Raw genomic sequence first — 230,686 nt, 5'->3', positions numbered from 1 at the left:
GGGAATCCATTATAATCAAGGCAGCGATTTGCTTGACTACCTCATAGATCCTAAGACATTCGATTATAAAGACGGATTCGTCGCTATCCCTCAAGGCCCGGGGCTCGGTATTGAAGTAAATGAAGAGAAGGTTCGCGAAATGGCTCAAATTGGGCACGATTGGAAAAATCCCGTATGGCGTAATGCGGATGGTACGGTTGCTGAATGGTAGCTAGTAGAAGTAAGTTATGACGGTGACTATGACATGATCCAGAAAAGGGAAAGGGGCTGTCCTATAAGTCATTTTTGGTGACTTATGGGACAGCCCCTTTCCGATGGGATGCCAATACCTATAAAAGGGGTTCCACCCATTCACTTCTTCTGGCGATAAACCCGTTCGGGCCGGCCAACAACGCCGTAGGAGAGATCGGCGTATACTCCGCCAAGACTGACCAAATGCTCCAGGTAACGGCGGCCAGTGGAGCGGCTGACGCCGATCATTTTGGCTATTTGATCGGCTGTCAGGCCGTCAGGAGCACGGGAGATAGTTTGCGTAACTTTGACTAGCGTCAGCTTATCAATCCCTTTGGGCAGGAAGGAGACTTCCAGGCCGGTATCTTTCTTCGCCGTTCCCGAGAGCAGACGGTCCACATCGCTCTGGCTGATGCTCCCATTCTCGTTCATTCGATTCAGCTCGCGGTGAAATTCAAGGTAGCGAAGCAGTGTTTCTTGCAGCCGATCAAAGATCAACGGCTTCATAATGTAGTCAAATGCACCACTGCGGACGGCCTCGCGAATCGAATCCACTTCCTTGGCTGCGGTGATCATCACGACATCGGTGTCCCGGTAATGCTGTCTGATATATTGTAAAATATCAAGGCCGCTGGAACCGGGAAGGTAGATATCCAGCAGCACTAGATGAGGCTGTAGAATGTCCAATTGCTCCTTGGCCTGAGGTTCGTCGGTCGCAATGCCGACAACCTGGAATCCTTCTACCTTTTCAATGAACCGTCGATTAATTTCGGCGATTCTTAAATCGTCTTCTACAATTAGCACTTCAACGGTCGGTATTTGGCATTGAACGGTCACTGGCTGTCCCCCTTTTCCCAAGATCACTTTGCTTTGGAATGGCTACGGTAAATATAGTGCCGCCTATTGTATTTCTATGAAATGTAATATAACCGTTAAGTTTACCTACTGCATGGAGGACCAGAGCGAGTCCGATTCCGCGATGTTCCCCCGGTTTGGTGGAATAGCCCTTCTCAAATACGATACTCGTCATTTCCTCCGGAATTCCAATTCCATTATCCTCACATTCGATGATGAGATCCTCGCCCAAATCCGTCATAAATAGCTTGACATGCTTTTCAGGCTTGCCCTCGCAAGCGAGCACCGCTTCCATAGCGTTATCGATCAAATTACCGATGATAGTGACCAGCAGATTGCGATCGACCTGCTCAGGAATATCTCTGAATGAGCTCTCATGATCAATTTCGAAGTTCAGCTTCAGTTCTTGCGCATGATTGTACTTGCCTATCAGAAGACCGCCGATCATTGGATCGGGGATTTCACGCATAATGAATTGTACTAAATTTTGGTGGACATCTGATTCCCGCGAGATAAGCTCAACGGCCTCCTGGTAAGATTCAAGCTGAATCAAACCGGATATGACATACAGCTTATTGGAGAATTCATGCGTTTGCGCCCGCAGCGCATCAGCGAACCGTTTCACTTGAGACAATTCCTCCGCCAGACGATATAACTCCGACTTGCTGCGAAAGCTTGATACGGCACCTGTGACCTGGGAGTTCATATCGATGATAGGTACCCGATTGACGACAACTTCGAGGTCACCGATCATCATCTCCCGGTCCACTTCAGCCTTGCCCGTGCGGACGACCTCATGAAGGCGGGTGTTAGGGATGACCTCCTCAATATGTTTGCCGGCAATGCTTGCATTTTCTGGAAGTTGCAGCAGTTGCAAGGCATATCGGTTGGCGAGGGTCACGATACCCTTGTGGTTTACAGCAATGATACCTTCGTGAATGGATTCAAGAATGGCTTGCTTCTCGGTATAAAGGGCTCCGATTTCTTCCGGCTCCAGACCGTGAATGGATTTCCGGACGCTTCTTGCAATAAGAACGGATCCTGTGATGCCGACAGCAAGAACGATGAGCGTAATCAACTCTACTCTTTCTTGGTAAATGTCGTTAAAATGATCGATATCCTCCGTAAGAAAGCCAACCGAAACAATCCCGATAACGTAACCGCTTTCATCATATACGGGAGCTTTTCCTCGAAGAGAAGGACCTAGCGAACCAATGGCTTTGGAGATGATTGATTGTCCTTCGAGAACGGGACCGTTATCTCCACCTACCATTTCTTTCCCTATACGATCAGTAACCGGATGGGAGTAACGGATTCCCTCACGATTGCCTACAACAATGTATTCGGCATCGATTTTTTCACGGATCGTTTCGACAATGGGTTGGATGATTTCCGACGGGTTAGATTCATGGAAAGCTCGGCGTATCTCCGGCATAAGCGCTATTGTCTCGGCCACCTTGAGCGCTCGATTGCCGATTTGATCTTCAAAGACTGAGGTCGTTATATAGTAAAAAATGCCCCCTAGGCTGACAATGACTAGAGCAAGAAGCGAACAAATAATAAGAATAAGCTTGGTTTGCAGCCGCATGAATCCGGACACCCCGCCTTTGTAGAGTAGTATAGATGCCATGAGTTAAGGGTGATAGTACGCCTCTATTGTATCATAAAGCGTTCTCATTTTGATCGAAATGGTCCTCAAGCCGCTGTGAACAATATGAACAAAATGCTCACAAAAGAGTTAATATAAATTAATTCTGTTAAACTTCAATAATTTGATTTCCGGTGTTATTCTAAAAACGCTTCATGGAAAGCGCATACAAAGACTCGTGTGATAAAAAAATGGAGGGGTTTACGTGATGAAAACTGTTTGGACATCGTCTTTAAAAATAACATCTATCGGTCTGTTGGCTATTAGCTTGGCTGCCTGTGGCAATGCAGGTTCGAAACCTGCAGCTTCAGGCGGAGAGAAGGCGAAAGACACACCTCAGCAATCCGCTTCGAAATATCCGGAGAAGGCGCTAAGCTTGATTGCTCCATCTGGTGCAGGGGGAGGCTGGGATATGACGGCACGAACTATCGCAAAAGTGCTGTCCGAGACTAAAGCGCTGGATAAACCGATCACCGTCGAGAACAAGCCAGGTGGAGGAGGCACGGTCTTCATGGCCGAGTATGCAACCAAAGATGTGAAGGACAACTACAAGCTATTCGTAAGCTCCCCGCCGATTTTGATCAATAATTTGAAGAAAGAAGGCAATACACCGTTCGGCTTCAAAGATACTACTCCGCTGGCTCAATTGACTAAAGATTACGGAGCGATTGCCGTAGCGGCTAACTCCAAATATAACGATTTGAAATCCTTGCTGAACGATATGAAAGCAGATCCTACCAAGCTCACCGTTGCGGGTGGCTCGGCACCAGGCTCCATGGACCATTTGGTTTCTATTATGCCTGCATTCAAATATGGGATCGATCCGAAGAAAGTAAAATATGTGTCCTATGATGGCGGCGGTGAAGCACTTACGGCTCTTCTCGGCGGTAACGCAGATGTTCTGGGTACTGACGCATCTTCTCTCGATCAATATTTAAAAGCTGGCAAAATCAAAGTTCTTGGTGTATTAGCGCCGCAGCGTCTGGGTGGCAGCATGAAGGATGTACCGACGTTGAAAGAGCAGGGCATTGATGCTGAATTCCTCATTTGGCGCGGAATCTTCGGTCCTAAAGATATGAGTGCGGATGCCAAGAAGTTCTGGGATGAAGCGCTTAAGAAAATGGTAGAGTCCGATCAATGGAAAAAAGAAATGCAAGCTAACAACTGGGAAACCGACTATAAAAAAGCGGATGATTTCAAAGCTTATTTAACCGCTCAGGAGACGCAAGTCAAAGATGTTTTGACCGCATTGGGTATGCAAAAGTAAGGAGAGGGTTGGAATGAATAAAACGTTCGACCGTTATGCTGGAATAGTATTTCTCGCAATAGGCGCAGCGTTTGTTATAGGAAGCCGAAGCATATCGACAAGCGCTTACGGGAGCAATGTCGGCGCGAATATTTTCCCTATGGTATTGGGCGCTTTTTTGGCTCTAATGAGCCTTCGATTGATTTATGAGACATTTCGCAGGCAGCAGTCGGAGAAGAAGAAGCAGAATTTGGACTATAAGCGTTTTGGTATTATTTTTGCAGCCGCAGTTCTGTACGCGTACTTTTTGGAAGACGTCGGATTCGTCATCTCAACGTTCTTATTCCTGCTTATAGGCTTTCAGACGATGCAAAGGGGGAGAATTTGGGTCTCGCTGCTCATTTCCGCAGTATTTTCGTACGGTGTGTATTTTCTGTATGTTAACGTGCTGGATGGTTCTCTTCCCGGTTTCCCAACATGGTTAGGCCTATCATAAATGATGAGCTTAAGGAAGAAGTATAGATTCATGCATAAGCTTGCAGGAGGTAATGAAATTGAGCACGATTGATTATTTGCTTCATGGTCTCGGAACAGCAATGCAGTGGCATAATTTGGTGTTTGTCTTCTTTGGTGTATTAATAGGAACGGTTGTAGGAGTCCTTCCAGGTATTGGTCCGATGAGCGGTGTGGCATTGCTGATCCCGATAACGGCGACCATGACAAGTGGGTTGGGACCTGAAGAAGCCGCTACAAGCTCGATTATTTTGCTCGCCGGAGTGTACTACGGTGCTATGTACGGAGGCTCTACAACCTCTATATTGCTGAATACTCCAGGAGAATCTTCATCCGTTGTAACGACGCTTGACGGTTATCAAATGGCTAAACAGGGCAGAGCCGGTGCGGCTCTTGCGATCTCTGCCATCGGTTCTTTTGCAGCGGGTATCATTTCATTGATCGGTTTGATCTTTCTGGCACGTCCGTTATCCGCTGTAGCGATCAAATTCGGCCCCGCCGAATATTTCTCGCTGATGGTGCTTGGGCTTCTGGCGATAAGCGGCTTGGCGGGAAAGTCCATGGTCAAAGCCTTAATGATGACGGCATTCGGTCTGCTGCTGGCGACCATCGGAATTGATAGCGTTTCCGGTGTTGAGCGGTTTACATTCAATATTCCCGAATTGTATCAAGGCTTGGAGTTTCTGACCATTGCTGTAGGTACTTTCGCAGTAGGTGAAGTGTTCAAGACGATATTGGAGCGTGAAGGCAATGATGGTGAGCTTGCCAAGATTAACCGAATATTGCCAACGAAAAAAGATTTGAAGGACAGCGCAGCTCCAATCGCCCGCGGCTCGGTATTAGGATTCTTTATCGGATTGCTGCCAGGCGCCGGTGCCATCCTTGCTTCGTTCTTCGCCTACATTGTGGAGAAGAAAATTAGCAAAAACCCGGATAAATTCGGAAAAGGAGCTATAGAAGGTGTTGCTTCACCTGAGTCGGCTAACAATGCCGCATCCGGTGGAGCCATGATTCCGCTGCTTAGTTTGGGGATTCCATCCTCTGGTACAACTGCTATTTTGATGGGTGCCTTTATCATGTATAACGTGCAGCCGGGTCCGCTGCTGTTTCAGGATCATCCTCAGCTTGCCTGGGGGGTTATCGCAAGTATGTTCGTTGGTAATCTCATGCTGCTTGTGTTAAACATGCCACTAGTTAAAGTGTTCGCCAAGGTTATAGAGACGCCGACGAAATATTTAATTCCTTTGATTATTGTTTTCTCTGTGTTCGGTGTGTATGCGGTGCAGTATTCGACGTTTGACTTGATGCTCATCATGGGCTGCGGTCTTGTAGGTTATTTTCTGGCTAAGAACGACTACCCGTTAGCGCCGCTTGTCTTAGGGCTTATTTTGGGGCCAATGATGGAAAATAACATGCGCAGAGCGCTTACGATTTCCAACGGTGATTTCATGATTTTCCTGCAAAAGCCGGTATCTCTTGTCTTTCTGATCATCGGACTGCTGTGGATCACCATTCCTCTTATCCTCAAGATGAGAGGGAAAAATGTATTGGTCAACGAAGAAGGATAAGGTCAATGTAAGCGGCAGTGCGTGGCAGTAAAATGCCAGTACTGCTGCTTATCCTTTATAAAAGGTATTCTTTTTTTCAAGGAGAACCCATATGAATATGGAAATGACTCTGAGTATGCGGCACAGACCGTGCTGCTAAGCAGCATGACTGTAGAGGCTGTCGTCTAGATGTCCAAGATCATCTTCACATAGCCCTGTGCGACACTAAATATGAAAGGAACTACCTGCTATGGATGTACAATGGATGCTGTTAGGATTATTGCAAATCATCTTTATCAATATCGTCTTAAGCGGCGACAATGCAGTCGTTATCGCATTAGCTTGCCGCAATTTGCCGCAGGAGCAGCAGAAAAAGGCTATTTTCCTTGGTAGCTTGGGCGCCATAGTGTTAAGGATTATATTGACGTTCATCGCTGTATGGATGCTTCAGATTCCATATGTTCAGTTGGCGGGTGGAGTGCTGCTTCTATGGATCGCAATCAAATTGATGAAGCCTGAGGATAATGAAGAACAGCTGGAATCGAGCCATAAGCTCGGAGCAGCTATTAAAACGATTGTTATTGCCGATTTGGTCATGAGTCTGGACAACGTGCTTGCCGTAGCAGGGGCTGCATCGGGTAATTTCCTGTTAATCGGATTTGGACTAGCGTTCAGTATCCCGTTAATCATCTGGGGAAGCAAGCTGCTGATGAACTTGATGAATCGGTTTCGATTCATTGTTCTGCTGGGGGTAGGCCTGCTCGGGTATACCTCGGGAGAAATGATGCTCAACGACAAAATGGTGGGGCATGCCGTAGAGTCATTGAGTCCATCGCTTCATATTATGATTCCGATCCTACTTGCTATTCTTGTTATTGTTGCGGGTAAAATCATTGAAAAGCGTCATTTGCACAAGAAGCAGGAGCAGCCATTGCAAGCCGAGTGCTAAGCATTAATACAGGCAATGATAACACCCTAGCCAGATTGAACAAAGGCACACCCTTAAAAATGAAACAAGCTCGGTAGATCAGCTGCATGATGCGGCGATCTAACCGAGCTTACTATTATTAAGAATTACTTAACCCCGACGGCTTTTTGCGAATAATCGTATTCATTGGATTTGGCTATAATGGCATTTTTGGAATCTTTAACGATAATTTCAAGCTTTAATGGCCCTGAAGTCGATTTGTTTTTATCGGTGTGCAACTGAGCCGTTAGTTCCTTATCACTGGACCATTGGGTTGCAACCTGTTCTCCGTTAATATTGACGATGCTGTTAAAAGGAAGATTGGCACCGGATATTTTTAATACTTCTCCTTCCTTAGAAGGTTCCATTTGGACTCCGTCAATAACCATGGACCCTGTACCCAGCGTATAATTGCTGTCATGAATTTTATTCTTCAAACCATCGTAGCCGAACTGCTGTCCGAATATGATGTCGTATTGCAGTCTTTCATAAGTTTTCAAGCTTTCCTTGCTAATTTTCATATCTGCATAACGATTCTCAGGCGGAATGACCGGAATTCGCTGTGAAAGCTGGTACAAGTAATCCGTGTAGTAGCTGCCTGGTCTCTGAGCTAATTTCAAGGTGTAGGGACCCAGGAATGAAGGACTCATATTGATGTTGTCCTTCGGTGCATGCAAGTAATTGTTCCACACCAACACAGGGACACGGTACATTTTATCAAGGAAATCAGGATCGTTTTCTTTTAAGTAGCCGCTGTCTTTGTAAGCTTTATAATCGTCACCCAAGCTAGGCAAATGATCTCCGAAAAAGACGATAATCGTCGGTTCATCGATGCTTTCGTAGTGGGTCACCATGCGTTTCAACATATCATCCGCACCCAGAAGTCCTTGGGCGTAGGTTTCGAGCAAGCCTTTGGCCTCACCAGTGACGCCGGAAACTTCGATAGTGTTTTCCTTAAATTTTCCTGGATAGTAGTGATAATGGTTTTCCATTGTATTGGCAAAAATAAAATCTGGACCATCCGTACGGGCAGTGGATTCGAATATTTGTCTTGCTACCTCACGATCGGCGAGATAAGGGCCTTCATGGTCCTGTTTCATGAATTCCTGCGAAATAAATCGGGAGAATCCGAATTTCTCATATACCTTTTTACTGTTATAGAACCAGCTGTGGAACGGGTTGATAGCTGTTGTTTTATAGCCTTGCCGCGATAAAATGCCGGCTAACGAATCGATATCTTTATTAATGTATTGATTGTATGCAATCGATCCTTGAGGCAAGAAACGCATCGAATTTCCTGTCAGTACTTCAAATTCAACATTGGCTGTTCCGCCTCCGTATTGAGGGGAAAGCATGGTGCCGCTGCTGTATTTAGAAATCAATTCATGATAAAACGGTAGTGGATCGCGGCTGAACGAAATATCCTTGATCTGCGTCGCATCCCAGAATGATTCACTTAGAACGACGATAATATTGGGCTTAACGTCGCCGGGTTCTGCAACGGCAGACGTCACTTGTGAAGCTACATTGCGAATCGTGTCTGCATCATAACCATCCGGTTGACTCATAAACAGGAATTTCAAATTCATCATTGTCGATAAAAGAAATCCATTAGTACGAACATTTTCCGTTTGGTCCCAGGCCAGATTTTGTACTTTGGTCCATGTCTTCAAGGAGAGTGAACCATCGTTATAAATGGAGCCTAGCAATAGTAAGGACACAAACCCAAGCGCTAAACGATGCTTCCAGCGAATCAGAAACGGAAACCGTGGAAGCTTATAAAGCAATAACAAGCTGATCGCAATAAAAGCAATAATGCCTGATATAACGGTAAAATTAAGAAGACCGCCAACATACTGAACCATATCTTTCGTTTCACTCGTTAAGAGTAAATCCCATGGTAGAAAAGGAACGCCAAGAATACTTAGCTTGACTCCACTTATCAAACCCATGATGAGAAAAATCGTGGAAACGAGCCAGAACGAGAGTCGGACTCTGCCTGTGATGGCCGTTATTAGAAAAAGTACACCCAGAACAACCAGTGTGTTAAGAAAAAGCTCCGGCATCGCGTGGAACGTCCAGCTGAAGGTATCGCCCCAGCCGCCTCTGCTCATCAATTCCACTAAAAATACGATCCATATTGACCATACAACCATGGGTAAACGACGCGCGACTTTTATCCCCTGATTGCGAACTGCAAGCTGCAGTTCCCCCATGTATATCACCACATTATCTATATTAAAATTTTGTAAATACCACCCTAGTATAGCATACCTGAGGACTTTGAACATAAGGGAAAAATCGGGGCAGGACTGCGGTTTGGAAACGTTTTTATTATTGACTTTTCAACGTAAATATTTCAATGAAAAGAGGAAGACTAGCAGCAAAAAAGCTGCTTGAACCGGTAACGGTCAAGCAGCCCTTATCAATAGTCTGTTTTTGCTATTTACTCGCAGTATGATCGTACGATAGAAGCTCAGGTACAGTAACGAAGGAATATCCGTTTTCTTTTAAATATGCAATGATTAATGGAAGTGCCTCGACGGTATTATTCAGGTTACCGCCTCTTCCACCGAAAGAGTGCTGTAAAATAATTGCGCCTGGGCGAACTTCTTTTTTAACCGTGCTCAGAATTTCTGCAGCCGTTTTGCCCTTCCAGTCCTGAGTATCGACAGACCATCCAATGATCTTTTGATGTCCGGTTAAGCTAGCAGTTTCCAACACCTCTGTGGATACAGCTCCATAAGGCGCTCGAAAAACCTCAGGGGATTGGCCGGATATGCTTTTGATTAGCTCGTCTGTTTTGCTGATCTCACTCTGTATCTGATCGCAGGTCATCTTGGATAAGTTTTGATGGTCCCAAGAATGATTTCCCAAAACATGTCCTTCTTGAAGAATGCGGTTGATGACTTGAGGATGCTTTTGGGCATTTTCACCGATCAGGAAGAAGGTAGCTTGAATCTGATTTTTTTTCAGAATATCCAGTATTCGCGGCGTATACTTGTTGTCAGGACCGTCATCAAACGTTAATGCGACACGTTTATCGGCCATTTTCACCATATTAACTACGGTACTAGCGTGATGGACGACGTCCGTGTTGGTGGAGGTTTGGCTGATTGGTGAGGAGCTTAATGCTGTGTTAGGTCCAGGTACGGGTGCTGCTGCCGTCTCTTGTTTTACCGGTTTTTGACCGCATCCTGTCGTGAAAATGAAAATAAAAATAACTAGTATTGCCGCGTACTTGCTCATCCAGTCCACTCACCTTATTATGTCTATCTTTCTATGAATCTATTATAAGCGATGTGGATGATTTTGTCGTGAATTGTCGACCGAAAAATCGAGAAATTTTTCGGACCGTTCTCTTTTAAACCAGTTACTGATTGATTATGATAAAAGAGAATTAATAAAGGTAGAAAGCATAAGAATTTTACTAGAAACACAGTCATATTCCAGGAAAAGAGGATGATCTGCAGATGAACATTCACATTGGCATGATTGGAGCGGGCGGGATCGCCAAATCACGGCACTTACCCAATTTGAAAGAAATAGAAGGTGTTGAATTAACGGCAGTTGCTAACCGGAGGATGGAAACTGCGCAGAAGGCAGCAGAGCAGTTCGGCTTTCGCAAAGTGTACTCGACGTGGCAGGAGGTTGTCGATGATCCTGAAGTAAACGCCGTATTTATATGTACGCCGCCGATTTTGCACCGGGAAATCTCGGAATATTGTATAACCCGTGGAAAACATGTTTTCTCTCAAGCCCGGATGGCTCTCAATCTGGAGGATGCCTTGGAAATGTACAAGCTGGATGAAGCGTCAGACCTAACGACCATGCTTTGTCCGCCACCGAATTATATGAAAGTGGAGCCCTTCGTTATGCAGTTGTTAAAAGATGGAGAGCTGGGCGAAGTTCGGCATGTTCATTTGACACACCCATCCTCACAGTATGCCGATGCGCAGAAGCCGCTTTATTGGAGACAGAGAGCGGATTTGCAAGGAGTTAATGTGTTGGATGTTGGGATTATGGGGGAAGTGCTTAATAAGTGGTTCGGCCCATTGAAATCGCTTTGTGCGGATGGACGTATTTGGGTTGAGGAACGCCCACAGGATGGGGAAGGAAAAAGTCGAGTGGAGGTGCCGGATTCAGTTACTGTGCTGGGTCAATTTGCGGGAGGCTCGCTGCTAACAGCTATGTTCACAGGGGCCGTACAAGGAGGACATTCCCAGTTGAGCATTTATGGAAGCAAGGGGACATTGACCTGCTATCCTGAAGGAACTCAGGTTGTCTTGAATACAGGAGGAGAGGAACGAAGAATAGAGGTGCCTGAATCTTTACGCAAAGAATGGACTGTAGAGAGAGACTTTATTCAAGCCGTGCGCAATGGAACCAAAGGGGATCCTTCCTTCGCAGATGGGGCTCGTTACATGGCATTCACTCAGGCGATAATGGATTCTATTCGTTCAGGTCAGCGTGTTGAGGTTGTTCAAGTGAAATAAAGCAAGTGTACGCCCAATAGTATGAAAGCCCTGCATTTCCATTCGGTGGAGTGCAGGGCTTTTCTTCCTATATGCACGTTGTGTATCACCAAAAGAAACAGGTCCGATTTAGAAAATGCTGAATAGCGCACTGATGAAGCTTTTTTTCTTGTTTGCTTTCGGCGTTTCGCGCAGGCTGGCGAGGGTACGTTCGGAATGGCGGGATAAGGAGCGTTGGATGCTTTCTAAATCTTCCGCCAATGTCTGAACGGTTTTTCGGATTTCTTCAAGCTCGGTCCGGTGCTGTAATATTTGCATGCTTACGATGTCGTCCGCTTTTTGGGCAAGCTGAAGCTCCAGCTGGGTAATCCGCTGCAGAAGCTCATCCGTTTCATAGGATGGGGGAGAGGTTTCGAATGCTTTGGATGGCTTCAAGGAGTTGGTGTCAGAGGACATAATAGCCTGCATCGTTTTGCCTTGCTGCAGCTGCTCATGAATGTGCTTCAGTCGTTCGACATCTTCGGGAGAGTAAATGTAATGACCGAGCTCATCCTTTTGAAACCAACCTTGAAAAAAGGCGACCCAACGTTTGATCGTGGTAGGGCTTACCCCCAGTATCTGAGCGACTTCTTTTGTAGATACAAATTCCATCATCGCATCCTCCGATCTATTCCTTAATCTTTCATACACTAGCTATTCGCTTCTTTTTATGGAGTCCCTGCAAGGGTGACAAAGGTAGTGTCCATTCGATAAAGAAAGTAGTTTTTCTTGGCAATCGTCATGAATGCGACATTCTTTCCAGCGGTGCTGTCAATAAGGCGGGCATTTCGGGAAAAAGGTCAAACTAATAAAAGTAGGACGACAAGATTCATCATTATGGCTTGCGCATGTGGGAGGGAGAACGGTATGATATGAACGAGAGTTAGGATACGGAACAGCATTAATGCATTAACGGGGCGCAAGCGTTCCTGGTTATATTGGATAAGGAATGATGAAATCCATGGAACATTGGACTAAATTGGCTGCTTCGGGGCAGCTTCATTACGGAATAATAAGGTATTTGCTAAAATGGCTGATCATTGGAAGTGTGGTTGGAGGCTTGGGCGGTTCGGCATCGGCTTTCTTTCTATTAACATTGAATGAGGCAACACAAGCGCGGATGGCCGTGCCATGGCTATTGTACTTGCTGCCAATTGGTGGAGCACTCGTCAGTTGGATTTATTGGAAATATGGAAAGAGCAGCTCGAAGGGCAATAATTTAATATTGGAGCAGATTCATGCCGGGAATGAGACGATTCCGCTGCGAATGGCCCCGTTGGTACTTGGGGGCACAATTATAACCCATTTGTTCGGTGGCTCGGCGGGTCGTGAAGGGACGGCCGTGCAGATGGGCGGCAGCTTGGCTGAAATGTTCGGTAAATGGATTCGAATCTCTCCGAGCGATCGGAAAATATTACTTATGTGTGGGATCAGCGCCGGATTCGGCTCTGTATTCGGAACGCCTCTGGCCGGTGCGATATTCGGTCTTGAGGTCATTGCGGTCGGCATGATCTCCTATGAAGCGCTGCTTCCTTGTTTTGTAGCCAGCTTCGTCGGACATACAGTGACTACGGCATGGGGCGTGCACCACGCTCATTACGCTATGGGGCAGGTTCCGCCCGTTGCGGCAGTTATATTGTTGAAAGTATTTGCGGCTTCGATTGTATTTGGACTTGTCAGTCTGTTATTTAGCGAGATGACGCATAAACTGAAGCAATGGTTCACGCGGCTGCTCCCAAATCCTGTATTAAAAAGCTTTGTCGGCGGACTTCTTGTCATTGCGTTGGTCTATATCGTTGGCACACGGGATTATCTCGGATTAGGCTTACCTCTGTTAACTGATTCATTTCATGAATCGGTAGCACCGTTAGCCTTTCTGTGGAAGCTGATCTTTACCTCGGTTACATTAGGGGCCGGTTTCCAGGGAGGCGAAGTAACGCCTCTGTTTGTGATAGGAGCAACGCTCGGCAATGCGTTGGCGGGGCTGCTGCAACTGCAAGGCCCTTTTCTTGCAGGGCTCGGATTAATCGCCGTATTTTGCGGAGCTACGAATACACCGATTGCCTGCTTCATGCTAGGAATCGAGCTATTTGGTTCCGAGGCCGCGATCTATATGTTTTTGGCTTGCGTCATTAGCTATTTATTTTCCGGTCATACAGGCATCTATACTTCCCAAAGGCTGGGAGTGTCCAAAAGTCCTGATGTGAGCCTGACGGAGGATACCACTATAGGTACATGGAAACTTAAACGGTAAACTTTGAGCCTCTATAAAACAATTAAAAAACTACGCCCCGAGTCTTTGCATCCTTTAGGGATGAAGATCGAGGCGTAGTTTTTTTCACACATGGTTTCCCGACAATCTGGACGCTTATACTGTAACCAATTTTTTATCATCCTCCTTCAGTGGAGCTGAATCTTTGGAATCTGGTTCTGCCGCGGTTTCTTGAGTTATGGCGTCGGCGTGTGGTGCTGCGTTCTTCTCATCCTGTAGTAGTGCCGGTTTCTCTTGAAACGGTTCAGCAGCGGCAGAATGGCTGTCTGAGCGTGCATGTACAGCGTCCTCTGCGATCTGGAATTGATTAATTTCTCGAAACAGCTTGCTCGATAATTCAAGAATGTCGTCTGCCTGTGAAGCGATAAGCTGAATGGCGGAGTCCTGCTGTACAGAGGTAGAATTGACTTCTTCCACGCCTGCCGCCGTTTCTTGAGCGATGGCCGCGACGAACTGTACGGAATCGACCAGCTTGCCGTTCATTTCCTTAGAAGCTCCAATCTGCTCCTGAATATGATCGATATGCTCGGACAACGTATCCATCGAAGACCGAATGTGCTGGAATGCATCCATGCTTTCGTTCATTTTCCCATTCTGCTGGTCGAATGATTGTCTGGCAACATGCAAGAAAGATTCAAGCTCCTTCGTTTGCTCAAGCAGCGAACGGATAATGACGGAGATGGACTTGGACGATTCATTCGTCTGAGAGGACAGCAGTCTGACTTCTTCGGCGATGACGGAGAAGCCTCGTCCATGCACGCCGGCGCGAGCCGCTTCTATGGCAGCATTCAAGGCTAATACATTGGTTTGATGCGAGATATCGGTAATCGTATTCACGATTTGGTGAATTTGCACCGTGCTCCCTGATAAGCTCTCCATAGCGGAGAACACTTTGTTCAATACGTCTTCTGAAGTTTGGGAAGCATGCTTCAACGATTCCATTGAAGTGGAGCCTAGGTGTGTGTTAAAAGCGGCCTCGCGGCTTTTTTGTTGAATGGTCACTGAGTTCTGCGCTATTTTCTCCATTTCATGTTGGACTTCCGTTATTAAGTAGGTGCTTTGTTCCGTCTGACCTGCCTGCTGGTCAGCACCTGATGAGATTTCCTGAATAGCTCTTATGATATCTGCGTTGGCAATAGCCGTAGAGCTCGAAAAGCTGTGAAAGGAGCTGGAATGCTCGGACAACGATGATGCGATGGATTGCATATTCGAGAGCATACTGCGGACCTGATCGATCATATGATCGAAGCTGCGGCTTAAATCTCCAAGTTCATCCTTGGAGCTGTTGTTTATTTTGGCCCTTAAGTCCCCTCTCGCCATGGCTTGTACAGCCTGCTGCAATGTACGGATAGGCTTGACGAAGGAGCTAATTAGCAGGTAGGAGATCGCGATCCCGGAAATGACGACGAGAATCGAAGCTATCCACATTGCAATGACCGTGCGATCCAGCAAAGTACGGGTATCTGCTATCGCTTGAACTGCATCTTCAGAGTAGGCAATGTAAAATTGGTCTACATTTACGAAAATGTCAGCCATTAGTTTTTGTGATTCATTATATAAGTACTCCATATTTTTATCCAGATCAGCGGAAGGAAGCTTGTTATCTTGAACCAACTTTGCCGCGACATCGAACGTATTCGTATATTCAACGGTTAACGAAATCAGCTTGCTGCGCCATTTGGCTTGCTCCGGTGTAGTGGCTGTGTCACCGATCTTCTTGATCATTTCGTCAAAGATTTTTCTCTTCTCATTATATTTAGGTATGTAGTCCGCTTTCTTGGATATTTCAAGACCCGACGCAATAATGTTTAATTCCTGCACCATTTCTTTTAATTCCAGCGCCATCAGCTTCAATTCTACCTTATCGTTCTGTTGGCTTAAATGAACCTTCATTTGGTCCACCTGCTGCAAGTTGTATAATGCTGCGATCAAAAACAAGGCAAGCATGGTGGTCATTCCGATAACAAGCTTCATTTTTAATGATAAATCAGACATGGTCGGCAGCTTCTTTGTCTTTGTGCTCATGGTTACCCCTCCATAGTTCTTTCATATAAGAACCAGAACGTGAAGCGAAGTCCTAGATCCTTTTTCCTATAGTATAGAAGGGGATTATTAAAGCAGTGCCATATTTATGTAAAAAGTATTGAAATTCGACAAAAATAACTTTTACATTCCGTTTACGTTTTGCGGGTTTAAACTTTACATTGGCTTGTTAAGATGTCCTAGTAAACAAAAAACGAACGAAACAAAGGGAGGACATGAAGAGATGTTTAAACATTTCTCGAAAAGAGGTTTCAGCTTCGCATTGATCGCAATTCTTTTAATGGGGGTACTTGCTGCATGCGGTACGAAAACAGCAGCTCCTGATACGAAAGCACCAACAAACGGCGCAGCGCCTGCTGGTGACAAAAAGCCTGAACCAGCTGCTGATTTGACAGGAACTGTAACAGCATCCGGATCCAGCGCATTGCTTCCTTTGGTAAAACAAGCTTCCACTGAGTTTATGGAAAAAAATCCAAAAGTAACGGTTAACGTTACAGCTGGTGGTTCCGGTACTGGTTTGAAAAACGTAGCTGACGGCACTTCCGACATCGGTAACTCTGACGTTGCAGCTGGCGACGAGTATAAAGACAAAGGTTTGGTTGACCACGTAGTAGCGATCGCTCCATTTGCTTTGATTGTTAACAAAGAAGTGAACGTAGATAACTTGACGAAAGCTCAAGCTGCTGATATTTTCATGGGTAAAATCACGAACTGGAAAGAAGTTGGCGGTAAAGACGCTAAAATCGTAGTTGTTCACCGTCCAGATAGCTCCGGTTCCCGTACTTTGGTTAAACAAATCGTATTGGATAACAAAGAATTCACTAAAGATGGCGTAACTCAAGAGTCCAGCGGTGCTGTTGCAACTACAGTTGGTTCTACTGCTAACTCCATCGGTTATGTAGATACTCCTTACCTGAACGATACTATTAAAGCTCTGAAATTCGAAGGCGTAGCATTCTCCAAAGATACTATCAAAGATGGTAAATATCCTTTGTACGGTATTGAGCATATGTACACTAAAGGCGAAGCTAAAGGCGCTGTAAAAGCATTCATCGACTACATCTCCAGCCCTGATTTCCAAGGCAAAAAAGTAGAAGAACTGAAATTCTTGCCTGCTAACCTGTTGAAAAAATAATAAATATTTTGTAAAAAGATCCGGTTTCTATGGAACCGGGTCTTTTTTTATTTATAATTACAAGTTCATTTTTTAAATTTTCATCTCATTTCAAAGAATTTTTACATTGTCTTAACAATTCAACGGCATGGCTTTAACAATTGTCCTCTATGATGAAAAAGAACCATACGAAACGCACGAACGTTGGATGCTGATGCAGCCAGCCCGTGGTCGTTCATTTTTAATTAAGAAGTAGGGGGCAAAAGGTCGTGAATTCTTTCGCTGACAAGCTTAATGAGAGAGCAACATTAGAAAAGAAAGTAAGCCGCTGGACGAAAAAACAAAACCGCACAGATGAAGTGATGAAATGGATTTTTGTGGGCAGCGCGATATTGGTTTCCGCCATAATTTTCTCCATCATTGCATTTGTCGGAATACAGGGAGTCAAGACGTTCTCCGGTGTATCCCCTTGGGAATTTTTCTTCTCAACCGACTGGACACCGAGTCAAAATAAATTCGGGATATTTTCCTTCTTGTACAGCACCTTGCTGCTGACTGTGCTATCTGTAGTATTTTCCGTACCGCTAGCTTTATCCGGAGCGGTCTTCATGGCAAAAATTGCACCGAACTGGGTACGCGAAATTATGCGTCCGGCGACGGACCTTTTCGTAGGAATTCCATCTGTTGTATATGGTTTGATCGGACTAACCGTCATTGTTCCGATGCTTGCCAAAGTAACGGGAACGATTGGCTACGGGATTCTGCCTGCAGCTATTATCCTGGCGATTATGATTCTGCCAACGATCCTGTCTATCTCTGAAGATGCGATCCGCGCATTACCAAGCCGTTTAGAGGAAGCTTCGCTTGCACTAGGTGCCACTCGCTGGCAGACGATCTGGAGAGTGCTTATACCGGCAGCTCGTCCAGGTATTATTACCGGCATTATCTTAGGTATGGGTAGAGCAATCGGTGAGACGATGGCGGTGTTCATGGTTATCGGGAACTCGCCACAGATGCCAGGATCGTTGCTGGAATCTACTACCGTTCTGACAACTGCGATCGTTAAGGATATGGGGAACACGAACTATGGTACCACTTGGAATAATGCGCTTTATTTGATGGCACTAGTGCTGCTGCTGATCTCCTTGTCCATGATCATTATTATCCGGTTTGTTGCCAAGAGGAGTGAAGTGAAATGACGAGCAAGACAACAGACCGAATTGCTACAGTATTCTTCTGGTTTACTGGCGTTATGATTATGCTGCTGCTGGCTTGGTTCCTGATTCGAATCCTTGGCGACGGTTTGCCACAGCTATCTTGGAAGTTCATCACTGGCAAGCCTCAAGAGATTATGGCTGGCGGTGGTGTAGGGCCGATGCTATTTAACTCTTTCTATATTTTATTCTTGTCCTTGTTATTCTCCTTGCCTATCGGTATCGGAGCGGGAGTGTACTTATCTATTTATGCAAAGCAAAATAAATTCACCGACTTCATTAGAATTTCCGTTGAAGCCTTGTCCTCTGTACCGTCTATCGTATTCGGATTGTTCGGATTCCTGTTGTTTGTTAATTTGTTCGGTTTGAAATTCTCCATTATCGGCGGCGCGGCTACGTTATCGCTGCTGAATTTGCCGGTCCTGGTTCGTGTTACAGAGGAATCGCTTCGTTCGGTGCCGGAATCGTATTGGGAAGCGTCCCTTGCCCTTGGATCGACACGTTGGCAAGCCATTCGTAAAGTGCTGCTGCCTGCCGCTATGCCGAGCTTGATCACAGGGATTACTCTTGTTGCTGGACGTGCCTTGGGTGAATCCGCCATCTTGATTTACACTGCCGGATTATCGGTATCCCGATTCTTCCCGGATTGGAATCCGCTAGCTATGGGGGAAACGTTGGCAACACACCTCTGGTATGTTCAATCGGAAGCTATCGTTCCTGACGCTAAACAAATTGCAAAAGGAAGCGCAGCGCTGCTGCTTATCGTCGTGCTGGTATTCAACCTGCTGATCGGAATTCCTAGCCGCTTATTACAAAAAAGACTTTCCGGGGGGAAATAAGCATGATGGAGAAAAACAAAATCAAAGTAGAAAAGCTCAACTTGTTTTATGGAGAAAATCAGGCGCTTCACAGTATTGGTCTGGAAATTAAAAATAACTCGATCGTTGCTTTAATTGGTCCTTCCGGCTGCGGCAAATCCACCTTCCTACGGACGCTGAACCGGATGAATGACCTAATAGATAGCGTCAGAATTAATGGGAACATTTTTGTGGATGGCCATAACATCTATGGTCAAGAAATGGATGTAGTGTCTTTGCGCAAAAAGGTCGGCATGGTGTTTCAACGCCCGAATCCTTTTCCAATGAGCATTTACGATAATATTGCTTACGGTCCAAGAATTCATGGAACCAAGAAGAAAGCCGTATTGGACGAAATCGTAGAAAAAAGCTTGGTACAAGCCGCCTTGTGGGATGAAGTAAAGGATCGTCTGCACAAATCCGCTCTCGGTTTGTCCGGTGGTCAGCAGCAGCGGCTTTGCATCGCTCGACTGCTTGCAGTAGAGCCAGATGTATTGTTGATGGATGAGCCTACATCCGCATTGGACCCTATCTCTACCTTAAAGGTAGAAGAGCTGACGCAAACCTTGAAAGAAAAATATACGATTATCATCGTAACGCACAATATGCAGCAAGCAGCACGTATTTCCGATTTTACTTCTTTCTTCTTAAACGGCGAGTTAATTGAATCTGATCAAACAGATAAAATTTTCACAGCACCTACGGATCAAAGAACGGAAGATTACATCACCGGGCGTTTCGGATAATGCAAATGATGTGAGGGGGCTACTATGGACACGAGAACAAGTTTTCACCAAAATGTCGATGAGCTGCAGCAATCTTTACTGAAGATGGGCAGCTTAGTCGAAGAATCCATTTCCAACGCAGTCGATGCTTTAGCCAAGCTGGACGAAAAGCTGGCTAAAAAAATCGTAGTGGAGGACGACATCATCGATGGGATGATGCTCGAAATCGAAGAGCGCTGCCTGCGTCTTATTGCACTGCAGCAGCCTATGGCAAGTGATTTGCGTATTATCGGCACCGCTTTGAAAATTGCTACCGATTTGGAGCGTATCAGCGATCATGCTGTAGATATCGCCAAAATTGCTATTCGCTTATCCGGTGAAGAGCTGATCAAACCACTGGAAGATATCCCGCATATGGCTGTGCTGGTTCGCGATATGCTGCATGAAAGCTTGCTTTCCTATACGGAGCGCAACATTCACCGAGCGGCTGCGCTAGCAGAGAAGGATGACGAGGTCGACAAGCTGTACAGCAATCTGATGAATGAAATCATCGGTATGATGAACAGCGAATTTGCCCGCAACCGCCAGCTATCGCATCTGATGTTCGTAGCGCACTATTTGGAGCGGGTTGCCGACCATTGTACGAATATCGGCGAAGGCGTTATTTATATTGTGACGGGTAAACGTAAGGATTTAAATATATAGTGAGGAGACCGCCTTGGCGGTCTTTTTGTTTTGATGAGGAAGGGAAGGCTCGAAAGCTGCTCATACTTCAGTGGAGTATGCCCCTCCGGCCGCTGTTGAAATCCGTGAATCTGATTAGAGTTAAGTGGTATATTCACGGATTTCAAAGGCGGACGTAAACTCCTCCGAGGCATACCCCACCTTCGTACTTAGCAACATTTCTCGAGACACTGATAGCTCAACAAAACCCCGGACCGCCAATGTGGTCTGATGGTGGGGAGTAGAAGGGAAGAGAGGCCACCGTTTAAACGGCGGCCTTGATTTCTATGCGGTTTCCTTCGGGGTCAATGATGACCCCGATGGTGCCCCAACTTAATTCTCGAATGGTAACTTCGGTTCCACGCTCGCGAAGCTCGTTGACGGTCTCATGAAAATCAAAAACATCGATTCTTAGAACGGTGGGGTTCTGCGCTCTCGTTTTTTCAACCTTGGAGGCAACGCCATTATTTTCAATCATTAAATAGCTTTCACCAAAATCAAGGATGGCAAGATCTTCTTTTTGCTCTCGAAGGGTTAGTCCGATTTTATGCAGATAGAAATCTAGTGCTTCTTGATAATTTTCCGCAAAAAGGATGATTCCGGATTCTTTGATTTTCATATTTAATTCCTCCTCATTCAATATTACACATATTATACTATAATGTTTAAAAAGTACAAGAGAACATACATATTCCATATTGTGAATATGATTTCTCCTAGAAAGTAGGACCAACCGTAAAAAAACACAAGAAAATAACACAATAAAAGAGCGTATGTCCACTTAAAACAGCATAATCAAATCCAGCTTCTTCACAACTATAATGAATTGGTTGATAGCGTTTACAAATTATGTGTGAAGAAGGGGTGTTTGATTTGAGGGAAATGATAGGCCGCTTCAAGCTTGGAGTTATAGCTTTACTTATTTTTTCGTTATTATTGCCAAGTGGTTTACTAGTACAGCCAAATGGTGTACAAGCCGCGGTGTTGGAGAATTTGGCAAAAGGAAAGGAGACTTCGGCAAGCTCTACCTCTAATAAGGATACAAATCCTACCAAATATGCTGTTGATGGGGATGCCAATACAAGCTGGAACTCCAACAGCAAAGACTTAACTCCTTGGTTCCAAGTGGATTTTGGCAGTCAGACTATCTTTAATGAAGTTAAATTAAATTGGAAGCCTTATAATGTTACAGAGCTTAAAATTCAATATCTTAATAGCGAGTCAGTGTGGGAAGATGTATATGTGAAAAGATCAGGAATGGTAAACGCTGTAGTCACGGATACGATTGACTTCAAGCCGGTAACTTCTTCTTCTCTTCGTCTTCAGCTAAGCCTATCTTCAAAGAATTTTCAATTGTACGAATTGGAGGTATACAATAATCCTGCTGCGGTACCTCCTTCAGAGCATTTAAGCAGTATCACCTTGACTGACTCATCCAACCATGTCTATCAGCAAGATGAAATAGTTCCTTTGATAGCAGGAGGGACGAAATCGTTAGTTCTTAAAGGCAAGCTAGATAGTGGTAAGGATGCGGTGTTATCCAATACAACGAATTATTTCAAAAGCTCTGACCCGTCCATAGCAACGGTGGATAACAATGGGAAATTAAAGGCCCTAAAAGATGGAAAAACGACAATAACGGCAGAAGCTATTGTTGGTGGCGTTATGCAAGGAATCAGTTTAAAACTGGAAGTTTATGATCCAGCCTTACAGAGCAACATCGTTAGAAATAAAGCGATAAGTGCGAGTTCCGGGAATGCAACAGCTGCTGTTGATGGAACGAGCGCAGCCTGGTCCCCTTCCTCAGCCGATGTGAATGATGACCACAAATCATGGCTACAAGTAGATACAGGAGACATCTACTCCTTTAACCGCACGGTTATTACATTTACAAATCCAGAGAAGCTGACAGGCTATACTATTCTGGCTTCTGATGACGGAACTGTATGGGAGAATGTTTATATGAAAACAGGTGTTATTTCTGCAAATGAAGCACCTATATTCCCCAAAACGGCAGCACAGTTCGTGAAGCTTCAGTTAAACCACCAATCGGAAGGCAGCGCTGTAGCAGAATTTGAACTATATGGTTCCCTATTGGATATTTTAAAAAACATTAATTTTTTCGATTCAAATCAAACGTATCAACTAAACGACACTATCTACCTGAATAAAGGTGACTCTACAACTATTAAATTAAAAGGAACACTCACCAGAAATAATGAGCCTAACGACCTATCCAAAGCGACGGTCACCTTCCAGTCGAAGAATTCGAAAATTGTTTCGATTGATGATAAAGGTAAAATTACTGCAGTAAGCACGGGTACGGTTGATGAGGGAGTCATACTTGTTACAGCTTCGGCTTCACTGAATGAAAAAACGATTTATACCAGTATTTGGGTGGATGTTACTAATCCGAATAAGGATATGAAGCCTTTAATTGCTGATTTGCAGTTAGCCCACCCTACAATGACTATGGATATAGGTCAGCCGGCTTTATTAAATATCGGGGATGAGTATCCAACAATTAGCGTGGATCCTTATGTTAATTCAATGATTAGTGCGGATTTGATACGCATTGGCACTATGAATCCAATAAACCGTGTTTCTGCGTCTGCTTTTCAAACAGGGGTTAAGCAAAGCATTAGTTTCCCAGGCAGTGTGACACAATACGGTCAATACCAAATCCGTTTGACTATTGAAACTGCCACTGGAGGAACGGTATATGATACGTTCTACTTTACAGTTATAGATCCAAGCTCATTGCAAACGGATCAAAGCAGCATTGTTTACTTAGGTAGTGATGGTCAGTTGATTTATGTTCCAGATTATAAAGGTAATCGGGTTCTGGACTTTTCAAATGTGGGATACAAGGGTGGTGGAGTAAAACTTCCTGATGTTCCTGCCAAAGTGGTAGTATCGCCAATTGAAGGAGATGCGACCAAGTTAATTCAAGATGCAATCGACAAGGTTTCAGGTATGGAAGAAGTTGATGGTATTAGAGGAGCCGTTTTTATCAAGAAAGGCTTCTATGATATTCAGGGACAACTTTACATTAGAACAAGCGGAGTTGTGCTTAGGGGAGAAGGCCAGGATGAGAAAAATGGTACCGTATTGTTTGGATCAGGTGTTCGTGAACCGGATAAAGACCCAACAATTATTACAGTAGGTAATGGTGGTGGCATGAAGGCTAATGAATCTACGGCTACGACAATTAAAGATATGTTCGTACCGGCAGGATCACGTTCATTTCACGTAGAGGATGCAAGTGGCTTTGAGGTCGGAAATAAAGTCATTGTTCGACGTGTAGGGAACCAAAACTGGATTCATGAGACCGGCATGGATAAGATTTATGACCGCCCAGACAGACCGGATGCTGTTCCGGGTACAACAAGCCAAATGTCACCATTTGACATGAATTTTGATAGAGAGATCATAAAAATTGAAGGTAATGTGATTACTGTAGATGCTCCAATTGCAAATTCTATCGAGCTTCGTTGGGGTGGAGGGAAGATCCTGAAATACGACGATCCAGATCGTATTCAAAATGTCGGCGTGGAAAAAATTTTTTTTGATTCAGCTTTCGATCCTTCCGTTATCAGTACCGTAATGGATAATGACACAACGGATCCATATTTTGCTGACGATAATCACATTGAAAATGCAATCGTACTAGATGGTTTGAAAAACGGTTGGGTTCGTAATGTGACCGGTAAGCATTTGGCTATTTCTTTGGTTAAAATCAATGGGAATTCCAAGTTAATTACCGTTCAGGACAGCAAAGTAACAGATTTTGTAAGTACAATTACGGGAGGCACCCGATACGCTTACTACTTCATAGGACAGTTGAATCTGGTTCAACGCTCCTATTCGGAATCGGAGCGCCATGCATTTGTGTTTGATAGCCGGATACCAGGACCTAACGTTATTCATGGTAGCGAATCGCAAAAAAACTACAATTCCAGCGAACCGCACCATCGTTGGTCAACTGGCGGTTTGTTTGACCAAGTGAAGGGACACATTGTGATTCGCGACCGGGCTTGGTTGGGTAGCGGACATACATGGGCAGGTGCGAATTACGTTACTTGGAATACGGAAGGCATTCTAACTTCCCAGCAGCCTCCGACCGCGCAAAACTATGCGATCGGCCACGTAGGGACGAAAGGAGCTCCACTGGTTCCAAATGAGTACGACTCTCGCCCAAGAAAAGATGCATATTGGGATCATTTTGGCAGCCATGTTAACCCACCAAGTTTGTATTTACAGCAATTGAGGGACCGCTACGATAGTTCAGATGGAGAAGTTAATGGGGAGAAGGCAGTAGACAACATCAAGAATAATCCCTTTGGAATCAACGATCCTGTTACAATAAACGCCCCTACAGGACTAACTGTAACAGCTGGAGACAGTCAAACAAGCCTGACGTGGGACACGGTAGTCGGAGCAACCTACTATACGGTTAAACGCAGCACAACGCCAGGCGGCCCGTATGAAACGATAGCAACGAATATAACAGACACCAAATACACAGAAAAAGGCTTGACGAACGGAACGATTTACTACTATGTAGTGACCGCAAGTAATATTGCAGGCGAAAGTGCGAAGTCGAACGAGGTAAGCGCTAAGCCTAGCGGCAGCACGATAGTGGTGAAACCACCAGCTGCTCCAACAGCATTTAAAGCAGTTGCAGGAGATGCTCAAGCAAGCCTGACGTGGGACACGGTAGTAGGAGCAACCTATTACACTGTTAAACGCAGCACAACACCGGGCGGCCCTTATGAAGCGGTAGCAACGATCATAACAGACACCAAATACACAGAAAAAGGTTTGACGAACGGAACGACATACTACTATATAGTGACAGCGACTAATATTGCAGGCGAAAGTGCGAGCTCGAACGAGGTAAGCGCGAAGCCAAGCGGAGGCACGGTGGTGCAGCCTCCAGCTGCCCCAACAGCACTTAAAGCAGAAGTAAGATATATGCAAGTCGCACTATCATGGGATACGGTTACTGGAGCGACTTATTACACGCTGAAGCGCAGCCTGACTTCCGGTGGAGCTTACAGTACCGTAGCTTCTAATCTCACAACCAACAGCTACTTGGATAACAGTCTAACGACCGGACCAACTTACTATTACGTAGTAACGGCTTCTAATGCTACTGGAGAGAGCGCAAGCTCGAATGAAGCGTCTGCAAGACCATATACACCGAGCAGCAATAGAAGCAGCAGCGGAAGTAGCGGTGGAACTTCACCGGGTACACCGACCGTGCAACCTAACAAAGACGGATCTCAAGTCATAAGTGTTGATCCAGTCATTGAAAAAGGCACAGACGGCAGAACCATAGCCAAAATCACATTGGATGCAGCGGCAATGACTAAAGCAATCGATGCGCTGAATGGAACATCGTCATCGAGAATTACAATCGAAGCGAAGGGCAGCGACGCAGCAGCGGCTTCCTTCCAATTGCCTGCACAGCCATTGTCGGATGCATTAGCTAAAACACCATCTCTGACCGTATCTGTGAAATATGGTGATACAACATATGATTTGCCTATTAAAGCGATTGATTTTGAGGGTCTTGCCAAATCCCTTGGCGTATCGCTCAAGGACTTGAAAATCACCATCACAATGGAAAAAGTGAACGACGCTACTTTAGCGAAGCTGAAGGACAAAGCGAAAGAACAGGGCTTAACGCTTTTATCCGGCGGTGTGGATTATAAAGTGACAGCAGAGGCAAACGGCAAGTCTGTTGCAATCAATGACTTCGGTCTCATCTATGTATCGAGAACGATGAGTATAGGTAAAGCAGTTGATGTAAAGAAAACATCGGCAGTTCTGTTCAACCCAAGTACCGGAGAAATGAGCTTCGTGCCGGCTACCTTCTCGACATTGAACGGCTCCACACAAGCGACGATCAAACGTCCTGGCAACAGCGTGTACGCTATTGTTGAATCGACCCAAACCTTTGCTGACCTTAAAGGTCACTGGGCAAAAGATGATGTAGAGCTGCTAGCTTCCAAGCTTGTTATTAAAGGAATGACGGATACCGGATTTGCTCCTGACAATCGGATTACGCGTGCTGAATTTGCAGCTATTCTCGTTCGTTCCTTAGGTTTATCTGAGAGCACAGGCTCGAAATTCAACGATGTTAAGGCAAATGATTGGTATGCCGGTGTAGTTGGCGCGGCTTCCAAGGCAGGTCTCGTAGACGGATATGAAGACGGAACGTTCAAGCCAGAAGCTAACATTACCCGTGAGCAAATGGCGGTTATGGTGGCAAGAGCGATGACCGTGGCAGGGAAAAAAGTACCTGCTGATTCTAAAGGCCTGGCTTCCTACACGGATTCCAATGCCATCAGTGGATGGGCGAAAGATGCAGTAGCTCAAGCAGTTAACGCGGGTATTATTAATGGAATGACAGAGCATACTTTTGTTCCTGGTCAAAATGCCAGCCGCGCAGAAGCTGCTGTCATGATGAAGCGTCTACTCCAGTATGCTGAATTTATGAATTAGTATTAAACTGCCTCTCGCAGCAGCACGTGATAAACGTGGATGCTGCAAGAGGCTTTTTTCACAGAATTCCAAGATTTACATGGCATTTACAAAAGAGATATAGGACTTTTACACTGGGATAAAAATCCTATGCTAGAGTTGGAATATACATATAGCACAAGAAGGGATGAATCGAATATGGCCGACATCCATATGAATTCGATCGTACACGAGGATAAGACGTATTTACAGAACGAAATTCAGGAGATATTGCGTCATAAAATGATCCATTCCGTTTACCAGCCTATCATATCCTTAAAAAATGGCAGCATTCTAGGTTATGAAGCGTTGACGCGCGGCCCTCATAATCACCCTTTTCATTCGCCGCTGCCGCTCTTTACCTATGCCGACGAGGCAGGGCAGCTGTATCCGCTAGATAGGCTAGCAAGGGAAAAGGCGATTCAGGGAGCTTTCTTTGCCTCAGGCGAAGAGCTGCTGTTCATAAATATATCTGCGGCGATTCTTCATGACCCACAGTTTGTGCCAGGACGAACTTTGGAACTGCTGGAAGCCCAGGGGATGAATCCGGACCGCATCGTCTTTGAAATTACGGAGCGAAGCTCGATCGAAGACTTTTCGATGGCTAAGAGATTGCTCATGCATTACCGTAATCAAGGCTATCGCATTGCCATTGACGATGCTGGAGCGGGGTACTCCTCTTTGCAGGCGATTGCTGAGCTTCATCCCGATTTTATTAAGGTAGACCGTTCCTTGGTTCAGGGTGTGCAGTCCAATAAGACAAAGGAAGCGATACTCGAAGCCTTCGTTTCTTTTACCCAGAAGCTGAATATCGAAATCATTGCCGAAGGCATTGAGCATCTGGATGAACTGCTGTATTTGACCAGGATGGGAGTCCATTACGGGCAAGGCTATTTATTGGGAAGACCTTCTGTAGAGAAAGCTGTGGTGGGTCCGGATTTGATCGATCACATTGTTCAGCAGCGGAAAATCCATGACACGGCAGGGAGCACATGGTCTATCGGGGATTTGATTAATCCTATTCGTACCTTTGATTGCAAAGCGTTAATATCGGAGGTGGCGAACTATTTTAAAACGCATGTGGATGCGCCGGGAGCTGTCATTGTTTCCAAGGATGTCCCAGTCGGATTGATGATGAGGGAAAGATTATTTCAGCAGCTCGCAGGTCAGTACGGCTTCTCCTTATTTTGGAACCGGACTATCGATCAGGTGATGGATGCGCAGCCTTTGATTGTAGATCAGCATATGCCAGTGGAGACTGTGTCCCAACTCGCAACCTCCAGGGACATTCATAATTTGTACGATCTGGTCATCATTACTAACGAGGGCAAAATGGCGGGTGCATCCTCGATCCGTGCGATATTGGAATGCATCACGAACGCTCGAATGGAAAGTGCAAAGGTAGCAAGTCCTTTAACCGGGCTGCCTGGTAATATTCAAATACATCGAGAACTGAATAAACGGTTGATGGAGAAAAAAAGATTTTCAGTTATTTATGCGGATTTGGATTATTTTAAATGGTTCAATGATCGGTACGGGTTTCAAAAAGGAGACCAGCTTATCCAATATACGGCGGACGTTATTCAGCAGTCGATCGTTGTGTGCGGTAAGCCGTTTGATTTTGTCGGCCATATCGGAGGTGACGACTTTATCGCCATCACCTCGACAGTGGACCCGGAAAGGCTGTGCAGGGAAATTATACGCCGTTTCGATCAAGGAGTTCGGCTTTTTTATGAAGGGGATGATTGGTACTATGTGGAGGACCGCGGTGGCAATCGAATCGAGACGAGCGGTGTTACAATTTCATTGTCTTTAATCATATGCGAGCTTGCGGATGCGGTCACTCTGGAGCAAATATCACAAGCATCCGCTAAATTAAAAAAGCTGTCTAAAGGCTATCTTGGGAGCATTGTTCACTGTGAGAATATTGGGATTGAAAATCCGTAAGATCAAAAAAGCTCCAACAGCTGATCCATTTGTTGAATACAGTACACATTTCGTTTTCCGAGCTTTTGCTGGGAGATTTTTTTGGATGCGCTGGTGTTAGCTTGAACCCAGACAGCATCCAACCCCGCTTTTGTCGCTCCGCAAACATCATGCTTCCACGAGTTGCCCACCATGACCAGCTGCCGCGGTGACAGATCCATCGTACGGATCGCCGTTTTGAACAAAGGGATATTTGGTTTTTTGTCCGCGGTATGCTGCGCCGTAAATATTCGTTCTTCCGGAAAATAGTTGTTTAATTTGAACCGATTGAGTAAATGGGTCACTTCGCTGCGAGGACTGTTGCTAATAATAGCCAGTTTGAACCGGGGGGCAAGTGCCTCCAGTGTCTCTTCTACATTGGGTGCGAGTGATTTGGCAGCGAGCCTTGATTTGCGAACGAGCTGGAAAAAATCATTGGCAAATTGCTGATGAACCGGAACGCGAAGCTCCTTGAGCGCGCTTTGCAAGCATAGCTGCTGTAAATCGTCGAGCTGCAGGCGCGCGGTACGGGTTTTCTTGTGCTGCTGCCAGTAGCTCTGGTACTTGTTCCACAGCTCTTCAGCTTGCGGAAAGTCGCCTTGAATCGACCGGGAGTAATAATCGTTCCACACGGAACGGAAAGCCTGCTCGAAATGAATCCCTTGATGGATCAAGGTTTGATTAACGTCAAAACAGATGGCTTTCTTGCCCTGGGTCTGGGTTGAGGTGCTCATACAATTCTACCTCCGTTTTACGCGAAAAGCATCGCCTTATACTCTATGTTTATGCTCATGAGGCCGTCATCACCCCTAAGAATGAGAATGTAAGCCTAAGCTTTTTTTCTCTTGTTGTCCTATGCTATCATGGAGTAGTGATGTTATGGAAAATGGGGTGTAACGATGTCGAAATTAATATTGATTGACGGCAACAGTATTGCCAATCGCGCATTTTATGCATTACCTTTACTCAGCAATTCGAGCGGTCTGCACACGAATGCCGTATACGGGTTTACGACAATGCTGTTGAAGCTGCTGGAAGAGCAAAAACCGACTCACTTTCTTGTTGCTTTTGATGCGGGGAAGGTCACGTTTCGACATAAAGATTATGCTGACTATAAAGGCGGAAGGGCCAAAACGCCGCCAGAGCTGTCTGAACAATTCCCACTGCTTCGGGATTTAATTCGTGCCTTCGGAATGGCTCAGTTCGAGCTGGAAGGATATGAAGCGGACGATATTATCGGTACACTAACCCGTATTGCTGATGAAAAGGGCGATATTGAGGTTATGGTCGTTACCGGAGATAAGGATATGCTGCAGCTTGCATCAGAGCGCGTAACTATCGCCTTGACTCGAAAGGGCATTAGCGAGGTTGAGCTCTATGATACGAATGAAATTAAAGAAAAATACGGCTTAACGCCGAAGCAAATTATAGATTTGAAGGGCTTGATGGGGGACGCCTCCGATAATATTCCGGGTATTCCTGGCGTTGGGGAGAAAACCGCATTAAAGCTGCTGCATGAGTATGAAACGGTAGAAGGCGTATTAGCCAATACCGAGCAATTAAAAGGAAAAATGAAGGAAAAGGTCGAGCAGCATGCTGACGATGCCCGGATGAGTAAAGAGCTGGCCACGATCTTCCGTGAGGTACCGCTCACCACGAAGTGGGAGGAGCTGGCCTTCAGTGGTTATGAGGGACAAGCTCTAGCAGGCATGTTCCGCAAACTGGAATTTAAATCGCTGCTGGAGAAAATGGACTTCTCAAGCACGGATTCTGATGATAGCGCACAGGCGGCACAGGTTGACATCGAGGTGGTTTCCGTCAAGGATCGGGAAGGGCTTACTTCCCTGATAGCGGCGCTTCCGCAGGTGACCTCCTTGCATGTAGAGGCGGCAGGAGATAATCCGCATGTTGCTGATATGATAGGGATTGCTTTGTATTCAGAGCAGAAGTGCTACTATGTGCCTGTAGAGCTTTTGGATTCGCAAGATGAAGAGGCGCTATCTTTAAAAGGATGGCTGGAATCTCCCAACAAGTCGATAGCCATACATGACCAACATCGAGCAGAGATTTTATTGGCTTGGCGCGGCATACATCTTCAGGGTACGTCAATTGATGTCATGCTAGCGGCTTATTTGCTGGACCCAACGGAATCCGCGCTGACATTGAGTGGCTTGTCGTCTAAATACAGCTTACCTATTTTAAAGGCAGACGAGGAGATATTCGGTAAAGGGGCCAAATTCCATATTCCGGATATCGAGTTATTAAGCGACCATTTGTGCCGTAAGGCGATGACCATTCATAGCTTGGTCGAGCCGATGAAGCGTGATTTGGAACAAAGTGATATGAACCAGCTGTTCTATGATCTTGAGCAGCCGTTGGCCAGTGTGTTAGCGGATATGGAAGAGAAGGGCATCAAGGTAGATATCGAGGCTTTGAAGCAGTATGGTGCGGAGCTGGGTGCTCAACTTGAAACCATTATGAGATCGATCTATGACGCGGCAGGCACGGAGTTCAACATTAATTCACCGAAGCAACTCGGCGAGATCTTGTTCGAGAAGCTGCAGCTGCCGACGATTAAAAAGACAAAGACGGGCTACTCGACGGATGCGGAAGTGCTTGAGAAGCTGGAGCCGTACCATCCGGTTATCGGTCATATTCTGCATTACCGGACTTTAGCCAAGCTCCAATCTACCTATGTGGAAGGTTTGTTGAAAGAGGTTCGTCCCGATACGGGGAAAGTTCATACCTACTACAGACAAACGATTGCGGCAACAGGCCGGTTGAGCAGTCAGTATCCGAATTTGCAAAATATCCCGATCCGCCTTGAGGAAGGCCGCAAAATCCGTAAGGTGTTCGTACCATCCAAGCCTGGTTGGTCGATATTGACTGCGGACTATTCGCAGATTGAACTGCGGGTGCTTGCCCATATTTCGCAGGACGAAAAGCTGATCGAAGCTTTTATTAAGGATATGGATATTCACACCAAAACCGCCATGGATGTATTCGGGGTATCTGAAGACGCTGTAGACTCCAATATGCGCCGTCAAGCCAAAGCGGTCAATTTCGGTATTGTATATGGAATCAGTGACTATGGCTTATCCCAAAACCTGAACATCACCCGTAAAGATGCGGCTCAGTTTATCGAGCAGTATTTTGCCGTATTCCAAGGGGTTCGCCAATATATGGATGATATCGTGAAAAAAGCGCGTCAAGACGGCTACGTGACAACCTTGCTTCAGCGCCGCCGCTATTTACCGGAGATTACCGCTTCGAACTTCAATCTTCGTTCCTTTGCGGAACGGACTGCTATGAATACGCCAATTCAGGGTACTGCCGCCGATATTATTAAGCTGGCTATGGTACAGATGGATGAAAGACTGAAGCGGGATGGCCTCAAGAGCCATATGCTTCTACAGGTACATGACGAATTGGTGTTTGAAGTGCCTGAGGATGAAATCGAGACGATGAAAATGACGGTCGCAGAAGTGATGGAAAACGCCCTGAAGCTCGATGTTCCTCTAAAAGTGGAAGTAGATACAGGGTTGAACTGGTATGAAGCAAAGTAATATAATATAAGTTCTTTACGAAATAAAATAATCAGAGGAATGTGTGGGGACGAGCCTATTGTGATGCCGAAGCACATTCCTTATCCCTTTTAATAAACAGCTTCGAGGTGAGCAGCATGCCGGAATTGCCGGAGGTTGAAACGGTTAAGCGAACATTAAATCAATTGATTATAGGTAAAAAGATTGAGCAGGTTGCGGTCCATTTGCACCGCATTATTCAGCGTCCGGAGGAACCTGATGAATTTGCTCTTTTGCTTCAAGGGCAGACGTTTCATGGCGTAGAGCGGAGGGGGAAATTTCTTCTTTTGCTTACGGACGAGTTTACCCTTGTTTCTCATCTGCGCATGGAAGGCCGTTACGGTCTGTATGACAAGAACGACCCAATGGAATTGCATACACATGTTGTGTTTCATTTTACCGATGGCAGCGAACTCAGATATAAGGATGTACGTCAGTTTGGCACAATGCATTTGTTCCCAAGAGGAACGGAGCTTAATGAACAGCCGCTCAAAAAGCTGGGGTTGGAGCCGCTTGATGAGGCGTTTACGCTGGAAGCTTTCAAGAGTAAATTGGAAGGCCGATCCACCAAAATTAAGCCCCACTTGCTCAATCAGGAATATATCGTAGGTATAGGGAATATTTATGTGGATGAGTCCCTGTTTCTCGCAGGAATTCACCCTGAACGGGAAGCTGGATCCTTAACACGTAAGGAACTGGCTGCTTTACATGAGGCCATCATTAAAACGTTGAGCGAAGCCGTAGCTGTCGGAGGCTCCTCTATTAAGTCTTACGTTAATGGGCAGGGGGAGATCGGAATGTTCCAGCATCAGCTACAAATGTATGGTCGAAAAGGCGAGCCTTGCCACCATTGCGGCTATCCGATTGAAAAGACTGTTGTAGCAGGTCGCGGAACCCATTTTTGCCCTAAATGCCAGCCTTTGAAACGAAAGAGTACAAAGAAATCAGAAGCTTAGAACGCTTGTGTGATGTTGCCGGAACTATGCACCCCCCGCCCATAATCGCCATATAGTAGGGAGTAAAACGGTCGGGAGGGAAGTTTCATGTTGCCTTTTATCTCCTTATTGATTTTGGCGTTAGCTGTCAGTCTCGATGGATTTGGTGTTGGTGTCATGTATGGCTTACGTAAAATACGTATGCCATTACTATCCGTTGCCATTATTTCATGCTGTTCTGGTTGTATTATCTATCTTGCCATGCAAATCGGTGTATTCATCAGCCATTTTGTGGACCCGGTTTATGCCAAGGCGATCGGCGGTGTGATTCTGATTGGAATCGGTATTTGGGCCGTCTATCAAGTCATGATGGAGAAAAAGGAAGCAGACAATGGGGAACACACGGGGATTTCTGCCGAGCTTCCTGTAAAGATAACAGGGGCTGAAAGTATTCCGACAACCAGAGAAGTGCTAAATATTGAGTTGAAACGTTTCGGACTTGTTATTCAAATATTGCGCACACCTTCGATAGCGGATATGGACCGTTCCGGCAACATTTCACCCTACGAAGCGCTATTGCTTGGTATCGCCTTGTCGTTGGATGCTTTCGGAGCAGGAATTGGTGCCGCCTTGATCGGTTTTGCGCCGCTGCTCACTTCTGCTGTTATTGCATTGGCTAGTGGGACCTTCCTAGCGAGCGGCTTACGAATAGGTTATAAGTACTCGGATATGTCTTGGCTTCGCCGGCTCTCCGTGTTTCCCGGATGTGTTTTAATTATTATGGGTATTATGAAGTTGATATAGTAATGTATTTTTAATAAATGCTTACGAAGAAAGTTTATGCTACGCAGAAGCTCTAAGTAAATGCTTACGAAGATAGTTTTTGCTACGCAAAAACTCTAAGGAGAATCCCTATGAATATCGGTTTAACTGGAGGCATCGCTTGCGGCAAAAGCACCGTATCCGATATGTTGGTGCAGCGCGGCGCGATGCTAGTTGATGCCGACCGCATCGCCAGAGAGGTAGTGGAGCCTGGCAGTCCTGTGCTGATGCAGATTGTGGACCGATTTGGATCCGAAATTTTGAATCCTGACGGCTCTCTGTTTCGTAAAAAGCTGGGAGAAGTGGTCTTTGGCAATTCGGAAGCATTGAAGGACCTTGAGAACATCATGCACCCCTCGATACGAGCTCTTATTCGAGAAAGGATGCATGAGTACGAGCAGTTGCACCCGGACAAGCTTGTGGTCGTGGACATCCCTTTATTATATGAATCGGGGTTGCAATCGATGTTTGAAGCTGTTATGGTCGTGTACGCACCGAGAAGTCTTCAGCTTCATCGGCTGATGAATCGGGACAAGCTTACTGTGGAGCAAGCGGAAGCTCGGCTTAAGGCTCAGATGGATATTGAACAGAAGAAAGCCTTGGCTGACATTGTAATAGATAATCAAGGAACGCTTACGGATACGGAGAATCAGGTTGAGGCGTTCTTAAGGGGAAGGAGGCTGCTATGAGCATCAGCTTTTGGCGGAAAAAGCGAGTGTTTGCTCTTCTTTTAATGACCTTCGTAATCCTTATGTTCCTAAGCAGCGATGTAGTGGGTAAATGGTTATATCCTATACGCTATCAGGAGGAAATACGGCAGCATGCCGCAAATTACAAGGTTGACCCGCTATTGGTTGCAGCAATAATTCGAGTCGAATCCAATTATAAATCGAACATCTCATCAAAAAAAGGCGCATACGGTTTAATGCAGCTTATGCCTGACACATCGGAATGGATCGTCGATGCCGGACGGTTCTCTCCTTCATTTAAGGACGATTTGGATAATCCCACCGTCAGCATTGAATTAGGGACATGGTATTTGGGATGGCTTCATAAGGAATTCAACGGGAATACTATCGCTGCCGTAGCCGGATATAATGCGGGACAAGGTAAAGTGAACCGATGGATACAAAATAAAGAATGGGACGGTACATTGAAAAATTCAGATTCCATCCCATATGGCGAAACGAGACATTACATTCAGCGCGTTTTGTATTATTATAATAAATATCATAAGCTTTATGCGAAGGAATGGGGAGTTACTGCCCAAAAGTAAAGAAGCATTGGACAGGCCCCCTAAGGAGCACTCTGTCCAATACTTCTCTAGTTGTTCCTTAATTAGCGGTTACCGCCAGCAAGTGTTTGCTCAGCGATTTGCACCAGGCGACGTGTAATGTGTCCCCCGATAGCACCAGTGTCACGAGTAGCCATGTTACCGTAGTAACCGTCTTGAGGAATGGCGATACCCAATTCCTGTGCTACTTCATACTTCAGTTGGTCCAAAGCTGCGTTTGCTTGTGGTACCACCAAAGTGTTGCTGCTGCGAGATTGTCCTGCACCCATGTCTGTTCACCTCCTTGTAAGTTGGTAAACCTATTATGTGCTTTTCGCAAAAGTTCATTACAGGGATTCGTTGGTAATATGTGCTGTTCATTCGTAACAAAAAGGAGTGATCTTGTAATGAAATGCCCATACTGTGACTATAACGGCACGAAAGTATTGGACTCCCGATCCGCCAATGAAAACAAATCCATTCGTAGGCGAAGAGAATGTGAGAAATGCACCAAGCGTTTTACAACGTTCGAAATGGTTGAGGAGACACCGCTCATCGTTATCAAAAAGGATGGAAGTCGTGAAGAATTCAGTCGGGAGAAGATGCTCCGGGGCTTGATCCGGGCTTGTGAGAAACGTCCTGTATCCGTAGATCAGCTCGATATGATCGTATCCGAAGTTGAGAAACAGATCCGTAATACAGCGAGCACCGAAGTGGACAGCAGGGAAATCGGTGAAATCGTAATGGAACAGCTTTACCCGGTCGATGAGGTCGCTTATATCCGTTTTGCTTCTGTCTACCGTCAATTTAAAGACATTAATATGTTTATGAGAGAACTGACCGATATCTTGTCCAAGCATCAAGTTGGTGAAGAAAAAAAGTAATAAGCAGGTGCGGGGAATCCATTAATGATATCCTTTGAGCACCTGTTTTACTGTTTATTTAGTAACGTGTTTGGATGACCATCGATATGAATAAAAAAGTTTATTGTGACGCTTGACGATGGGCCAAGCACCGTGTATAATACCTAATTGTCGGGTGAAAATGTTGTTTGAAAATAACGTTTCACTAATACATAATAAGGGGCCTTAGCTCAGCTGGGAGAGCGCATCGCTGGCAGCGATGAGGTCAGGGGTTCGATCCCCCTAGGCTCCATAAAAAAAGTCCTCGGAACCAATCAGGGTTCCGGGGATTTTTTTATGCCTAGGCAGGGGCCGAACCCCGAGGTTCAGTCCGCGCGGAGGGAGCGAAGCGGACGAGCACGGCGTCTGAATCTACCGCTAAGGTAGTCATCGGTGAATAGGGATCGTGAGCAAGTAAAAAGAAGATTCATACATCCCACTAGACAGTGGACGATCCCCTGGAAGGGGGGCGTCCGTTCGGAAGGAAATAAAGGGAATAAGTTTTCGTAAGGTTATCGATTAAGAGATTTTTCATCTCTATCCAATAAAATGTCTCAACAACTTGATTAGCGTCCACACTGCCAAAATTCTTGAAAACGGATTGCCTATAGTACTTTCTGGCATGAAGACTTTTCTTGAGACTGGGGAGACGCTGGTTGGCAATTAGACCGAAAATACAGATGCAAGGGCAAATACCCATGAAGGATTTATAGCAAAGATTGTCGAATCATTTGTATTATGAACATCAAAAAAATACTCTCTATTACTCTAGTATTTATTATGATTTTAACCGGCATTCGGCTAACGTGGATATTTGTTGGCTTGCCTCCCGTTCGAGCAATCGCTATGCATGGTGTTCTTGATCTCCGTGAGGTTTCATGGAGTCGTCCGATATTGCTGGAGGGTGACTGGATGTTTTATCCGGATCGTATGCTCATGTCGGATGATGAGGAAGTGAAAACAAGTGGTGTTCCCGCCACTTTGCCGGGTTCGTGGAAAGGTCTCTTCTCTAATCCCAAGCAGGTGACTGGATACGGCAGCTACCGGCTTCTCATTTTACTGGACAATTCAATGGACGAGAAGCGGCTTACGATAGCGATGCCTCCCTCCATGTCAGCTTCTGAGTTGTATGTGAACGGAACCAAGCTCGGGGCAGCAGGCAAGCCAGGGAAAACAGCTGATCAAACCATAGCTTACGAGACGCCTTATAATGTCACTTTTACAACAAACAGCTCTGAAGTTGAGATTACAGTCCAGGTTGCCAATTTCATAAATAACGTGGATGGCGGATTGTTCCAAATGATTCAATTCGGAACTGAAGACGTGATCATGCAGCACAAGCAGTTCTCGGTAGCCATGCAGCTGCTTGTCTGCGTCGTTATGATGATTCAAGTATTGTATGCGGTCGTTTTGTTCTTTATGGGTGTCCGGCAACGGGCGCTATTTACGTTAGTTTTGTTAATGTTCTGCATCAGTCTGTCGGTTCTCGTCACGGATGACAAGCTGTTGGTCTCATGGCTGAATCTGCCGTATGGTATCAGCTTCAGGCTTTATACATTGAGTTATTTGTGGTCAACGGCTCTACTGCTCTTATTCATGAAGCAGCTGTATCCTACTTTGTCCAAGTGGCCCTGGCATCGATATTTCGGGATTACGGTGCTGGGCTTGACGGTGATGGTTGTGCTGATACCCACCATTCATGTTGCATCTGTTGATCTGTATACGATCCCTCTGCTGCTTGTCGGTACTGTCTATGTACCCGTACTCTCGTTTCGCGCCACGCTGCGTCTTGATCGTGACTCGATCTTTTTATGGCTCGCCTTTGTTGGCTTGAGCGCGAATTTGATTTGGGGTGTCCTGAATAATTTCAGTTACGCTCTTCATTCCGTACATTTCTATCCTATAGATTTTATTATTGTATATATCGCTTTTGCTTGTTACTGGTTCAGATTGTATTTTCGGAATATGCAGCAGACAGCAAGATTGGCAGCTGAATTGCAAAGAGCGGACAAACAAAAAAATGATTTTCTCGCCAACACCTCCCATGAGCTTCGTAATCCGCTACATGGAATGATCAACATAGCGCGCAGCGTGATAGAGCAGGAGAGCTTATCTCAAGATGTACATGAAAGGTTAAAACTTCTGGTGACGGTCGGCAATCGCATGTCCTTGCTGCTGAATGATCTCTTGGATCTGGAACGGCTTCAGGACAAAGGACTGCGGCTGTATCCGCAAGCCGTGCAGGTACAACCTTCTGTGGATGGCATTATCGATATGATTAAGTATATGATGGAAGGGAAATCTATCGAGCTGCGTAATGAAATTCCTGAATCGTTCCCTCCGGTACTTATGGACGAAAACAGGATGGTCCAAATTATATTCAATCTGCTCCACAACGCGGTAAAGTATACTGCGCAAGGACATATCGCTATACGGGGGTTCATTAGCGGGGAGACGGCAGTCCTGGAAGTGGAGGATACAGGGATCGGCATCCAACAGGAAATTCTGGATCGGATCTTCCTACCTTATGAACAGGCGGATTCCAGCATGACGTCAGAGGGAGGCGGTCTTGGGCTGGGATTGAGTATAAGCCGGCAGCTTGCTGAGCTACAAGGCGGGTCGCTAGAGGCAGAGTCTGAACCGGGAAAAGGCTCTCTGTTTAGGCTTACAATGCCTATAGCTCCAGCAGCAGTTTGGCAGGAAGCTTCATCATCTGCTACCAAGCCCAAGAAGATACTTTTGAAGCATACAACGGCGGAAGAAACGCATAAGACTTTGGAGCCTTCCACAACCACTGAAGCGAAAGCTAAAAAACCGTGGGTGCTCATTGTTGACGATGACCCGATTAATCTACATATTTTAAAGGAAATGCTGCCACGGCATCAATACCATGTAGCTACCGTCACTTCAGCGCTTGACGCGATGAACCTAATTGACGCTAGAGAGTGGGACTTGGTGGTGTCGGATATTATGATGCCCCGCGTGTCAGGCTATGAGTTGACCCGATCCATCCGGAGGCGATTCGCGATGTCCGAATTGCCGGTGCTGCTGCTAACCGCTCGCAGTCAGCCTGAAGATATGGCGGCTGGATTTCAGGCCGGTGCCAATGATTATGTGACCAAACCGGCAGATAGTCTAGAACTGCAGCACCGAGTGCAGGCGCTCACAGAATTGAAATTGAGGACTGCGGAACAAATGCGCTTTGAGGCAGCCTTTTTGCAGGCGCAAGTACAGCCGCATTTTTTGTTCAATACGCTCAATTCTATCGCTGCGTTGAGTGAAATCGATTCCGAACGGATGCGGAGATTACTTTCTGTCTTTGGAGAATATTTGAGAGGCAGCTTCGATTTTCGCAATTCCGAACGATTGGTGTCGCTCAAGCAAGAGTTAAAATTGGTCCATGCTTACTTATATATTGAGCAGGAACGATTCAACGAGCGGCTGCGCGTACTGTGGGATGTTCCTGAACGACTGCTGTCGACACAGGTTCCACCACTCACAATCCAGACATTGGTAGAGAACGGCGTGCACCACGGCATCATGAAGCGAAGTCGAGGAGGAACTGTGCGAATCGCGGTAGAGGAGCGCGGCGACTATGTCGAAATCCAGGTATCGGACGACGGGGTTGGGTTTGACGAGAAGATCCTGAATCAGGTGCTTCAGGATCATTCAGAAGCGTCTGTCGGTATTGGGTTACGGAATACAAACCGTCGTCTCCGTCAGATCTATGGCAGTGGACTTGATATCCATAGCGATACCGACCAGGGTACGAGAATTACGTTCCAAGCAAGAAAAGGTGAAGCGTAAAGGTGCTTTTAAGTTAGCAGATATAGATTAATGAAGGGTTATTCTTCAGACAGTCGAAACGGCTGCCCTGCAGAATAACCCTTTTTCATAGGATGATAGCAGGAAATTTTTGCAATTCTAAATATACGAAAAAAAAAGAATGCATGATTAGCGAAACCGCTAGCTATACATTCCTTTTTTATTTGGTAAAATAATACTTAAATTTCATTACCATTGACTCCTAGGTTCTAACAGATCGGTTTTTCTTGTTGCCGGGCGATTGAAGGTGCTAATCAGTGCGGAAGATTCTTCTTTAGACAGAGACAGCTCAGTGATGGAAAGGCTTTTATTTTCGCGTACATCGACATTTTTCAATGTATGTACCGCCTTTTGCAAATTAGGATTGATCTGGATGGTAAGCATAGTATCACCTCCTTAATGAGACTTTTATATTACATTTCCTATTATAGCAAATTATTGAAGTATGGAGGAAGACCATGTCGAAAATTAAATATGTACTTGGACTGTACCTGTTGATATTTGTCACGTTGCAAATTTGGTGCTCGTTCATTACGTTCCACTACCCCTATATCGGAATTTATCTTGAGCCGACCCCGCAGCAGCAGTGGATTATTAAGGAGCTATCTCCCGAAGGTGCTGGTATGAAGCTTGACGTGCAACTCGGAGATCTCGTACAGCAAGTGGATGGGAAGCCTCCCGAAGAATCATCATTCGTTTATAAATGGCGAACGATTGAGCAAGCCCAGAACTTCGTTATTGTTAGAGACGGGAGGGAGTATACAATCGATGTGAACAGCATTAGGGGCGATATCTCCTATGATATTGTACCGATTATCGAAGAGTCCGTATGCCTGATTATGGCAATTTTACTTTTTGTTAAAATGCGTGGTTCTTCCTCAGCTCGGCTGCTTTCAGCAGTTTTCCTGACTATGGCTATCATTTATATGAGTATGGGTGCTTCCGTGAGAGGAGATGCAGTCGGGAAGCTTATCATCGCCAGTCTGATGATGCTGCTGCCGATCGTGTTCTATCATTTTCTGGTTATTTTTTTCAACGAGAAAGGAAATATAAACTTACCCTCCAAGCCTTTAAAATATTTGTACTCGATTGTTGCTCTAAGCTTCGGTATAAGAAGTCTGTATTTTTATCCACCTATGGCGTATACGTTATTTCGCTATCATAATTCGGTTACCTTAAGCTTTTTCATGGTCGGATTTTTATTCAATATGGGCATTTTAACAATCCTTTATGTAAAAGTCCGGAAACAACGATCTTACATCACGAGCATTATCAAGAGCGTATGGCTGTCATGGATGATCTCATTTTTACCCGTTATTTGCTATTCCTTTCTTCCGAAAGTAATTATGGAGTACCAGTTTCTGGATGCAGTTTATACTAGTTGGATCATTTTATTTTTTCCAATTTCCTTTGCTTATTTGATTGCTTCGGATCAGTTGTATGATGTTGGCCTTGTGATTCGGCGAATTCTGTTCGCCGGCCTGCTGGCAGTCATTCCGGTGAGCTTGTTTACAGGGACTTTTATCTTATTTTTTCACCAAACGACAGACGAGAAGCAAATCTCGTTTATATTCGTCGGTTCGTTAATTCTGCTTACATCGGTGCTGTATGCAGCTGAATATTGGACCATGCGATTGGAGTCGTTTTTGTTCCCAAGGAAGTTCGTACTGCAATCGGCTTTGAAGAAAATTTCCAAAAACCTTGGAACGATTTCCAGCTTTCGTGAACTGAAGGATATTATTCTCGTCGATATTGTGGAGACCCTTCAGGTTATGGGGGCTGCTATTGTATTTCAATACAAGAGTGAGACCGAAATCATCTACGAAGGGGAGCTCGATGCTGCAGAAATTCAGAAGCTTGTCAATACGCCCTTATTGCCCGATCATCCGCTCTATACGTTCATTGAGATGAATAGCCATGAAGCGTACACGAGCTATTTGGTCATCACACGAAAAAAAACGAACATGCTGCTTGGCAAGGAAGAGATTCAATGGCTGCGCCTGATTACTTCCTATTTGGAAGTTAGCTTGGAGAATGTTCATTTGATCCGCAAGCTCACCGTGAGGCTGCAGCAGCTGGCTTCCCAACTGCCCCAGGAAAACACAGCGCAAGATATTCAATGGTTTCGCAAGGTGATGTTTGAATTACAGGAGGAGGAACGGATCCGAATCGCTATGGATCTTCATGATACAACGATGCAGGATCTTTTCTTTCTTAATAGAAGATTGGCTGCACTCGGAGAAAAATATGCCCTGCATAAAGAAGATCAGGAGCAGTTGAGCTCCATGATTCAATTTGTAGAAATGATTAATGCCGGTTTGCGCCAAAGCTGCTTTGAGTTGAATCCCCATTTGCTTAAAGAGGTTGGTTTGATTCAAACGTTGGAGATGTATTTAGAGAAAGAGGCTTACACGACTCCGTTTCAGCTTAAATTTATTGTAAAAGAAGCTTATGCTATTGAAAGCAAAGATTTGCTGACCAAACGACATATTTTCCGGATTGTGCAGGAACTGCTTAACAACGCGAAAAAGCACTCACAAGCTACCAAAGTCATGTTCCAAATCACAGAAGCCAATGAAAGATTTTGCTTGAGTTATGAAGACGATGGGGTGGGGTTTGACGACAAAGAAGTGCGGCAAAAGAGAGTCGGTTCTTCGGGAATGGGGATAGAACAAATAAGAAGCCGAATTGGTCATATGGGCGGACAATTGGAATTCATCACTCAAGCCAGGAGAGGAATGAAAGTCGTCATCTCGATACCGGTGGAGGAGGTTAAATCTGCATGATCTTCTTACGGCCCATCTGGAAGGGGAAACGCCTGGGCAGACTGTGTGCTGAAGGAGGAAGAAATGGTTGATAGTTATTTACGCAAGATTTATGAGAAGGTTATAAACAATCAGTAAGCTCAGGAGGGCGAGGCAATTGAATCAGGATATCAAGCATCATATGTATCGCATTGTTGACGACTACATTTATGTAGAGGATTTAAATGCACTGCTTAAATCATTTATCGCGGACAAGGAGCAAGAAAACGCCTCATGGTCGAAGATCACGGTTTGTACGCACTATATGTTAGGGGGCAACTCACCTCATCTTCATCGTATGGCCGCAGTGACGGAATTGATCATTTTAGCTTTAGATATTATGGATGATTTACAGGATCAAGATCATAGCAGCAAAACATGGATGCAGTGCCCGCAGGCTATTACGTTAAATGCCCTCTTGGCCATGCTTATGGGAGTTATTGGAGAATTGGGACAGCTGCAGGTCGCAGATAAATGGCTCGTCGAGGTGAGCAAAATCATTTCAAGATCGGTGAATGGACAACAAAAGGATGTGACCAATTCGGTATCTTCGGTAGATGACTACCTGCTTATGACACAAGAGAAATCCGGTTCCTTATTCCGGTTCGCGTGTTTTATGGGGTATTATTCTTTGGATTGCACGGCGGAAATGATGGAACAGTTAAACGATCTGGCGGATTGCATCGGACTTATTCATCAGATTCAAAATGATATGAGAGACGTGGTTCAATATGATGTGAAAAGCGACCTGTTGAATAAAAAGCGCACACTCCCTATCTTGTATTTACTCTCCATTGATGATCCTGCATTTAGCCAATTCAAGGACTATTACGATGGCAAAATGAATGCAGACTTCCTTTGGCAGGAGAAAGAAGCCACTGTTCGAATGATTCATGATTCCGGATGCTTGGAATATGCCCGAATTGTCCAATCCGTATGTCTCCAAAAAGCGGAGGGGATCTATGAGCAATTGCAAGCCATTTCTCCTTGGAAAGAAGAATTCAAAGAAATTACATATGCGTCGTTCTTGGATCGCATTAAATGAAAAATATCAGGGGCTCGCTTCCTAAAAATTTCCTTATCATCGCGCACCACAGGTAGGCGGGGGGATTAGAAAGACTCTTAAAAGCAGTCGGCTTTTGAGAGTCTTTTTACTGCAAAATTCCACAAGTTTCCATTAACTTGACACTCCAATCCCCTTTTTTCACAGAAAATGTTGTTTCATTGTTCTCATCGTAATTTAACAACATTTTTTCATTTTCTAACGATATTGAATTGATTTTTTTTATGTTAATGTAAATCTTAAAGATTCGGGGGTGATTCCACCGGTTGTTAAGTTAATTGGAAGTTTATTGGTCATTTTTGGAAATGAAAGCGATTTAAGAGGAGTGAGCACTATTGTATAAGACTATTAATAAGACTCTATCTATTCTGTTAGTATTTACTTTTATTATCGGTCTGTGTGTTGTACCGCCACGGGCTGCCCAGGCAGCATCAGGTAAAACAGACATTGCACCGAGTACATTGACTACTGGTACAAATGTTAAGGTAAGTTCGGAAAACAGTACTAAAAAAGCACCTTTTGCCGTTGCTCATAATGGCTCCGATTTCTGGCAATTTGGTGGAACTGCCGCAAATGTTTTTCCAGCTTCCGGTGAAACCGGTTCCCTTTGGCTAGCTGTTGATTTAGGAGGGGAAAAAACCTTTGATGAAGTAAGCTTTGACATACCAGCGGGTTTTTCTGCCGTGAAAAATCGTATGTCTGATTTTGAAGTATTATATAATTCGACTCAAAGTGTTTGGGACGGGCTTCCAGCAACTAAGAATTCAGGTCTTGTTGCTTATAATTGGAGCAGTAGCTGGTCATTAGCCAAGAAAGTGAACGTTCCAGGTAGCGATGCCAGTGACCCAAATTGGAATTCTTCAATGCCCAGTAATAATGATAAAACAAAATGGACATTTACAACTACCGGAACATTTGCACCTGTAACTGCACGTTATGTTATGATCCATTATACGATTAGTTCTACTACTGACACGGGTACACTTGGAATGTCCAATCTTAAAATTTTAAGCACCCCAACGACCCCGATGATTTCACCAATGTCGAGCTCATATGTGAAAGGGACTGGCAGCGCTTCTTCTACAACGATCACATTTAACGGCACTTCCCTGACAGGAATTGCAAAGGTGAATTCGGGTACAGATGTTGTGTCACTTATTCAAAATCAAGATTATAGCCTTAGCGCGATATCAGGAGATTCGCAAACGGTTACATTTACAAATGTGTTTCTTGATTCTTTGCCGGCTGGTAACACTTTACTGACGTTTTCTTTTTCCGGTGGATCTACTCAGCAATATACAATAAATGTAACAGCACCTATGTATGCTGATACCTTTTTGAATAACCGTGGCAGCGGCTATGCACTTGTTACACCAAGCTATCCAGGAATGAGTCTCACCATTGGGCGCCCAGCTGTAATAGATGGGAATGCAGCCTCCAGCAAGTTTCCAATTTTCAATGTATCGAAAGCGCTTGCAGGAACTTCCATTGCTGGGACGCTCATTGCGCCAAACGGTTCTACGGTACATAACTTCCCAGCAGCTAGTGTAGATGCAAGCGGGAACGCTGTAATCTCTATTCCAGATACGGTAGCACTGACTAAAGGAACCTATAGAGTTTCATTAACGTTAACAAACAATGGAAATACGTTATATGACAACTACTACTTTACAGCGATTGATGATTTTACGAGCTACAAATCGAATCCTAATATTCAAAATTCCAATAATGCAAACGTTGCCAATGTGAGCCCAGATTCTTGGGATAATAATGTGTATCCTGCAATACAGATGGACGCTTCCGGTAGAATAACTTATATTCCGGATTACAAAGGCAATCAAGTTATGGATTATTCAGCTGTCGGTTACAAAGGTGGCGGTGTAGCTATCCCGAATGTGCCGGTGCGTGTTAAGGTATCGCCACTTGCCAAAAATACCGAAGATGCATGGCAAACCATACAGGATGCTATTGACTATGTCTCGAGGTATCCAATTCAAGCGGACGGATTCCGAGGTGCTGTATATTTGGAGCCAGGGGTGTTCCGCATCAGCAAGCCACTTAATGTGACAACATCAGGTGTTGTTATACGTGGAGCAGGTGCGGGAACCGTCACTCCAGTTGTTGGAGATGGAACCACTACAAATCCTTATGACGAGCAAATAGCAAGTGAAGAAGCTGAGCCAGGAGTTACCAAGCTGATTTCGACTTGGAAGATAACGGATTCTTTTACTCCGCCGTCAGATCATGCTTCTACTTCAGGAAGTCCATATACGAAAAGTTCAAGCAGTACATTAATAAACTTTAATGGACAAGGCGTAACCACATCCGCGTCCACTACCATCACGGATCAATACGTGGGTGCCGGGCAATCTTCCGTACACGTTGCAAGTGTATCCGGTCTTTCGGTTGGTGATCTTGTAACCGTACAAAAGGCGATCAACACTAACTGGGTAAAAGCAATGTACATGGACAAGGTAGATGGTGCAAGCAACTGGTTGCCTAATGGCAACCTGGAGAGCGGATTTGCCGGCGTACCGTTCACGGCTGAACGCACTATCAAGAACATCGATGCGACTGCAAATATGATAACGTTTTCAGAGCCGATCTCCGATAATCTCGATATGCGTTGGGGCATCTCCAAAATAGTAAAAACAGCAGAGGGCGGTCGTATAAGTAATGTAGGTGTTGAAAATATTCAGGGCATCTCGCATTTTTATAATACAACCAAGCCTACCTTATCGAGATATGGTAAAAATTTCTTGTCCTATAATGACGAAAACCATGCGGAAGTGTTTGTTGCGATGGTTAACGTTCGTGATGGATGGATGCGCAATTTTACGACATACCACATCGACAGCGCATTTGTTACTGACGGAAATTCCAGAAATATAACTGTACAAGACGGTAGCGTTCTGGATCCTGTCAGCCTCATGGATGCAGGAGAGCGTCGTTATTCCATTTATTATAAAAATTCAGAATATATGTTTACACAGCGTGTGTACTCCAGATATATGCGTCATGCATTCATAGTTGATTCGTACACTTCCGGTCCTAATGTATTCTACGATAGCACAAGCGAGTACACATCCAATGCGTCTGAACCGCATTTCCGATGGTCGTCCGGAGGGCTATACGACAATGTTGCTGCACGTATATACTTGCAAAACAGATGGAACATGGGGACGTCCCACGGCTGGGCAGGGGTTAACTATATGCTGTATAACTTCACCGGTCCGTTTATAGCATCACAGCCTCAGCTCTCGCCAAACTATGTGATTGGGCATTTATTTGATAACGCCACCAATCGTTTGGGATCTGCTACCGACTCTTCGACTGGCCGGCAGAAACCAGACAAAGATACATCCGACAATATGGCCAGTGCAGGGCTTAATGGCGGCAAGGTACCGAATTTTGGGGCATACGAATACAGCATGTCACAAAAAGTGACGCCAGTGGCAAACCATATGCCGGACAGCCTTTATGTTCAGCAGCTGGTTAACAGCCATGGCTCACAAGCGGCTGCTATTATTGCAGAAAAAACGGTTCCTCCTATGGATGATCAAGCAAGCGCTCAAAGACCGAAGCTAAATAGTCTAACAGTCGATGGGCAAGCGGTTTCCGGATTTTCGCCGGATATTTACAGCTACACCGTTACGCTGCCTCTTGACTATGAGTACACCAAAAAAGCGGAGATAACCGCCCAATCTGATGCTGGAGTTACTGTTGATATTGATTATCCTAAAGATATAAACAGCGGTGCGGCTCAAATTACGCTGACGGATGCAAGCGGCGTAAAAAACTTTTATAGTGTTTCGTTTAAGGTTATTCAAAAGTCGCCTATCATAATTGCTAGCGATCAACAAGTGGATTCGAGCAATTCTAACTATGCAGTAAATGTATTGAATCCTGCTGATTATGCCGGTGCAACCTCGCTTCGTTGGGCAGCTAGCGGCTCGGCGTGGATTAGAATGTATTTGGGGGAAACTGCGAAAACGGTAAATGGAGTGCAGATTGGATTTGTACAACAGGCAACCAGCGCCCGCACCTATAAGTTGAGAATTGAATACTCGTTAGATGGGCAAAATTGGATGCATGTTCCTTCGGGAACCGTAGTTAGCGATACTACAGCGTCGCCAACATCATGGAACAACGGTTCGGATACGTACATCAACGCACTTACACTTAATGCAGCAAATGCATCACCAGCAGATAACACCTTACAGACGTTTACATTTGATTCACCTGTACAAGCACGGTTTATTAGAATTGCTGGGAATGGCAATATGACAGGAACATCAACCAATGCATGGAATACTTATTGGAAGCTGCGTCCTGTTTTCCCCTGAGGCAGATCCACAATATATGCCTCCGACCGGCGTTGCTATTTCTGGCCCAACAACCCTGAGCTCAACAGGTTCAGTACAGCTTCAGGCGCAAATTACACAGAACACTGCAACTGTCAAAGATGTTATTTGGACATCAAGCAACCCGGCTATTGCAACTGTAGATTCTACTGGTAAGGTAACGGCTGTTGCAGCAGGAAATGTTACAATTACTGCAACTTCTGTCGATGGCACGTTTGTTTCAGCTGGTGTGGTTCAGCAAGCTGCCGGTGCATATGAACTAACGATTTTGGACAATAACCCTATATCTAGCAACGCAGACTTAAGCTCGCTGACTTTGTCGAGTGGTACCATAAGCCCTGCATTTGCATCTAGCACAACAGAATACACTTCGAGTGTAGCTTCAGCTGTGTCAAGCCTTAGCGTAACGGCAAGTGTATACGATAAGAATGCTAAAATGACGGTAAACGGTAATCCAGTGGCGAGCGGTCAAGCCAGCGGAACTATTAATTTACAAGCAGGTAGCAATCCTATCACAATCGTAGTGACAGCACAGAACGGTACGACGAAGTCTTATAGTGTAACCGTGAATCGTGCACAAGCAGCAAGCAGCAACGCAGACTTAAGCTCGCTGACTTTGTCGAGTGGTACCATAAGCCCAGCATTTGCATCTGGCACAACAGAATACACTTCGAGTGTAGCTTCAGCTGTGTCAAGCCTTAACGTAACGGCAAGTGTATACGATAAGAATGCTAAAATGACGGTAAACGGTAATCCAGTGGCGAGCGGTCAAGCCAGCGGAACTATTGATTTACAAGCAGGCAGCAATCCTATCACAATCGTAGTGACAGCACAGAATGGTACGACGAAGTCTTATAGTGTAACCGTGAATCGTGCACAAGCAGCAAGCAGCAACGCAGACTTAAGCTCGCTGACTTTGTCGAGTGGTACGCTAAGTCCCGTATTTGCATCTGGCACAACAGAATACACTTCGAGTGTAGCTTCAGCTGTGTCAATCCTTAGCGTAACGGCAAGTGTATACGATAAGAATGCTAAAATGACGGTAAACGGTAATCCAGTGGCGAGCGGTCAAGCCAGCGGAACTATTAATTTACAAGCAGGCAGCAATCCTATCACGATCGTTGTGACAGCGCAGGACGGAACAACGAAGTCTTATAGTGTAACCATAAATCGTGCACAAGCAGCAAGCAGTAACGCGGACTTAAGCTCGCTGACCTTGTCGAATGCAATTCTAAGCCCTGCGTTTGCCTCCGGAACAACTGCTTATACATCAAGTGTAGCTAGTGGTGTATCGAGCATCACCGTAACGGCAAGCGTATACGATAAGAATGCCACAATGACAGTGAACGGAAATTCAGTGACAAGTGGTCAAGCCAGCGGACCTATTAACCTGCAAGTGGGCAGCAATCCTATCACGATCGTAGTGACAGCGCAGGACGGATTAACGAAGACCTACAGTGTAACAGTGAATCGTCTACAAGCGGCAAACACCAACGCAGACTTAAGCTCGTTGACCTTGTCGAACGCAATTCTAAGCCCTGCATTCGCATCCGGCACAACTGCTTACACGTCGAGCGTAGCTAGCGGTTTATCAAGCATCACGGTATCGGCAAGTGTATACGATAAGAATGCAACCATGACAGTGAACGGAAATTCAGTGACAAGCGGTCAAGCCAGCGGACCTATCAATCTGCAAATAGGTAACAATATCATTAACATCGTAGTAACAGCACAAGATGGCACCACCAAAACCTATAACGTAACAGTAACCCGCGTACCTAGCAGTAGCAGCAGCCGACCTAGCAGTGGTGGTAGTAGCGTTACAACTCCTAGCGACACGAAGATGACCGCAACAGATGGTAAGCTAACACTTCCTGCAGGCAAGTCGGGCGAAGTTAGTTTAGGCAGTGAAATCGTTATCTCGATTCCGTCCAATGCTAGCAGCAAAGAACTGAAGTTAACGATTGAGAAATTAGCAGACACACAAGCTCTTCTTAAGAATAAAGAGGCTCTGCTCAGCTCGATATTTGAGATTCTGAAGAACTTCCCGGAAAACTTCAGCAATCCGGTCACATTGACCTTCACCTTTAATCCAGCAAGCTTGAAGAATAATCAAACCGCTGGTGTCTTCTACTATGATGAAGTGAAAAAGGTATGGGTAGAAGTGAAAGGAAGCAAGATCAACGGAAATAAAATAACCGCAGAAGTAGACCACTTTACGAAATATGCGGTATTTGCGGTAGATTCAATGACAGATAAGCCAACAGTTAGCTTAAGTGATATCATCGGACATTGGGCAGAGGCTAACATCAAAAAAGCGGTTGGCAATGGAATCGTCAGTGGTTATCCAGATGGCACCTTTAAGCCGAATAATACGGTGACAAGAGCGGAATTTGCCGTTATGCTGATGAACACATTGAAACCGCAAGGCGAAGGTGCGGCACTGACTTTCACAGATACAGCGAAGATTGGAAGCTGGGCACAGAAAGCAGTCGCTCAAGCATATCAAGCAGGGATTGTGAAAGGATATGAGGATGGAAGCTTCCGTCCGGATGCACAAATTACACGTGCAGAGATGGCCGTGATGCTCGCCAACGCTCTGGGTCTGACTATCGAAGCCAATACTGTAACCGGTTTTGCTGATGATAAGGATGTTCCAGCATGGGCCAAAGGTGCAGTAGCAGCGATGAAGAAGCAGCAACTGGTCGAAGGTAAAGGCGACAATGAATTCGCTCCTACGGCCCCAACGACGAGAGCCGAGGCTGTAACGGTGCTGCTGAAAATGCTGGCACAAAAGAGCAAGTAATATAAAGATCATTGGATAGTGGACATTAGGGTTATTCTCCAAACAGTCGAACAGGCTGTATGGGGGATAACCTCTTTTTTTGTACCACATAAGAATGTTTTCATTCAATGTAGATAGCCTAAAGAGTAATTTCTTCTATTGGCTCTGGAAAAAGACGCAAAAGGGAAATATATTGAAACTGTCGAAACATAATAATTATACGTATCCAAAACGCTGCAAATGACAGCGTAGAACGGTGGTTATGATGTCTATACCCATATTGTCCACTAAACTATATATCCCGCCGCTTCGGTCTAAAGCTGTCCTTCGCCCCCGTCTCATAGAGCTACTAAACGAAGGAGTACAACGCAAGCTGACCCTCCTGTCTGCTTCCCCCGGCAGTGGTAAAACTACGCTTGTCAGCCAATGGCTCTCCTGTTGTTCACAACCAGCCGCTTGGCTGTCGCTGGAGGAGGGAGATAACGACCCTGTATGCTTTCTTACATATCTCATCGCAGCTTTACAGACGATTGAGCCGAATATTGGAGAAGGTATTTTGGGCTTACTACAAACGACTCAGCTGCCACCAATCGAATCGATAGTAACGACTTTGATCAATGAAATGACCGTCATACGAGACCATTTTATACTTGTCCTAGACGATTACCACGTTATTGCTGCCGGACCAATTGACCATGCCATCACCTTGCTGATCGAACGGATGCCGCCCCAAATGCATTTGATCATTGTTACTCGCAAGAATCCACGTCTACCTTTGGCGCGGTTACGAGTCAGGGATCAATTGACCGAAGTAAACACCGCGCACTTGCGCTTTACCTCCTCCGAAGCGGCCGAATTTCTAGGCGAGGTGATGGAGCTAAACCTTTCATCGGAAAACGTCGCCCTACTTGAATCCCGTACAGAAGGTTGGATTGCAGGACTGCAATTAGCGGCGCTTTCCATGCAGGGACATAAAGATCCCACAAGCTTCATCCAATCTTTCACTGGCAGCCACCGTTTCTTATTAGACTACCTGGTAGAAGAAGTGCTGCAGCAGCAATCGGCAAGTGTTCGATCATTCTTGCTGCACACATCCATCCTTGACCGATTATGCGGTCCTCTTTGCGATGCCATTCTTCGTTGTGAGGTTGAGGAGCACTCCGGTTCCTTTATTTCCGGGCAAGATACCTTGGAATACCTAGAGCATGCCAATTTATTCCTTATCCCATTGGATAACGAGCGACGGTGGTACCGTTATCACCACCTTTTTGCTGATTTGCTGAAAAAACAGCTGCACCAAAGCATCATCTCAAATTCAGGAAATGATGAAAGGGTAACAGCTGGATTACATGTGCGTGCAAGCATATGGTATGAAAACCATAACCTTGCGGTGGATTCTTTTCACCATGCTGTTGCAGCCAAGGATATCGAGCGCGCGGCTCGCCTGATGGAGGGAGATGGGATGCCCTTGATTTTTCGCGGAGCGGTTGCCCCTGTCATCCAATGGCTGGATTCCATACCAAACGAGGAAATGGATGCTAGACCTTCGCTGTGGGTGATGTATGCTTCTGTATTGCTGATGGTGGGCAGAATGACGGAGGTTGAACAGAAGCTGCAAGCTGCCGAAAAAGCTCTGCAAGGAATTGAACAGGACAATAAGTCCCGAGATCTTATCGGGCATGTTGCCTCCATACGCGCCACGTTAGCTGTCAGTAAGCATGAAGTGGAAACTATTATCACCGAGTCGCATCGTGCTCTGGATTATTTGCGCCCAGACAACCTGCCAGTCCGCACAGCCACTATCTGGACGCTAGGGTACGCCTACCAGCTCCAAGGGGAGCGTGCTGCCGCGGGCAAAGCTTATGCAGAAGCCTTATCGATCAGTCAGAAGATAGGCCATGTTATGATTACCATATTGGCTACACTAGGTATTGGAAACATAGAAGAGGCAGCAAATCAGCTTTATGAGGCTGCTGAGAGCTATCGGCGAGTTCTGGATATGGCCGGGAATCCTCCACTGCCGGTAGCTTGCGAAGCTCACCTAGGCTTAGCTCGTATATTATATGAATGGAACGACTTGGATGCCTCTTTGCAGCACATTCAGCAAGCTGTTCAACTGGCAAAGCAGTTCGAGCGTACAGACAGAGGTGTTGCGAGTGAGGTGTTTCTCGCCCGATTGATGCTTGTTCGGGGAGAGTTGAGCACCGCGGCCGCTATTTTAGCTAGAGCTAACCACCACGCTCAACAGCAGCAATTCGTGAAACAGTTACCCTATATTGCTGCTTTGCAAGTCCTTATTCTTCTTCACGAGGGCAGTTTGGCGCAAGCCACTCATCTGGCGCAGAAGGATGAGCTTCCCATTAGCCAAGCTCGGGTATATCTGGCACAAGGGGATACCTCAGCAGCACTAACGGTTTTGGAACCACTGCGTGAGCAGGCGGAGGCTAGGGGCCTGGAGGATGAGCGGCTTAAAGTGATGGTTATTCAAGCGGTTGCTTTGCATGCTCACGGCGAAAAGCTAAGAGCCTTACAACTCCTTGCAGTTGCTTTGATGATGGCGGAGCCAGGTGGCTTCATCCGAACTTTTGTCGACGAAGGTATTCTGATGTACAGACTGCTATGCGAAGCGGCTAATCATGAAATGATGCCGACCTATCTAGTTAAGCTGCTGTCTGAATTCAAATCGGTGGAGCTGAAAAGTGAAGTCAAGTCGGATCAGCGCCAAGCCCAGTTTACCAAGTCCCTTATCGAGCCGTTGAGTGGGCGTGAGCTGGAGGTGCTGCGCCTAATAGCAGAAGGACTCTCGAATCGAGAGATTAGCGAACGCCTTTTCATCGCGTTGTCTACGGTTAAAGGGCATACCCGGATTATTTTTGACAAATTGCAGGTTGGTCGCCGTACGGAAGCCGTAGCACGTGCGCGTGAGTGGAATCTGTTGTGATTATCCGATAAAACATGCAGCTAAATGTAAAACAATACTTTAGTATCTACAGGTCGATACCGTGCTCAAGCTATACTAATTGCAAAATGAGTTTGGAGGAATTTCATGAAGGCAATTGTATATGAAAAGTACGGATCACCGGATGTTTTAGAGCTTAAAGAGATTACTAAATGCACTCCAAAGGATAATGAAGTACTAATAAAAGTTCATGCGACAACAGTAACGTCAGGAGACTGCCGAGTTCGAGCCTGCAAAAGCCCTTTCTTGTTATGGATCCCCATGAGACTATTTTTAGGAATAAGAAAACCAAGAAAATCAATACTTGGTGTAGAGTTGGCAGGTGAAATAGAGGATATAGGTAAAGAGGTGAAGCGATTTAAGAAAGGTGACCAGGTTTTTGCTTTTACCGGTATGCGATTTGGTGCCTATACTGAATATATCTGTTTGGCTGAGGATGCGTGGGTGACTTTAAAGCCTTCCAATATGTCCTATGAGGAAGCGGCTGCGGTTCTTTTCGGGGGAACAACCGCATTGCATTTTCTTAGAAAAGGAAGCATTCAAAACGGGCAAAAGGTTCTTATTTATGGAGCTTCAGGAGCAACAGGGACTTCGGCAGTTCAGCTTGCGAAGTATTTTGGAGCTCAAGTTACGGGGGTATGCAGCTCTTCCAATATGGATTTGGTGAAATCTCTGGGAGCCAATAAGGCCATTGATTACACAAATGAGGATTTTACAAAGAGTGGAGAGCGTTATGATCTCATCTTCGATGCAGTTGGGAAAATCACGAAATCCAGTGCCCAAAAAGCACTGGCACCGAATGGGACTTATGTGTCTGTTATTGGACAGGGAATGGCTCAGGTACGTACGGATGATTTAATTTTTCTAAAAGAACTCATTGAGATAGGCCGACTAAAATCGGTCATTGATAAATACTACCCTCTGGAACAAATCCAAGAGGCTCATCGATATGTGGAGCAAGGGCATAAAAAAGGAAATGTGGTAATTAAAGTGACACAGAATAACCTAATTTAACAAATCCCATAGCTCTTTATCCCTCAAGAGTCTATTAATAAAGTCTTGGGATTATCCATAATGATTGGCCTTCCTAAAGCTGTGAGCTTAGGGAAGGCCTTTATTTTAGAAAATGGAGTGGGACCAGCGTGGTCGTCACAGCGGATTGACATTATCGATGAACCGAATTTATAATAGTCATAGCAACTATAGTCATATCTATTAAAGTGGGGGCTATGTATTGGAATTAGAAAAGTATATAGGTGTTATCGTACACCGGGCGGATTTAAAGCTGAATAATTACTACCAAAAGGTAGTGAATCCTTTTGACATTACGGTCGATCAATGGGAAATATTAGTTATTCTTTGGGAACAGGAAGGCATCACCCAAAAAGATCTTGCCGAAAGGCTGTACAAAGATCAGACGAACATTGCCCGGATGCTTTTCAAGCTTGAAAAGAAAGGCTTTATTCATCGTGTAACCCATGAGACGGATCGCAGAGCGCTGCGTGTTTATTTAACGGCCAAGGGGAGAGACATTAAAGAGGAAATTCTAACTCCATCGATAGAAGCATATAAAAAAACGATAAAAGGCTTATCTGAGGAAGAAGTCGAAACCTTTAGAAGAATACTAGCCGTCATGTATAACAACGTTAAGGACTTATAAATTTTTATGCTTTAAAGTCCTCTCGATCATATAGATGCTATAGCAACTATCGTCAAGAATATTTGTTTAGTTTATTTTTTAAAAACATATACTTGCTATGGCAATTAATGTTCTGGCAAGTAGGTGGGGGATGACAATGGGAAAAAGTCAAAGCAAGGCAGGAATTTGGGACGCCAACTATAGGGGGTTAACCATCGGGATTATTTTGGCTGTTACTACCGTAGCGTTCGAGGGATTGGCTATTACAACCATTGGCCCTGAAGTAGCAAGGCATCTTAATGGTATTCATCTATATGGATGGATATTCAGCACCTTTTTGTTGTCACAAATATTAGGAACGATGGTGATAGGACAGCAAATCGGCAAAATCGGTGTGTACCGTTCATTTTCCTTATCTATCGTTATTTTTGTTGCAGGTATTTTGATAGCAGCCACGTCCATCAACATGCCGATGTTAATTGGAGGGAGGGCGTTTCAAGGCTTTGGTGCCGGAGCTATCGTAACCTGCGTTTATTACAGCATTACTTTAAGCTATCCCGATTTGCTTAGAACAAAAATTTTGGCCGCGTTTTCCAGCGCTTATATTTTGCCCGCTTTGATTGGTCCTTATATCGCCGGATTGCTGGCTGAATATGTATCATGGAGATTCGTGTTCTGGCTTGTAGTCCCTTTGATTGCATTGGCTGTATTGCTTACACTGCCTTCGTTTCGTAAGCTTCAAGCAGGCAGTATTCCGGTAGAGAGAAGCAGCCGCAAAGAAGGATACGCGCTATTGCTGACGATAGGGACGGGTCTCTTGTTGAGTGGACTAGGATTTATCTCCGATTGGAAGGGCATTACCCTTTCTCTCCTAGGTTTAATCATGATGATTTGGCCTCTGAAAATGCTGCTTCCTAAAGGCACGTTCATGGTTAAAAAAGGGCTGCCGGCAACCATTATATCAAGAGGCTTGTATGTTGCTTGTTATGTTGCCACCGAGAGTTACGTAGTATTGGCTCTAACGGAAGTGAAAGGCTTGTCAGCGGATATTGCAGGGTTGATTGTCGCAGCAGGTGCATTAAGCTGGTCCACGGCAGCTTGGCTGCAATCCAGAATGGACGAAAGGGATCAGGGGCGCGGCAGAAAAAAACGTATTTCTTCAGGTATCGGTTTAATGATCTTGGGGGTATCCTTGGTCATAACGGCTGTCACACTTGAGAGGGGCGGCATTGTATTTGCTGTCATTTCACAAATATTTACCGGCTTTGGCATTGGCATGGCCAATCCGACTACAGGCGCTGTAGCACTGCAGCATGCCCGCCCCGGAGAGGAAGGAGAGATCTCTGCTTATCTTCAATTTGTAGATGCATTTTTCCCGGGAGTAAGCATCGGAATCGGTGGAGCCTTAATTGCTGTTAGTGAGCATTTTAACCAAAATAATTTCACAGGAATTATGTTGGCCTTATGGATACAGCTATTTTTAGTACTATTAAGCTTTATTGTTTCTTTTCGTATTGCTAAGAAAGAAGATTAAGAAACTTTAAGGTTTATGATGTTTGCAGTATAGAGCAAAGCAACAAGTTCATTTTGGAAGGATGGGAATAACGATAGTAATCGATCAACATTTTATCAAGGGTCAGTTTGTGCATTTAACCGGTACCGAAGTGCAAGAGTTGATCAATCCTGTAAGCTAACAAGTTATTGGTCGAGCCAAGGTATAACTTTCGAAATCAAATTTTGCTAGGGTGTGGGGTATGTTCTTGAGAGCCATTTTCTATTCAGCCATAGGGCTCTCGGCTTTGCCCGCATGCTGGTCCCACTAATGATGTCGAACAGCATCCGCCTCTGTACTGGCAAAGCATAGGTAGACGCCACCGCGGATCAATCCGCCCTCCCCCATTGAATCTACACTGATAAATATCGAATCAAACCTAATATAGCAAAGCAGAACAAAACCGTACCCGCACCAATACCTGTAATAGCGCTTATGGCTACATGCAGCCGTGGAGATATGAATAATGCGATGATGGAGACTGCAACTAGGAGTATCGCCAGAATGTATAAGCTGGGATCATCGAAAACACTTTTTAAACCGATAAAATGAATCCCGACAATAAAGGCAATCCAAGGAGACACATACTTACTGCGTTTTAATTTAATCAACACAAAAGCACCAGCACCTGCCAAAAAGAATTCAACATAAACCGAAATCAAATAGTTGTTGAATGAAGTTGTGTCTGACAAAGCGGAGGGTGCGTTCCAGTTCTTCACGCTTAAGTAAACACCGATCAAGCAGATTAGAAGCGCTGCACCCGAAGCTATACCAATGTATTTGCGCCAGCTTGCTTTGGGATTTTCCTGAGCCCAGCCAAACCAGCAAAAACTAAACATGCCGAATATGGATGCGTACATAGTGTAATCCCTTATATATTCCATTAATACCCTCCCGTCATTGTTATATGATTTCATCATCATTTTTTACTATAACATGGATAGAATGGTAGGAAAAATTTAACTCAACAAAAGCACTATGCTCTATTGAATGGCGAGGAAAAAAATGGAATAATTAACTTAAGCCATGAGGTGTAAAGGGGGTTCATTGTGTGTGGGTAAACAGGCGTTTAATATGCAGTCTAATCGTTATATGGATGACATTGGGTTCTGTTGCTGTACCCGTATCAGCTGAACTAAAGTTGGATCCTACTGTAAATGTGAACTTGGTGCCTAATGTGGAGATCAATCCTGTCATTAAAGATTTAATTACGTTTCAAAATTCGAATGATGTGTTGGTCAAATGGAAAGCTCCGACCTTGGCCGCTACTTTTAGTGGCGCTCCAGCCGTCGGTCCGGACAATACAATCTATTTGGGATTCACGTTTCGATGGATATTATCCGTTCAATATGCCATGTCTTCATTTAACTCAGATGGGGTAAAGCTGTGGACCTTCGGGTTCCCTGAAGAAATCTTAACTCCACCGACCGTTGGACCGGACGGGACGGTCTATGTAGGGACCCGATATAAAGACAGCGCTGGCCAATTGGTTGCTATCCGCCAGGATGGAGTGAAGAAATGGGCATTCGCAGCGGGAGATCCTATTGAATCTCCTCCTGTGTTTGGAATGGATGGTACTGTTTATGCACAATCCAAGGATGGCATCTTGCATGCTTTGAACCCCCAGGATGGTTCCGAAATCTGGTCACTGGATATGGAAGTTAAATCCCAGGCACACTTGGCAATGGGGCCGGATGGAACGATTTATGCGCTCAATGGCACGGATTCGCTTTATGCTATTAAGCCCAACGGAACGAATAAATGGAAATTTAAAACGGGTGGAGCTGTGAACACGACTCCAGCTCTCAGTCCAGAGGGTGTGATCTATATCGGATCAGCCGATCACAAGCTTTACGCCGTTCTTCCCAGCGGAGCGAAAAATTGGGAATTCGATCAAGGCAGCAGCGTATATACTCCATCCGTCGGTCCAGACGGCAGCATCTATTTCGGATCAGGGGACTCCAAACTGAATGCCTTGCTACCCAATGGCAGTTTGAAATGGCAGTTTGCCGCAGGCGGCTCCAGCAACCCTCCGGTTATTGGTCCTAACGGTTTGATCTATACGCAATCCACGAGTAATAAAGCTATTTATGCACTTGGTCCTAATGGCAACATTCAATGGCAATATAAAATAGAAACCGAAGAACCGCTGCCGTTGGCAGTAGGCACAGATGGCACTTTATATGATGTGTCAACCAAATTCCCAAAAGAGAAGGACGTTGACTTCAACGATTTGGAGCACACTCTCGTTATGTACATTTATGCGCTCAAGGTGCCAGTGAGAACGATAACCTTGAGTCAAACATCACTTTCTCTAGCGGAGGGGCAGAGTGTCAATCTAACTACCTCTATTTCGCCTAACTATGCATCGAATCCCAAAGTCACCTGGAAAAGCAGCAATCCGAATATTGCTTCGGTGGACTCCAATGGCATGGTGAGCGCACTCTTATCCGGCACCGTGACGATCACTGCAAGCTCAGGAGATGCTCCTTTGGCACAGTGCAAGGTAACCGTAACAGAGCGAACGGATACAATAATCGATGCTAGCAGCGTAGTTCTGAACAAAACCGCGCTTTTTCTTCATGTCGGAGACAATGAGGTGCTCTTGGCCAAGGTTATTCCAGAGAATGCCTCGAATCAGAATGTAACCTGGGCGAGCAGCAACCCTGGAGCAGCAACTGTGAGCATCAATGGCAAAGTGACGGCGGTCTCACCGGGTTATACGGACATTACGGTCACAACGCAGGACGGGAAGTTCGCAGCCAAGAGCAAGGTCGTGGTCACACCGGGGACGGCTGATGCTGCAGCAAGCTCACTCCCATTTATCGACGTAAAAGGACACTGGGCTATCTCTGAGATCCTGCGCGCCCATGAACGAAAAGTGGCCAGCGGATATCCGGACTTCACGTTCCGGCCGAATGCGAACATTACCCGATCCGAATTTACAGTTATGCTGATGAACGGTTTGAAGCCTCCTATTGAAGGTGGAGCTCTTGAGTTCAAGGATAAGGATGAGATTGAGGATTGGGCGGCAAATGCAGTTAAGCAAGCGGTGGGGATTGGCATCATTAGCGGGTACCCGGATGGCACCTTCAGACCGACCGCGAATATTACCCATGCGGAAATGATCTCCATGGTCGTTAAAAGCTTAGGTGTTACATTAGTCCCTGGAGTAGTTACTGATTATGCCGATGACGTGGATATTCCGGATTGGGCCAAACCGGCTGCAGCGATCTCAGGTAAAAACAATCTACTCGGCGGTACGATTGGCAACAATTTCGCGCCTACAGCGTTAGCTACCCGAGCTGAGGCGGTAACGGCAATTGTCAGAATGCTTGATTTAAGACCCTAAGATTTCGATTGGCCTGATTTCATACAAAAACCTCGTACCCTTGGTTAGGGCTTCGAGGTTTTTTTTGTATAGTCGTGACGTTTGTATGCGGGAACAGAAAAGCTATGAGGGGTTCAACATTAAGATCGTCGGAAGAGATGAAGGCTTGGGTGGATTGGTGCAACAGAGCTTGTTTGATTAAAGGTTATCCCGCTGGGAGTCGAAGAGACGACCGGAGGGACAACCTTTTTTTGAATTGATTTTTTACCAATAAAATACAAATTGTAATATGACAGAAATGATGACAAAGCTCACTATTAATCAGGGTTCTATTAACCTAAAATAGGAGATTGGGCAGCGTAGTTCAAACTGAATATGCTGTTTGGCACTATCTTTTATTGAAAAATATGCTATTTAGGAGACTTTTTCTGCAAAAAATAAATTTTTACAATCTAGGAGGAAGCTTTTATGAAAGGGATCAATAAATTAGTATGTAAGTCATCCATGGTGTTTCTCGTAGTAAGTCAGCTTGCTGTGACGTTCCCAAGCTTTGGCTCTTTAGGTAATTCCGTAGTTAGCGCGGCATTCCATGATGTGGATTCATCTTCTTGGGCATATAAATCTATTTCCAAGCTATCTGGTCTTGGTGTTATAGAGGGGGATGCGACGGGCAGCTTCAACCCAAACGGTTCGATAAGTCATCAAGAGGCGGTCATTATGATCGTTCGTTTTTTGGGTTTGGATGAATCAGCCTCCACAACATCAAACATGGCGCTCAAAGTGGACTCATGGGCGCAAAACGGAATACAGCTGGCGCTGGAGAAGGGCTTGATCATCTCCAATGAAGAACCTGTCTCTGAAGGCTCAGAGTGGGGGAAGCAAACGGCTAGCAGAGAATGGTTAACGAGATTGGTTGTACGAGCAATCGGCAAAGAGGTTGAAGCAAAAAGTCTTGCCAGTGCAACCCCCTCCTTTAACGATGCTGCTGATATATCAAGCTGGGCGAACGGCTACGTGAATGTTGCAGCAAAATATAATGTCATTAGTGGTTTTCCGGACAATACATTTAAGCCAAAACAAACCGTTACAAGAGCGCAGCTGGCGTCTTTGCTGAATAACGCGGAATCCTTGGTGGGCATTAATTCTAACCGGGTCGTACGAGGCAATGTTACAGAAGTGACTAAGAGCAGCATTACCATTCTGGACAGCACAGGATCCAAAGCATCGTTTCAATTGGGCTCAGATACTGTCACTTATGGTAAGAGCGGACTTGGAGCAGCCATTCGTGTAGGGGATGCAGCTACAGTAATACATAACGGAAGCAGCGTACTATTCTTGGAAATCACTGGCGAAAGTGCCGCACCTGTGCAAACTCCTGGAACAAAGGGAGAATCTGGGGAAAAAGGAGATAAAGGAGAGAAGGGCGACAAAGGAGATATTGGTCCCCAAGGTGAAAAAGGAGAGAAAGGAGATCCAGGAAGCAGAGGATCAAGCGGCTCTTCAGGTATGCAGGGTGAACCCGGAGCGACTGGCCCGATGGGACCACAAGGGGAAAAGGGCGATGCGGGAGCGGCAGGCCCAGCAGGTCCACAGGGTGAGAAAGGTGACACGGGAGCGGCAGGCCCAGCAGGTCCGGAGGGTGCACAAGGTGATCCTGGAGCGACCGGCCCAGCAGGTCTGCAGGGCGCGAAGGGTGATCCGGGAGCAACAGGCCCAGTAGGTCTGCAAGGAGCGCAAGGTGATCCAGGAGCAACGGGCCCAGCAGGTCCGCAGGGAGCGAAGGGTGATCCGGGAGCAGCAGGCCCAGCAGGTCCGCAAGGTGATCCAGGAGCGACTGGTCCAGCAGGTCCACAGGGAGCGAAGGGTGATCCGGGAGCAGCAGGCCCAGCAGGTCCGCAAGGAGCGCAAGGTGATCCAGGAGCAACGGGCCCAGCAGGTCCACAAGGAGCGCAAGGTGATCCAGGAGCAACGGGCCCAGCAGGTCCGCAAGGAGCAAAGGGTGATCCGGGAGCAGGCTTAAACGGTTTAGTAGCCTTTAACCCTTTGGCAGCTTCATCATATTCTCTCTATCAAGTGGTAACCTACAATGGTAGCACTTATATGGTTAATACCGCGAATCCGACAGGTACACCAGGAGTTTCATCTGCTTATACGTTACTAGCTGCAGCGGGAGCATCGGGAACATCAGGAGGGGGAGCTATTATTCCTTTTGCATCCGGATTGCCTATAACCATGACAACGATCGCGGGTGGGCTAGTTGGAACGACTGGCTTGGTAGGATTTGGTTCTTCCGCTTCTGGCGTAGCCCCTGTAGGAAGAGCTATTGATCTAACAGGTGCAGGTGGTACACTATTAAACTTTGGATTCTCGGTTCCACGCGATGGAACGATTACATCGATGTCCGCCTATTTTAGCAATACTGCGGCTTTAAGTTTAATCGGATCGACGGTAACGATTACAGCGCAATTATATGAATCCAAAACACCCAATAATATGTTTACTCCCGTTCCTGGAGCTTCGGTAACACTGGCTCCATCTATGACAGGTATTCTGTCAATAGGGAGTATATCTTCAGGAATCACTACCGGCTTGAGTATTCCTGTAAAAGCTCAAACCCGATATATTATGGTCTTTTCTTCAACAGCTGCAGGCTTAACTCTTGTAAATACCGTTGCAGGTTACGCTAGTGCTGGAGTTAACATTAATTAATGAACAGATATGAGGAAGTAAAAGATCAAGCAACGAGGAGGGTTGTAATATTTTTATGAAGAAAACAACTCGAGTTCTAGTTTTGTGTATGATGCTGCAGCTATTCATCCCGCTCTTATTCACTAATCAGGCAAAAAGTAGCCCTATGGATGGAGGTATAACGGATACAATACCACCGAGCGCACCTACCTTAAGATTAATCGACAAGACATCGGATCAATTGGAGCTGGCATGGACGACAGCGACCGATAATATCGGTGTGGTGGAGTGTCAAGTTTACAAGGATGATGCCGTCGTAACTACGGTAACCTACTCGACCTATAGGACTTCGGTTCGAGGATTAATCTCAGGAACAACCTACAGTTTTACCGTTAAAGCGAAGGACGCTGCGGGAAATGTATCGGAACCGAGCAACGCCGTTACGGTGAACGGTAAAGCTGCGACTTTGGAGAGTCGTTCGACGATTTCAATGGGGAAATTCAATGCTTTTCACACGTTGGCAGTCAAAAGTGATCATACGGTATGGGCATGGGGAGACGGGAAGTTTATGTTGGATAAGCCTGAAGGATCAACGCTCACCCCAGTTCAGATACCAGATTTGAGTGATATAAGCTCTGTCTCAACCGGTCAGGATCATTCCTTGGCTCTCAAGCAGGATGGAACGGTATGGGCATGGGGAAATAATGCATCTGGTCAGTTGGGGGATGGAACTACCAAATCGAGGCTCGTCCCAGAGCCAATACATGGTTTAAGCGACATTATAGCGATTGAAGCGGGACAGCAGCATTCGCTGGCTTTAAAAAAGGATGGAACCGTATGGGCCTGGGGTTTAAACGCGTACGGTCAGATAGGTGATGGATCAACCAAGAATCGAGTGACGCCTGTTCAAGTTACGGGAGCAAACTCCATTACGTCCATCGCAGCAGGAGCCTTTCATAGTATGGCTGTAAAAAGCGATGGCACCGTGTTAGTATGGGGATTCAATGCTTACGGTCAATTGGGCGATGGAACGGCAACGAATCGGACTACACCCGTTCTCCTAAAAGGTTTAGACAATGTTGCTGCTTTATCGGGTGGACTGTATCATAGCCTGGCTCTTAAACAGGACGGTACGGTGTGGACTTGGGGGTATAACGGAGAAGGCGAGCCTGGGGATGGAACAACGACCAATCGTCTCGTTCCTGTACAAGTTGAGGGATTAAGCTCCGTAACCCAGGTATCGGCAGGGGGACTGCATAGTATGATCCTGAAGAGTGACGGGTCGGTATGGGTGTGGGGGTACAACGGATACGGCCAGCTAGGGGATGGGACTAAAGAGGCACGTACTCTTCCTACTAAAGTGACAACCAACACGGCTATAAGTTCCATATCCACTGGGTATATGAGCAGCAGTGCACTATCCCAGCAAGGATTTATTCTCTCCTGGGGCTTGAACGATTATGGTCAATTGGGTAATGGAACACAAATGGATGCTACAAGTCCGCTGGAGACAAGCACTTTATCTTCCGAGGAAACAAATAATACGCATTAGTTGAAATAGCAGAACCCCCGCATTCTTTATGAAGCGGGGGTTCCTTTATGATTAAAATCTTATTCCAGAGCAGAATGCTTCAAACATTGCTTGGAACACATCATCTTTCGCATAAATCGGCCAGACAATGATAAAAAAACCAACCCCAATCATAAAAAATTACATCCTCGATCCTAAGCTTGTACCCTACAATGGAACAATCATCATGAAGAGAGGAGCGATCCTTGCAGAACGCATTGTAAGCGGTTTCGTTGCTTCGAAGCTATTTCATCATTGATTTATCGAGGAAAGGGGTCAAACTGTAATGAATAGTTTTACACGTTTCAGGAAAGCAACAGCGCTGTTATTGACCGTATTGATGGTTTCCAGTTCCGGTGTATGGAATGTTCCTTCCGTATCAGCAAGCAGTTCATCCGGTGTTGACGTTTTGGATCCGGATTTTATAGCAAGTCATGGCGGTAATTTTGTCCATATCGATGCAGATCCCAACAGATCGCCATTTGATGTTTTCGGTGCAGCATTCGGGACGGATAACCCTGTAGAGGGTGCTACCAAAACGGTCAGACAAATCCTGCCGGAAGCGGCCAGGCATGTAGAAAATGTGTACGACACCGCGTTAGGGCAGGAAGTATTTAAAGTCGAAGTTAACGGAAATGATTGTTACACCTGTTATTTGCATGGAACAACTTACGATCCGGCAACCGGCCAATTTACCGGCGGCAATGACGATAGACAAAGAATTGAAATCAGACCGGGCGAAGAAAGCAGGAATCTGGTAGCGGTGGAGAATGAAATAACGGCTTTTCACTGGAAGCTCAAGATTGATAAGGATATACAGAAGCCCGATGGCTTTTTTCATATTTTCCAGTACAAGGCGTACAATTCCTTCGGTCTAGTCGGCAATAAATTGCCGCTTCATGATGTGGCGAATTATCCGAACTTCTCCAGTGCCGAGGACGGTAATCCAATATTAACGTTCACCATCTCATCGTCGGCTACTCAGAATCTGGAGTTTCGTTATGCGGACATCGGTACGGATGCCGGGCAAGAAACGCTTGCTAGCGTGCCGCTTAACTCCGTTAAGGACAAGTGGGTCGATATTACCGTCAAAGTTCTCAACTCCGAGTATGGCTGGGTGACCATGACCATGAAGGATGTAGCGACCGGCAAAGTGATCATGGAATATAACGATCCGAATCGGGTTATGGATATGTGGAGACGTCCTGAAATCAAGTACAATAACCAGACCTTTGAGGGGCCTTACCCTGCAGTGTCCAACATGATTAACCGTCCGAAATGGGGAATTTACCGTAAAGCGGACAAATCAAATCCGAACGTCAAGGATGCCAAAATATATCTTGCAGATATGACGGTGTCCAAGTCTGCGGTAGGCGTTTCTGCCGTTAACCTTGCTTATAATAAAAAGGCATATAATGTGGGGGCTGCAACAGGGAATGCGTTCCAATTAGCGAATGCTAAGGCTGAGAGATTGACCGATGGCGTACAGATAGATCCGGTGAAGTATACGAACACGACTGCCGTACCTCTTAACAATACCTCGGCCCTTGGCGACTTAAGCTGGATGGGTACCGAAAGCTCTAAAAAAGGGAATGTAATTATCGATTTAGGCAAGAAAATGGACTTTAACCAAGTGAAGCTTTTTGCCAAAACTTTGAGGCTAAAATATGTTAATGTTTCCATAACGAATGATACGGCTGACCATGACGCAGCGGCTTTGGAATCCATTCCGTTTACACCAGTAAATCCATTGTATAGCGATGGCGGCAAAGATTGGACTTATTTTAACGCTGCTAATGGTGGTGGAGACGATACGGCGGATAAACAATACGTCATCGACCTTGGAAAATCGTATTCGTCCAGATATGTAAAGTTTTATTTTGAAAATGGTTCTGGTTCCAATACAGTTGGTACTACCAATGGCGTTCCCACTGTTCAAATGACAGGTCCTCCGCGTTTAACGGAGCTTGAGATTTATAACGCACCACAAACGCCAAAAAATGTGAAGATTGACTATTCCGGCGGTTCCGAAGCGACAATTTCATGGGATCCGGCACCTGCCGATTATTTCACTATTTATGATGGCGGAAAACCACTTGTAGATAATGTTACATCCAATGTTTATAACCTGAAGAGTTTAGACCCAGGTGCGACTTACAACTTTTCTGTGAGAACAGCTTACACGGATCCGTATTCTTTTAAACCAATGCTTTCCGCAGAAAGTGCAGTTAAAGAATTGAAAACCGATGGGAATCCGATTATTCCAAATCCTCCGTCATCCGTGAATGTGACAGTCGCTTCGGATAAATCCATAAGCGCTTCCTGGGAGCCGGTACCTGACGCCCAGAGTTATAGGGTAGCGTTGGTAACCGATGTTTTCGAGAGAACTGTAGCAGATGAGTATAAGGATACATCCTTTACGATTAAAGATCTGTCTCCTGGCACTTCGTATAAAGTAAAGGTTTACTCTATAAGAAGAGGAACTCTGTCTACGGCGGCAGCAGAAGGACAAGCTACTACTACAGGTAAAAAGAACGCTTCCGATAATCTTTTATTCAATAAGGAAGTTCAGTACACAAGAGTTTGGAATGACGATACCAACAGCTTCGGAGCCAATAAGGCTCTTGACAATGATTTATCGGATGGTTCCCGCTGGGTTGCTCTCAAAGGCTCCACATCGGCATGGATGATGGTTGATATTGGGGAAGTGGCTCCCGTAAATGTGCTTGAATATTACAGTTATCAGAATAAGCTGAAAAAAGTTTCTTTCTATTATGCAACTGATGGCGAAGCATTTACGAATCCAAATAGTAACAAGTGGATCAAATTACTTACCCACGATCGTGTAGCTCAAGGCAAGTATGGAGATCCAGCTATTACAAAAATTGCCGAGAGTATTATACTTGATGCGCCTATTAATGCAAGATTTATTAAATTTACGGTCGATGAAGTGGATGGCGATATTAACATTAATGAAGTTAAGGCGTTTGGACCTGGGCCAATGACCTTTACTAAGAATTCGGCCTTAACTACTACTAGTAAAACAGATACCAGCGTTGATCTTAGTTGGGTCGGTTCCAATACGACTATGCCGGTTTCAAGCTATGAAGTTTATAATGGAAATAGTAAGCTAGCAACTGTAGCTGATAACGTTTATAACTATAAAGCTATCGGTCTCACGCCAAATACGGAGTATACATTCAAAGTTAAGGCTACAAGTAAGTCCGTTTCTAATGCAGTGTACTCAACATTAAATGGACTGACGCTTAAAGTCACTACATTGCCGGGCTCAGGTACAGATCCGGGCACGACAGATCCAGGCACGACAGATCCGGGCACGACAGATCCGGGCACGACAGATCCGGGCACAACAGATCCAGGCGTAATCGCCGCTCCAAGTGGACTGACAGCTGTTCCAAGAAATACTCAAGTCTATTTGTCTTGGAACACGGTCACCGGTGTGACTTATTATAACGTGAAGCGCAGTACGACGTCCGGTGGAGCCTATACTATGGCGGCATCGAATGTGACGACTAACGTGTACACAGATACCGGCTTGTTAAACGGAACGAAGTATTATTACGTTGTAACTGCCGTCAGTACTAAGGGAGAAAGTATTAATTCAAGTGAGGTATCGGCTATTCCGTATGCTTCCAGCAGCAGCAGACCAAGCAGCGGCGGTGGCGGAAATTCTTCAGCGGGCACTCCAATCGTGCAACCGTCAAAAGATGGTGCTCAATCTATGATTATTGAGCCGGTCATTGAGAAGGCGGCTGACGGTAGAACGGTTGCAAAGGTAGCTCTCGATGCAGCGACGCTAACCAAAGCAATCGAAGCTCTGACATCTAATGGTTCCGCAGGAGCCAAATTGACCGTCGAAGCGAAAAATGGAGACGCAGCAACAGCAAAATTCCAGCTTCCGGCGCAGCTATTGGCAGAAGCATTGTCCAAATTGCCTGCTTTGACCATATCTGTGAAGTATGGCGACATTACGTATGATCTGCCAATCAAAGCGGTTGATTTTGCTGGACTGGCCAAGTCACTGGGTGTTGATATGAAAGATTTGAGTATTACAATTACGATGGAAAAGGTTAATGACACGATTCTGGGAGCCATCAAGGATAGAGCCAAACAAGCTAGCTTGACACTCCTGTCGGGAGCCGTTGATTTCCAGGTTACCGTAGAGGGTAAAGGAAAGTCGGCTGCAGTGAATGATTTCGGACTTCATTATGTAACCAGAACAATGAATCTTGGCAAAACGGTGGATGCGAAGAAAGCGACGGCTGTACTATATAATCCATCGACTGGAGAGTTTAGTTTTGTACCTGCTGTCTTTACAGCTGCTGGCAGTTCCACTCAAGTGACGATTCAACGTCCAGGCAATAGCATTTATGCAGTAGTGGAGTCGGCCAAAACCTTTGGCGATATGAGCAATCATTGGGCTAAAGCTGATGTAGAGCTTCTTGCTTCCAAGCTTGTTGTTAAAGGAATGACCGATACGAGCTTCACACCGGATAATCGGATCACCCGTGCGGAGTTTGCAGCCATTCTAGTTCGCGGGCTTGGTCTTTCGGAGAACAATGCAGCCAAGTTCAACGATTTGAAGGCGAACGATTGGTATGCAGGTGTAGTTGGTGCGGCTGCAAAAGCAGGCCTAGTGGACGGTTTTGAGGATGGTACATTTAAACCGGACGCGAACGTGACCCGTGAGCAAATGGCGGTCATGGTAGCCAGAGCAATGAAGTTGGCTAATAAGCAATCGGCTGCCGACATCAAAGCTTTGGACAAATTCGCGGATCAAACATCCATCAGCGGATGGGCGAAGGATGCGACGGCACAGGCTCTGAACGCAGGCATTATTAACGGGATGACAGAGCGTACCTTCGTTCCGGCGGACAATGCAACAAGAGCCGAAGCTGCAGTTATGGTCAAACGCCTTCTGCAATATGCTCAGCTTATGAATTAACCAATGTAGCTCCAACACCTTTGCTTCCGTGCGGTAACGCATAGGGAGTAGAGGTGTTTTTATTTTTAACTTGACTTATATTCAAAGAAGAGATACCATGATTTAACATGTAAGTGATCACTTGCATATATAAAATAAGGAGGAGAGGTACATTAGTAAAGAGATGAGCAGCAGTGACAAATTGCTAACGGCAGTGATTGAGCTTGTTGCGGAAAAAGGCTACAATGGCGTCTCCACCAAAGAAATTGCAACCACAGCCGGCGTGAATGAAGTGACGCTGTTTCGACTTTTTGGCAGTAAGCAAAATCTTCTGGAGACAGCCTTTCACCGTTATCATTACAGTGAAGAAATGACGAAGCTGTTTCAAGAGAAGCTCGTGTGGGATTTGCATGCTGATCTGCTCCTGATTAGCCGCACCTATCATGAGGCGATGAACCGGAACCGCAAAATCATACAGATCGCCCTCAAAGAAGGGAGCGTTTTTTCGGAGTTTAGGGAGAAGGCAAACAAGCATCCTCAAAAACTAAAAGAACTGCTGGCGGCTTATTTACAGACCATGTTTGACAAAGGGAAATTGATTGAAGCGAATTGGGAATTGCAGGCTTTATCCTTTATGTGGATGAACTATGGTGCATTCATTAGCAATCTTCATTCGGATGGATCGAACTTTCCGTCTGCTCCCTTGAATGCATTCATAGAGGAAAGCGTACGTACTTTTGCTAGGGCATTAACTCCCTAGTATTATTTTTAGCCTATATGTAAGCAAGTGCTTGCATTCATTAACGATCACTGAGAGGAGAAATGAAAAATGGATTTGGACCTAAAGCGTCAAAAGGGAGAACAATTAATTCGAGTTCTAATGTTTACGGTTATGCTGTCATCGATGAGTGCTTTAATGTTTAATATTGTTTTGCCTGAAATGAGTTTGGAGTTTAATCTTTCGATTGCTCAAGTAAGCTGGATTTCATCCGCATATACTTTGATTTATGCCGTGGGGACCGTAACTTACGGGAAATTGGCCGACAAATATAAACTGAAGAATCTTATAACATTCGGGCTTGTGCTATTCGGAATCGGTTCTTTGATCGGTCTGACTTCTCAGAGTTTTGGGATGGCATTGGTAGGAAGATGCATTCAGTCCGCTGGTGCTGCGGCTATTCCCGCAACGGCCACGCTAATCCCTATAAGATATTTTACTCCGGAGCGACGAGGGCTGGCTTTGGGCATGACGGCTACAGGGTTAGCACTAGGAAGTGCCATAGGTCCGATCGTCTCCTCTATCATTGTAAGTTTTGCACATTGGAGATGGTTGTTTGCCGTTCCGCTGCTAATCTTGCTCACTCTTCCTTTGTACCGAAAGCACTTGGGAGATGAGCGGGGAACAGCAGGGAAATTCGATTGGATAGGCGGCTTCTCACTAGCGTTCACCGTGGCGTTACTGCTGATCAGTGTGACTATGGGAGGATGGTGGTTTGCTTTAGGCAGCTTGCTCGGTGCCCTATTGTTTATTGTACGAATTCGAACAGCAGCGGAACCGTTTGTTCAGCCAGCCTTGTTTCGCCATAAGCCGTATGCACTGGGAGTTGTGATGGCTTTTGTCATTAATGGAATCGGAATGTCCTTGTATTTTCTTAGTCCGCTGCTGCTGTCGCAAGTCCACCAGCTGTCACCTCATTGGATTGGCATGGCGATGGTTCCGGCTGCTATTGCATCGGCAATTTTGGGGCGCAAAGGGGGCAAGCTCGCAGATTCGCGAGGAAACGTATTTCTTTTCAATATGGCATCCGGCTTACTTATCGCTTGCTTTGCCTTGCTCGCCACCTTTTCTGGTGTCTCCCCATTAGGGGTATCGGTCATTTTAATTCTTGGAAACGTAGGACAGTCGTATATGATGATTACGATGTCCAATACCATGTCGAGAACACTGACTCCTAAGCAAATGGGGATTGGAATGGGAATGTTCTCAATGCTGAACTTTATTTCTCAAGCCATAGCGACAGGCGTATACAGCAGGATATTAGCGATACGCACTTCAGACTCATGGAATCCCTTTAATCTCAATTCAGAAGGCTCCATGTTCAGTAATATTTATCTGGTTCTCGCTGCTCTGCATGTCTTTATTCTGGTGGCTTACTATTTTCAATCGAGTGCGAGAAAATCCGGTGTTGAGATAAAAAGTCAAGCGTAATGGCGGGATTGCGCTCCTTATAAGGGTTCGCTAAGTCTTTTATAGACTTTGTGAGCCTCTTTTTTAATTTCTAACGCCTGTGAAGGAGTGCAAGAGATTTATGGGAAACTCAATATCAATGCCTAAAAATCTTAGACACTTAGTTGATTCGATAAAAATGTCAAATGGATTAACTTCTGTATTTATTGAAGTATTGGTAATTAGCGGCTCAATTCTTGCCGAAGCTGATCGAGAAAAAGAAATAGTAATATGGTTTGCTCAACAAGATCAATCAGTTGTAGGTAGTGGGACAGTCGGTTTTGATATTGACGATATACCGTGGACAATAGAAAATTTCGAAAGTGAGAAAGAGTTCATGATCAGAGCTATATCTAATGCAATAGCAGGGTTAGGTTGGGAACGATTAAGTTATGAACCACGTAAAGATTGGATTATTGAATGCTTAGAACAATTTAAGTTAATGATTAATGTTTTTGATGAAACTAATATTAATATAAATATATAAATAGTTACATAGAATGGTCTGAGATTGAAGAGGGTGATGATAATCCAACAATACCTTTCGGTTATCCAAAATGTCAGAAGCATAGCATTTACTTGTCATGTCATGGATGTATTCTTTGTAATAATGAAAGCTATTAAAAGATGCCTTTAAAGTAATTCAATGAGGATTTCGAGGAAGTTGGCTCAGGCAGACAACCTCTGCGAACCTAACCGCGTTGTGGCCGGTATGAAGCTGCCTTAAGGCTCTCGACTTAGTGAAATACAGCTCCCGAAGTGAAATTCCTATCTAACGCTTGTAAAACCGAAATTTAATAATATGGTATAATTTTAGTATTAATTTAAAGACGTTTGGAGGGATCAAACGCATGAAATGGCAAGAAGTGAGAAATATCTATCCTAATCAATTTGTGAAGTTCGAAATTATGGAATCAGAACTTCAGGAAGATCAAGAAATAGTCGAAGAGGTTGCAGTGATAGGCCCTATAAGGGATGAAGAAGCTACAAACGAATTGTTGAAAAGTAAGAATAACACAATTATTTATCATACATCTAAAGCTCAGGTTATCATTAAGATTCGTAACCGTAATGGACTAAGGAGAACTCATTAATGAAGTTTGAGTACCGTGACGGGTTATTATTTACATCAATTCAAATTAGCTATAAGGGAATGATGAAAACCATTGATAATATTGTAATTGATACTGGAGCAAGTCATACCTTACTATCGCAAGATGAAGTAGATGATATTGGGATTAGGGTGACAGCTGAAGATGAGATTGTAACGAGTTTTGGAATAGGAGGTAAAGAACACGCATTTATAAAGAAAATTGAATTGATTCAAGTAGGGGATTTTATTATGAAAGATGTTGCGATTGATTTTACTTCATTCCCTTATGAAGATATTAACGGATTACTTGGACTTGATATATTAATGAGTGCTAAATTCAATATTGACCTTAACAACCTAGAACTACGTCTGCAATAATATATTAATATTGCAGATTTTTTTTGTGTAAATTGGAGCAGAAAAAACTTTACATAACACAGCACAGCATTCCCACAGGGGGCGAAACAGTCCTCCGTCCGCGCCCTAGGCATTTCGGGGAAGTAGTATCAGGCAGACAACCTCGAGGCTAAGTTGCGGAGCCACCCGGTCGCTGCGCCACCTTAAGCCTCTCGGTTTCGTGAATATAAGAACGATATCCGCAAGAACCAAAATAAATTTTATATACTTAAAATTCTTAAGAATTGAGGATTCGCTCAATGAAGAAAAAATTATTGAGGTATTTTCCTTTTTTATACAAGTTGAGAGTACAGCAGCTTATATTGAAGAGACATCTTAGGAATCTAAATCCCAAAATAAAATATGCACAAAGTAGAAAGCCTGATGAGTTTGATTTTGTTTGTAAGAAGCACAAATCCGTTTTAAGAAGAGTCCTAGCTAATTCGGATCCAATATTACAAGAAAATAAAATAAAAAATCTAAAAATTGCTCTTGAACATATTGATGGGGTAGTTATAAATCCAGGAGAGACATTTTCTTTTTGGAAACTAATAGGTAAAACAACAAAAGGCAAGGGTTATATTGAAGGGTTAATGCTATCAAATGGAGAAGTTCGAACTGGTACGGGAGGTGGACTATGCCAATTAGCCAATATGCTATTTTGGCTGGCTCTTCATACACCACTTGAGATCAAGGAACGTCATCATCATAGTTTTGATATATTTCCTGATGATAGAAGAGTTATTCCTTTTGGAACAGGAACAAGTGTTTTTTATAATTATGTAGATTTGCAATTTTATAACCCAACAAACTTTAGTTTTCAATTTAATATATTTTTATCTGATGAATTTTTGGAAGGAACGATAATTTGTAACGAAGAATTGGAATTCAATTACAAAGTGGAAGAAAGAAATCATCAGTTTTATCAAAATGAGAATAGGTGGTACAGGGGAAATGAAATATGGAGGATGGAAATAAGCAAGTATGATAACAAACTTGTTAATGAGGAATTAGTAATGAAGAATAATTCGGAAGTTAAATACATGAAATCAAACGAATTAACTGAATCTGTGTAAGAAATTTAATCATGTTGGTTCCGTTGGGCCATTATCTAACACCGTATTCACGCTGCAGGGCATACGTTCCTTGGTCTGCCGAAGGCGTTACGGAGAAGTGGAATTAGGCAGACAACCCTGAAATGTCTATGTCCGTCGGACCCGGGGGGTACCCCTTAAGCCAATGAGGGTTCTTGAATCGCTACAACCAGGCAACTTCAATTAATACCGACATCGTAATCAGCTGATGCTTTGCTGCAGAAGGTTTAAGTTGATACCAAGAACTAGGAGACGTCGATTGAAACGACAAATTACAAAATTATGGAAGATCAGTATAACACTCCTTGTCCTTCTATTAGTGGCCGGAATGATATTCCCCACTTGGACACCTTCAATTAAAGGTGAACAAAGTATCAGCCTATTGGAGCAAGTCCAAATCAATGGCACCGGGCATGAAGTGATGATTAGGGGAAAGGATCGGCGTAATCCGATTATTATATTCGTGCATGGCGGTCCGGGCTGTTCGGAGATTCCATATGTGAGGCAGTACCAGCAATTGCTTGAGGAACATTTCACGATTATTCATTATGATCAACGGGGTAGCGGTAAATCGTATCATTTTTTTGAAGACTACTCGAATGTAACGACAGACCTGCTCGTGGCAGACTTGTTGGCTTTGACCGATTATGCTGCCAAGAAATTTGGACAAAAGAAAGTACTGCTGATCGGTCATTCGTTTGGAACCTACATTGGAATGAAGGCTGCGGCTCAAGCGCCTGAGCGGTTTACAGCTTATATTGGAATCGGACAGGTTTCCGATCAAGTACGGAGCGAGCTGGATGGTTGGGAATACACCATGGAGCAGGCCAAGTTGGCCGGCAGCGTAAATGATGTGAAACGGTTAGAGCAGCTGCATGCCTCGATAGCCAGAGGGGAGCAGTTAACTCCCCGTGACTTGGTTCGTAAATATGGTGGCGCCGCAAGGCTGATTGACGATAATATGGATTACTATAAAGGATTCCTACTGCACCCCGAGTATAATTTGCTGGATGTCGTTCGCTTTCTGAGAGGTGTTTCTGTTTCACAAAAACCACTGTTGGCAGAGGAAGCAGAGAACCCTATTGATCAAATCGTCAAAAGACTGGAAATTCCCTGCTATTTTGTTATGGGCAAATACGATTATATGACCTCAGCCAAAGTGGCACAACAATATTTGAACACGCTGGACGCTCCAAAGAAAGATTTTGTGCTTTTCGAAAAATCCGCTCATTATCCTCAATTTGAAGAGAAAGAGCAGTTCGCCGAATGGTTGAATCAAGCATGGAGCGAGCTTGCAATGTAACAATCGACTTTGTGTTGTTAAGAAGATGATTTAAGAGATCGACTCCAAAGGGTCACGATGAGTCCAATCAGCGTTACTACAGCGGCGACCCATGGTAGAGCTTGAAGCCCCAATGGGCTGTCGAGTACCATTCCGCCAAGCCAGGCACCCACTGCACCTCCCAAATTAAAAGCTCCAATGTTAAGTGTAGAAGCAAGGTTGGGAGCTGACTTTGCTTTTTCCAATACGCGCATCTGAAAGCCTGGGACTGTAGCAAACGCAGCGATACCCCAGACGAAAATCGTTATGGCTGCAGCTAACTTGTTATGAACGGTAAAGGTGAAGAGGCCATATATCATCAGGAGAATAACAAGGATTCCAACTAAGGAAGGCAGCAGCTTCCAGTCGGAGAGCTTGCCTCCAACAATATTGCCAATGGTTAAGCCTGCTCCGAATAGCAGAAGCAAGAGGGTTACCGAGTCTTGATGGAAGCCTGTGATATCGGTTAACATGGGTGAAATATAGGTGAAGATGACAAATACACCGCCAAAGCCGAAAACGGTCATTAACAAGGTAAGCAGTACTTGCGGCTGGCGGAGTACACTGATTTCCTTGCGGAAGCTGGGGATTTCATGGTTAGGCAGCTTGGGGACATAGACAGCTAATGCAATTAGTGAAATAGCTCCCAAAGAGGCTACGACCCAAAAGGCAGAGCGCCACCCATAATCATGACCGATGAAAGTGCCTAAGGGAACACCCAAAATATTAGCCAGTGTTACACCTATGAACATCATGGCTATTGCGCTGGCCTGTCTGTCCGGACTCACCAATCTAGCGGCGACGACGGATCCGACTCCGAACAGGGTGCCGTGCGTGAAGGATGAAAGAATGCGAGCGATAAGCAGCGTACTATAATTGGATGCATTCGCGCTAAGCACATTGGCAACAACGAATAATGACATTAGCAGGATGAGCAATATTTTTCTTGGCATGCGCACGGTAAGCACAGTGAGAAGCGGCCCGCCGATAGCAACGCCAAGCGCATATACGGACACCAGCATGCCGGCTTTACTGATGGAAACCCCGAGATCTGCCGCTACATCGGGAAGAATGCCCATTATGACGAATTCCGTTGTGCCAATGGCAAACGCACTGACCATAAGAATATATATGGCAATGGGAAACCTGGCCTTGGATTGCTCCTGATTGAATGTAATAGACTGGGCTTTCATGGTGCTTTCCCCTCTCTTCTCTCTTTGATTTTCTTGATGTAGTCGATTATGCTGGAGAGATAGAATCTTGAGAAGTACGCACTTTATTTCGCTTTAGTATCATTAAAGTAAGTTTTGTGAAGGGAGTAAGAGATTTGAGACCTACAGATTCTGATTATGCCGCTAATGTAACCTTGGGAATCATTGAAGGGAAATGGAAGCTGCTTCTTATATGCCATTTGCGAAATGGGAAGAAGCGGTTCAGTGAATTTACTCAATTGATTCCAGGCTTAACACAAAAAGTATTGACTTATCAGCTGCGGGAATTGGAATCTCATGGCTTGGTCAAACGTGAGATTTACCCGGAAATCCCCCCGAAAGTGGAATATTCCCTTACTGCTTATGGGGAAAGCTTGATTCCTCTATTGGATTTAATGAATCAATGGGGAGAAGAGCATAAGGTTCGTTTCGAACAAATTTGTTAAGGCAAAAGATATCTTCATAAAAAAATCCATAACCAGTTTGGTTACGGATTTTTTTCTTTACCTGTTTTTTCATGTGTCCTCTGAGCCTCAAATCCATCCAACAGAACATTAACTCCAAATGTAAATTCATTATCCCAATCGACAGCTGTGGTGTATGCCGCAAATCGGCCCAGATAGGGATAGAACTCTGGGGAGAGAGCTTGAAACTTCTCTGTGTAATTTTTCCCCATTTGATCTACATCCACATGCTCTATCTTCGCACGAGCGGCTAACCGGTTCTCTTCATCTATGAAACCGTAAATGTAACTTTTAAGCATAGAGGCAAGCCAAGGAATTTGTGATTCCTTGAACCCCGACTCGGCTAAGATTCGGAACAAAAATTCGATGTGCGATAGCCGGTTCGGACTAGCCGCGATCGTTGCACTCATGATTTGCACGGAGTCTTGATACAGATGCAGGACTCGGCGAAAATGAAGTGACCATTGCCGAAGCTGCTCCCGCCAATCCAATTGTTCGTCAGGAAATTCGACTTCTGAACTTATCTGTTCTGCCAATAAGTGAAGCAACTGCTCTTTATCCTTCACGTGATAGTAGAGTGATGCGGCTTTCACGCCAAGCGAATCCGCAATTTTGCGCATGCTGATCTGTTCCAAGCCTTCCTCTTGCAGCATACTCAAGACCGTACGGACGATCCGGGCACGGTCTAAAGGTGTATGAATATGTTCCATGTTTCCTGTTTGAATTTCCGTTTGAGACGGATAGGTTCTTCTTCGTGCCATTATTGCCCTCCAATGAATTATTGACAATTATACCATATAGTATTAATCTAACGGTGTTAAAATATAATCTAACGATGTTAGAATGACTCTTGAGGGAGATGATAGAATATGGAAAAAGCTTTAATACACGCGATAGTTCGAAATGTCGAAAATACATTTTCAAATTCGTGGAGAAAGGTCTATGAGGACAAGAAGGAGCAGTTGACGCAAATGTTCGAGGAGTATGGAGACCGTGCCTATGGCGTCTGTATTCAAGAGTTCATGATTCCGGTCTTGGAGCAGTTGAGAGCGGATGGATACAGCGCTAAAGCAGGGTTCAATCGCAAAGATTCCGTGGAAAACTGGGGGCCACCTGAAGAGAGGGAACGATGTGTCTGGTATGTCCTATATGACGATAACGGTACTTCAGTCGGTACGATGGTGCTGCAGGTATATCATTCGCATAGAACGTTCCATTTCCCGCGGGCACCGCGGCTATTTCCACTGGAGGTTACTGAAAGAGAACCCATTATTGAGACACTTTCCAAAGCGACTACTAGAGTAAGATGGGATCTTAAGGTGGAACGGCTGACTCCACCTTTTGAGCTGCAGGCCGGCGGGGAGATGTGGGAATATGCAACGGATGTGGCACTCGGGGATTGCTTGCAAGGTGGTGAAATGGAACACAGCGGATGGACATTGGATGAAGCCTTATCCCACTGGGGGCGCTACGGCTGGGAGCTAGTTTCCGTAATGCCTGCGGACGGACGAATCGTCGCCTTTTTCAAACGCAGGCGGCAATGATTGAAGATGCAGCATAGTGTTCACTGAGGTATCTCTTAGAGGATTGATTTCATTTATAAGAAAAATTGAAATCATTCCACAAAAACTTTTATAGACAAAAATCGACTAATCGCATTGACCCTGTAGATAGACTGCTGTAGCATAAGAGCAGAAGGAAAAACAGAGTAACCAACTTGGAATAATATTAATATGAAACGATGCGAGGTGGATGTTGTTGCAACTCAAAGTAACGAACAGTCCTTTTACGGAAGAGCAGGCCGAGCTGATCAATCGACTTTTGCCAACCTTGACTGAGGCACAGATCCAATGGTTGGGAGGATATTTAGCCTTTTATCGTCCTGGAAGCCAAGCTGCTCAAGTTGAAGCTCCAGTGCGTGCCAACGATACGATTGGGTCCACCCCACAGGTGCTGACCTTGGTTCCTGAGATTCAGACGCCCTGTGAGGCGACTATTCTTTACGGTTCTCAAACTGGTAACGCCCAGCGCTTGGCGGGCAGATTATCGGATAAGCTGAAGGAGCAGGGCTTTGCAGTGACTCTCTCAGCTATGAATCAATACAAAACGAACAATTTGAAAAAAGCCAGCTATTTGTTCGTACTTGCCAGTACTCATGGAGAAGGCGATCCGCCGGATAATGCCTTGACCTTCTATGAGTTTTTGTTCAGTAAAAGAGCGCCAAAGCTGGAGGGCGTTAAGTACTCCGTTCTTGCCCTTGGTGACACGTCCTATGAGTTTTTCTGCAAAACGGGACAAGATTTTGACAATCGGTTAGAGGAGCTCGGAGCTCAGCGTATAGCTGCTCGTATCGATTGCGATGTGGATTTCGAGGAGTCAGCAGCCTCTTGGATAGCGAGTGTTACCGACGCGGTAAGTGCATCTGCTCAAGCAGCGCCTGCTTCCTCCGGTTCAGTTGCAGTCCTCACAGCTTCCGCTTCGAGCGAAGATCAGTCGGAATATTCCCGTTCTAATCCGTTTCATGCTGAGGTACTTGATAATCTTAATTTGAACGGACGCGGTTCGGATCGTGAGACTCGCCATTTGGAGCTTTCGCTTGATGGTTCCGGGCTTACCTATGAACCAGGCGATTGTGTTGGCGTCTATCCGCAGAACGATCCATCCCTTGTGAATGCTATCGTGGACGCGATGAAGTGGAATCCGGAAGCGCTCGTTGCTGTAGGGAAAGCGGGCGAGACATCCTCTTTGAGGGATGCGCTGCTTCATCACTACGAGATTACCGTCCTGACTAAGCCGCTCATGGAGAAAGCAGTGGCATTTTCAGGTAACAGTAAACTGGCGGAGCTGGTAAAGCCAGATCATAAGCAGGATCTGAAGGAATACATGAGCGGAAGAGATTTGCTGGACCTGTTGAGTGATTTTGCTCCATGGACTTTAACTCCGGGAGATATCCCAGCATTGGCCCGCAAGCTGCCGCCTCGTCTTTACTCAATTGCAAGCAGCTACAACGCGCACCCGGATGAAGTTCATTTAACGATCAGAAAAGTACAGTATGAGGCTCATGGCAGGGAGCGCGGCGGTGTTTGCTCCGTACATGCTTCAGAACGTCTTCAACCGGGCGATACGCTTCCGATTTTTATACAGAAAAATCCGAACTTTAAACCACCTGTTAATCCGGATACTCCGGTTATTATGGTCGGACCTGGTACCGGCGTCGCGCCGTTCCGAGCTTTCCTGGAGGAGCGAGAAGAGCTTGGTGTAAACGGCAGATCGTGGCTGTTCTATGGAGACCGGCATTTTGTAACTGACTTCCTGTATCAGACTGATTGGCAGCGGATGTTGAAAGCTGGAGCATTGACGAATCTGGACGTGGCATTCTCCCGTGATACCGAGGACAAAGTATACGTTCAGCACAGAATGCTGGAGAATGCTTCCGAGCTGTATCAATGGCTGCAGGAAGGCGCTCATGTCTATGTATGCGGTGATGAGAAGCATATGGCCCATGATGTGCATAAGGCGCTGCTTACTATTATCGAGCAGCAAGGAGCCAAGAGTCCTGAAGAGGCTGCGGCTTATGTAGCCGAGCTGCAGGAGCAAGGCCGTTATCAACGCGATGTGTATTAAGTCGTTTAATGTTATAGATGATCGAATAGAAAGAATGGATGCACTGGGTGCATAGTAAAGGAGCTGACAGCAATGGCAGAAAAACTTAAAGTGGAGCCGATCGGCGGACCTCCAAGCGATGTGGAATTGCTGAAGGAAGAAAGTAATTACTTGCGCGGATCGTTAGTCAAGTCCCTCTCCAACCGGATTACAGGCGGATTGCCTGAACTGGATAACCGACTGCTCAAATTCCATGGCAGCTATATGCAGGATGACCGTGATTTGCGCAATGAGCGTGAGAAACAGAAGCTTGAGCCATCCTTTCAGTTCATGCTTCGCGTCGTGACACCTGGTGGTGTATCTACCCCGGAACAATGGCTCGTCATGGACGAATTGGCTGAGAAATACGGAAGCGGAAGCATCCGTGTTACAACCCGTCAAGCGTTTCAGCTGCACGGGGTACTTAAATGGAATTTGAAGCAAACGATCCGAGATATTAACGACGCGCTGCTGACAACATTGGCTGCATGTGGTGATGTTAGCCGTAACGTCATGTGTAACCCGAACCCTTATCAATCCGAGGTGCACAGTGAGGTTTACCGTTGGTCCCAGCAGTTAACGACTCACCTGGCTCCTCGTACACCAGCGTATCATGAGATTTGGCTGGATGGAGAGAAGGTCGTCGACAGTCTTGAACAAAACGGTGAGCAAACGGAAGTTGAGCCGATCTATGGTCCTGTTTATTTGCCGCGGAAGTTCAAAATCGGTATAGCCGTTCCTCCTTCTAATGATGTGGATGTGTATTCACAGGATCTCGGCTTTATTGCTATTGTAGAAAACGGCAAACTCATTGGCTTTAACGTAAGTGTCGGCGGCGGCATGGGCATGACGCATGGCGATACCCAAACATATCCTCAGCTGGCAAGAGTCATCGGCTTCTGTACGCCGGATCGTATCCTTGATGTTGCGGAGAAGACGGTAACGATTCAGCGCGATTACGGCAATCGATCTGTTCGTAAGTATGCGCGCTTCAAGTACACGATCGATCGTCACGGTCTGGAATGGTTTGTGGATGAATTGCACGATCGTTTGGGCTGGAAGCTGGAGCCTGCGCGCGAGTTCCAATTCGAGCATACGGGCGACCGTTATGGTTGGGTAAAGGGCAAAGATGGCAAATGGAACTTAACGCTGTATGTTCAGAGCGGACGAATTGTAGATTCCGAGAACTACAAGCTCAAAACGGCTTTGCGTGAAATTGCCAAAATTCATACGGGAGACTTCCGTCTTACCGCTAACCAGAACTTGATGATAGCGAACATCGCAAGCCAGAAGAAAGCGAAGATCGTCGCGCTGCTTAAAGAGTACGGCATCATTGAAGGTGAGGAGCTGTCTGCCCTTCGCCGAAGCGCACTTTCTTGTGTTGCTCTGCCGACTTGCGGACTGGCGATGGCAGAGGCAGAACGCTATTTGCCAACGTTGGTTGAGAGGCTGGAGCCTATCCTGGAGGAAGTTGGCCTACGCGATGAAGAAATCAACATTCGAATGACAGGCTGCCCGAATGGCTGTGCGCGCCCTGCTCTGGGTGAGATTGCATTCATCGGGAAATCCCCGGGCAAGTACAATATGTACATGGGCGCAGGCTTCTCCGGAGACCGTTTAAGCAAGCTGTATCGTGAGAACATCGGAGAAGAGGAAATTATCGACGTGCTGAAGCCGATGATTCAGCATTTCGCATCCGATCGCAATCAGGGTGAGCATTTTGGAGACTTCGTCATTCGTACCGGTTATGTGAAAGCCGTAACATCCGGTCTGGATTTCCACAGCTAAACCGCTATTATTCTTATACAAGAACAAGCGCTGATTTTTTCAGCGCTTGTTTGCTTGTTGAGAAACCTGTTTCTTCGAGAATTTTACTATATAGGTAGGTGGGGGATGCCTCGGAGGAGTGATAGCATCCGCCTTTGTTCTTGGGAAATCCCCGCTAAAAAGCGAAAAAAAATTAAAAATTTCCCAAGAACAACAGCGGCCGGAGGGGCATACCCCATCGGAGTATTATTAGCAATATTTCAAGTTTTATGGGTTTCTCATCAATCCGAAGCGCTGACTTAAATCAGCGTTTCTTTGCTTCCAGACCAATCCGGTTGACAAGAGGCTTGCTCCTCTTTAAGATTGTTTTATGATGATCGAACAAATACAAGCTGATGATGAGAAGCGGGCACGGATTTTCAAAGCCCTGGCGGAGAAGAAGCGCATTGAAATTGTCCGTTATCTTCATGCGGAGCCGACGCGGAACAGCTGCGGAGAAATCGGTAAAGCGATGGGAATGGACAAATCGAATGTCACTTATCATTTGAAAATTATGAATGAGGCGGAATTGATCCGTGTCGTCCGTGACGGACAAAATAAAAAAATTTCTTTAATCGAGGATATGTTTCAGACGTATTTACCCGGTTTCTTGGGGAGCCTATAGGTGCCAAGAAGCTTTCTTTTTAGTGATATAGTTTGAAAGTTTTAAAACTATATAATTCGTGTCTCGATTCGCTCATTGGATGGTCCGATGATTATTATTTCCAAGGAAGAGAGTGATTTATGATGATGAATCAAATGATTTTACTTAAAAACCGTCCGCACGGTTGGCCAGATAAGGACACATTTGAAGTGAAAGATGCACCTGTTGGTAAGCCGGAAGAAGGGCAGGTCGTCGTGCGTTCGATTTACTTGTCGGTTGACCCATATATGCGGGGAAGAATGAACGATACCAAGTCCTATGTGCCACCCTATAAACTCGGAGAAGCTATAAGCGGAGGTGTTGTGGGGGAAGTCGTCGAATCCCGTTCGGAGCTGTTCCGCGTTGGGGATAAGGTGCTCGGCATGCTTGGATGGCAGCTATACAACGTTGTGGATGCGAAGACGCTGCGCAAAATTGATGGTGAGTCAGCACCATTATCCGCTTATCTGAGCGTAATCGGTTTGACAGGCTTAACAGCCTACTTTGGCCTCATGGATATCGGACGTCCAAAAGCCGGGGAAACGGTTGTTGTATCCGGGGCGGCTGGGGCAGTCGGAATGATCGTAGGCCAGATCGCCAAAATTCATGGCGCGAGAGTCGTCGGGATTGCAGGTTCAGATGATAAGACACAGTTCCTGACGAAGGAGCTGGGCTTTGATGCCGCTGTGAATTACAAAACGGCTGACCTAAAGCTAGCACTTGAGCAGGCCTGCCCGCAGGGGGTCGACGTTTATTTCGATAATGTCGGTGGAGACATATCGGATGCCGTTATGAGCTTGCTGAACGATCATGCGAGAATTCCACTTTGCGGAGCTATCTCGTCCTATAACATGGAGGAAGGCAGTGATGTTGGCCCACGGATCTTGACCAAGCTGATTAAGACTCGGTCCATGATAAAAGGCTTTGTGCTTGGAGATTACGCTGACCGTTTGCAAGAAGGTATGGAGCACCTGAAGCAATGGCTGTCTGAAGGCAAGTTAAAATATGAGGAAACGGTTATGGAAGGGTTCGACCGAGTTCCTGAAGCTTTCGTAGAGCTATTTAAAGGCAAAAATATAGGAAAAATGCTGGTCAAGGTAAGTCCAACGGAATAATTCGCTTTCTGCTTCAATTCATAGCAATGCCCGAATTCTTTGGTGAACAAAGGTTCGGGCATTTTTATATTGGAGCTAAATGAGAAGTGCTTCATCATGATTTTCTATACGGATTTTGGCGAATCATTTGAATGAAATGAGCTGCGGCAACCGACAGAGGCTCATTTTTACGAGTACAGACAGCAATGGTATTTTGCAGGTGGATTCCTTCCACATAGACCCGACACAGCTCGCCGCGCTCTACATATTTTTGCACTACGAGGGAAGATACGAAGTTAGCGCCGTACCCCGCAATGACCGCAGTAATAGCTTCATGCAACCCATTGAACTGTAAATGGATCCTTGGAGCCGAAGTGCTGTAGGTCCGGCATAGGGCCAACAACCGTTCTCGTGTCGAGCTTCCCTCTTCCCGCATGACAAAAGGCTCCTTCATCATATCGGTTAAAGAAACGTGCTGGTTCGCGTACCGGTGGCTGGGCGCAACGACAAACCATAGCTCATCATGAAACAGCTCCTCTGTCTGAACTGTATCCGGATACTCTTCCGGCAAGCCTCCATAAATCGCTAAATCAGCCTCTACATTCAAAAGCTGCTTTAAGGCATCACTTGAATTGGTTGTCGTTATGGTCATTTCCACTTGTTCATATTGCTGCTTAAATTTCGCGATCCAGGTAGGCAGCAGAACATGAGCAGGAAGGTACGTCGCGGCGATTCGAATATGTCCGTTAGTGCCGTTATGGTAATCGTGGGCGAATTGTTCAATCTGCTGTTCCACTGCAAAAAGTCTTTTTGCGAGCTGCTCCATTTTTTCGCCGGCATCGGTTAAGGTGATCCCTCTGCCTTGAGGCTTGAAAAGAGAGAAGGACAATTCCTTCTCGAATTTTTTTATTTGGGCTGTAATGGCGGGTTGGCTGATGTTGAGTATTTCGGAGGCGCGTGTCACACTTCGTGTAGAGGCAATTACATGAAATAATCGCAATGCGTGCAGATTCATGGAGAAGGGCTCCTTCTATTTATATATTAAATATATAGTTACATATAAAACATATATTTTTAATATGATTATAATTCATCTACAATAAAAACAGAAGGGCAGATTGAAAATAAGGAGCCGTGATCCGTATGAACCCATCGAACACCTGGAACCAAGTTGACCAGTATATGCAGGAGCAATTGATCCCTAATGATCCAGTTTTGGAAGAAGCATTAGCCAACAATCAAAAGGCAGGGCTACCTGCATACGACGTATCGCCCTCCCAAGGGAAATTGTTGAATCTGTTCATTCAGATGCGAGGCGCACAGCGAATTTTGGAAATCGGTACATTGGGCGGATACAGTACCATTTGGATGGCGAGAGCATTACCGTCAGACGGACATTTAGTCACTATCGAAGTAGATCCGCATCATGCGGAAGTCGCTAGAACCAATCTAGCGCTTGCTCAGATTGACCATAAGGTAGAGCTGAGGGTAGGAGACGCTTTGGAACAATTATCCCGAATGGATGAAGAACATACAGCGCCATTTGATCTCATATTTATTGATGCCGATAAGCCGAACAATCCACATTATTTAAAATGGGCGCTTCGCTTCTCACGTCCTGGAACGATCATTATTGGAGATAATGTCGTGCGTGATGGAGAAGTTATTAATGAAAATAGCGCTGATCCCCGTGTAATCGGAGTAAGAAAGTTTTTTGAACTGCTGTCAGAGGAGCCGCGAATTACGGCCACAGCCATTCAGACTGTAAGCAGTAAAGGGTATGACGGATTCGTTATTGGGATTGTTAGTTAAGTGTTGACTCTCCTCTTAGGGGAGGCTTTAGACTGAATTCAGAAGGAGGTGAAACCAATGCTTTACACCGTCAAAGAGGTATCGACCTTGTCCAAAGTCACGATCAAAACGCTGCATCATTACCACAGGATCGGTCTCCTTTTGCCTAGTGAAATTAGTGAAGCGGGCTACAGGTTGTATGGGATGGGAGAGCTCGAGCGGCTTCAGCACATTTTGTTTTATAGGGAGCTGGAATTTCCTCTGGAGAGCATCAAAGAACTTCTGGAGGGGGAGACGGAGAGGGCAGCGATTTTGGCCCAACAGGAAGAACTTCTTCTGGCCCGAAGGCAGCGGCTTGAAACCATTCTTCTAACGTTAAGGAACACTATAGCAAGCAATATGAAGGGAGAAAAGATGAACAGTCAAGATTTATTCAAAGGCTTTGAAAGTGAGGATGCTTGGAAAGAGGCGATGAGCGAGCAAAATCAACACCTGAAGCAAACCTACAATGTGGATCTTCTTGAGGATGCTCCAGTGGACGTTCAAAAGATGAATGAGCAGGCGGCAGAAGCCGCAGCATTCATGAATGAGGTGGCTCAAGCCTTGAGAGATGGCTTGAAGCATAGCGATGAGAAAATGAAGCAGCTGCTGCAGGATCACCTGGCGTTTATGAACGAGCATGGTCATCAGATATCCTACGCAGACTTTGCCGCACAAACCCGGTTCTTTCTCCAGGACGATTTCCATCTTCGCATGCTGGAGGGACAGCAAATAGGATTGGCGTATTATCTCGCAGCAGCGGCAGAGTCGCTGGCAGCAGACGATAAGCAATAAGACATTCTGAACACCCCAATTCTTCAATTGGGGTGTTTTTTGCATATAACTTATGCAGCGAGCTTCTGTTCAGCTCTCCCTGCATACAGCGTCATTCCAAGTCCCACTGCATATATAGCAGCACCGAATCCATAAGCGGCACTGTAGTTTCCTGCGAGGTCGACTATCCAGCCGGAGAGTCCCGGACCTAGCATTTGGCCGATGGCGTAGAAGACAGAAATAAATCCGATGGCAGTAGCAACGACACGCGGCGTTACCTGCTGCGCTGCTTTAAGCTGTATCAGCGTTATCAGTCCGCCGATGCTGGAGCCCCAGAGCATAGATGAGATTATGAATCCCGGCACGCTCGGCGATACAATAGGAACTAGATCTCCTGCAACCGCGCATCCCCAAGCAAGCACGAACATGCGTGGCACCCCGAATCTGTCAGATAAGGTGCCCCAAACAGGGCCTCCGACAATGCTGAATATGCCTGCTACCGAGTAGACGAGTCCTGCTGTCCGGTCGGATAATCCTTGGACCAGCATGAAGCCGGTCTGGTACAAATTCGGAATAAGATAGGCGAGCCCGATCAAAAAGTAGAGCCAGGCGACCTTCATGAGCCCTTTGTTTTTAAGCCAAGCCGGTTTGTCCTTGTCGCTGCTGCCACTGGTGCGTGATTGAGGATTTCTTAAGATGATAAGTGCGGTTAGAATCACTACAAGTGATAGTACTCCGAAGCACAGCCAGACCGCACGCCATTTCCAGTCGGCAAACTGACCGATCAGGAAGGGAACCAGGATGCCGCTTAGCAGCATGCCGATTCCTGCACCGCTGAGCAGGATGCCGAGTACGGTTCCTTTTCGCTCGGGGAAGCTGCCCAGCATTATGGACATAAGAGGCGTGAAAACCAGCGCGCTCCCAGCACCGGAGAGAAACATAAAGGGCGCTAACGACACAAAGGAGGAGGCCCATGTGAGGCCGAACATACTTACGATAACCGAACTTCCGCCGATAAGCAGGACGGATTTTCCGCCCCAACGTACAGCCAGCAAGCCCGACAAGCCGACAGTAACCAAATACCCCAGGAACATAATTGTACCGAGCATTCCTCCCTGAGACACAGACAAACCAAGATCCTTCTCCATATAAGGCAGGATGAGGCCGTACGCCATTCGGGCAAATCCGGTTGTCGTGACAATAAGCAACATGCCGATGAGAACAAAAGGCAAGAAGCGGGGTGAAGAGGTATTTTGAAGAGGTTGGTTCATAGGTCCAGCTCCGTTCTATTTGAAAGTAATATGCACTGAAGTCATAGTACTCTGGACATCCTTTCTACCTCTACCCCTAGACGGAGTTCGACTGCTGTTTGCGGGAATAAATGGATTCATCCATCATTTCATTGTCTATTCATGATAGGATACCGGAACGTTGACGCAATAAGGCTCCGGGATTGACTCCGTACTGCTTACGGAACGCTTCTGCAAAATGACTTGGATTGGAGTAGCCGATGGCGAAGGCTGCTTCACTCACATTGAGTCGTCCCTCTTGAAGGAGCAGCCACGCCCGTTCCAGCCGCTTCTCACGCAAATAGCCAAAGACGGTATTGCCGTACATTTCCTTGAATCCGACCTTTAGCTTAAAATCATTCAATCCGACAAGCCTTGAGAGCTGGAGAAGTGAAGGGGGCTCTTCCATTCGCTCAGTGATGATAGTGCGGGCCATCTCGATTCGAGCTTGCTCATCCTTGGTGAGCATCGGTGAGCTTTCCTTCACATCCAGCAGGAAGGAACGAAAGGCAAGCAGCAGCAGTTCCAGCATGCGGCATTCCAGCTCAATCCGGTGAACCTCTCCTGTCTGTAATCCGTCGATGAGCCGCTGCAATATAATGGCAGCCCCGGGATCGACTTTTTCCTGGAATATTCGATACGTCTTGGACCCGAGCAGTTTGTTGAAGTCTATCGTCCTGCCTCCAGCTGTATCGGTCAAGAAATGGTGAAATGCGGCCACGGACATTCCTATACCTAGCATTTTAACAGGCAGCCCGGCATCGAACTCCAGTTGGGCCGATTCCGCATTAATGAGCTGCAAGCTCCATTGACCTGGCATGATCTGCTGCCTTGGATTGGACAAGCTTGTTGTTCTTGAACCTTGTAGACAATAACCTAGCTCCACCATCGGCTTGAGCGACTTCAGTTCTACTGTTTTTCCCTCTGTTAGATGGAAATCGGATAGAACGAGCTCCATATCCGGTCTCGGCTGAAGCCGTTGGAGCATGCCTGCTCCTGCCGAGGGCTGCAGTTGTATCCTCTGAGAAGAGGCTTCATGCTGCGTGTGCGGCTCCAACTGGGTGAAGAAATGGTTGAAATTATAATGAATAGCAGCGGCATGCATGCAATCTCACCTCCGACATATGCATAGTCATATTAAATGATAATCATTCTCATTATACATAGCTGCTGTACTTCTATCATTAATTATTTGGGGTGGAAAAAATGATTAAGAGCTGAATACTTGCATGTTTCGCTCATTATCTGTTAGAATACTGAATAAACGTTCAGTATTATTTGTCGTGATGGACCAAATGATTATCCATGAAATTGGAGTGGAAGAGTATGAACAAGAAACAGTTGCAGAGCGAATTAACCAAAAAACGAATAGCAGATGCCGCGAGGGTATTGTTTATACAAAAGGGTTATAAGGCGACCTCCATTGAAGATATCGTTGAGGTGACTGGGAGCAGTAAAGGGAATATTTATTATCATTTTAAAAGCAAGGAAGGCTTGTTCCTGTATTTGGTAGAGGAATGGGACCATGATTGGGAGCAGCAATGGCTTGAAAAAGAGTCCAAATATCATACCACAATAGATAAATTATACGGAATTGCAGAGCAGATGGTGCTTGATGATTTGAATCATCCTCTGACCAAAGCGGCAGATGAATTTTTCAATAATGAAGAGAAGACCAGTGACGTAGAGGAACGGCTTGCGGAGATGGTCGTAAGACACTTGAAATTCTACGAGAAATTCATTCGTGAAGGTATGGAGAAAGGGGAATTCAAGCAAGATAATGTTGAAAGTCTTGCTGTTATCTTGGAGGGATTGTTTTTCGGACTGAGTCAGATGTCACGCAAATTGAGTATGAAAGAAGCGCTCGAACTGTATCAGTTAGCAGTAAAAGTATTCCTGTCAGGCATCGCCACACGACCAAGCTGATTCATGCTCGATAGCTATTTCAAGTCATCTTGATGCTTTACAGAAGCCTAACCGCATAAAAGGTATTTTAGGAGAAGTCCTCTTTTTTGGAATAATACAAAACGAACGTTCAGTATAATTATATAAGCATAAATATTTGGAGGCACATTATTATGGCATTACTTTTTAGAAATAGGGGCGCAGTTCTTCTCTTGATGGTCAACATTTTTCTGGTTTTTACAGGCATCGGACTTGTTATCCCAATTATGCCCACTTATATGGCGGAGCTTCATATTAACGGCAGCGTTGTCGGTTTGTTAGTTGCTGCTTTTTCATTAACTCAGCTATTATTTTCACCCATAGCGGGTCGTTTATCCGACTCACTCGGAAGAAAAAAGATTATTGTTGCCGGAATGATTATTTTCGCCCTCTCGGAGTGGATGTTCGGGGTCGTGAGTTCACCGCTGTTTCTCTTTGTTTCCAGAATGTTGGGAGGAATTGGGGCGGCTCTCATCATGCCGGCCATTATGGCGTACACCGCCGATGTCACTACGATGAAAGAAAGAGCTAGGGGAATGGGATTTATCAATGCCGCCATTACGACAGGGTTTATTATCGGCCCGGGTATCGGAGGCTTTCTTGCGGCGTATGGCACGCGAGTACCTTTCTACGCAGCGGCCGTAGCGGGAGTCATTGCCGCTGTTATTACGATTATTTTACTTCCTGAATCATTAGCGGCGGAGAAGAGGACAGCTTCAAGCTCCGAACCAGAGATCAAACAAAGTCTATTGTCGCAGCTGAAAAATTCATTCCGCGAGCCTTACTTTTTGAGCTTGATTATCGTCTTTGTGATGTCCTTCGGACTGGCTAATTATGAGACCATATTTGGATTGTTTGTCGATCATAAATTCGGATTTACTCCAAAAGATATAGCATTTATCATTACATTCGGCTCCATTGCAGGAGCTGTAGTGCAGCTCACTATTTTTGGCTGGATTCTTAACCGCTTTGGAGAGAAACGAGTCATCTCTGTCTGTTTGGTCATAGCTGGGGTATTTGTTTTATTGACGCTCTTCGTAAGCCGTTATTGGATGATCCTTCTGGTGACATTTATAGTGTTCTTGGCGACGGATATTTTGCGGCCGGCTGTCAGCACACAGATGTCCAAGATGGCTCAAGATCAGCAAGGATATGTAGCGGGTCTGAATTCAGCATACACCAGCTTGGGAAATATTGTAGGTCCTGTCGTGGCCGGATTTCTGTTTGATATAAACATTCAATACCCGTACGTATCGGCGGCCCTTGTATTGCTGGTGTGTTTTGTCCTATCCTTGGTAGCTAGAGGTAAAAAACGGGCTTTTGCCTAAGGGCGAACTTCACGATAAAAAATACGGGTGCTTCGTTCCTTCGTGTCACCCCTCAACTACCTGGAAAGATTCTTGCAGAAACAGTTTCTACTTGGTATGAGCGCCCTACGATAACGTAGCGGCGCTTTTTTGTGCTGTTTGAGAATTATGCTCAGCAGATTTCTGTGTATAGCAAGGGGCTTCCCAAAAAAGAATAGGAATGGCATCAGCGCTTCACGTTACTTTTGGGCGCCTTGTTAGCTCCTCCTTCAAACATTGCAGAAATAAGCTGCCCGTGGATGAATGATATTCTTTCTTATGATTTTGCAAAATCCCGACCTGGATTAAAGGGTCCTTCATGCTCACCTGTAGGGGTACGACATCAGGCGGCAGCCGAAGGGAGGAGAGGACGGCTCCGACTGACGGGATTTGTTGTACAAAGGAAGGGATGGCGGATAGTTGGCTCACGGAGTACAGGAACGGCGTACCGGAATAACCGGCGAATTCTTTTAATAAACGCATATGATACAAGCAAGTTTTGCCCCCGACAATGAGTGGGTACTCATACAGCTGTTCCATGGATATGGCAGACTTGCCCGCAAAGACGTGGTGCTTGGAAACAATGAATTGAATTTTCTCGTTATATAAGGGTTCGAAATGAAGCGAAGGCATGTCATGCGGCTCCCCGGTAATGGCGAAATCCAAAGTGCTTTGCAATAATGCATGGGCAAGCGTGTCCGTATTTCCAACCACAAAATGACATTCGATATTAGGCTTCAAGCTGCGAAAATACTCAAGAACAGCCGGAAGCAGCTCAGCCGTCATCGTTTCTAATACGCCGATGTTCAGCGTTCCGATTTCTTCTTTTTGCAGTGATTTGGCTTGCTCCAATACATAATTCCAATGCTGAATCAGCTTATCGACTTCTTCCGCGTACACTTTGCCCGAAGGCGTTAACTCTGCGTCCCATCCTCGTTTGAACAGCTTGATCCCAAGCTCTTTCTCTAGTCTCTGCACCTGATTGGTCACAGTAGACTGCGCGTAATTTAATTTGGCGGCTGCTTTGGAAAAGGTACCTTCTTGAATGATGGTACGAAAAGTCGTTAGCTCTTTTAAATCCATGCCGGTCATCTCCATCTAATAAAATGAATAATTTTATGATTTAATTCAATTATACAGATGAAGATTGGAGGTGTACAATTTAGTTAAGTCATTGAGGAGGGATGCAGGATGCCGTTCATACGAGTCAATTATTTGGAGAATCAATACGAGGAGAAGGAATTGCCTATCATTAGCAAGAGCATTATGAGGGCTTTGATAGAGCATTTCAATGTCCCGGAACAAGATTATTTCCAAGTATTTCACGCACACAAGCAAAGTGAATTTTACTACAGCCCCCATTATTTGAACGTGGATAGAACGGAGAAGCTGCTTTACATTCAAATTACGTTGGCATCAGGAAGAAGCAGGGATCAGAAAAAAGCGTTCTACCAAAGGTTAGCCGAGCTGTTGTCCACGGAGTGCCGGATTAGAGAAGAAGATGTATTTGCTGTGCTGGTGGAAACCGAGCTGGAGGACTGGACCTTTGGGAAAGGCATTGCGCAAATGATTTTGTAAGCACAATAACAATATGCCTAATGAGGTGAGTGAAACATGAAGCATAGGAGGATCACGTCGAATGCGAGAGAAACTATGGGAGAATGGGCTCCGGCGTTTGTTCAATATTCGGAAGAGGTGCTGTTCGGCGATGTATGGAGGAGGGAGGAGCTATCGCTTCGAGATCGAAGTCTTGTCACGGTAGCTGCATTGGTTGCCGGTGAGCATACGAATCAACTGCCCTATCATCTGAACCTTGCCAAAGAAAACGGACTGACGGAGGATGAACTCATAGAGGCTGTAACGCATCTGGCCTTCTATGTCGGGTGGCCGAAAGCAGCGTCAGCTATTCAAGTGGCTAAACAGGTATTTGAAAAGGAATGTTAAAATAGGAACATAGTATTTATCCGATACGTTTGGTTTTCTTGCGTAACAGTCGAAAGAAGACCATCCCTAACCTGCCGAGGCAGACTAAGGGTGGTCTTTGATTTGAAGCGGCTCAGCTGCTTCTTAAATATTGTTGTTATAGTTATATCCCCATCCATTGCCGATGTAAGGCTGCTGCTGAGGGAAATCATATCTTTGTTGGTACTGCGGCATGCTGGAATTCGGCTGGTTAGGGAAGGCTTGGTTCGGGTTAGCCTGATTCGGATAAACCGGTTTCGAGGCGTTTGGCTTGGCTGCCTTCTGACTTGTACCTTGGACTTCATATTTATTGCAATCCTTGGGTGGACCGATGAAGACCGTTTGGGTAATGGGTGCTAGCGTATCCTTAACCTTTGCTTCATCTAAGCAATAGGCGCGAGCCCATATATTCGCAGGCGTTAAGCGCAGCAGATCGGAGCCACCTATAAATTCCGGAATCGGAGCATCGAATATGGCTAATAAATGAGTATTGTCGACCGAAGCGACTTCATAATGCCACCATCCTTGAGGCACATTAGCCACTTGGCCCGGCTGAATGGGGAAATTAAGCAGTTCCTTCGTAAACGGATTAATCAAGGAAACAACAGCGGCTCCGGTTATGCAGTAGACTAATTCGGAAGCATTTTGATGAAGATGAGGCTCAACGATGTTCCCGGTGCTAAGAAAAATATCCAGCAGAGATACATTCCCTAATGTATTCAGCTGATTAATGGAGAGGGCGTTAATATAGTTGTTGGCATCTTTTTTGAAAAACAGATTGTTGCTCAAATCGTAAGTAAAAGTTACCGACGGAGAAGTGTAATCCATGTATGAAACGGCCACTTAATTCCCTACTTTCAATTGATTTTAGGCATTTGCCCCTATGGGGTACTGTATGCAGTACTTTACCTAAACGTTCGCCTATAGGAGGCGGAAATCCAGATCCGTTTATTGACAAAGCGATTCGAATGCCCTATAATAACCATTAATTTCAATAATCAAATGTTACGATTAGAAATAGTAGAATTGAAATGACCTTTCAGAGAGCCGTTGGTAGGTGCGAAGCGGCAGTGTCCTTCATTTCGAACTCGTCTATGAACAGCTGCCTGAACATTGTAGGGTATGCCGGAGTTCCACCGTTACAGGGATAGATGGTGATGGCCATCGAAGGAGCTCATTTCTTATGAAATGAATTAGAGTGGTACCGCGGGTTCAACCTCGTCTCTATACGTAGAGACGGGGTTTTTTTGTTGGTTAAATTCCGGGTTTAACCAACCTCGCTTCATATATATATATATTTACATTTTGAATTTCACTTAGGAGGAAATGAAGATGAACCGTAAAATTATTGTATTGGACACTACACTGCGCGACGGAGAGCAAGTTCCTGGTGCCAAATTAAATATGCATCAAAAGATCGAGATCGCTCAGCAATTAAAGCGGCTTAATGTAGATATTATTGAAGCGGGCTTCCCGGCTTCTTCCCAGGGAGATTTTCAAGCGGTAGAGGAAATTGCCCGTACGGTAGGGGACAGCGTATCAATCACCGCGCTTGCCCGGGCCGTACGAAGCGATATCGACGCTGTATATGAGAGCATTAAAGCGGCGCAAAATCCGCTCATCCATATCGTTCTAGGGACCTCGAATATCCATGTGGAGAAGAAGTTTAACCGTTCCAAGGAAGCGGTTATGGAAATGGGCGTGGAAGCAGTCAAATATGCCAAGACACTGCTGCCTTACGTCCAGTACTCGACGGAGGACGCATCGAGATCGGATTTTGAATATTTGTGGAAAACGATCGAATCCGTTGTTAAAGCGGGAGCAACGATGATCAACGTTCCGGATACCGTAGGCTTTGCCGTTCCTGATGAGTTCGGCGATCTGATCCGCAGAATCAACGACCGTTTGAAAAACTTGAACGATAAAGTTATTCTCAGCGTTCATTGTCATAACGATTTGGGGCTGGCAACGGCCAACACACTCAGTGCGATCAAGAACGGAGCGGACAAAATCGAGTGTACCATTAACGGCTTGGGAGAACGTGCAGGCAACGCCTCGCTGGAAGAAGTCGTGATGGGCTTAAAAGTAAGGCAGAGTTCTTTCCATGCTTATACCGATATTCAGACCAAAGAGCTTCTGAGAACATCCAGATTGGTGACTCATTTGACAGGATTGGATGTACAGGTGAACAAAGCGATCACCGGCGAGAACGCCTTTGCGCATTCTTCTGGTATCCATCAGGATGGTCTGTTGAAGGATAAGCAGGTTTATGAAATTATGTCCCCAGAGGATGTAGGTGCTGAAAGCATGGAGCTGATTCTTACGGCCCGTTCCGGTCGTCATGCTTTCAAGAATGCAGTAGAAAAGATGGGCTTCGACACAAGCGATACGGAGGATTTTGAGCAGCTGTTCCAAAAATTCCTTACCTTGGCTGATGCCAAAAAAGAAGTGTATGACCATGATGTGTTTTACTTGGTTACAAATCACCGTACGGTTAGCGAAACCGAAAAGCAGCTGTATGAGCTCGAATCGTTCCAGGTTGTCACGAATGATCTGTACCCTACAGCAACGGTCAAATTGAAAAAAGGCTCCGAAATTCTGAAAGGCAGTGAAGTAGGCGATGGCCCGATTGATGCCTTATACAGCGTTATTAAAGCTTTGGTAGGAATGGACGTTCAGTTAAAGGATTATAAAATTAACAGCCTGTCGAGAGGGAAGGAAGCTATTGGCCGCGTCAATATCCGTATCCAATACGAAGGTAAAACGTATTCCGGGCGCGCAATGGATACCGATATTATAAAAGCCAGCGCCAATGCGTTTCTGAATGCCGTTAACGGTGCCTTGCTGGATGATATGGCGAGAGAGTAAATCCCTCTTGCCTGTATGCGGGACCCGGGCTTTCCGAGGTCCCCATCATGAGGAACTATGGTGCGAAGAAACAATGAACGGAGGGAATAAGGAGATGGATGCGTTAAAGGAAAGCGCTCAGCGGGTGCAAAACCTACTATCGGAGTGGGGTTATAAGAATCAAGTCGTGGAATTGCCTGACAGTGCTCGAACCGCTCAGGAAGCCGCGGACGCCATAGGATGCGAGGTTGCGCAAATAGCGAAGTCGATCATTTTTCGTCTTAAGAGCTCCGATGAGCCGCTTCTGGTTGTTGCCAGCGGAGTGAATCGAGTTAATGAAAAGCACATTGCTAACCTTCTAAATGACAAGCTTGGCAAAGCGGACGCAGATTTTGTTCGTGAACGTACAGGTTTTGTCATTGGCGGAGTTGCCCCGATCGGGCACGCAGACAACTTAATGACTTTTATAGATGAGGACCTTTTTCAATACAAGACATTATGGGCCGCGGCAGGACATCCTAAGGCGGTCTTTGAGTTGACACCCGATGAATTGGTTACAATGACCGGTGGGCAAGTGATTCAAGTTAAATAAAATCCATTAGGGAGAGGGTTACACGTTGACGCTGCAGCAGTTGAAATATGTGATTGAGGTTGCCAACCGGGGCTCCATGAATGAAGCGGCCAAGCGCCTGTTTATATCCCAGCCGAGCCTGTCCAACGCCATAAAGGATCTGGAGGAAGAGCTCTGCATAACCATTTTTGAGAGAACTAACAAGGGAATCTCCCTTTCCAAGGAAGGGGCCGAGTTTCTAGGATATGCCCGGCAAGTTATTGAGCAGGCGGAGCTGCTGGAGGGCCGATATTTGAATGCGAAGCCGTCGCCGCAGCATTTTTCAGTTTCAACCCAGCATTATGCTTTTGCGGTCAACGCGTTTGTTAACCTCGTTCGGGAATACGGTCATGATGAATACGAATTGGCGCTTCGTGAAACCAAGACGCATGAAATTATCCAGGATGTCAAAAGCCAACGCAGCGAAATAGGCATTCTCTATCTCAACGAATTCAATTCCAATGTGATAAACCGTCTGCTGAAGGACGCAAATTTGCAATTTACAGCCTTATTTATGGCGAAACCGCATATTTTTATAAGCGTCAATAATCCTCTCGCCAAGCAGTCCGTAGTCACGATAGATCAGCTGCAGGACTATCCTTACCTGTCCTTCGAGCAGGGAGAATACAACTCGTTTCATTTCTCTGAGGAGATTTTAAGTACACTGTCCCATCCCAAAAGCATTCGCGTCAATGATAGAGCAACATTGTTTAATTTATTGATAGGCTTGAACGGCTATACGATATCTACTGGGGTGCTGAGTGCGGATTTAAACGGGAACGAGATCATTCCTGTCCCCCTGGATTGTGACGAAACGATTCATGTCGGGTGGATATGCCATAAGAATGCTGCGCTTTCAAAGCTCGCTCTGGCTTATATAGAAGCACTTCATCAGGCCATTAAGGGCTCATAGCATCAGATATAGCTTGAAGCTATATCTGGCTGCTTTTATTACAGAAATCGCGGACGAGATTTGGAAATAAAAACAGCGAAGGCGTGGAGCTCTCCGCTGGGATAAGGTTGAGGAACTAGGTTTTTCGGGGAATTTGCTATATAAGCAAGTGGGGTGTGCCTCGGAAGAGCGATAGCGTCCGCCTTTGAAATCCGTGGATATACCGCTAATTTCAATTCAGAATCACGAGTTTCAACAGCGGCTGGAGGGGCATACCCCACTGGAGTATACTAGCAACATTACAAGTTGTTCTGGTTTCTCAACATAAAAAGCGGAGGCATGAAGCCCTCCGCTTTTTATTTAATTTTCGTCCGCGAACAAGGATACCTTCTCGAACCCGGCATCCGAAATCCGGATCAAGCCCGTATCAGAGATATGCAGCGTCGGGATAACCACTAACGCAAGCAGCGATAAAGTCATGAACGCATAGTTCATTGTGCAGCCAGCCTTCACCAGCGCATGGTTGATATCAATAGATTGCTTGACGACAGTCTCATAGGGCTCCGTCGACATTAACCCCGCCAGTCGAAGCGGCAGCTCAACGATATCGTTCTGGTTCGTTGCAACCGCGATACCGCCCTGCATGCCAATAACGGAATTGGCGGCTTTGGCCATTAACACATCGTCATTGCCGATAATCAGCACATTATGGCTGTCGTGAGCTACGGTCATAGCAATGGCTGCCGGCTGATCGAAGCCAACGTTGCCTACGATGCCGATGGCGGAACCGCCGGTTTTGCCATGGCGCTCGAACAAGGCCATCTTACACAGTGTGCTCTCTGGATTGATTTGCAGTTTGCTGTCCTTAACCGGGACATCGACGAATATTTCTTCTGTCTCCACATGGTTTTCCCGAACGACTGCCACTCGTGTCTTGATGGAGCCCGACGAAACCGGAGTTTTGATTATGAAGTCAGAAGGAGTCAGCTCCTTCGCAATCTTAACGGAATTCACCGCGTATGCGGGGTAGTCGAACGGGGTCAGTTTAACCGTCATGGCACCGTTCTCAGCGACTACTTCGCCTCGGGCGATCGTCATTACGACATTAACGTCAGCCAAATTCCCGTCGAGCAGGATGATATCAGCAATCGTGCCCGGCGTAACCGAGCCGACATCTCTTGCAACACCGAATCGCTCTGCCGTATTCAAAGTCGCCATTTGGAAAGCCGTAACCGGCTTAACTCCTTGTTGAATGGCATGTCTTACAATGAAATTCATATGTCCTTCTTCTTTTAAGGAGCTGCAAATGCGGTCGTCGGACACAAGGAGCATCCGGCGCGAATCAATTCCAAGCTCCGTATGCGCCTTAATGGTCGCCGCGACATCATGCCACGCCGATCCGCGGCGCATCTTGGCATACATGCCAAGTCTAACACGCTCTATAACGTCTTCTTTCGTGACGCTCTCATGGCATCCGGATACACCAGCAGCCGCATAGGCCGCAAGCCGAGAATCGTTGGAAGGCCAGGTGTAGTGGCCGTCGACGACTTTGCCGGCACGCAGCGTCGCTTGGATTTCACCAATCATCTTCGGATCGCCATATACGACACCCGGGAAGTTCATGACCTCTCCAAGAGCAATCATATCCGGCCCCCAGCTTAGCGCCTCCGCCACTTCCTCCGGTCCGAACACGGCTCCGGACGTTTCAAAGTCCGGGGTAGTCGAAGGTACGCACGAGGCTACTTGCATATAAGCCGCCATGGGCGTTTGTCTTGCTTCATCCAGCATAATACGGAGGCCAGGCAGGCCCAGGACGTTCGATATTTCGTGCGCATCGAAGAAGCCGCCGGTTGTTCCTAATGGAAGTACCCCATTGGCAAACTCCGTTACGGATAACAAGCTGCTCTCAATATGGCAGTGCCCGTCCAACAAGCCAGGGGCAATATATTTGCCTTCCGCCTCTATAACCTTCGTTGTCTCTCCGATCATTCCCTCGACGTATGGACCTACATAGGCAATACGGGTGCCGATCACGGCTACACACATGTTGGACAATATTTCGCCCGATACGACGTTAACCAGACTACCGTTACGGATGAACAGAGTCGCCTTTTTTTCTCCTCTGGAGAAAGCAACCAGGTCAGGGATGCAATCTGCCAGCTGAGGTCTTGCAAATTTAACTGCTGCTTCGGTCATTACAATTCTCCACCTCACCAATAACATTTACGTTATATTTTACACGTCTCATCAAAAATAAACTAGTTTCACCTTCGACTTACCTGATAAAATGCTCAAACCTTTAGGAAAAGGACAAGAATGAGGGAGTGACCTTTTGTTTTGAGAGAATATCGATAAGTACAGGGGATGACTGTTGATTTTAAGGAAAGAGCACCCTGCCTTCAGGAAGCAGGGATGGTAAAATAATGAGGAGCAAAATCAACGCCAGGGAGAACACCTCCGGGATAGATCCCAATTCATTCATAAGGAAGTGACGACTCAAGACTGGCGAGAGGTGTTCACCCTGACCCAAGGGAGGACATATCCATGATATTGAAGCTTCAGGCAGAATTACGCACTAAATCAAACGGATCCGCGATACGTAAATTACGGCAAGAGAATAAAGTTCCTGCAGTTGTGTACGGCAAGATGACAGAGCCCGTCTCCATTGCATTAGAAGAAAAGTCATTGCAGATGGCGCTTCGTAATCCTAATGCGCTTATAGAGCTTGAGGCTCCTGTCTTCAAAAAGCTAGTCGTCATTCATGCGGTGGATAGGGACCCGATTCATCACGGTATTCTGGCCGTTGACCTTCATCAAATTAATTTGAATGAACGTATTAAGGTTCATGTCCGCATTGAACCGATTCCTGACCCTGATGGAAAGATGATTCCTTATCAGATGTTCCTGCATGAAATCCATATCGACTGCCTTCCGGATCAAATTCCGGAATCCATCGCCCTAGATTTGACACCAGTGCGTGAAGGGAAAGCGATTTTCGTCAAGGATCTTCATATCCCCGAAGGCGTCCATGTCCTTACACGTTCTGACGAAGTCATTGCAGCTCCATTCCATACTATGTATGAACCGGAAATTGCGACCGAACCTCTGGTTGAAGCGGCGGAATAACGGAAGGGACAAGTCACTTCCTTTTTTGAATAGAATAAGCAATAGCTCCAAGCCAGCTTGGCGGAATGCTTCTTTGTTCCTCTAGGTTGGCTTCTTCATGCTTAATGACCATAGGATGTTGAGGAGTCCGGGATTGCTAAGCTGGCTTCCGAAGTGCGGCGTTACATAGAAAAAAACCGCAGTCCCATAGGGGTGCGGGTTTTATTTTAAACTAGTACAAACAGCTACGAGTTATGATGACCAAGAGAATGAAAAGAACCAAAATAACACCAATGCTAGTGAATGCTCCACCTAAACCGCAACTTGCTCCACCTGCGAGTCCACCCATTTTGTCAAGTCTCCCTTCAATTGTTTCGAATTGAGCCTTTGTTAAGAGCCCCGAAATTAAGTTATGCTATGAGCTCACTCATGGTATAGACGTTTGACCCTACATGATAAATATCTCTGCAGTTATTTTGTCAGCCGGCTCTACGGCGTATAGATGTCGTTCATTTTACAAATCCTTATAAGGAAACTTATAGGAGGTGAATTCGATGTCGCAACAAAACCAACAGCAAAATGCTCAGCAGGACTCCCAGCAGCAATTCGGCCAAGGAGATTCTCAAGAGCAGCTTCAGCAAGCGGTTCAGCATGCCGCTGAGCAAGCGGATCAAATTGCCGAACAAACGAAGCAAATAACGCAAGAGGTTCAAATTCAACAAATTCAACAACAAATACAACAATCGTCCGAGCAGCTTCAGCAAGCCGAGCAGGCTCTGCAGCAGCAATCGCAGGGCTCCGATAATCAAGGGCAGGGTCAACAAGAAGATCAGCAGCAATAAAAAATCAGCTTTATGAATATTTAGTTTGTTTAAGGGCATGATAATATCGACGGTGAAAAGAGAGGTGTGGTTCCGTTGAGCGATCAACGAGATATACCAGGGAAGTTGTTGGAATCTAGATAGAAGCGAGGGGATGTGCCGCAGAGACGTTATTGTAGTACCCCATACTGCATTATGTTTAAGTGGTAAGACCTAAGGTTCAAAAAGAGGTTCAAGACAGTAGTACCAAAAAATCAATTCACCGTTGAAAAGGGCCCGCGAGGGTCCTTTTTCTATTCTTAGACTGCAGTGAAATGGGATTTCAGTGTTTTATATAATGTAAGCGCTATAATTCCCCTTCAATATTCCATATACATATGGGATTTATCCATGGTTTCGCTTGATAGATGGGGAGTAAAATAGTATTTATGTACTGCACTTCATTGCTCAAGGAGGATTGAAAATATGAGAAGTCATTGAAGGACAAGCTCGGCACGGCCGAAGTTAAGGTTACCACGCAGAGGATTGGAAGTTTCGTTTACACATTGACCCGCTGGCTCTAACGCCACAATACTAACTCGTTTGTTTTGTTGCCTTAACAGGTGCTCAGGTTTGACCTCGCTAACGAACATTGTTTTATTCACCCTGCTTGCTTTTGAAAAGCTCAATTGATGAAATCACTTCTCCTTCCAGCATACCTGAAGTCTCTGTAAAGAGATTCAATGAGTTTGAGCATCTTAAGCCCTTATATTTTCTCCTTTGATCATTTGGCGGAGCCGCTGCTTTGTCCATAAACCCATGCATTGTATCTTACTATTTCAATTGAATAGGTTAAGGAGTTTATGCAATCTTTTTACCGACTCATAAAGGAGGCTTTTAAAGATGCTTAGGCAGCACGCTCTCAACAGAGTATTAACCTTAATACTTATATTTGCTCTTGTATTTTCTCTTTTTAACTTATCCTTTATTCCTACATCGACAGTTCATGCAGCGCCAGGGGACAGCACGGGCTTATTGGATGTACAAGTGAACAAGCCTGTCAATGCTGTCGTTAATCTTAACAATGCCACTATTGATATCTCTTTACCTTACGGCGCCTTGTACCAAGCGCTGAATCTAACAATAGATCCTGGAGCAAGTGCCGCACTTTACAGAAGTGACGAAAAAACGGCTATCCCTTTTAATTTCAACAAAAACGACGCCAAACTGGACCAGTTTTCAACAGGCGGACCAACGAATTATTATTTGGTTCTTACAGATAAAAATAATAGCGATAACAAAAAAAATATACCATCACGGTAACCGTAGATAGCAGTATTCCAAACATAGCCGGTTCTATGGGGCCTAACGACAAGTATTTGCCTCTCAACATTCATGGGGGAGAAAATGCTTGGGATGTTATGGGCGCATCAAAAATCGGGAATGGCACTACTACCGGTTCTGTTGAAGGCCCGGGGGCTGCCTCATCTTACAGTGGGAAAGCATGGAATGAATCCTTCTATGATCGTACCGGCGATTACCCTGCGGCTTCCACCGTTCCAGAATCATGGCTGGGAGATAACATGTATTTGCAGACCATTGGTAAAAATGATGTGAATGCGCTTACGAAGTATGGCATTGAAAATATTCCGGGTACCGAGAAGCTGAACTCTGATATTTTGCGTTATCACGAGTTTTTACCTTTTGTTACTCCAGACGGCGTGAGCCGGGACGACGGGGATCGCGGGGCAGTGGGAAGCGACCGTCAAAGACTGGAGATTAAGAGCAACACGGCGGCATCCAATATCGACGCCAATAGTGTGGGCGGAGATATTATGACTCACCACTGGAGACTTATGCTTCCTTCGGAAACGTTAAAGTTCCAGCAGGACGTCACGAATTATAAAGCGGGGGATTTTATTAATCCACATCGGTTTTGGCATATTTTTCAATTGAAAGCGATTAATGGGGATGAAGCCGGTCAGCCGATAACAACCCTTACGCTTGTTTCCAGCGGTGGCAAAGGACAGCTTGAATTCAGAAATAATCCGGACGGTACTCAGGCAGACAGAATCAAGCCGTTGTTCACGATTCCATTCGATAAGGTTGCTGACCGCTGGCTTGATTTTGAGGTCACCATTTTATCAGCCGATAAAGGCTATGTGTATGGCAAGCTGGTTGACCTGGAGTCCAATGAGGTGCTGTATGAAGGCGGTATGACCGCAGAAACATTGCGGCGTCCGGAGGAGAAGAATCCGACTACCGGCAGAGTCGAAAGAGGCGATCAGCCTATGGTAGCCGGTCAGCAAAACCGTTCCAAATGGGGCCTGTACCGCGGATTGTATAATGGTGCCGGGGATGCAGCCTACGCGGATGAATTCCAAGCTGCTACTATGTATTTGGCCGACGTACACTTGATCAAAAGAGACAGCAGCAGCTATATTTTCCCCAATGGATGGGATCCAAAGGCACAGCCTAAGGATATTGTAGCGTGGGCAAGACCGTCAGCCATTACAACCACCAAAGGGACAGCATTTCCTAATTTGGGACTGCCTTCGCAGCTCGATGTTACCTTGAGCACTGGAAAGATTGAGAAGGTGAATGTTACATGGAAATCTGATGGGTACGACCCTAATGGCACGGGGACCAGTAAGATTTATGGAACTTTTAACGGTACTGGCGTTACGAATACCAAGAACATTCAGCCGTATGTTGAAGTGAATCTTACAAGCGGTTATAAAAACTGGGCGGTAACACCCGCTGCGGAATTAAAGGTTGTCTCTCAGAGCAGCGGTACCAAGAACAACTTTATTGATGACAAATCAGACACCTCCTGGCAAGCACATAGTTCTTTGGGAGCTTCAGCCGCAAATGATTTTCAATACTGGGCTGCTATCAAACTGGAAAAGAAAATAGATGTCAGCAAAGTCCAAATTGAATGGAGCAGCAATAGTAACTTATTAAAAAATTACCAAGTTTACTATACCAATGATGCTGCCGCCTATACAGAGCTTGTTGAGGGTGGTACCCTTTCAGCAAGTTCTAGCGCAACGAAAAAAACCGCTTGAAACTGCACATGGAGGCTCATGGATTCCAATCTCTGAACTTGGGCAATCGACACCTCCTTCTCCTAGCAATAACAGAAAAATCGATACGCCTTTGAACGCACCGGTTTCAGCTCAATATTTAATGCTTGTATCCGATGTGACTTTAAAAGAAGGAGCCGGCGGAATAAAAAGTAATGTATTCAGAGCTTTCGGAGAACCTTCGGACACTTCGGTTGTTATTCCCACTAGTTCTGTCAACCTGCTGGACAAGACGCGTTTTACTCCGCAAGCAGGGGTGAATCTCAAGGTAAGCTCGGAATCTTCGGATCATCCGGGAACGGACGCTTTGAAATCGGGCGGCAGCGGCTATTGGCGTAATTCCAGCTCTAAAGTGTATAAGAGTGACTATTCGCCATCTTCCCTTGCTTTGACGCTTGATTTAGGCAAGCCTAAGACGATTGATAAGCTGTATCTTGAAATGCCTAACAACATCTCAAATATCCAAAGTAATGCGACGAGATTTGAGGTGTACTACTCCAATGATCCTAAAGCTTGGGCAAGTACACCAACGGCTTCCGATGCCGCGAACAATTACGACTGGAAGGCAAATGGGTGGACATTGGCCGGCGGTACGGAAACGGAAGGCTTATGGTCTTATGTAACATACAATGGACAACAATGGGGCTATGATACCAAGACATTCCTATATCCGTTTACAGCCCAGTACGTGATGGTAAATACGATCTTGGCTGGCTCTCGCAGCAAGTCTACAGACAGCGATTCGATGATGGGTTTATCTGCCTTGGCCATTTACGGCAAAGACCCAGTAGCTAATGCCACGGCTATAGTGCCTGCCAAGGGTACTTACAGCACGTGGGATCAAGCTGCGCTAGTCTCAACAACGATAAGTCTTGCAAGCGGCCAATCGTTGGCGAGTATCACTAGAGGTGGTACTGCGCTTGTTAAAGATACGGACTATACGATATCAGGGAATACGGTCACATTTGCAGCTCCATACCTTGCCAAGCTGCCTCTCGGCACCAATGAATTTACTTTTCGTTTCAATAGCGGCTCACCCTCCATCTTTGCATTGGATGTAACGGCCCGCGGTTACGGTGAGAATGACAAGACCATTAAGATGAATGCAATTGAAGGCGTATCTCCTTATAATGTCTTGGGAGGCGCAATGGGGACCGATGAACCGGTAGAAGGTGTGACCAAGAGAATCAGAGATGCTTACCATGCATTTTACGGCGACCAGCCTCGGGCGACTGCGGCCGACGATCATATTATGAGCGTGTGGGACGAGACGCTGAAAAAAAATGTGTTCAGAATTTTTGAATATGGTAGAGGCGTAAATAATGAATTTGCGGATAAGGTCCGCGACGGCGAGTACGGTCATAAAGGTGTTTTTGATCCGAGTGTAGGCTATGTTGTTTACGGTGCAGCGATCAACGACAGGCAAAGGGTTGAAATTCGCCCAAGTGAAGATTCAACAAGCGATTTTACAGCGTATAAGGGTGACATTGTTTCCTACAATTGGCTCTGGAATATTCCGGATGGAAATCAGTGGAATCAGTCAGGCTTCAGGCATATCTTCCAGTTGAAGGCTACGAATGCACAAGCGACTGATACATTACCGGGCGGCAACACCAGCGATGAGAACGGCGCTTATATCCTTGCTATGTCGATTACCGGAACGAGCAGCAGGGATTTAATAGTGAATCATAACCGATACGACGGCGATAAACCCCTCCTGAGAATTCCGTTAAAAGATATTGGCAGCCACTGGATTAAGGTGGAGCTTAACGCACTGATTTCGGACAGCGGATGGCTCACTATTAAGATTACAGATACGGTGACCGGCAAAGTGTATACGTTTGACAGCCCGGACGTGTACCAAGTGTTTTCAAATCAAGGCGGATCCGATGGCGTGAAGGACTTGTGGAGAAGACCTCAGAGAGGCAGCAATTTTGAGACCGAGTATCCAGCTACGTTTGACCAGTATTTGCGTCCGAAGTGGGGGATTTACCGCAGCTCTAATGGCGGCAACAACTCAGCTTTTGACGTTCAGCTTCAAGTAGCCGATATTACCATAAGCAAGGTGGCATCCGGTATTTCTTCTGTCAACCTTGCGTTGAATAAAAAAGCATACAATGTGGGTCCGGTAACCGGCAACTCGATTCAAAAGCAATCTGCTGCAGCCGACGAGTATGGTAGTGCCAACAAACTGACCAATGGCGTACTGCAAGACCCGACCAAATGGAATGTAACCAATGTGACCAGTCTGGATCAAATCGGAAACTATTCATGGTTAGGTACCGACGGAAGTCGAAAAGGAAGTTTCGTTATAGACCTTGGCCAAGCCATGGATTTTAGCCAAATTAGACTGTTTGCCAAATCGACCCGATTAAAAGGTGCGACCGTGTATGTCTCGGATGATACCGCTGACCACACAAAGGCTGCCGAATTTGACGCCATGGCATTCAAACAAGTAGATAAAAAGACCGCTGAAGGCTACACGTACATTACAGGCAATAATGGCGGTACGGATACGGATGATAGCTCGTACCCAGTCGATCTAGGTAAGACCTATCATTCTAGATATATCAAAGTTACGGTGGAGAACGCATCAGGTGGCAATGCGGGCACAGACCTTACAGGGCCTCCACGCCTGACACAGGTTCAAGTGTTTAATGCTCCTACTCCTCCACAGAATCTAATGCTGAATACAAGTGGCTCAGCTAAAGATCTGAAGTGGGATTCTAATCCTTTGAGCGAAGGCTTTACAGTCTATGATGGTGCAACGGTACTAGCTGAGCTGCCAAAAGACGCAACAAGCTATACTTTACCGGGCAGTACAACGGATGTATCCAAAATCGCTGTAAGAACAAAGGGAATGGACACGTATTCCCGCAAATTTATGATCTCGGCACCCGCTTTCCCGACAAATTCGCAAGTGCTTCCAGTCATTCTAGGTATTAATCCGGAAAATATTACGACCAAAGCCGGAACTGCACCGGTAATGCCAACAGTGGTTACCGCGGTGTACAGCGACAACACGACCCGCCAGTTGGGCGTAACATGGGATAGCATCGATGCATCGAAGTATGCAGTGGCAGGCAGCTTTACCGTACAAGGAACGGTAACCAGTACGACCTATAAGGCGTTGGCGAATGTTACCGTTACGGCAGTGGAAGTCCCAGTGCCTGTCATCGTAAGCATCACGCCAGTAAGCGTGACGACCAAAACAGGAACGGCACCAATAATGCCATCTGTGGTTACAGCGGTGTACAACGACAACACGACCCGCCAGTTGGGCGTAACATGGGATAATATCGATGCATCGAAGTATGCAGCGGCAGGCAGCTTCACAGTCCAAGGAAGCGTTGCAGGTACTTCCATTAAAGCGTCCGCAGCGGTTACGGTTACGGCAGTGGAAGTCCCAGTGCCTGTTATTGTAAGCATCACGCCAGTAAGCGTGACGACCAAAGCAGGAACCGCACCAGTAATGCCATCTGTGGTCACAGCGGTGTACAACGACAACACGACCTTCCAGTTGGGCGTAACATGGGATAATATCGATGCATCGAAGTATGCAGCTGCGGGCAGCTTCACAGTCCAAGGAAGCGTTGCAGGTACTTCCATCAAAGCGTCCGCAACGGTTACGGTTACGACAGTGAATATCCCTGTACCTACCTGGCCAACTAACTCAAGTCTCACTGTTACCAATGTGACGCCAAGAACGGCTACTTTGAAATGGAACGCAGCGGAAGCGAGCAGAGGCATAGCTGGCTATAAGGTTTATAGCGTAACAGGGTCCACTTATACTGAAATTGCGTCGCTAGGCAATGTTCTAACCTTTGATTTGACAGGCTTGACGCCAATCACCAACTATACGTATGTAATCCAAGCGGTGGACTCGGATGGGACTAGGAGCGTCTACAGTCCGGCGGTTACTTTTACCACAGTTTCTCCTAGTTCAGGATCACGTCCTAGCAGCGGTACGTCATCGCCGGGATCTGGTTCCGGCAGTACTACGACACCAACGGATACTACTGGCGGTATGGGGACTATCGATTTGAGCAAAGACGCAAAAGTGACCAAAGAAACAATGGCAGATGGAAAGTCGGTAACGAAAGTGGCCGTAGATGCCGATAAGCTGGAAAAAGCTTTAACGAATTCACTCGTTACGATTGATGTGAAGGACAGCGAATCCACAGTTAAAGTCGAGCTGCCGGGTAATGCAATTTTGAATGCTATCGGCAAGCAAGGCAAAGCAGTTATTCGGATTCAAGCGAACGGAGTTACTTATGAACTGCCCGTAAGTGTGCTCAAAAATATTCCAAAGGATTCAACCGTAACTATCACGATTTCTAAAGTATCCGGTAAAGCCGGAGACGATATCAATGCAGCGGTGAAAACCTTGAACGCGAAGCAATTGATTCCGAATCCAATCGAGTTTATGGTCACCGTTAATGGTAAAGAATTATCTGATTTTGGCGGTGTATATGTCAATCGTACCTTTAGACTAGGAACGACGGTAGATTCGAGCAAGATAACGGCAGTCTGGTTTGATTCGAACAACCGGATGCATTTCGTTCCAGCTGTTAGCACGATGAATAACGAATCTGCGGAGATTACGATTCGTTCGCCACACAACAGCATCTACACGGTCATTCAATCCGATAAATCGTTTACTGATTTGCAAGGGCATTGGGCAAAAGCAGATGTAGAGCTGCTGGCAAATAAACGCATTGTAAATGGTACAACCGATCAGCTGTTTACACCGGATTCCAACATTACACGCGCCGAGTTTGCAGCCTTGCTGGTTCGCTCACTTGGATTGCTCGAAGTAAAGGCAGATGGATTCCGTGATGTGCAATCAAGTGACTGGTTCGCCACAGACGTAGGCACGGCCTACAAAGCAGGATTGATTACAGGCTATGAAGACGGTACCTTTAAGCCAAACGATAACATCACTCGCGAACAAATGGTTACGATGATCGTTAGAGCGCTGAAAGTCGGCGGCAAAGAAGTGAAGCTCGATAAAGCCGCTCTAGATTCATTCGCTGACCGCGCAAGCATCGGAGACTGGTCGAAGGATGCTGTTGCTCAAGCTCTAAGTGCAGGTATTGTTCAAGGAATGTCCAATAAGGAGTTTGCGCCGCAGGACAAAGCTACTCGCGCACAAGCGGCAACAACGTTGAAACGTATGCTGCAGTATCTCCAATTTATTAATTAATGGTTTATGAAGAGGCTACTCCGCGGTGTATTACCGCGGGATGGCTTCTTTAGTTTTATTTTACAGCCCTTTTGGCTACACTTGGCTTCTATCTACATACAATGTGATTGGAGTAGCAAGGACGCTAGGGGGATTCGATCATGCCTTCAGTTGTCGGTAATATTAAAATCAATAGTGTCGGACCCAGCTCCAACGTCCAGATCGGAGACGCTGTGAATATTATGCTTTCAAGCAGCGCGAAGATTAATGCGGGTGCCAACTCCTTTGCGATAGGAGATAGCCTTGGAACGGTGACGAACAACCAGGCCAGCTTCACAAATACAGACGATGCAGCCTTGATCGATGGCACCAGCGCAAGTATTGTCTAAAAAAATAACCCATCACAGTGGATGGGTTATTAATCGGGCGCTATTGAAAGCGGCTGCCGGAGGCGGAGGAGAGCTGCTGCTCGGCGATTTGTACCAAGCGGCGCACCATATGACCACCAATTGCACCGGTATCACGGGTAGCCATGTAGCCGTAATAGCCGTCCTGAGGAATTTGAATGCCCAATTCTTGTGCTACCTCATACTTTAATTGCTCAAGGGCGCTTGCCGATTGTTGAACGATAATCTGATTGCTGCTTCTGGATTGTCCACGTGCCATTAATAATCATTCCTTCCATGTTAGGGTAATTTTAGATTCCCCCATCTTTTCCCCTAATTATTCATAACTCTGCTCATGTTAAAATGATTATGGGTGATGAGTATGTTTATCTCGCCGATGCTAGCAGACTCTAGGGAAACTCCTTTTTCAGATCAGGCTTATGTATTCGAGCCGAAGGTCGACGGGCATCGATTAATATTATCAAAGAACGGGAAAGAGACCCGTCTCTTCACGCGTGACGGACTTGAATGTACGAAGCAGTATCCCGAGCTGCATGGCGTTCCTATAGAGGGGGATGTTGTGTTGGACGGGGAGCTGTGCTGCCTTGACCCGTATAGCGGAGCTGCCGATGCCGGCCTGGTGATGGAACGGCTGCAGCTTAAGGATAAAAATCGGATTCAGTCCTTCTCTACCCAACGACCGGTTCATTATGTTGTTTGGGATATTTTATTTCATAAAGGTCGCGATGTGCGTCATATGCCGTTAGTGAAACGTCGGGCCCTGCTCGAATCGTTATTGCAGGAAAATGACCTGTTTCAACTTATACCGCAAACGGAAGCGCGCGGCGAAGAGCTGTTTCAATCGATCAAGGATTCATCGATGCAGGGGATGATAGCCAAGCATAAAGGCAGCCATTATGTATCTAGATTCTCTCACGATTGGATTCAGATTATGAATTACCAATACGTCGACGTGCTCATCTCCGGATACCGGAAGGAGACGTTCGGCTTACTTGCCTGCGTCGATGAGGACGGCACGAAGCGCGCCGTCGGCATGATAGAATCTCCTATGACCGAGCAGCAGAAAAAAACATTCCATGCTATGGCAAGCAAGCATGCAATCCGCGAGGATGACCAGTTCGTTCATCTTGTTCCCGAGATTAAGGCTCGTGTACAATACAGAGGCTGGACGCGTCACCGCATGCTGCGCAGCCCCGAACTTATCGATTTTATTGTGAAAAGCCCGAAGTGAGCCAATGCTCACTCGGGCTTTTTGGTTTTATTGGAGTTAGCGGCCTCTTGAAGTGTAGCAACCAGACTTTTGGCATACCGGCCGATTCTGACACTAATCTCTGAGCGGATAAAGTCTTTGGTCATGATGAAGCGATCTTCACGTCCGCGGCAGTTATAACGATAATATAGCGAGCTGTCATCCTTAATATCTTCAAATACGCGAATATGCCGCTCAACCAAAGCTTTCCTGTTTTTAAGCACATCCTCCCGGATACTTCGGGCTAATATTTTTGCGGCTGCCGAATATAACAGCTTCAATGTTTGGGTAGACATCTCCACTTCAATACTTTTCTTTTCGACAATTTGGAGTGCGACGGGCAGGAGAACGGAATCCCGCATCATCTCCATTTCCTTGTTCGACGGCGGCTCAGAAGGGGGTGGAGACGGAGCATCTTTTCGCACGAGGGATTGCTCTTTATGCTGTGGGAGCATCATACGGCTTGATTCCCACAATCCGTTGCCTTCAAGTTTCTTGCTCATTTATAGTGGCCTCCAATTTTTTGTGCCCTCTCAAATGCTTGCCCCGAGGTAGTCATCGAGGATGCTCTTACGATGGCTGCGCTGCCGTAACGCTCCTTGATCTGATCGGTGACCTTATCCAAGGCACGGGATTTCACCTGATCCTTGAAAAAAGTCAATTGATACACATCATCGTCAGTTAAGCTGCTGAGCATGACGCCTACGCGGCGTACAGGCATTTTATCCCAGTAGCGGTAAAACAATGTCTTGACGGCCTCATAGACCGCGTTGGTGTTATTGGTCGGATCGGGCATTTTCATTTGCCGTGAGAAGCCGGTCGGAGCCTCATAGGGGCTGCACATGCAGCTGACGGACACGACCCCGCCCATATACCCTTTACGCCTGCAATCGCGGCAAACCTCCTCTGTAAGCTCCAGCAGGATCGTCTCTACCTCGCTATTCTCCGTATAGTCTCTAGGCAATGTCATCATGTGGCCTACCGATTTAGGCGGTGTGTTGAAAGTGCTTGGGGTGACGGGGGAGTCATCTAAGCCGTTCGCCGTTCTCCACATGACCTCCGCGTGAATATCGCTTTGCTTGCCGAAGCGTGCACGGAATTTCTCCTTCAAGCGGGGGAGCGGAGTTCTCGCGATATCGCCGATCGTAAACATCCCGAGCCGTGCAAAATGCTTGGTCATCCTAGACCCGACGCCGAACATTTTCTGTACCGGCTCTTGCCAAAGCGTGCCTTCGATATCCTCTTTGCGCAGGGTGAACAAGCCGCTCTCATTTTTCTTCGCCCATATATCCGTTGCGATTTTGGCAAGGATTTTATTCGAGCTGATGCCGATTCTAACTTTAACTCCCGTTTGCTGGAACACCTTCTGCTGTATGGATCGAGCTATCGTTAGCGGATCTCCCCAGATGCCAAGGCTTCCGGATACATCCAAAAATTGCTCGTCGATCGAAAAAATTTCGACAAGGTCGCTGTATTCCTTATAAATGTCGGTGATCATGAGCGAGACATCGATATAATGCTGCATGCGCGGACGCATGACCACGAGCTCAGGACACTTGTTCAAGGCCTCGCCGAGACGCTCGGCCGTAGTCACTCCATAACCCTTGGCAATGGGGCAGGCGGCCAGTATAATGCCTGAGCGCCGCTCCGGATCACCGGCTACAGCTACGGGCTTATCCCTGCAGCCGGGATGGTCCGCTTTCTCTACGCTAGCATAAAAGCTCTGGCAATCCGCCAAAAAAATCGTTCTCTCACCCTTCGATATCATTTTAACCGCCTCCGCAAATTCATTAGCGTAGTCATGAGCTCTGCCTTTACCAAGCTTCTCAACATTTTAAAATGATGGATGTAACCGCGGACTTTATATTCCACATCGATGCCAAGCGTGTTCATGTCCGTGTGCAGTACTTTGATGCTCCGTTCTCTCATCTTGCTTTTAATGGCTTGCAGCTCAGGATAGATGGAGCTCTCCACTTCCTTGAGGTAGAAAATAACATGATGGTACACAATTTTGTCCTTGTACAGGTTCAGCTCTTCAATATCTCTTGCCAGCATATCGAGCAAAATGGGCAGCAGCGTGTATTCCTTGATGATTTGAATATCTTCTTCGGTTTCTACTCTTGAATTCATACTCATAACGACACCACCGTAATGCGAACGTGTATTCGTGTTTATTCTTTATTATATACCGAACATATGTTCTTTATGCAAGATGAATTTTATGGAAATAGCATTCATTTTGTTGTTCATAAAAAAACTCCAAAGGGACTATCAACAGGAAAGGAAAATTTTGCTACACTAAATAGAGAGTACAAGCATGGTGATCGAATTACGGAAACCGTGAATCGATCTTGAAAAGGGGAATGTCCGTGTCGGTGTGGAGGCAAGAACGAAAACCGGAGCTATTCATCGGCTCCTCCAGGGAAGCGATTGATTATGCGCGAGCCGTTAACGAAAGCTTAAGCCGTGTGGCCCAAGTTACCCCATGGTATACGGCTTTCGGGGCTAACTCCTACACGATGGAGGCTTTGGAGCAGCAGCTCGATATAAGCGACTTTGGGGTGTTTGTATTCGCTGCGGACGATGTGGCCCTTTATCGGGGTCAATACGTATTCATCACCCGGGACAATACGTTGTTCGAAATGGGGCTGTTTTGGGGCAGGCTTCGGCGCAGCCGCGTGTTCGCTTTAATTCCGCAGTCCGTTCAAGAGCGGGAGGACCTTATCCAAGATAAGACGATCAAGGATTTTCATATTTTGTCCGATTTACAAGGTTTAACCCTTTTAACTTATCATCAGGCGGTGCGTGACAATTATGTTGCGGCCGTCGATGTCGCTTGCGGGTATGTGGCCAAAGCGGTTCGAGCCGAGCAGGCTTTTGCCGATCCGTATCAGCTGCTTGCAGAGAAGGAAGCGGAGATTCAGAGGAAGCAAAGCATCCTTCACTTCTTTTGGGAATATAATCGGAATGTAACGGTTGCCGATCCTGAGGAGAAGTATCATTCCTTCAGCGAAGCTGTACGCAATTCGTTGCTGACTCCCGAGGGTTTTCGGGTCACCGGTGCGGCGATTTGGAAGAAGGAAGGCAGTGATGGCGTCCGTCAGGTAGGAGGAAATGTAGGCAAAGGTAAGTTTTACCGTTTCCAAACCTATGCGGAGAAGAAGGACGATAAAAAAATATATGTGCTGGAAGCTTTTCTGAACAGTACATGGGAATTTTTGCGGCGGAAAGAGGTTGCTGAGGTGTATGTCCTATGTTATCCTTTAGATAAGGAGCATGTGCTATCTGTGCATATATCCGGATCTAAAGTGTTATCCAAGGAAGATCTCACGGAGATCGTTCATCATAACGAGGAGCTGCTCGCTACCATCAGTCATTTAGTTGGAGGGGATTCAGATGAACAGAAGCGCAGGGTTTAAGAGGGCGTCGATTTACGGATCCGCAGCGGGACGGTGGGCTAGTCAAAGCTCTGCCGATCTAGGTACGCCTCATGAGGAACGCGATGCTAAAGCAGGCATTTTCGTCGGTCCTTCGGTTGAAGGCGGCGACAAAGAATATATTCATGTCATCAGTGGGAAAGTGTTGAACCGCAAGCCGTCGTTCATATAAAAGACAGCTTCCTTTAGGGCAGCGTTGGCAAGGCCGTACGTTAAATAACGTGCGGTCTTTTTTTACATATAATGTATAAGTTCGGAGCTCCCCGCAAAGTACCTGAATCCAGTTCGAAGCTAGAGGCTCCACTTTGCGGGGTTATTTTGCGTGCATGCCCATCCACCTTCATTTCATAAAAAAATGGTTTTTTTACATTAAAAAAGCGAACGCTATGATAAAAAAGAGGATGGGGTAGGGTAAATGAACAACCGGGTACATAAGAAGAAAACATGGCTGGTTTTTTTGAAAGCTTTCATCTTTATTACGATCGGTGCGATTATGATGGCCGTGGCGCTTGAAATTTTCCTGGTGCCTAATGATGTTATCGACGGGGGGATCACGGGGATTTCCATCGTTTTATCGAAAATAACGACGTTTCCGTTAGGGCTGTTCATCTTCTTTATCAATCTGCCTTTTCTGATAGTCGGCTATAAGCAGATCGGCAAGACCTTTGCTTTCTCTACCCTGTACGCGATTGCTTTAATGTCTATAGTCACGGCTTTATTGCATCACGTGGAGCCGTTTACGAATGAGAAAATATTGGCTGTTCTATTCGGGGGGCTTATCCTCGGATTAGGGGTTGGCTTGGTGCTGCGGTTCGGGGGATCGCTGGACGGTACTGAGATTGTAGCTATTCTGTTGTCGGAGAAATTCAGGCTGCCCGTCGGGCAAATCATCATGTTCATCAACGTGTTCATTTTTATTCTGGCTGGCTTCGTATTTGGCTGGGATTCGGCGATGTACTCGATCTTTACTTACTACATTGCCTCAAAGGTGATGGATATTGTCGTTCAAGGTCTGGACGAATCCAAATCGGTTACGATCATTTCGAGCGACTATGAAGAAATTTCTCATGCGATAATGAAGCGGCTCGGACGGAACACGACTTATATTTATGCCAAGGGAGGCTACTCCAAGGAGGATACCCAAATGATTTATTGCGTCGTTACGCGGCTCGAGCTGACCAAGCTAAAAACCCTTGTCCAGGAAATAGATGAAAAAGCGTTTATTTCGATTCAGCAGGTTTCCGACGTTCTGGGCGGTAATTTTGATAAGAGCAGCATCCATTAACAGGACAATCGGAAGTAGATGATATTTTTTCATATAATATTAAGAAATTATTAAGATTTGTGCATTATACTGATCCAATCATCTTGATTTGGATGGGGGATCAGTCTTGAACTACGCGATTTTTCAATTTATTAATCAATTTGCAGGGCAGTACGGCTGGCTGGACGGCATGATGGTATTTTTTGCGCGCGATTTGGTTTATGTCATGCTGGCGATTTTGGTTGTACTATGGCTTAGCGGCCGCAGTGTGAACCAAAAAGGGGTCTTTTACGGCTGCTTATCCGCTGCATTAGCGATTCTGGTTGCGGGGTGGATTATTTCGCCTATCGTCGGACATCCGAGACCTTTTGTCGAGCATCAGGTCCATCAATTGGTTCCGCATGCGGCAGACCCATCGTTTCCTAGCGATCACACCACCTTCACGTTCGCGATTGCCTTTACGGTATGGCTGCTGCTGAAGCGCCGGATGGGTGCAGTTATGTTGGTGTTGGCCTGCCTGACCGGAATTGGGCGGGTGTACGTTGGGGTTCATTACCCTGCGGACATAGCAGGTGGAATCATCCTCGCGTTATTAGCCAGCATGGCGGTCGTTAAATACAGAGGATATGCCGAGCCGCTGGCCAAAATTTGCATAGGAATCTACAATAAAATCGCTTCGCGAATCTCGTTTTTGCCTGTTGGGGATAGAGCCAAAGTCCAGTCCCAAGATGCGAATTAGTCATACAACAAAGAAGCCTGTAGTCCTTTTATAAAAAGGATTGCAGGCTTTTTCTTCTTGACATGGGAAGGGGTATGGGGTGGAAAAACGGATGGAGTCTCATACCCTATACACTCCCCACGGTCAAACGTATGGGGTCACAGGAAGATGTTATATATGGCAATTTTTTTCAAATAAAGGATTGCGTTCGACATAAAATGAGATATAATAAAAAAAGTGATTATCATAACAGAACGCCGTCCTTATTTGCGGAACGAAAGGTCGTATTATGGCAGAGAACGTTAAGAAGACCGCTATTCTAGAAACCGGGGATCGCATCTTAAGAATGCTTGAATGCTTCACCGTAGATAAACCCGAGTGGGGAGTTACTGAGCTTGGTGAACACTTAGGCCTATACAAGAGTGTCGTTCATCGCATGCTGGTGACTCTGGAGCACCGCGGGTTTGTTAGCAAAAATCCGGTTACCCAAAAATATGTGCTGGGAATCAGGTTATTTGAGCTGGGTACTATAGTAGCTAATCAAATGAACCTGCGCACGGTAGCCAAGCCGATTATGGAGAAGCTGTGCGAAAGCACGGGAGAAACCGTTATGCTCATGATTGCCGACGGGCTGGAAGGCATATGTATAGAGAAAGTCGAAAGCTCGCAAAGTGTACGGTACACCTCTCCACTAGGCAAAAGAGTTTCTTTGCATGCGGGAGCTACTACAAAGATATTACTAGCAAACTTGTCTCCCGACAAGATAAACCAGATTATATCCCAAGGCTTGGAAAAGTTCACGGAATATACAATCGTCGATCCGTCTGAATTGTTGGATCATTTGCAAACGATAAGAGAACAAGGCTACTGCATTTCTTCAAACGATTTCTCGCTAGGCGGGATGGGGATTGCCGTTCCTATACGTGATCATACGGGCGAGGTTATTGCAGGCTTGTCTATATCTGGACTGGAATTTAGAATGGTTAAAATTACGGACGACCTACTACTTCAATGCCTTAATGCAGCAGACCTTATTTCCAAAAGACTCGGAGGCATATAAATTTTTTTTGGAATCATTGAAGAACGGTGTCCTTGAAATAAGAACGTTAATGATGACAAAGGAGGAAAAAGGGTGCGCAAAGTTATTTTGGATGTGGATACGGGCGTTGACGATGCATTGGCTATCGCCTACGCTACAGCCTCGCCGGAAGTGGAATTGCTTGGCGTAACAACGACCTATGGCATGGCTCCTGCAGAATGCTCAGCCCGCAATACGCTTCTTGTGCTTGAACAGCTCAAATGCGATGTACCGGTATTCCGGGGTGCTGAACAGCCGCTGATTCGAACGCGCCAATATAGCGGAACGTTTCACGGAACGGATGGACTGGGCAATGTTGTACGAAGCGAGCCTAAGCGGGCAGCTTCCGGCATGCATGCCGTTGATTTCATCATCGAGCAGGTGCGCAAGCACGGACGTGATTTGACGCTCGTTACGACAGCGCCGTTAACGAATCTTGCGCTTGCTATCCAAAAGGCGCCCGATATCGTCGGTCGAATCGGCCGCGTCGTTACGATGGGTGGAGCGGTAGCGACGCCGGGGAATGTAACGAAATTTGCAGAAGCGAACATCATTATTGATCCCCATGCCGCACAGAAGGTATTCTCCTCTGAGCTGCCGATTACGCTTGTGGGACTCGATGTGACGAGAAAAACCGTGCTGCGTCAGGAAGAGGTAGAGCGTTGGAGGGAGAAGAACACTCCTTGCAGCACATTTTTCGCTGATTTCACGAAATATTATATACAAGCTTACAAAGTAAACCATCCTTACTTAAAGGGCTGTGCGCTGCATGATCCGCTTGCTGTTGGTATCGCTGTCCACCCTGAACTGGTGAATATGGTTCCGATGTATATCGAGGTCGATCTTGAAGAGGATGCGCTTGGCCGAACGACCGAAGATTTGCGTCGTAAATCTCCCGGCGGGCCTAACACGAATGTCTGCATGGAAGTGGATGCCGAACGCTTCGTATCCCGCTTTCTCAGCCGAATCGATCAAGCTTTTAGTAGATAATAGGAGGATTGGACTCTAATGAGCAAGCCCAGTAAGACCGCCGCACGATCGGGATTGTTAAAGCGATTTGACCGGCTGTCCGATTCGGCTGCAGCGGGCATCTATTTGACACCTACCTATATTTTGTTGGCTATGACCATCTTGTTTCCTATGGTTTACGCGCTATTTCTATCTTTTACCAAAATGGATTTTGTGTCCGGGCGCGCCCATTTTACTTTCGTGGGACTAGATAATTACGCGAGACTGCTGAGTGACCTGAGAATTCCTAACGTGCTTTTGCAAACCTTTTTATTTACGGCTGCCAAAGTGGTCGGAACGCTTCTCATTGCTTTTGGAATCGCGCTTACGATTTTCCATGGCATATGGGGAGGCGAGTTTTTTAAGAAAATTTTTCTGATTCCATGGGCGTTATCCAATGTCGTTAACGGTCTTATGTGGAAGTGGATGTATAACGGCAACAACGGGATTATTAATGAGCTTATGCTGAAGCTGGGTCTCATTAATGAATATAAATCATGGTTGGCTGAAGGGTCGACGGCGCTAGGCGCGGTCATTGTAGCGGACATTTGGAAAAGCGTCCCATTCGCAGCCCTCATTTTGCTTGCCGGTCTGCAGACGATTTCCAAAGAGCTTTACGATGCCGGGCAAGTGGACGGCGCAGGAACGATCCAGCGCTTCTTCCATATTACACTGCCATCGCTGCGACCCGTTCTAATGGTACTGTTCGTCATGGAAACGATGTGGGCGCTTCGGGCGTTCGACATCATTTGGGTGCTGACTCAAGGAGGCCCACTGGATGCCACAATGGTCATCAACGTCTATGCTTACGAGCAAGCTTTCCGTAATTTTGACATGGGCTACGGCTCCGCACTGGCATTCTTTATTACGCTTTGTACACTGCTTTTCACTGCAGTTTACTTAAAAACAATAGGTAAAAATGATTAGGACAAACAGGGGGAACGAAACATGGAGAAGAAGCATTTGAAATGGTTAAAAATGGGGGTTGTCGGCGCAGTATCTGCGTCACTGCTGGCTGGATGCGGTGCACCGGCCGATCAAGACAAAGTTGTCGGAAAGGATCAGGACAACAAGGAAATTACTGTACTTTATTTGGACGAGCCGTTCTGGAAGCAGCAGAATGAGGAATTCACCAAAGCGACGGGAATTAAAGTAAATTATGAAACGGTTCCGTTCATGCAGCTTCACGATAAAGTGTTCGTTTCGTTTACGGCAGGCGGCAGTGAATATGACGTAGTGCATGTACGCGACGACTGGGCAACTGAGTTTGCCTCCAAAGGCTTTCTTGAGCCGCTGGATTCCTATGTTACGGACGATATGAAAAAACGTCTGAATCCGCAAACGATGGAAGCTATGTCTTACAAAGGCAAGCAGTATGCGATTCCTCGTTATGTATGGTTGTGGCAGTTCTACTACAACAAGACATTGATCCCTGAAGCACCGAAAACTTGGGATGAGTTGATTACTGCTGCTCAAAAAATAAAAGCAGATAAGGTTTCTCCTTATGCGGAATCATTGGGCGGAACGATTTCTTACTCCAGTTTCATTGTTCACTTGCGTTCCAATGGAGGCGAATTCTGGGATTACCAAAATGACCGTCCTACGTTCAATAGTCCAGAAGGATTAGCCGCTCTGCAGATGATGACGGATATGAATCTTAAATATAACATCATGAGCCCGCAATCCAAGGAGTTCAGCAGCTCCGGCGCTATGGCGGAAGTACTGACTCAAGGCACTATCGCTATGAACATGAATACGCCGCAAACTTTGCCGATGTCTAACGACAAGGAGAAATCCAAGGTCGTAGGTCAAATGGGCGTGGCCCTGATTCCAGGTTCCAAGCTGAAAACCGCTTCGTACGGCGAAACGGGCGGTCTGGCAATTCCAGCTTCCTCGAAGAAAAAAGAGTGGGCTATGGAGTATATCAAATTCGTAACAAACGCTGAGCAGCAAAAGAAAATGTCTCTGGCTAACGGTAAAATCCCTAGTGACGATGCTATGGTGAAGGATGCCGAGCTGCAAGCTAAATATCCGCAATATGCCCTGCTTCCTGAGCAAATGCAGTATCCGTTCGGACTGTTCCGCCACGAACAAGCTACCAAAATTACGGATGAGCTGTCCCGTAACATCTTGGCAGCGGTAATGGGAAAAGTAACGCCAGAGCAGGCGCTTAAAGATGCAGAGCAAAAAATATTGGCCATGATCGGAAAAAAATAAAGTTCCTTGAGATTTCTTAAGGGTGTGGCCGTTAGTCGCAGACGGGAATTTCTAAGGCGAAAGTCTTGGGATTCCCGAATTCTGCAGCCAAACGGTCAACAATTCTCTAACGAGGGGATGTATTTGAGTGTGAAGTACGCTAAAAAAGCGGTTCAGGTCATGATCTCGATTATATTAATGATCTTTATCCTGTTTCCTGTCCTATGGCTGCTGCTGTCGAGCGTCAAGCTGCCGCTTGATTTGTTCAGTAATCCTCCGAAAATATGGCCAAGCGAATGGACCATCAAATACTATATTCAGCTGCTGAAGGAAAAATCGTTTACATCCGCCATGCTGAACAGCTTTATCGTTTCGGGCTTTACGACGGCGATATCGTTGTCCATTGGGTCGCTTGGCGCTTACGCGTTCGCGCGGTTCCAGTTTCCGCGTAAAAATGCTTTTTTTCTGACAGTGCTTGCGTCGCAGATGCTTCCGCACATGGCGCTGTTAATTCCTCTGTTTATGATTATGAGAATCACAGGATTGTTGTATACGCATGTGGGCTTAATTTTGACTTATATTAGTTTTTCCCTTCCTTATGTGGTTTGGATGTTCCGAGCTTTTATTATCTCGATTCCTTATGAGATAGAAGAGGCGGCCAAGCTGGATGGTTGTACTCGACTGCAGATTATACGAAAAATCGTGCTGCCGCTTTCCATGGGTGGTCTGGTAACGACGGGAATTTTCGTCTTTATGGGCGCATGGAACGAATTTTTGTTTGCCAGCGCAATGACGAATATGAATATTAAGACGCTATCCGTGCGGATGGCGGAGTTTATAGGGGAAGATCGGGTCGCTTACGAAATCATGTTCCCTGCCGGTATAGTCGGTAGTCTGCCGGTACTGCTTCTGGTGCTGTTCTTCCAGAAGTTTATCGTTAGAGGGTTGACTGACGGCGGCGTAAAATGATGCAGAACAGGCATAGAAAAAAGGTGATGACATGAAGTGCGATTTGTTGATTAAAGATTGCAGCGTTATGACGCCCGATTTTAAAATCGCCGATAACCGTGCCATAGCAGTAGACGGCACGCGCATTGTCGAGATCGGGCCAAGCGCTGAGATGATAGCTAAGTATCAACCGATAGAAACATTATCAGGCAAAGGTAAGCTGTGTATGCCCGGACTCGTGGACGCCCACACGCATACCTGCCAGCAATTGTTAAAGGGCCGGACGATGGACGAGCTTCCGATGATTTGGTCGCGAATTCTCGTGCCGTTCGAGGGTAATATGAATGAAGAGGATGTCCGAGTCAGTGCGGAAATGAGCTGTCTTGAGATGATCAAATCCGGAACGACCGCCTTCGCGGATGCCGGTGGCGTACACATGCACAAGGTTGCGGAAGCTGCTGTACAATCGGGCATGAGAGCGGCAATTACCCGGTCTAGCATCGATATCGGCGATTTTTTGCCGGATACAATGAAGCAGCCGCTTGAAACTATAATGGATAATAATGAATGGCTGTACCGCACCTACAACGGAGCTGGGGACGGAAGAGTCCATATCTGGTTCGGCATTCGCCAGGTGATGTCGTGCTCGCCTGAGCTGATTCAAGCAGCGGCCGAGAAGGCGCGCCAGTACAATACAGGCTTGCACATGCATTTAGCCGAGCATCGGGATGAAGTGCGTTACTGCCTGGAACGATATAAGAAACGTCCAGTCGAGTATCTCGATTCTCTCGGCGCCTTGGGCCCTAATTTATTGACGGCTCACAACGTGGTGTATTCCGAGCATGAATTGGAAATCTTAAAAGACCGTGGCGTGAAGATCGTTCATTGCCCGCGTGCTAACTTTAATTCCCACGGCTTCCCGAAAACGCCGCGCATGATCGAAATGGGTATGTCAATCGGTATGGGAAGCGACGGAGCCTCCGGCTCCAATTTGAGCTTATTCGATGAAATGCGGGTTTTCCGCTCCGGGCTTCACGCCTATTGGGGGCTCCCGGTGTTCGATCCGCTTGTTATTCCGGTCGAGGAGCTCCTCAAAATGGTTACGATAGGTGGAGCCAGTGCGCTCCAGCTTGCGCATGAGATAGGAACCATTGAGACGGGCAAGAAAGCCGACCTCATTCTGATTGATCTGGATCAGCCGCATATTACTCCGACTCGCATTCTGATTAATACCATCGTGGAGTCGGTCACGAGCCGTGACGTAGAGGATGTTATTATCGACGGCAAGGTCGTCATGAAAAACCGTGAGGTATTGACGTTAGACGAAGAACGCATTATGTACGAGAGCAAAGTGACTATGGACGCCATGGCTAGAAAAGCAGGGATTTAAGGCTTCAGACCAAGACAGCGTTTAAGATTAAAATAGAATTGTGTCAAAATAAAACCGGTCCCTCACTCGCGGGACCGGTTTTTGTACTTATATGCAGTTATAAGATTAGATCCAAGAGCGACTTACAATAACCAACAGGATAAAGAGAACCAAGATGACACCAACGCTTGTAAATCCTCCAAAACATGATCCGCCCATTGTAATTCTCCTCTCATGTTCATTTTAGGAAGGGTTATACTCAATCCCAAAATAATTATATGTTCAAAGGACTTTAAATGATTGGATCGTTGCCCCTATCGGATAAATGGGGCGTCAATATATATGGTGTGTCAGTAAGCCAGCTGAGTCAGTTCTCCAGTGACAGCATCGCAAATCCAATCGCAGTCAAGCAACGTGTATACAAGAAGAGCATTTCTTCGCTCATCAGGTGAGTGTCTATCCTTAAAGCGATAGGTCAGAGTCAATTGAACGTGGGGATAAAGCTGCTCCCACGCGGTTTCGGCTACTATCTGAGGTTCACAGCACCCGAGATTCTTGGTTCGCTCCTTCTCTTTATCACCACGGCGTGCCTGAAACAGCTTTAGCGCATCCATGACATGAGTAACGTTCCAGGTGTCTCGGTCGATGAATAGTCCAATCTTGCCGCCCATAATAGGGATACCATGCAGAAAACGTTGAATTTCTACTTTAATTTGATTTCCTTGCATACTCTCTACGATTTGGCCATTTGCCCTGTGTATAAATGCGAACTGCCAAGGCTCCTCCGACACCGATTCCTTAAGGTAGGACACCGCGATATCCTGAGCTTTAGTAATCTCTTCTTCCGTGATAACGGGATAGAACGGATGGGGCTCTGTCAAATCGACATCGGTTACTTGATCATCGAGCTTTAAGACCTCATACTGAGCTTCGGAAAATACGGGCTTACGTACGATATGGATCGTTTGGTTGCGCTGGGGCAGAGACGTATCCAAATCGATAATTTCAATAAAGTCACTCTTATCCGTACAGATCAACTGTCCTGAAACAGCATCATAAACATCTTCCCGGCATATATAGAAGGGATGGTCTGATGGAAGGAACAGATTCAAATAACAGAGCGATAGCTGACTTTGGTCGAGCTGCTCCTTGAACTTCTCCTTCGGAATCACCTCATGGCTATCCGCAAAATCGCAAGCATCCCAAACACACCATAAATGAGTCAGATCGAAGGCTTGGTTCAGAGTAATGTGCAGAGCTTGGTGGCTGCTTACGGGAATCCCGTCGTGCTTCCTTCCGTAAACAAAATCATAGCGGTTTTCGCCGATGATCATTTTTTTGCGTAAATCCAGCTCTTTCGAATCTATTGGCAAGCCAAGCTTCTGGATCCATTGAACGATATAGGGGAAGAGACTCTCGTATTTATCGTTCTCCAGCTCTTCCTGCGGTTCCTTGTCTTTGTCTCTATCGTCATGGCGGTAAAAAGCAATCGGCTGGCCGGTAACGGCATCCAGCTCGGCACGGATCGTATTTGGATTGACCAGCATATTCTCATCCAGTACCGGCTCACCTTGCTTGTTCCACTCTAATTCAACCTTGTAATAAGGGGATTGTTCGGGTGAAGAATTGCGGTATATACCGCTTGAGATCAATTCGTGCGAATCGGGAATATGAATCCACTCACGAACCTTTGCTATAGCCTGCTGAATAGTAAGTAGTTTCATTTTAAGCAGCTCTCCTTTCTCTTATTATGTTACATACGACTTTTTTATTGCATGGTTGCCCGAATATAGAAAAAAGCCGCAAACTCCTCGGAATTTGCAGCCTGGATATTCAACTATAGTCATTTAGGGCTTGAATGCTTTCGATTGCCCGCGGGCAATGCTGAGTGTTTGCCAATGATGGCTGCTCAGGTGCTTAGCAAGGAATACGATTTGACCTACGTGATACCCATAGTGGGAAACTTGACGTTGGATTGCCTTCACTACGGTGTGAGCCTCGCCGCGAATGTTGATATTTCGAAGCATATCGTCCGGCTTTAATTGAGCCAACGTATCGAACAATACAGCCCAGCCTTCCTCCCAAAGCGCCAAGAGTGCTGCTCTGTCCAGTCCTTTGGCCTCGAATTCCCCATCCCGATTTCGGGTTGGCTTTTCTCCGTCGGATGTCAAGAAGTCGGTCCAGCGAGAAAGCATATTACCGTGCATATGAAGAATCATGATTTCAAGTGAATTCGATTCTTTGTCCAGAACATGATGAAATTGGGAGTCGTCGATTTGCTCCATAGCTCTGTCTGCCAATTTCTTCATGCTTTGAAATGCTTGAATGCTTTCCTGCAAAAATACTTCGCTTACAGACGCCGATTGCTCAGGCTGCACCATACTCCTCATCTCCTAATCCATTAAAGTACATTCTAACGATAAAGGAAACCTCGCAGATTGTACACTAGAATGTTTTTATAAGGAGCATAATGGAATTTTATTCAATCCTCATTCATTGTATAGTAATTCAGCATGACACTTGTTATGCCGAGCACAATATAAATGACATATTCACCCAAGCCCGATAAATACGCGAAAGGGAAAATGACAAACCAAACGCCAGCCAGCATCGAACACCAGTTCAGCCAAGAGTTCCAGCCGGATTTTTTGAATATAAAAGCAAGAAGCGAGGCGATGAATTGAATGGAACCAAAGACGACACTAGTTATTACGGCACTTTCATGAGCAAAATGAATCCAATTTGGGCCAAACACAAACAAGAGACCAATCAACGCAGCCAACAAATTTTTAACCGCCATGATTACACCTCCCGAGAAATGGGGATAGCTATGAACACCTCAATACTGAAATAGGGGTTTATACTATGTATATGCAAACGGTTACAAAATGTTCGGTGCTTGGCAAAAAAAAGGGTTATCCAAAAGCAAAGCCCCCGATGCATGAAGCATCGAGGGCCGTGGCATAATAATCTTATGAATTAGTTCGCAATAAACTCTTGTACCCATTCGCCATTGTAGTAAGCAACACCGATTTTAGTGTAGTTAGGGCTCATGATGTTTTGACGGTGACCTTCGCTATTCATCCAGGCATTCATAACCTCTTGAGGGTTACGTTGGCCTTTTGCAATGTTTTCACCTGCATAGGAGTAGCTGATTCCGTATTGCTTCATCATGTCAAATGGAGAACCGTACGTAGGAGAAGTATGGTCAAAGTAATTTTTGTTGTACATATCTTTAGCTTTGTCCATAGCCATGTTAGCCAGTTTGCTGTCGGAAGTTAATGCAGGAAGACCTGATTTGGCACGCTCTTGGTTTACCAAAGTAACGACTTGATCTGCATAAGCAGATTGGGAGTCAGTTGCAGTTTCTTGGGAACCGCTGTTGTTTTCACTTCCACTGCCATTATTAGTAGTACCGCTGCCCGTATCACCGGAGTTTCCTTTATCGCCACCGTTATCTGTAGTACCGCTGCCGTTATCGGAGCCGTTATCTACAGTGCCGGAGCCGGATCCAGTGTTTCCGGTATTGCCGCCAGTACCTTGGCCGCAGTTAAGGTTTAAGTTCGGGAAGTTTTTCCAGATAACTCCTGCAAGTGCTTTTCCATCCTGACCCTTCAACAAGGAACTCAAATCGATGTTTCCGAAATTCCCTTGACCCTGACCTTGGCCTTTTAACAAGGAATTCAGATCGATTCCATATTTTTGTGTGATTGTCGACAAATCATTAGCAGACACATTATTCGCCGGTGCGGCGGAAACGGCGCTAACGCCGATGATTGGACTAAGGGCCAGTACACCTGTCAATACAACTTTCTTAAAACGGTTCAACAAAAAAATCCTCTCCTTTTCGCGGCCTGCGAGGTTAGCTGACGGATTCGGGTCAAAGAGCAATCACCCTACCACAATTGTGGCTTCACCCCATTGAATGGGTCCCCCGTGCTTTTATAAAAAAGCTTCGGCCTTTAGTTTTTTTTGTGCTCTTCTACCCAGATCATTATCGGATCCCGCTGGGCTCTCTTGAGCCACTTCATTGTAGCACGTGCCTATACAGATTTCACGGCACAAAGTCTTCCAACATTGGATGAGCATGCTTAATAGCTCTTATTCATATAGAAAAAGAGCTGTCAGATTGTGAAGCCATGAAGCTTCATATGTGTATGTGGAACTCCGGTGGGGTAGCCCATGTCATCAACTTAGGCAAAGCGATCAATCTATCACTCAACAGCTCCAAGCTTCCATTGTGGATAGTCCATAGCGATTCGACTTGCGCAAGCATATTGGCGTGCCAAGCACCCGAGATGTACTGAACGCCGCGCAGTTCGTAGATACCGTCACGATCTATATCTTCGGGAGTTAGGCTTACGAAGTCGTCCACCGCTCCTTGTTCCTTATGGTTCAACAGCTTGCCGTTGGCATCGTACAGCTCAAGTCGGACGTAATCTTCTTTAGAAGAACTCGCGTCGATGATGTTGGTTTTACCGGTGATAGCATTTGTGACGGTTATCTTATAGTTATCCGCGAATCGGATGTCCAGGGGAAGTCCTGCGTTAAGGACCTTTTCGTCTAACTTATCTACTAATGACGCCCCTTTGTACGAGAGTAACTGGTATGTAGAGGTGCCGCCGCTTCCCATAGTTGCCGTAGTAACCAGAATATCGTTGACCGATTCGGAGTCGAACCGACCGATAAATAAGTAGGATTCATATCCCTCATTAAAAGTACCTACGGAGCGGAGGGCATAATCTCCGGTTGCTCCGTTCTTTACTGCGACTTGAATAGAGGAGGCGTATATATGGTCTGGTGTCTCCTTTTGCCCAACAAGCACGATATCATCACGGATCCCGTCCCCGTCTACATCGGCGTATTTGGCATCAAGCACAAATGTATTCTCTTCTATAGAGAGATTGTCGGGTGCAAATACACTATCCTTTTCAAAATGAGGGGATAGTGTCTGAACGTTAGCTCCGTTCTGTAGCTCTTCTGAAGGTGTATCGTTTGGTGCCTGCTCGGAGAGGGCAGCAACCGGTAGTTCTGTATTCAAGGGCTGGGCGGGAGTAGCTCCGACTCCTGACAGTAAAACTCCGCTAATCCAAACTGCTGCAACAATAGCCGCTAAATTGCTCATCCTTCTCGCTCTCCCATATCCAAACTGATCATCCGCTCATATCGAGTTACTAATTAGACGGGTTCAATCAAATAAAAGTTGCAAGCCTATTTTGCATGCAAATGGATTGAACAAAGCTAGGGTCCATGATAAAATTTGGTTGAAGATACGGTAAATGAGGGTATCCATTCATGAATAAAACGGAAGCGGAGTTCAGCAATTTAGTGAAAGCGTTTCGAAAACGCCATATGGGCAAAGGACCGCGTGAAATCCGCACGACCTTCTGCAAGCATTGGGCGATCTGCGAGATGGACGGCAATCTTTCACCCGTTGAGAAATTTATCGCCTCCGGAACCGACGGCAAGCAGGCTTTGCGCACCGCGCGCACGGAGATGGTGAAGGATATGTACAAGAATCATCCTCCAGTTGAAATGGAGCAGCTGCTCGGAGCTAAGTTTCTCGATCTGTTCGTTGATATTGATTTGGAAAAAGATTTCGGAATGTCCATTTTCGTATTCGATCAGGACATTCAAAGCAAATTTGCTGTGAAATAATTTCATCATGTGCCGTTGGCACTTAGCAGCGCACCTGCTTAAGACTAACCGCCGCAGTAGACACTTCCTTTTTTTATGCAACGTAAAAAGAGGGGCTGTTTGCTGCGGTTTTTCTATTGCTGAGCAATGGGTCGCAAATAACAAAGTATAGGTGGGAATGCATATATGGGAAAAACGAAGCACAACGGTCCGATTCGATTGCCGAAGCGGCCTGATCCGAAGCTGTGGGTCAGCAAGGCCCCGTTCGGGCTAGGGCAGGTAAAGCCGCACCATATTAAGGAAACCTTGAAGATCGCATGGGAAAACCGCGACCAGTTGCCTTATGCTTACCGCATTTTAACTCAAGGGGTGTGCGATGGCTGCGCATTAGGGGTGTCCGGTTTGTACGACCGGACCCTCGAAGGTCCTCATCTGTGCACGACAAGGCTGAACGTGCTGCGGCTGAATACGATGCCTCCGATTCGCCCTGAGGTGCTGCACCAGGATATCAGCGAGCTGGAGAGGCTGGATAGCACGGCTCTGCGCAAGCTCGGCCGCATTCCTTATCCGTTAATTCGCCGTAAAGGAGAAGCCCGGTTTTCGCGGTTGTCCTGGGATGAGGCTCTGGATACGATCGCGAGTAAAATTAAAACGATAGATCCTAAACAGCTGGCATTTTATTTGACAGCGCGCGGGATTACGAACGAATGCTATTACGCCGCAGCCAAGATAGCCCGTCTGCTTGGAACGAACAATATCGACAATGCTTCAAGGATATGCCATTCTCCGTCCAAGACGGCTCTGAAGCGTTCCGTAGGCATCGGGGCTTCAAGCTGTAATTACAAGGATTGGATCGGCACAGATGTGCTGGTGTTTTGGGGCAGTGTGGCGGCGAACAACCAGCCGGTTTCGACCAAATATATGTATGCCGCCAAGCGAAAAGGAACGAAAATTATCGTCATCAACCCTTATTACGAGCCTTCCATGGAGCAATATTGGATACCATCCATTCCAGAATCGGCGCTGTTTGGCACCAAGCTGACCGATGATTTTTATCAGGTGAATATCGGCGGGGATATTGCCTTCATGAACGGTGTTATGAAGCACTGGTTCGAGATGGAGGAGGCGCAGCCGGGAAACGCCGTCGATCATGCTTTTGTGAGTGAGCATACGAAGGGATACGAGGAGCTGAGAACGCATGTCATGAAGCAGGATTGGGCGCTGCTGGAGAAGTCTTCGGGGCTTACACAAGAACGAATGCTCCAATTTGCCCGACTGCTATCTGGTGCTCGCTCAGCGGTGTTTGTTTGGAGCATGGGGCTGACCCAGCATCGGTTTGGAACGGACAACATTTCGCAGGTTGCCAATCTAGCCCTGCTCCGAGGCTTCCTAGGCCGCGAGCATTGCGGTTTGATGCCGATTCGCGGGCATAGTGGAGTACAAGGCTCGGGTGAGATGGGCGCGGACCCATTCAGCTTGCCGGGCGGAGAGTACAAGGCGGGGGATATCGAACGAATCGAGCGTCTGTGGGGCTTCGAGCTGCCGAAATGGCAGGGGGATATCGTCGGCGTATCATTGGAGAACGCGCTCCTGCCGGATGACCATGAGCGCAGGCTGAAGGTGTTCTATACCTCCGGCGGCAATTTCCTGGAGACAATGCCGGATCCTGATTTCGTAAGGCAATGTCTGGAGCAAATCGATATCCGTGTCCATCAGGATATTGTGCTGAACACGTCCACGTTAACCGAAGCCAGCGAAGCGGTTATTGTCCTGCCGGCAATGACCCGATACGAGCAGCCGGGAGGAGGTACATCCACTTCAACGGAGCGAATGGTGTATTTCTCGCCTGAGATTGATGGCCCGAGAATCGGAGAAGCTCGCGCAGAATGGGTGATCTATGCCGAGCTCGCCGCCAAGGTGGACCCGGAGCATAGGCAGCGAGTAGGCTTTAGCAGCGCACAGCAAATCCGCGAAGAAATAGCGAAGGCGGTACCCTATTACGACGGGGTCCAGCACTTGGTGAAACGCGGAGATGTGTTTCAGTGGGGCGGAGCCTGGCTGTGTGAGGACGGCGTCTGCCCGACACCGGATGGCCGCGGCCAGCTGATCCCGATTGAGCTGCCGGAGCTGCGCAAGCCTGAGGGGCATTTCATGGTAACGACGCGTCGAGGGAAGCAATTCAATTCGATGATTTACAGCGAGAAGGATCCATTCAATGATGCGGATCGTTACGATGTTCTTATGCATGGCGAGGATGCAACCTGTCTTGGTCTTAAGGCCGGAGACGCAATCGTTGTCTACAACCGTTACGGGCTGCTGCACGGACGATGCAAGCCGGTTGCGATCCGGCGCGGCAATATTGAGGTGCATTGGCCGGAGGGCAACAGCCTGATCCCTAAAGGGGTATACGAGCCGCATGCGGGCATACCGGAATATAACATTGCGGCTGTAGTTGAGAAGGCGGAGACCTACCATGCCTTCAAGGATACAAGGTATGTGGAGAGAAGGATTGCGGAGCTTGAGACGGAAATGGAGTGACGGAGCATGGACAAATCGGTGACAGCGGCATGGACAATCGTGAAGTACGAAGGAGGGCGGCTTCAGGAACGGGAGGACGAGGTGGCTTCTGAGTTTCCGTTAACAATCAGGGTGGACGGCGAGGAATTCGCGACCATCGTCTGCTCTCCGTCCGACTTGGAGAATATGGTCGTCGGATTCCTTGCTTCCGAAGGGATGATCCGCTCCATGGAGGAAATTCGCAAGCTGTCCCTGGACCCGGACCGCGGCTACGCCGATGTGGAGCTGACCGCGGCGCAAAATACGGGCAAAGATTGGTACAATAAACGATTTATCGGCTCCTGCTGCGGCAAAAGCCGCCAGTTCTATTTCCATAACGATGCAAGAACCGCCAAAACCATTACATCCCGAATGACCATCACAGCGGAGCAATGCTTGGAATTAATGCGTGAACTTCAGCAGTGCTCGTCCGATTTCCGCAATACCGGTGGTGTTCATAACGCAGCGCTTGCCAGCACAGAGGAGCTGCAGATCGTCCGCTCGGATATCGGGCGGCATAATGCCTTGGATAAAATTTACGGTCACTGCTTGCAGCACCGAATTCCCTTAAAGGGCAAAGTGTTGGTGTTCAGCGGACGCGTCTCGTCCGAGGTGCTGCTCAAGACAGCCAAAATCGGAGTAGGCATCGTATTATCCAAATCCGCCCCGACGCAGCTTGCTCTTCAGTTGGCTCATGATTTGGGGATTACAGTGGTTGGATTCATCCGCGGCGATTCTTTCAATGTATACACGCATCACGAACGGCTTAGTTAGATAAGCGCTAATCGTTGACCTTGCCGAGAATCCGCTCGATGGAGACAGGGCCGATATCCCTGCTGTCGCTGCTGTTGGAACGATTATCTCCCAGAACGAAAACAGCATGTTCGGGAACAGTCATTTCTTTCATGTTTCTATAATTATAAGGAACTTTCTTTTTGGCAGCGTCCTGCAAAGCGGATTGAAGATAAGGCTCATAAAGAGGTTGACCATCAATGTATACGTTATCGCCTTCGATCCGCACCCTTTCTCCAGGCAGAGCGATCACCCGCTTAATATAGATTTTGTCTTTAGCCGCTTGAAAAACAATGACATCACCACGATGAAAGGAATGGTCCTTGTAGTAAACAGGGTCGACCGTAATTCTTTGATCCTGATAATAGTTAGGCTCCATGGAAGGGCCGGTAGTAACGTAAGGCTTGTGATGTTCTCCGTAAATAGTAGAAAAAGATAACAGTAACGCAAGGATTAGCTCCAACTCATTTCCTCTCCTCTTCATTTTCAGGATGGATATCATTTCTACACCATGGGACCGATTTCCTTGAAATACTAGGAGATATGTGGGAATAATGCGATTTATCAGGATGTTTTTAACTCTATTTTGTTTAAATCCTGAGATAAAGATTATTGTCGTTAGAGATATCCGTTGCTATGATAGACCGGAATGTAACGAGGCACTACCGTTACTGATTACTTTTCTTAGGAGGATACTTCATTGAATAAGTCTGCAAGTTCAGCCGTTGGCAGTGAGGTTAAAGCGCCGTTTGACATGCCTGAAATTGCGCTTCCGAATATACCTGAACGAAGCGTAACCATTACCGATTTTGGAGCCTGCGGCGATGGAATTACAATGAATACAGAAGCGATTGCTCGGGCGATTGAAGCTTGTGCCGAAGCAGGTGGGGGAACGGTTGTTATCCCTTCTGGAGTATGGCTAACAGGTCCGATTATGCTGAAAAGCCGCATTCGTTTACATACGGAGCACGGTGCTGTCATTCGTTTCAGCGCCAACTATTCTGATTATCCATTGATTGAATCGAACTTTGAAGGGCTATCGTCGGTTCGCTGCGTGTCTCCTATATATGGGGAGCAGCTGGAGGATATTGCGATTACCGGGAATGGGGTTTTTGACGGGTCGGGAGATGCTTGGCGTCCAGTCAAACGATTCAAGATGACGGAGCTTCAATGGAAGAAATTAATTGGCTCTGGTGGAGCAGTGGATGAGGAAGGCGAGATTTGGTGGCCAACGGAAGCTGCGATGAACGGTGCTGCAGTGGTCGAGGCGCTGCGTAAACAGAGTTCGGCGGCTATTGAGGATTACGAGCCGGTGAGATCTTACCTGCGTCCGGTGCTGCTCAGCTTACGCAATTGCAGTCGGATCATGCTCGACGGACCGACGTTTCAGAATTCGCCCAGCTGGTGTCTGCATCCTTGGGTAAGTGAACATATCACGATTCGCAACATTACAGTACGCAATCCATGGTATTCGCAAAATGGCGACGGGCTTGATCTGGAATCGTGTCGTTATGCGGTAGTTAGCGATTCGGTATTTGATGTTGGCGACGATGCAATTTGCATCAAATCGGGCAAGAACGAAGAAGGTCGCAAGCTCGGCAAGCCCTGCGAATATGTCGTGGTGCGTGACTGCACCGTATATCATGGTCATGGCGGATTCGTTATCGGCAGCGAGATGTCGGGCGGCGTACGCAATTTGCTCGTCTCGAACTGCACGTTCATCGGCACGGACGTCGGCCTAAGGTTCAAGAGCACCCGTGGCCGTGGAGGGATCGTGGAGCAAATATATATTCGCAATATTCGGATGAAAGACATCGCTCGCGAAGCCATCACCTTCAACATGTACTATGAAGTGAAGGGAGATCCGGATGCACTGGCAGAGATCAATGAAGGTACGCCGCAATTCCGCGACATTTTCATTGAGGATACGGTTTGTGCAGGTGCCGAGACTGGCATTCAGCTGAAAGGGTTACCAGAGATGCCGATTCGCTCTATCCACTTGAATCGGGTTTCCATCGAAGCAAAGCAGGCAATCGAGTGTACAAATGCGGAAAACATCTCGTTGCGTGGAATTACCGTCTTACCGGAGAACGGGCCTGTTGTGCGTATCCATAACAGTCAAAATATTTTGCTAGAGGAAGTCAACGCAAAGACAGAGAGCGATATCTTCCTGCATGTAACGGGCGCAAGCTCTGAGCAGATCCGCTGCCTGAATATGTCACCGGCACCCGTTAAGGAGTCAATCCTGTATGGAGCGGAAGTGAAAGCGGGAGCTGTACAAGGGGTATAATAATGCCCAAGCAAGAACCTAGCGGTGATTATTCCGTTAGGTTTTTTTACGTATAGGGAGGAAAAGCGAAAGCGCAGGAAGAAGTATCGATACATGACATACCGAACAAGGGAGAGATGAATGAGATGATGAGTAGCGATAAAGGAAATGTGTATTTCGGTACGATATTGCTTGAACGAAATCGGTGGGCTGCGGGCAAGGAGCCTTCCTATCTTGTTAGTGAGTGGATTCCTCGATTGAAGCAGGACGGCTTCGACGGGATAGAATTGTGGGAGAACCACGCAGCTCTATGCGACGCAGCTGAGCTGGAGAGGCTATCAGACGCCCAGCTGCCTGTATCGGTGTACAATTCATACGTCACGTTCGAGGATGGAGCAGAGGAAAGTCGGAAACAAGCAGCAGAGCTTATTAGGGTGCTGGGTGCTAAAGCGGTCAAGTTTAATTTTGGACGAGAGCAAAGCTTATTGGACACCTATACCCGCAATTGGAATGAATGGGTGAAGCTGCTACCTGGTGATTGTCGCCTTCTTTGCGAGTGCCATCCCAATACGGTAATGGAAGAGCCGCAAGCGGCAGCGGCTGCTATGAAAGCTATGGATCGCTGTGAAGCGATCGTGCATCCGTTCCACAGCTTGGGCCCGCTCGAGGAGTGGTTCGAGCATCTGGGCTCAGCTGTCACGCACGCACATGTTCAATATCGTTACGGCGGCCAAACATTTCGGCGATTGAGCAGTAATCAAGAAGAAATCGTCGAAAAGTTGAATCTTATGAAGCAGGCAGGCTTCAACGGCTCTTTCACGTTGGAATTTGTTGAAGGTACGGGGCAGGGAGAAGAGCATGAGAAGCTGTATGAGGCAGCTTTGGACGATCGGAACACACTCAAAAACTGGATAACCACTAACACGTTGTAACTCCTCTTAATTGCATCGGGCCTTCGATATGGAAGGAGGTCCGGCTCCTCTTTCTTCCCAAAGCCAAGCTTTGTTCTTTCAATTGAAAAAGTTCCCGGATTTAATGTCGAAATTTGCTTGTAACGGTAGGATTAAACACCGGGTAGGGTTATAATGAAAATGCCATAGAATCCATACCATACATCCAATTATTAACTGCTATTGAGGGAGGGACTATGAGGGCGTCGCTGCAGGTACGAATCAGCGTACTGTTTCTCCTTATTACGAGTATTTCTTTGACTTTGGTAGGCTGGAGCAATTACAGCGCTGCCAAAATGACCATTTTGCAATCGCTCAAGGACAATTCCAGGGCCAAGGTGCAAACACAAGCACAAGATCTTTCTACGTGGATATCGAACCGATTGACAGAAGTGAAAGTGATCAGCCATACCGATCTGATTCGTTTTGGTGAGGATAAGGAGCGCTTAGCCTATTTACTGAGAGAACGAGATAGGTCTCAAGGGATTTTCACCTCATTCGGTATCAGCGACACATCGGGCAATTTGGAGATGATCGACGGACGGACGCTGCAAATTGCAGACGAGGCTACGTTTAACGATGTATTGAGAGGAATTGACGTCGTATCTAATCCATTGATCCGCAGCTTGGATGGCAAGTTGATTATTAAGATGCAGGTTCCAATTTTCGACAGCGAATACAGAATTAAAGAAGTACTGAATGCGGACCTACTGACGGACAAGGTGTTTAACGGACTGACAAATTATATGGTAGGGCCTTCGGACGTTACCATTTTATTCGAAAGAGATGGGACGATCATTTATCACACGGATCATTCCAAAATTTTGAACTCCAACGTGTTGAATTCGGATTCACCGTTTCAGCCCATTGTCCCAGAGCTGGTCAGTCACAGTCACGGTTTTATCGAGGTTGAGGTAAGAGGGGACCCGGCTCTCATTTTCTATTCGGAGGTACCCGGTACCAAATGGTATATGGCTGTCTGTGTATTGATGAAATCGTTCGAAAAGCCGCTTCAATCGCTTTTTTTGCGCACGGTCCTCACGGTTATTTTGACGGAGCTCCTCCTTGGAGTCATCATGTTTTATCTATTGAACAAAGTGGTTACGCGTATTCGCCAAATATTGAACGTAACGGAAAATGTAGCCGGGGGCAATTTGAAAGTAAGCCCTATCTTGTTCCGTTCCAAGGATGAGATCGGTGCGTTGGCGCAGTCCGTGAACGGAATGGTAGATAATTTGCGCAATCTGTTTGAACGGTTAAATGCGATTATTAATCAGAATGATTACGCTATAATCGTCATTAACACGGACTATAAAATCACTTATTTTAATCGTACAGCCGAAATGATACTTGGTTACAATGCGGATGAGGTTATTTTTAAAGAGAGTATGTTTCTTTTGCATGACAAACAAGAGATAGTCGAACGTGCGAAGCGGTTGACCCAGGAGCTAGGGATATATATTCATCCGGACATATCCGTTTTTTTGACCAAGTCGTTGTGCCATGAGCCTAAAGATTATGAGTGGACCTATATTCATAAAAACGGCACTCGGTTTCCTGTTAACTTAAATGTCAGCCCAATGCGTGATCAGCATGGCTGCGTGACCGGTTACGTCGGAATCGCGCATGATATTCGCTTGTACAAGCAGACAGAGGAAACTCGTAACCGCTTGTTAAGCATCTTGGACGCGGCCAAAGACTTAATCGCTTCCATCGATACACGAGGAAATATATTTTACATGAATCCTGCGGGGATGGAACTGCTTAGAATTACACAGCTGGATAACCGCACGAAAGAAGCCAAGCAGTACCTAGACAACGGTACCTTCCGATTCTATATCAAGGGGCTGTATCGGGTTCGTGATAAAGGCTATTGGGAGACGAACTCCAATGTAGTCACTACGGATGGCCAGAAGGTGCCGATGTCCCTAATTGTAGTGGCACATAGAGATAAATCCAATAAAGTGGTTTATTACTCCGTTATTGCAAGAGACATATCGGAGCATAATCGGATTTGGGCAGAAATGCTGCTGGCCAAACATGAAGCGGATGATGCCAACGAAGCCAAAAGTCTTTTTTTGGCTAGGATGAGCCATGAAATTCGCACGCCGTTAAACGGTATCATTGGTTTCGCCCAGCTTATGCTGAGAACGGAAATGAGCGCTGCTCAAAAGGAATACGGCAATAAAATTGTTGCCTCATCCAACACCTTGCTGCGTATTGTAAATGACATTTTGGACTATTCCAAAGTGGAGGCCGGCAAGCTGGAACTGGAGAAGGTGCGCTTTAACCTTCATGAAATGATGCGCAATCTATCCGACATGATGAGTGTCCTGCTTGGAAAAGAGCCTATCGATATTATCATTGACACCCCGGAGGAGCTTCCCGATGCCCTGATGGGAGACCCGCTCCGACTGGAGCAGGTTCTGCTTAATTTGTGCAGCAATGCCATCAAATTTACGAAGCAAGGAATCATTAGTATTACAACGACCATCATGGGAACCGACAGCAAAGGAATGTTGTTGCACTTTTCTGTTGCAGACTCAGGGATAGGCATTCATGAGGAGCATTTGACGAAGCTGTTCGAGCCGTTCTCGCAAGCCGATGGATCGACTAGCAGGAAATACGGTGGAACCGGCCTCGGACTGGTCATTTCCAAAAATCTCGTCGAAATGATGGGAGGCTCCATAACGGTCAGAAGTAAAGAAGGTATAGGGAGCTGCTTCACATTTACGCTGCACTTTGAAGTGGCGGATCATGCCAAGCTAGAGAAGCTGGAGCTGCCGGTTAACCGCAAGGAATATCGGGTTCTTGTCGTCGAGGACAACCTGTTTATTCGAAGCAAGCTTAGCGAGATGCTGAATTCCCTGTCGCTTGAGGCTATTTGTGCCGCTACGTGGGAAGAAGGCTCCGCTATGCTGAAAGCTCAGGACAAGAGCAACCCTATTCATGCGGTGCTGCTTGATATGGAAGCTGAGGATATGTATGGTCCAGAAACCTGGCTGCAATTGAAAGATACGGCGGAAACGTTCGGCGTGCTAACGATCGCAATGACAACGGTTTATGGAAGAGAAGAGATATTTGGAATGCAGGAGTGCGAACGGCCGGATAGAATTCTTGTGAAGCCTCTAAACAGGCTGGGGCTGTCGCAAGCCATTCGATCCGTATTTGAAAATTCGATCCCTGTAAATGCTACGGAGCCTGAGCCAGCCCCACGGCCAAGACTATCTTATATGGAACTCCGGGGGAGAATTTTATTGGCAGAAGACCATGTGATCAACCAACAGGTAGCCGTTGAACTGATACAAAATGAAGGCTTCGCGGTGACTGTAGCCCGTAATGGCAGGGAAGTGCTGCATTACGCCGAGCAATCGAATTGGGATCTTGTGTTTATGGACATCCATATGCCGGAAATGGACGGATATGAAGCTACTCGCCGTATCAGGGCAGACAGCCGTTACGATGCACTTCCGATTATTGCATTGACCGCCAATGCGATGCAAAAGGAAAGGGAGCTTTGCTTGAAATTAGGAATGAATGACATTCTGACAAAGCCGATCAGAGCCCATGAATTGACTCTACTGTTAGACAAGTGGACGGGAGAGCAGAAAGAGTTAATCAAGCCAAAGGGAGCGGAAGCGGGCAGCTCAAGCTTGAAAAGCACTCATAGTGAACAGCTGATGCAGCTTCCGGAGCTCCCCGGCATCGATTTGGAGCTTGTACTGCATCGATTGAACGGAAGGATGCCGATTTTGGTACATATGTTGAATCAATTTCAAATGGAGTATCGCCATTATACGCAGACGCTCCATGCGCAGCTTGAAAATGGGCAAATCGAAAACGTTCGCCGAAGCATTCACTCACTAAAGGGAGTTGCGGGGAATTTAGCAGCTGACCACCTATTCGAGCTTGTCTCCAGCATCGATATGAAGCTCGCGGAGGGGTCGGGGGAAGAATGGATTCAAGAGCTTGCGGCGTTAGACCAGGAGCTTGCTGTTATACTGGCTGCTCTGGAGGGTTGGAATGGAGAAGAACAGGAAAGCAAATTGTAAGGAAAGTTTGAGTAAAATGTTTACTTTTGTAAAGTTAGGCTAAATAACTTCATATATCTTGCTGAAGGTGGGTTTATGCACAAAGTATTTATAGTAGAAGATGATATTATTATCGGGGATATGCTTTCCATGTATTTATCCGAGGAAGGCTACACGGTTCACCGTACCGAGAGCGGGAAAGAGGCATTGAACCTACTGGAGGAATTTGAGCCTGATATTGTTTTATTAGACATGGTTCTTCCTGACATTAGCGGCATTCAATTGTGCGGGGAGGTTCGCAAAAGATCGATGGTTCCCATCCTCGTAGTCTCTATGAAAACAGAGGTAATGGATCGGGTCAACGCGCTGCATGCCGGAGCGGACGATTATTTGTGCAAGCCGTTCAGTATGCGTGAACTGTCGGCTAAGGTAGCCGCAATGATTCGAAGAACGTACTACAATCATCAAATTAAAAGCGCTGAAACGGATGGAGTATTAGCCAGCCAAATATTTTTGAATTACGAGAAAAGGTCGCTTTATGTCAATGGGACTCATGTCGATACGACATTTTCCGAGTTTGAAATCATGAAGCTGTTCATAGCTAATCCAGGCAAAGTATACAGTAGGGAAGAACTGATTAATGCGGTTCGAGGATTTGATTCCTTTGTGAATGACCGCGCTATTGACGTCCATATCGGGAACTTGCGTAAAAAAATTGAGAAGGATTCGAAACAACCTTTGTATATCAAAACCGTCTGGGGTGTCGGATATAAATTTTTGAATATGTAAAATCCATGATGCGCTAACATTCATCCATAAACTTTTTTTACAATTTTCGCTCATAATAGGGATAATGGTGGATGATATTGCCATAATATGTGACTCTTTGTCATTTATTGTCGAACAGCAGGATGAGTCATAAAAAATGGAGGTCTAGTAATTCATGTTGGAAATGGTATCAGCAAAATATGAAGTGAAGTATTTGGAGTACGTCAGGCAGTCCATGCTTTCATTTGCAGAAAGAAATCATTTAACGCGCCGGGAAAGTGAAATAGCGATCTTGTTGGTTATTTACGGCTATTCCAATCAGGAACTGGCTGATCATTGCACCATTTCGGTTAAAACAGTCAAAAATCACTTGGACAATATAATGAAAAAATTAGGCATTCATTCGACGAGAAAGCTGTATTCGCTGCTGCTGCAAGCCTTTTGTCACGAGAGCGGTATGACAATGGCGGAGTCAGCCAGGCGATACGGCAGAATGAGCGGGTAATCATCAGTTTATGCTGCAATACGGGATAAGAGGGGATGCGATGATGTCAAACGGATATGAAGCGTTAGAGGGTATAGCTATTAATGCATCTGTGTTATTAACGTGTATCTTTTTGTTTCATTGGCTGTACCCCCTTATTTCGAGATTTTCTTCCAGTTGGGTACGCGTGACCTTGGGTATTTGGTTCGGCGTCACGGGCCTCGCAGTAATGCTTGATCCCTTTTATTTTGCTGACGGCATTATCATAGATTTTCGGACGGTCTTTGTGGCTATTGCGGGCGCGTTCGGGGGCGGAATCTCAGGTACTATAGCCATGCTGATCGTAGGCGGCTACAGGGCCTATCTGGGTGGCATGGGGGCTCCCAGCGGAATAGCAAGCATTGTAACGGCAATGCTGCTTGGCGTGCTGATGAATCGGTATGAAGCTAGGTTCAGAAAGCTAACGCTAGCTTACGGCGTGTTCGGTGTGATGGTCGCTATTGAAAGTGTTTTGTGGTTCCTTATGCTGCCAAAAGAGCTGGATCGATCGATGATACGGCAAATCGCATGTTACATGTGTGTTTCGTATCCGTTAGTCGTGATCATTATTCGCTATTTCATAACCTATGAAATTAGAAAGCGGGAAACAGAAGGAAAGCTGCTTGAGAGCGAAGAGCAATATCGTACTTTGGTGGAGCATTCCAACGATTTAATATTTCGCTGTGACTTACGGGGGAATTTGTTGTCGGCTAACAAGAAATTCCTGGATGATATCGGGATCGAAGCGAAGGAGCTGAGAGATCGTTGGATATATGACGTTCTCGGGTTCAGGAACGATTTGTCCAGATGGCAGGAGCTGCTTACGGAAACGGTCTATGCCAAAGTCCCCGTTACCTTTGAAAAGGAAGTAGTTCACAAGGACGGAAGTAAGCATCTGTATGTTACGACACTATCACCGGTAATGGGCATGGATCAGCAGGTGAAGTCGATTACCGGAACTTGTTATGACATTACGAGAATTCGGAATTCAGAACGACATATTATGCGATTATCTTTATATGATTCGTTAACGGAGCTGCCGAACCGCCGGTTGTTAATGGAGAAGCTGAATCAGGCTATTGCCATGTCGGACGAAAAGGGGACAAGGGTCGCTGTCGTTGTGGCCGATCTCGATAATTTTAAGCTGGTCAACGATACGAGAGGCTATGCGTTCGGTGACGAACTGTTGAACAGAGTTGCGCAGCAGCTGCAGCGTTTACTGTCTCCCAAGGACACGTTGGCTCGAATCAGCGAAGATGAGTTCGTTTTTTTATTGGAGGGCTTTGATCAGCTGCATCATTTGCTTACACGCATCCAGACGATACAGGATGAATTTCAATATCCTCAGTTCATTCGCAATGAGCAAATCTATACCAAGATGAGTCTTGGCATCGCGATGTATCCGGGTGATGGAGCAAATGCGGAAGAGCTGATCAAAAATGCCGATACCGCTATGTATAATGTGAAGTCAATGGGAAAAAATCATTACCGATTTTATAATACGGAGATGAGAGAAGCGTTGTTGAAACGCAGCAGGCTGGAAGAAGCGCTTCGTAAGGCACTTATACATAATGAATTGATCCTTCAGTTTCAACCGCAAAAGGATCTTCGCACGGACCAGATCCGTGGCTTCGAAGCATTGATTCGGTGGGTGCATCCTCAGATGGGAACGGTGTCGCCAATGGAATTTATTCCAGTAGCTGAGCAAAGCGGTGCAATCATTCCTATCGGCGAATGGGTCATTCGTACGGCTTGTGAACGGAATAGAGTCATTCAGAAAAATCATTTTCCACATTCGATCATTTCGGTCAATATTTCCACGCTGCAGCTTCAGAGGCCGGATTTCGCCCAGATGGTAGTCGATATTTTGCTTGAAACACAGCTGGCTCCGGAATATTTGGAGCTTGAGATTACGGAGAGCATCATGATGGAATCATTCCATTCCGCTATCGCTAATCTGGAAATATTGCGAAATTACGGAGTGAATATCGCCTTGGATGATTTTGGTACAGGATACTCTTCCTTAAGCTATTTGAAGCAGCTGCCTATCGGAACCTTGAAGATCGATAAATCGTTCGTGAAAGATATCACCCAAGAGACCGTTGGAAACTCTCTGGTGGAATCTATTATTATTTTAGTCCATCGAATGGGGATTCAGGTTGTGGCTGAAGGGGTTGAAACGGAGGAACAGCTCGAGTGTTTGCGCCAATGGGGCTGTGAATATGTTCAAGGCTATTTGATCAGCAAGCCGTTATTTGAGCTTGAAATCCGCCATTTGGCGGCAAAGGAGCAGGAATCGGCTTAACGGACAAAGAGCAGGAGAGATAGGGGAAGTAGATCATGCCGTTAGGATGCGTGATCGTTTTTCTCCTGTTAAAGACAATAAACGTTGAAAATGATTGCGGTATAACAAGAAATGTTCGGAAATTAACGTTCATTTCCTTTACAATAAGAACCAGAGATCCTTCTTTGACCTTAGCAGCTAATAATCATGTTGGACAAACTGAGGAGGAATGGATATGACGGTTTTTGGTTGGTGCACAGGGATTGAACATGTGGATGAGTTGAAGGAACACGGGTATGATTATATTGAATGTCCGCTGGCACCTCTTATGATGGAAGAGCCAGAAGTATTTAAGAAAGCGCTATCAAAATATGCAAATCGTTCTATTCCGGTTAGAGCTTGGAACATTTTTTTTCCGGGGGGACTGAAGCTGGTAGGTCCTGAAGCGGACGAACCTAAAATTCGCAGCTATGTTGCCCGGGCAGTGGATACAATGAACCGGGCCGGATCCTCGATTGCCGTCTTAGGCAGCGGCCGTTCCCGTTATGTGCCGGAAGGGTGGGAGCGGGAAAGAGCGGAGGAGCAGCTGTTGAGAGTGCTCTCCCTGATCGCGGATGAATGCGAGGGAACGGGTTTAACGTTGGTTATTGAGCCGTTAAATACGAAGGAATCCAATATTATAAATAGCGTTGCCGAAGGAGTTGCTTTGGCTCGTTCCATTAATCGTGCTCCGATTCGTGTACTAGCGGATTTTTACCATATGGATGAAGAACGCGAAGCGCTTGAGACGATTGCAGAGCACAAGGATTGGCTCGCCCATATCCATGTGGCTGATACAGGCCGACTGTCACCGGGAACCGGACAATATCCTTATGATGCGTTCGTGCAGCAGCTGAGATTGGCTGGTTATCAAGGGGGAGTCTCCGTAGAATGTACGGTAAACGACAGGGTTAAGGAGCTGCCTTCTGCGTTGAGTTTTCTGAGGAAAACGTGGGGAGCCTAGAGGCTTTCAAATAGATGGATCAAAAATCAAGCCCTCGGCGCCGCCGGGGGCTTGATTGCGCATTCATGAACCTGTAGGGAAGCTTACCTGCGATTTTTAGGATTGAGCTCCAGATCCTTCAGCCGAAATTTGTTATCCCATACGAATTCCATATCATATTCGGTCGTATCGTTGCTGATGAACCGGTACATACAGGCGCAAAAGCCGCCGATAATACCAAACAAAACGACAATCCAGGAAAAAAGCTCGATCCATAGCGCAGGTGCCATGCACTCATCCCCTTCTTCATGTCTTACAACCTATTTTATGAAGAAGAGGAGAGGAAGATGCTTAGTAGAGGGACGAGCCTTATGGTTTCTTATTCTTGGACTGCTTTGCCGCCTCGTACTCCTCGGCGTACTCTTCCAACGAAGTAATATGCCCATGTGGATGAGGGGTCTGCTTGCGGATTTTCGCTGCATTTTCGCGGCGTGCCTTCGATTTGCTCATCGATTGTTGACCTCCTTTCGCTGATATAGGGGAATACGGCCCCACCCTAGAATGGGAAGCTTGCTCTTTATTTATGCATTCTCGTAGTTTAAATTCTGTCAGCAAGGGGCGGTATTCCCTATTAAGTGGAATGGATGTCCATTTCTAATAAAATTACTGTTGTCAATTTATTACAACTGCATTATAGTGAAAGTAACATCAAGTATTTGATAACGTAGTACTATAATGTAAAACGATTATGATTTACAACGTGCGAAGGAGTTTACCTCATGCCGATTATTCAGTCATTAGACAGAGCGTTGCGCATCCTAGACCTTTTTGATGAGCAGGAGAGTGAGTTGAAAATTACCGAAATCAGCCGCAAAATGGAGCTGCACAAGAGTACGGTTCATTCCCTATTGAAAACGCTTCAGGAGCACCGCTACATGGAGCAGAATCCGGAAACCGGGAAATATAGGCTTGGAATGAAGCTATTGGAGCGCGGTAATCTGCTGCTTCAGCATCTCGATATTCGAACACTTGCTCGAACCGAGCTATTGATGTTGGCTTCCGCAACGGGTCAAACCGCTCATCTGGTCATACAAGAAGGCAGGGAAGGCGTATACATAGACAAGGTTGAGGGGCCGAGAGCGGTTATTCGCTATTCGCGTATCGGCAGACGAATCCCTTTGCACTGCAGCTCCGTGGGGAAAGTGCTGGCAGCGTTCCTGCCGCAGGCAGAACGAGATCATCTGCTTCAAGGTTATGATTTTACGGTACATACCCCAAGAACAATAACGGATAAAATGATGTTCATCAAAGAGCTGGAGCAGGTAAAAGTGGACGGATATGCGATCGATAACCAGGAGAATGAACCGGGAGTGCGCTGTGTGGCGGTACCGATCCGCAACCATACAGGACAGGTGATAGCTGCTGTAAGTATATCGACGCTTGTATCCAACGTGGACGACAATGAGTTGGAAGCCTTCATTTCGGTATTGAAAAGCACCGGTGAGAGCATTTCCAACCAACTGGGCTTCGGGATGGTCAAGGTTTAAAATAGAGTGCTTCCAAGGCACCTCTTTTTTAACGATATATTTGAGAACCCTGTTTTATATTATAAAACAAATGGAGGCGATCATCTTGAGAATCATTCGTTACTTGGAAAATGGGAAAGCCATTATGGCGGCCGTAACAGAGGAAGGACTCGTATACCCGTTAGAGTTCATGGATCTGTTCGAGCTGGTGCAAACAGCGGACAAGGAAGGAATAACGGCTGCGGGTTGGTTGGAACGAGAGCTGCCCAAGAGGACTTCGCTTAATAACAAAATGGAAGCGCTGCAACTTCTTGTGCCTATTGTTGCTCCTGAGGTTTGGGCAGCAGGAGTTACCTATGAGAGAAGCCGTCAAGCTCGGAACTATGAAGCAACCGGCGGTAAGTTGGATGCATCTACTTTTTACGACAAAGTGTATGATGCGGAACGACCGGAGCTGTTCTTTAAATCGACGGCGGCACGAACTGTAGGCCCCGGGGGAGTCTTATGCTTGCGCAGCGATTCGACTTGGCAAATTCCCGAGCCGGAGCTCGGGCTCGTGATCGACAAGTCAGGACGGATTATCGGATATACGATAGGCAACGACATGAGCTGCCGCGATATTGAGGGGGAGAACCCGCTCTATTTGCCACAAGCGAAAATGTGGCGAAGATCCTGCTCGATAGGACCTGCGATTCGGCTTGTAGATACGGTAGCCGACCCCTATGCCTTAGATATTATCTGCCGTATCTATCGCTCAGGGCACAAGATTGTGGAGGGGACGGCCAGCACTGGACAGCTTAAGCGGAAGCTGGAGGAGCTGGTGTCGTTCCTGATCCGGGATAATGATCTTTTCGACGGCACGGTGCTGCTGACCGGCACCTGCATTGTGCCTCCTAATGAGTTTACTTTGCAGGACGGAGATCGTATCGAGATTGGGATTAGCGGTATCGGCGTGTTGATCAATGAGGTAAGGAATCAGGAAAGGGTGAGTTGTGATGAACACAATCAGCAATCGCACGTTTCTTAATTATATCGGAGGGCAATGGATTGCCTCAGTCTCCAATGAAACAGAAGGAAGCATCAATCCGGCTAGTCGCCACGAAACGGTGGGATTCGTGCAAAAATCAGTCCAGGCCGATCTTGATCAAGCTGCTGCAGCAGCCAAACAGGCAAGCCGTGCATGGGGACGACTATCCGGCGCAGCAAGAGGGGAATGGCTGTACAAGGCGGCCAATGCATTGGAACGGCGGCTGGAGGAAGTTGCCGAGATGATGACTCGGGAGATGGGCAAGACGTACCCGGAGGCTAAGGGGGAGACAGCCCGCGGAGTAGCTATTCTCCGTTATTATGCGGGTGAAGGCATGCGCAGGGTAGGCGATGTCATCCCATCAACAGATAGCGAGGGACTGATGTTTACGACACGCGATCCGCTTGGCGTAGTAGGTGTTATTACGCCGTGGAACTTTCCTGTAGCGATTCCCGTATGGAAGATCGCCCCGGCCCTTATCTACGGTAATACCGTCGTGTTCAAGCCTGCTCAGGAGACGGCTGTAACAGCGGCGCTCGTCATGGAGTGCTTTCATGAAGCGGGCTTACCTGCGGGGGTCGTGAACATGGTTACAGGAAGAGGAACGGTGATCGGGCAGGGCATCATCGATCATCCGGACATTCAAGCCATTACCTTCACAGGTTCAGATAAAGTCGGCAAGCAGGTCGGCTTAGGCGCACTGAAACGTGGAGCCAAATACCAGCTGGAGATGGGCGGGAAAAATCCGGTCATCGTCGCAGCCGATGCCGATTTGGATTTGGCGGTGGAAGCGACGATCAGCGGCGGACTTCGATCCACCGGACAGAAATGCACAGCAACAAGCCGGGTCATTATTCATGCCGAGGTGTATGAAGTTTTTAAACGGAAGCTGTTGGATAAAGTCAATACCATTCAACTCGGGAGTGGATTGGACGGAAGTACTTGGATGGGACCCTGTGCGAGCCAATCGCAGTTGGATACGGTATTAGGCTACATTGAGCAAGGGAAGCAGGAAGGAGCAGTACTGCTCTGCGGAGGTAAGAAGCCTGCAGCAGCTCAACTACAGGACGGTTTCTATGTAGAACCTACCGTTTTTGACGGGGTATCCCGTGAAATGACGATTGCACAGGAAGAAATATTCGGCCCAGTCCTCGCCTTAATGAAAGTGGATTCCTTGGAGGAAGCAATTGAACTGGCCAACGATGTGAAATTCGGTCTAAGCGCTTCGATTTTCACTCGCGATATCGGCAGCATGCTGTCGTTTATCCGGGAGATGGATGCAGGTTTAGTACGCGTGAATGCCGAATCCGCGGGGGTAGAGCTGCAGGCGCCGTTCGGCGGCATGAAGCAGTCCAGCTCGCATTCAAGAGAGCAGGGACAGGCGGCTATTGAGTTTTTTACTTCGATCAAAACGGTATTTGTGAAAGGATAGCTTTAGAAACGGCCCAGGCGCAATGCGATAGCAACCTTTTATTGGAAATTAGCGTTATATTAGAGACCTACTTTTCAGCTAGAGGGGTGCTGCTGTGATACGGCTGCTGCGTATTATCGAATGGTCGCTGCTCGTTGTTCTGATTGTGCAAGTTATTGGTGTATTAGTGGCTCCGCTTGCCAATCTGAACAGCTTTAGCGATGATATCAAGAAAGCGAAGAAGCAAGGGTTCTTTTACGAGGGAAGCTCGGAAATTCAAACTTACTTTGGCAAAAAAATAAAAGTAAATGGCGTGGTGTACGACGACGGTAAAGAAGAATTGCTCGTCTATATCACGGGCACAGGGAAGACGCCAAACAAGCTGCCGAATCACGTACAGGTTCAAACGGATACCGGACTATTATTGAATCAACGCGGCTCAAGCAGCTCAAACAACTCGTTCCGATCGGAAGGAGACTACTTATTCAGTGATGTACCAAAGGGTATCCAGATTGTGCGAATTTTTAATGAGGCTTTTGGTGAATCCTTCAGCTTTACGATCCCGCTAACAGGGGGTGAGCGTTGAGATGAGGAGCCCATTCACGCAGCGGTATAAAGGGCATATAGTCCGTTGGTTGGTTATTGTGGCCGCAGCGATCTTCTTGTTTCGAATAAATTATTCTTCTAATCCTTGGACTCCGGAGGAAGTCGTATCGGAAGCGCTGCTCAGTATGGAATTTCCGCCTGCGCGGATTCATACTATGGTAGACAGTGGGGACGGGAGTTACGCTGCTCTGCTATATGATAAAGAGCACGGTTTATTTCACCAAATGTTCATGTCTCGCTCGTTAGGACTTTTTTGGGAAAACAGAGGTGGAGGGTTTGGCAGTGTGCTGAAACCCGATATACTGCTCAGCTTCAAAATGGGGATGTCCACGTTGAATGAACGACGGCATTATTATTTCATGGGGCAAGTCCATGATCCGAATGTAACTCGGCTGCGTATCGTATGGCCGGATGGATTGGAGCAGATAACGGAACCGCGAGATGATTTGTATATGCTAACGCGTTCCTACTCTATAAAGGATCCAGCAAGCGCGAATGCTTGGGATAGTAAGCTTTATGCATATGACAGCAGTGGGAAGCAGTTATATGAGCTGACCTCGCAAAACACTGAAATACAGAAGGAACAGACTCCGACCTCATCATAATTAACGGCCTCTTTTATGCTCCGGAACGTAAAATGGAACCGTCGCTGCTCTGCAGTGTGCGGTTCCATTTCTGTTTGTGCTTTCGTTGAAGCCTTTCTTGCTTCTCTGATAGGGTTGGTGTTTTTCGTTCAACGGGTATAACGCCGTTCCAATGCAGTCTTTGCAGCTCTGGATTCAATCCGCCTTCGCGTACGATCCGGCATCGTTCCTTCTTTGCTTTGCTCTGTGCCATAAAGGCACCTCCTTTTTATGAATGTCCTTCCTTAATTATTATATCCGAAAACCATGTGTCAGCGATAGTATGACAGTTTTGAAACAAAATGCAGAATCGGTTGTTTTCCCCACGTTGATTTGTTAACCTAATAAAGATTCAGGTTTCATTTATTCGGATTCGGGAGTGAGCATGTTGTCTTACGATAATATATATTGGCTTATTTTGAGCGCCGCCTTCGTTTTTCCCCTTGTTATCGGCATTCTGATCATGGTGAAGACGAAGAAGATGCTCGTTTCGTTTCTTGTCTCTCTTGTAGTGAATCTGGCGATAACCGTACCCGCTTGCATTTGGTGGGCGTCGTTGTTTGAAGGGTTCTCTCGTATGTTTGGTTTATTTGGTTTCGGCGTTACCTTTGGGAATACGGAGGTTTTGCTGCTCTTCGCCCTATTTATTATGAGAAAAAAGACAATCAATCCGGAAACCGTTCAGTAATCAAATTGTAACAGGTTATTCATCTGTCTTTAATGTTGGGCGGTTATAATAGAACTCGACCCCCTTTTTAATATAAAACACTTGATGGTCCGCAATCCAAGCGATTGTGGACCTTTTTCTGTCTAAAAAATAAAGCCCTCAATCTCTCAAAAAGAAGAGATCAAGGACTTCGTGATTTTAATTTGAATTAGAACGATGCTGCTGCGTTAGCTGCATTTTTCACGCCTTCGCTAAGAATAGCTTCGGCTTTGTCTGGGAATTGGTTGTGACCTTCTACAACGACAGTAGTCACGTCTTGGATGCCCATGAAGTTCATCATGGTTTTTGCATAGTTCAAGGACATTTCCAGAGCGGCCATAGGACCTTCGGAATAAACACCGCCGCGTGCGTTCAGCAAAGCGACTTTTTTGTTAGGCTGCAAGCCTTGAGGACCGTTTGCTGTATAAGCAAAAGTTTTGCCAGCTTGAAGAATGTAGAAGAAGTAAGTCAACAATTGAGCTGGGATAGTGAAGTTCCACAATGGGAAAGCAAATACCACTTTGTCTGCAGCCAAGAATTGCTCCAGATATTTGTTAACGTTAGTTGCTTTTTGCTCTTCAACTGCAGTCAATTCGAAGCCTTTGCCTTGTTTGAACAAGCCAGTCAAAGTGTCAACGTCGTAGTAAGGAAGCTCTTCAGCGAACAAGTCCAGCTCAACGATGGAATCTTGCGGATGAGTTTCTTTATAAGTGGCGAGAAAAGAATCGTACAGTTTAACCGTAGCGGATTGCTCGGCAGGACGACCGTTAGCTTTAACAAAAAGTACAGTAGACATGAATAATTCCTCCTTAAAGATAATAAGCAAAGTGTTATAAGTAAGTATGATATGAATTAATAAACATCTTACGTTATGTAAGTATGATAAATTATATACTTACTTTTGTCAAGTGACTTGTAATTATTGTTTGAAATAAAATTGGACAAAAAAAGAGAGCTGGAACATGATGCTCCGCTCTCTAGTATTAAATCTTAGCTTTGATCGGTGATTTTTTGGGCTGAAGGAACTGCTGCAGCTTTTTCTCCCGTGCTTCCCAACGGAAATTCGCGATCATGAAGCCAACTACGCCTAACACAATAATTCGGATATATATCCAGGATTCTGTTACCGTCTGCTGAGTTAACCATTCTAAAGCCGTAAATAGCACAGCCAAAGACATTCCCCAAGCCAGAATGCCGAAATACATCACATATTTGCCTTTTCCCATGGCTCTTGTCTTACGCCATTTAGTGGCTTGTAATTCATTCATTTAAGCTGATCCCCCCGGATTGTGCTACTTGGTAGCCCGATAACAAAATGACAAACTTTATTGATTTTCGCGATGGATGAATGAAAGTCCTTCTCGTACGCAAATTGTTCACATCTTATATGTAGGGTATACCAATAAATGGATCGATATTCTTCCATAAGGATCGAAAGTCTGCCGAATCAAAAAAATATGGTACAATGGATGGGAAAAATAGACAAAGAAAGGGACCGGTGGAATGAGCAAGCTGTTATTATTTGTAGCTTTGACCTGGTTGACGGGAAGTCCAATTATTGCACTCATTGTGCTGCTTATTGTTTTTTACGCATTGGAGCGCCGTTTTATCGGGCTGACCCCTAGCATTTTTAAACCGATTCAAAGGGCTAGACGATTATCGAGACTTCGCCAAGAGTTAAGATTAAATCCGCATCAAACTTCTGCGAAGCTGGATGTGGCGCGTCTTTTAATGGAGCGCAATCAATACCGGGAAGCTGCGGAGCTGCTGGAGCAGATCAGCACGGTCATGGAAGATTCCGCCGATGTAAGAGCGGAGCTTGGCGTATGCAAGCTTAAACTGGGTCATCTGGAGGCTGGAGAGCAGCTGCTGTTGGAGGCTGTTGAACTGAATCCTAGGGTTAAATACGGTGAACCTTATTTGAGACTGGCCGAAGCTTGGGCGGATAGAGATCCGGGGAAAGCCATTCGTTATTTGCAAACGTTCGGTTCCGTCAATTCATCTTCATGCGAAGCATACTATCGCTTGGGTCAGCTGTATACCCGTTTGGGGCAAAAAGAAGAAGCCCGCAGAGCCTACCGTGAAACGGTTGAGCTGTACCGCGGACTTCCGAAATATAGACGGCGGTTCGAACGCCGATGGGCCATGCTGGCAAGATTGAAAGGATAACATGATATTCATTAGTGCAGGTATTTTTATAGACTACTCCACTGTGGCAAAAATGCGGTCCGGTGCAAAGGCGGACAAATCCATATCCGGCTTTTGCCCAAGTACCAGCTGACGAACCAGCTTGCCGGTGCCTGGCGCAAGTAAGATTCCGTTTCGATAATGTCCGGTGGAGTAAATCAAGCCTGGAAGCTTGGATGATGTACCAAGATAAGGAAGACCGTCGCGGGTTCCTGGACGCAAGCCAGCCCACGTGCTAATGAGCTCAGCCTGCTCTAAAGCCGGAAGCAGCGTGGTTGCTTTGGTGTGGAGTGCACTTACCGCCGACACATGGCATCGTTTATCGAAGCCGGCTTCCTCCTGAGTTGCGCCAATAAGCATCGATCCGTCCTGCTTCGGTACAATATAACAGCCCTTGGTAAATATCGTTTTCTTGATAATGGGGGCTGATGTCTTGACGGAAATGCATTGTCCTTTGGACGGAAACATCGGAAGTTGGAATCCGAGCGGCTCGGTTAGGGCATGGCTCCACGCTCCCGCGCACAAAATAACCTGATCGGCGTACAGTTCTCCTTCGGAGGTTCTCACGCCGACAACACGGCCGCCGCGCTCAATAAGGTTAAACACCGGAGTCCACTCTCGAATATCGCAGTCTTGCTTATATAGGGCAGCTTGAAGTGCCTTTGCCAAGTGTACTGGATGTACCTGATGATCCTTAGGGAAATACATGCCTCCACGGACATTCGTAGCAATGGAGGGCTCCCACTCTCGCATGGCGGCAGCTTCCATCCATACCGCGTCTTGAATCCACTCAAGCCTGCTTCTAAGCTCATGCTCGTCTTCCTCGTTCCAAGCAATACGGAGTATACCTTGATCTATGTACTGCGGAGAAACTCCGCTTAAATGTTCAAGTTCCTTTGCCCATTCGGGGTACACCTGCTGGCTAAGACGGCACAGCTCATAGAAAGCACCTGGCTGATGTATTTCTACCTGTGCACCCAGCATGCCTGCTGCTGCAGTGGAGGCCTCTTGAAGCAGGGCACCCTTCTCAATAAGTGTGCAATGGACTCCTGCGCGGATCAGATCCAATGCGATTGTACTGCCGATAATGCCTCCCCCGACAATAATAGCTGAGGTCGTGCTGTTCAATGAAATCCACTCCTAGGTATATGATGGGTACGATCGATCGCTTCTCGAAAGCGACGGATTTGCGATGCCGGCTCCGTATGAAGCAGAACCGATGACAGCACTGCAATGCCGGCGCACCCTGTAGATAGCACTTCTTCGACGTTGTCTGGCTCGATACCCCCAATGGCAATGACAGGGAGGTTACATGCGTTTACAACCTCTGTTAATGCCTTCACGCCGCGTGGAGGGAGGCCGGGCTTCGAATTCGATTCAAAAATATGTCCGAATAGAACATAATCGGCACCTTCCCTGGCGGCTGTCAGTGCTTCTTTTACTGAATGCACGGAACAGCCGATGCGCGCAGCGGCAGGCAGAATACGACGGCTATCGCTGACGCTTAAGCTGTTATAAGCAAGCTGAACACCAGGAGCCTGTACCGCCAGAGCTGCATCAAGGCGGTCGTTTATGTACACGGCGCTTTCTCTAAACAAGGGTTGGAGAGAGGCGAACCATTCCGTTATTTCCTTGGCTCCAAGCGCTTTTTCCCGAATGTGCAGCACATCGATGGCTTGTGTCGGGCAATGCCGCAGTATGTTGGCGACTTCGCTTAATGGCTGCTTGCCTGTTGTCATGACATGCAGTGCATGCTTTCTCATTGTAAAGCTCCTCAAATTTTCTTCTTTTCATCATAACGCAGCCCTTCTATACCGTCAAAGCGTTTGCGCCAGTTGTCATAAAAATATCAATAACTAGAAACTTGACGCTGGGAAAGCGGATAGATACACTTATTGAAGAAATAAAGGCTGGAAAGCGGATGAGGAGGAGCCATAATGGAGAAAGTCTACAAGGCGCTAACAATTGCAGGCTCGGATAGCGGCGGGGGTGCAGGGATTCAGGCAGACTTAAAAACGTTCCAGATGCTGGATGTGTACGGGATGTCCGCCATTACCGCAGTAACAGCGCAAAATACGTTAGGTGTGCATGGCATTTATGATATTCCACTTGAGGGAATTGAGAAGCAACTGGAAGCTGTAATCGGGGATATCGGCGTCGATGCGGCAAAGACAGGCATGCTGTCGCAGCCTGAAGTGATCGAGCTGGTAGCGGCTCAAATAAAGAAACACGGAATAAGCCAATTGGTTGTGGATCCCGTTATGATTGCCAAGGGAGGAGCAAGTCTGCTGGCCCAAAGCGCTCAGCATGCGCTGCGAACTCTGCTGCTTCCTGTAGCGGCGATCGTAACGCCGAACATTCCTGAAGCCGAGGTTATTACAGGGCTTCAGATTACGACATTAGATGGGATGAAAGAAGCAGCGGTGCGTCTGGTACAGCAATTCGGAGCCGGAGCAGCGGTAGTAAAAGGCGGTCATAGTACTGGCGAGCCTATCGATGTGCTTTATGATGGAGAGCGGTTCCATCTGTTTACGGCTGAACGGTATGAGACGCGGCATACGCATGGTACAGGCTGTACGTTTTCCGCTGTCATTACCGCAGAGCTGGCCAAGGGCAACACCCTATTGGAAGCGGTGCAGACGGCTAAACAGTTTATAACGCTGGCTATTCGCGATGAGCTGGGCATTGGAGCTGGTCACGGACCAACGAATCACTGGGCTTACAGCAGAAATAGGCAAACCGATGCGGACAAGCAGAAGAAGGAGCAATAATATAAGATGAGTTATGAATATTTGATGCAGGCAGTTCTGCTTATTGTATTACTAATCCTCTCCTTTCCGGCGATCATGCTGTGGTCCAAATGGAGAAATAAGAAACGGAGATAAACAGCTATGTACTACGTAAATCATGATCAAATCAACGTCCGTCTTCAATTTTTGCCGACAATTACACAAGCGTGCGCAGAGCTTACCAAGCAATGGGCGCTAACGCAACCGTCTGAACAGCTGCTTCTTCATTTGGCTCAAGAGCGGATCCTTCATCTGGCTATAGAAACCGTGACCGACGTAGGCAGCTTGCTGATCGATGCCTTTATGATGAGAGATGCAAGCAGCTACGAGGACATTGTCGAGATACTTGCGGGAGAGCGAGTTTTTGATGATGAAACGGCTTCCGTTTTAAAGCGCTTGGTTCAACTGCGCAGACCGTTGGCCCAAGATTTCGCCACTTATCCAAGAGAATCGCTGCATCCGCTTATTGGAGAGCTCCCTGCAGTGCTGACAGCCTTTGCCGAATCGGTTCCTGCTTTTATTAGCCGGGAAATGGTCTAACCTGGGAATACCCTTGAATCACCATTTTTAGGCTTTTTGATACATTTTAGTATACTAATTTACTTATGCTCGTATTTCGTATACAATTGAGGGTAATAACAGCTTTTATAGGTATCAAGAAGCAGATCCAGAAGCCCATACTTGCGAGGAAAGGCGGTGAGACCGGATGAACCAAGAACATGAGGTATCGACGCGCAAAGTCATTCTTACCATGCTTAAAACGAGCGGAGCTTTAACCGTAAGTGAAATGGCTAAACAGCTCGGCATTACGGAGATGGCAGTGCGGAGACACTTGAACACGATGGAGCGGGACGGTCTGATCGAGGCTAAGCTGGTTCGGCAGGCAATGGGCCGGCCAACCAATCTGTACTCCTTGACGGAGAATGCCGATGATCTCTTTCCGAAGAAGTACCATCATTTAACGCTTGATCTGTTAAGCGAGCTGGTGGAAGAAGCTGGAGAAGGCAAAGTGGACTTGCTGTTCGAGAAGCGCAAGGATCGTCTGATCAGTCGTTATGAAGGACAGGTCAATGGAAAGCCGTTGCCGGAACGCGTCAAGACACTTGCCGAGATTCAAAACTCTAACGGGTACATGGTAGACTGGTCCGAAAGTGAGGATGGTCAGTTCGTCATTAACGAACATAATTGCCCTATATCCCAAGTAGCCAACCAATACAATCATGCTTGCCAATGTGAATTGAAGATGTTCGAAACCCTGCTGGATGCGGATGTCCAGCGTGTAGAATGTCTGGTCAAAGGCGGCAATAAGTGCTCGTATGTTATACAGAAAAAAAACTAAACCATCTTTTCGCTGATTAAAGCGCAGAGATGGTTTTTTTCTTTAATCCGAGGTTATCGTTGAGTTTCTTGCTGTTCCTGTTCAGCCTCTGGGGTCCATGGCTTGGGGCTAACTCCTTGCCATTTGCCATTCACATAAGCGATGCAGAATGTAATGATGCCGAGGATAAACAGCACGATGACCTTATAGATGGTTTCACTTCCGGCCAGATCGAACACTAAAGTTTTGGCAGCAACGCATAAGAGGACCAGAGAACCAAACACGCGGAAAACAGATTGCCTGCTGTAAGCTCCCCATACAAAAAGCAGCAAAGCATAAATGCCCCATGAAATCGATAGCGTGAGCTGCAGATCCAGTATGTGGTCCAGCTTATATTCTGCCACCATGTTCTCTACCTGAACCGTCAGCAGTCCGCCTACGATAAGGTGGCTAGTGATAGAATAAACGACGGACAGCAAACGATTATCTTCTTGACGCATTGCCCTGAATGAACCGCGTACAGAGAAATAAAAGCCCATGGCCGCGAGGAGCTCCCATGCTAATGCAGCCCAGTTGAAGAAAGGGATGTAGACTCCGAACCACTCACCCCATGGAGTATCCCACGTCACGACAAACCAGTAAAAGACAATGACAAACCAAACCCCTATCGAAGCAGCCTTGAGCCAATCGAGCTTTTTCCAGATTCCGGCGATGTAGATCAGACTGGCAATGATAAGCCAGAAATAGACATTGATAAGCGGCTTCACGGTCAACTCTTTCCCAAACTGAGTAGAAGCAATCAATAGAAGAAGCCCGCCACCAAACAATTTGGTGAGTACAGCAACATTAAAGGATGAGGTCAAGCGGGATACGAGGAAGGCCATAATTATATAACCAAGCCCCATAATAAGCAATGGATACGCATAAGGGACAATGCCGTTCAAAATAACCATGGACCATAGTCCGAATAGGATGGCGTTCAGCACGCCGAGATACAGATTCAATCCGTCGAATCGGAGATTGTTTTTCCAGGACGAGATCAGGAAGGCAAGCACATAGAAAATATAAGCCGCTAGGGCATAACGGAAAGGTAAGCTCCAGAATGAGGAAACGTCAGGGTCGAATTGAATATAGTAGATCGCATAGAGGGCCCAGGTTCCTATGAAGGATACAAGTCGAAGCTCAGTCCAGCTTTGCCGAATGCTAAGGACGAAGATAACCCCATTAAGTACGAGCAAATAGAGGAACAACGTAAAGACTTGATCGGTCTCCGGCCTTAAGATCATAGGGGAAGCCAACGCTCCCAGCAAGCCAACATTCATTAGAAGCCGAAGCTGAGCTTTATAGGCAAGCACACCGAGCCCAATCGTTAAAGTCAGCATGCAAATAAAGACAGTCATCGAATCCCAGAGGGCAAAGTAAATGCCTGAAAAGCTGAAGGTCGTGTATAACAGGGCGGCGCCCATACCAGCTACAATTTCACCGGTAACAGGGAATTTCTGCACCGACTTGAGACCAGCTAGAACGCAGCCGATGCCAATAGCAAGGCCAAGTCCGATTTTGACGGGGTCCGTAATCCAGCCTTGACTCCATGTATACTTGAACAAATAAAGAAACGAGCTTACAATAAACAGCGCTCCTAACAGGTGAATCCAAGATTTTCGCAGCAGATCATTCATCGCTTGTCATCTCGCTTCCATCATTTTTCAGAAAGACTATGAGATGATTGTAAGCGGAACGGTTGGCTCCCATAAGTACTAACTTTTTCTAGTACCTGTCATTCAGAAGCTAGGTTATAGTTGGACGCTGCTGTTAACGATGGCCCCTTTGGCTTGTTCAAAATGGTCTTTATATTCTACGTAGTCGATCTCGCAGCCCGGACCGATACGCACGGAACTGCCGCGGACAACTCTGGCCTTAGTATGTTCGAGATAGATCGAATCTCCTTCGATCGAATCCGCATTCAGTATATTCTCCGTACCCGGAACCAAAGCATGGAACAGCTTGTGAAGACGGTACGCAAGACCGGACCGGGTTACTTTTATTATCTCTCCCCCAATCTCTCTTGCCGAGCAGGGGCCGAACAGCTGAATTTGTACTGTACCTGCGTTCAACAGACCTCCGACGGTAAACCCGCCTTTTGCAGAGAACGATTCGGCTTCGCAATCTTGTTGAATGGTGATTTCTCCGCCGATCTGCAAGTCATCACCGGTCAAGCTGCCCCCAATTTGGGAGCTGCCATGCAGTTTAAGTCGTTTAACGGACAGATCGCCTCCAATATCCGAGGTGCCATAAATACGGACTTGATCCGAGTCTACATTGCCTACAACGACAGAAGTACCAAAAATTTTGAAAGACTGGGATTTCACATTGCCGTCTACGCGGCTTGTTCCATATACTTTGAAGTCCGTACAATCCAGGTTGCCGACAACCTGTCCTTCTCCTGTAATTTTAACCTCCTGGTAAACGCCTCCCGACGCGCTGCCGGAACCGGCAAGCACCAGCTTTTGTCTTATTACATTAGCCATAATGGATCACCCTCCGTCAATTTATTCTCATTTTAAGTTCTTCAATACATGCGGATACGTTCAATTTGGTAACGACCCGGACACCGGATTCAAAAAATACTTCTCCTGAGTTGGAAACTAGTAGGAATGTCGAAATGCCCATTTTGCGTATGAAAATGATCTCACCGCCACTGCCCTGCAGCTTAGGATAATGTTCGTTTAGTACTTGCAGCAAAATGGCCCCTTCGTCAAGACTCATCTCACCGGTTTGGAGCATTTTCTCCAAAATAAATAAATAAAGAATACGATCAAAGGTAAAAATATCCGTATCCCCGAGACGTTCGGTAAAGAAATTGAGCGCCATCTTCGAAACAATGTTACGATCGATAATTTCCTGCTTCCACAGCGATATTTCAGTAGGGTGAGGAGATAGCAGGTCCGCCAGCTCATCTAATGATAAATCGTCCTTCATATGTTTGATTTTATCAATTCGGGCTAGTATTTTATGTTTCGGAAAAAAGGTTTCCTGCCCGGTAAAGGTTGATTTTCGAATAAACCAATCCTCAGGAATCAAATTTTTGCGTTTCCATCGATATAATTGGCCATAGGACAGGCCGGTCAGCTCCAGCAAATCTTTCTTGGATATGATATCTTGCTCCATGTGGCAGCACCTCCTTGCAAAATCTAGTTTAGCATAACAATGTTACGTTGTAAATGATGGGGTGACCCAACTGTTATTTTTAGAGGGATTGGCTGGCGTTATGCAAAAAAAAGCTTTTCCACCCGATACCGATCGGACGAAAAAGCTCTGCTTTTGTTGAACAAAGGTTCTAACCTTGGCTTCGGATGCTAGCTGTGAGGCGCGATGCTTTATCCCGAACCCATTCATAGTTGCCGTTAGCGATCTCCTTCAGATTAACGAGTGAGCCGCCAATCCCAACAGCATAACAGCCGATTTGCAAAAATTGTGCTATATTGTCTTCCGTAACTCCACCGACCGCTACCATAGGGATATGACTGAGAGGGCCTTGCAGCTCCTTCAAGTAGCCGATTCCGAGGCTCGCGCCAGGGAAAATTTTGACGGCAGTCGCACCGGCTTTCCAAGCCTTCACAATTTCCGTTGGCGTCATTGCTCCTGGAAAAATGGGCGCACCTTGCTCAACGGAATAGCGGATTACATCTTCATCCATGTTAGGAGTAACCAGATAGGAGGCGCCTGCCTGGCATGCTTTCTTCGCATCCTCCACATCCAACACGGTGCCTGCACCTATGTACATCTGATCGCCGAACTGCTGCTGAAGCTTGGTAATCATGCTCTCAGCACCGGGAGTATTTAGAGTGATTTCCATCACTTTGACACCGCCGTCGAGCAATGCTTGTGCTACACCGGCAATATGCTGTTCCTCTACACCCCGGACAATGGCAATGATCCTCGTCTCTTCTATAAGGCGTATGCCTTCTTCCCTTACCATAACCCATCCACCTCATCTATAAGATATGAATCTATTATGCCATGCTTTGGCTTGATTGTTAACTTGAAACGCTTGATAGAGTAGATGAATGCTCAAACTTGAAAAAGCGAATAATGGATAAATGAAAGACAATGACTGACCAAATTGTGAAAAGGCTGCAGAGAACCCTCTGCATGAACCCAAGGGGGATTGTTTATGGACAATGAAAAGAATCATCCGAGTATATTTGAGCCGTTTGCGCTTGTTCTTAACATTGTAACGGCTGTGCTCGGTGCCATCATCGGTATGCAGATCGTGACAACGCTCGGAGTAACGCCCAGTACGTCCATTATTGGCGCGCTTGTTGCGATGCTTATTGCAAGAATACCGGTAGCAATGCTCAGAAAATATAAATCGGTGCATCGGCAAAATTTAGTGCAAACGTCTATATCTTCTGCCACCTTTGGAGCAGCTAACAGCTTGCTCATACCGATCGGGATTCCATTCGCGATGGGAGCTACGAATTTGGTCATTCCGATGCTGATCGGTGCGGCGCTTGCGATGTTTGTGGATGCAGCGATACTGTACAAGCTGTTTGACTCCAAGCTTTTTCCAGCCTCCAGTACATGGGCTCCCGGTGTTGCGACTGCTGAATCCATTAAAGCCGGAGATACGGGAGGAAAGAGAGCAGGTTTGCTCGGGGTGGGTGCCGTCGTAGGGCTTATCGGTTCGTATCTCAATATTTCCATGTCTGCCTTCGGAGTAGCCTTTATAGGAAATATCTGGGCGTTATCGATGTTTGGTATCGGGTTGATGATCAGACAATATTCCGTCCCTTGGTTTGATATTGATGTTAACAAGCTATATATCGCTCATGGCGTTATGATCGGGGCAGGCATTGTTGCCTTGATTCAGGCAGGCATGCTTATTTTCAGAAATCCCTCCAAGAGTTCTAAAGGTAAGCACAATAATCACGCAGCAGATGAAATTGACGAAAGCAAACTAACGAGATCGGTTCCCGAAGCAAGAAAAGCGCTTAGTATCGGGTTCGTTGCCTATCTTGTCATAGCGTTGCTTATCGCTATAATTGGCGGAATCATCTCGGAGATGTCCTTAGGCATGCTGATAGGGTTTATCGTATTCGCTGCCTTTGCCGCCTTTGTCCACGAGCTGATCGTAGGTATAGCCGCGATGCATTCCGGTTGGTTCCCGGCCTTCGCTGTTGCTTTTATTACGCTTTTGTTCGGGATGATGATCGGATTTCCTCCGATTGCTCTGGCCCTTCTCGCAGGCTTCAGTGCCGCTACAGGCCCGGCTTTTGCCGATATGGGATATGACTTGAAAACGGGCTACATTCTCCGCGGCAATGGAGCAAATAGGGAGTACGAGCTGGAGGGTAGAAAGCAGCAGTATATTACGGGAATGATTGCGTTCGGAGTCGCTTTGCTAACCGTGCTGGTCACCTATAACAGTTATTTCTCGCAAAATCTCGTTCCGCCTATCGATAAAGTATACGTTTCAACGATTCAAGCGGGTACCTCCTCTGAGGTAGCCAAACAGCTGTTAATATGGGCGATTCCGGGAGCCATTGTGCAATTGCTTGGCGGACCTACCCGGCAGATTGGGGTTTTGTTTGCTACAGGTCTTCTTATCGCTACGCCGAACGCTTGCTGGGCGGTCCTTGTAGGTATTGCCATTCGCATTATCGTCCTGAAAGCAAAAGGCAAAGAAGCGGAAACGCCAATGAGTATCTTGGCAGCTGGCTTTATTGCCGGAGATGCGCTCTACAGCTTCTTTAATTCTGTATTCAAAATGAAAAAGTGAGGGACCTTTCATGTCGATCATTAAGCTGGATGAAAAAATGGTGGAATACGCGGTATATGGCGGTGCCGTCCTAGGCGGCGGGGGAGGAGGGTGGATCGATGACGGGCTGCAGATTGGGCGTTTGGCTCTCGAAATCGGGGAGCCCAAACTGTACAGCATCGACGAGTTCCATGATGATGATTTGTTCGTCACTGTCTCGATGGTAGGTGCCCCTGCTGCTAAAGACCAGTTCGTCAAACCGATTCATTACAGCAAAGCTTTGGACATTCTAACCCAAAAAATTGGAAGAACCGTTCATGCCCTTCACACGAACGAGAATGGCGCAGGCACAACCGTCAATGGTTGGTTCCAATCCGCGATTACAGGCATACCGCTTGTCGATTTCGCTTGTAATGGCAGGGCGCATCCGACAGGCTCCATGGGCTCTATGAATTTATCTGAGGTAGAAGGCTATGTGTCTCATCAAGCGGGTGTCGGCGGCAAGGAGGACAACTATGTTGAAATAAGCATTTCCGGTTCTCTGGAAAAAGCAGCAACACTAATTCGCAAGGCGTCAATTGAAGCCGGCGGATTAGTTGCGGTCGCGCGTAATCCTGTGACACGTGCCTATGCCTTGTCCAACGGAGCGCCAGGGGCGATTACCCAAGCCATTGGGGTAGGGGAAGCGCTGCTAGCTCACAAAGGCGAGGCGGCTATCGACTCGGTTGTGTCCAAGCTAGGAGGCAAAGTCGTTGTAACGGGAACCGTAACTGAATTCCAGCTGGAAACGGCGGGAGGATTTGATGTCGGCACCGTTCGGATTGACAACTCCCATGAAATGACCTTTTGGAACGAATATATGACGCTGGAGAAGTATGGGGAAAGGCTGGCAACCTTCCCGGATCTCATTATGACTCTGGATGCCAAAACAGCGAAGCCTATCGTGACGGCAGCCATTCAAAAAGGGCAGCAGCTCGCAGTCATTGCCGTACCGAAAAACAAACTGCTGCTTAGCAGCACAATGAGAAACGAAAAGCTGATGAAGCCTGTCGAAGACATCATAAACAAATCGATCCTACCTTATTTGGGATAAAACAAACTAACAAGAATCAGACGGAGGGCTACGACGATGACGTTGAAACAGACGCTTATGACATTGGATGTAATGGACGACGGAACCGTAAACGGAGAGCGGGTTAAGCAGTTATTTAAAGAGTATGCCGGTGTTTCTGTCCAGGTAACTGTTGTTAAAGGGGACAAAGGGAGCACAGATTTTATTAAAATCGCTATTCCAGGCACGGAAGGAAAAAGCAAGGGAGGCAGCGCTCCAACCTTCGGGATTATTGGTCGTCTTGGGGGAATCGGAGCGCGTCCAACTCGGATAGGTCTTGTTTCTGATGCAGATGGTGCTGTAGCGGCGGTCGCATCTGCTCTGAAGCTGGCAGAGATGCAGACAAGAGGCGACTCATTAAAAGGCGATGTCATCGTCACGACCCATATCTGTCCAGATGCTCCGACCAGACCTCATGAACCGGTTGATTTTATGGATTCACCAGTCGATATATTAACGATGAACCAGCATGAGATCGTTCCTGAAATGGAGGCCATTCTATCCATTGATACGACCAAAGGGAACCGGGTCATCAATCATAAAGGCATCGCTATCTCTCCAACCGTGAAGGAAGGCTATATTTTACGGATCAGCGATGATTTGCTTCGTATCATGGAGATGACGACAGGGCAGCTTCCGGTTACCTTCCCGATTACAACGCAGGACATTACTCCGTACGGAAACGACCTGTATCATATCAATTCGATTGTCCAGCCTGCCGTTGCAACGGATTCTCCCGTAGTGGGAGTCGCTATTACTGCTCAATCCGCTGTTCCCGGCTGTGGCACAGGGGCAAGTCATGAGGTTGACATTGCATCGGCGGTCCGCTTTGCTGTTGAAGTCGCCAAAGAAGTGACTAACGGAACTTGTGAATTTTACAGCAAGACGGAATTCGAGCGAATTGTTAAATTGTATGGATCTATGAAAATTTTGCAGACATCAGGTAAGGCATAGTAATTAGCAATAAGAGTGATTACTCTCTATTGAGTCAGTTAAGAAGCCTACTTATTGAGAAGATTTGCTGGCGGTAGGTGGGGTATCCCCTGGAGGAGCGAACGCGACCGCCTTTGTTATCGGGAAATCACCGCTGTAAAGACAATAAATTAAAAATTTCCCGATAACAACAGCGGCCGGAGGGGATACCCTACCGGAGTACCACACACTTCAGATGTTTAAAGGTTTCTCAATAATCTCAAAAGAGATTACTCCCTCTTTTCAATTGAAGGGGGCAACAGTGATGGGTAAATTAGGCATGATCACCATTGGTCAAGCTCCACGTAACGATGTGGCACCGATCATAGAGAAGTACTTAGAACACCGAGCGGAGCTTGTCCAGGTAGGCGTGCTGGATGGAATGAGCAAAGAGGATATTGAACAAAACTTGCACCCGGAAGCTGGAGATTACGTGTTGACTTCAAGATTAACTAATGGGGATTCGGTGGTGATGTCTCGCGAGAAAATCCAGCCCCTATTGCAAAATAAAATTTTTGAGCTCGAACAAGCGGGGATTAAGCAGATTCTACTGTTATGTACAGGGGTATTCCCTGGGCTTAAAGGGAAGTCTTCCTACCTGATTGAACCGGATCATATTATACCGCCTACTCTGAAAGCAATGGTTGGCCAGAGGCGGTTAGGGGTTATTGTTCCTTTGGAGGAGCAGAAGGACCATTTAATGCCGAAGTATACACCTCTCGGATTGAATCCATTTTTCGCGGTTGCCTCGCCCTATCATAATAATCTGAATAATTTTCATCGTGCGGCTTCTGAGCTGAAGGACAAAGTGAATATTATTGTGCTGGATTGTATGGGTTATACAGAGGAAGCCCGAGAGCTTGTTGCCCAAGCTTCACAATTACCAGTTGTATTGTCCAATGCAATTATGGCAAAATTAGTATCGGAAATGATTTGACGATAAAGGAAGTCATGATGATGAACTCGAAGCTTACAGAAATTAGCAAGAATGTGCTGCAAAATTGTTTGGGACTTAAAGAAAACGAAACTTTCCTGGTTGTTGCAGACGAAGTGAAGAAGGAACTCGCCGAATCGCTATTTGAAGCAGGGAAGCTGCTTGGGGCGGAATCAATGATTGTTGTGATGAAGGAAAGATCAAAATCAGGAGAAGAGCCTCCTGCCCCTATAGCTACGGCAATGGCCAATTCCAATGTGGTCGTATGCATTACGAAGCACTCCTTAACGCATACACAAGCTCGTAAGCAGGCAGCTGCAGCAGGAGCAAGACTCGCAACTATGCCGGGTATCACCGAGGATATGTTCTTGGAGGGTGCTATCTCTGCAGACTATGTGAAGGTGAAAGAGCTGACGGAGAAAGTCACGGAAATATTGACAGAGGGTCAAAAAGTACGGATCGAGAAGGACGGCTGCACATTGGCCTTTTCCATAGCGGGAAGAAACGGAGTTCCAAGCACCGGCATGTATTTGAATCCGGGCGAATCCGGTAACCTCCCTTCTGGAGAAGCTTATATTGCTCCGATGGAAGGCCTAGCTGAAGGTCAGATTATCATTGACGGCTCGATTGCAGGAATTGGCAAGCTTCAGTCTCCGCTAAAAGTAATCCTTGAAAAAGGCCGAATTGTAGATGCGGAAGGCCCTGACGCTACGAGGCTGCTCCAGATTCTTGGTGATGGCGATGGAAGACAGCTTGGTGAATTCGGCATTGGAACCAATGACAAAGCTAGAATAACAGGCGTTGTCCTCGAGGATGAGAAGGTGTATGGAACGATTCATGTTGCTTTTGGCAGCAATAACACGTTTGGCGGCGTGGTTGCAGCGGGCGTGCATATTGATGGAGTCGTTACGAAACCGACCGTTTATATCGATGACCAGCTTATTATGGAAAACGGACAATTTGTCGTATAGATGGGAGCTGGCGGATGAACTAATCATTCGTCAGCTTTTTACTTATTTGCTATTCCTACCTCTTTATTTCAAGTTGTATCAAATCGGTAAGTCTTTTAAGGTTCCAATCTATTTTTTCAGGCAATACTGTGATAATGTTGAGATAAAATAAAGTTTCTTAATGGGAGAAAGGAAGCTGATTCTGTGAGCGAAGAACCAGTATCGAACGTTAAATTGACCTCTTTGTCTAGCAAAGGGGGATGCGGTTGTAAAATCGGTCCGGCTGATCTCCAGCAAGTTATAAAAACGCTTCCACAGTCCATGCCTAATCCTAACTTACTTGTAGGTCTCGATACGAGCGATGACGCAGGAGTGTATAAACTGACAGATGATTTAGCACTGGTTCAAACGGTAGATTTTTTTACTCCCATCGTAGATGATCCTTATTCATTCGGGCAAATTGCTGCTGCTAATGCGTTGAGCGATGTGTATGCAATGGGCGGAAAGCCGCTGACAGTACTTAATATTGTAGCTTTTCCTATCAAAAAGCTGGATAAGCAGGTACTGGCCGATATTTTGCGAGGTGCAGCAGATAAAGTGAAGGAAGCGGGAGCTACATTAGTAGGCGGCCATTCCATTGACGATAATGAACCTAAGTTTGGGCTGGCGGTTACGGGCCTTATACATCCGGATAAAGTAAAACCGAACGCCGGTGCGAGACCGGGAGATAAATTAATCTTGACCAAACCCATCGGCGTTGGTATCATGACCACTTCCATCAAGAAGGATGCTCTGAGTGAAGAAGAAGTTAAACGGGTTACACAAGTAATGAGTACATTGAATAAGACAGCGGCTGAAGTTATGGAGTCGTACACGGTTCATGGCTGTACGGACGTAACGGGCTTCGGTCTGCTCGGTCATACGGCAGAGCTTGCCAAGGGCAGCTCTGTGGGAGTACGCATCGGCTTCAAGCAGGTCCCCGTCCTGCCGCGTGTTCGTGAGCTTGCTGAGGCCGGGTTTGTTCCAGGCGGCACGAAAAACAATTATGCCCACCTTGAAGGTACCGTTACCTTTGCCTCTTCCATTGATCAAATCGATCAATGGATCCTATGCGACGCGGTGACCTCAGGCGGTCTGCTTATCTCCGTAGCGGCCGAAGAAGCCGATGATCTGCTTGGCAGTTTGCTTCAGGCCAGTGTCGAAGCAGCCATGATCGGCGAAGTAGTAGCTGACCATCCGGGGCAGATCCGTGTCGTTGAGACGCTGTAGTTTCATTATTACTTCTTGAGAAAGACATATATAATTTTGGCAGATCCTAGAATCGGCCTTGTATAAGGAGAGAAGCTAGTGTTTCAAGACATCACTGTGGAAGAGCTGCTGGAGCAAAGACAGGAGCTTACGCTGATCGATGTTCGCTCACCAGGGGAGTATCGAGAGTTCACGATTCCAGGGAGCTTGAACATTCCTCTGCTAGATGACGCGGAGCGAGCGGAGATCGGCACGACCTATAAGCAGGTCAGCTTTCAGGCAGCCAAGGACCGGGGGTTGCAGATTATATCTGCGAAGCTGCCGGATTTTATCAAGCAATTTGAGAACATCGATTCGCGTAAAGCTGTCTACTGCTGGCGCGGGGGAATGAGAAGCAGAACGACAGCCACCGTTCTTGCGCTTATGGGGATCCGTGTGTACCGTTTGACCGGAGGCATTAGGTCCTATCGGCAGTGGGTTGTTAGTACATTGGAGACCTTCAAGCTGAAGCCGCGATTGATTGTTCTTAACGGACATACAGGAACTGGGAAAACACAGCTGCTTCGGAAGCTTGCGGAGCAAGGCGTGCCTATCCTCGACATCGAACGGCTTGCAGGCCACCGAGGTTCCGTATTCGGGCAAATCGGGCTTAAGCCTAACAATCAGAAAACCTTCGAAGCGCTGCTGCTTCAAGAATTGCTTCAATATAACGATCAGCCTTATATTGTCATGGAGGCAGAGAGCAAGCGAGTAGGCAAAGCCGTTATGCCTAATTTTCTAGTGGATGCCAAAGATCAAGGGATTCAGCTTCATGTGGAAATGCCACTAGAAGCCAGAATAAGGCATATTATGGATGAATATAATCTGCGGATCATAAGGAGGAATGCTTGGCCGCATTTGAGAAAATACGACGCCGTATTCACACGCCGATAGCAGCCGAGATTGAGCGGCAGCTACTGATGAATCATTATGCCGAGGCCGCAGCTTTGCTGCTCGAGCACTACTATGATCCGCGGTATGAGCATTCCGGTGAAAGGCATGGACATGAGTATATCCACCTGCAGATAGATGATCCGAACGACGGAGTAAATAAGGTTACCTCATTTCTTCAACAATTGAAGCTGCAGCAAACCTAGGACCCTAATAAGGTCCTTTTTTTGTTGCTTAAGATTGTTAATCTTCTAAGGAAATTAGCAGGGGTTTAAATTTTTTTTCATTTTTCGGTGTCAAAACAGGTGGCTGCTACTTATAATGTACTATTCCATAGGCATTCGTCTAGGAAAGTTGCCGATTGGAGGGAGGTGGCGAAACGTGATATGGCAAATCAGCGTAAGCTTGGCATCTGTTGCGTTCATTGTATTGGTTGGCTATCTCATTGTTATGCTTAGACAATCCCGCAAAGCAATGCTGCAAGCACAGGAGACATTGAGCGGCATCCAGTCACAATTGATGCTGACAACGGAAGAATCCATCCGTACGATTCGTTTATCCAGGCAAGTGCTGGAGGACGTGCAGGGTAGATTGAAAGCAACCGATGGGTTTGTAGCTGCTATGGAGCAGACGGGGGAAGCGGCCAGTACGCTATCCCATTCGGTGAAGCTCGTCTCCCGTTCGCTGTCGGATACGGTTCTGGAGGCTCGGGAATCGCTACATAGCCGACAGGACACGGTTAAGGACCTGATTGAGCTGACGACGACCGGAATCCAGCTATGGCAACGCTGGCAAGCACAGAAGGCCTCTCCCAAGAGCACGCCGGACGAATGATAATGATGAAGGAGATGAACAACATGGCAGCAGATAAAAAAGGAAAAGATTTATTGATCGGAGCCGTGGTAGGTACCGTATTAGGAGCGGTGACTGCGCTGTTGCTTGCGCCCAAATCAGGACGGGAGCTTAGAGCCGATCTAGCGGAAGGCGTTCATAATGTATCGGAGAAAACACAGCAGGTTGCAGGTACCGTATTGGATAAATCCAAGCAGCTTGCCAGCACGATATCGGAAAAAACGCAAACGCTCGGCAGCACCACAACCGAATGGGCAGGCAAAGTGAAGGAGAAAGCACTGTCTTGGAAAAATGGTAAGACCGATGATGCGGCCGAAGTGCCTGTAGCGGCTACTATTATCGTTAGTGAAGATAGGGAATCCGAGGGTGAAGAGAAGTAAGATCTTCCTCATCAAAAAAACCATCCGGCAAGGTACGAAGACCTAGCTCGGATGGTTTTGTCATACATAGACACGTGAATAAGGTGATTACCATTTGGATGGATCGATCTTGCTAGGATCCAACCCTTGCCATATATTGCGGATATCGGCGGTTTCCGGATGCTCGAAAACGAGCCAAGCCGTTGGCAAATACCGCTCGCCATACTCGCTGGCTGGTTTATTAATGATTTGATTGTCATGAACTAATACCGTTGAAGAGCCGCCGTCTAGGTTGGCAGCCGTGATGGCTCCATGCTCAAGAAAAATATTTTGAATATCAAATAACGTAGCACCAATACTGTAACCTGGCTGTCTTCCGTCGATAATGGCGAACATAATCGTACCGTCTTCCTTCTGGGCCATACAAGTACGAGGTGCGATTCCCCAGCCGTCGGCCTGATTCTTGATTTGTCCAACACCGTTAACGATGAATCGCGGAGCAAACGTTACCGCTTCCTGCACACCCATTTGCAGCAGCTCGGATGGCTTATATTTCCCTGCGATCATACGTCCTTCCTTATCAATGGCTACTATGTGATTCGGTGTATTCATACCGCCATCGTTATAAAATATTTTTCCTCCGGACATGACTAGACCGGTAGGCTGGAATCCATTACCCATCCACTCAGGGTCTACGAATCCTCCGGCATTGACACCTGCCACAGCTCCCAAACGCTGCACCATGGAGGATACTTTCTCGCCTTTACCTACTTTACCCGGGACAGCGATTCTCAGTTTCTTGGGATCATTAACTATAAGTAGTTTTCCTTTAAAATTTTTGCCTTCGATGGGCTCGATCTGAATAAGCGGTTTCTTTTCCTCGGCTTTAGGCTCCGCCGTGACCGGCTTGCTGACCTGAACCAGATGTTGGTCCTTAACTTCCGTATAGGTGTCGAATTGCGCCCAGTAGCGGTTTACACGTTTTTCTAACTCATCATTACCAATAAGGTAGGCTGCCCAATGCCGGTGTTGAGTTGAAATTAACGTATCTGCCATCAAATAGCGAAGGTTCGTGCCCGATTCGGTCAGGAAGAACCAGAGGCTAAAGATCATTCCGAAAGCCATTAAAACCGAAATCGTGTAAAAGAATAATGTAACAAGAGCGGAAGCACGTTTCTTCTTCTTTTTTTTAGAGGAAGGAAGCTTCTTGACGGCCACCGTCGTACGCGTCTTTGGACTACTCGATAAATTGGCTGACATCTCTTCTTTCCCTTCAAAATATTGGGTTTCTACAGTTATAAACGTAAAAAAGAGGAAAAAGTTTCAGTTTAGAACCGCACTTTTTCCCCTATTTCGGCAAATAAAGCTGTTTATTCTCTTTTAGCATACATTCAAATTCGTCCGCAGAAGTTGGCTTACTGAAGATATAGCCCTGGATTTCATCACATCCTTGAGATTGAAGAAATTCGAGCTGCTCCTCCGTTTCTACACCTTCCGCAAGCGATTTGATTTTCAATTGATGCGACATGGCTATAAGTGCGGTCACGATGGCTGCATTATCTTCATCCGAGGTGACGTCGCGAATGAAGGATTGGTCGATTTTTAACGTATGAACGCGGAATCTTTTCAAATAACTGAGAGACGAGTAGCCGGTTCCAAAATCGTCAATAGAAATTCGGACACCCAGTTCTTTCAGATGATGCATCGTTTCGATGACCTGCGGTATATTGTTCATTGCGACATTCTCAGTAATTTCCAAGCATAAATGCTCGGGAGCGAGTCCAGTTTCATTCAAAACCTGCTGAATCAGTGGAATGAATTGCGGTTGATGGAACTGAATGGCCGAAATATTCACAGAGACACACAACGGTGGATAACCGGAGTCTGCCCATCGTTTGGTTTGAATACAGGATTCCTTAAGAATCCAATTGCCGATAGGGATAATGAGTCCGGTTTCCTCGGCAAGAGGAATAAATTCAGCGGGAGAGATCATTCCCCATTCCGGGTGCTGCCAGCGAACAAGAGCTTCCATACCGTAAATATGACCGTTATGCAGATCAACCAGTGGTTGGTAGAAAATACAGAGTTCCTTCCTCTCCAGCGCTTTGCGCAGATGAATCTCCATATTCAGCTTGTGCAAGGAGCGTTTGTTCATGTCCGGATGGTAGTAATGATATGAATTCCCACCTTTCTCTTTGGAGCGGTACATGGCGTTATCGGCGTTTTTTAACAACGTCTCGGCATCGAGTCCGTCATCCGGGTAAAGGCTAATTCCGATGCTAGCAGTGACGAATAATTCATGCTCTTCAATCAAGAAAGGTTCTTTGACAAGATTTAAAATCCCCTTAGCCAGCTGTACGGGCTCATCGATATGGGTTGTTTGAGAGAGCAGAATCATGAACTCGTCCCCACCAAAACGGGCAACAACATTATGCTCTTTGACATATATATGAAGCTTGCGAGCCAAGGCTTGCAAGAGCTGATCTCCTATGTGATGGCCTAACGTATCGTTTATCACTTTAAAGCGATCCAGATCGAAAAAAATAACCGCTATACGATTCCCATTCCTCTCAGATTCCTGAAGACACGCTTTAAGACGATCGTCAAAATAAAGTCGGTTAGGCAGTTGCGTCAACGAATCGTGGTAGGCCATATGAACGATTTTTTCCTCAGCACGTTTACGCTCATTCATAGCCCGAATAGTTGCATAGGAACGAAGCAGTTGATCGTCGTGAGTCTCCTTAACAATACGTGCAAACAATTCATCGTGTTGAATGGGATTGTGATCGGCGGAAGAGGGGGCAGCAGTCGTTATCAACTGCATTACGTTTTCGATATGTTCTTTGTGAATACGCGCAGCAGAGGCTGTTTTGGAATGCTTGCGGTCTTGTTCGCCAAGGTAGACGATGCCTTTTTTCGTGTCATAATCTCCTACATGGTACATGTTGACGATATTCGCACTATCTAAGAGCCGAAACCCGTCCTCGAACAGCCATTCTTCCAAATTGTCGAAAGAAAAATCAAGATAATACTGCTGATCCTTCGTGTGAACGATAATTTCACGATCCCGAATCTTATCGATTTTGACAACACTGCTCGAATCTAAGATTATGATTTCTGACCCTCTCTTGCCGTCTCGTGTCACAGGAATTTTCTGCATGAAATTCAGCTCCATAAGAGAAGGATTGATAGGCTGTCATTGTGTGACAGCCCCAGATTTTATTTTTTTAGTAGTTCTTGTGGTGTTTCTGGGCGGTGAGCGACATAGGAATTAGTAGTCACAAATATAGTTGCCAATGTCATTAATACAGAATTAGCAAGGATTGCAAGTACTCTCTTCATAATTTCACCTCCCTTCCAAAAAAAATTTTAACCTATAAGCTGGTTTAGTAGTTAATAGTGCTTGGATTAAGAACGCAGATGTTATCACTGTTGATTGACCAATGAGATTGCTACAAACAAGAGCTACTGCTATCATTTTTAAAAAAGGGTAGTATTTGGGATCTATTCTACTAACATTATTTATTCCATTTGGAGCAGTTCTCAATAAAATCAAACAAGTTAAAAAATCAATGAGCATATAATAATAGGAATATTCATAAGTCATAAGGGAAGCAATAACTATGATTGATGTGGAGAGAATGCAACAAGATAAAGAGGATGACATATGCAATCCCCCAGAAAAAAACCTCAATATAATAAAAGAACATATAGCTATTAAACATTCATATAAATGCCCAATAAATAAACAAAAGACTAGAGAAATAAAAAAAGAAATTGAAGAATTTATTACTAAACTTAGTGAGTAGGTAAGGGCAGTTTCGGAACCGGCTTCTGGGTAGTTTCTTCTAATTGATCTTGCAAGATATTGAGCAGAATGATCAATTATATTCACTTTTTTTTGACATCCTTTCGCGTCTTTTTATCCAAAGTTTTTTATTATGCTGGTAAGCAAGATAAACGCCAATTAAAAAAAGAATGCCAACGATAATGGGAATAATAATATGCACAACAGATTGTTTGATAGCAATTTGTTCAATTTCTATAGCAACTAAGCCGATAATTAGCAAGCCTGATAAGTAAAAATTATAACCTTTTAGTGCATCGTTAGAAGTTGTATGAAAACCTAATTTGTATTTCTGTAAGGGGTAAATTAGTATTAATAATACTAAAGTTACTGTCATTTCAAATGATGCAAATTGAATGACAGAGTTAATTAGATCTTTTTCAGCAAAAATATTGAAATAAGAACCTATTGAAACGACGAGACCTTCAATTGTTACCACTGCTAATGTGCCTATTATGCATATTAAAAATGAAAAAATTAACGGTAATCTGAAGAATAATGTTATCAATACTATCTGAATAAGAAGTACAGGCAGAACTCCAAACTGAACTTGTTCGAGATATTCTCTTATGTAAATAGATATACTAGACATTATTACTGCAATAAAAAATACCTTATGTAGTGAATACCTAAAATAAATCCTAAATAATGAAAAACATAGTAACATACTTGCAGAAAACTCAATTGAAGAGAATAAGATTTTTAACAAAAAATGCATAATTATACCTCTTTATTATTATATATGGGTATCCTGTCATAGTAACTTAGTACTGCTTTGTATTATGTGTTAAAAATTTTTCGTATTATTTGATAGTTTAATATACTATTGTAAACTTAACAAGTAGAAAATTGTCGAATGAAGCGCTTTCTAGCTACGAGTATGTATCTTGAATAGTATTAAAACCGAACTATGTCATCTTATATTTAGCAATATAAATGTATCTTTTATACCATGAAATTCAATCCTCCAACTCTTTTTCGTAGGACATATGTATTAAGTATAAAAGGACGAGAAATGACAAAGATAGGATAAGTAATACGATATTGTCATAAAATATGAGTGAAACGCCGTTAACATATAGCAATAATGATCCAAGGACTAACGCTACGTAAAACTTTATGGGAAATTTTGCGGATTTTGAGATTAGATTTCTTGATGTGATGAAGGTAAATCCAATCCGAAGTTTATTGAGTATAAAAGATAAAGCTAAATTTACTGAACATAAAAAATAGATTTGAATGACATAATCATTTCGAGTAATCTCAATAAACTTACCGTGGTCAAAATTAGCTATTGCCAAATTTAGTGAAAGCTCCAACATAACGTTGGTGACATATGCTATAGAAACTAGAAGCAGTGAATGCCACAACTTAAAACGATAAATTAAGTACACACAGAAAAAATAACCGATAGGCTGGAGTATCGATAAGAGGTAGATAATTTTGAATGTCAGCAGTACGATTGTGATTTGAGATAATAGTAGTGTGCAAATAATGACGTGTGTTAAATATCTAGTGATCTTTAAACGAAATATAGATAGTCCTAATATTTGTAGTGTAAACCACCAGTAACATGCTTGAAGAAAAGTTGCCCAAATTTGATCCATCTTGAAATTCCTCCACTGTTGTACATTATCTATACAGGTAGCTCATTTCTATAAATCTAGTTCATGATGACAAGTTAGCATAGATGGAAAACAAATCATCATGTTTACTCCGTCATCTCTTTCTCATGGGAAAGATGTAATATAAATATCAATGCAAAAAACGTTATCGTTATAGCTAGCATAATAATTTCTGAGAAGTATGCAATAGTTAAACTAGTAAGCATAATTGGTATCCAACCGAGAATAACCATTAGTAAGAGCTTTTTTGGGAACGCTTTTTGTCGAATTATTTGATTGCTAGTGGCAAAAGTAAAACCTATTCTATAAGAGTACAAAAGAACTGCAATGAAATAATTGATAGAAGTAAGTACTAAACCTTGTAAGAAGTAATCATTTCTAGAAATATGGATAAACTCTATGTAATTGAACTGAGCCAAAAGTAGGTTGAAGCTTGATTCTAGTACTACATTGAGACCGAAAGCTAGAGTAGCCATGAGTAATGACTGGATAATTTTTAATCGATAAAACAGCCAAAAGCAAAGCAAAAGAACAACGGGATTTAAAATTGTCATTAAGAAAACAATCTTGTAGGTCTGCATAAAATAGGAAGTTTGGGTTAGAACAATAGTACTGATAATCAGATGTCGCAAGTATAGTTGAGGCTTAACTCGAAAAAGAAGAAGGCCCATTAGTTGAATAGAGGGCCAAAATATTAAATATAATATAATCATTTTAAGCTGTTCCAACTAGAAACCTCCTTACTAATCTCAGAGATACTCTACAATTCTACTCTGCTATTTATTCCGATATCTCTTTCTTATAAGATAAATGAAAAATAACGGCAAGAAGAAAAAAGGTGATGCCATAGCCTAACATGGCAATCCTATCCCATAAAAATAATAAAGCACTTGTCGAGGCAATTGAAACGATGCCCATAATTAGGGCTGGATAAATTGTCTTGGACAATGGCTTATTCAATCTATCATTCATAGAAATAAATGAAAAACCTATCCTATATTTATAAAGAAAAAACACAATGATATAACATACAAGAGAAGTAACAATCATTTGAGTGTAAACCTGTTCTTTTAATATTAAAATGAAATGTTCTGAGTTAAATCCAGCGAGCAATAAATTGAACAAACTTCAATTAACGCAGCTAGCAAATAAGTGATTGTAACCATCAAAATAGAATGGGTCCATCTAACTCTAATGATAAGACAAATGCACAGGAATAAACATGTCGGTTGAATAAGAGCCATTAAATGCTCGATATGGAAGGCATGGATTGTGTATGAAACCTGAGATAGACATAATGAAGTCACTATAATTTGTGGAATATACGCTTTGAGCTTAAATCGAAATAAAGCCAAACAAAGGATTACTAGGGAAGACCAGCCTAACGAAAAGCCGATAACTTCTGCAAATTGAATCATGATGTAATATCCCTTTCTTAATCAGCTATTTCCTTCTGGTAAGAGAGTCTTAATACTACGAACCATACAAAGATAACAGCCAGCTGAAAATAGAAAGCATATTGCTGAATATAAAATATAGTAATGCTAGAAATCAAAAGAAAGATGAATCCGAAGAGGCAGGCGTACATAAATGGTTTATTTTGCTGCTTAAAAATGAATCTCCCTTTATCGTGTTGAGATAAAAAGTGAAACCAATACGGTACTTCGAGAGTATGTAACATCAGAAAACATCAATTACTAGAATAAGTATGTCAATGGCAAATGCACCGTCTTTAATGACGACAAGCAGATTAAACGGACGCGAAAAAGAAGCCTATAGCACAAAATTGCACATATAGGCTGAACAGTGGCGATTAAGTAGATTTTGTCATAACTTCTTAAAAAGACCGATATATAATCTAATAGAAGAGAAGAAAGAATAATTTGTAGTAAATAAGGCTTCAATGGGAATCGAAATAGTACGAATCCAAGAGAGAGCAGAGAAGCCCAACCAAAGAAATAAAAAACAGCTAATTGTATGGTCTGCATTGTGTCCCGTCATTTCTCTATATAATATTCTATTTCATAACAATGGCTTATCCCTTAATAAACGAAGGGTTAATCCCGCTAGTTTTGCCGAAGGTAAACTCCAGGCTAGTCTGATTGTTATTCGCAATCTTGCGAAGAATCAGATCGTGGTATTTGCGTTGACGCAGAGCGGACATCGATACGAAGAGGCCTTCACCCAGGGCATCGAAGTAGAGCTTACCGTTTTTATCGTCATATTTGCGAATATGTTGAAAGTTGGCGTATACGTCGGCATCGACTTTTTTGAATTCTTGTTCGTCCAGCTTTTCGAGAAATTCGCTGAAATCTCTTAAGGAATCAATGCTATGCTTTACTTTGGTTTCTTGATTACAATAAATAATTTCCTTGGTTCCTACCTCGATATAATAGACGGTAGCCAAATCTATATTTATATTAGAGCTTGCAGTTGCACCAAAATCCTGAGCCTTCAAGTGCCCTGCTTTAATCATCAAATCGGTATAGGGGTAGTTGTAAGCATCAGAAAGTTTTTTGAGTGTGTCTGGCGATGGGGTAATCTTCTCGTTGGTGGACCGGTTTTTTTCAAGCTCCAGATCTCGAATGTATGCGTGCGAAAGGCCGCTCTTTTTGGCTGCTTCTCTTAATGACATGGAACCGCGCAAGGCTTCTAAAAATTTACCAAATTCAGGGATAGGTTGTCCCATTTTGTAAATCACCTCTTTCTTAGTTTATTGTAAAGGACAAACTTGCGAAAAGAAATAGCTCTTACAAAAAAATATAGCCGATACTAGGCATGATTCTAAAAAATATTTAATAAAATAAAGTAAATCTTGACGGACTGTAGTATAAATACTACATTTAGCATAAAGGGCTGCATTATCATCAAGAAGGGGGATCATGGAGATGAGAGATAAGGTCATGAACCGTTGGAGCACTTATGAGCCCTTTTATGTGGCATTTAACGGTTACAAGATTGCAGATATCGTCATTACGAGCCATGCCATATCCCGCTGGTCTGAACGTGTTGAGAGCGATCAAGGGGGAATCGAGCATATTTGCTCCTATCTGTGGGACGCTTTGAAATTCGAACGTATCAAGCCTTATTACGAGAATGAAAAAGACGTCTATTTAATTGACGAAGATTTGGTTATGGTTGCCGAGTTTATGATGATGAAGGATGAAGTAGACATTGCAGGTAATCCTTTACATAAAATGATTGTCGTAACCTTTCTTGGCAAAGTTTCTGAAGATATTCAATTAAGGGATTTGAAGGCTTATTATTCATGGCTGCGGCATTCGCGGCGCATGACATTGGTCAAACATGGCCGGAAACGCAAATAATTGACCAGACGTTAATAATGAAAAAGTATGCGAAAACAACTGCATGCTTTTTTTGTGTTTCTATTCATGACAAGCATGAACAACTTTACGGTTTGCTTGCATAAATTAGGCTTGTATTCGGGGAAATTAGGGGGAGATAGGAAGGAGGATGAAGTTTATGGCGCGTGATTTACCTCTGGGTAATGGCAATGTGCTGGTGAATTTTGATACAAACTATAATTTACGTGATATGTATTACCCATATGTTGGGCAGGAGAATCAGTCGGCGGACCATTTATCTCATTTTGGCGTGTGGACTGCGGAAGGTTTTTTCTGGATTGACAATCCTGAGCTCAAAAGAAAGTCATCGTACCTGAATGACTCCATGATTACCAATGTAGAAGGGAATCATGAGCGGTTGGGATTAAATCTGCTGATCCGAGACGGTGTGGATGTGCAGGAAAATGCGTTTGTACGCAAGGTCGTGGTGGAAAATACAAAACAGCAGGAGAGAACCGTGAAGCTGTATTTTCATCTGGACCTGCACCTGTACGGAAACGGTGTCGGCGATACGGTTTATTTCGATCCGGACCTTCAATCGCTTATTTTTTATAAGGGGCATCGTTACATGTCGCTTTCTTGCAGCGGGGCCGGTGGCAAGGGTAGCGGCTGCAGCAGCTATGCGATAGGGCAGAAGGAAATGAACGGGATGGAAGGAACATGGAGAGATGCGGAGGATGGTCAGCTTGGCCGCAATCCAATTGCTCAAGGGTCTGTTGATGGCACTATAGAGTACGAATTGAAGATACCTGCAGGCGGCAAGACGGATATATGGTTCTGGATTTGCTTTGGCAAAAGCTTGGAGGAAATAACAGGAATGGAGCAGAGAATCCGCCAGGCTACACCCCATACGCTCCTTCAAAGAACTTATAACTATTGGGAGCAGTGGCTTGCCAAAGACCGTCATGATCTGAGCTTGATAGATAAGGACATGGCATCTTTTTATAAAAAAAGTTTGCTTGTAGTGCGAACGAATATGGATAACCGGGGCGCTATAGTAGCTGCGAACGATTCGGATATTTTGAAATTCGCCAAGGACACGTATTCGTATATGTGGCCAAGGGACGGTGCGTTGATTGCACATGCTTTGGACAGATCAGGTTACGTATCGTTGACTAGCAGGTTTTATGATTTTTGCAAGCGGGCTATTACCAAAGAGGGCTTCCTGCTTCATAAGTACAATCCGGACGGATCGGTAGGCTCCAGTTGGCACCCATGGATCAATCCGGCAGGGGAGAAGCAATTCCCGATTCAAGAGGATGAGACTGCCTTGGTGCTGTACACACTGTGGCATCATCATGAATTAGCCAAAACGTTAGAACATGCAAGGGATGACTATGATAAATTCGTCGTGCCTGCAGCCGGATTCCTAGCAAGTTACAAGGATGCATCAGGACTGCCTCTTCCTTCTTATGATTTGTGGGAGGAACGATACGGCGTTCATGCTTTTACGGTTGCCAGCGTGTATGCTGGACTTCTTGCGGCAAGCAAGTTTGCGGAATACTTTCAGGATAAAGCAAGAATGGTCTATTACCGGGAAGCTGCGGTTAAAGTGAAATCCGCCGTAGAGCAATTCATGTATTCCGAACAGGAGAAGCGGTTTATCCGTTCGTTGTACTGGAATCGAGAGAAAAATACTTATGAGCCCGACATGACATTGGATGCGAGTTTGTATGCTCTGTTTGATTTCGAGATGTTTGCTCCGAATGATCCTAGGATTACAGCTACGATGAAGGCGATTCGCGAAAAGCTGTGGATTCAGTCGGAGGTAGGAGGAATTGGTCGCTACAGCGACGATTACTACCATCAAGTAACCCATGACATCGGTAAGGTTCCCGGTAATCCATGGTTTATTTGTACTCTCTGGTACGCTGAATGGGTCATTGCTGTGGCCAACAACGAGGGTGAGCTTAAAGAAGCGGAAGATTTGATTCGCTGGACAATGAACCATGCGCTGCCGACAGGTATATTGGCAGAGCAAGTTCATCCCTTTACAGGGGAACCGATGTCCGTGTCGCCGCTGACTTGGTCCCATGCGTCGTTCGTAAAAGTCGTTCAGGAATACATGTCCAAGTTGAAGCTGCTGAGAAATAAAAGCACGGGTAAAGAAGACGTAAGTGACGCGAAGCTGCTGCAAACCTCTGGAGCATCGCAATGAAAACGGTACGTTTGAACGGGATTCAGACTAAGACAGAAGAGGACGGATATGAGGGTAAAGCGAGTGTTGGGCAGCGGGATCAAGGGCAAGGTAATGAAGCTGTCCATCAAAAAGCGTCTAACAAGGCTGGGGATAGTGTTCGGCTAGAACTGATCGAAGTGGACAAGCCGCAGCGGAGACAACCGGACGATGTACTGGTCCGTGTGCTGTGTATCGGGCTTGACGGCACTGACCGTGAATTGATGACAGAGAAGTACGGAGTTCCACCGGAAGGGGAAAACGGTTTGACGATCGGCCATGAGTCGCTTGGCGTCGCAGTCGAGGCTGATGAGGCTTACGGCTTTGCGCAAGGCGATTTGGTTTGTGCTCTTGTGCGCAGACCCTGCAGCGATCCGATGTGCGTGAACTGCCGTAATGGCCATGCGGATTTCTGTGAAACCGGCCATTACGTTGAGCGGGGGATTAAGGGCAGACACGGCTATTTGTCTGAGTATTATGTCGAGGAGGCTAGGTATCTCGTGAAGGTACCGCCAGCTTGCTTGGCTTATGGAGTGCTGACGGAGCCGCAAAGTATAGTCGAGAAGGTGTGGGATCAAGTACAGCGTATCCAGCAGCGTCTGATTTGGCAGCCCCGGACGGTGCTGGTGTTGGGTTCAGGGCCGCTTGGCCTGCTGGCGGCCTTCACCTCACGGTGTCTCGGACTTGACACCGTGGTATGGTCCATGTCGCCGGCGGATAGCACGGCGGCGGAGCTGGTTCGCGCCTGCGGTGCCGAGTACCGGCAGGCTGGCAACCCCGGCGGCGCAAGCGGGCAAGGCTCGGAAGCCGCTGAGACACTCAACGGCTTCCTGGAGCAGAGCGGCAAGCGCGCCGATATGATTTTCGAATGCACAGGCTACAGCCCGCTTGCATTCGAAGCTATGACTGCGCTCAGCCCGAATGGAGTGCTCGCTTTGTTAGGCGTCACGCCAGGCAGCCGAACCCTGAAAATTTCCTCCGATATGATCAATCAGGAGCTCGTTCTGGAGAATAAATGCGTCTTGGGCTCCGTCAACGCCTCGCGGAAAGACTTTGAAACCGGGCTGTACCGGCTTCAACAAATGGAAGAGAAATTCCCCGGATTGCTGAATAAAGTAATCAGTGATCGATTAACTTTAGAGCAGGTACCTGAACTGGATTTTAACCACATTGGGATTAAAGCGGTGGTCGATCTGGTTCCTCAGACTCAATGGAGTGAGTTGCTTTCGGGAAACTCCAGTCAAGTAGAATACAGCTTCTCCGTCTAATAAACAGAGCGGTCCATCGCTTAAAGCCGATGGATCGCTCTGTTGTTCATTTATCTTATTGACTGCAATCGTAAGGATTCATCGTATGGTCCTGACGGTATTCCGAGGGGGAACGGCCGAACCATTTCTTGAACTGCTTGGAGAAATACAGCGGGTCACTGAACCCGACGGAGGAGGCGACCTGCTCGACAGTGAGCGCTTCCTGAAGCAATATTTTTGCTCGCTCCATCCTGATTTTTAACAAAAAGTTCATAGGGGCTTGTCCAGTGTGCTGCTTGAACATTTTGGACAAATGAGTTCGATGATAACCTAGGCTTTGAGCCATGGATTCGATAGAAATCGGTTGATGATACTGCAAAGTAAGCCAGCGAATGGCCTGCTCAACCTGCTGCTGAATTCCGGAGGCTTCTTCCTTCTGGATATTGCCTTGAACAAGCTCTTGGGCATATTCGGCCAGCAATAGTCGCATGTAGCCTTCAGACTGCATATCGCAGTGCGACATCCGTTTGCGCAGAGTCAGCTCCATTTGGTGATACAATGCCTGCATTTTGCGATGCTGCTGTGTTAAGGCAACCGGATGATGCTGGGATATGCCAAAGCCACTTAAATATTCATCCACACGGGTTCCTTTAAACCCGATCCAGCGGTAGCACCAAGGGTCCTCTTCGTTTGAGCCGTAGCTGACCAGCTCACCAGGAAAGATGAAGAAGCTGCTGCCTTTTTCTAAGTGATAATCCGTTCCCATGCAGCGGAAGGTACCGCGTCCTGATACGACATAGTGAACTAAATAGTAGTCAAGCACCTGGGGGCCGACCTTATGCGTGGGTCTGGTTTGAGATTGTCCACTAAAGAGGACTGTCAGTTCTCCTTTGCCGGGACGGGGATTAAAGGCGACAGAATGATAGGATTCCTTCATATGGAACACCTCAGTCAATTTTGATATGATGATAGTATAATGGAAAAGAATAGATGACACTAGTAGTCTGGGGAGAGAGTCGTTCAAGATGAATGGGAACCGATTTATAAAAGAAAATGCACTACATCTGTCATGGGTGGTAGCGCTTGCTGCAACACTAGGAAGTTTATATTTTTCTGAAATTTTACACTTCCTGCCCTGCAAATTATGCTGGTATCAACGTATTCTTATGTACCCTCTCGTGATTATACTAGCCATTGCGGCAGTGCGCAAGGATACAAAGCAGTACCTTTATGTTCTTCCTCTTAGTGTGTGGGGCATGGGGATTTCACTCTATCATTACTTGATGCAAAAGACTTCCTGGTTCAAAGAGGCGGCTACAGGATGCGGCCCTGTCCCGTGCGATGTCGATTATATCAACTGGCTCGGGTTTATTACGATTCCATTTCTTGCGTTAATAGCCTTCACGCTTATAACGATTTTGCATTTGATGATGCTCGTCGTTGAGCGTAAAAGCAGTTTTTCATACTGAACTACATTTATCCATGTAAAAGTGGTTTGTCTCCATATGCATTCTTGATTCCAACAAGTATAGTCTAAGTAAGAGTTAGCGAGACAAAATTGGAATCAAGGAGGCATAAATCATGTCAAAAATTACTTTCTTAGGTGCAGGTAGCACCGTATTTGCCAAAAATGTGCTTGGGGATTGTATGATGACCCCGTCACTGCAGGGCTTTGAACTGGCGCTGTTCGATATCGATCTGGAGCGGTTGAAAGACTCCGAGAATATGCTGAACAACCTGAAGCTTTCGACAGGAAGCACCTGCGTTGTGAAAGCGTATACGGATCGCAAGGAAGCGCTCCGCGGCGCCAAATATGTCGTTAACGCCATTCAAGTTGGGGGCTATGATCCTTGCACAATCACAGATTTTGAAATTCCGAAAAAATACGGCTTACGTCAAACCATTGCCGATACGATCGGGATCGGGGGCATTTTCCGCAACCTGCGTACGATTCCTGTTATGTTAGATTTTGCGAAAGACATTCAAGAAGTGTGTCCTGACGCCTGGTTCTTGAACTATACGAATCCTATGGCGGTTCTGACTAACGCAATGAATACGTACGGCGGTGTAAAAACCGTAGGCTTGTGCCACAGCGTTCAAGGCTGCGTGTCGCACCTGTTCAAAAACCTGGAGATGGATTCGACAGGCGTCAACTGGAAGATCGCAGGAATTAATCATATGGCATGGCTGCTGGAAGTAACGAAGGACGGCGTCGATCTGTATCCGGAAATTAAGCGCCGTGCCCGCGAGAAGCAAAAAGAAACACATAAGGATATGGTACGCTACGAGTTGATGTTCCGCTTTGGCTACTATGTGACGGAATCATCCGAGCATAATGCCGAGTACCATCCATATTTTATTAAACGCAACTATCCTGAATTGATCGAGCGCTTCAACATTCCTTTGGATGAGTACCCTCGCCGCTGCGTTCGTCAAATCGATAAATGGAAAACGATGCGGGAAGAGCTTGTAAACAACAAAAATTTGGAGCACAAACGCTCTAAAGAGTACGCTTCCTATATGTTTGACGCGATGGAAACCAATACACCTTTCAAAATCGGCGGTAACGTCATGAACACCGGCCTGATTACTAATTTGCCTAAAGAAGCCTGCGTCGAAGTTTCCTGCTTGGTTGATGCCGACGGAGTAACACCGACTTATGTCGGGGATCTGCCACCGCAGCTGGCGGCGTTGAACCGTACCAACATCAATACGCAGCTGCTGACGCTTGAAGCGGCTATTACGGGTAAGAAAGAACATATTTACCATGCTGCAATGCTGGATCCGCATACCGCGGCTGAGCTATCTATCGATGATATTGTGGCTATGTGCGACGATTTAATCGAAGCTCATGGTAACTGGCTTCCAAAATTTGTGTAAATAATTGTAATAAGAAGGCTCCCTTTAGCCAAATGGCTAGAGGGAGTTTTGCGTTGAAATAAGTAATGGTTTGATTGAGACCTTTTTCTGTGTCAAGAAGTCTTATGCGACGGACTGATTATGCTTCAGGAGCATTTTGCCGAGCTTCATCCGGGAGAATCGGTTGCTTTTAACGTTCCGTTTGTCGTATCGGTCATGCCAGGAGTAACTGCCGAAATGGAGAGGTAGTGCTTATAGCTGTGGTACCCTCGATCCAAATTGTGAAAACTCTCGATCGGGCAGAGGAGACTCCTTCAACCCCTATCGTGGATACCGTCGATAGCATATCCACTGAATCGTCAGGTAGAGGAATTCCTAGCTGGATAACGCAGGTCAAATCCACGTCAGGTCCATGTCTCCTATCGATTCCGATAAATCTGGGGTTTTTCTGTGACCCGCAACCAAGATCAACCTTCATTAGCAGCACCTTCCCCGCAATGAACAATCCGTTACGTTACATTATGTGGCTCGTCAAGGAGTGCTAAGCGCCTGACATACCATAGGGGCCCTTTTTTATTGGTTAAACGGATATCATTGCTTTATCATTGTCATAAGTAGGCGCTTTTGGTAAAATATACACGAACAAAAATTCGTGTTTTATTCAAAGGGGACTTCGAAGATGATGACCAGATCAAGAACGGGTGCCATTGCAGTCATTGTTTGCCTTACATTGATGACATTGGCATGCTCAGAACATCCTTCGACCAAGGAGAGCAAGCAGCAATCATCTGGCGAAGCGGATACAGGGAAACAGCCTTCCTCCGTCCAACCGACTGCGGCTCCAAGTAAATCGGAAGGGAATCTTGCAACAGTCGATGCAGCAGCGGGAACGAAAGAACCTGTCAGCCCGTCATCTGAACCGTTAGCCATTGTTACGCCCGAGCCGAGCAAAGTCCCTGAACAGAAGGCGACAACTGCGACATCAGCAACGTATCAGCCGTCTTCGAACGCCAAGGTCGCATCAGCAAATGATAAGAAAGCCCTCTCATGGTACTACATGAAGAAACCGAAGGGACAAGTCCCTAATTTTCCTAATGAAACCAAGACATTTAGCAAAGATATGAAGGCGTTGTGGGTAGGTACAGGCAAAAAGGTCTATTTAACGATCGATACTGGTGGTCCGTTGGGCGATATAGACTTATTGCTTAAGTCGTTGAAGGATAACGATGCGAAGGCCAACTTTTTTATTGCCGGATATAATGTGAAGAAGGATCCTGACTTTGTGCGTCAACTGGTGGCGGACGGGCATCTTGTCGCCAATCATACGATGACTCATACTGATATGAATAAACAGACCGACGAGCAAGTAAAGAAAGAAATACAAGATTATGAAAAGCTGTACAAGGAAGTAACCGGCAAAGATATTCAGCCGTACTTCCGTTTTCCTTACGGGAATTACAATATGCATTTGTTAAGCATGGTTTCGGAGATGGGGTACACTTCCGTATTCTGGTCTACTGCAATGAGAGACTGGGAACCACGGAAGAATGGAGCGGACGATCCTTACAACGATATCATGAACAATCTGCATGACGGCAATATTATTCTAATGCATCAGGGCTCTGAGGAAAATATCCAGGCACTAGATCGCATCATCAAAGGCGTGCGGGAGGCTGGCTATGAATTTGCGCTTTTAACGGATATTCAAACATCAGCCAAATGATAGCGTTGCTTTAGCTTAGAACGATGGTTTGGCAGTATCCTTTCTGGTATGATGAATTGGCGCTCGAGTCAGTGATGTTTAATGGTACCTTTCAACTTCTACCATCATACTCTATTAGAGGCATGCAGCGTCTCATCAATTCACAGTCAAAGGAAGCGAAAACTTGTGCAGCAAGCGATAGCCATTCTGGATTCAGGAGTAGGCGGGCTGACGGTTGTTAAAGAGGTCATGCGCCAGCTCCCGCAAGAAAAGATTATTTATTTTGGCGATACGGCTCGGGCGCCTTACGGACCGAGGGCTCCACATGAAGTGGTTCAGTATACGCATCAGATCGTCGATTATTTATTGCAGTTCCAACCGAAAATGGTAGTTATCGCCTGCAACACAGCAACAGCTGTCGCATTAGATGAAATCCGCGCACGTTTGTCTATTCCTGTAGTTGGTGTTATTCATCCAGGTGCCCGCGCTGCAATCAAAACGACGCGTAGTGGCGTAATAGGCGTCATCGGTACGGAGGGCACAATCAAAAGCAACGCTTATGAGCAGGCTCTGCGTCAAATTTCTCCGAATATTCAAGTGTTCAGCGAATCTTGTCCTAAGCTTGCTACGCTTGTGGAAACCGGGCAGTTTTACACGGAGAGCACCCGGAAGATCGTGGAGCAGTCACTTCAACGATTGAAATATGAGCCTATGGACTGCCTCATTCTTGGCTGTACGCATTATCCCTTTTTATCAGATGTCATCTCGGAGGTCATGGGGCCTGATGTCGCGCTAATCAGCTCGGCAGATGAAACAGCTAGAGAAATCAGCACAATATTATACCACAAAGGAATGCTGGCTACGTCCAATTCCATTCCGGTTCACCAATTTTTGTGCAGCGGTGATCCTACGATGTTTAAACAGATTGCACAATCATGGCTAAACGAGCAGATTCGTGTGACACCTGTTGTATGGCAAGTGCCTCATATCATCTAATACTGAACAGGCGACCCGGGATTTCCCGTATCGTCTGTTTTTATTTTGGGCTTAGCATGAACAGAACTCCGTTACGCATACATATTTATGAAGTTTCAATATTGCTATAAATATGGATATGGGCAAGGGAGGCTGGAGGATGAAGCAGAGGATTGTTGATGAGAGTAAAGCTTATGGGTATGCAGATTTGATTGAAGATATTGTGCGGCTCGAAGAACGGTATCCCTTCATACAGGTTGACAGTATAGGAATGAGTGTCCTTGGCAAAAGCATTCCGGTGCTGCGGATAGGATCGGGGGATATCCATATTCATATCAACGGTTCCTTTCATGCAAATGAGTGGATTACTTCGCTGCTGCTCATGAAATTTATAGAAGAGTACGCTGAGGCATACATGAATGCCGAGAGGCTCCATGGAAGCGATGCTTGCAAACGGTTTGTTCACACTACACTTTGGATCGTTCCGATGGTTAATCCAGATGGGGTTGAGCTTGTACATGGACGTATATCTTCAGAGGAGCCGCATTACGCCCAAGCACTGGAGTGGAATAATGGTTTAATCGACTTTTCAGGCTGGAAAGCGAACATTCGGGGAATTGATCTCAATGACCAATTCCCGGCAGGGTGGGAGCGGGAAAAGGAGCGCAGGGAGGTGTTTGGACCAGGCCCACGGGATTATGGTGGAGAGGTACCGCTTTGTGAACCTGAAGCTTGCGCGATGGCTGAATTTACGCGGAATCACTCTTTTCGAATGGTTTTGGCAATACATACTCAGGGTGAGGAGATCTATTGGAACTACCGGGATATGGAGCCGCCGGAGTCCGAGGACATAGTAAACAGGCTTGCACAAGCCAGCACCTATGCCCCTGTTAAGCTGGAAGATAGTGATGCAGGGTATAAGGATTGGTTTATTCAAGAGTTTCGCAGACCAGGATTCACGGTAGAAGTGGGATTGGGAGTCAATCCGCTTCCCCTCGCACAGTTTCCAACAATGTATGAAGCTATCGCCAAATTAATGCTGGAAGCCTTAATCATTTAGCAGTTAGTCTCCTATTGAAAAACTATTCAATTGTTATAGGTAATTCCGTTCTTATCGTAGTTTTTTCGCAGTCGTAGTCACCTGTTTGATAATAAGTGGTAGAATTCTTAAGGTATGAGGCTACGATACCTATTAGGTATTTACCTGGAGGAAGGGTTTTGGGAGCTGATTTCTGTAAATCACCTTGTTTGCTAAAGAAATTATTATAGTTCTGGATTATCCCAATAGGAAAGGATCTTTTAAACTCATCTCCTTTATTAATTTCAGATTCTCTTGTCATATAAGGATTTCCTAATTCCGCCTTATTTCCTTTTTCATCCACGATGTAAAACGAAATAATATTGTAATTATGCGTAAGATGAATGCTCTCTTCTCCCTTATATTTTAGAGTTGACCACACATTCAGATAATCTGTTTGCTTAAACGAGCTTTTTTCCGAATATAGCGATAGAATGAATTTGTCATCTTCAGAACTTGAATTTATTTCTGATTTAACGACTTGCAATGATGGATAATTAACACTAATCGTTTGAGTAGAGGCATCGTAGTCAATAATGGATCCCATATTGTCGGCTAAAAAACGTATTGGTGCGTAGGTAGTGCCGTCAATATTCAAAGTAACACTGGATCTTTCGTCTCCATTAAAAAGATATTTTGTTTTAGAAATAAGGGCTTCGATTTTATTGTTATCAGCAGCTAGAGCTGCACTGGTCATTGAGAATAACACTCCAACACCTAGACCGAATAAAAATTTTCTCATAAGTCACCACTTCCAATATTGGTTAATAATGGATTTATTATACCATGTATTAATGTTGATGTGGGTTCTATATGCTTAAGCCGTCCTACAGGGCGGCTTCTTTTGTTTTTAATGAGAAGTCAGTTATACTAGAAGGAAGCCGTGCATACAGGAGGGAGTACAGATGTGGAAGCGACTTATCTCATTCAAATACTGGGGACATGTGTTCCGTCGAATAGGGCCGCTGCTTGCTTCTCCTAAGGTACCTCTATCCGAGAAATTGCTGTTTGCCGTTCCAGTTATCGTCTACTGGGTGATCCCTGACGTGATGCCCTTTGTGCCTATTGATGATATAGCAGTAACTTTGTTTTTAATGAACTTTTTTACGAGCCGGGTGGAACGTAAATATTTGACTCCAATCAAATAAAAAAAGGCTCGAACGTTGCGTTCGAGCCTTTTGATTTGGTAATTTCCTTGTTCCAATTGAATTATTCCCCTTCGGGCCAACGAATCCATCGCTGCAAATATCCTTGCTCATACAGCGCCTTGATTGTGATAATCAGGACAGGGGACAGCAACAGCCCGGCAACACCGAACAAGGAAAGCGAAATAATCATGAAGGATAACATCGTGAAGGCTGAGACGCCTAAGGAATCCCCCGTAATCTTCGGCTCCATAATTTGACGCACCAGAATGACAACCCCAAGCAGCGCCGTTAACCATATGGCCAGCACGGTTTGCCCAACCACAAATAGATAGATGATCCATGGAATGAATAAGGTTGATACGCCGAGTAGTGGCAGGACATCAAATATAGCCGACAGCAAGGCGATAGAGAAGGAGTTTTTCACTCCAAGAATGAGCAGTGCAATAAAAATGACGATGAACGTCAAACTGATCAATTTAGACTGTGCTTTGATATAGCCGACAATGCCTTTTAATACATTTTCCCTTAGAAACGTGAAGGCCGACTTAAACGTTTTGGGCGTCTTTTCCCTTGCGACTTTTTTCCATAATTCGATCTCGATGCTTAAGAAATAAGCCAAGATGATAGCTATCACGAAATTAACGACAAAAGTGGAGAAGCTAGTCAGCATGGTGAAGGTTCCAGTCAAAAACTGTCCGGCCAGCATAGTCAACTTTTGTGTGATTTGAGTGGAATATTCGGTTATTTTCTGGACGATGTCATCAGGTAAAGAAGGCATCGATTCAATTCGACTTTGCAGCAATTCGGTTTTAAGAATGAGCTGATGCTGCAGTATCGCTGAATATTCGGGAAGCTTATCTTTTAGACTCATGATTTGACTTGTAAAAATAACTCCTACTCCGGTCAGTGCCCCTAAAATAATCAGGATAAACACGACAGTTGATATAGCTGAGGCAATACTCTTGCTCAACCCTTTCCTATGTAGAAAACGGGCCAACGGCTCAATGATTAAAAAGACGATAAAGGCGAGGAAGATCGGAGTGGCTATTCGGTACAAATAGCTGAACAGCAGCATAAACAAATACACCGTGATCAGCAGTAAAGCAATATCGAAAACGGTTTTCCAATATTTTTTGTAAAACGCTATCATTCTACACCTCGTCAGCAGGGGATGTTAGGACCATTTGGCGGCCCAGAGCTTCATTTCTTTCAAGATTTGATGAAGATCCTGCCCTTTGGGGGTTAAGGTGTATTCTACGGTGACGGGCACAGTTGGGTAAGCGGTACGCTCCAGAACCCCTTGCTCCTCCAAGTGGCGAAGTGTTTCGGTTAATGATTTGGGACTGATGGCTTTTATTTTCTTTTGCAGCTCTCCGAATCGTTTAGTGCCTCCGAACAGTTCACGAAGAACGAGGAAGGACCATTTTCCGCCTATCGCATCCAAAGTTGTTTCAATAGAGCATTCGATATGTGTAGGTTGCTTCGGGACATAGTTGTTTTTTTGAATGACCGCTTTGTTTTTCCCAGTTTCCGGCATGGACATGAAAACCACCTTTTCCCTTCATACTTGATTACTTGGGGGTAAGTAAATATCGATAGTGTAATAATGTAATCTATCATTCACTACTATATTAATAGTAAAGAAGAAAGAATAAAATAGCAAGCCAGGCTTGTATCTGGAAACTATAGTTTATTAGCCATGGATATGTCCTGGCGGAGACGATTCCTGCATGTACGGTCTTTGTGGAATCATTATGGCTTAAGGACGAAAGGCATTCTGTGCTTCATAAAAGCTTTAAAGGTATGGGCGGCAGGTGAGAGCTCCTCACCCGCACGGCTGTAAAGCGCTATCGGATTGGTCAACTGAACCCCCTGGACATGGACTCTAGCAACGGTACCTTGTCTAACGGGTTCGCTTACTTCCATAGCGGACACAAATATGGCACCGTAACCAGAAGTGACGGCACGTATCGTTTCCCCAAGACCATTAAACTGCAAGCCTACCTTCGGGGGCTCGACGTTGTGCAGCTTGCACAAGGCGAACAGCTTATCGCGGGTTGAGCTCCCCTCCTCCCTTAGAATGAAAGGCTCCTTCATCATCTCCTTCAGATCAACAGAAGCATTGGCTAGTCTATGACTGGAAGGGACAACGAACCAGAGCTCATCCTCCATCAACTCTTCCCTTACGATGCCAGCTGGTGCTTCTTTACTTCCGCCGATTACAGCAAGCTCTGCTTCATAATGGAGCAGCAAGCTGTACACGGATTGAGAATTAGCGGTTGTTAATGTGAGCTCTACATGCTCATATTGCTGCTTATAGGATGCCATTATGGCCGGAAGTACATAGTTGGCTGGAAGATAGGTCGCTGCGATCTTTAGTTTGCCGAGCTGTCCGCTGCGGTAATCGTTCAATCGAGCATCCATCTCCTTTTCTAGAGCGAAGAGCTTGGCTGCATAGCCGTAAAGCAGCTCCCCGGCTTCCGTTAATTGAACGCCTCGCCCGTGGGAGACCAGCAGCGTTATTCCAAGCTCATGCTCCAAATTGCGAATTTGTGCCGTTACCGCAGGCTGACTTATGTGTAACGCTTCAGCTGCTTTGGTCACCCCGCCTCGAACCGCCGTCTCGTAAAAAAGCTTTAAGGCGTGCAAATTCATATGCTGCATCTCCTTACATTAAATACATAAATTATATTTATGTTTTTATAACAATCATATATTAGTTTTATGATTTGGTTTCTTATATTGTAAATGGTAAGCAATTCAAACTCAACCAATCTAAAGGATGGTGCTTACCATGCGGTTTCAATGTACGGATTGTGGAGACGAACTCCCTATCGATCAGGCTCGAAATCCTTATACATGCTCATGTGGAGGCTTGCTGGACATTGTGCATGATTTTCGTTCTGTTGACACGGATCAATTAAAGAGAGAGTTCGACAACCGTTTGTCGGACCGTATGTCTCCATATGCAAGCGGAGTATGGCGCTACAAGGAGCTTATTCATCCTTTGCTGCCGGAACCTTATATTACAACGAAATATGAGGGAAACACCGGATTATACACCTCCTCGGCCGTAGCCTCATATGTAGGAATACGTGAGCTGAAGCTAAAAGCACAAAGTGAAAATCCTAGCGGTTCCTTCAAAGATAATGGCATGACGGCCGCAGTTTCCCACGGAAGGTATCTCGGCTACACGAAATTTACATGCACCTCCACAGGGAACACTTCTTCTTCATTAGCCATGTACGCTGCGCTGTCCGGAAGCTCTTCCTTCGTGTTTCTTCCCGAACGCGGCATTTCGCTGAACAAGGTGCTGCAGACATTAGCTTATGGCGCTCATTTAATTTCTTTTCCAGGAACTTACGATGACGGGATTCGATTCAGCGAGTTGTACAGCGAAGCATTAGGCTTATATGTATGCAATTCCATGAATCCGTTCCGTATCGAAGGGCAAAAAAGCATGATTTATGAAATCGCTCATCAGCTTCGTTGGCAGCTTCCGGATTGGATTGTTGTTCCTGGAGGCGCGTTGAGCAATGCCACAGCATTAGGGAAAGGGCTCAAAGATCTGCATGATCTCGGTTTCATTGATAAACTGCCTAACATAGCCGTAGTGCAGGCAGAGGGGGCGAGTCCGTTCCATGAGATGATGGAGGCAGGAGGCAACAAACTGAAACCTCAGACTAATCCTTCGACACGTGCTACAGCTCTCAACATTGGCAATCCACCAAGCTGGAAAAAAGCGCTCCATTATACGATGAGGCCGAACCATAGCGTTACGGTTTCCGTAACGGATACGGAAATTATGGATGCAAAGGCTAAGGTGGATCGAAGCGGAATAGGATGCGAGCCTGCTTCTGCCGCGTCGGTTGCCGGACTACGCAAGCTGGTGCGTCAAGGAGTTATTGATAAGGAATCAACAGCGGTCTGCATACTGACGGGGCATGTTCTAAAAGATACGGATGCGATTCAGGAGTACCATCTGGATGTGGATACGAAAGGAAAGTTTGCTAACGTATTCCATAACTCCGAGCTGGAATGGACCAAGATTCGCCAATTCGTCGAAGCGGCGCAATAATACGACATATTCAGGTTGCTTTCCCGGACAGGTTTCTTTACAATAAGGAGAAAACAATCAGTAGGAGATGTCATACAGATGAACTGCAAAATTTCGCGCAACGCTGCCAAAATGCTTTTGGATGAACTGGAAAAAGAAGAAAACAAAGAATTAAAGCTGCGCATTTATATTACTCACAGCCATGGCGACCATGCTCATTATGGCATGAGCCTGGATACCCCTACCGACAAGGATGAAGTCGTAAGCACGGACAAAAATATCGACGTTATTTTGGAAAAAGGCCAGCCGCTGTTGGACGGAGTGCGGATTGACTATTTCTATACGCCAGAAGAAGGCTTTGCTGTAACCAATCCTAGCAAGGGCAACCACGGCGACCACTAAGCCGTCTGCGGTTACGAAAGGATTTGGTTTACCCATGGCGAACGATATTCGCGTTTGCGATAAATGCAAGCATATGAAAATGAAAACGGCTGTACCTAAGCTTCAAAAATTAGCTCCCGACACGGACATTAAAGTCGCTTGCAAATCGTATTGCGGGCCTTGCTCCAGATTTGCATTCATTTTTGTTAACGGTCGTTATGTTACAGGAGCTACGGAAGACGAAGCCATTGAGAAAGCCAAGAAATACATCAAATAGAAGACATACCTCCAAGGAGCGTTTAGCCAACAGCTAATCGTTCTTTTTTGTTTACAATTATTTTATTTTACCTTCACATGCCCAACGATCCAGCAGACGTCTTCTATACTTTGGCCGATCGCGGACCGAACGGTGAATTCGGCAAGGACAAGCTGCGCACATTCCCTAATGATACCTATGTTCCGCGTTTATATAAAATTAAAGCTGCGAATGGCAGCATAGAAGTGCTAGAAAGCACCAAGCTTCATCTGCCGGCTGGCAAAACGGACGCCTATTCCAAAACGGCTGAATTTTGAAAATGGATCTAGCGACTTAGAAAGTCATAGGTGAGTATGTATACGTCGCAAGAGACTAACCTATTAGGTACCGAAACAAGCAATGATCTGGAAAAGTTGACGAGGGCCTTCATGATGAAGGTCCTCTATTTTTGTCTAAAGACAGAAAGGAGGTTTTGAAGTATAATGAGTAAATCTTTTATTTACCAATGGTAGAAAAGCTAGAATGAAAGCAAAGGGGTACACTGCATGCAACGGTTTCTTAACTTTTTTCGAGATTATCACCCCATTGTCCACGTTCTTCTTTTTGGAACTGTATTAGCTCGCACGGCCTCGTCTATGAGCATGCCATTTCTCGCCATCTACTTATCCAAGGATACTCAGCTAAGTCCTGTTTTGATAGGAATGATTATCGGTTTAGGGCCATTGGCTTCCACGATAGGCGGTTTTGTCGGTGGAGCTATGTCCGATAGGCTAGGACGCAAAACAATTATGTTAGCCGCGTTGATAGGTTGGGTACTTGTATTTCTAGGCTTTGCCATGGTGAAGTCACCTGTTGCATTCATGCTGCTTAATATGCTTAACGGACTGTGCCGTTCCTTATATGAACCGGTATCTCAGGCACTTATGGCTGACGTAACCGTCAAGGAGAAACGGCTGAAAGTATTCTCCCTGCGCTATATTGCCATTAATGTCGGTGTATCAGTAGGACCGCTGCTAGGTGCTTTTTTCGGAACGATGGAAGCTTGGCTGCCATTCATGATCACGGGCTTTATATATCTGCTGTATGCAATCGGATTGTTATTGCTGCTGCATCGGTTTGGCATTACGAAAATCGATGGAGAGAAACGAAGCGGGGTTACCCTCTTGTCAGCCTGGAACATCGTAAGAAAGGATAGAGTGTTCCGTTACTACATCGGCGGTGCCATAATAGGAGCCATTGGGTATTCGCAAATGACGGTAACCTTATCGCAATATATTGAGAAAAGTGTTATTGGTGGAGCGACTTTATTCGCAATGCTGATGAGCTTGAATGCCATTGTCGTCGTGCTTTTGCAAGTCCCATTGTCACGGTTATTTGAGCGGTGGGGGCCTATGGTGGCCATTGCGGTCGGGAATGTTATGTTTGCCTTGGGAGATATCGGTTTTGCTCTTTCTGTTGGGTGGATCACCTTTATGATATCCATGTTCTTTTTTACTCTAGGCGAAATATTGAATTATCCTCAAGCCAATGTGTTGGTGGATCGTCTCGCTCCGGAAGGGATGAGAGGAACCTATTTTGGTGCTCAATCATTTAACAATTTGGGACATTTTATAGGTCCGTTGGTAGGGGGCGTTCTTCTTATCCATTGGGGAGGGTCTGGCTTATTCGTGACGATGGCCGTTATTACACTGTTGGGGACCTTATTTTACCGCAAAGGAGAAAATATTTATAAATTAGGTCTAAAGTCTGTAGAAAAGTAATGAAAATAGGCACTTAAGAGTATATATTCCTAATGGCCTATCTTATATGCTAGTGTTGTCGTATTTTGTTACACGAATTGAGAGATTTCGAACTCGAAAAAGGCAAAACAGGTGAAAGCTTGTGACGCAAAGCTACAGGGGCTACGAATCGGGGGAGGTTCTTGCCAGCCAGCTGCCGAAGGAACGGTGTTACGCATATATAGCGGGCTCCTGCCTAGGCGGAGAGGAGTCTTTTCGATGTGTTTTGGTACGAAAATTTTGGGGGTCTGGAGGATCGTATCGGATGTCGAGTGAAGAACGGGAGTTTATGACAAAGCAGGGCTTTTTTACAAAGCTCGGGAGCAATTTGATCGGGGTTTATTTGTCGAATGAGGGTCCAAAAATGTTCATTAATCAAGAAGTGTTCGAGCTTCATAATCCGTGCTGGGACGTAGAGATGGTCATGGGCAAAAACAGCCATCTGTTAACCTTTTACTGGCGGGGAGAAGTGAAGTTTTCATTTCGGTGTGATTTCGTGAACGATTTATTTTTAAGCTTGTATGATTATTTGAGCTGCAGGCTGGAAGCAAGAAGGTTAGCATAACATTGTGAAGGAAACGGCGCTTGGCCTTTTCTGATGTCAGGATGGATTCATATTCAGCACAATACAAGGCGTGCTCCGCTGCTAAAATGCAGTGAAGCGCGCTTTTTGTGTTTATAAGCTAGAGCGTGATAAGGATGATCCTATCGCATCATGATTCCTCTAAACAAATATCAAGCATGGTTTTAGCCGCAAATGACAAGGGAACATCCTTCAAAGTTACGATACCGATATGTCTGGGTGGAATACGGGGTTCGAGATTTAATGGGATCAGCTCTCCGGAGAGCAATTCATCGCTGACGAATTGCTCAGTCACGCAGGAGATGCCGAGACCCGTCTTGGCGAACTGGATAAGCAAATCCATGCTACCTAGCTCGAATTCAGGGGTTAGCCGAATCTGCTGACTGATGAAGTAGCGATCAACATATTGACGGATGGTGCTGTCCTTTTCAAGCATGATGAGGGGGAGCTGTACCAACTCGGAGGGCGTGATAGGCCTATCCTTCAGCTCTCCATAGTTAGCCCCTGCTGCAAAAATATCGTGTAGCGGTTTCCAGATGCGGATATTCAATTGATTATCCTGTACCGGAAGATTGACAACACCGAAATCAATATTCCCTTCCTTCAATAGCTTGATGGTTTCCTGGGAAGTGCGGTTCGTCACATGCATCTTGACTTCGGGATACCGGCGATGGAAGGTTTCGAGGAATGGCATCAATACGTGCTTGCACACGGTGTCATTAGCCCCGATGTTAACAACCCCACCCAGCATTTGATGCATTTCGGTCAGCTTCCGTCCACCCTCCGCAAGTAGGGTGAAAGCTTGCTCCACATAGCGCAGCAGCACTTCGCCCTCCACGGTTAGCTTGACCCCTCGGGAGGTTCGAAAAAATAACGGTCCGCCCAGCTGCTCCTCCAACTGCTTGATCGAATGACTTACCGCAGGCTGAGTGATAAAAAGCGCTTCCGATGCTCTGGAGAAGCTCCCAGCTTTCGCAACAGCTAGAAATACTTTGAATCCATCCAAGTTATAATCCATGTATTAACCTCATTTATATTAGATATATATATTATTCATTTTATTTATATCATAGCACATCCTATAATGACGTTGTGAGTGAAAATGAATTGAGGGAGCGGATACATTTGAAGGGAACAGTAACGGCAGTCGTAGGTGCGAATTGGGGAGATGAGGGCAAGGGCAAAGTAACGGATTTGCTGGCATCGAGTGTGGATGTTGTGGTCCGGTTTCAAGGAGGCAACAATGCGGGGCATACCATCATCAATGAATACGGCAAATTCGTGCTGCATATGCTGCCATCCGGTGTTTTCCATGAGCAAGTGCTCAACGTGATAGGACCCGGGGTGGCACTTAATGTGAGCGGCCTTGTTCAAGAGTACGAGAAATTGGTTGCAGGTCATGTTCCTGCTCCGCAGCTTAAGATCTCGGATCGCGCTCAGGTCGTGCTGCCTTACCATTTGCTGTTTGACGCTTTGGAGGAAGAAAGACTTGGCAGCAGGCAATTCGGTTCAACGAAGTCCGGCATCGCGCCTTTTTATGCGGATAAATATTTGAAACTTGGCATTCAAGTCGCTGACTTATATGATCGGAAACGGCTCCTGAATAGATTGAAGCAAGCATTGGAATCTAAGAACATTTTGCTGGAGCATTTATATGGCAAGGATGCGCTCATCGCAGAACAGCTTATGGATCAGCTAGTTCAAGAAGGTGAAGCCATTCGACCGTTTGTATGCGATACGACCTCATTACTGCATCAAATGCTGCACGAAGGCAAATCGATTTTGATCGAAGGGCAGCTTGGTGCGCTGCGCGATCCGGATCATGGTATCTATCCGTATTCTACCTCGTCATCCACTTTAGCAGGTTTTGCTCCCGTGGGAGCGGGAGTTCCTCCTTACGCAATCCGCCGTATTATTGCTGTCGCCAAAGCTTATTCCAGCTGTGTGGGAGCCGGCCCCTTCGTTACGGAGCTAATGGGAGAGGAAGGCGATGAGCTTCGCAGACGGGGTGGGGACGGAGGTGAGTTCGGTTCTAAAACAGGGAGGCCGCGGCGTGTAGGGTGGTTTGATGCAGTGGCAACCCGGTATGGCTGCATGGTTCAAGGGGCCACCGAAGTTACGTTATCGCTGCTTGATGTATTGAGTTATTTGGAGCGAATTCCTGTTTGTACGGCATATGAGCTCAATGGGGAGCGGATAGATCAGTTTCCGACTACAGGTTGGCTAGAGGAGGCTGTACCGGTCTACGAATGGCTTCCCGGCTGGAAATGCGACATTAAAGAGATTAAGCAATTCGATCAGCTTCCGGAAGAAGCCAAGCAATATGTCAGATTTCTTGAGAAGCAGATCGGGGTTCCGATCCGATCCATATCGAATGGTCCTCGTAGGGAGCACTTTATGGAGCGAAATGAAGGATAAGAAAGGAAAGGACAGCCGGAGTGCTGTCCTTTTTGCTCATGAAAAAGCAAATAATTAAGAAGTGTCTGAGGTACTCCGGTGGAGTATCCCCTTCCATCCGCTGTTGTTATCGGGAAATGATAATTAAATTTTTAAGGGAATTTCCAGATAACAAAGGCGGCCGCTAACGCTCCTCCAGGGGACACCCCACCTCCAGCCTCTGCCATTTTTGAATGTATAAGCTTTCTCAAAAGCCAGTTAATGATACAATATGCTGTCCTTTCCTTTTAACGGAGTAACTCAGCCTCGGAAGCCTTCTGAACGGCTTCCTCTCTAGTCCATTTGAGGCATATTCAAATCCATAAGCACGACTCAGCAAGTAACAAGCAGGCTAATGGTAATAGCATAAAAAAACCCATTCTCACGTTCATCGAACGAAGGAATGGGTTTGAATAGGAGAACCGAATCAAAATGCGGTTCCTTATTTAGATGAATCAGGTTCCTTGTCTTGCTCCTTGCGCCAGCCGTAGAGACCGCCAGGGGCCAGATATTGGTATAGGTTGCATTCGATCCGACCGTTAAACAGCTTGCGCTTTTTGTCTGCGGGGCGACCCATGTACCGTTCCAATTGCTTGTTAGGATTAAGTATAAAGGTGGACCAGGTGGGCAACTGGGAAGTGACTCCACCCAATTGGCGGAGCACCTTCTCGACTTCGCTGCTGTCTCCGAGCCGCTCGCCGTACGGCGGGTTCGTGATGATACAGCCGTAGTCGCCCCGCGGCCGTGCTTTCGCCACCGGCAGCACCTGCAGGCTCAGCTCCTTCGCCAGCCCTGCCGCCTTGGCGGCGGCCAGAGCCACATCGATCGCTTCGCTATCGATGTCCGAGCCTACGATCTCCAGCGGGATATCATCCCGCACGAGATCGTAGGCTTCTTCCCGTGCCTCGGCCCACAGGGCCTCAGGCACGATAGGCCACGCCTCGGCGGCAAAGGAACGCCGCAGCCCCGGCGCCAGGTTCCACCCGATCATCGCAGCCTCGATCGGGATGGTTCCCGACCCGCAGAACGGGTCGTACAGCGGGCGTTCCGCCCTCCAGCGGCTCAACAGGATCATCGCTGCTGCCATCGTTTCCTTGAGCGGAGCTTCCGTCACGAGCTTACGATAACCCCGTTTGTGCAGGCCGACACCGGTTGTATCAAGGGTCAACGTGGCTACGTCGTTCAACAGCGCTACTTCAATAACGTAGCGCGCTCCGGTCTCGTGGAACCATTCCGTTTGGTAGCTCTGCTTCATGCTTTCCACGATCGCTTTTTTCACGATGCCCTGGCAAGCCGGTACGCTGGATAGCTGCGACTTGTGGGAGCGGCCTTCCACAGGGAATTCCGCATTTTCTGGAATCCAGTCCGGCCATGGGAGCGCCTTGGTTCCTTCGAACAGCTCATCAAAGGTGAGTGCCTTGAACTGCCCCATCTTGACGAGAACGCGGTCCGCGGTGCGCAGCCATAGATTGGCTCTTGCAATGGCGAGTTCGTCTCCGACGAAGGTGACGCGGCCGTTTTCTACCGTGACCTGGTCGTAGCCGAGATCGCGGACTTCCCGGGCAACAACAGCCTCCAGCCCCATCGGGGCTGTGGCGATTAAATGAATCTCTGACATATGATTTATTCACTCCGTATCTAAGCTAACGTCTTGTTAAGACGCACTGTGTTTATCCCCATTAACGCTTCATGATTAGTTGAAGTCTTTTTGGAAAAGCCATACAATAGTCTAGTATAGGATAAACGTGGCGTTTATACAATGATTCGGGAGGAAATGGCATGATGGAGCAGCCGACGGCGGAGCAATATGTAGAATCTTTATTGGAACAGGATGAGCAGTTGGAAAAAGTAACCAAAAGTATTGCGGATAGCGGTATGAGGGATATTTCGGTTGCCAAAGGCTACGGCAAGCTATTGACGCTTCTCGTTAAAATGACAGGAGCGCGCAGCGTGATGGAAATTGGTGCCCTTGGAGGCTACAGCGGCATTTGCCTTGCGCGTGGCTTGGGTGAGCAGGGGAAGCTGTATTCCTTGGAATTGAAGCAGGAGTATGCGGATATGGCCCATCGTAATCTGAAGGAAGCTGGACTTGGGGACAAGGTGGAATACCGAGTGGGCGAAGCTTTGGACAGCCTTGCTCAGCTGGAGGCAGAGGGACTCAAGTTCGATCTGTTCTTCATCGATGCCGACAAGGGCAATTACCCGAATTACTTGGAATGGGCGATCAAGCTGGCCAATCCGGGAGCTGTCATCGTAGGGGATAATACCCTGATGCATGGAGATAGCATGAATCCGGAGGAACAGGGCAACCGGGTTGTCAAAATGCGTGAATTCAATAAAAGTATCGCAAGCGATCCGCGTCTGGAAGGGGTTATTTTACCCGCCTATGACGGCTTGGCTATTGCAAGAATTCGCTAAATCCGCATGAAAAAAATAGCCGCTAATGGCCTGCTCCTTGACTGGGAGCGAAGCTTTAGCGGCTTTTTTATTAGCACAATCCAATTGGTTTAATATACGCTATGACGCTTTTTTTAGTACAGTTCCGTTACCATGGGGTTTCTGAGGCGCTTCCGTTTCGTGGTTGTTTTGATGGTAGACGACCTGCCGGTTTTGTTCACTTATGTCCATTTGAGACCAATACCAAATCATTAGCTCTGCACATACGATGACGAACAAAACCTTCTTTACACTCACTTTCATCCAGCACCTCCGAAACATAATGGATCCACGTCTATGGAGACTGCTCCCCGGGACGAGGCTGACGATTAAACAGTGCTTTGCGCACCCAAAATGCATTGGCGAACAGCAGGACTGCCGCCATAATAAACAATCCTTGAATATGAATCCAGCCTGACACTACGCCACCGATAACCGGTCCCAGCATATTGCCTAGACTCAAGGCGCTGGTATTGAAGCTGTAGGCGCGGCTTTCCATCCCTTTAGGGGCGAAGCTGCTTATTAAGGTTTGGACTGAGGGCAGCATTCCGCCCATAAATAAGCCAAGCATGAATCGTGCAGCAAACAATTGCCATATGTTCGTTACAAAGGCTTGGGGTATGAAAGAAATAGCGGCCCCGACCAAACAAACAGCTAATATTTTGACCGACCCGATTCTGTCACTCAGTCGACCGAGAAGGGGAGAGGCGATCATATTAGAAAAGCCGGTAATAGAGCCGACGAGTCCTGAATAGAAGGCCAGCATTTCTCCTTTGCCGTGTAAATCCTGTACAAACAAAGGGATTAAGGTCATAGAACTCAGCATCGAGAATTGAATGACGAAAGTAACGGCATAAAGGGCGGGCAGCTCTTTCGTTTTTTTAATTTCCTTGAAACCTTCGATGGTCGATATATTTGCTTTTTTCTTGGCTGCAGCGGCGTCAAAGTTTTCCTTTACGAGGAACATGGCAAGAAGTGAAGCGCAGAATAACAGCGGTCCTGTAATGTAGAAAATGGGACGGAAACCGACCCACTCGGCCATCAGCCCACCAATAAACGGTCCGAGTATCGAGCCTGCAACTCCACCCGATTGCAAGGTGCCCATAGCGAATCCCATTTTTTCCTTAGGTGTATTCGTTGACATAAGCGCAACAGCCGCAGGCATAAAGCCCGAGATGACGCCGTTGACGATGCGGAGTCCGAGCAGCTGCCAAGGGCTTGTAGCGAAGCCCATAAGGGTCATGACGATGGCCATCCCGAAGCCGGAGCGCAGCAGCATGACCTTGCGGCCGTATCGGTCGGACAAACCTCCCCAAATAGGTTGAAATAAAAAGGAGGTAACAAAGTTGCCTGCGAAGATGAAGCCTGACCACATCGCGATTTGATGGGGATCTGACAAACCCATTTCCTGAATATACAGCGGTAAGAAGGGAGTGATCATCGTCATTCCGCTCATTACCAGAAATTGTCCGATCCATAGGACGATTAAATTTATTTGCCATCTTGCCAAAACGGTTCTCCTCTTTTCCTGCTGTCTATAAATTGCGTCTTGAGTCGCGATTTAGTTAAATAGCCTAGCCATACTTTTTAATTGTACCACATGTATGGCAAATATTCACATTTTACTCTACCCCTCAAGCACAGATCCTTTAGAGCAGATACTATATAGGTGTTTGGTTCCATGACCCGATCGGGAAGATTTGGTATAATGGCAGAAGGTCTTCGTTTTCCCGATTACAGTAGGTTCTGAAGAACTATTGTCTTTCATGCAGCATTTTTAAAAAGGGGTAGATCATCATAGAAGAAACACGATCTGAACACCAGCAGGAAGTGAATGAAACGCTCTCCCAAAACGAGCAGGAAATGAATGAAACACGTATCCAAAAACAGCTGGAACAAAAGAAAAATAATCGTAAGACATGGATCACACTCAGTATTCTCGGTGTACTGACTTTGGCCTCATTCAGTTATTTAATGAATTGGTTATCCAGCAAAGAAGCACCGGAATCAGCAGGACCTGTGGTTGAAGTATCACCAAAAGGCTCGGGAGGCACATCTACAGCCCCACCGTCCGGTGGAACCGGTAATAACGCTGCTAGCGGAGGGGATGGCAAATCGGTTTCCATCCTTGAAGGAACTTCCAAGGGATCTGCTGATGCGGCAGGTACAGCAGGTACAGCAGGTACAGCGGATAACGGCAAGCAGAGCGTAAAGCTTACTTTTGTCGGTGATGTCATGTTTGCGAGTAAGGTAGAGGATATATTGAAGAAGAATGGTTGGGACTATCCGTACCGCTATGTGAAGGATTATTTATCCAATGCAGACATCACGGTAGCCAACCTAGAAACTCCGATTACCTCGCGCGGAAGCGCCCAATCCAAGGATTATGTGTACAGGTCGTCCCCACAAGCTCTTCCTGCGCTGCAAGCGGCAGGTATCGATCTGGTCAACACGGCCAATAATCATATTTTGGATTATGGTGAAGAAGGACTTCTCGATACGTTGGACGAGCTGGATAAAGTAGGCATGAAGCGGGTGGGTACCGGACGCAATAGCGATGAAGCCTACCAATCGGTCATTATGGAACGTAATGGGATAAAGATCGCATTCCTCGGATTCAGCCGCGTTGCAGAAAATTCAGATTGGTATGCGGGTAAGAACAAGCCGGGAGTTGCCGAAACGTATAGCACGAAGCTGCCGCTTGAAGCTATAGCCAAAGCACGGCAGGAGGCCGACTTGGTCGTCGTTATAGCCCATTGGGGGGTAGAGCGCAAAGACCGGCCGGTTAAGGACCAAACCGATCTAGCTCACAAGTATATCGATCAGGGTGCAGACCTCGTCGTAGCAAGTCATCCTCATGTTGTGCAAGGGTTTGAGCTGTATAAAGGCAAGTGGATCGCCTACAGCATGGGCAATTTTATATTCACAACAAATGAGGAGCCGGCCACCTGGGAAAGTATGGTTCTGGATGCGGAATGCACGAAGGAGCGGACCTGTGAGCTGCAAATGGTTCCGATCTTAACGAAATGGGCGCAGCCGGTACGAATGACAGAGGAAGACGGGGCTAAGCTGTTTGACAAGTTGAGTAAAATATCGATTAACGCTAAGGTAGATAAGGAAGGCAAAATTACGGAAGGCCCTGTGGCACCGCTGCCGAAGCCTACACCGACTCCTGCAGCGCCGACTAAAAAGCCTACAGAGGATACGAAGAAGGACACAGGAACTCCAACGCAGAAATCAGGTATTACTTCAGAGAGCGGAACGTCGAAACCATCCGGCAGCACTTCAGGAGGTACTAGCTCCAAACCGAGTGATTCACAACATTCGGCCAAACCGAATTCAACCGCAACGCCGAAGCCCACACCTACGCCGAGTCCAAAACCTAAGACAACGCCGAAACCGACGCCTACTCCGGAAGGCGACGATAAGCGTCAATAAACAAAAGCTCAAGTGAAGGATATCTTATAAAGAGATGCCTTCACTTTTTTTAATCTTCTTTCGGGGCTCCCCGCAAAGTACCTGAATCAGCTTCGAAGCCAAGGTCTCACTTTGTGGTGTGAGTCTGTCGATAAACCCATTTATTCAGAAGATGACGGATAACGGGAGGTGGGGTATCCCCTGGAGGAGCGAAAGCGTCCACCTTTGTTATCGGGAAATGACCGCTGTAAAGCGAATGAATTGAAAATTTCCCGATAACAACAGTGGCCGGAAGGGGGTACCCCACCGGAGTACCACGTAAATATCTAAAGCTTCATGGGTTTCTCGACAATCTAGCCCCACTTTGTGGGCTTATTTCATGAGTTGCAGCAGAGACGAAGGCAGCCCATTGAGATTTCGGCGCTATTCGATTATGCTTAAGAGATGTGGTTACTATGAGAGCAAAGGAATGACGATGATGGAATCCATTCGCAACATCTACTGTGTCGGTCGCAATTACGGTCTGCATGCCGCAGAGTTGGGCAATGAAGTGCCGGACGAACCGATGATTTTCACCAAACCTACTCATGCGCTCGCAGCTATACAAGGACAGCCAATTACGCTTCCGGGTGATCGTGGTGAGGTTCACTTTGAAACGGAACTCGTTCTGCATGTAGGTGCTGATTATAAACCTGGCATGACGGTTAATCAATTGATCGACAAAATGGCGCTTGGCATCGATTTTACTTTGCGCGATGTGCAATCGGTTATCAAAAAGAAAGGTCAGCCTTGGCTGCCTGCCAAAGGCTTCTTGAACTCGGCAGTCATCACCGAATTTCATGCGTTTCCAGGGTTCGATGAGGTCAAGCAAACAGAGTTTTCCTTACTCCGCAATGGGGTAGAGGCACAGCGCGGCAATATCCAAGATATGATCTTTAACTTTCAAGTCATCGTCGATTACATAGCCAAGCATTATGGTCTCGGTAAAGGGGACATTATTTATACGGGAACGCCTGCAGGCGTTGCGGCTGTGTCATCCGGTGAGCGAATGGAGCTCCTTTGGGGTAATGAGCTATTCGGAGAGTTTACGATTCAGTTGGTGTAATAAGGTTGAGGATACGGGAAGGGATTCCAGTATCCTTTTTATCATCTTGATCAATTATGATTGCATGGGGGCAAATTGACTTTGGAGCGGTATCCTTTTGAATATGACCATTCCCAGCCTTTTATTCAGCAGGTAGGGAATTGGATAGCGGACGTATTTTATGACATTCTACCGGAATCAGGATTTGAGGTTCGTGATGAGCAGATCTATATGGCTTTTCAGCTTGAACGGGCGTTTGCGGAGAAACAGACTATATTTGCAGAAGCGGGCGTAGGAACAGGCAAAACGTTGGTTTACTTGCTATATGCCATTTGCTATGCACGCTATACTAGAAAGCCTGCGGTTATTGCCTGTGCTGACGAATCGCTGATTGAACAGCTGGTGAAGCCGGAAGGGGATATTGCCAAGCTGTCGCGCTATTTAGGTATGGCCATCGATGCCCGATTGGGTAAGTCACCGGATCAGTATGTGTGCCTGGTCAAACTGGATGAAGCAAGGCTGGGACATGAGGACGTGGACACCTTCGGAGAAGTGTATGAGGAGCTGCCTGAGTTCGTTCATTCCAGGGAGACTCTTCAGTCGTTTCATGCTTACGGGGACCGGAAAAACTATCCTCATCTTAATGATCATCAATGGAACAAGATCAATTGGGATTCCTTTCAGGACTGTTTTGTTTGCGACAGGCGTCACCGCTGTGGACAGACGTTGTCGCGCGACCATTATCGGAGAGCTGGCGATTTAATCATTTGCTCTCATGATTTTTACATGGAGCATATTTGGACGTATGAAGGAAGGAAGCGCGAGGGACAACTTCCTCTGCTCCCGGAGCATTGTGCGGTTGTTTTTGATGAAGGCCATTTGCTGGAATCGGCAGCCCAAAAGGCGCTCACGTATAAATTGAAGCATGTCGTATTCGAAGAGCTCATTACAAGGCTGTTAAAAGGGGAAGTTCGTGAATCCTTGGCGGTGCTTATTGATGAGGCTATTTTGCAGAGCGAAGTGATGTTCGAAGTGCTTGGAAGCCAGAGCAAAACGGTTGTAGGCTCGGATCGTAAGCAGGTTGTAGTGAATGAGCGATTGCTGCAAGAAATCAAAAGGTTCCAAAATGTGCTGACGGAGATAGAGGAGGAGCTTGTTTTTGAGAGCGAGCTGTTTACCTTGAATGAGTACGAGCTGCGCATTGTTGAGGAACACCTGGAAATGATGCAAAAGGCGCTGGCTCTCTTTCATCAATCCGACAACTTGATTTGTTGGGTTACCGACAGCATCAATGGGCCTTCCCTGGTCATTATGCCAAGAATGGTCAAAGAGGTTTTGAGGGAAGGGGTATTCAGCTCTCATATGCCGGTTGTTTTCTCTTCGGCTACGTTGTCGGTTGACGGTTCCTTCGATTATGTGGCGGACAGTCTGGGCATTGACAAGTCCTTATCGTTCTCTGTAGCTTCTTCCTATGATTATGAAAACCAAATGGAGGTCATCGTGCCGAAATGGTCCTATAAAGGGACGTTCTCTGAAAAGATGAAGACGGCGGTTCGACTGCTGGTACAGACGGAAGGAAGAGCTTTGATTCTGTTCCCTACCAAGGATGAGCTGCAGCGGTTTAAGAAGGAAATTGTTAACTATCCGGAATGTGCGGATATGCGCTTCGGGTTTGAGGGAGAACAAGAAATCAGCCATCTGATAGCCTCTTTCCAAAATGATGAGCATAGCATCCTGTGTGCTGTCAGCTTGTGGGAAGGATTGGATGTGCCGGGTCCTTCATTATCCAACGTCATCATTTGGTCGCTTCCTTTTCCGCCGCAAGACCCTGTCTTCATGGCCAAACGGCAGGCATCCTCTGCTCCTTTCGACGAGGTGGATCTGCCATACATGCTGCTTCGTCTAAAGCAAGGGATGGGACGTCTGATTCGCTCCCGAGAGGATCGAGGTCTTATCGCGATATTCAGCGAGGAGCGGCCAGAACTGGATGCGGTGTGGGAGCATATCGCGGCGCTGATGCCTCCTGACGTGAAATGGAAGGAGACCGTGGAGCCTTCGTTGACGACGTAATAAGAACAGTCAAGCACTTGGTTGGCTGTGAATCTGCCGAGTAACCCATGAGTTTAAGGAAGTGTGAGTGGTGCTCCGGTGGGGTATCTCCCTCTGGCCGCTGTTGTTATCGGGAAATTTTTAATTTATTTGCTCTGCAGCGGTGATTTCCCGATAACAAAGGCGGACGCTTTCACTCCTCCAGGAGATACCCCACCTACAACCAGTAGCTACATTCTGAATCAGTGGGGGTTTCAAGACAAATAACAGCCATGCGATATGCATGGCTGTTATTGCTTTTTGCTATTATTTTATAGTAGCTAATCGGAGTAGGCTTCTCGTATTTCCAGCAAACGAGGCAGGTTCTCCATGAACGTATCAACGATCTGAGGATCGAAGTGACCGCCTCGTTCCTCCAGGAACAAGGCAAGAATACGGTCAAGCTCCCAAGCATCCTTATAAACACGCTTGGTACCTAGGGCATCGAACACATCGGCAATAGCCGTTATTCTCCCGTAAATATGGATTTCCTCGCCCTTCAAACCGAGCGGATAGCCAGTTCCGTTCCATTTTTCATGATGCTGATGAGCGACAATGGCGGCTGTTTTTAGAATACGCCTAGTGGAGCTTTTAAGCAGAGAGTATCCAATCTCGCTATGGGTTTTCATTAAATCGAACTCTTCTTCGGTCAGCTTGCCCGGTTTTTTCAATAAATCGTCGGGAATCGCTACTTTGCCGATATCATGCATAGGCGAAGCTATTTTCAATAGCTCGGCTTCCTCATGACTCATTCCGAGACCGAGCGCAAGTATGTATGAATATTCCGCCACGCGCTTTACGTGGTTGCCTGTTTCCTTGGAGCGGCTCTCGCCGATTTCACCCATGATAAAAATAATTTCCTTCTGGGTTTCTTCAATCTCCAGCGATAGCAGGGCAGACTCGAGCGACTTCCCTGCATACGATGCGGCCAATGACAAATATTCAACATCCCGCTCCGTAAAGGCTTCCTCCTTGGTGAGCTTGTTAACAGCCTGATAAGCACCCATAATTTCGCCTTCGTTATTGTGAAACGGAATCACCATCAGCGAGTTTGTTCGATATCCGGTTTGCTTGTCCATAGCGAAAGCTCCGCTCTGCATTACTTCTTTATATTCGATATTCTCATAAGCATCATTGATGAAAATCGGTGATCCCGATGCGATAGAGTGACCAACCAAGCCTGCATCGGCTGACATTCTGAGCGGAGGGACTCCATGGGCAACCTTGGAGTACAGCTCATTTTTTTGTTTATCCAGCAGCCATACGGTACAACGGTCGGCAAGGATCATTTCTCTTCCCATATCGGCCATTAGGAGCAGCAAATAATCCAAGCGGCGCTCATTGGTTATTTTGGATGCATATTCAAAAATAATCCGAAGGAGCTGCTGCGGATCATGCTCCTTTTTCTTTTCGGGCGTTTTTGCAGGGTGATTACTATTCACGCTATTATCCTCCCGAAGGGCCTCTATTTTTCTATCTATGAAAATCATATTATAATGACTAAAGATCTGTAAATCATTAGTTTATAAGAATATGTTTATGAAGCTAGTTTTCTCATAGAAAACGATATGGAGGGGGATTCACGTTGGACTGGGTGGTCGGATTAGGGTGCAGCCTTATTATTGCCATGGCGGCTTATGCCAAAAAATCATTATCTGTGTCAGGCGCCGCTGCCGCTGTTGTTGTTGGCACGGTCATGTATGTTTATGGAAGCTTACCATGGTTCGGGACATTGATAGTGTTTTTTATTACGTCATCGTTATTATCGAAGTGGAAGCAGCGCCGCAAGGCCGCTGTAGAACAAAATTACGCAAAAACCGGCCGTAGAGATGCTGGACAAGTAGTGGCTAACGGCGGGATTGGCATGCTCCTTTGCTTGGGGAACAGCATTTGGCCCCATCCTTTCTGGTGGGCTGCGTATATAGGTGTTATGGCAACAGTCAACGCGGATACGTGGGCGACCGAAATCGGGGGACTCAGCCAATCGCAGCCTAGGTCTATAGTTAGCGGTCGCAGAGTTCCAGCTGGAACCTCAGGGGGGATAACCCTGTTAGGACTGGCAGCTTCTTTGGTCGGGGGTGTGGTGATCGGTGTATCGGCTTGGGTATTGTTAAGTTTTCAGACGGATTCGGACCATAGCACGGCTGAAGGCGCCGTATCGTGGGGGAGTTTATTGCTTCTTGGTGCTTGCGGTGGGTTGGCAGGCTCTCTGATCGATTCCTGGTTAGGGGCAGTTTGCCAGGTAATGTACCGTTGCAGAGAATGCGGCAAGGAGATAGAAAAGAGCCTGCATTGCCATTCAAAGGCAGAACGGATTCGGGGAGCCTCGTGGATGACGAACGACGCTGTCAATATGATAAGCTCCTTCTTGGGAGGAGCGGTCTGTATTGTTTTGTACTTGCTGGTCTAGTCCATTCTTTGGTGTGTTCTCAGCGAGAATAAGATTTTTTGAAAAACCAAATCAATAATCCGAAAACGGCAAATACGATAATCAAAGCAACGACCCAAATCAATGTCATAATCATTAGTGTTCCTCCATCGAAATGTCTTATAAAAGCAGCTTGAATCGTTAAGGGCTGCTCTTTACAGTTTGCATCATTTGAGGAAAAAGAAATCATAAAACGAAAACTAAAAAGCCGCTGGTTCATTCGAACCTGCGGCTAATTTGGATTATTCATCTCGATGATATAGTCTGACAACATTTCTGCCCTCCTGCTTGGCTTGGTATAACGCCTTATCTGCACGGAGGAACAGTTCACTAGGGTCAGTGTCATGGTTAGGGATCATGGTTGCTGTACCCGAGCTAATTGTAATATACGGCGAATGCTCTGAACGAGTATGAGGAATATGAAGCAGTTCCACTTGCTCCCGTAGATGCTCAGCAACCGTTTGGGCACCCAACGCATCGGTGGAAGGGAGAATGATGACGAATTCTTCGCCGCCGTAACGCGCAATGAAGTCCCCAGGTCGCTTGGCTGCTTTCTTCAAGGAGTCAGCAACCCGCTTTAAACATAAATCGCCTTCAATATGCCCGTAGGAATCGTTGAATCGCTTGAAGAAATCGATATCGACCAAAATGAGCGACAATGGAGTGGCCATTCGGCTTCCTTGCTTCCATTCCTTTATCAAGCATTCGTCAAAGCCTCGCCGATTCGCTACGCCGGTTAGAGCGTCGACAGTGGAAATCTTTTGCAGCAGTTCATTCGTTTCAAGAAGCTGCTTCTCCACATGCTTACGAGCCGTAATATCCCTCGAGACGGTGATGACTTCTTTATTCAAGCCTCGATTATCAAGAATGGTCCTTGCCGTCGTTTCAAACCAAATGTAGGTTCCATCCTTTTTGCGAATCCGATAAGAGCTTAGATCAATACGTAAATCGGCCAAGCTTTGCTCCTTATGCTCGTCCGCAAATTGAAGATCATCTGGGTGCAGGATGTCGAAGACGCTGCTGCCGATCAATGCGTCCGGCTCGTATCCAAGCAATGCTTTGGAGGCGGGGGAGACATATAAGTAAGTACCGTTCATAGCAATTCTCGAAATCATATCTGTCGAGTTCTCGGTAATCATCCGGTACATTTGCTCGCTCTCGCGCAGCGCTATTTCATTGTTCTTGCTCATCGTAATATTGCGGAAATAAACAGTGAACATTTTCTTTCCGGGATAAGTGCGGACATCGAACCATTTGTTCAGCGGCGAGAACCATAATTCAAACGTTTGCGGAGTCTGGGTTGTCATTGCAGCTAAGTAATATTCGTACAGAGGACTGCTAGAGACTTCCGGAAAACAGGTCCAAACAGAAGCGCCCATCAAGTCCGTACGGCTTTGTTCTAGCAAGCTCTCAGCGGTACTGTTCAAATAGATGAAGCGTCCAAAACCATCCAGGCAGAAAATCCCATCTGTAATATTCTCCAATATATCCGATAGAAAGGGGGAGGATGTAAGGCTCATCTCGTTGATATTGTAGTACTGCTGCTCTTCGACTTCCTTCAACGGTTCTAGCATATGGAGGAATCCTTCCTGCATATTGTGCAATAATTGGTAGCTGGTTAGCTTTATTGTAATGAATGAGTGACCATAGATCAATGGAAAAATGGAAAAAAACGGACTATTTTTAGTCCATGCCCAAATGCCAGCTGTTTAGAGGAAGTCCTACGGCCCGTTATGAGTAGGGGGAGTGGGCAAGGGTGGTTCAGCTACAGCTGGACTAACCGTGCTTTCAGACGAACCTGTTTTGAGCTCCTGCAGCTGCTTTTCCAGCTGTTTGATAGATCTTGTCAGCTTGAACTGACGGATTAAACCAATCAGGCCGACAATCAGCCCTCCGAGCAAAGTTGAGCTAAGGATAACAAGTATAAGCGGGATATCCGCTTGGGTGAACAGAAATTGAACCCTGACCGGCTCAACATTGATAACAGCGAAAATGGCGGTAATCAAGGCAAACAATAATATGAAAATAAACATCCATTGCGCTCTCATGAATTTATAACGCCTCCTGTAAGATGGACTGCTTCAGCACGAATAAAAGATAATAACAAACAAGGCTGCCAACATAAATCATGTCCGCAGCCTTGCAGTGAACGTTACTTGGCCAGCTGTTCCATCTGCTCAAGCAAGTCCTTGAATACATCCATGGCCTGTTGAATAGGCTCCGGAGACGACATATCTACACCCGCGCGTTTCAAAATGTTGATGGAGTAATCGCTGCCCCCGCTTTTCAGGAAGCCGAGGTAGCGGTCCACAGCTGGCTGCCCCTCTTCGAGAATTTGTTTGGCAAAGCTTGTTGCTGCCGAGAAGCCGGTAGCATATTTATACACGTAGAAGCTGTTGTAGAAATGTGGAATTCGTGCCCATTCCATCTCGATATCCTTATCGACGACCATATCCTTGCCGTAGTAAAGAACGTTAAGGTCGTAATAGATTTTGCTGAACTCCTGCGGAGTCAGAGACTCGCCTTGCTCCGTCTTCTCATGGATGATTTTCTCGAACTCGGCGAACATGGTTTGGCGGAACACCGTCGTTCTGAACTGATCCATGTAATAGGTCAGCAAATACATTTTTTCCTTCGGATCGGTTGATTTCTTGAGCAAGTAATCCATGAGGAGCGCCTCATTCAAAGTGGAAGCAACCTCGGCCAAGAAAATCGTATATTGCGCATAGCGGTATTCCTGATTGGCATCGGACAAATAGGAATGAATCGCATGACCCATCTCATGGGTGAGGGTGAACATGCTGTTCAAGTTATCCTTATGGTTCAGCAGAACATAAGGATGTGTGCCGTACGCTCCCCAAGAGTAAGCTCCGTTTCGCTTACCTTCATTCTCGTAAATATCGATCCAGCGGTCCTTAAAGCCTTCCTTCAAAATATTCAGGTAGTCCTGACCAAGCGGCTTTAAGCTGTCCTCAACAGTTGCTTGTGCCTGCTCATAAGTAATATCCATTTTGTATTCGTCCACCAACGGAGCGAACAGGTCGTACATGTGCAGCTCGTCGACCTTAAGCAGCTTTCTGCGAAGCTCCATGTACCGGTACATCAACGGCAGGGATTGATGGATGGTATCAATCAGATTGGTGTACACTTCTTTGTTAATATTGTCGCCATAGAGGGACATTTCCAGAGTCGAAGGATACTTGCGCACTTTGGAATAAAAAATATTTTTGGTCACATTAGCAGCCAGCGTAGCGCCAATCGTGTTTTTGTTCTTGCCGTAGGTCGCATACATAGCTTGAAAAGCTTCCTTGCGCACTTCGCGATTACGGCTTTCAAGAAACTGAATATAGCGGCCGTGCGTCAGCTCGACTTCTTCCCCTTGCTCATTTTTCACTTTAGGGAATTTCAAGTCTGCATTGTTCAACATACCGTAGATCGTATTCGGTGCTTGAGATAAATTACCCACTTGAGCAAGGAGTGCTTCTTCCGATTTGGAGAGCACGTGCTGCTTTTCACGGATCATTTCATCCAAAGTGCGTTTATAGAACTTGAGCTCGGGATTGTTGATCAGTTGGTGCAGCTCATCATCCGATAAGCTTAATATTTCGGGAGAGATGAAGGATAAGGCCTCGCCGGTCTCTACACTTAATCGTTTGGCTTTATCGGATAATGCCTGATAAGTCGAATCGGCAGTATCCTCATGATGCTTCATGTTAGAGAAAACGTAGAGTCGTTCCATATGTAAGGAGATAGAGTCTTCCAGCTCAAAGCATTGCTTGATTGCGGCAGGATCCTTTAGTTTCCCTTGAAAAGCGCCTACCTTTTGCAAGGCTTCCTTGACCTCTTGGTACTCTTTGTCCCACGCTTGCTGGTTGGGGAACAAGTCTTCCAGTTGCCAGCGATGCTCGGCAGGTACGTCATTTCTTTTAAGTACTTGATTCATGGGAGCCCTCCTCGGATTTTTGGATGGTTTATTTATGCCGTCTGCCGACAAAGGAGCTGTAAGCACGGTTCCGGCAAACAGAAAGCCCGTCATCACTAACGGAAAAAAACGCATTGTGCGTCACGCTCCTGCAATTTTTTTCCTAGTATGACCGGAATGTAGCTATATTATAAGAGAATCTTTATTCGAAGTAAAACGGAATGTACGACCGGGATTGGCGTCGGATTCTCTTACAAGCTTTAATCATGCATACATTTGAGGCGATCAAAAACGCAGAGCTCCAAGCTAGTGTAAGCTGAAAAAGCTATAGACAATTAATGAAAAAGAGAAGGCTACCATAACGAGTGCAAGGATAGCGAGAGGACGCTTGATGCCGCTAGGCAAAGTTTCTCTTTTCATGATTAAAATAAGCGCAAAACAGAAAGAAACAATAATAAATGTAAGGATGGAAGCGGAATTGCTCATGTAAAGTCACCTCATCTGACGACGAATCGATTTAGTCTGTCCATTGGGTAAAGGACTATGTTTCAAATCAATTCGACGTGCAGTATAGTAATTCCTTGTTTTAGGATGAACAAGGAGCAGGGCTTAAACCTATATTCTCCAAGATCATTCTACGGGCTCCTACGGCAAAACAGAACTGATAACAAGCAGAGTATAAGCTGTTTGTTTCTACGTAAAAAAGCTCCCGCATCTATCGCACCTTAACGCTAGGCGAGATAGAATGGAGGGAGCTCAGAGGTTTCTTTTTAACCGTTTGATTTTACAAGGACTAATCGTCCTTTTTCGTCGCGTCTTGCAAGGAAGCTGTCATCCGGATGAATATCAGCTTCTTCCACAAGCTCTTGGGGGATGGTCAAATGTCCCTTGTCGTTGATTGATACGAAGAAACCGAACAGCTTTTTCCACAACCCGGCGATCAAGACTCCAGCTACTACGAGAACCACTAACAGCCACTTGACTATCGGGTTTGCCGCGAACCATGTATGAACCATAGGGTCCTCGGTAAGCATTTTACCTGCCGTGAAGGCAAGAACGCCTGCGCCAATGTACATGATCCAAGGGAATTTCTCCATCCAGCGAATGAACAACGTGCTGCCCCAAACCATAATAGGTACGCTGATAAGCAGACCCACTACGACTAGCAAGAAGCTTCCGTGAGAAGCGCCGGCAACAGCCATAACGTTGTCAAAGCCCATAACGGCATCGGCGATAATAATCGTTTGAATGGCGGGCCAAAGATTCGTTTTGGCTTGAATATCATGATCCTTCTTATCTACCAGGAGCTTATAGGCAATCCATATTAGCACGATGCCTCCGATGAGCAGTAGGGCTGGCAGCTTCAAAAGCCAAACGACGATCAGAGTGGCAACGGCACGAATAACGATAGCTCCGACGGTTCCCCAAATAATAGCTTTTTTCTGATGCTCCTTGGGCAAATTTCTTGCTGCGAGTCCGATAACGATGGCATTGTCTCCTGCAAGCACCAGGTCGATCAGAATAATACTGAATAATGCCGTGAAAAAGGTAGGGTCTAACCACTCCATGTCCAATCCGCTCCTTCGTTAGTTGGTTTACATAAAGAAGACCTCTACCGTAAGCGGTAAAGGTCTCGTGTAAACACAAAAGACCTCTACCGTATATGCGGCAAAGGTCTTGCTAACAACGTTTCGTTGCCAATAAAGCCGGGGCTTACACCCGAACTGACGACTTTACTGTGACAGCTACTCCCCTTTGGAGGACGTCCTATGTAATTAAGTTTATTATATGGGGGAGACAAGCTTGAAGTCAAGCCCCTATCACAGCGAACATCAGCTATACTTCTTTAAATGCCTGCATGATCGTAGTCCGTTCTTCCTCAGTACCTTCGAACTTTTCCTTGGAAAAGCGATCTTCAGCCCAATGCATCATTGCAGGCCGGCTTAGAAAGGTGTGGCACTCCTCGCCCCACTGATCGGATATTTCACGCAAAATTAATGTTTTACCGTTAACCTCAACGGTCAACATATTCCATTTGTCGCGTTTATAAATTAAATGTTTTTTAATCATTCGTCTGGCTCCATTTCTTCAACAAGATATCGGCAGAATCATACCGCAAAGGGGGGAGGAAATCAAGCGCGGCAAAGAATATAATCTGTTAGATTGTCATTGCCACAAAATGGATCAGCATGTTAAAATTCCAATAAGCTTTGCGGAGGCAGGCTTGACGAGTCGAGAAGAGTTGAGAATAGAATAGGAGAGATGAGTATGAATAAGCAGCACTATGAGCAGGTCGGCGTCGCAATGACGTGTCGTTCGTTTGCAGAGTATGAGCTTATGTTTGCTTTGGACCGAGCTTTATTGCAGGAGGGGCCGATATTGGATGTGGCATCTGGCGCATCGTCTTTCACTGCGGAAGCCTGTGCGAGAGGCTACCAGGCGCAAGCAGCCGACCCATTGTATTCCATGGACGCAGAGTCCATTTGTGAGCACGGATTACGGGAGATAGAGCTTTCTACCCAGAAGCTGGATGGAATCAAAGATGTATATGATTGGAGCTATTACGGAACTTTGGAACGTCATCGCGCTCTGCGAGAACAGTCACTCGAGAGATTTATCGAAGATTTTCAGCGCTCCGAAGGATCGGATCGATATAAGGCCGCCGGTTTGCCTGAGCTGCCATTTGACAATGATACGTTCTCCTTGGTGCTGTGCAGCCACTTTCTTTTCTTGTATCAGGAGCAGTTTGATGAGGAGTTCCATCTTAGAGCCGTTCGTGAATTGCTTCGGGTGTGCCGTAAAGGAGGCAGGGTGCTAATCTATCCTCTACTATCCTTGCGATGGGACCGGTATCCGAAGCTGGATTCGTTGTTGGACGAGATGAAATCGGATGAAATTACCGTAGAGATGGGTACATCGGAGCTAGTCTTTATTCCTGGTTCTAGGGAATTTCTGAGTCTAAAAAAATAGCTCTGCGTAAGGCTTGATTCTTTTTTGTGTGTTGATTTATAATAATTGTGATGATATAATTAACGTATTCGCCCTTAGATGGCGATACTTCTAGGAGGTTGTTTTCATTGAAAGGTACAGTTAAATGGTTTAACGCAGAAAAAGGCTACGGATTTATCCAAGTTGAAGGTGGCGACGATGTATTCGTTCACTTCTCCGCTATCCAAGGCGACGGCTTCAAAACTCTTGAAGAAGGCCAATCCGTTGAGTTCGAAATCACTCAAGGAAACCGTGGTCCTCAAGCAGCTAACGTCATTAAGCTATAAGATCTAAAAACGACGGCGTAAGACACGAATAACCCCATCTGTTGCAGATGGTCCTACATCTTGGTATTGCGTCGGTTTTTCTTATATATTAGTGTCATAGCATCCAAAAAAGAAAAGCGTCTCTCGAAAATTTAGGTTTTTGAGAGAACGCTTTTTTTATTGCCTTGCTACAGTAGGGTGCAGGATGCTAGGACAGAAGGGATATAAAAGTCTGACACTACATGCTAGAATTAGTTCTTTTGTCTTTAACTGTCCAACTATCTAACCTAGCTAATTCAAGGGATTGGTTGTTCTTGTCTTCTAACCAACTGCGGGCTTGCATGACTAATGGTGAACTATTGTCAGAGGATAAATGGTTCATATCTATCCACTCTGCTCCAATGGAATCATTGTTGTGCATGTCCGTACAATAGGTTAGCTCTCCGCTTAAATACTCAATTTCGTAAAAGATTGCAATATGATGAATATGCGTTGTGCCGAGTCTTTCTAACGGATAGGGGATAACATAATCGCGAACGCCGAGATTTCGGATGATATTAATACTTATTCCTGTTTCTTCTTTAAGCTCCCTTCGAAGTGCATGGGTCAAGGACTCATTCGATTCAACGGTGCCTCCAGGCAGATCATAACGATTGGTGTATGGACCACCCATTTTATTAATTAATAAGATTTTTCCTTCATGCAAACAAATTCCATATACACCTAGATGCCTATGCCAAATTTCTTCCATATTATCCCTCCCAATGGATAACTATAAGGTATTCAAATGGATTGTCAATCCACTTCCTATCGAAAAGCTAATACAAAGAAAAAACAACCATACAAACTAGGTCAGTTTGTAGATGGCTGTTTCATCATCAAGCAATTATATTCAGTTGATTAGAAACAAATTAGTTCACGATGCGTAATATATCGTCCACTTCTTTGCGAGGGAGCTTACCTGGGCGTTCTGACGGATATCCCAGGGCAATGACCATATTGATCTGGCAGTGGGATGGAATATCAAGATATTCTCTCAACTGCTCTGAAGCAAGTAGTACAGGGCCTGTCATCGGGCAGGTAGCCATTCCTCGAGCGTGAGCGGCAAGCATCAGGTTCTGGGCAGCCAGACAGCTGCTCTTGATGCCTTCTTCTTCCCAGACCGACTCGGGAACCAATTGAACGGGCTCAAAGATCCGGTCTCTAAACTTGGACGTGTAAGGTGTTGCCAAGCACACGATTAGGACTGGTGCATCTGAAAAAGCGGTAGCGTAAGGGCCAAATGATTTTACAAGCAAGCGTCCTTCTTTACTCAGTCCGCGCTGTTCGGCTTCGGCTGCTTTTTTATGAAGCTGGTCCCAAGTGAGCTGCTCGATGTGTTTGATTTTTTCACGGTTGACTATGGCAATGAATTCCCAGGTTTGGGAGTTCGTATCGCTTGGCGCGTAGCGGGCGCAATCGATAAGTTCTTTTATATCTTCAATGGCTACTTCTTGATCTGTGTATTTGCGAACGCTTCTACGTTCGTGGAGGATCGTTTTGAAATCATCATAATGCATGGTTATTCCATCCCTTCAAGCTCGCCTAAGCATGGTTTGTGACTTGGTACTATGAGCTACCGTTCAATTATATCGGGTTTGCCGTGGAATGACAACCTGTTGCAGCGTTTTATTGAATAACTACCGTATCCCCTTCATTCAGTCCGCTAACAATCTCTGTTTTCTCAGGCGTTTCTAGGCCGATCTTCACCTCGCGCTTCTCTACGGCACCTTGTCCGTTTTGCAGCATGACGTAGTACTGATCCTTATCCCGTTGGATAGCCAGGGTTGAAACAACAAGAGCGTTCGGCTTCATGTCCGTTACAATCGTTGCTGTCAGGCTAAGGTCAGCGATAAGCTGTTCATTAGGCTCCAGGGAGATGACGACTTCAAACTGCGCAGCCGTTGTATTGACGGTATCGCTGCTGGAGCCGCTGCTTTTGGCAAATTTGGAGATGTTATCGATTTTCCCCTGCAGCTTCGTATTTTTGAGCGCGTCGACACGAACTTCTACAGGCATGCCTACCTTCAAATGGAACAGATCGTATTCACCTATGTAGCAAAGCAGCTGAAGCTTGGTCAGATCGACGATTTTTCCGATTCGCTCGTTTTCCTTAACGGATTGCGGCTGTTTCGTGCTGTCAAATAGAAATATACCGGTTTCTGGTGCGGTGAACTGAGCGGATTTGCGCTTGTCCGTTTTTTGCGTTAACTGTGACTGCATATGTTGAAGATTTAGGCGATTGATCTCCTCCTGGACATCCTTGCTTTTGGATTCGGCATAGCGCTGCTTGGCATCTTTCTCCGACAATCCCTCAGCAGATGCGTTCGTTTGTTCGCCGGGCAAATCCTTTTGAAATTGTGCAAGCTGAAGCTCCAGCTCCTGCTTCTTCATATTGGCCTGTAGTGTGGCGATCTCATCATTAAGGGTGTTGTCATCGAGTTGAAACATCATATCGCCCTTGTTGACCTGGGCCCCTTCGCTGACGGACCAAGTCTTAACATCGGCTGAGAAAGGCGCGTTGACATAGGTTTCTTTTTGATAAGAAGTTTTGCCTTTTACTTCAACCGAGTTAGTCAAATCCTCGCGGGATACTTTGAAGCTTAGTGCGGATAACGCAGCATTTGCTGCAGGCTGACGTGGAGGTGCCTTATGACTTTGAATGTATAATGTACCTGAAATGCCTATGACGAGAATGCCGGCGATGGCCGAAATCCATATTTTCTTTTTCATTGTATGACTCCCCTAGTCTCGTTTTATTGCGGTTAACGCGTCGGTACGCGATGCTTTGACGGCAGGATAAATTCCGGACAGGACACCAGTCAGCACGGCGAAGAATAGTCCAACAGGCAGTATCCAGCCGCTGATGAAAAGGATCTCCTGTTCAGCTCCCGAGCGAGGTGGAGAAAAACGCTGAACCGCGATATTGATTCCCCAGATAACCCAATAGGACAATAAAATGCCGCAGGCTCCTCCAAGCACCCCAAGTAAGGCGGATTCCACCATGAACATGTTGCGAATTTGCCTAAGGTTCGCACCCAGCACCTTCATAATTCCTATTTGTCGTCTTCGCTGGTAGGTAGACATCGTCATGGCGACGATAATCGAGATGGAAGCGACGAAGAGGATGAAGAGTCCGGCTCCACCAAACACAAGGCGCAAAATGACCAATTCACCTTGCATTTGTTCCTCACGGTGAATGTTGGTTTCTGCTGAAAGCTTCAGCTTTTTAATTAATTCTTCGAGCTCTCGAACATGCGAGCTGTTATCAACTTTCATTTTTACTTCGTTAAATTCGGGTTCGACCTTTATTGTACTGTTCCCGCTGCCGCCTGACTTTTTGCTTTCGTTTGCATTTGCAGTTGTCATGGCCTCCCGGAGCTTTTTGCCCATGGCAGGAGAAATGAATGCTGTCTTCATATTCATGACGACATCGTCGGGAACTCCTTCCGGCTTTTTCAATATGCCGACGACGCGAAGCGGGAAACTCAGGTTGGAGATTTCGATGCCGTCGGAACGAAATATTTGAGGTTTGAGTACAATTTGTTTTTGATAAATCGGATACGAAATGAGCATTTGCCGTCTCCAGTTATCGGTGGCTTCCCGGCTGTCGAGCTGATTTTGCAGCACCTGGCTTCTGGCTTTCGACATTTGCGCATCGAACAACCCCATTGTAGCGCCATAGCTTAGAATAATCGTGTTATCAAGATCAGCTGCTCCGCCTTGCTGAAGCTCATAGCCGAATGCTTCTAACGTATCAAGCTCGGTTGCATAAACATTGTTGATATAGCCTTTTTTGCTGTCCACTTCAAATTGGAATTGATTGAACGTCTGGTAAGTAGCTATGGCCTTCACGTTCGGCAGCGTACGCAAAATATCAATCTTGGCTTTGTTCAGCTCGTAAGGCTTATTGGCATTCGTATCTGCTGAGTCGGTGTTAGGTGCCTGGCCGCTGCGCACCGTTATTTCATCGGATTTCATGTAATAGCTCATTTGAGTACGGCTGTAATGATTGATAGATTCTCCGAAGGACAAAGCCACAATGATGGAGGCTGAGCCGATAGCGATGCCCATGGCACATAAAGCCGTAACGACCAATCTTCGCCGAAGCTGCTCCCATCCGAGCCGCAAATAGTCAAAAGGTTTCATTCATTATCACCAGCCCATAACGCGTCTTCGACCAAATACCCGTCTTTCAATTGGATAACACGCCGGGTTCGTCTGGCTACTTCAAGCTCGTGGGTAACAATAACAAAAGTAATTTGCAGTGTATGATTGAGCTCGATCAGCAGATCGATAATTTCTTTCTCCGTCTTAGTATCCAAATTGCCTGTGGGCTCATCTGCGAACACGATAGCAGGCTGGGTAACTAAAGAACGTGCGATACTGACTCGCTGCTGTTGACCTCCGGACAGCTGGGAAGGGAACATTTCAGTTTTCTCGCCTAGCCCGACCTTTGTTAATAAGGCCATTGCTTTTTCTTTGCGGATTTTGGCTTTAACACCTTGGAATACGAGAGGAAGCTCTACATTTTCCCGAACAGTCAAATGCGGTATCAATTCATAGGATTGAAAAATAAATCCGATATGGGTTCTGCGGAATTCCGCCAGCTGGTTTTCCGACATTCGCTCAATAGCATGACCGCTTATAAGAATGCTTCCTTGAGTCGGCTTCATCAAGCCTGCCATTAAATTCAGCAGCGTTGATTTGCCTGAACCGGAGCTGCCAAGCAAAGCAACGATTTCTCCTTTTGCAACGGAAAAATCGATGTCATGCAGAACCGGTGTTTCTTCGTTTCCGTTGCGGAAACGGTGTGATAGATGATCTACTGCAAGCACATAACCCCTCCGTCATTTCATGGTCCACAAGCTTGTATGAGCAAAAAAAAGCCCTGATTGCAGGTCATGCAGCAGGGCGTAGCTTTACTCACACGATGCCTTCACTATATAGACGTCGGATTTGGGCATTTTCTTGCACTTTTTGCAAAAAAATGTGAGAAAGTATGAATATTTTATGAAAATAGGGGAAATAGAAGAAGATTATTCATCTTCTGAGTCTGTCGAGAAACCTGATTATTTAGAAGATAGCTGATGACGGAGGTGGGGTATTCCCTGGAGGAGCGAAAGCGTCCGCCTTTGTTATCAGGAAATACCCGCTGTAAAGCGACTAAATTGAAAATTTCCCGATAACAACAGCGGCTGGAAGGGGATACCCCACCGGAGTATCACGTACACATCTGAAGTTTCACTGGTTTCTCGACAATCCGAGAAGATTAATCTTCTTCTCTATACACATAATGGAGGATCAAGAAACCAATGACACCGACCAAGGAAAGCAGCGCCCCAATACCATACATCCAATGGGGACCCCAGTCGCGGAACAGCCAACCTCCCAGTGTCCCGCTGATTAATCCGGCGAGTCCGGACCAGCAGACGGCAAAGATCGCTTGGCCGGTCGAGCGGTATTCATCCGGAACGCTTCGCTGAATATAACGGATGACGGTAAAGAAGAAAATGCCGAAGGAGATGCTGTGCATCGCTTGAATCGCGATAACCCATAACGGATTGTCTACCTGGCTCATCAGCAGGAACCGCACTGCGTATACGATGCCGCAGACCGCAAGAAGCGGCAGCTCTTTATATCGGTGGCCGTACTTACTGAGCAGGAAGAAGATCGGTATTTCACTTGCGGCCGATACCATCCAAGACCATCCGACGATGGATTGATCGGCGCCTAGCTGCTTCAAGAACAAGGCCAGAAAGCCATCATTAAAACGGTGGGCAACCGAGACGATAGTAATCGTCAGCAAAAAAAGCAACAGCCGTCTGGAAGCTACAATCTGCACCAGTCCGGCGAACTCGAGCTTTTTATGGGAATGGCTTCGTGCATCTGTCAGCATGAAGGATAGCAGCAATGAGATGCTTATTGTGCTAAGGCTGAGTATTGCGGTCAAGCTGGAGCCCTGCTGCTTAAGCAGCATACCGAACACAAGAGAGGCAACGGCAAAGCCGATGGAGCCCCAGATTCGGAAGGAAGCGTAGCTCTTATTGGTTCCGCTGATGCTGAGCAGCGTCAAGCTGTCGTTCAAGGAACTGGTAGGCGATTGGAAAAAGAAAAATATTGCCATGAAGAACATCAACAAACCGAAATGACCGGTATGGAATACAACAAATGCCATAATCAATTGGCCGGCAAGAATGCAGATTAGTACTTTCTTGACGGTCCGAAGCTTATCGCTGATGATACCCCAAAATAAATTGGATACGATCCCGATCAGGGGACCGATAGAGTACAAGAGGCCTATCTGAATCGTTGAATAGCCAATCGATTGAAAGTATAAAGGAAAATAAGAAACGATAATAGCCATTGTCATATAGAATGAAAACGTAAATCCGCGCTGCACACCGAAATTCGTTTTATTCAATTGCATGCTGCTTTCCACTTGATCACTCGATTCTATGTTTTTAAAGTCATTTGAAACGGGGGTTTGTCATTGGATCTCAACACTTGCCGCAGGACGAACCATACAACGGCCGCTTCGGCGGCGAGTCCCAGCGATTGAGCTAATGCTCCGACCATCCCGTTCCAGCCTGGTGTTAACACAATGGTAAGCACCAAGGAGATGAGGGTAACGGACACATTCGCCGCCTGCGACCAGATCATCACCTTCGTCTCTCCGCGCAGCATGATCATCCCGTTGGCAAAATCCAGCCAAGGAAAGACAAGGGTTGTAATCATAAACACTCGAAGGGTATCGAGACTCGCGTGCATAAGCCGTTCATTGACACCCATTACATTTTGCATAAACCAAGGTCCCATAGGGGTATAAGATAAGAGCGCAATGAGAATGCTCGGAATAAAGGCAAGCGTAAATGTAAACTTCATGACGGATTTGGGATCTTTGCGATAAAAGTTCAATACAATTTGATGAATATAAGAGAAGAAGCTTTGCACCAGATTCGTTAAGCTGCTCGCAATGGCGAATGAGGCTACGGCGAGCTGGAAATCCATCGTTTTTCCTAAGAATGCATTTACTGAAGGCCCTACAATAACGGCAATAACGGAAGAGTAGAGCAGCGGTCTGTAAAATTGAAATATTTGCTTCGGCTTCTCGATAGGATGATCAGGCTTTTTCTCGGGAATTTGCCTTAACAGCGATCTGCCCTCCCAAATACTGACGGAGGCTTCTACCATCATGCCGACCAAAAATAGGATAGCGCCGACTCGTCCGCTGTTCACTTGATTCGTATGGATGAAGTAAAGTGAGAGCAAGTACATAGCGACGAGACGGATGACCATGCCAATTGTCAGCCATTTCGTTCGCATGTTGAAAATGATAATGCCGTGGTACAAGCACCTCAGTCCGGAGAAAATGCTGACGAACATGAGAATCTGGTACACTTCAATCATAGGCTGTATCATTGCCGGCTCCGCACCAAAAAAATGCAAAAACACCCATTTGCCGATTGGGGTGTAGCAAATTAGGGCGCCTAGCAGCATAATGCAAGCTAATATGTACCAGCTTATGACGGACATGGCCCTGAAGGATATCCTGTCTCGGACTAATGCAGAACAGGTTTGTCTCATCAATACGGCGGGTCTTTCGGTAAGACCTAGTATACTAAGCGGTAAAGCGTAGCTGGCGATAATCACTTCAGGCTGTGCAGAACGAGCAAGCGTGCTGTTAATAATAACATGCGAGATAGTCACTAAGCTTGCTGACACGCCCAGCGGAATGAAAAAAGCCAGAAGTTGCCTAAACGGTACTTTCTGTTCTTGGATGTTGTTCATAAAAGGCTCCTACAAGTAGTTTAACGTGAACAAAGCTCGCTAAACAGTATAGCATACATTTATTAGAATAAGCGCGGAAAATTTGCGTAACTACTGGCAGAGGGCTGCGGCTTCGTGTTACAGTAATGGAGACAAAAATGTACGCAGAATAAGAAAGGCGGAACCTCCATGACATGGACTTTTATACAAGACGAGCGTCTTGGTATCCCGCTTCCGGAACTGGAGAAAGAATGGGAAGAATACACGGAGGAGGAGCAATCCGAGATCCTGCTTCGCTGGGAAGAAATTCGTGGAACGATACCAGATCAAGTCAAGCGGTTAGAGCGCATTATCATTCGTAAACAAAATCAGCTGAACATTGAGGATAATTTTAAAATATCCTGTGATCTGAACAGCGAAATTGCCGAACTGGCAGGTACGATTAACGAACTCCACCTGTGGTTTAGGGCAAATCAGGATATTACGGCTTCAGCGGCTCACCATTAATTTGCGCGCTATTATAAAAGTAGCATTTTTCAAAGTTTATTTTATATAAAATCTTAAAATCATCCTGTGAATTTAAGTGGGCATTGTCGAATCTTTGTAATATAATAAAGGTTATGAGTTTGATAGGAAAAGAGGTGAAAAGCACCTTGGCATGGACGGAAGCGGTAAGCAGAGTATGGAATATACTGAAGGATCATAAGCCTTCGCTTTATCCTATGGAAGAATGGGATGATCTGCATGATATTCGGATAGCCAAGCTGTCTACGGAAGGACTTGAACCTAGTTGTGTCCCCTACGCTTTGGCTGTCAAAGCGGGACTGCATTTGTTAAATGAAAGCCTCGACAAATCCCATTCGTTGTCTCAAGATATTCATAATCCGACGGGCAGTTATTGGCACGGCATTATGCACAGGATGGAAGGGGACTACAGCAACGCAAAGTATTGGTTTCGTCAGGCTGGTGTTCATTCAATTCATGAGTCATTGCTTGCAGCAGCCCAAGAAGTATGTAAAGGCTATGACTTGAACATGATTGGAAGCGATTCGTTAAAGAACAAGCTGGAAGCCTTAGTATCCGGGCCAACCTGGAACGCCAATCTATTTGTTGATCTTGTAGAGCAGCAAGTTACTGTTGTGCAGGATGACACGTCGGACGAGCTTATAACCGAACTGCAATGGACGGAGATCAAGCTGCTAGTGCAGTATTCGTATCAACAGAGCGGGGGGAACTCGCTTGAGCTTTGAGTCCCGTCATATTTCGAGTGTACCAAATAATTCGTTGCATCTCATGCTGCGAGTATATCGTTATGTGCTGCCGGAGGTTCGTGAGCAGCTGAATTATTGGCGATCTATCGCGGATCGTATTCCTGATCCCGAACTGCAGAAACAAGCCATTGCTAGCATGACCAGCAAACAGTTTCACTGTCAAGGCGGGGCTGTCTATGCCGTCGCCAATTTGCCGATGCGTCACGTGCTAGTTCCGCTTATTGTGGCACTGCAAACCATCAGCGACTATTTGGATAATTTGTGCGATAGAAGCACTTCCATGGATCCAGATGATTTCCGAATGCTGCATCAAGCGATGCTCGATGCTGTAGATCCGGCAGAGCCTTTACACGACTACTACGCATACCGCATAGAGAAGGATGACGGAGATTATTTAAACGGACTGGTCAAGACTTGTCAAGCCAGTATCCGGATGCTGCCCTCCTACCCGCTTGTTGCGAAGCATGTCAGCCATTTAGTTGGCTTATATTGTGATTTGCAGGTGTACAAGCACATTCGCCATGAACTAAGGGAAGAGGCCCTTCAGACATGGTGGAGTAAGCACGAATTGCAATATCCGACCATAAGCTGGAATGAGTTCGCAGCGGCAACGGGATCTACATTGGGGATGTTTATGCTGTTTTTGGCTGCATCCGACGCGGAATTGAAGCCGGATACGGTAACCGACATTCATGCCGCTTATTTTCCTTATATTTGCGGCTTGCATATATTGCTTGATTATTTAATTGACCAGGAAGAGGACAAACTCGGCGGAGATTTAAACTTTTGCAGTTATTACAATGATTTGGATCAGACGGTGGACCGGATTGCATTGATCGTAATGGAAGCCCGCGAAAGGGCAGAACGATTGGCCCATCCCGCTTTTCACCGTATGATTATTGAAGGCTTGCTAGCGCTCTATTTATCCGATCCGAAGGTGAAGGAACAAAAGCAGGTCAAACAAATATCGCGAGAATTGATGAAGGGAAGCCCGCTGACCCGACTCTTTTTCTTTATAAACAGTGTTTGGATTCGTAAAACATCATAATGGCTAAGCACAGAAAGTGCATCAGTTTGGGAGGAACCATACATGTCTATTAAAAAAATAGCCGTCTTGACGAGCGGCGGAGATTCACAAGGTATGAATGCAGCAGTGCGTGCGGTCGTGCGCAGTGGATTGTTTCACGGACTTGAAGTATATGCAGTGCAGCGCGGCTATGCCGGATTGATCAACGATGATATTCGCGAGATGGATTTGCGGAGTGTAGGCGATATTATTCAACGCGGCGGAACGATCCTGCAAACGGCACGCTGTAAGGAGTTCACCACTCCGGAAGGGCAGCAGTTGGGTGCGGAGAATCTACGTAGAAGAGGCATCGATGGTCTGGTCGTTATTGGCGGCGACGGTTCCTATCAAGGGGCTAACAAGCTGAGCAAGCTGGGTATCAAAACGATGGGGTTGCCTGGAACCATCGATAACGATATTCCTTTTACAGACTTCACCATTGGATTCGATACGGCGGTAAGCATCGTTGTCGATGCCATCAACAAGCTGCGTGATACGATGAGCTCGCATGAGCGTTCCTCCGTTGTTGAGGTTATGGGCAGACATTGCGGAGATATCGCCTTGTATGCAGGACTGGCAAGCGGAGCGGAAACGATTCTTGTCCCAGAGGTTCCTTACGATCTGGATGAAATGGCTCAGCGGATGAAGGTGAACTTTGGTCAAGGCAAGCGTCATAGTATTATCGTTGTAGCCGAAGGTGTCGGCAAAGGCGAGGACATTGCCAATGAGATTATGAAGCGCAACGGCATCGAGCCTCGCGTAACAGTATTGGGTCATATTCAGCGCGGAGGTGCTCCTACGCATAACGACCGTATTTTAGGTGGGAAGCTGGGCGATTTTGCCGTACGCAAGCTGATTGAAGGCGATTCCGGCAAATCCTGCGGTGTGATCAAAGGGGAGCTGGTGGCAACGGACATCGATCTCGTAGTCAATACGAAAAAAGAGTTTAACATGGACTTGTATGAGCTGACTAAGCGCTTGTCCCAATAAGACTATTTAGCAAATAAAAAACCCGTTTGAAGAATCCTACGTTAAGCGTAAGTAGGCTCCCAAGCGGGTTTTTGCTGTTGCTTAGTCATGGGGCGAGCGCCGCCAGGATTTCTTTAGTCGATCGATTCCCTTTTTTGGCGTACACAATGGTACCTTGTTGATCGATGACATAAACCATACGCTGCTGACCGAGGAATAACACTTTGCCGACATCATAGAGCTCGCGGATTCGTTCGTCTTGATCTGAAATAAGAGGGAAGTCATAAGCGTATTTTTTTGAAAATTGGTGATGTTCCTCCAACGTTCCCGGATTAACTCCCAATACTAGGGCGTTAAACTTAGCATACTGCGACTTGGAATCTCTTGCAGCGCACAGCTGCTTAGTACATATAGGCGTTTCGTCTTTAGGATAAAAGATAAGAACAATCGGCCGCTTTCCTAATGATTCGCTTAACCGGACAGGTCCAAGTGTGCTGTTCGCCTCAAAAGAAGGAGCGGGTTGGCCTAAAGAAAGCATGGACGTTCATCTCCTTATAGTTCTGTTAATAGTCCCATTGTAACGAAAACTAGAAAACACATGCAAGCCGAACCTGATTCTGATACCATTAAGAATGATGTGTTAACTACGCCCTTCATGAGGAGAGGAAGCTATGTATTTGTACAAGCTGGAAGTTGAGCTGAAGGATCAGAAGGTGTACATTACGGTGTTGGCAGAGAATGACGTTCAAGCGTTCGATTATTTGGAAGAGCAGCTGGTGCGCCAATTTGTCAGTAATCCTGAGGTCGTGGAAGCAAGCATTATTGAGAAGAAACGGGCTGTGAAAGGCGCAGGTTATACAATAGAAACGAACCAGCAATAAAAGGAGTATCAAAAAAACGTATTCCTGTTATTGACTTTACATACATAATATACTAATATGTATGTAAAGTCATGATGATAAGGAGCAAACCCATATGAAAATAAC

The 230,686-nt window shown here is 46.1% G+C and carries 202 protein-coding genes, 1 tRNA gene, 1 pseudogene, 2 riboswitches and 1 other annotated feature (2 of these 207 running past the window's edge); of the genes and pseudogenes, 132 read left to right on the top strand and 72 right to left on the bottom strand.

The window, feature by feature from the left end:
- Positions 1-211, top strand: the final stretch of a protein-coding gene (gene dgoD / locus QMA13_RS27720; protein ID WP_282943599.1) for a galactonate dehydratase. 938 nt of this gene lie to the left of the window's left edge; 211 of the gene's 1,149 nt are visible here — the last part of the coding sequence; its start codon lies beyond the left edge, outside the window; the stop codon is at positions 209-211.
- 140 nt (positions 212-351) lie between these two features.
- Here dgoD and QMA13_RS27715 read toward each other — a convergent pair whose 3' ends face one another.
- Positions 352-1,068 (bottom strand): response regulator, encoded by a 717-nt coding sequence (locus tag QMA13_RS27715; RefSeq protein WP_282936909.1) that lies wholly within the window; start codon positions 1,066-1,068, stop codon positions 352-354.
- A complete protein-coding gene (locus QMA13_RS27710) occupies positions 1,037-2,674 on the bottom strand; it encodes an ATP-binding protein (protein WP_282943598.1) in 1,638 nt (545 codons plus the stop codon). The genes QMA13_RS27715 and QMA13_RS27710 overlap by 32 nt, the downstream gene beginning before the upstream one ends.
- A 268-nt stretch (positions 2,675-2,942) precedes the next feature.
- Here QMA13_RS27710 and QMA13_RS27705 point away from each other — a divergent pair, with 268 nt between their 5' ends.
- The 5 genes from QMA13_RS27705 to QMA13_RS27685 all read left to right on the top strand — a co-directional run bounded on the left by QMA13_RS27705 (position 2,943) and on the right by QMA13_RS27685 (position 6,989).
- Positions 2,943-4,001 carry a Bug family tripartite tricarboxylate transporter substrate binding protein gene (locus QMA13_RS27705; protein ID WP_282943596.1) on the top strand — a complete coding sequence of 353 codons (1,059 nt, stop codon included), beginning with the start codon at positions 2,943-2,945 and terminating at the stop codon, positions 3,999-4,001.
- A gap of 13 nt (positions 4,002-4,014) precedes the next feature.
- Positions 4,015-4,476, top strand: a complete 462-nt coding sequence (locus QMA13_RS27700; protein WP_282936908.1) for a tripartite tricarboxylate transporter TctB family protein — start codon at positions 4,015-4,017, stop codon at positions 4,474-4,476.
- A gap of 58 nt (positions 4,477-4,534) precedes the next feature.
- Positions 4,535-6,061 (top strand): tripartite tricarboxylate transporter permease, encoded by a 1,527-nt coding sequence (locus QMA13_RS27695; protein ID WP_282936907.1) that lies wholly within the window; start codon positions 4,535-4,537, stop codon positions 6,059-6,061.
- Between the two features lie 21 nt (positions 6,062-6,082).
- Positions 6,083-6,229: a hypothetical protein gene (locus tag QMA13_RS27690; protein WP_282936906.1), complete on the top strand. Its 147-nt coding sequence runs from the start codon at positions 6,083-6,085 to the stop codon at positions 6,227-6,229.
- A gap of 61 nt (positions 6,230-6,290) precedes the next feature.
- Positions 6,291-6,989 (top strand): TerC family protein, encoded by a 699-nt coding sequence (locus tag QMA13_RS27685; RefSeq protein ID WP_282936905.1) that lies wholly within the window; start codon positions 6,291-6,293, stop codon positions 6,987-6,989.
- A 125-nt stretch (positions 6,990-7,114) separates the two neighbouring features.
- Here the strand turns inward: QMA13_RS27685 and QMA13_RS27680 are convergent, their stop codons facing one another.
- Both QMA13_RS27680 and QMA13_RS27675 read right to left on the bottom strand, forming a co-directional pair.
- A complete protein-coding gene (locus QMA13_RS27680; RefSeq protein ID WP_282936904.1) occupies positions 7,115-9,223 on the bottom strand; it encodes an LTA synthase family protein in 2,109 nt (702 codons plus the stop codon).
- Between the two features lie 226 nt (positions 9,224-9,449).
- On the bottom strand, positions 9,450-10,256 hold the full coding sequence (locus tag QMA13_RS27675) for a polysaccharide deacetylase family protein (protein ID WP_282936903.1): 807 nt from the start codon (positions 10,254-10,256) through the stop codon (positions 9,450-9,452).
- 224 nt (positions 10,257-10,480) lie between these two features.
- On the opposite strand from QMA13_RS27675, the gene QMA13_RS27670 reads away from it, so the two are divergent.
- Positions 10,481-11,503, top strand: a complete 1,023-nt coding sequence (locus QMA13_RS27670; RefSeq protein WP_282936902.1) for a Gfo/Idh/MocA family protein — start codon at positions 10,481-10,483, stop codon at positions 11,501-11,503.
- Between the two features lie 108 nt (positions 11,504-11,611).
- On the opposite strand, the gene QMA13_RS27665 is transcribed toward QMA13_RS27670, so the two are convergent.
- Positions 11,612-12,136: a MerR family transcriptional regulator gene (locus tag QMA13_RS27665; RefSeq protein ID WP_282936901.1), complete on the bottom strand. Its 525-nt coding sequence runs from the start codon at positions 12,134-12,136 to the stop codon at positions 11,612-11,614.
- Between the two features lie 337 nt (positions 12,137-12,473).
- Here QMA13_RS27665 and QMA13_RS27660 point away from each other — a divergent pair, with 337 nt between their 5' ends.
- Positions 12,474-13,775 carry a voltage-gated chloride channel family protein gene (locus QMA13_RS27660; RefSeq protein ID WP_282943594.1) on the top strand — a complete coding sequence of 434 codons (1,302 nt, stop codon included), beginning with the start codon at positions 12,474-12,476 and terminating at the stop codon, positions 13,773-13,775.
- Between the two features lie 114 nt (positions 13,776-13,889).
- On the opposite strand, the gene QMA13_RS27655 is transcribed toward QMA13_RS27660, so the two are convergent.
- Complete coding sequence (locus QMA13_RS27655) at positions 13,890-15,818, bottom strand: methyl-accepting chemotaxis protein (protein ID WP_282936900.1); 1,929 nt, start codon at positions 15,816-15,818, stop codon at positions 13,890-13,892.
- 241 nt (positions 15,819-16,059) lie between these two features.
- Here QMA13_RS27655 and QMA13_RS27650 point away from each other — a divergent pair, with 241 nt between their 5' ends.
- The 5 genes from QMA13_RS27650 (at position 16,060) to phoU (ending at position 20,451) form a co-directional block, all read left to right on the top strand.
- Positions 16,060-16,971 carry a phosphate ABC transporter substrate-binding protein gene (locus tag QMA13_RS27650; RefSeq protein WP_282936899.1) on the top strand — a complete coding sequence of 304 codons (912 nt, stop codon included), beginning with the start codon at positions 16,060-16,062 and terminating at the stop codon, positions 16,969-16,971.
- A 248-nt stretch (positions 16,972-17,219) separates the two neighbouring features.
- Positions 17,220-18,149: a phosphate ABC transporter permease subunit PstC gene (gene pstC / locus QMA13_RS27645; RefSeq protein ID WP_282936898.1), complete on the top strand. Its 930-nt coding sequence runs from the start codon at positions 17,220-17,222 to the stop codon at positions 18,147-18,149.
- Entirely contained in the window at positions 18,146-19,003 is an 858-nt protein-coding gene (gene pstA / locus QMA13_RS27640) for a phosphate ABC transporter permease PstA (RefSeq protein WP_282936897.1), read from the top strand. Before pstC ends, pstA begins: the two co-directional genes overlap by 4 nt.
- Before the next feature lie 5 nt (positions 19,004-19,008).
- Positions 19,009-19,767 carry a phosphate ABC transporter ATP-binding protein PstB gene (pstB, locus tag QMA13_RS27635; RefSeq protein ID WP_282943592.1) on the top strand — a complete coding sequence of 253 codons (759 nt, stop codon included), beginning with the start codon at positions 19,009-19,011 and terminating at the stop codon, positions 19,765-19,767.
- Between the two features lie 24 nt (positions 19,768-19,791).
- On the top strand, positions 19,792-20,451 hold the full coding sequence (gene phoU, locus QMA13_RS27630) for a phosphate signaling complex protein PhoU (protein WP_282936896.1): 660 nt from the start codon (positions 19,792-19,794) through the stop codon (positions 20,449-20,451).
- A 283-nt stretch (positions 20,452-20,734) separates the two neighbouring features.
- Here phoU and QMA13_RS27625 read toward each other — a convergent pair whose 3' ends face one another.
- Entirely contained in the window at positions 20,735-21,088 is a 354-nt protein-coding gene (locus tag QMA13_RS27625; protein ID WP_282936895.1) for a VOC family protein, read from the bottom strand.
- Positions 21,089-21,351: 263 nt separating this feature from the next.
- On the opposite strand from QMA13_RS27625, the gene QMA13_RS27620 reads away from it, so the two are divergent.
- Complete coding sequence (locus QMA13_RS27620; RefSeq protein WP_282943590.1) at positions 21,352-26,982, top strand: S-layer homology domain-containing protein; 5,631 nt, start codon at positions 21,352-21,354, stop codon at positions 26,980-26,982.
- Between the two features lie 177 nt (positions 26,983-27,159).
- On the top strand, positions 27,160-28,947 hold the full coding sequence (locus QMA13_RS27615; RefSeq protein WP_282936894.1) for a bifunctional diguanylate cyclase/phosphodiesterase: 1,788 nt from the start codon (positions 27,160-27,162) through the stop codon (positions 28,945-28,947).
- 2 nt (positions 28,948-28,949) lie between these two features.
- Here the strand turns inward: QMA13_RS27615 and QMA13_RS27610 are convergent, their stop codons facing one another.
- Positions 28,950-29,699, bottom strand: a complete 750-nt coding sequence (locus QMA13_RS27610) for an HAD family hydrolase (protein WP_282936893.1) — start codon at positions 29,697-29,699, stop codon at positions 28,950-28,952.
- A gap of 165 nt (positions 29,700-29,864) precedes the next feature.
- Between QMA13_RS27610 and polA the strand changes: the two genes are divergently transcribed.
- The 5 genes from polA to QMA13_RS27585 all read left to right on the top strand — a co-directional run bounded on the left by polA (position 29,865) and on the right by QMA13_RS27585 (position 35,582).
- On the top strand, positions 29,865-32,531 hold the full coding sequence (gene polA, locus QMA13_RS27605) for a DNA polymerase I (protein WP_282936892.1): 2,667 nt from the start codon (positions 29,865-29,867) through the stop codon (positions 32,529-32,531).
- Between the two features lie 116 nt (positions 32,532-32,647).
- Positions 32,648-33,505 carry a DNA-formamidopyrimidine glycosylase gene (gene mutM / locus QMA13_RS27600; RefSeq protein WP_282936891.1) on the top strand — a complete coding sequence of 286 codons (858 nt, stop codon included), beginning with the start codon at positions 32,648-32,650 and terminating at the stop codon, positions 33,503-33,505.
- An 87-nt stretch (positions 33,506-33,592) separates the two neighbouring features.
- Positions 33,593-34,288: a sporulation membrane protein YtaF gene (gene ytaF / locus QMA13_RS27595; RefSeq protein ID WP_282936890.1), complete on the top strand. Its 696-nt coding sequence runs from the start codon at positions 33,593-33,595 to the stop codon at positions 34,286-34,288.
- A gap of 110 nt (positions 34,289-34,398) precedes the next feature.
- Complete coding sequence (coaE, locus tag QMA13_RS27590; protein WP_282936889.1) at positions 34,399-34,995, top strand: dephospho-CoA kinase; 597 nt, start codon at positions 34,399-34,401, stop codon at positions 34,993-34,995.
- Positions 34,996-34,997: 2 nt separating this feature from the next.
- Complete coding sequence (locus QMA13_RS27585) at positions 34,998-35,582, top strand: lytic transglycosylase domain-containing protein (protein ID WP_282943588.1); 585 nt, start codon at positions 34,998-35,000, stop codon at positions 35,580-35,582.
- A 62-nt stretch (positions 35,583-35,644) separates the two neighbouring features.
- Here QMA13_RS27585 and QMA13_RS27580 read toward each other — a convergent pair whose 3' ends face one another.
- Positions 35,645-35,869: an alpha/beta-type small acid-soluble spore protein gene (locus QMA13_RS27580; RefSeq protein ID WP_028548048.1), complete on the bottom strand. Its 225-nt coding sequence runs from the start codon at positions 35,867-35,869 to the stop codon at positions 35,645-35,647.
- Positions 35,870-35,986: 117 nt separating this feature from the next.
- Here QMA13_RS27580 and nrdR point away from each other — a divergent pair, with 117 nt between their 5' ends.
- From nrdR to QMA13_RS27565, 3 genes are all read left to right on the top strand, one after another.
- Complete coding sequence (gene nrdR / locus QMA13_RS27575) at positions 35,987-36,463, top strand: transcriptional regulator NrdR (protein ID WP_028548047.1); 477 nt, start codon at positions 35,987-35,989, stop codon at positions 36,461-36,463.
- A gap of 198 nt (positions 36,464-36,661) precedes the next feature.
- Positions 36,662-36,734, top strand: a tRNA-Ala gene (locus QMA13_RS27570).
- A 485-nt stretch (positions 36,735-37,219) separates the two neighbouring features.
- Positions 37,220-40,288: a hybrid sensor histidine kinase/response regulator gene (locus QMA13_RS27565; RefSeq protein WP_282936888.1), complete on the top strand. Its 3,069-nt coding sequence runs from the start codon at positions 37,220-37,222 to the stop codon at positions 40,286-40,288.
- A 207-nt stretch (positions 40,289-40,495) separates the two neighbouring features.
- On the opposite strand, the gene QMA13_RS27560 is transcribed toward QMA13_RS27565, so the two are convergent.
- Positions 40,496-40,690, bottom strand: coding sequence for a hypothetical protein (locus tag QMA13_RS27560; protein ID WP_282936887.1), 195 nt, complete (start codon positions 40,688-40,690; stop codon positions 40,496-40,498).
- A 74-nt stretch (positions 40,691-40,764) separates the two neighbouring features.
- Between QMA13_RS27560 and QMA13_RS27555 the strand changes: the two genes are divergently transcribed.
- The 8 genes from QMA13_RS27555 to QMA13_RS27520 all read left to right on the top strand — a co-directional run bounded on the left by QMA13_RS27555 (position 40,765) and on the right by QMA13_RS27520 (position 57,454).
- Positions 40,765-43,092, top strand: a complete 2,328-nt coding sequence (locus tag QMA13_RS27555; RefSeq protein ID WP_282936886.1) for an ATP-binding protein — start codon at positions 40,765-40,767, stop codon at positions 43,090-43,092.
- A 136-nt stretch (positions 43,093-43,228) separates the two neighbouring features.
- Positions 43,229-44,155, top strand: a complete 927-nt coding sequence (locus QMA13_RS27550) for a polyprenyl synthetase family protein (protein ID WP_282936885.1) — start codon at positions 43,229-43,231, stop codon at positions 44,153-44,155.
- Positions 44,156-44,508: 353 nt separating this feature from the next.
- Positions 44,509-48,519 (top strand): discoidin domain-containing protein, encoded by a 4,011-nt coding sequence (locus QMA13_RS27545; RefSeq protein WP_282936884.1) that lies wholly within the window; start codon positions 44,509-44,511, stop codon positions 48,517-48,519.
- Positions 48,476-51,343: a cadherin-like beta sandwich domain-containing protein gene (locus QMA13_RS27540; protein ID WP_282936883.1), complete on the top strand. Its 2,868-nt coding sequence runs from the start codon at positions 48,476-48,478 to the stop codon at positions 51,341-51,343. The genes QMA13_RS27545 and QMA13_RS27540 overlap by 44 nt, the downstream gene beginning before the upstream one ends.
- Positions 51,344-51,602: 259 nt before the next feature.
- Complete coding sequence (locus QMA13_RS27535; protein WP_481858035.1) at positions 51,603-54,263, top strand: winged helix-turn-helix domain-containing protein; 2,661 nt, start codon at positions 51,603-51,605, stop codon at positions 54,261-54,263.
- A 105-nt stretch (positions 54,264-54,368) separates the two neighbouring features.
- Positions 54,369-55,295, top strand: coding sequence for an NAD(P)-dependent alcohol dehydrogenase (locus tag QMA13_RS27530; RefSeq protein WP_282936882.1), 927 nt, complete (start codon positions 54,369-54,371; stop codon positions 55,293-55,295).
- A 220-nt stretch (positions 55,296-55,515) separates the two neighbouring features.
- Positions 55,516-55,941: a MarR family winged helix-turn-helix transcriptional regulator gene (locus QMA13_RS27525; RefSeq protein ID WP_282936881.1), complete on the top strand. Its 426-nt coding sequence runs from the start codon at positions 55,516-55,518 to the stop codon at positions 55,939-55,941.
- Positions 55,942-56,077: 136 nt separating this feature from the next.
- Positions 56,078-57,454, top strand: a complete 1,377-nt coding sequence (locus QMA13_RS27520; RefSeq protein WP_282936880.1) for an MFS transporter — start codon at positions 56,078-56,080, stop codon at positions 57,452-57,454.
- 371 nt (positions 57,455-57,825) lie between these two features.
- Here QMA13_RS27520 and QMA13_RS27515 read toward each other — a convergent pair whose 3' ends face one another.
- Entirely contained in the window at positions 57,826-58,356 is a 531-nt protein-coding gene (locus tag QMA13_RS27515; protein WP_282936879.1) for a hypothetical protein, read from the bottom strand.
- Positions 58,357-58,523: 167 nt separating this feature from the next.
- Between QMA13_RS27515 and QMA13_RS27510 the strand changes: the two genes are divergently transcribed.
- The 11 genes from QMA13_RS27510 to QMA13_RS27460 all read left to right on the top strand — a co-directional run bounded on the left by QMA13_RS27510 (position 58,524) and on the right by QMA13_RS27460 (position 76,119).
- Positions 58,524-60,824 carry an Ig-like domain-containing protein gene (locus QMA13_RS27510; RefSeq protein WP_282936878.1) on the top strand — a complete coding sequence of 767 codons (2,301 nt, stop codon included), beginning with the start codon at positions 58,524-58,526 and terminating at the stop codon, positions 60,822-60,824.
- 447 nt (positions 60,825-61,271) lie between these two features.
- Positions 61,272-63,512 carry an exosporium glycoprotein BclB-related protein gene (locus QMA13_RS27505; protein ID WP_282936877.1) on the top strand — a complete coding sequence of 747 codons (2,241 nt, stop codon included), beginning with the start codon at positions 61,272-61,274 and terminating at the stop codon, positions 63,510-63,512.
- A gap of 55 nt (positions 63,513-63,567) precedes the next feature.
- Positions 63,568-65,043 carry an RCC1 domain-containing protein gene (locus QMA13_RS27500; protein WP_282936876.1) on the top strand — a complete coding sequence of 492 codons (1,476 nt, stop codon included), beginning with the start codon at positions 63,568-63,570 and terminating at the stop codon, positions 65,041-65,043.
- A 304-nt stretch (positions 65,044-65,347) separates the two neighbouring features.
- Positions 65,348-70,027 (top strand): S-layer homology domain-containing protein, encoded by a 4,680-nt coding sequence (locus QMA13_RS27495; protein WP_282936875.1) that lies wholly within the window; start codon positions 65,348-65,350, stop codon positions 70,025-70,027.
- 163 nt (positions 70,028-70,190) lie between these two features.
- The gene (locus QMA13_RS27490) at positions 70,191-70,766 is read left to right on the top strand and encodes a TetR/AcrR family transcriptional regulator (protein WP_282936874.1); all 576 of its coding nucleotides are present in this window, start codon (positions 70,191-70,193) and stop codon (positions 70,764-70,766) included.
- A gap of 69 nt (positions 70,767-70,835) precedes the next feature.
- Positions 70,836-72,215 carry an MFS transporter gene (locus QMA13_RS27485; RefSeq protein WP_282936873.1) on the top strand — a complete coding sequence of 460 codons (1,380 nt, stop codon included), beginning with the start codon at positions 70,836-70,838 and terminating at the stop codon, positions 72,213-72,215.
- A 118-nt stretch (positions 72,216-72,333) separates the two neighbouring features.
- Positions 72,334-72,720 (top strand): hypothetical protein, encoded by a 387-nt coding sequence (locus QMA13_RS27480; RefSeq protein WP_282936872.1) that lies wholly within the window; start codon positions 72,334-72,336, stop codon positions 72,718-72,720.
- Positions 72,721-73,084: 364 nt separating this feature from the next.
- Complete coding sequence (locus QMA13_RS27475) at positions 73,085-73,327, top strand: hypothetical protein (RefSeq protein ID WP_282936871.1); 243 nt, start codon at positions 73,085-73,087, stop codon at positions 73,325-73,327.
- On the top strand, positions 73,327-73,704 hold the full coding sequence (locus tag QMA13_RS27470; protein WP_282936870.1) for a retropepsin-like aspartic protease: 378 nt from the start codon (positions 73,327-73,329) through the stop codon (positions 73,702-73,704). The genes QMA13_RS27475 and QMA13_RS27470 overlap by 1 nt, the downstream gene beginning before the upstream one ends.
- Before the next feature lie 278 nt (positions 73,705-73,982).
- Entirely contained in the window at positions 73,983-74,798 is an 816-nt protein-coding gene (locus QMA13_RS27465; protein ID WP_282936869.1) for a VanW family protein, read from the top strand.
- A 226-nt stretch (positions 74,799-75,024) separates the two neighbouring features.
- The gene (locus QMA13_RS27460; RefSeq protein WP_282936868.1) at positions 75,025-76,119 is read left to right on the top strand and encodes an alpha/beta hydrolase; all 1,095 of its coding nucleotides are present in this window, start codon (positions 75,025-75,027) and stop codon (positions 76,117-76,119) included.
- A gap of 17 nt (positions 76,120-76,136) precedes the next feature.
- Here the strand turns inward: QMA13_RS27460 and QMA13_RS27455 are convergent, their stop codons facing one another.
- Entirely contained in the window at positions 76,137-77,330 is a 1,194-nt protein-coding gene (locus tag QMA13_RS27455) for an MFS transporter (RefSeq protein ID WP_282936867.1), read from the bottom strand.
- Positions 77,331-77,464: 134 nt separating this feature from the next.
- Between QMA13_RS27455 and QMA13_RS27450 the strand changes: the two genes are divergently transcribed.
- Complete coding sequence (locus tag QMA13_RS27450) at positions 77,465-77,794, top strand: winged helix-turn-helix transcriptional regulator (RefSeq protein WP_282936866.1); 330 nt, start codon at positions 77,465-77,467, stop codon at positions 77,792-77,794.
- A 41-nt stretch (positions 77,795-77,835) separates the two neighbouring features.
- Here the strand turns inward: QMA13_RS27450 and QMA13_RS27445 are convergent, their stop codons facing one another.
- Positions 77,836-78,573, bottom strand: coding sequence for a TetR/AcrR family transcriptional regulator C-terminal domain-containing protein (locus tag QMA13_RS27445; RefSeq protein WP_282936865.1), 738 nt, complete (start codon positions 78,571-78,573; stop codon positions 77,836-77,838).
- A 108-nt stretch (positions 78,574-78,681) separates the two neighbouring features.
- Here QMA13_RS27445 and QMA13_RS27440 point away from each other — a divergent pair, with 108 nt between their 5' ends.
- The 5 genes from QMA13_RS27440 (at position 78,682) to QMA13_RS27420 (ending at position 85,018) form a co-directional block, all read left to right on the top strand.
- Positions 78,682-79,356, top strand: coding sequence for a DUF6022 family protein (locus QMA13_RS27440; RefSeq protein ID WP_282936864.1), 675 nt, complete (start codon positions 78,682-78,684; stop codon positions 79,354-79,356).
- Positions 79,357-79,570: 214 nt separating this feature from the next.
- Entirely contained in the window at positions 79,571-81,436 is a 1,866-nt protein-coding gene (locus QMA13_RS27435) for an assimilatory sulfite reductase (NADPH) flavoprotein subunit (protein ID WP_282936863.1), read from the top strand.
- A gap of 72 nt (positions 81,437-81,508) precedes the next feature.
- Positions 81,509-83,242, top strand: a complete 1,734-nt coding sequence (gene cysI, locus QMA13_RS27430) for an assimilatory sulfite reductase (NADPH) hemoprotein subunit (RefSeq protein WP_282936862.1) — start codon at positions 81,509-81,511, stop codon at positions 83,240-83,242.
- 349 nt (positions 83,243-83,591) lie between these two features.
- Positions 83,592-83,885, top strand: a complete 294-nt coding sequence (locus QMA13_RS27425) for an ArsR/SmtB family transcription factor (protein WP_282936861.1) — start codon at positions 83,592-83,594, stop codon at positions 83,883-83,885.
- A gap of 125 nt (positions 83,886-84,010) precedes the next feature.
- Positions 84,011-85,018 carry an NADP-dependent oxidoreductase gene (locus tag QMA13_RS27420; RefSeq protein ID WP_481858251.1) on the top strand — a complete coding sequence of 336 codons (1,008 nt, stop codon included), beginning with the start codon at positions 84,011-84,013 and terminating at the stop codon, positions 85,016-85,018.
- Between the two features lie 94 nt (positions 85,019-85,112).
- Here QMA13_RS27420 and QMA13_RS27415 read toward each other — a convergent pair whose 3' ends face one another.
- Complete coding sequence (locus tag QMA13_RS27415; protein WP_282936859.1) at positions 85,113-86,012, bottom strand: LysR family transcriptional regulator; 900 nt, start codon at positions 86,010-86,012, stop codon at positions 85,113-85,115.
- 128 nt (positions 86,013-86,140) lie between these two features.
- Between QMA13_RS27415 and QMA13_RS27410 the strand changes: the two genes are divergently transcribed.
- Positions 86,141-86,809, top strand: coding sequence for an O-methyltransferase (locus QMA13_RS27410; protein ID WP_282936858.1), 669 nt, complete (start codon positions 86,141-86,143; stop codon positions 86,807-86,809).
- A 57-nt stretch (positions 86,810-86,866) separates the two neighbouring features.
- A complete protein-coding gene (locus QMA13_RS27405) occupies positions 86,867-87,622 on the top strand; it encodes a MerR family transcriptional regulator (protein WP_282936857.1) in 756 nt (251 codons plus the stop codon).
- A 50-nt stretch (positions 87,623-87,672) separates the two neighbouring features.
- On the opposite strand, the gene QMA13_RS27400 is transcribed toward QMA13_RS27405, so the two are convergent.
- Positions 87,673-88,872, bottom strand: coding sequence for an MFS transporter (locus QMA13_RS27400; protein WP_282936856.1), 1,200 nt, complete (start codon positions 88,870-88,872; stop codon positions 87,673-87,675).
- A 139-nt stretch (positions 88,873-89,011) separates the two neighbouring features.
- The gene (locus QMA13_RS27395; RefSeq protein ID WP_282936855.1) at positions 89,012-89,995 is read right to left on the bottom strand and encodes a helix-turn-helix transcriptional regulator; all 984 of its coding nucleotides are present in this window, start codon (positions 89,993-89,995) and stop codon (positions 89,012-89,014) included.
- Positions 89,996-90,216: 221 nt separating this feature from the next.
- Between QMA13_RS27395 and QMA13_RS27390 the strand changes: the two genes are divergently transcribed.
- Both QMA13_RS27390 and QMA13_RS27385 read left to right on the top strand, forming a co-directional pair.
- Complete coding sequence (locus QMA13_RS27390) at positions 90,217-90,816, top strand: TetR/AcrR family transcriptional regulator (protein ID WP_282936854.1); 600 nt, start codon at positions 90,217-90,219, stop codon at positions 90,814-90,816.
- A gap of 152 nt (positions 90,817-90,968) precedes the next feature.
- Positions 90,969-92,162 (top strand): MFS transporter, encoded by a 1,194-nt coding sequence (locus QMA13_RS27385; protein WP_282936853.1) that lies wholly within the window; start codon positions 90,969-90,971, stop codon positions 92,160-92,162.
- A gap of 213 nt (positions 92,163-92,375) precedes the next feature.
- Here QMA13_RS27385 and QMA13_RS27380 read toward each other — a convergent pair whose 3' ends face one another.
- Entirely contained in the window at positions 92,376-93,263 is an 888-nt protein-coding gene (locus QMA13_RS27380) for a LysR family transcriptional regulator (protein WP_282936852.1), read from the bottom strand.
- Positions 93,264-93,371: 108 nt separating this feature from the next.
- On the opposite strand from QMA13_RS27380, the gene QMA13_RS27375 reads away from it, so the two are divergent.
- Complete coding sequence (locus QMA13_RS27375) at positions 93,372-93,758, top strand: tautomerase family protein (protein WP_282936851.1); 387 nt, start codon at positions 93,372-93,374, stop codon at positions 93,756-93,758.
- A gap of 36 nt (positions 93,759-93,794) precedes the next feature.
- On the top strand, positions 93,795-94,124 hold the full coding sequence (locus QMA13_RS27370; RefSeq protein ID WP_282936850.1) for a carboxymuconolactone decarboxylase family protein: 330 nt from the start codon (positions 93,795-93,797) through the stop codon (positions 94,122-94,124).
- Positions 94,125-94,247: 123 nt separating this feature from the next.
- On the opposite strand, the gene QMA13_RS27365 is transcribed toward QMA13_RS27370, so the two are convergent.
- Positions 94,248-94,985 (bottom strand): cupin domain-containing protein, encoded by a 738-nt coding sequence (locus tag QMA13_RS27365; RefSeq protein ID WP_282936849.1) that lies wholly within the window; start codon positions 94,983-94,985, stop codon positions 94,248-94,250.
- Positions 94,986-95,140: 155 nt separating this feature from the next.
- Positions 95,141-95,371, top strand: a binding site (T-box leader).
- 103 nt (positions 95,372-95,474) lie between these two features.
- Here QMA13_RS27365 and QMA13_RS27360 point away from each other — a divergent pair.
- The 3 genes from QMA13_RS27360 (at position 95,475) to QMA13_RS27350 (ending at position 98,512) form a co-directional block, all read left to right on the top strand.
- The gene (locus tag QMA13_RS27360) at positions 95,475-97,010 is read left to right on the top strand and encodes a 2-isopropylmalate synthase (protein WP_282936848.1); all 1,536 of its coding nucleotides are present in this window, start codon (positions 95,475-95,477) and stop codon (positions 97,008-97,010) included.
- A gap of 94 nt (positions 97,011-97,104) precedes the next feature.
- On the top strand, positions 97,105-97,581 hold the full coding sequence (locus tag QMA13_RS27355; protein ID WP_282936847.1) for a YbaK/EbsC family protein: 477 nt from the start codon (positions 97,105-97,107) through the stop codon (positions 97,579-97,581).
- Between the two features lie 25 nt (positions 97,582-97,606).
- Positions 97,607-98,512: a LysR family transcriptional regulator gene (locus QMA13_RS27350; protein ID WP_282936846.1), complete on the top strand. Its 906-nt coding sequence runs from the start codon at positions 97,607-97,609 to the stop codon at positions 98,510-98,512.
- 339 nt (positions 98,513-98,851) lie between these two features.
- Here QMA13_RS27350 and QMA13_RS27345 read toward each other — a convergent pair whose 3' ends face one another.
- Positions 98,852-100,687 (bottom strand): adenine deaminase, encoded by a 1,836-nt coding sequence (locus tag QMA13_RS27345; RefSeq protein ID WP_282936845.1) that lies wholly within the window; start codon positions 100,685-100,687, stop codon positions 98,852-98,854.
- Between the two features lie 348 nt (positions 100,688-101,035).
- On the opposite strand from QMA13_RS27345, the gene QMA13_RS27340 reads away from it, so the two are divergent.
- Complete coding sequence (locus QMA13_RS27340) at positions 101,036-101,617, top strand: 50S ribosomal protein L25 (protein ID WP_282936844.1); 582 nt, start codon at positions 101,036-101,038, stop codon at positions 101,615-101,617.
- 211 nt (positions 101,618-101,828) lie between these two features.
- On the opposite strand, the gene QMA13_RS27335 is transcribed toward QMA13_RS27340, so the two are convergent.
- Complete coding sequence (locus QMA13_RS27335) at positions 101,829-101,945, bottom strand: YjcZ family sporulation protein (protein ID WP_282936843.1); 117 nt, start codon at positions 101,943-101,945, stop codon at positions 101,829-101,831.
- Between the two features lie 205 nt (positions 101,946-102,150).
- Between QMA13_RS27335 and QMA13_RS27330 the strand changes: the two genes are divergently transcribed.
- Positions 102,151-102,438, top strand: coding sequence for a hypothetical protein (locus QMA13_RS27330; RefSeq protein WP_282936842.1), 288 nt, complete (start codon positions 102,151-102,153; stop codon positions 102,436-102,438).
- A gap of 615 nt (positions 102,439-103,053) precedes the next feature.
- On the opposite strand, the gene QMA13_RS27325 is transcribed toward QMA13_RS27330, so the two are convergent.
- Positions 103,054-103,209, bottom strand: coding sequence for a hypothetical protein (locus QMA13_RS27325; RefSeq protein ID WP_282936841.1), 156 nt, complete (start codon positions 103,207-103,209; stop codon positions 103,054-103,056).
- A 90-nt stretch (positions 103,210-103,299) separates the two neighbouring features.
- Between QMA13_RS27325 and QMA13_RS27320 the strand changes: the two genes are divergently transcribed.
- The 4 genes from QMA13_RS27320 (at position 103,300) to QMA13_RS27305 (ending at position 111,056) form a co-directional block, all read left to right on the top strand.
- Complete coding sequence (locus QMA13_RS27320) at positions 103,300-103,719, top strand: hypothetical protein (protein WP_282936840.1); 420 nt, start codon at positions 103,300-103,302, stop codon at positions 103,717-103,719.
- A gap of 35 nt (positions 103,720-103,754) precedes the next feature.
- On the top strand, positions 103,755-105,464 hold the full coding sequence (locus tag QMA13_RS27315; RefSeq protein ID WP_282936839.1) for an Ig-like domain-containing protein: 1,710 nt from the start codon (positions 103,755-103,757) through the stop codon (positions 105,462-105,464).
- A complete protein-coding gene (locus QMA13_RS27310) occupies positions 105,418-110,688 on the top strand; it encodes an S-layer homology domain-containing protein (protein ID WP_282943585.1) in 5,271 nt (1,756 codons plus the stop codon). Before QMA13_RS27315 ends, QMA13_RS27310 begins: the two co-directional genes overlap by 47 nt.
- 140 nt (positions 110,689-110,828) lie before the next feature.
- Entirely contained in the window at positions 110,829-111,056 is a 228-nt protein-coding gene (locus tag QMA13_RS27305) for a spore germination protein (RefSeq protein WP_282936838.1), read from the top strand.
- Positions 111,057-111,096: 40 nt separating this feature from the next.
- On the opposite strand, the gene QMA13_RS27300 is transcribed toward QMA13_RS27305, so the two are convergent.
- Positions 111,097-111,333, bottom strand: a complete 237-nt coding sequence (locus tag QMA13_RS27300) for an alpha/beta-type small acid-soluble spore protein (protein ID WP_028548000.1) — start codon at positions 111,331-111,333, stop codon at positions 111,097-111,099.
- 96 nt (positions 111,334-111,429) lie between these two features.
- On the opposite strand from QMA13_RS27300, the gene QMA13_RS27295 reads away from it, so the two are divergent.
- The gene (locus QMA13_RS27295; RefSeq protein ID WP_282936837.1) at positions 111,430-112,305 is read left to right on the top strand and encodes an ATP-dependent DNA ligase; all 876 of its coding nucleotides are present in this window, start codon (positions 111,430-111,432) and stop codon (positions 112,303-112,305) included.
- An 8-nt stretch (positions 112,306-112,313) separates the two neighbouring features.
- Here QMA13_RS27295 and QMA13_RS27290 read toward each other — a convergent pair whose 3' ends face one another.
- Genes QMA13_RS27290 through QMA13_RS27280 form a run of 3 tightly spaced genes read right to left on the bottom strand, consistent with a single transcriptional unit; the run spans position 112,314 to position 114,459 of the window.
- Positions 112,314-112,826, bottom strand: a complete 513-nt coding sequence (locus tag QMA13_RS27290) for a YhjD family protein (RefSeq protein ID WP_282936836.1) — start codon at positions 112,824-112,826, stop codon at positions 112,314-112,316.
- Positions 112,823-114,091, bottom strand: coding sequence for a DNA polymerase IV (locus QMA13_RS27285; RefSeq protein ID WP_282936835.1), 1,269 nt, complete (start codon positions 114,089-114,091; stop codon positions 112,823-112,825). Before QMA13_RS27285 ends, QMA13_RS27290 begins: the two co-directional genes overlap by 4 nt.
- Positions 114,088-114,459 (bottom strand): YhjD family protein, encoded by a 372-nt coding sequence (locus QMA13_RS27280; protein ID WP_282936834.1) that lies wholly within the window; start codon positions 114,457-114,459, stop codon positions 114,088-114,090. Before QMA13_RS27280 ends, QMA13_RS27285 begins: the two co-directional genes overlap by 4 nt.
- 233 nt (positions 114,460-114,692) lie before the next feature.
- On the opposite strand from QMA13_RS27280, the gene QMA13_RS27275 reads away from it, so the two are divergent.
- The 10 genes from QMA13_RS27275 to QMA13_RS27230 all read left to right on the top strand — a co-directional run bounded on the left by QMA13_RS27275 (position 114,693) and on the right by QMA13_RS27230 (position 124,362).
- Positions 114,693-115,742: a TIR domain-containing protein gene (locus tag QMA13_RS27275; RefSeq protein WP_481858034.1), complete on the top strand. Its 1,050-nt coding sequence runs from the start codon at positions 114,693-114,695 to the stop codon at positions 115,740-115,742.
- On the top strand, positions 115,720-115,932 hold the full coding sequence (locus QMA13_RS27270; RefSeq protein ID WP_282936833.1) for a hypothetical protein: 213 nt from the start codon (positions 115,720-115,722) through the stop codon (positions 115,930-115,932). Before QMA13_RS27275 ends, QMA13_RS27270 begins: the two co-directional genes overlap by 23 nt.
- A gap of 243 nt (positions 115,933-116,175) precedes the next feature.
- Positions 116,176-117,045: a YitT family protein gene (locus QMA13_RS27265; RefSeq protein ID WP_282936832.1), complete on the top strand. Its 870-nt coding sequence runs from the start codon at positions 116,176-116,178 to the stop codon at positions 117,043-117,045.
- A gap of 106 nt (positions 117,046-117,151) precedes the next feature.
- Entirely contained in the window at positions 117,152-117,763 is a 612-nt protein-coding gene (locus QMA13_RS27260) for an undecaprenyl-diphosphatase (RefSeq protein WP_282936831.1), read from the top strand.
- A 268-nt stretch (positions 117,764-118,031) separates the two neighbouring features.
- Positions 118,032-118,802: an IclR family transcriptional regulator gene (locus QMA13_RS27255; protein ID WP_282936830.1), complete on the top strand. Its 771-nt coding sequence runs from the start codon at positions 118,032-118,034 to the stop codon at positions 118,800-118,802.
- A 72-nt stretch (positions 118,803-118,874) separates the two neighbouring features.
- Positions 118,875-119,810 (top strand): nucleoside hydrolase, encoded by a 936-nt coding sequence (locus QMA13_RS27250; protein WP_282936829.1) that lies wholly within the window; start codon positions 118,875-118,877, stop codon positions 119,808-119,810.
- Between the two features lie 18 nt (positions 119,811-119,828).
- Entirely contained in the window at positions 119,829-120,755 is a 927-nt protein-coding gene (locus tag QMA13_RS27245; protein ID WP_282936828.1) for a carbohydrate ABC transporter permease, read from the top strand.
- A gap of 21 nt (positions 120,756-120,776) precedes the next feature.
- Positions 120,777-122,045, top strand: a complete 1,269-nt coding sequence (locus tag QMA13_RS27240; protein WP_282936827.1) for an ABC transporter substrate-binding protein — start codon at positions 120,777-120,779, stop codon at positions 122,043-122,045.
- 129 nt (positions 122,046-122,174) lie between these two features.
- The gene (locus QMA13_RS27235; protein WP_282936826.1) at positions 122,175-122,993 is read left to right on the top strand and encodes a carbohydrate ABC transporter permease; all 819 of its coding nucleotides are present in this window, start codon (positions 122,175-122,177) and stop codon (positions 122,991-122,993) included.
- A gap of 31 nt (positions 122,994-123,024) precedes the next feature.
- Entirely contained in the window at positions 123,025-124,362 is a 1,338-nt protein-coding gene (locus QMA13_RS27230) for an amidohydrolase family protein (protein WP_282936825.1), read from the top strand.
- A 105-nt stretch (positions 124,363-124,467) separates the two neighbouring features.
- On the opposite strand, the gene QMA13_RS27225 is transcribed toward QMA13_RS27230, so the two are convergent.
- The 6 genes from QMA13_RS27225 to QMA13_RS27200 all read right to left on the bottom strand — a co-directional run bounded on the left by QMA13_RS27225 (position 124,468) and on the right by QMA13_RS27200 (position 129,466).
- On the bottom strand, positions 124,468-124,560 hold the full coding sequence (locus QMA13_RS27225; protein WP_282936824.1) for a YjcZ family sporulation protein: 93 nt from the start codon (positions 124,558-124,560) through the stop codon (positions 124,468-124,470).
- A 131-nt stretch (positions 124,561-124,691) separates the two neighbouring features.
- Positions 124,692-126,065 (bottom strand): hypothetical protein, encoded by a 1,374-nt coding sequence (locus QMA13_RS27220; protein ID WP_282936823.1) that lies wholly within the window; start codon positions 126,063-126,065, stop codon positions 124,692-124,694.
- A 123-nt stretch (positions 126,066-126,188) separates the two neighbouring features.
- Complete coding sequence (locus QMA13_RS27215) at positions 126,189-126,722, bottom strand: DUF1572 family protein (RefSeq protein ID WP_282936822.1); 534 nt, start codon at positions 126,720-126,722, stop codon at positions 126,189-126,191.
- 101 nt (positions 126,723-126,823) lie between these two features.
- A complete protein-coding gene (locus tag QMA13_RS27210; protein WP_282936821.1) occupies positions 126,824-127,141 on the bottom strand; it encodes an SPW repeat domain-containing protein in 318 nt (105 codons plus the stop codon).
- A 179-nt stretch (positions 127,142-127,320) separates the two neighbouring features.
- Positions 127,321-128,169 carry a CAP domain-containing protein gene (locus QMA13_RS27205; RefSeq protein WP_282943583.1) on the bottom strand — a complete coding sequence of 283 codons (849 nt, stop codon included), beginning with the start codon at positions 128,167-128,169 and terminating at the stop codon, positions 127,321-127,323.
- 8 nt (positions 128,170-128,177) lie between these two features.
- A riboswitch (cyclic di-AMP (ydaO/yuaA leader) is annotated at positions 128,178-128,312 on the bottom strand.
- Between the two features lie 176 nt (positions 128,313-128,488).
- Positions 128,489-129,466 (bottom strand): hypothetical protein, encoded by a 978-nt coding sequence (locus QMA13_RS27200; RefSeq protein WP_282936820.1) that lies wholly within the window; start codon positions 129,464-129,466, stop codon positions 128,489-128,491.
- Between the two features lie 170 nt (positions 129,467-129,636).
- Here QMA13_RS27200 and QMA13_RS27195 point away from each other — a divergent pair, with 170 nt between their 5' ends.
- From QMA13_RS27195 to fdhD, 3 genes are all read left to right on the top strand, one after another.
- Positions 129,637-129,999 carry a Na-translocating system protein MpsC family protein gene (locus QMA13_RS27195; protein ID WP_282936819.1) on the top strand — a complete coding sequence of 121 codons (363 nt, stop codon included), beginning with the start codon at positions 129,637-129,639 and terminating at the stop codon, positions 129,997-129,999.
- A 165-nt stretch (positions 130,000-130,164) separates the two neighbouring features.
- Positions 130,165-132,516, top strand: a complete 2,352-nt coding sequence (locus tag QMA13_RS27190) for an FdhF/YdeP family oxidoreductase (RefSeq protein WP_282936818.1) — start codon at positions 130,165-130,167, stop codon at positions 132,514-132,516.
- Between the two features lie 6 nt (positions 132,517-132,522).
- Entirely contained in the window at positions 132,523-133,308 is a 786-nt protein-coding gene (gene fdhD, locus QMA13_RS27185) for a formate dehydrogenase accessory sulfurtransferase FdhD (protein WP_282936817.1), read from the top strand.
- 7 nt (positions 133,309-133,315) lie between these two features.
- Here the strand turns inward: fdhD and lepB are convergent, their stop codons facing one another.
- Positions 133,316-133,789, bottom strand: coding sequence for a signal peptidase I (lepB, locus tag QMA13_RS27180; protein ID WP_282936816.1), 474 nt, complete (start codon positions 133,787-133,789; stop codon positions 133,316-133,318).
- A 237-nt stretch (positions 133,790-134,026) separates the two neighbouring features.
- On the opposite strand from lepB, the gene QMA13_RS27175 reads away from it, so the two are divergent.
- From QMA13_RS27175 to QMA13_RS27145, 7 genes are all read left to right on the top strand, one after another.
- Positions 134,027-135,616 (top strand): glycoside hydrolase family 28 protein, encoded by a 1,590-nt coding sequence (locus tag QMA13_RS27175; RefSeq protein ID WP_282936815.1) that lies wholly within the window; start codon positions 134,027-134,029, stop codon positions 135,614-135,616.
- A 125-nt stretch (positions 135,617-135,741) separates the two neighbouring features.
- A complete protein-coding gene (locus QMA13_RS27170) occupies positions 135,742-136,527 on the top strand; it encodes a sugar phosphate isomerase/epimerase family protein (RefSeq protein WP_282936814.1) in 786 nt (261 codons plus the stop codon).
- Between the two features lie 215 nt (positions 136,528-136,742).
- Entirely contained in the window at positions 136,743-140,597 is a 3,855-nt protein-coding gene (locus QMA13_RS27165; RefSeq protein ID WP_282936813.1) for a response regulator, read from the top strand.
- Positions 140,598-140,672: 75 nt separating this feature from the next.
- Complete coding sequence (locus QMA13_RS27160; protein ID WP_282936812.1) at positions 140,673-141,365, top strand: response regulator transcription factor; 693 nt, start codon at positions 140,673-140,675, stop codon at positions 141,363-141,365.
- Between the two features lie 154 nt (positions 141,366-141,519).
- Positions 141,520-141,849 (top strand): response regulator transcription factor, encoded by a 330-nt coding sequence (locus QMA13_RS27155; protein ID WP_282936811.1) that lies wholly within the window; start codon positions 141,520-141,522, stop codon positions 141,847-141,849.
- A gap of 40 nt (positions 141,850-141,889) precedes the next feature.
- Positions 141,890-144,172, top strand: coding sequence for an EAL domain-containing protein (locus QMA13_RS27150; protein WP_282936810.1), 2,283 nt, complete (start codon positions 141,890-141,892; stop codon positions 144,170-144,172).
- A 214-nt stretch (positions 144,173-144,386) separates the two neighbouring features.
- The gene (locus tag QMA13_RS27145) at positions 144,387-145,154 is read left to right on the top strand and encodes a sugar phosphate isomerase/epimerase family protein (protein ID WP_282936809.1); all 768 of its coding nucleotides are present in this window, start codon (positions 144,387-144,389) and stop codon (positions 145,152-145,154) included.
- A gap of 83 nt (positions 145,155-145,237) precedes the next feature.
- Here the strand turns inward: QMA13_RS27145 and QMA13_RS27140 are convergent, their stop codons facing one another.
- Together QMA13_RS27140 and QMA13_RS27135 are read right to left on the bottom strand one after the other, a co-directional pair.
- On the bottom strand, positions 145,238-145,423 hold the full coding sequence (locus QMA13_RS27140) for a hypothetical protein (RefSeq protein WP_282936808.1): 186 nt from the start codon (positions 145,421-145,423) through the stop codon (positions 145,238-145,240).
- 79 nt (positions 145,424-145,502) lie between these two features.
- Positions 145,503-145,643 carry a DUF6254 family protein gene (locus QMA13_RS27135; RefSeq protein ID WP_282936807.1) on the bottom strand — a complete coding sequence of 47 codons (141 nt, stop codon included), beginning with the start codon at positions 145,641-145,643 and terminating at the stop codon, positions 145,503-145,505.
- A 269-nt stretch (positions 145,644-145,912) separates the two neighbouring features.
- Between QMA13_RS27135 and QMA13_RS27130 the strand changes: the two genes are divergently transcribed.
- The 5 genes from QMA13_RS27130 to QMA13_RS27110 all read left to right on the top strand — a co-directional run bounded on the left by QMA13_RS27130 (position 145,913) and on the right by QMA13_RS27110 (position 150,308).
- A complete protein-coding gene (locus tag QMA13_RS27130) occupies positions 145,913-146,680 on the top strand; it encodes an IclR family transcriptional regulator (RefSeq protein ID WP_282936806.1) in 768 nt (255 codons plus the stop codon).
- An 85-nt stretch (positions 146,681-146,765) separates the two neighbouring features.
- Positions 146,766-147,686, top strand: a complete 921-nt coding sequence (locus tag QMA13_RS27125; RefSeq protein ID WP_282936805.1) for a fumarylacetoacetate hydrolase family protein — start codon at positions 146,766-146,768, stop codon at positions 147,684-147,686.
- A complete protein-coding gene (gucD, locus tag QMA13_RS27120) occupies positions 147,655-149,118 on the top strand; it encodes an alpha-ketoglutaric semialdehyde dehydrogenase GucD (protein WP_282936804.1) in 1,464 nt (487 codons plus the stop codon). Before QMA13_RS27125 ends, gucD begins: the two co-directional genes overlap by 32 nt.
- Positions 149,119-149,212: 94 nt before the next feature.
- The gene (locus tag QMA13_RS27115; protein ID WP_282936803.1) at positions 149,213-149,683 is read left to right on the top strand and encodes a hypothetical protein; all 471 of its coding nucleotides are present in this window, start codon (positions 149,213-149,215) and stop codon (positions 149,681-149,683) included.
- Position 149,684: 1 nt separating this feature from the next.
- Positions 149,685-150,308, top strand: coding sequence for a hypothetical protein (locus QMA13_RS27110; RefSeq protein WP_282936802.1), 624 nt, complete (start codon positions 149,685-149,687; stop codon positions 150,306-150,308).
- Between the two features lie 13 nt (positions 150,309-150,321).
- Here QMA13_RS27110 and QMA13_RS27105 read toward each other — a convergent pair whose 3' ends face one another.
- The gene (locus QMA13_RS27105) at positions 150,322-150,540 is read right to left on the bottom strand and encodes a uracil phosphoribosyltransferase (RefSeq protein ID WP_282936801.1); all 219 of its coding nucleotides are present in this window, start codon (positions 150,538-150,540) and stop codon (positions 150,322-150,324) included.
- Between the two features lie 171 nt (positions 150,541-150,711).
- On the opposite strand from QMA13_RS27105, the gene QMA13_RS27100 reads away from it, so the two are divergent.
- Positions 150,712-151,014, top strand: a complete 303-nt coding sequence (locus QMA13_RS27100; RefSeq protein ID WP_282936800.1) for a hypothetical protein — start codon at positions 150,712-150,714, stop codon at positions 151,012-151,014.
- Positions 151,015-151,201: 187 nt separating this feature from the next.
- Here QMA13_RS27100 and QMA13_RS27095 read toward each other — a convergent pair whose 3' ends face one another.
- Both QMA13_RS27095 and QMA13_RS27090 read right to left on the bottom strand, forming a co-directional pair.
- Complete coding sequence (locus tag QMA13_RS27095; RefSeq protein WP_282936799.1) at positions 151,202-151,828, bottom strand: FMN-dependent NADH-azoreductase; 627 nt, start codon at positions 151,826-151,828, stop codon at positions 151,202-151,204.
- Positions 151,829-152,015: 187 nt separating this feature from the next.
- A complete protein-coding gene (locus tag QMA13_RS27090; protein ID WP_282936798.1) occupies positions 152,016-152,300 on the bottom strand; it encodes a hypothetical protein in 285 nt (94 codons plus the stop codon).
- A 235-nt stretch (positions 152,301-152,535) separates the two neighbouring features.
- Between QMA13_RS27090 and QMA13_RS27085 the strand changes: the two genes are divergently transcribed.
- Positions 152,536-153,201, top strand: coding sequence for a tetratricopeptide repeat protein (locus QMA13_RS27085; RefSeq protein ID WP_282936797.1), 666 nt, complete (start codon positions 152,536-152,538; stop codon positions 153,199-153,201).
- A 33-nt stretch (positions 153,202-153,234) separates the two neighbouring features.
- Here QMA13_RS27085 and thiO read toward each other — a convergent pair whose 3' ends face one another.
- Together thiO and QMA13_RS27075 are read right to left on the bottom strand one after the other, a co-directional pair.
- Complete coding sequence (thiO, locus tag QMA13_RS27080; protein WP_282936796.1) at positions 153,235-154,347, bottom strand: glycine oxidase ThiO; 1,113 nt, start codon at positions 154,345-154,347, stop codon at positions 153,235-153,237.
- Positions 154,344-154,982 (bottom strand): thiamine phosphate synthase, encoded by a 639-nt coding sequence (locus tag QMA13_RS27075; protein ID WP_282936795.1) that lies wholly within the window; start codon positions 154,980-154,982, stop codon positions 154,344-154,346. Before QMA13_RS27075 ends, thiO begins: the two co-directional genes overlap by 4 nt.
- A gap of 174 nt (positions 154,983-155,156) precedes the next feature.
- Here QMA13_RS27075 and thiD point away from each other — a divergent pair, with 174 nt between their 5' ends.
- The 3 genes from thiD to QMA13_RS27060 all read left to right on the top strand — a co-directional run bounded on the left by thiD (position 155,157) and on the right by QMA13_RS27060 (position 157,347).
- The gene (thiD, locus tag QMA13_RS27070) at positions 155,157-155,990 is read left to right on the top strand and encodes a bifunctional hydroxymethylpyrimidine kinase/phosphomethylpyrimidine kinase (RefSeq protein WP_282936794.1); all 834 of its coding nucleotides are present in this window, start codon (positions 155,157-155,159) and stop codon (positions 155,988-155,990) included.
- Positions 155,991-156,110: 120 nt separating this feature from the next.
- On the top strand, positions 156,111-156,548 hold the full coding sequence (locus tag QMA13_RS27065; protein ID WP_282936793.1) for a DUF86 domain-containing protein: 438 nt from the start codon (positions 156,111-156,113) through the stop codon (positions 156,546-156,548).
- 166 nt (positions 156,549-156,714) lie between these two features.
- Positions 156,715-157,347, top strand: a complete 633-nt coding sequence (locus tag QMA13_RS27060; protein ID WP_282936792.1) for a helix-turn-helix transcriptional regulator — start codon at positions 156,715-156,717, stop codon at positions 157,345-157,347.
- A 53-nt stretch (positions 157,348-157,400) separates the two neighbouring features.
- Here QMA13_RS27060 and QMA13_RS27055 read toward each other — a convergent pair whose 3' ends face one another.
- The 4 genes from QMA13_RS27055 to QMA13_RS27040 form a co-directional block, all read right to left on the bottom strand.
- Positions 157,401-159,005, bottom strand: a complete 1,605-nt coding sequence (locus QMA13_RS27055; RefSeq protein WP_282936791.1) for a DUF2339 domain-containing protein — start codon at positions 159,003-159,005, stop codon at positions 157,401-157,403.
- Positions 159,006-159,119: 114 nt separating this feature from the next.
- A complete protein-coding gene (locus QMA13_RS27050) occupies positions 159,120-159,854 on the bottom strand; it encodes a polymer-forming cytoskeletal protein (protein WP_282936790.1) in 735 nt (244 codons plus the stop codon).
- Between the two features lie 16 nt (positions 159,855-159,870).
- Positions 159,871-160,494 (bottom strand): YhbD family protein, encoded by a 624-nt coding sequence (locus QMA13_RS27045; RefSeq protein ID WP_282936789.1) that lies wholly within the window; start codon positions 160,492-160,494, stop codon positions 159,871-159,873.
- A gap of 169 nt (positions 160,495-160,663) precedes the next feature.
- On the bottom strand, positions 160,664-161,305 hold the full coding sequence (locus QMA13_RS27040) for a bifunctional 4-hydroxy-2-oxoglutarate aldolase/2-dehydro-3-deoxy-phosphogluconate aldolase (protein ID WP_282936788.1): 642 nt from the start codon (positions 161,303-161,305) through the stop codon (positions 160,664-160,666).
- Positions 161,306-161,500: 195 nt separating this feature from the next.
- Here QMA13_RS27040 and QMA13_RS27035 point away from each other — a divergent pair, with 195 nt between their 5' ends.
- The 9 genes and pseudogenes from QMA13_RS27035 to QMA13_RS26995 all read left to right on the top strand — a co-directional run bounded on the left by QMA13_RS27035 (position 161,501) and on the right by QMA13_RS26995 (position 170,464).
- Entirely contained in the window at positions 161,501-163,108 is a 1,608-nt protein-coding gene (locus QMA13_RS27035) for an OPT/YSL family transporter (RefSeq protein WP_282936787.1), read from the top strand.
- A 10-nt stretch (positions 163,109-163,118) separates the two neighbouring features.
- On the top strand, positions 163,119-164,180 hold the full coding sequence (locus QMA13_RS27030) for an S-methyl thiohydantoin desulfurase family protein (RefSeq protein ID WP_282936786.1): 1,062 nt from the start codon (positions 163,119-163,121) through the stop codon (positions 164,178-164,180).
- Between the two features lie 36 nt (positions 164,181-164,216).
- Complete coding sequence (locus tag QMA13_RS27025) at positions 164,217-165,152, top strand: DUF1177 domain-containing protein (RefSeq protein ID WP_282936785.1); 936 nt, start codon at positions 164,217-164,219, stop codon at positions 165,150-165,152.
- Positions 165,153-165,435: 283 nt separating this feature from the next.
- Positions 165,436-166,107, top strand: a complete 672-nt coding sequence (locus tag QMA13_RS27020) for an AroM family protein (RefSeq protein WP_282936784.1) — start codon at positions 165,436-165,438, stop codon at positions 166,105-166,107.
- Between the two features lie 20 nt (positions 166,108-166,127).
- Positions 166,128-167,075 carry an aminopeptidase gene (locus tag QMA13_RS27015; RefSeq protein WP_282943582.1) on the top strand — a complete coding sequence of 316 codons (948 nt, stop codon included), beginning with the start codon at positions 166,128-166,130 and terminating at the stop codon, positions 167,073-167,075.
- 183 nt (positions 167,076-167,258) lie between these two features.
- Positions 167,259-168,323: a selenide, water dikinase SelD gene (selD, locus tag QMA13_RS27010; RefSeq protein WP_282936783.1), complete on the top strand. Its 1,065-nt coding sequence runs from the start codon at positions 167,259-167,261 to the stop codon at positions 168,321-168,323.
- 78 nt (positions 168,324-168,401) lie between these two features.
- A pseudogene (gene mnmH / locus QMA13_RS27005) lies at positions 168,402-169,438 on the top strand (tRNA 2-selenouridine(34) synthase MnmH).
- 175 nt (positions 169,439-169,613) lie between these two features.
- Entirely contained in the window at positions 169,614-170,066 is a 453-nt protein-coding gene (locus QMA13_RS27000; protein ID WP_282936782.1) for a DUF948 domain-containing protein, read from the top strand.
- Positions 170,067-170,089: 23 nt separating this feature from the next.
- On the top strand, positions 170,090-170,464 hold the full coding sequence (locus QMA13_RS26995) for a YtxH domain-containing protein (protein WP_282936781.1): 375 nt from the start codon (positions 170,090-170,092) through the stop codon (positions 170,462-170,464).
- 87 nt (positions 170,465-170,551) lie between these two features.
- On the opposite strand, the gene QMA13_RS26990 is transcribed toward QMA13_RS26995, so the two are convergent.
- The 6 genes from QMA13_RS26990 to QMA13_RS26965 all read right to left on the bottom strand — a co-directional run bounded on the left by QMA13_RS26990 (position 170,552) and on the right by QMA13_RS26965 (position 178,604).
- On the bottom strand, positions 170,552-171,703 hold the full coding sequence (locus QMA13_RS26990) for a phosphodiester glycosidase family protein (RefSeq protein WP_282936780.1): 1,152 nt from the start codon (positions 171,701-171,703) through the stop codon (positions 170,552-170,554).
- A gap of 88 nt (positions 171,704-171,791) precedes the next feature.
- Positions 171,792-173,603: a putative bifunctional diguanylate cyclase/phosphodiesterase gene (locus tag QMA13_RS26985; protein WP_282936779.1), complete on the bottom strand. Its 1,812-nt coding sequence runs from the start codon at positions 173,601-173,603 to the stop codon at positions 171,792-171,794.
- Positions 173,604-173,662: 59 nt separating this feature from the next.
- The gene (locus QMA13_RS26980) at positions 173,663-173,785 is read right to left on the bottom strand and encodes an AgrD family cyclic lactone autoinducer peptide (protein ID WP_282936778.1); all 123 of its coding nucleotides are present in this window, start codon (positions 173,783-173,785) and stop codon (positions 173,663-173,665) included.
- 4 nt (positions 173,786-173,789) lie between these two features.
- Positions 173,790-174,338, bottom strand: coding sequence for an accessory gene regulator B family protein (locus tag QMA13_RS36725; protein ID WP_481858032.1), 549 nt, complete (start codon positions 174,336-174,338; stop codon positions 173,790-173,792).
- On the bottom strand, positions 174,325-175,008 hold the full coding sequence (locus QMA13_RS26970; RefSeq protein WP_282936776.1) for a hypothetical protein: 684 nt from the start codon (positions 175,006-175,008) through the stop codon (positions 174,325-174,327). The genes QMA13_RS36725 and QMA13_RS26970 overlap by 14 nt, the downstream gene beginning before the upstream one ends.
- Positions 175,009-177,950: 2,942 nt before the next feature.
- Positions 177,951-178,604: a helix-turn-helix domain-containing protein gene (locus tag QMA13_RS26965; RefSeq protein WP_282936775.1), complete on the bottom strand. Its 654-nt coding sequence runs from the start codon at positions 178,602-178,604 to the stop codon at positions 177,951-177,953.
- A 199-nt stretch (positions 178,605-178,803) separates the two neighbouring features.
- Between QMA13_RS26965 and QMA13_RS26960 the strand changes: the two genes are divergently transcribed.
- The 3 genes from QMA13_RS26960 to QMA13_RS26950 all read left to right on the top strand — a co-directional run bounded on the left by QMA13_RS26960 (position 178,804) and on the right by QMA13_RS26950 (position 182,724).
- On the top strand, positions 178,804-179,241 hold the full coding sequence (locus tag QMA13_RS26960) for a hypothetical protein (protein ID WP_282936774.1): 438 nt from the start codon (positions 178,804-178,806) through the stop codon (positions 179,239-179,241).
- Between the two features lie 157 nt (positions 179,242-179,398).
- Entirely contained in the window at positions 179,399-181,438 is a 2,040-nt protein-coding gene (locus QMA13_RS26955) for a glycoside hydrolase family 15 protein (protein ID WP_282936773.1), read from the top strand.
- The gene (locus QMA13_RS26950; RefSeq protein ID WP_282936772.1) at positions 181,435-182,724 is read left to right on the top strand and encodes a glucose 1-dehydrogenase; all 1,290 of its coding nucleotides are present in this window, start codon (positions 181,435-181,437) and stop codon (positions 182,722-182,724) included. The genes QMA13_RS26955 and QMA13_RS26950 overlap by 4 nt, the downstream gene beginning before the upstream one ends.
- A gap of 55 nt (positions 182,725-182,779) precedes the next feature.
- On the opposite strand, the gene QMA13_RS26945 is transcribed toward QMA13_RS26950, so the two are convergent.
- Positions 182,780-183,640: an AraC family transcriptional regulator gene (locus tag QMA13_RS26945; protein WP_282936771.1), complete on the bottom strand. Its 861-nt coding sequence runs from the start codon at positions 183,638-183,640 to the stop codon at positions 182,780-182,782.
- 88 nt (positions 183,641-183,728) lie between these two features.
- Here QMA13_RS26945 and QMA13_RS26940 point away from each other — a divergent pair, with 88 nt between their 5' ends.
- From QMA13_RS26940 to QMA13_RS26920, 5 genes are all read left to right on the top strand, one after another.
- Entirely contained in the window at positions 183,729-184,172 is a 444-nt protein-coding gene (locus tag QMA13_RS26940) for a disulfide oxidoreductase (protein ID WP_282936770.1), read from the top strand.
- Between the two features lie 112 nt (positions 184,173-184,284).
- On the top strand, positions 184,285-185,583 hold the full coding sequence (gene melA / locus QMA13_RS26935; protein WP_282936769.1) for an alpha-glucosidase/alpha-galactosidase: 1,299 nt from the start codon (positions 184,285-184,287) through the stop codon (positions 185,581-185,583).
- Between the two features lie 658 nt (positions 185,584-186,241).
- Complete coding sequence (locus tag QMA13_RS26930; protein ID WP_282936768.1) at positions 186,242-187,285, top strand: polysaccharide deacetylase family protein; 1,044 nt, start codon at positions 186,242-186,244, stop codon at positions 187,283-187,285.
- Positions 187,286-187,450: 165 nt separating this feature from the next.
- Positions 187,451-188,260, top strand: coding sequence for a glutamate racemase (racE, locus tag QMA13_RS26925; RefSeq protein ID WP_282936767.1), 810 nt, complete (start codon positions 187,451-187,453; stop codon positions 188,258-188,260).
- A 139-nt stretch (positions 188,261-188,399) separates the two neighbouring features.
- A complete protein-coding gene (locus QMA13_RS26920) occupies positions 188,400-189,299 on the top strand; it encodes a M14 family metallopeptidase (protein WP_282936766.1) in 900 nt (299 codons plus the stop codon).
- A 22-nt stretch (positions 189,300-189,321) separates the two neighbouring features.
- Here the strand turns inward: QMA13_RS26920 and QMA13_RS26915 are convergent, their stop codons facing one another.
- Entirely contained in the window at positions 189,322-190,059 is a 738-nt protein-coding gene (locus tag QMA13_RS26915) for a stalk domain-containing protein (RefSeq protein WP_282936765.1), read from the bottom strand.
- A gap of 163 nt (positions 190,060-190,222) precedes the next feature.
- Here QMA13_RS26915 and QMA13_RS26910 point away from each other — a divergent pair, with 163 nt between their 5' ends.
- Positions 190,223-190,465 carry a hypothetical protein gene (locus QMA13_RS26910; RefSeq protein WP_282936764.1) on the top strand — a complete coding sequence of 81 codons (243 nt, stop codon included), beginning with the start codon at positions 190,223-190,225 and terminating at the stop codon, positions 190,463-190,465.
- Positions 190,466-190,526: 61 nt separating this feature from the next.
- Here the strand turns inward: QMA13_RS26910 and ytvI are convergent, their stop codons facing one another.
- The 3 genes from ytvI to QMA13_RS26895 form a co-directional block, all read right to left on the bottom strand.
- The gene (ytvI, locus tag QMA13_RS26905) at positions 190,527-191,615 is read right to left on the bottom strand and encodes a sporulation integral membrane protein YtvI (RefSeq protein WP_282936763.1); all 1,089 of its coding nucleotides are present in this window, start codon (positions 191,613-191,615) and stop codon (positions 190,527-190,529) included.
- 24 nt (positions 191,616-191,639) lie between these two features.
- The gene (locus tag QMA13_RS26900) at positions 191,640-192,002 is read right to left on the bottom strand and encodes a winged helix-turn-helix transcriptional regulator (RefSeq protein WP_282943581.1); all 363 of its coding nucleotides are present in this window, start codon (positions 192,000-192,002) and stop codon (positions 191,640-191,642) included.
- A 215-nt stretch (positions 192,003-192,217) separates the two neighbouring features.
- On the bottom strand, positions 192,218-193,120 hold the full coding sequence (locus QMA13_RS26895) for a LysR family transcriptional regulator (RefSeq protein ID WP_282936762.1): 903 nt from the start codon (positions 193,118-193,120) through the stop codon (positions 192,218-192,220).
- Between the two features lie 139 nt (positions 193,121-193,259).
- Between QMA13_RS26895 and thrC the strand changes: the two genes are divergently transcribed.
- The 6 genes from thrC to QMA13_RS26865 all read left to right on the top strand — a co-directional run bounded on the left by thrC (position 193,260) and on the right by QMA13_RS26865 (position 197,502).
- Positions 193,260-194,543, top strand: a complete 1,284-nt coding sequence (gene thrC / locus QMA13_RS26890) for a threonine synthase (protein ID WP_282936761.1) — start codon at positions 193,260-193,262, stop codon at positions 194,541-194,543.
- A gap of 78 nt (positions 194,544-194,621) precedes the next feature.
- A complete protein-coding gene (locus QMA13_RS26885; protein ID WP_282936760.1) occupies positions 194,622-194,924 on the top strand; it encodes an iron-sulfur cluster assembly accessory protein in 303 nt (100 codons plus the stop codon).
- A gap of 34 nt (positions 194,925-194,958) precedes the next feature.
- Positions 194,959-195,180: a YuzB family protein gene (locus QMA13_RS26880; protein ID WP_282936759.1), complete on the top strand. Its 222-nt coding sequence runs from the start codon at positions 194,959-194,961 to the stop codon at positions 195,178-195,180.
- A gap of 47 nt (positions 195,181-195,227) precedes the next feature.
- A complete protein-coding gene (locus QMA13_RS26875) occupies positions 195,228-195,476 on the top strand; it encodes a hypothetical protein (RefSeq protein ID WP_282936758.1) in 249 nt (82 codons plus the stop codon).
- Positions 195,477-195,704: 228 nt separating this feature from the next.
- On the top strand, positions 195,705-196,919 hold the full coding sequence (locus tag QMA13_RS26870) for an MDR family MFS transporter (RefSeq protein ID WP_282936757.1): 1,215 nt from the start codon (positions 195,705-195,707) through the stop codon (positions 196,917-196,919).
- A gap of 91 nt (positions 196,920-197,010) precedes the next feature.
- A riboswitch (cyclic di-GMP riboswitch) is annotated at positions 197,011-197,099 on the top strand.
- Between the two features lie 103 nt (positions 197,100-197,202).
- Positions 197,203-197,502, top strand: a complete 300-nt coding sequence (locus tag QMA13_RS26865; RefSeq protein ID WP_282936756.1) for a hypothetical protein — start codon at positions 197,203-197,205, stop codon at positions 197,500-197,502.
- A 148-nt stretch (positions 197,503-197,650) separates the two neighbouring features.
- Here the strand turns inward: QMA13_RS26865 and QMA13_RS26860 are convergent, their stop codons facing one another.
- Positions 197,651-198,538, bottom strand: coding sequence for a LysR family transcriptional regulator (locus QMA13_RS26860; protein WP_282936755.1), 888 nt, complete (start codon positions 198,536-198,538; stop codon positions 197,651-197,653).
- Positions 198,539-198,645: 107 nt separating this feature from the next.
- Between QMA13_RS26860 and QMA13_RS26855 the strand changes: the two genes are divergently transcribed.
- Positions 198,646-199,938 (top strand): adenylosuccinate synthase, encoded by a 1,293-nt coding sequence (locus QMA13_RS26855; protein WP_282936754.1) that lies wholly within the window; start codon positions 198,646-198,648, stop codon positions 199,936-199,938.
- Between the two features lie 460 nt (positions 199,939-200,398).
- On the opposite strand, the gene QMA13_RS26850 is transcribed toward QMA13_RS26855, so the two are convergent.
- Positions 200,399-201,574: a THUMP domain-containing class I SAM-dependent RNA methyltransferase gene (locus tag QMA13_RS26850; RefSeq protein ID WP_282936753.1), complete on the bottom strand. Its 1,176-nt coding sequence runs from the start codon at positions 201,572-201,574 to the stop codon at positions 200,399-200,401.
- A 161-nt stretch (positions 201,575-201,735) separates the two neighbouring features.
- Between QMA13_RS26850 and QMA13_RS26845 the strand changes: the two genes are divergently transcribed.
- The gene (locus tag QMA13_RS26845) at positions 201,736-202,374 is read left to right on the top strand and encodes an O-methyltransferase (protein WP_282936752.1); all 639 of its coding nucleotides are present in this window, start codon (positions 201,736-201,738) and stop codon (positions 202,372-202,374) included.
- Between the two features lie 99 nt (positions 202,375-202,473).
- On the opposite strand, the gene QMA13_RS26840 is transcribed toward QMA13_RS26845, so the two are convergent.
- Together QMA13_RS26840 and QMA13_RS26835 are read right to left on the bottom strand one after the other, a co-directional pair.
- Entirely contained in the window at positions 202,474-202,656 is a 183-nt protein-coding gene (locus QMA13_RS26840) for a hypothetical protein (RefSeq protein WP_282936751.1), read from the bottom strand.
- Between the two features lie 31 nt (positions 202,657-202,687).
- Positions 202,688-203,902 carry an MFS transporter gene (locus QMA13_RS26835; protein WP_282936750.1) on the bottom strand — a complete coding sequence of 405 codons (1,215 nt, stop codon included), beginning with the start codon at positions 203,900-203,902 and terminating at the stop codon, positions 202,688-202,690.
- 353 nt (positions 203,903-204,255) lie between these two features.
- Here QMA13_RS26835 and QMA13_RS26830 point away from each other — a divergent pair, with 353 nt between their 5' ends.
- From QMA13_RS26830 to QMA13_RS26820, 3 genes are all read left to right on the top strand, one after another.
- The gene (locus QMA13_RS26830; RefSeq protein ID WP_282936749.1) at positions 204,256-205,830 is read left to right on the top strand and encodes a CapA family protein; all 1,575 of its coding nucleotides are present in this window, start codon (positions 204,256-204,258) and stop codon (positions 205,828-205,830) included.
- Between the two features lie 454 nt (positions 205,831-206,284).
- Positions 206,285-206,914: a fumarylacetoacetate hydrolase family protein gene (locus QMA13_RS26825; RefSeq protein WP_282943579.1), complete on the top strand. Its 630-nt coding sequence runs from the start codon at positions 206,285-206,287 to the stop codon at positions 206,912-206,914.
- Between the two features lie 81 nt (positions 206,915-206,995).
- On the top strand, positions 206,996-208,963 hold the full coding sequence (locus tag QMA13_RS26820) for an ATP-dependent DNA helicase (RefSeq protein ID WP_282943577.1): 1,968 nt from the start codon (positions 206,996-206,998) through the stop codon (positions 208,961-208,963).
- Between the two features lie 299 nt (positions 208,964-209,262).
- On the opposite strand, the gene QMA13_RS26815 is transcribed toward QMA13_RS26820, so the two are convergent.
- Positions 209,263-210,423, bottom strand: a complete 1,161-nt coding sequence (locus QMA13_RS26815; RefSeq protein WP_282936748.1) for an HD domain-containing phosphohydrolase — start codon at positions 210,421-210,423, stop codon at positions 209,263-209,265.
- Positions 210,424-210,566: 143 nt separating this feature from the next.
- Here QMA13_RS26815 and QMA13_RS26810 point away from each other — a divergent pair, with 143 nt between their 5' ends.
- Entirely contained in the window at positions 210,567-211,391 is an 825-nt protein-coding gene (locus QMA13_RS26810; RefSeq protein WP_282936747.1) for a DUF92 domain-containing protein, read from the top strand.
- A 260-nt stretch (positions 211,392-211,651) separates the two neighbouring features.
- Here QMA13_RS26810 and QMA13_RS26805 read toward each other — a convergent pair whose 3' ends face one another.
- From QMA13_RS26805 to QMA13_RS26785, 5 genes are all read right to left on the bottom strand, one after another.
- Complete coding sequence (locus tag QMA13_RS26805; RefSeq protein WP_282936746.1) at positions 211,652-212,983, bottom strand: sensor domain-containing diguanylate cyclase; 1,332 nt, start codon at positions 212,981-212,983, stop codon at positions 211,652-211,654.
- 147 nt (positions 212,984-213,130) lie between these two features.
- On the bottom strand, positions 213,131-213,457 hold the full coding sequence (locus tag QMA13_RS26800) for a LapA family protein (protein ID WP_282936745.1): 327 nt from the start codon (positions 213,455-213,457) through the stop codon (positions 213,131-213,133).
- Positions 213,458-213,561: 104 nt separating this feature from the next.
- Complete coding sequence (gene pepF / locus QMA13_RS26795; protein WP_282936744.1) at positions 213,562-215,352, bottom strand: oligoendopeptidase F; 1,791 nt, start codon at positions 215,350-215,352, stop codon at positions 213,562-213,564.
- A gap of 749 nt (positions 215,353-216,101) precedes the next feature.
- Positions 216,102-216,899: a TerC family protein gene (locus QMA13_RS26790; RefSeq protein WP_282936743.1), complete on the bottom strand. Its 798-nt coding sequence runs from the start codon at positions 216,897-216,899 to the stop codon at positions 216,102-216,104.
- A gap of 268 nt (positions 216,900-217,167) precedes the next feature.
- The gene (locus tag QMA13_RS26785) at positions 217,168-217,401 is read right to left on the bottom strand and encodes a hypothetical protein (protein WP_282936742.1); all 234 of its coding nucleotides are present in this window, start codon (positions 217,399-217,401) and stop codon (positions 217,168-217,170) included.
- Positions 217,402-217,599: 198 nt separating this feature from the next.
- On the opposite strand from QMA13_RS26785, the gene QMA13_RS26780 reads away from it, so the two are divergent.
- On the top strand, positions 217,600-218,301 hold the full coding sequence (locus QMA13_RS26780) for a methyltransferase domain-containing protein (protein WP_282936741.1): 702 nt from the start codon (positions 217,600-217,602) through the stop codon (positions 218,299-218,301).
- Positions 218,302-218,408: 107 nt separating this feature from the next.
- Positions 218,409-218,606, top strand: coding sequence for a cold shock domain-containing protein (locus tag QMA13_RS26775; protein ID WP_028547888.1), 198 nt, complete (start codon positions 218,409-218,411; stop codon positions 218,604-218,606).
- Between the two features lie 217 nt (positions 218,607-218,823).
- Here QMA13_RS26775 and QMA13_RS26770 read toward each other — a convergent pair whose 3' ends face one another.
- The 7 genes from QMA13_RS26770 to QMA13_RS26740 form a co-directional block, all read right to left on the bottom strand.
- Positions 218,824-219,336: an NUDIX hydrolase gene (locus QMA13_RS26770; protein WP_282936740.1), complete on the bottom strand. Its 513-nt coding sequence runs from the start codon at positions 219,334-219,336 to the stop codon at positions 218,824-218,826.
- A gap of 160 nt (positions 219,337-219,496) precedes the next feature.
- Entirely contained in the window at positions 219,497-220,144 is a 648-nt protein-coding gene (locus QMA13_RS26765) for a nitroreductase family protein (protein WP_028547887.1), read from the bottom strand.
- A gap of 109 nt (positions 220,145-220,253) precedes the next feature.
- Complete coding sequence (locus QMA13_RS26760) at positions 220,254-221,357, bottom strand: efflux RND transporter periplasmic adaptor subunit (protein WP_282936739.1); 1,104 nt, start codon at positions 221,355-221,357, stop codon at positions 220,254-220,256.
- 12 nt (positions 221,358-221,369) lie between these two features.
- On the bottom strand, positions 221,370-222,773 hold the full coding sequence (locus tag QMA13_RS26755; RefSeq protein ID WP_282936738.1) for an ABC transporter permease: 1,404 nt from the start codon (positions 222,771-222,773) through the stop codon (positions 221,370-221,372).
- A complete protein-coding gene (locus tag QMA13_RS26750) occupies positions 222,770-223,462 on the bottom strand; it encodes an ABC transporter ATP-binding protein (RefSeq protein ID WP_282936737.1) in 693 nt (230 codons plus the stop codon). The genes QMA13_RS26755 and QMA13_RS26750 overlap by 4 nt, the downstream gene beginning before the upstream one ends.
- A gap of 434 nt (positions 223,463-223,896) precedes the next feature.
- The gene (locus QMA13_RS26745; RefSeq protein WP_282936736.1) at positions 223,897-225,054 is read right to left on the bottom strand and encodes an MFS transporter; all 1,158 of its coding nucleotides are present in this window, start codon (positions 225,052-225,054) and stop codon (positions 223,897-223,899) included.
- A 26-nt stretch (positions 225,055-225,080) separates the two neighbouring features.
- Positions 225,081-226,415: a polysaccharide biosynthesis protein gene (locus tag QMA13_RS26740; RefSeq protein ID WP_282936735.1), complete on the bottom strand. Its 1,335-nt coding sequence runs from the start codon at positions 226,413-226,415 to the stop codon at positions 225,081-225,083.
- Between the two features lie 168 nt (positions 226,416-226,583).
- On the opposite strand from QMA13_RS26740, the gene QMA13_RS26735 reads away from it, so the two are divergent.
- The 4 genes from QMA13_RS26735 to pfkA all read left to right on the top strand — a co-directional run bounded on the left by QMA13_RS26735 (position 226,584) and on the right by pfkA (position 229,721).
- On the top strand, positions 226,584-226,901 hold the full coding sequence (locus QMA13_RS26735) for a hypothetical protein (protein WP_282936734.1): 318 nt from the start codon (positions 226,584-226,586) through the stop codon (positions 226,899-226,901).
- Between the two features lie 113 nt (positions 226,902-227,014).
- Positions 227,015-227,644 (top strand): hypothetical protein, encoded by a 630-nt coding sequence (locus tag QMA13_RS26730; RefSeq protein ID WP_282936733.1) that lies wholly within the window; start codon positions 227,015-227,017, stop codon positions 227,642-227,644.
- A 43-nt stretch (positions 227,645-227,687) separates the two neighbouring features.
- Positions 227,688-228,713, top strand: a complete 1,026-nt coding sequence (locus QMA13_RS26725) for a tetraprenyl-beta-curcumene synthase family protein (protein WP_282943576.1) — start codon at positions 227,688-227,690, stop codon at positions 228,711-228,713.
- Between the two features lie 42 nt (positions 228,714-228,755).
- Positions 228,756-229,721, top strand: coding sequence for a 6-phosphofructokinase (gene pfkA, locus QMA13_RS26720; RefSeq protein WP_028547879.1), 966 nt, complete (start codon positions 228,756-228,758; stop codon positions 229,719-229,721).
- An 85-nt stretch (positions 229,722-229,806) separates the two neighbouring features.
- Here the strand turns inward: pfkA and QMA13_RS26715 are convergent, their stop codons facing one another.
- Positions 229,807-230,238 (bottom strand): peroxiredoxin, encoded by a 432-nt coding sequence (locus tag QMA13_RS26715; protein WP_282936732.1) that lies wholly within the window; start codon positions 230,236-230,238, stop codon positions 229,807-229,809.
- A gap of 133 nt (positions 230,239-230,371) precedes the next feature.
- Here QMA13_RS26715 and QMA13_RS26710 point away from each other — a divergent pair, with 133 nt between their 5' ends.
- Positions 230,372-230,581 carry a DUF3906 family protein gene (locus QMA13_RS26710; RefSeq protein ID WP_282936731.1) on the top strand — a complete coding sequence of 70 codons (210 nt, stop codon included), beginning with the start codon at positions 230,372-230,374 and terminating at the stop codon, positions 230,579-230,581.
- A gap of 94 nt (positions 230,582-230,675) precedes the next feature.
- On the top strand, positions 230,676-230,686 hold the 5' portion of the coding sequence (locus tag QMA13_RS26705) for an NADPH-dependent FMN reductase (protein ID WP_282936730.1). It continues 523 nt past the right edge of the window; the window shows 11 of its 534 coding nt (coding positions 1-11); its start codon is at positions 230,676-230,678; its stop codon lies off the right edge, out of view.

It is taken from the genome of Paenibacillus sp. RC67, assembly GCF_030020805.1.
Taxonomy (GTDB): domain Bacteria; phylum Bacillota; class Bacilli; order Paenibacillales; family NBRC-103111; genus Paenibacillus_S.
The sequence above is the reverse complement of the archived record's forward strand: the minus strand, read 5'-3'. Positions and strand labels throughout refer to the sequence as shown.

Coding starts and splice junctions, on each gene's coding strand:
- QMA13_RS27710 (WP_282943598.1), bottom strand. CDS start 2,674: ATGCGGCTGCAAACCAAGCTTATTCTTATTATTTGTTCGCTTCTTGCT.
- QMA13_RS27705 (WP_282943596.1), top strand. CDS start 2,943: ATGAAAACTGTTTGGACATCGTCTTTAAAAATAACATCTATCGGTCTG.
- QMA13_RS27700 (WP_282936908.1), top strand. CDS start 4,015: ATGAATAAAACGTTCGACCGTTATGCTGGAATAGTATTTCTCGCAATA.
- QMA13_RS27685 (WP_282936905.1), top strand. CDS start 6,291: ATGGATGTACAATGGATGCTGTTAGGATTATTGCAAATCATCTTTATC.
- QMA13_RS27680 (WP_282936904.1), bottom strand. CDS start 9,223: ATGGGGGAACTGCAGCTTGCAGTTCGCAATCAGGGGATAAAAGTCGCG.
- QMA13_RS27675 (WP_282936903.1), bottom strand. CDS start 10,256: ATGAGCAAGTACGCGGCAATACTAGTTATTTTTATTTTCATTTTCACG.
- QMA13_RS27670 (WP_282936902.1), top strand. CDS start 10,481: ATGAACATTCACATTGGCATGATTGGAGCGGGCGGGATCGCCAAATCA.
- QMA13_RS27665 (WP_282936901.1), bottom strand. CDS start 12,136: ATGATGGAATTTGTATCTACAAAAGAAGTCGCTCAGATACTGGGGGTA.
- QMA13_RS27660 (WP_282943594.1), top strand. CDS start 12,474: ATGAAATCCATGGAACATTGGACTAAATTGGCTGCTTCGGGGCAGCTT.
- QMA13_RS27655 (WP_282936900.1), bottom strand. CDS start 15,818: ATGAGCACAAAGACAAAGAAGCTGCCGACCATGTCTGATTTATCATTA.
- QMA13_RS27650 (WP_282936899.1), top strand. CDS start 16,060: ATGTTTAAACATTTCTCGAAAAGAGGTTTCAGCTTCGCATTGATCGCA.
- pstA (WP_282936897.1), top strand. CDS start 18,146: ATGACGAGCAAGACAACAGACCGAATTGCTACAGTATTCTTCTGGTTT.
- pstB (WP_282943592.1), top strand. CDS start 19,009: ATGGAGAAAAACAAAATCAAAGTAGAAAAGCTCAACTTGTTTTATGGA.
- phoU (WP_282936896.1), top strand. CDS start 19,792: ATGGACACGAGAACAAGTTTTCACCAAAATGTCGATGAGCTGCAGCAA.
- QMA13_RS27625 (WP_282936895.1), bottom strand. CDS start 21,088: ATGAAAATCAAAGAATCCGGAATCATCCTTTTTGCGGAAAATTATCAA.
- QMA13_RS27620 (WP_282943590.1), top strand. CDS start 21,352: ATGATAGGCCGCTTCAAGCTTGGAGTTATAGCTTTACTTATTTTTTCG.
- QMA13_RS27615 (WP_282936894.1), top strand. CDS start 27,160: ATGGCCGACATCCATATGAATTCGATCGTACACGAGGATAAGACGTAT.
- QMA13_RS27610 (WP_282936893.1), bottom strand. CDS start 29,699: ATGAGCACCTCAACCCAGACCCAGGGCAAGAAAGCCATCTGTTTTGAC.
- polA (WP_282936892.1), top strand. CDS start 29,865: ATGTCGAAATTAATATTGATTGACGGCAACAGTATTGCCAATCGCGCA.
- mutM (WP_282936891.1), top strand. CDS start 32,648: ATGCCGGAATTGCCGGAGGTTGAAACGGTTAAGCGAACATTAAATCAA.
- ytaF (WP_282936890.1), top strand. CDS start 33,593: ATGTTGCCTTTTATCTCCTTATTGATTTTGGCGTTAGCTGTCAGTCTC.
- coaE (WP_282936889.1), top strand. CDS start 34,399: ATGAATATCGGTTTAACTGGAGGCATCGCTTGCGGCAAAAGCACCGTA.
- QMA13_RS27580 (WP_028548048.1), bottom strand. CDS start 35,869: ATGGGTGCAGGACAATCTCGCAGCAGCAACACTTTGGTGGTACCACAA.
- nrdR (WP_028548047.1), top strand. CDS start 35,987: ATGAAATGCCCATACTGTGACTATAACGGCACGAAAGTATTGGACTCC.
- QMA13_RS27565 (WP_282936888.1), top strand. CDS start 37,220: ATGAACATCAAAAAAATACTCTCTATTACTCTAGTATTTATTATGATT.
- QMA13_RS27560 (WP_282936887.1), bottom strand. CDS start 40,690: ATGCTTACCATCCAGATCAATCCTAATTTGCAAAAGGCGGTACATACA.
- QMA13_RS27555 (WP_282936886.1), top strand. CDS start 40,765: ATGTCGAAAATTAAATATGTACTTGGACTGTACCTGTTGATATTTGTC.
- QMA13_RS27540 (WP_282936883.1), top strand. CDS start 48,476: ATGCATGGAATACTTATTGGAAGCTGCGTCCTGTTTTCCCCTGAGGCA.
- QMA13_RS27530 (WP_282936882.1), top strand. CDS start 54,369: ATGAAGGCAATTGTATATGAAAAGTACGGATCACCGGATGTTTTAGAG.
- QMA13_RS27520 (WP_282936880.1), top strand. CDS start 56,078: ATGGGAAAAAGTCAAAGCAAGGCAGGAATTTGGGACGCCAACTATAGG.
- QMA13_RS27515 (WP_282936879.1), bottom strand. CDS start 58,356: ATGGAATATATAAGGGATTACACTATGTACGCATCCATATTCGGCATG.
- QMA13_RS27505 (WP_282936877.1), top strand. CDS start 61,272: ATGAAAGGGATCAATAAATTAGTATGTAAGTCATCCATGGTGTTTCTC.
- QMA13_RS27500 (WP_282936876.1), top strand. CDS start 63,568: ATGAAGAAAACAACTCGAGTTCTAGTTTTGTGTATGATGCTGCAGCTA.
- QMA13_RS27495 (WP_282936875.1), top strand. CDS start 65,348: ATGAATAGTTTTACACGTTTCAGGAAAGCAACAGCGCTGTTATTGACC.
- QMA13_RS27490 (WP_282936874.1), top strand. CDS start 70,191: ATGAGCAGCAGTGACAAATTGCTAACGGCAGTGATTGAGCTTGTTGCG.
- QMA13_RS27485 (WP_282936873.1), top strand. CDS start 70,836: ATGGATTTGGACCTAAAGCGTCAAAAGGGAGAACAATTAATTCGAGTT.
- QMA13_RS27480 (WP_282936872.1), top strand. CDS start 72,334: ATGCCTAAAAATCTTAGACACTTAGTTGATTCGATAAAAATGTCAAAT.
- QMA13_RS27475 (WP_282936871.1), top strand. CDS start 73,085: ATGAAATGGCAAGAAGTGAGAAATATCTATCCTAATCAATTTGTGAAG.
- QMA13_RS27470 (WP_282936870.1), top strand. CDS start 73,327: ATGAAGTTTGAGTACCGTGACGGGTTATTATTTACATCAATTCAAATT.
- QMA13_RS27465 (WP_282936869.1), top strand. CDS start 73,983: ATGAAGAAAAAATTATTGAGGTATTTTCCTTTTTTATACAAGTTGAGA.
- QMA13_RS27460 (WP_282936868.1), top strand. CDS start 75,025: ATGCTTTGCTGCAGAAGGTTTAAGTTGATACCAAGAACTAGGAGACGT.
- QMA13_RS27455 (WP_282936867.1), bottom strand. CDS start 77,330: ATGAAAGCCCAGTCTATTACATTCAATCAGGAGCAATCCAAGGCCAGG.
- QMA13_RS27445 (WP_282936865.1), bottom strand. CDS start 78,573: ATGGCACGAAGAAGAACCTATCCGTCTCAAACGGAAATTCAAACAGGA.
- QMA13_RS27440 (WP_282936864.1), top strand. CDS start 78,682: ATGGAAAAAGCTTTAATACACGCGATAGTTCGAAATGTCGAAAATACA.
- cysI (WP_282936862.1), top strand. CDS start 81,509: ATGGCAGAAAAACTTAAAGTGGAGCCGATCGGCGGACCTCCAAGCGAT.
- QMA13_RS27425 (WP_282936861.1), top strand. CDS start 83,592: ATGATGATCGAACAAATACAAGCTGATGATGAGAAGCGGGCACGGATT.
- QMA13_RS27420 (WP_481858251.1), top strand. CDS start 84,011: ATGAATCAAATGATTTTACTTAAAAACCGTCCGCACGGTTGGCCAGAT.
- QMA13_RS27415 (WP_282936859.1), bottom strand. CDS start 86,012: ATGAATCTGCACGCATTGCGATTATTTCATGTAATTGCCTCTACACGA.
- QMA13_RS27410 (WP_282936858.1), top strand. CDS start 86,141: ATGAACCCATCGAACACCTGGAACCAAGTTGACCAGTATATGCAGGAG.
- QMA13_RS27405 (WP_282936857.1), top strand. CDS start 86,867: ATGCTTTACACCGTCAAAGAGGTATCGACCTTGTCCAAAGTCACGATC.
- QMA13_RS27400 (WP_282936856.1), bottom strand. CDS start 88,872: ATGAACCAACCTCTTCAAAATACCTCTTCACCCCGCTTCTTGCCTTTT.
- QMA13_RS27395 (WP_282936855.1), bottom strand. CDS start 89,995: ATGCATGCCGCTGCTATTCATTATAATTTCAACCATTTCTTCACCCAG.
- QMA13_RS27390 (WP_282936854.1), top strand. CDS start 90,217: ATGAACAAGAAACAGTTGCAGAGCGAATTAACCAAAAAACGAATAGCA.
- QMA13_RS27385 (WP_282936853.1), top strand. CDS start 90,969: ATGGCATTACTTTTTAGAAATAGGGGCGCAGTTCTTCTCTTGATGGTC.
- QMA13_RS27380 (WP_282936852.1), bottom strand. CDS start 93,263: ATGGATTTAAAAGAGCTAACGACTTTTCGTACCATCATTCAAGAAGGT.
- QMA13_RS27375 (WP_282936851.1), top strand. CDS start 93,372: ATGCCGTTCATACGAGTCAATTATTTGGAGAATCAATACGAGGAGAAG.
- QMA13_RS27370 (WP_282936850.1), top strand. CDS start 93,795: ATGAAGCATAGGAGGATCACGTCGAATGCGAGAGAAACTATGGGAGAA.
- QMA13_RS27360 (WP_282936848.1), top strand. CDS start 95,475: ATGAACCGTAAAATTATTGTATTGGACACTACACTGCGCGACGGAGAG.
- QMA13_RS27355 (WP_282936847.1), top strand. CDS start 97,105: ATGGATGCGTTAAAGGAAAGCGCTCAGCGGGTGCAAAACCTACTATCG.
- QMA13_RS27345 (WP_282936845.1), bottom strand. CDS start 100,687: ATGACCGAAGCAGCAGTTAAATTTGCAAGACCTCAGCTGGCAGATTGC.
- QMA13_RS27340 (WP_282936844.1), top strand. CDS start 101,036: ATGATATTGAAGCTTCAGGCAGAATTACGCACTAAATCAAACGGATCC.
- QMA13_RS27335 (WP_282936843.1), bottom strand. CDS start 101,945: ATGGGTGGACTCGCAGGTGGAGCAAGTTGCGGTTTAGGTGGAGCATTC.
- QMA13_RS27330 (WP_282936842.1), top strand. CDS start 102,151: ATGTCGCAACAAAACCAACAGCAAAATGCTCAGCAGGACTCCCAGCAG.
- QMA13_RS27325 (WP_282936841.1), bottom strand. CDS start 103,209: ATGGACAAAGCAGCGGCTCCGCCAAATGATCAAAGGAGAAAATATAAG.
- QMA13_RS27320 (WP_282936840.1), top strand. CDS start 103,300: ATGCTTAGGCAGCACGCTCTCAACAGAGTATTAACCTTAATACTTATA.
- QMA13_RS27315 (WP_282936839.1), top strand. CDS start 103,755: ATGGGGCCTAACGACAAGTATTTGCCTCTCAACATTCATGGGGGAGAA.
- QMA13_RS27305 (WP_282936838.1), top strand. CDS start 110,829: ATGCCTTCAGTTGTCGGTAATATTAAAATCAATAGTGTCGGACCCAGC.
- QMA13_RS27300 (WP_028548000.1), bottom strand. CDS start 111,333: ATGGCACGTGGACAATCCAGAAGCAGCAATCAGATTATCGTTCAACAA.
- QMA13_RS27295 (WP_282936837.1), top strand. CDS start 111,430: ATGAGTATGTTTATCTCGCCGATGCTAGCAGACTCTAGGGAAACTCCT.
- QMA13_RS27290 (WP_282936836.1), bottom strand. CDS start 112,826: ATGAGCAAGAAACTTGAAGGCAACGGATTGTGGGAATCAAGCCGTATG.
- QMA13_RS27285 (WP_282936835.1), bottom strand. CDS start 114,091: ATGATATCGAAGGGTGAGAGAACGATTTTTTTGGCGGATTGCCAGAGC.
- QMA13_RS27280 (WP_282936834.1), bottom strand. CDS start 114,459: ATGAGTATGAATTCAAGAGTAGAAACCGAAGAAGATATTCAAATCATC.
- QMA13_RS27270 (WP_282936833.1), top strand. CDS start 115,720: ATGAACAGAAGCGCAGGGTTTAAGAGGGCGTCGATTTACGGATCCGCA.
- QMA13_RS27265 (WP_282936832.1), top strand. CDS start 116,176: ATGAACAACCGGGTACATAAGAAGAAAACATGGCTGGTTTTTTTGAAA.
- QMA13_RS27255 (WP_282936830.1), top strand. CDS start 118,032: ATGGCAGAGAACGTTAAGAAGACCGCTATTCTAGAAACCGGGGATCGC.
- QMA13_RS27245 (WP_282936828.1), top strand. CDS start 119,829: ATGAGCAAGCCCAGTAAGACCGCCGCACGATCGGGATTGTTAAAGCGA.
- QMA13_RS27240 (WP_282936827.1), top strand. CDS start 120,777: ATGGAGAAGAAGCATTTGAAATGGTTAAAAATGGGGGTTGTCGGCGCA.
- QMA13_RS27230 (WP_282936825.1), top strand. CDS start 123,025: ATGAAGTGCGATTTGTTGATTAAAGATTGCAGCGTTATGACGCCCGAT.
- QMA13_RS27225 (WP_282936824.1), bottom strand. CDS start 124,560: ATGGGCGGATCATGTTTTGGAGGATTTACAAGCGTTGGTGTCATCTTG.
- QMA13_RS27220 (WP_282936823.1), bottom strand. CDS start 126,065: ATGAAACTACTTACTATTCAGCAGGCTATAGCAAAGGTTCGTGAGTGG.
- QMA13_RS27215 (WP_282936822.1), bottom strand. CDS start 126,722: ATGGTGCAGCCTGAGCAATCGGCGTCTGTAAGCGAAGTATTTTTGCAG.
- QMA13_RS27210 (WP_282936821.1), bottom strand. CDS start 127,141: ATGGCGGTTAAAAATTTGTTGGCTGCGTTGATTGGTCTCTTGTTTGTG.
- QMA13_RS27200 (WP_282936820.1), bottom strand. CDS start 129,466: ATGAGCAATTTAGCGGCTATTGTTGCAGCAGTTTGGATTAGCGGAGTT.
- QMA13_RS27195 (WP_282936819.1), top strand. CDS start 129,637: ATGAATAAAACGGAAGCGGAGTTCAGCAATTTAGTGAAAGCGTTTCGA.
- QMA13_RS27190 (WP_282936818.1), top strand. CDS start 130,165: ATGGGAAAAACGAAGCACAACGGTCCGATTCGATTGCCGAAGCGGCCT.
- fdhD (WP_282936817.1), top strand. CDS start 132,523: ATGGACAAATCGGTGACAGCGGCATGGACAATCGTGAAGTACGAAGGA.
- QMA13_RS27170 (WP_282936814.1), top strand. CDS start 135,742: ATGATGAGTAGCGATAAAGGAAATGTGTATTTCGGTACGATATTGCTT.
- QMA13_RS27165 (WP_282936813.1), top strand. CDS start 136,743: ATGAGGGCGTCGCTGCAGGTACGAATCAGCGTACTGTTTCTCCTTATT.
- QMA13_RS27160 (WP_282936812.1), top strand. CDS start 140,673: ATGCACAAAGTATTTATAGTAGAAGATGATATTATTATCGGGGATATG.
- QMA13_RS27155 (WP_282936811.1), top strand. CDS start 141,520: ATGTTGGAAATGGTATCAGCAAAATATGAAGTGAAGTATTTGGAGTAC.
- QMA13_RS27150 (WP_282936810.1), top strand. CDS start 141,890: ATGATGTCAAACGGATATGAAGCGTTAGAGGGTATAGCTATTAATGCA.
- QMA13_RS27145 (WP_282936809.1), top strand. CDS start 144,387: ATGACGGTTTTTGGTTGGTGCACAGGGATTGAACATGTGGATGAGTTG.
- QMA13_RS27140 (WP_282936808.1), bottom strand. CDS start 145,423: ATGGCACCTGCGCTATGGATCGAGCTTTTTTCCTGGATTGTCGTTTTG.
- QMA13_RS27135 (WP_282936807.1), bottom strand. CDS start 145,643: ATGAGCAAATCGAAGGCACGCCGCGAAAATGCAGCGAAAATCCGCAAG.
- QMA13_RS27130 (WP_282936806.1), top strand. CDS start 145,913: ATGCCGATTATTCAGTCATTAGACAGAGCGTTGCGCATCCTAGACCTT.
- gucD (WP_282936804.1), top strand. CDS start 147,655: ATGAACACAATCAGCAATCGCACGTTTCTTAATTATATCGGAGGGCAA.
- QMA13_RS27110 (WP_282936802.1), top strand. CDS start 149,685: ATGAGGAGCCCATTCACGCAGCGGTATAAAGGGCATATAGTCCGTTGG.
- QMA13_RS27105 (WP_282936801.1), bottom strand. CDS start 150,540: ATGGCACAGAGCAAAGCAAAGAAGGAACGATGCCGGATCGTACGCGAA.
- QMA13_RS27100 (WP_282936800.1), top strand. CDS start 150,712: ATGTTGTCTTACGATAATATATATTGGCTTATTTTGAGCGCCGCCTTC.
- QMA13_RS27095 (WP_282936799.1), bottom strand. CDS start 151,828: ATGTCTACTGTACTTTTTGTTAAAGCTAACGGTCGTCCTGCCGAGCAA.
- QMA13_RS27090 (WP_282936798.1), bottom strand. CDS start 152,300: ATGAATGAATTACAAGCCACTAAATGGCGTAAGACAAGAGCCATGGGA.
- QMA13_RS27085 (WP_282936797.1), top strand. CDS start 152,536: ATGAGCAAGCTGTTATTATTTGTAGCTTTGACCTGGTTGACGGGAAGT.
- QMA13_RS27075 (WP_282936795.1), bottom strand. CDS start 154,982: ATGAGAAAGCATGCACTGCATGTCATGACAACAGGCAAGCAGCCATTA.
- thiD (WP_282936794.1), top strand. CDS start 155,157: ATGGAGAAAGTCTACAAGGCGCTAACAATTGCAGGCTCGGATAGCGGC.
- QMA13_RS27065 (WP_282936793.1), top strand. CDS start 156,111: ATGTACTACGTAAATCATGATCAAATCAACGTCCGTCTTCAATTTTTG.
- QMA13_RS27060 (WP_282936792.1), top strand. CDS start 156,715: ATGAACCAAGAACATGAGGTATCGACGCGCAAAGTCATTCTTACCATG.
- QMA13_RS27055 (WP_282936791.1), bottom strand. CDS start 159,005: ATGAATGATCTGCTGCGAAAATCTTGGATTCACCTGTTAGGAGCGCTG.
- QMA13_RS27050 (WP_282936790.1), bottom strand. CDS start 159,854: ATGGCTAATGTAATAAGACAAAAGCTGGTGCTTGCCGGTTCCGGCAGC.
- QMA13_RS27045 (WP_282936789.1), bottom strand. CDS start 160,494: ATGGAGCAAGATATCATATCCAAGAAAGATTTGCTGGAGCTGACCGGC.
- QMA13_RS27040 (WP_282936788.1), bottom strand. CDS start 161,305: ATGGTAAGGGAAGAAGGCATACGCCTTATAGAAGAGACGAGGATCATT.
- QMA13_RS27035 (WP_282936787.1), top strand. CDS start 161,501: ATGGACAATGAAAAGAATCATCCGAGTATATTTGAGCCGTTTGCGCTT.
- QMA13_RS27030 (WP_282936786.1), top strand. CDS start 163,119: ATGTCGATCATTAAGCTGGATGAAAAAATGGTGGAATACGCGGTATAT.
- QMA13_RS27025 (WP_282936785.1), top strand. CDS start 164,217: ATGACGTTGAAACAGACGCTTATGACATTGGATGTAATGGACGACGGA.
- QMA13_RS27020 (WP_282936784.1), top strand. CDS start 165,436: ATGGGTAAATTAGGCATGATCACCATTGGTCAAGCTCCACGTAACGAT.
- QMA13_RS27015 (WP_282943582.1), top strand. CDS start 166,128: ATGAACTCGAAGCTTACAGAAATTAGCAAGAATGTGCTGCAAAATTGT.
- QMA13_RS26995 (WP_282936781.1), top strand. CDS start 170,090: ATGGCAGCAGATAAAAAAGGAAAAGATTTATTGATCGGAGCCGTGGTA.
- QMA13_RS26990 (WP_282936780.1), bottom strand. CDS start 171,703: ATGTCAGCCAATTTATCGAGTAGTCCAAAGACGCGTACGACGGTGGCC.
- QMA13_RS26985 (WP_282936779.1), bottom strand. CDS start 173,603: ATGCAGAAAATTCCTGTGACACGAGACGGCAAGAGAGGGTCAGAAATC.
- QMA13_RS26980 (WP_282936778.1), bottom strand. CDS start 173,785: ATGAAGAGAGTACTTGCAATCCTTGCTAATTCTGTATTAATGACATTG.
- QMA13_RS26970 (WP_282936776.1), bottom strand. CDS start 175,008: ATGCATTTTTTGTTAAAAATCTTATTCTCTTCAATTGAGTTTTCTGCA.
- QMA13_RS26965 (WP_282936775.1), bottom strand. CDS start 178,604: ATGGGACAACCTATCCCTGAATTTGGTAAATTTTTAGAAGCCTTGCGC.
- QMA13_RS26960 (WP_282936774.1), top strand. CDS start 178,804: ATGAGAGATAAGGTCATGAACCGTTGGAGCACTTATGAGCCCTTTTAT.
- QMA13_RS26955 (WP_282936773.1), top strand. CDS start 179,399: ATGGCGCGTGATTTACCTCTGGGTAATGGCAATGTGCTGGTGAATTTT.
- QMA13_RS26950 (WP_282936772.1), top strand. CDS start 181,435: ATGAAAACGGTACGTTTGAACGGGATTCAGACTAAGACAGAAGAGGAC.
- QMA13_RS26945 (WP_282936771.1), bottom strand. CDS start 183,640: ATGAAGGAATCCTATCATTCTGTCGCCTTTAATCCCCGTCCCGGCAAA.
- QMA13_RS26940 (WP_282936770.1), top strand. CDS start 183,729: ATGAATGGGAACCGATTTATAAAAGAAAATGCACTACATCTGTCATGG.
- melA (WP_282936769.1), top strand. CDS start 184,285: ATGTCAAAAATTACTTTCTTAGGTGCAGGTAGCACCGTATTTGCCAAA.
- QMA13_RS26930 (WP_282936768.1), top strand. CDS start 186,242: ATGATGACCAGATCAAGAACGGGTGCCATTGCAGTCATTGTTTGCCTT.
- QMA13_RS26920 (WP_282936766.1), top strand. CDS start 188,400: ATGAAGCAGAGGATTGTTGATGAGAGTAAAGCTTATGGGTATGCAGAT.
- QMA13_RS26915 (WP_282936765.1), bottom strand. CDS start 190,059: ATGAGAAAATTTTTATTCGGTCTAGGTGTTGGAGTGTTATTCTCAATG.
- QMA13_RS26910 (WP_282936764.1), top strand. CDS start 190,223: ATGTGGAAGCGACTTATCTCATTCAAATACTGGGGACATGTGTTCCGT.
- ytvI (WP_282936763.1), bottom strand. CDS start 191,615: ATGATAGCGTTTTACAAAAAATATTGGAAAACCGTTTTCGATATTGCT.
- QMA13_RS26900 (WP_282943581.1), bottom strand. CDS start 192,002: ATGCCGGAAACTGGGAAAAACAAAGCGGTCATTCAAAAAAACAACTAT.
- QMA13_RS26895 (WP_282936762.1), bottom strand. CDS start 193,120: ATGAATTTGCACGCCTTAAAGCTTTTTTACGAGACGGCGGTTCGAGGC.
- thrC (WP_282936761.1), top strand. CDS start 193,260: ATGCGGTTTCAATGTACGGATTGTGGAGACGAACTCCCTATCGATCAG.
- QMA13_RS26885 (WP_282936760.1), top strand. CDS start 194,622: ATGAACTGCAAAATTTCGCGCAACGCTGCCAAAATGCTTTTGGATGAA.
- QMA13_RS26880 (WP_282936759.1), top strand. CDS start 194,959: ATGGCGAACGATATTCGCGTTTGCGATAAATGCAAGCATATGAAAATG.
- QMA13_RS26870 (WP_282936757.1), top strand. CDS start 195,705: ATGCAACGGTTTCTTAACTTTTTTCGAGATTATCACCCCATTGTCCAC.
- QMA13_RS26865 (WP_282936756.1), top strand. CDS start 197,203: ATGTCGAGTGAAGAACGGGAGTTTATGACAAAGCAGGGCTTTTTTACA.
- QMA13_RS26860 (WP_282936755.1), bottom strand. CDS start 198,538: ATGGATTATAACTTGGATGGATTCAAAGTATTTCTAGCTGTTGCGAAA.
- QMA13_RS26850 (WP_282936753.1), bottom strand. CDS start 201,574: ATGTCAGAGATTCATTTAATCGCCACAGCCCCGATGGGGCTGGAGGCT.
- QMA13_RS26845 (WP_282936752.1), top strand. CDS start 201,736: ATGATGGAGCAGCCGACGGCGGAGCAATATGTAGAATCTTTATTGGAA.
- QMA13_RS26840 (WP_282936751.1), bottom strand. CDS start 202,656: ATGAAAGTGAGTGTAAAGAAGGTTTTGTTCGTCATCGTATGTGCAGAG.
- QMA13_RS26830 (WP_282936749.1), top strand. CDS start 204,256: ATGAATGAAACACGTATCCAAAAACAGCTGGAACAAAAGAAAAATAAT.
- QMA13_RS26825 (WP_282943579.1), top strand. CDS start 206,285: ATGATGGAATCCATTCGCAACATCTACTGTGTCGGTCGCAATTACGGT.
- QMA13_RS26805 (WP_282936746.1), bottom strand. CDS start 212,983: ATGCTAGAACCGTTGAAGGAAGTCGAAGAGCAGCAGTACTACAATATC.
- QMA13_RS26800 (WP_282936745.1), bottom strand. CDS start 213,457: ATGAGAGCGCAATGGATGTTTATTTTCATATTATTGTTTGCCTTGATT.
- pepF (WP_282936744.1), bottom strand. CDS start 215,352: ATGAATCAAGTACTTAAAAGAAATGACGTACCTGCCGAGCATCGCTGG.
- QMA13_RS26790 (WP_282936743.1), bottom strand. CDS start 216,899: ATGGAGTGGTTAGACCCTACCTTTTTCACGGCATTATTCAGTATTATT.
- QMA13_RS26785 (WP_282936742.1), bottom strand. CDS start 217,401: ATGATTAAAAAACATTTAATTTATAAACGCGACAAATGGAATATGTTG.
- QMA13_RS26780 (WP_282936741.1), top strand. CDS start 217,600: ATGAATAAGCAGCACTATGAGCAGGTCGGCGTCGCAATGACGTGTCGT.
- QMA13_RS26770 (WP_282936740.1), bottom strand. CDS start 219,336: ATGGAAGAAATTTGGCATAGGCATCTAGGTGTATATGGAATTTGTTTG.
- QMA13_RS26765 (WP_028547887.1), bottom strand. CDS start 220,144: ATGCATTATGATGATTTCAAAACGATCCTCCACGAACGTAGAAGCGTT.
- QMA13_RS26760 (WP_282936739.1), bottom strand. CDS start 221,357: ATGAAAAAGAAAATATGGATTTCGGCCATCGCCGGCATTCTCGTCATA.
- QMA13_RS26755 (WP_282936738.1), bottom strand. CDS start 222,773: ATGAAACCTTTTGACTATTTGCGGCTCGGATGGGAGCAGCTTCGGCGA.
- QMA13_RS26745 (WP_282936736.1), bottom strand. CDS start 225,054: ATGCAATTGAATAAAACGAATTTCGGTGTGCAGCGCGGATTTACGTTT.
- QMA13_RS26740 (WP_282936735.1), bottom strand. CDS start 226,415: ATGAACAACATCCAAGAACAGAAAGTACCGTTTAGGCAACTTCTGGCT.
- QMA13_RS26735 (WP_282936734.1), top strand. CDS start 226,584: ATGACATGGACTTTTATACAAGACGAGCGTCTTGGTATCCCGCTTCCG.
- QMA13_RS26730 (WP_282936733.1), top strand. CDS start 227,015: ATGAGTTTGATAGGAAAAGAGGTGAAAAGCACCTTGGCATGGACGGAA.
- QMA13_RS26725 (WP_282943576.1), top strand. CDS start 227,688: ATGCTGCGAGTATATCGTTATGTGCTGCCGGAGGTTCGTGAGCAGCTG.
- pfkA (WP_028547879.1), top strand. CDS start 228,756: ATGTCTATTAAAAAAATAGCCGTCTTGACGAGCGGCGGAGATTCACAA.
- QMA13_RS26715 (WP_282936732.1), bottom strand. CDS start 230,238: ATGCTTTCTTTAGGCCAACCCGCTCCTTCTTTTGAGGCGAACAGCACA.
- QMA13_RS26710 (WP_282936731.1), top strand. CDS start 230,372: ATGTATTTGTACAAGCTGGAAGTTGAGCTGAAGGATCAGAAGGTGTAC.